General features: G+C 67.6%; 213 protein-coding genes and 1 tRNA gene (2 of these 214 cut by a window edge). 117 read left to right on the top strand and 97 right to left on the bottom strand.

Annotated features, from left to right (window positions below; translation table 11 throughout):
- Positions 1-197, top strand: the final stretch of a protein-coding gene (locus ACZ5TV_RS12230; protein ID WP_379782085.1) for a DUF5799 family protein. The gene continues 271 nt to the left of window position 1, outside the view; only the last 197 of its 468 coding nucleotides appear in the window; the start codon falls outside the window, past its left edge; the stop codon is at positions 195-197.
- A 43-nt stretch (positions 198-240) separates the two neighbouring features.
- On the opposite strand, the gene ACZ5TV_RS12225 is transcribed toward ACZ5TV_RS12230, so the two are convergent.
- Both ACZ5TV_RS12225 and ACZ5TV_RS12220 read right to left on the bottom strand, forming a co-directional pair.
- A complete protein-coding gene (locus ACZ5TV_RS12225) occupies positions 241-390 on the bottom strand; it encodes a DUF7557 family protein (protein ID WP_379782087.1) in 150 nt (49 codons plus the stop codon).
- Between the two features lie 80 nt (positions 391-470).
- A complete protein-coding gene (locus ACZ5TV_RS12220; protein ID WP_464383887.1) occupies positions 471-2,609 on the bottom strand; it encodes a hypothetical protein in 2,139 nt (712 codons plus the stop codon).
- Between the two features lie 106 nt (positions 2,610-2,715).
- Between ACZ5TV_RS12220 and ACZ5TV_RS12215 the strand changes: the two genes are divergently transcribed.
- The gene (locus tag ACZ5TV_RS12215; RefSeq protein ID WP_379778696.1) at positions 2,716-3,711 is read left to right on the top strand and encodes a phosphotransferase family protein; all 996 of its coding nucleotides are present in this window, start codon (positions 2,716-2,718) and stop codon (positions 3,709-3,711) included.
- Positions 3,712-3,813: 102 nt separating this feature from the next.
- Here ACZ5TV_RS12215 and ACZ5TV_RS12210 read toward each other — a convergent pair whose 3' ends face one another.
- Positions 3,814-4,608 (bottom strand): aldo/keto reductase, encoded by a 795-nt coding sequence (locus ACZ5TV_RS12210; protein WP_379778698.1) that lies wholly within the window; start codon positions 4,606-4,608, stop codon positions 3,814-3,816.
- 136 nt (positions 4,609-4,744) lie between these two features.
- Here ACZ5TV_RS12210 and ACZ5TV_RS12205 point away from each other — a divergent pair, with 136 nt between their 5' ends.
- From ACZ5TV_RS12205 to ACZ5TV_RS12190, 4 genes are all read left to right on the top strand, one after another.
- Positions 4,745-6,253: an MATE family efflux transporter gene (locus ACZ5TV_RS12205; protein WP_379778700.1), complete on the top strand. Its 1,509-nt coding sequence runs from the start codon at positions 4,745-4,747 to the stop codon at positions 6,251-6,253.
- 248 nt (positions 6,254-6,501) lie between these two features.
- Entirely contained in the window at positions 6,502-9,672 is a 3,171-nt protein-coding gene (locus ACZ5TV_RS12200) for a tubulin-like doman-containing protein (protein ID WP_379778702.1), read from the top strand.
- Positions 9,673-9,679: 7 nt separating this feature from the next.
- Positions 9,680-11,122 carry a hypothetical protein gene (locus tag ACZ5TV_RS12195; protein WP_379778704.1) on the top strand — a complete coding sequence of 481 codons (1,443 nt, stop codon included), beginning with the start codon at positions 9,680-9,682 and terminating at the stop codon, positions 11,120-11,122.
- A 6-nt stretch (positions 11,123-11,128) separates the two neighbouring features.
- Positions 11,129-13,111 carry an MSCRAMM family protein gene (locus tag ACZ5TV_RS12190; RefSeq protein ID WP_379778706.1) on the top strand — a complete coding sequence of 661 codons (1,983 nt, stop codon included), beginning with the start codon at positions 11,129-11,131 and terminating at the stop codon, positions 13,109-13,111.
- A 98-nt stretch (positions 13,112-13,209) separates the two neighbouring features.
- On the opposite strand, the gene ACZ5TV_RS12185 is transcribed toward ACZ5TV_RS12190, so the two are convergent.
- From ACZ5TV_RS12185 to ACZ5TV_RS12175, 3 genes are all read right to left on the bottom strand, one after another.
- Entirely contained in the window at positions 13,210-13,884 is a 675-nt protein-coding gene (locus tag ACZ5TV_RS12185; protein ID WP_379778708.1) for a DUF6517 family protein, read from the bottom strand.
- A 123-nt stretch (positions 13,885-14,007) separates the two neighbouring features.
- Positions 14,008-16,710, bottom strand: a complete 2,703-nt coding sequence (locus ACZ5TV_RS12180; RefSeq protein WP_379778710.1) for an outer membrane protein assembly factor BamB family protein — start codon at positions 16,708-16,710, stop codon at positions 14,008-14,010.
- 69 nt (positions 16,711-16,779) lie between these two features.
- On the bottom strand, positions 16,780-17,295 hold the full coding sequence (locus ACZ5TV_RS12175; protein WP_379778712.1) for a TIGR04206 family protein: 516 nt from the start codon (positions 17,293-17,295) through the stop codon (positions 16,780-16,782).
- A gap of 82 nt (positions 17,296-17,377) precedes the next feature.
- Here ACZ5TV_RS12175 and aglM point away from each other — a divergent pair, with 82 nt between their 5' ends.
- From aglM to ACZ5TV_RS12160, 3 genes are all read left to right on the top strand, one after another.
- Positions 17,378-18,691 carry a UDP-glucose 6-dehydrogenase AglM gene (gene aglM / locus ACZ5TV_RS12170; RefSeq protein WP_379778714.1) on the top strand — a complete coding sequence of 438 codons (1,314 nt, stop codon included), beginning with the start codon at positions 17,378-17,380 and terminating at the stop codon, positions 18,689-18,691.
- A gap of 48 nt (positions 18,692-18,739) precedes the next feature.
- Positions 18,740-19,690 carry a DUF7847 domain-containing protein gene (locus tag ACZ5TV_RS12165; protein WP_379778716.1) on the top strand — a complete coding sequence of 317 codons (951 nt, stop codon included), beginning with the start codon at positions 18,740-18,742 and terminating at the stop codon, positions 19,688-19,690.
- A 73-nt stretch (positions 19,691-19,763) separates the two neighbouring features.
- Positions 19,764-20,531 carry a hypothetical protein gene (locus tag ACZ5TV_RS12160; protein ID WP_379778718.1) on the top strand — a complete coding sequence of 256 codons (768 nt, stop codon included), beginning with the start codon at positions 19,764-19,766 and terminating at the stop codon, positions 20,529-20,531.
- Here ACZ5TV_RS12160 and ACZ5TV_RS12155 read toward each other — a convergent pair whose 3' ends face one another.
- Both ACZ5TV_RS12155 and aglG read right to left on the bottom strand, forming a co-directional pair.
- Positions 20,532-21,563, bottom strand: coding sequence for a glycosyltransferase (locus ACZ5TV_RS12155; RefSeq protein WP_379778720.1), 1,032 nt, complete (start codon positions 21,561-21,563; stop codon positions 20,532-20,534).
- The gene (gene aglG, locus ACZ5TV_RS12150; protein WP_379778722.1) at positions 21,560-22,507 is read right to left on the bottom strand and encodes a glucosyl-dolichyl phosphate glucuronosyltransferase; all 948 of its coding nucleotides are present in this window, start codon (positions 22,505-22,507) and stop codon (positions 21,560-21,562) included. Before aglG ends, ACZ5TV_RS12155 begins: the two co-directional genes overlap by 4 nt.
- Before the next feature lie 123 nt (positions 22,508-22,630).
- On the opposite strand from aglG, the gene ACZ5TV_RS12145 reads away from it, so the two are divergent.
- Together ACZ5TV_RS12145 and ACZ5TV_RS12140 are read left to right on the top strand one after the other, a co-directional pair.
- Entirely contained in the window at positions 22,631-25,786 is a 3,156-nt protein-coding gene (locus ACZ5TV_RS12145) for an oligosaccharyl transferase, archaeosortase A system-associated (RefSeq protein ID WP_379778725.1), read from the top strand.
- A 9-nt stretch (positions 25,787-25,795) separates the two neighbouring features.
- Complete coding sequence (locus tag ACZ5TV_RS12140; protein WP_464383886.1) at positions 25,796-26,740, top strand: DUF368 domain-containing protein; 945 nt, start codon at positions 25,796-25,798, stop codon at positions 26,738-26,740.
- Positions 26,741-26,744: 4 nt separating this feature from the next.
- Here the strand turns inward: ACZ5TV_RS12140 and ACZ5TV_RS12135 are convergent, their stop codons facing one another.
- Positions 26,745-27,410 carry an O-methyltransferase gene (locus ACZ5TV_RS12135; RefSeq protein WP_379779330.1) on the bottom strand — a complete coding sequence of 222 codons (666 nt, stop codon included), beginning with the start codon at positions 27,408-27,410 and terminating at the stop codon, positions 26,745-26,747.
- Positions 27,411-27,485: 75 nt separating this feature from the next.
- Here ACZ5TV_RS12135 and ACZ5TV_RS12130 point away from each other — a divergent pair, with 75 nt between their 5' ends.
- Positions 27,486-29,162 (top strand): acyl-CoA mutase large subunit family protein, encoded by a 1,677-nt coding sequence (locus ACZ5TV_RS12130; protein WP_379779328.1) that lies wholly within the window; start codon positions 27,486-27,488, stop codon positions 29,160-29,162.
- 295 nt (positions 29,163-29,457) lie between these two features.
- Here ACZ5TV_RS12130 and ACZ5TV_RS12125 read toward each other — a convergent pair whose 3' ends face one another.
- The 5 genes from ACZ5TV_RS12125 to ACZ5TV_RS12105 form a co-directional block, all read right to left on the bottom strand.
- On the bottom strand, positions 29,458-30,153 hold the full coding sequence (locus tag ACZ5TV_RS12125; protein WP_379779326.1) for a TOBE domain-containing protein: 696 nt from the start codon (positions 30,151-30,153) through the stop codon (positions 29,458-29,460).
- Between the two features lie 54 nt (positions 30,154-30,207).
- Positions 30,208-31,017 (bottom strand): amino acid ABC transporter ATP-binding protein, encoded by an 810-nt coding sequence (locus tag ACZ5TV_RS12120; protein ID WP_379779324.1) that lies wholly within the window; start codon positions 31,015-31,017, stop codon positions 30,208-30,210.
- Entirely contained in the window at positions 31,017-31,745 is a 729-nt protein-coding gene (locus tag ACZ5TV_RS12115; protein WP_379779322.1) for an ABC transporter permease, read from the bottom strand. Before ACZ5TV_RS12115 ends, ACZ5TV_RS12120 begins: the two co-directional genes overlap by 1 nt.
- A 9-nt stretch (positions 31,746-31,754) precedes the next feature.
- Entirely contained in the window at positions 31,755-32,666 is a 912-nt protein-coding gene (locus ACZ5TV_RS12110; protein WP_379779320.1) for an ABC transporter substrate-binding protein, read from the bottom strand.
- A gap of 68 nt (positions 32,667-32,734) precedes the next feature.
- Positions 32,735-33,049, bottom strand: coding sequence for a YbjQ family protein (locus ACZ5TV_RS12105; RefSeq protein WP_379779318.1), 315 nt, complete (start codon positions 33,047-33,049; stop codon positions 32,735-32,737).
- Between the two features lie 114 nt (positions 33,050-33,163).
- Here ACZ5TV_RS12105 and ACZ5TV_RS12100 point away from each other — a divergent pair, with 114 nt between their 5' ends.
- Positions 33,164-35,326, top strand: coding sequence for a glycoside hydrolase family 32 protein (locus ACZ5TV_RS12100; protein WP_379779316.1), 2,163 nt, complete (start codon positions 33,164-33,166; stop codon positions 35,324-35,326).
- A gap of 104 nt (positions 35,327-35,430) precedes the next feature.
- Here ACZ5TV_RS12100 and ACZ5TV_RS12095 read toward each other — a convergent pair whose 3' ends face one another.
- Positions 35,431-36,786: a glycoside hydrolase family 68 protein gene (locus ACZ5TV_RS12095; RefSeq protein WP_379779314.1), complete on the bottom strand. Its 1,356-nt coding sequence runs from the start codon at positions 36,784-36,786 to the stop codon at positions 35,431-35,433.
- Positions 36,787-37,086: 300 nt separating this feature from the next.
- Here ACZ5TV_RS12095 and ACZ5TV_RS12090 point away from each other — a divergent pair, with 300 nt between their 5' ends.
- Together ACZ5TV_RS12090 and ACZ5TV_RS12085 are read left to right on the top strand one after the other, a co-directional pair.
- Positions 37,087-38,157, top strand: coding sequence for a TrmB family transcriptional regulator (locus ACZ5TV_RS12090; RefSeq protein WP_379779312.1), 1,071 nt, complete (start codon positions 37,087-37,089; stop codon positions 38,155-38,157).
- A 95-nt stretch (positions 38,158-38,252) separates the two neighbouring features.
- Entirely contained in the window at positions 38,253-40,037 is a 1,785-nt protein-coding gene (locus tag ACZ5TV_RS12085) for an alpha-glucosidase (RefSeq protein ID WP_379779310.1), read from the top strand.
- A gap of 71 nt (positions 40,038-40,108) precedes the next feature.
- Here the strand turns inward: ACZ5TV_RS12085 and ACZ5TV_RS12080 are convergent, their stop codons facing one another.
- The 4 genes from ACZ5TV_RS12080 to ACZ5TV_RS12065 are packed head-to-tail and all read right to left on the bottom strand — an operon-like array spanning position 40,109 to position 44,758.
- On the bottom strand, positions 40,109-41,236 hold the full coding sequence (locus ACZ5TV_RS12080) for an ABC transporter ATP-binding protein (RefSeq protein ID WP_379779308.1): 1,128 nt from the start codon (positions 41,234-41,236) through the stop codon (positions 40,109-40,111).
- 4 nt (positions 41,237-41,240) lie between these two features.
- Positions 41,241-42,278: a carbohydrate ABC transporter permease gene (locus tag ACZ5TV_RS12075; protein WP_379779306.1), complete on the bottom strand. Its 1,038-nt coding sequence runs from the start codon at positions 42,276-42,278 to the stop codon at positions 41,241-41,243.
- A complete protein-coding gene (locus tag ACZ5TV_RS12070) occupies positions 42,278-43,300 on the bottom strand; it encodes a carbohydrate ABC transporter permease (RefSeq protein ID WP_379779304.1) in 1,023 nt (340 codons plus the stop codon). Before ACZ5TV_RS12070 ends, ACZ5TV_RS12075 begins: the two co-directional genes overlap by 1 nt.
- A gap of 15 nt (positions 43,301-43,315) precedes the next feature.
- Positions 43,316-44,758 (bottom strand): substrate-binding domain-containing protein, encoded by a 1,443-nt coding sequence (locus ACZ5TV_RS12065; protein WP_379779302.1) that lies wholly within the window; start codon positions 44,756-44,758, stop codon positions 43,316-43,318.
- Positions 44,759-45,032: 274 nt separating this feature from the next.
- Here ACZ5TV_RS12065 and ACZ5TV_RS12060 point away from each other — a divergent pair, with 274 nt between their 5' ends.
- Together ACZ5TV_RS12060 and ACZ5TV_RS12055 are read left to right on the top strand one after the other, a co-directional pair.
- Complete coding sequence (locus ACZ5TV_RS12060; RefSeq protein WP_379779300.1) at positions 45,033-45,470, top strand: hypothetical protein; 438 nt, start codon at positions 45,033-45,035, stop codon at positions 45,468-45,470.
- A gap of 70 nt (positions 45,471-45,540) precedes the next feature.
- The gene (locus ACZ5TV_RS12055) at positions 45,541-46,416 is read left to right on the top strand and encodes a DUF8054 domain-containing protein (protein WP_464383885.1); all 876 of its coding nucleotides are present in this window, start codon (positions 45,541-45,543) and stop codon (positions 46,414-46,416) included.
- Between the two features lie 20 nt (positions 46,417-46,436).
- Here ACZ5TV_RS12055 and ACZ5TV_RS12050 read toward each other — a convergent pair whose 3' ends face one another.
- The gene (locus ACZ5TV_RS12050) at positions 46,437-46,826 is read right to left on the bottom strand and encodes a DUF4870 domain-containing protein (protein ID WP_379781639.1); all 390 of its coding nucleotides are present in this window, start codon (positions 46,824-46,826) and stop codon (positions 46,437-46,439) included.
- A gap of 103 nt (positions 46,827-46,929) precedes the next feature.
- The gene (locus ACZ5TV_RS12045; RefSeq protein ID WP_379781637.1) at positions 46,930-47,385 is read right to left on the bottom strand and encodes a universal stress protein; all 456 of its coding nucleotides are present in this window, start codon (positions 47,383-47,385) and stop codon (positions 46,930-46,932) included.
- Positions 47,386-47,664: 279 nt separating this feature from the next.
- On the opposite strand from ACZ5TV_RS12045, the gene ACZ5TV_RS12040 reads away from it, so the two are divergent.
- From ACZ5TV_RS12040 to mce, 5 genes are all read left to right on the top strand, one after another.
- Entirely contained in the window at positions 47,665-48,465 is an 801-nt protein-coding gene (locus tag ACZ5TV_RS12040) for a glycoside hydrolase family 16 protein (protein ID WP_379781635.1), read from the top strand.
- Between the two features lie 155 nt (positions 48,466-48,620).
- Positions 48,621-48,836, top strand: a complete 216-nt coding sequence (locus ACZ5TV_RS12035) for a hypothetical protein (protein WP_379781633.1) — start codon at positions 48,621-48,623, stop codon at positions 48,834-48,836.
- 105 nt (positions 48,837-48,941) lie between these two features.
- A complete protein-coding gene (locus ACZ5TV_RS12030; RefSeq protein WP_379781631.1) occupies positions 48,942-49,628 on the top strand; it encodes a hypothetical protein in 687 nt (228 codons plus the stop codon).
- A 184-nt stretch (positions 49,629-49,812) separates the two neighbouring features.
- Positions 49,813-50,970: a glycosyltransferase family 2 protein gene (locus ACZ5TV_RS12025; protein ID WP_379781640.1), complete on the top strand. Its 1,158-nt coding sequence runs from the start codon at positions 49,813-49,815 to the stop codon at positions 50,968-50,970.
- An 87-nt stretch (positions 50,971-51,057) separates the two neighbouring features.
- Positions 51,058-51,444: a methylmalonyl-CoA epimerase gene (gene mce, locus ACZ5TV_RS12020; protein ID WP_379781629.1), complete on the top strand. Its 387-nt coding sequence runs from the start codon at positions 51,058-51,060 to the stop codon at positions 51,442-51,444.
- Between the two features lie 36 nt (positions 51,445-51,480).
- On the opposite strand, the gene ACZ5TV_RS12015 is transcribed toward mce, so the two are convergent.
- Together ACZ5TV_RS12015 and purB are read right to left on the bottom strand one after the other, a co-directional pair.
- Positions 51,481-53,946 carry an alpha/beta hydrolase family protein gene (locus ACZ5TV_RS12015; protein WP_464383884.1) on the bottom strand — a complete coding sequence of 822 codons (2,466 nt, stop codon included), beginning with the start codon at positions 53,944-53,946 and terminating at the stop codon, positions 51,481-51,483.
- 100 nt (positions 53,947-54,046) lie between these two features.
- A complete protein-coding gene (purB, locus tag ACZ5TV_RS12010) occupies positions 54,047-55,666 on the bottom strand; it encodes an adenylosuccinate lyase (RefSeq protein WP_464383883.1) in 1,620 nt (539 codons plus the stop codon).
- Positions 55,667-55,834: 168 nt separating this feature from the next.
- Here purB and purN point away from each other — a divergent pair, with 168 nt between their 5' ends.
- Positions 55,835-57,439 (top strand): phosphoribosylglycinamide formyltransferase, encoded by a 1,605-nt coding sequence (gene purN, locus ACZ5TV_RS12005; RefSeq protein ID WP_464383882.1) that lies wholly within the window; start codon positions 55,835-55,837, stop codon positions 57,437-57,439.
- A 528-nt stretch (positions 57,440-57,967) separates the two neighbouring features.
- Here the strand turns inward: purN and ACZ5TV_RS12000 are convergent.
- Both ACZ5TV_RS12000 and msrA read right to left on the bottom strand, forming a co-directional pair.
- Positions 57,968-58,141: a hypothetical protein gene (locus tag ACZ5TV_RS12000; protein WP_379783795.1), complete on the bottom strand. Its 174-nt coding sequence runs from the start codon at positions 58,139-58,141 to the stop codon at positions 57,968-57,970.
- A 19-nt stretch (positions 58,142-58,160) separates the two neighbouring features.
- The gene (msrA, locus tag ACZ5TV_RS11995; protein WP_379783797.1) at positions 58,161-58,697 is read right to left on the bottom strand and encodes a peptide-methionine (S)-S-oxide reductase MsrA; all 537 of its coding nucleotides are present in this window, start codon (positions 58,695-58,697) and stop codon (positions 58,161-58,163) included.
- Between the two features lie 236 nt (positions 58,698-58,933).
- On the opposite strand from msrA, the gene ribH reads away from it, so the two are divergent.
- From ribH to ACZ5TV_RS11925, 14 genes are all read left to right on the top strand, one after another.
- Positions 58,934-59,347, top strand: a complete 414-nt coding sequence (gene ribH, locus ACZ5TV_RS11990; RefSeq protein WP_464383881.1) for a 6,7-dimethyl-8-ribityllumazine synthase — start codon at positions 58,934-58,936, stop codon at positions 59,345-59,347.
- 67 nt (positions 59,348-59,414) lie between these two features.
- Positions 59,415-60,569, top strand: coding sequence for a pyridoxal phosphate-dependent aminotransferase (locus ACZ5TV_RS11985; protein WP_379783168.1), 1,155 nt, complete (start codon positions 59,415-59,417; stop codon positions 60,567-60,569).
- A gap of 102 nt (positions 60,570-60,671) precedes the next feature.
- The gene (locus tag ACZ5TV_RS11980; protein WP_379783166.1) at positions 60,672-61,187 is read left to right on the top strand and encodes a universal stress protein; all 516 of its coding nucleotides are present in this window, start codon (positions 60,672-60,674) and stop codon (positions 61,185-61,187) included.
- Positions 61,188-61,394: 207 nt separating this feature from the next.
- Positions 61,395-61,625, top strand: a complete 231-nt coding sequence (gene gatC, locus ACZ5TV_RS11975; RefSeq protein WP_464384345.1) for an Asp-tRNA(Asn)/Glu-tRNA(Gln) amidotransferase subunit GatC — start codon at positions 61,395-61,397, stop codon at positions 61,623-61,625.
- Positions 61,625-62,929 carry an Asp-tRNA(Asn)/Glu-tRNA(Gln) amidotransferase subunit GatA gene (gatA, locus tag ACZ5TV_RS11970; protein WP_464383880.1) on the top strand — a complete coding sequence of 435 codons (1,305 nt, stop codon included), beginning with the start codon at positions 61,625-61,627 and terminating at the stop codon, positions 62,927-62,929. Before gatC ends, gatA begins: the two co-directional genes overlap by 1 nt.
- Positions 62,930-62,995: 66 nt before the next feature.
- Positions 62,996-63,616, top strand: a complete 621-nt coding sequence (locus ACZ5TV_RS11965; RefSeq protein ID WP_379780350.1) for a hypothetical protein — start codon at positions 62,996-62,998, stop codon at positions 63,614-63,616.
- Positions 63,617-63,702: 86 nt separating this feature from the next.
- Complete coding sequence (locus ACZ5TV_RS11960) at positions 63,703-64,209, top strand: DUF5797 family protein (protein ID WP_379780352.1); 507 nt, start codon at positions 63,703-63,705, stop codon at positions 64,207-64,209.
- A gap of 108 nt (positions 64,210-64,317) precedes the next feature.
- The gene (locus tag ACZ5TV_RS11955) at positions 64,318-64,563 is read left to right on the top strand and encodes a YhbY family RNA-binding protein (protein ID WP_379780354.1); all 246 of its coding nucleotides are present in this window, start codon (positions 64,318-64,320) and stop codon (positions 64,561-64,563) included.
- Entirely contained in the window at positions 64,563-65,510 is a 948-nt protein-coding gene (locus ACZ5TV_RS11950; RefSeq protein WP_379780356.1) for a mechanosensitive ion channel family protein, read from the top strand. The genes ACZ5TV_RS11955 and ACZ5TV_RS11950 overlap by 1 nt, the downstream gene beginning before the upstream one ends.
- A gap of 140 nt (positions 65,511-65,650) precedes the next feature.
- Positions 65,651-66,988, top strand: a complete 1,338-nt coding sequence (gene trkA / locus ACZ5TV_RS11945) for a Trk system potassium transporter TrkA (protein WP_379780358.1) — start codon at positions 65,651-65,653, stop codon at positions 66,986-66,988.
- A gap of 1 nt (position 66,989) precedes the next feature.
- Positions 66,990-68,495, top strand: a complete 1,506-nt coding sequence (locus ACZ5TV_RS11940) for a TrkH family potassium uptake protein (protein WP_379780360.1) — start codon at positions 66,990-66,992, stop codon at positions 68,493-68,495.
- Positions 68,496-68,660: 165 nt separating this feature from the next.
- A complete protein-coding gene (locus tag ACZ5TV_RS11935; RefSeq protein ID WP_379780362.1) occupies positions 68,661-69,098 on the top strand; it encodes a universal stress protein in 438 nt (145 codons plus the stop codon).
- Positions 69,095-71,455, top strand: coding sequence for an amino acid permease (locus ACZ5TV_RS11930; protein ID WP_379780364.1), 2,361 nt, complete (start codon positions 69,095-69,097; stop codon positions 71,453-71,455). Before ACZ5TV_RS11935 ends, ACZ5TV_RS11930 begins: the two co-directional genes overlap by 4 nt.
- Positions 71,456-71,547: 92 nt before the next feature.
- On the top strand, positions 71,548-73,248 hold the full coding sequence (locus tag ACZ5TV_RS11925) for an acyl-CoA mutase large subunit family protein (protein ID WP_379780366.1): 1,701 nt from the start codon (positions 71,548-71,550) through the stop codon (positions 73,246-73,248).
- 27 nt (positions 73,249-73,275) lie between these two features.
- Here the strand turns inward: ACZ5TV_RS11925 and ACZ5TV_RS11920 are convergent, their stop codons facing one another.
- Positions 73,276-73,512, bottom strand: a complete 237-nt coding sequence (locus ACZ5TV_RS11920; RefSeq protein ID WP_379780368.1) for a hypothetical protein — start codon at positions 73,510-73,512, stop codon at positions 73,276-73,278.
- Positions 73,513-73,629: 117 nt separating this feature from the next.
- On the opposite strand from ACZ5TV_RS11920, the gene ACZ5TV_RS11915 reads away from it, so the two are divergent.
- A complete protein-coding gene (locus ACZ5TV_RS11915; RefSeq protein ID WP_464383879.1) occupies positions 73,630-74,427 on the top strand; it encodes a phosphopantothenate/pantothenate synthetase in 798 nt (265 codons plus the stop codon).
- A 35-nt stretch (positions 74,428-74,462) separates the two neighbouring features.
- On the opposite strand, the gene ACZ5TV_RS11910 is transcribed toward ACZ5TV_RS11915, so the two are convergent.
- From ACZ5TV_RS11910 to ACZ5TV_RS11895, 4 genes are all read right to left on the bottom strand, one after another.
- Positions 74,463-75,803: an MFS transporter gene (locus tag ACZ5TV_RS11910; RefSeq protein ID WP_379782765.1), complete on the bottom strand. Its 1,341-nt coding sequence runs from the start codon at positions 75,801-75,803 to the stop codon at positions 74,463-74,465.
- Between the two features lie 296 nt (positions 75,804-76,099).
- Entirely contained in the window at positions 76,100-77,269 is a 1,170-nt protein-coding gene (locus ACZ5TV_RS11905; RefSeq protein ID WP_379782767.1) for a hypothetical protein, read from the bottom strand.
- Positions 77,266-78,225 (bottom strand): S49 family peptidase, encoded by a 960-nt coding sequence (locus ACZ5TV_RS11900; protein WP_464383878.1) that lies wholly within the window; start codon positions 78,223-78,225, stop codon positions 77,266-77,268. Before ACZ5TV_RS11900 ends, ACZ5TV_RS11905 begins: the two co-directional genes overlap by 4 nt.
- A 157-nt stretch (positions 78,226-78,382) precedes the next feature.
- Positions 78,383-79,489, bottom strand: a complete 1,107-nt coding sequence (locus ACZ5TV_RS11895) for a hypothetical protein (protein ID WP_464383877.1) — start codon at positions 79,487-79,489, stop codon at positions 78,383-78,385.
- 188 nt (positions 79,490-79,677) lie between these two features.
- Between ACZ5TV_RS11895 and ACZ5TV_RS11890 the strand changes: the two genes are divergently transcribed.
- The 13 genes from ACZ5TV_RS11890 (at position 79,678) to ACZ5TV_RS11830 (ending at position 92,566) form a co-directional block, all read left to right on the top strand.
- Positions 79,678-80,127 (top strand): Lrp/AsnC family transcriptional regulator, encoded by a 450-nt coding sequence (locus ACZ5TV_RS11890; protein WP_379783134.1) that lies wholly within the window; start codon positions 79,678-79,680, stop codon positions 80,125-80,127.
- A 98-nt stretch (positions 80,128-80,225) separates the two neighbouring features.
- The gene (locus ACZ5TV_RS11885) at positions 80,226-81,383 is read left to right on the top strand and encodes a DUF63 family protein (protein ID WP_379783132.1); all 1,158 of its coding nucleotides are present in this window, start codon (positions 80,226-80,228) and stop codon (positions 81,381-81,383) included.
- Positions 81,384-81,458: 75 nt separating this feature from the next.
- Positions 81,459-81,866: a hypothetical protein gene (locus ACZ5TV_RS11880; RefSeq protein ID WP_379783130.1), complete on the top strand. Its 408-nt coding sequence runs from the start codon at positions 81,459-81,461 to the stop codon at positions 81,864-81,866.
- 139 nt (positions 81,867-82,005) lie between these two features.
- Positions 82,006-83,175, top strand: coding sequence for a bifunctional phosphopantothenoylcysteine decarboxylase/phosphopantothenate--cysteine ligase CoaBC (gene coaBC, locus ACZ5TV_RS11875; protein WP_464383876.1), 1,170 nt, complete (start codon positions 82,006-82,008; stop codon positions 83,173-83,175).
- A gap of 139 nt (positions 83,176-83,314) precedes the next feature.
- A complete protein-coding gene (locus ACZ5TV_RS11870; protein ID WP_379782256.1) occupies positions 83,315-84,502 on the top strand; it encodes a monovalent cation/H+ antiporter subunit E in 1,188 nt (395 codons plus the stop codon).
- Positions 84,499-84,804 carry a cation:proton antiporter gene (locus ACZ5TV_RS11865; RefSeq protein ID WP_379782247.1) on the top strand — a complete coding sequence of 102 codons (306 nt, stop codon included), beginning with the start codon at positions 84,499-84,501 and terminating at the stop codon, positions 84,802-84,804. Before ACZ5TV_RS11870 ends, ACZ5TV_RS11865 begins: the two co-directional genes overlap by 4 nt.
- Complete coding sequence (gene mnhG, locus ACZ5TV_RS11860) at positions 84,804-85,130, top strand: monovalent cation/H(+) antiporter subunit G (RefSeq protein WP_379782258.1); 327 nt, start codon at positions 84,804-84,806, stop codon at positions 85,128-85,130. The genes ACZ5TV_RS11865 and mnhG overlap by 1 nt, the downstream gene beginning before the upstream one ends.
- On the top strand, positions 85,127-85,723 hold the full coding sequence (locus tag ACZ5TV_RS11855) for a DUF4040 domain-containing protein (RefSeq protein ID WP_379782250.1): 597 nt from the start codon (positions 85,127-85,129) through the stop codon (positions 85,721-85,723). The genes mnhG and ACZ5TV_RS11855 overlap by 4 nt, the downstream gene beginning before the upstream one ends.
- Entirely contained in the window at positions 85,720-86,349 is a 630-nt protein-coding gene (locus ACZ5TV_RS11850) for an MnhB domain-containing protein (protein WP_379782252.1), read from the top strand. Before ACZ5TV_RS11855 ends, ACZ5TV_RS11850 begins: the two co-directional genes overlap by 4 nt.
- Positions 86,346-86,918 carry a cation:proton antiporter subunit C gene (locus ACZ5TV_RS11845; RefSeq protein WP_379782254.1) on the top strand — a complete coding sequence of 191 codons (573 nt, stop codon included), beginning with the start codon at positions 86,346-86,348 and terminating at the stop codon, positions 86,916-86,918. Before ACZ5TV_RS11850 ends, ACZ5TV_RS11845 begins: the two co-directional genes overlap by 4 nt.
- 10 nt (positions 86,919-86,928) lie before the next feature.
- Positions 86,929-88,578 (top strand): proton-conducting transporter transmembrane domain-containing protein, encoded by a 1,650-nt coding sequence (locus ACZ5TV_RS11840; protein ID WP_464384344.1) that lies wholly within the window; start codon positions 86,929-86,931, stop codon positions 88,576-88,578.
- A complete protein-coding gene (locus ACZ5TV_RS11835) occupies positions 88,575-90,776 on the top strand; it encodes a proton-conducting transporter transmembrane domain-containing protein (protein ID WP_379783312.1) in 2,202 nt (733 codons plus the stop codon). Before ACZ5TV_RS11840 ends, ACZ5TV_RS11835 begins: the two co-directional genes overlap by 4 nt.
- Complete coding sequence (locus tag ACZ5TV_RS11830; RefSeq protein WP_464383875.1) at positions 90,773-92,566, top strand: Na(+)/H(+) antiporter subunit D; 1,794 nt, start codon at positions 90,773-90,775, stop codon at positions 92,564-92,566. The genes ACZ5TV_RS11835 and ACZ5TV_RS11830 overlap by 4 nt, the downstream gene beginning before the upstream one ends.
- Positions 92,567-92,895: 329 nt before the next feature.
- On the opposite strand, the gene ACZ5TV_RS11825 is transcribed toward ACZ5TV_RS11830, so the two are convergent.
- Positions 92,896-93,249 carry a helix-turn-helix transcriptional regulator gene (locus ACZ5TV_RS11825; protein WP_379783186.1) on the bottom strand — a complete coding sequence of 118 codons (354 nt, stop codon included), beginning with the start codon at positions 93,247-93,249 and terminating at the stop codon, positions 92,896-92,898.
- A gap of 90 nt (positions 93,250-93,339) precedes the next feature.
- A complete protein-coding gene (locus ACZ5TV_RS11820; RefSeq protein WP_464383874.1) occupies positions 93,340-94,110 on the bottom strand; it encodes an NRDE family protein in 771 nt (256 codons plus the stop codon).
- Between the two features lie 104 nt (positions 94,111-94,214).
- Here ACZ5TV_RS11820 and ACZ5TV_RS11815 point away from each other — a divergent pair, with 104 nt between their 5' ends.
- The 4 genes from ACZ5TV_RS11815 to ACZ5TV_RS11800 all read left to right on the top strand — a co-directional run bounded on the left by ACZ5TV_RS11815 (position 94,215) and on the right by ACZ5TV_RS11800 (position 97,079).
- Entirely contained in the window at positions 94,215-95,285 is a 1,071-nt protein-coding gene (locus ACZ5TV_RS11815) for a glucose 1-dehydrogenase (RefSeq protein ID WP_379781157.1), read from the top strand.
- On the top strand, positions 95,272-95,904 hold the full coding sequence (gene gfcR / locus ACZ5TV_RS11810; protein ID WP_379781159.1) for a transcriptional regulator GfcR: 633 nt from the start codon (positions 95,272-95,274) through the stop codon (positions 95,902-95,904). The genes ACZ5TV_RS11815 and gfcR overlap by 14 nt, the downstream gene beginning before the upstream one ends.
- A 78-nt stretch (positions 95,905-95,982) precedes the next feature.
- On the top strand, positions 95,983-96,327 hold the full coding sequence (locus tag ACZ5TV_RS11805) for a glutaredoxin family protein (RefSeq protein WP_379781161.1): 345 nt from the start codon (positions 95,983-95,985) through the stop codon (positions 96,325-96,327).
- Between the two features lie 182 nt (positions 96,328-96,509).
- The gene (locus ACZ5TV_RS11800; protein WP_379781163.1) at positions 96,510-97,079 is read left to right on the top strand and encodes a DUF7110 family protein; all 570 of its coding nucleotides are present in this window, start codon (positions 96,510-96,512) and stop codon (positions 97,077-97,079) included.
- Between the two features lie 186 nt (positions 97,080-97,265).
- Here ACZ5TV_RS11800 and ACZ5TV_RS11795 read toward each other — a convergent pair whose 3' ends face one another.
- Positions 97,266-98,501: a trans-sulfuration enzyme family protein gene (locus ACZ5TV_RS11795; protein WP_379781166.1), complete on the bottom strand. Its 1,236-nt coding sequence runs from the start codon at positions 98,499-98,501 to the stop codon at positions 97,266-97,268.
- Positions 98,502-98,651: 150 nt separating this feature from the next.
- On the opposite strand from ACZ5TV_RS11795, the gene ACZ5TV_RS11790 reads away from it, so the two are divergent.
- A complete protein-coding gene (locus ACZ5TV_RS11790; protein WP_379781168.1) occupies positions 98,652-99,368 on the top strand; it encodes a diphthine--ammonia ligase in 717 nt (238 codons plus the stop codon).
- A 111-nt stretch (positions 99,369-99,479) separates the two neighbouring features.
- The gene (locus tag ACZ5TV_RS11785) at positions 99,480-99,950 is read left to right on the top strand and encodes a hypothetical protein (protein ID WP_379781171.1); all 471 of its coding nucleotides are present in this window, start codon (positions 99,480-99,482) and stop codon (positions 99,948-99,950) included.
- 37 nt (positions 99,951-99,987) lie between these two features.
- Here ACZ5TV_RS11785 and ACZ5TV_RS11780 read toward each other — a convergent pair whose 3' ends face one another.
- Both ACZ5TV_RS11780 and ACZ5TV_RS11775 read right to left on the bottom strand, forming a co-directional pair.
- The gene (locus tag ACZ5TV_RS11780; protein ID WP_379781173.1) at positions 99,988-101,241 is read right to left on the bottom strand and encodes a Glu/Leu/Phe/Val family dehydrogenase; all 1,254 of its coding nucleotides are present in this window, start codon (positions 101,239-101,241) and stop codon (positions 99,988-99,990) included.
- Positions 101,242-101,281: 40 nt separating this feature from the next.
- On the bottom strand, positions 101,282-102,250 hold the full coding sequence (locus tag ACZ5TV_RS11775; RefSeq protein WP_464383873.1) for an HpcH/HpaI aldolase/citrate lyase family protein: 969 nt from the start codon (positions 102,248-102,250) through the stop codon (positions 101,282-101,284).
- A gap of 147 nt (positions 102,251-102,397) precedes the next feature.
- Here ACZ5TV_RS11775 and ACZ5TV_RS11770 point away from each other — a divergent pair, with 147 nt between their 5' ends.
- Positions 102,398-102,868 carry a MaoC family dehydratase gene (locus tag ACZ5TV_RS11770; RefSeq protein ID WP_379782570.1) on the top strand — a complete coding sequence of 157 codons (471 nt, stop codon included), beginning with the start codon at positions 102,398-102,400 and terminating at the stop codon, positions 102,866-102,868.
- Positions 102,869-102,889: 21 nt separating this feature from the next.
- On the opposite strand, the gene cyaB is transcribed toward ACZ5TV_RS11770, so the two are convergent.
- A complete protein-coding gene (gene cyaB / locus ACZ5TV_RS11765; RefSeq protein ID WP_379782572.1) occupies positions 102,890-103,447 on the bottom strand; it encodes a class IV adenylate cyclase in 558 nt (185 codons plus the stop codon).
- A 138-nt stretch (positions 103,448-103,585) separates the two neighbouring features.
- Between cyaB and ACZ5TV_RS11760 the strand changes: the two genes are divergently transcribed.
- Both ACZ5TV_RS11760 and ACZ5TV_RS11755 read left to right on the top strand, forming a co-directional pair.
- Complete coding sequence (locus tag ACZ5TV_RS11760; RefSeq protein ID WP_379782575.1) at positions 103,586-104,527, top strand: FKBP-type peptidyl-prolyl cis-trans isomerase; 942 nt, start codon at positions 103,586-103,588, stop codon at positions 104,525-104,527.
- Between the two features lie 81 nt (positions 104,528-104,608).
- Entirely contained in the window at positions 104,609-104,875 is a 267-nt protein-coding gene (locus ACZ5TV_RS11755; protein WP_379782577.1) for a hypothetical protein, read from the top strand.
- A gap of 93 nt (positions 104,876-104,968) precedes the next feature.
- Here the strand turns inward: ACZ5TV_RS11755 and ACZ5TV_RS11750 are convergent, their stop codons facing one another.
- From ACZ5TV_RS11750 to ACZ5TV_RS11740, 3 genes are all read right to left on the bottom strand, one after another.
- On the bottom strand, positions 104,969-105,592 hold the full coding sequence (locus ACZ5TV_RS11750) for an RAD55 family ATPase (protein ID WP_379782579.1): 624 nt from the start codon (positions 105,590-105,592) through the stop codon (positions 104,969-104,971).
- 107 nt (positions 105,593-105,699) lie between these two features.
- Positions 105,700-106,404, bottom strand: a complete 705-nt coding sequence (locus tag ACZ5TV_RS11745) for a nucleotide-binding protein (protein WP_464383872.1) — start codon at positions 106,402-106,404, stop codon at positions 105,700-105,702.
- Between the two features lie 157 nt (positions 106,405-106,561).
- Positions 106,562-106,936 (bottom strand): YlbF/YmcA family competence regulator, encoded by a 375-nt coding sequence (locus ACZ5TV_RS11740; RefSeq protein WP_379782901.1) that lies wholly within the window; start codon positions 106,934-106,936, stop codon positions 106,562-106,564.
- 163 nt (positions 106,937-107,099) lie between these two features.
- Here ACZ5TV_RS11740 and ACZ5TV_RS11735 point away from each other — a divergent pair, with 163 nt between their 5' ends.
- Both ACZ5TV_RS11735 and ACZ5TV_RS11730 read left to right on the top strand, forming a co-directional pair.
- Positions 107,100-107,912: an endonuclease III domain-containing protein gene (locus ACZ5TV_RS11735; RefSeq protein WP_464383871.1), complete on the top strand. Its 813-nt coding sequence runs from the start codon at positions 107,100-107,102 to the stop codon at positions 107,910-107,912.
- 69 nt (positions 107,913-107,981) lie between these two features.
- Positions 107,982-108,563: a DUF7978 family protein gene (locus ACZ5TV_RS11730; RefSeq protein ID WP_379782905.1), complete on the top strand. Its 582-nt coding sequence runs from the start codon at positions 107,982-107,984 to the stop codon at positions 108,561-108,563.
- Between the two features lie 4 nt (positions 108,564-108,567).
- On the opposite strand, the gene ACZ5TV_RS11725 is transcribed toward ACZ5TV_RS11730, so the two are convergent.
- The 4 genes from ACZ5TV_RS11725 to ACZ5TV_RS11710 all read right to left on the bottom strand — a co-directional run bounded on the left by ACZ5TV_RS11725 (position 108,568) and on the right by ACZ5TV_RS11710 (position 115,895).
- Positions 108,568-109,020, bottom strand: coding sequence for an RNA-binding domain-containing protein (locus ACZ5TV_RS11725; RefSeq protein ID WP_379782907.1), 453 nt, complete (start codon positions 109,018-109,020; stop codon positions 108,568-108,570).
- Entirely contained in the window at positions 109,017-109,655 is a 639-nt protein-coding gene (locus tag ACZ5TV_RS11720; protein ID WP_464383870.1) for an AAA family ATPase, read from the bottom strand. Before ACZ5TV_RS11720 ends, ACZ5TV_RS11725 begins: the two co-directional genes overlap by 4 nt.
- Before the next feature lie 76 nt (positions 109,656-109,731).
- Entirely contained in the window at positions 109,732-112,014 is a 2,283-nt protein-coding gene (locus ACZ5TV_RS11715) for a carboxypeptidase regulatory-like domain-containing protein (RefSeq protein ID WP_464383869.1), read from the bottom strand.
- Complete coding sequence (locus tag ACZ5TV_RS11710) at positions 112,011-115,895, bottom strand: nuclease (protein WP_379779585.1); 3,885 nt, start codon at positions 115,893-115,895, stop codon at positions 112,011-112,013. Before ACZ5TV_RS11710 ends, ACZ5TV_RS11715 begins: the two co-directional genes overlap by 4 nt.
- Before the next feature lie 142 nt (positions 115,896-116,037).
- On the opposite strand from ACZ5TV_RS11710, the gene ACZ5TV_RS11705 reads away from it, so the two are divergent.
- The 3 genes from ACZ5TV_RS11705 to ACZ5TV_RS11695 all read left to right on the top strand — a co-directional run bounded on the left by ACZ5TV_RS11705 (position 116,038) and on the right by ACZ5TV_RS11695 (position 117,841).
- A tRNA-Arg gene (locus ACZ5TV_RS11705) sits at positions 116,038-116,112 on the top strand.
- Between the two features lie 224 nt (positions 116,113-116,336).
- Entirely contained in the window at positions 116,337-116,768 is a 432-nt protein-coding gene (locus ACZ5TV_RS11700) for a lasso peptide biosynthesis B2 protein (protein ID WP_379779583.1), read from the top strand.
- 62 nt (positions 116,769-116,830) lie between these two features.
- Positions 116,831-117,841 (top strand): methyltransferase domain-containing protein, encoded by a 1,011-nt coding sequence (locus ACZ5TV_RS11695; RefSeq protein WP_379779581.1) that lies wholly within the window; start codon positions 116,831-116,833, stop codon positions 117,839-117,841.
- 45 nt (positions 117,842-117,886) lie between these two features.
- Here ACZ5TV_RS11695 and ACZ5TV_RS11690 read toward each other — a convergent pair whose 3' ends face one another.
- Positions 117,887-119,698 carry an ABC transporter ATP-binding protein gene (locus ACZ5TV_RS11690; protein WP_379779579.1) on the bottom strand — a complete coding sequence of 604 codons (1,812 nt, stop codon included), beginning with the start codon at positions 119,696-119,698 and terminating at the stop codon, positions 117,887-117,889.
- Positions 119,699-119,838: 140 nt separating this feature from the next.
- On the opposite strand from ACZ5TV_RS11690, the gene ACZ5TV_RS11685 reads away from it, so the two are divergent.
- The 4 genes from ACZ5TV_RS11685 (at position 119,839) to ACZ5TV_RS11670 (ending at position 122,786) form a co-directional block, all read left to right on the top strand.
- Positions 119,839-120,120 (top strand): PqqD family peptide modification chaperone, encoded by a 282-nt coding sequence (locus ACZ5TV_RS11685; RefSeq protein WP_379779577.1) that lies wholly within the window; start codon positions 119,839-119,841, stop codon positions 120,118-120,120.
- A 160-nt stretch (positions 120,121-120,280) separates the two neighbouring features.
- Positions 120,281-120,412 (top strand): hypothetical protein, encoded by a 132-nt coding sequence (locus ACZ5TV_RS11680; RefSeq protein ID WP_379779575.1) that lies wholly within the window; start codon positions 120,281-120,283, stop codon positions 120,410-120,412.
- 242 nt (positions 120,413-120,654) lie between these two features.
- Positions 120,655-121,569, top strand: coding sequence for a hypothetical protein (locus ACZ5TV_RS11675; protein ID WP_379779573.1), 915 nt, complete (start codon positions 120,655-120,657; stop codon positions 121,567-121,569).
- Complete coding sequence (locus tag ACZ5TV_RS11670) at positions 121,563-122,786, top strand: nucleotidyltransferase domain-containing protein (RefSeq protein WP_379779571.1); 1,224 nt, start codon at positions 121,563-121,565, stop codon at positions 122,784-122,786. The genes ACZ5TV_RS11675 and ACZ5TV_RS11670 overlap by 7 nt, the downstream gene beginning before the upstream one ends.
- Positions 122,787-122,792: 6 nt before the next feature.
- On the opposite strand, the gene moaA is transcribed toward ACZ5TV_RS11670, so the two are convergent.
- Positions 122,793-123,809 (bottom strand): GTP 3',8-cyclase MoaA, encoded by a 1,017-nt coding sequence (moaA, locus tag ACZ5TV_RS11665; protein WP_379779569.1) that lies wholly within the window; start codon positions 123,807-123,809, stop codon positions 122,793-122,795.
- A gap of 114 nt (positions 123,810-123,923) precedes the next feature.
- Positions 123,924-124,691 (bottom strand): MBL fold metallo-hydrolase, encoded by a 768-nt coding sequence (locus ACZ5TV_RS11660; protein WP_379779567.1) that lies wholly within the window; start codon positions 124,689-124,691, stop codon positions 123,924-123,926.
- Positions 124,692-124,867: 176 nt separating this feature from the next.
- Here ACZ5TV_RS11660 and ACZ5TV_RS11655 point away from each other — a divergent pair, with 176 nt between their 5' ends.
- The gene (locus ACZ5TV_RS11655) at positions 124,868-126,433 is read left to right on the top strand and encodes a methyl-accepting chemotaxis protein (protein ID WP_379779565.1); all 1,566 of its coding nucleotides are present in this window, start codon (positions 124,868-124,870) and stop codon (positions 126,431-126,433) included.
- A 35-nt stretch (positions 126,434-126,468) separates the two neighbouring features.
- Here the strand turns inward: ACZ5TV_RS11655 and ACZ5TV_RS11650 are convergent, their stop codons facing one another.
- The 5 genes from ACZ5TV_RS11650 to ACZ5TV_RS11630 form a co-directional block, all read right to left on the bottom strand.
- On the bottom strand, positions 126,469-126,894 hold the full coding sequence (locus ACZ5TV_RS11650) for a universal stress protein (protein WP_379779563.1): 426 nt from the start codon (positions 126,892-126,894) through the stop codon (positions 126,469-126,471).
- 48 nt (positions 126,895-126,942) lie between these two features.
- Positions 126,943-127,500 (bottom strand): hypothetical protein, encoded by a 558-nt coding sequence (locus ACZ5TV_RS11645; RefSeq protein WP_379779561.1) that lies wholly within the window; start codon positions 127,498-127,500, stop codon positions 126,943-126,945.
- 298 nt (positions 127,501-127,798) lie between these two features.
- Entirely contained in the window at positions 127,799-128,737 is a 939-nt protein-coding gene (cruF, locus tag ACZ5TV_RS11640; protein WP_464383868.1) for a bisanhydrobacterioruberin hydratase, read from the bottom strand.
- Positions 128,734-129,627, bottom strand: coding sequence for a prenyltransferase (locus ACZ5TV_RS11635; protein WP_464383867.1), 894 nt, complete (start codon positions 129,625-129,627; stop codon positions 128,734-128,736). Before ACZ5TV_RS11635 ends, cruF begins: the two co-directional genes overlap by 4 nt.
- 4 nt (positions 129,628-129,631) lie before the next feature.
- Positions 129,632-131,206, bottom strand: a complete 1,575-nt coding sequence (locus ACZ5TV_RS11630) for a phytoene desaturase family protein (protein WP_379783140.1) — start codon at positions 131,204-131,206, stop codon at positions 129,632-129,634.
- Between the two features lie 90 nt (positions 131,207-131,296).
- Here ACZ5TV_RS11630 and ACZ5TV_RS11625 point away from each other — a divergent pair, with 90 nt between their 5' ends.
- A complete protein-coding gene (locus ACZ5TV_RS11625; RefSeq protein WP_464383866.1) occupies positions 131,297-132,004 on the top strand; it encodes an SDR family oxidoreductase in 708 nt (235 codons plus the stop codon).
- Between the two features lie 60 nt (positions 132,005-132,064).
- Here ACZ5TV_RS11625 and thiM read toward each other — a convergent pair whose 3' ends face one another.
- Positions 132,065-132,955, bottom strand: coding sequence for a hydroxyethylthiazole kinase (thiM, locus tag ACZ5TV_RS11620; protein ID WP_464383865.1), 891 nt, complete (start codon positions 132,953-132,955; stop codon positions 132,065-132,067).
- A complete protein-coding gene (gene thiE, locus ACZ5TV_RS11615; RefSeq protein WP_464383864.1) occupies positions 132,948-133,598 on the bottom strand; it encodes a thiamine phosphate synthase in 651 nt (216 codons plus the stop codon). Before thiE ends, thiM begins: the two co-directional genes overlap by 8 nt.
- A gap of 149 nt (positions 133,599-133,747) precedes the next feature.
- Here thiE and ACZ5TV_RS11610 point away from each other — a divergent pair, with 149 nt between their 5' ends.
- Entirely contained in the window at positions 133,748-135,223 is a 1,476-nt protein-coding gene (locus ACZ5TV_RS11610; protein ID WP_464383863.1) for an MATE family efflux transporter, read from the top strand.
- A gap of 14 nt (positions 135,224-135,237) precedes the next feature.
- On the opposite strand, the gene ACZ5TV_RS11605 is transcribed toward ACZ5TV_RS11610, so the two are convergent.
- The 6 genes from ACZ5TV_RS11605 to fen form a co-directional block, all read right to left on the bottom strand.
- Positions 135,238-136,104: a mechanosensitive ion channel family protein gene (locus ACZ5TV_RS11605; protein WP_379783114.1), complete on the bottom strand. Its 867-nt coding sequence runs from the start codon at positions 136,102-136,104 to the stop codon at positions 135,238-135,240.
- A gap of 60 nt (positions 136,105-136,164) precedes the next feature.
- Entirely contained in the window at positions 136,165-137,355 is a 1,191-nt protein-coding gene (gene cofG, locus ACZ5TV_RS11600) for a 7,8-didemethyl-8-hydroxy-5-deazariboflavin synthase subunit CofG (protein WP_379783112.1), read from the bottom strand.
- 186 nt (positions 137,356-137,541) lie between these two features.
- The gene (gene cofC, locus ACZ5TV_RS11595; protein WP_464383862.1) at positions 137,542-138,246 is read right to left on the bottom strand and encodes a 2-phospho-L-lactate guanylyltransferase; all 705 of its coding nucleotides are present in this window, start codon (positions 138,244-138,246) and stop codon (positions 137,542-137,544) included.
- A gap of 8 nt (positions 138,247-138,254) precedes the next feature.
- Complete coding sequence (locus ACZ5TV_RS11590; protein ID WP_379779026.1) at positions 138,255-139,433, bottom strand: tubulin/FtsZ family protein; 1,179 nt, start codon at positions 139,431-139,433, stop codon at positions 138,255-138,257.
- Positions 139,434-139,713: 280 nt separating this feature from the next.
- Positions 139,714-140,610, bottom strand: a complete 897-nt coding sequence (locus ACZ5TV_RS11585; RefSeq protein ID WP_379779024.1) for a complex I NDUFA9 subunit family protein — start codon at positions 140,608-140,610, stop codon at positions 139,714-139,716.
- An 84-nt stretch (positions 140,611-140,694) separates the two neighbouring features.
- The gene (fen, locus tag ACZ5TV_RS11580; RefSeq protein ID WP_379779022.1) at positions 140,695-141,672 is read right to left on the bottom strand and encodes a flap endonuclease-1; all 978 of its coding nucleotides are present in this window, start codon (positions 141,670-141,672) and stop codon (positions 140,695-140,697) included.
- Positions 141,673-141,852: 180 nt separating this feature from the next.
- On the opposite strand from fen, the gene fer reads away from it, so the two are divergent.
- From fer to ACZ5TV_RS11555, 5 genes are all read left to right on the top strand, one after another.
- Positions 141,853-142,515, top strand: a complete 663-nt coding sequence (fer, locus tag ACZ5TV_RS11575; RefSeq protein WP_379779020.1) for a ferredoxin Fer — start codon at positions 141,853-141,855, stop codon at positions 142,513-142,515.
- Positions 142,516-142,579: 64 nt separating this feature from the next.
- On the top strand, positions 142,580-144,103 hold the full coding sequence (locus ACZ5TV_RS11570; RefSeq protein ID WP_379779018.1) for an outer membrane protein assembly factor BamB family protein: 1,524 nt from the start codon (positions 142,580-142,582) through the stop codon (positions 144,101-144,103).
- 118 nt (positions 144,104-144,221) lie between these two features.
- Positions 144,222-144,959: a DNA methyltransferase gene (locus ACZ5TV_RS11565; protein WP_379779016.1), complete on the top strand. Its 738-nt coding sequence runs from the start codon at positions 144,222-144,224 to the stop codon at positions 144,957-144,959.
- Between the two features lie 96 nt (positions 144,960-145,055).
- Positions 145,056-146,762, top strand: coding sequence for an aldehyde ferredoxin oxidoreductase family protein (locus ACZ5TV_RS11560; RefSeq protein WP_464383861.1), 1,707 nt, complete (start codon positions 145,056-145,058; stop codon positions 146,760-146,762).
- A 99-nt stretch (positions 146,763-146,861) separates the two neighbouring features.
- Positions 146,862-147,674: a hypothetical protein gene (locus ACZ5TV_RS11555; RefSeq protein ID WP_379779012.1), complete on the top strand. Its 813-nt coding sequence runs from the start codon at positions 146,862-146,864 to the stop codon at positions 147,672-147,674.
- Here the strand turns inward: ACZ5TV_RS11555 and ACZ5TV_RS11550 are convergent.
- Positions 147,671-149,257 carry a PAS domain-containing sensor histidine kinase gene (locus ACZ5TV_RS11550; protein WP_379779010.1) on the bottom strand — a complete coding sequence of 529 codons (1,587 nt, stop codon included), beginning with the start codon at positions 149,255-149,257 and terminating at the stop codon, positions 147,671-147,673. The two genes, ACZ5TV_RS11555 and ACZ5TV_RS11550, sit on opposite strands and share 4 nt — an antisense overlap.
- Positions 149,258-149,259: 2 nt before the next feature.
- Positions 149,260-149,955, bottom strand: a complete 696-nt coding sequence (locus tag ACZ5TV_RS11545; protein WP_379779008.1) for a DUF5806 family protein — start codon at positions 149,953-149,955, stop codon at positions 149,260-149,262.
- An 84-nt stretch (positions 149,956-150,039) separates the two neighbouring features.
- On the opposite strand from ACZ5TV_RS11545, the gene ACZ5TV_RS11540 reads away from it, so the two are divergent.
- The 4 genes from ACZ5TV_RS11540 to ACZ5TV_RS11525 all read left to right on the top strand — a co-directional run bounded on the left by ACZ5TV_RS11540 (position 150,040) and on the right by ACZ5TV_RS11525 (position 152,743).
- On the top strand, positions 150,040-150,408 hold the full coding sequence (locus ACZ5TV_RS11540) for a universal stress protein (RefSeq protein WP_379779006.1): 369 nt from the start codon (positions 150,040-150,042) through the stop codon (positions 150,406-150,408).
- Complete coding sequence (locus ACZ5TV_RS11535) at positions 150,405-150,944, top strand: GNAT family N-acetyltransferase (protein WP_379779004.1); 540 nt, start codon at positions 150,405-150,407, stop codon at positions 150,942-150,944. Before ACZ5TV_RS11540 ends, ACZ5TV_RS11535 begins: the two co-directional genes overlap by 4 nt.
- 185 nt (positions 150,945-151,129) lie before the next feature.
- Positions 151,130-151,741, top strand: a complete 612-nt coding sequence (locus tag ACZ5TV_RS11530) for an adenylate kinase (protein ID WP_379779002.1) — start codon at positions 151,130-151,132, stop codon at positions 151,739-151,741.
- Positions 151,742-151,831: 90 nt separating this feature from the next.
- On the top strand, positions 151,832-152,743 hold the full coding sequence (locus ACZ5TV_RS11525) for a DUF106 domain-containing protein (RefSeq protein ID WP_379779000.1): 912 nt from the start codon (positions 151,832-151,834) through the stop codon (positions 152,741-152,743).
- Between the two features lie 263 nt (positions 152,744-153,006).
- On the opposite strand, the gene ACZ5TV_RS11520 is transcribed toward ACZ5TV_RS11525, so the two are convergent.
- From ACZ5TV_RS11520 to ACZ5TV_RS11505, 4 genes are all read right to left on the bottom strand, one after another.
- A complete protein-coding gene (locus ACZ5TV_RS11520; protein ID WP_464383860.1) occupies positions 153,007-154,269 on the bottom strand; it encodes a DHH family phosphoesterase in 1,263 nt (420 codons plus the stop codon).
- 113 nt (positions 154,270-154,382) lie between these two features.
- Positions 154,383-155,237, bottom strand: a complete 855-nt coding sequence (locus ACZ5TV_RS11515; protein WP_464384343.1) for an HpcH/HpaI aldolase/citrate lyase family protein — start codon at positions 155,235-155,237, stop codon at positions 154,383-154,385.
- Between the two features lie 137 nt (positions 155,238-155,374).
- A complete protein-coding gene (locus tag ACZ5TV_RS11510) occupies positions 155,375-156,424 on the bottom strand; it encodes an isocitrate lyase/PEP mutase family protein (RefSeq protein WP_379778994.1) in 1,050 nt (349 codons plus the stop codon).
- 106 nt (positions 156,425-156,530) lie between these two features.
- Complete coding sequence (locus ACZ5TV_RS11505; RefSeq protein WP_379778991.1) at positions 156,531-156,971, bottom strand: hypothetical protein; 441 nt, start codon at positions 156,969-156,971, stop codon at positions 156,531-156,533.
- A 166-nt stretch (positions 156,972-157,137) separates the two neighbouring features.
- Between ACZ5TV_RS11505 and thiL the strand changes: the two genes are divergently transcribed.
- Positions 157,138-158,079 carry a thiamine-phosphate kinase gene (gene thiL, locus ACZ5TV_RS11500; RefSeq protein ID WP_464383859.1) on the top strand — a complete coding sequence of 314 codons (942 nt, stop codon included), beginning with the start codon at positions 157,138-157,140 and terminating at the stop codon, positions 158,077-158,079.
- 75 nt (positions 158,080-158,154) lie between these two features.
- Here thiL and ACZ5TV_RS11495 read toward each other — a convergent pair whose 3' ends face one another.
- Both ACZ5TV_RS11495 and ACZ5TV_RS11490 read right to left on the bottom strand, forming a co-directional pair.
- On the bottom strand, positions 158,155-159,051 hold the full coding sequence (locus ACZ5TV_RS11495; RefSeq protein ID WP_379778985.1) for a PspA/IM30 family protein: 897 nt from the start codon (positions 159,049-159,051) through the stop codon (positions 158,155-158,157).
- 122 nt (positions 159,052-159,173) lie between these two features.
- Entirely contained in the window at positions 159,174-159,914 is a 741-nt protein-coding gene (locus ACZ5TV_RS11490) for a hypothetical protein (RefSeq protein WP_379778983.1), read from the bottom strand.
- A gap of 147 nt (positions 159,915-160,061) precedes the next feature.
- Here ACZ5TV_RS11490 and ACZ5TV_RS11485 point away from each other — a divergent pair, with 147 nt between their 5' ends.
- Together ACZ5TV_RS11485 and ACZ5TV_RS11480 are read left to right on the top strand one after the other, a co-directional pair.
- Positions 160,062-161,033 (top strand): sugar phosphate isomerase/epimerase family protein, encoded by a 972-nt coding sequence (locus ACZ5TV_RS11485; protein ID WP_379778980.1) that lies wholly within the window; start codon positions 160,062-160,064, stop codon positions 161,031-161,033.
- A gap of 5 nt (positions 161,034-161,038) precedes the next feature.
- Positions 161,039-162,172: a Gfo/Idh/MocA family protein gene (locus tag ACZ5TV_RS11480; protein ID WP_464383858.1), complete on the top strand. Its 1,134-nt coding sequence runs from the start codon at positions 161,039-161,041 to the stop codon at positions 162,170-162,172.
- A 35-nt stretch (positions 162,173-162,207) separates the two neighbouring features.
- Here the strand turns inward: ACZ5TV_RS11480 and ACZ5TV_RS11475 are convergent, their stop codons facing one another.
- Entirely contained in the window at positions 162,208-162,666 is a 459-nt protein-coding gene (locus ACZ5TV_RS11475; protein ID WP_379783493.1) for a type IV pilin domain-containing protein, read from the bottom strand.
- A gap of 206 nt (positions 162,667-162,872) precedes the next feature.
- Between ACZ5TV_RS11475 and ACZ5TV_RS11470 the strand changes: the two genes are divergently transcribed.
- Positions 162,873-163,520 (top strand): YIP1 family protein, encoded by a 648-nt coding sequence (locus tag ACZ5TV_RS11470; RefSeq protein WP_464383857.1) that lies wholly within the window; start codon positions 162,873-162,875, stop codon positions 163,518-163,520.
- A gap of 96 nt (positions 163,521-163,616) precedes the next feature.
- Positions 163,617-165,794: a DHH family phosphoesterase gene (locus ACZ5TV_RS11465; protein WP_464383856.1), complete on the top strand. Its 2,178-nt coding sequence runs from the start codon at positions 163,617-163,619 to the stop codon at positions 165,792-165,794.
- A 94-nt stretch (positions 165,795-165,888) separates the two neighbouring features.
- Here ACZ5TV_RS11465 and ACZ5TV_RS11460 read toward each other — a convergent pair whose 3' ends face one another.
- From ACZ5TV_RS11460 to glpA, 8 genes are all read right to left on the bottom strand, one after another.
- Entirely contained in the window at positions 165,889-166,419 is a 531-nt protein-coding gene (locus ACZ5TV_RS11460; RefSeq protein ID WP_379783053.1) for a YfcE family phosphodiesterase, read from the bottom strand.
- Positions 166,420-166,421: 2 nt separating this feature from the next.
- The gene (locus tag ACZ5TV_RS11455) at positions 166,422-167,147 is read right to left on the bottom strand and encodes a ribosome assembly factor SBDS (RefSeq protein ID WP_379783047.1); all 726 of its coding nucleotides are present in this window, start codon (positions 167,145-167,147) and stop codon (positions 166,422-166,424) included.
- Positions 167,148-167,272: 125 nt separating this feature from the next.
- Entirely contained in the window at positions 167,273-167,467 is a 195-nt protein-coding gene (locus ACZ5TV_RS11450) for a DUF7576 family protein (protein ID WP_379783049.1), read from the bottom strand.
- A 95-nt stretch (positions 167,468-167,562) separates the two neighbouring features.
- Positions 167,563-169,017 carry a CRTAC1 family protein gene (locus ACZ5TV_RS11445; protein ID WP_464383855.1) on the bottom strand — a complete coding sequence of 485 codons (1,455 nt, stop codon included), beginning with the start codon at positions 169,015-169,017 and terminating at the stop codon, positions 167,563-167,565.
- Between the two features lie 101 nt (positions 169,018-169,118).
- Positions 169,119-170,084: a hypothetical protein gene (locus ACZ5TV_RS11440; RefSeq protein ID WP_379782464.1), complete on the bottom strand. Its 966-nt coding sequence runs from the start codon at positions 170,082-170,084 to the stop codon at positions 169,119-169,121.
- 132 nt (positions 170,085-170,216) lie between these two features.
- Positions 170,217-171,797 (bottom strand): anaerobic glycerol-3-phosphate dehydrogenase subunit C, encoded by a 1,581-nt coding sequence (locus ACZ5TV_RS11435; RefSeq protein ID WP_379782461.1) that lies wholly within the window; start codon positions 171,795-171,797, stop codon positions 170,217-170,219.
- Complete coding sequence (glpB, locus tag ACZ5TV_RS11430; protein ID WP_464383854.1) at positions 171,794-173,173, bottom strand: glycerol-3-phosphate dehydrogenase subunit GlpB; 1,380 nt, start codon at positions 173,171-173,173, stop codon at positions 171,794-171,796. The genes ACZ5TV_RS11435 and glpB overlap by 4 nt, the downstream gene beginning before the upstream one ends.
- Positions 173,160-174,914 (bottom strand): anaerobic glycerol-3-phosphate dehydrogenase subunit GlpA, encoded by a 1,755-nt coding sequence (glpA, locus tag ACZ5TV_RS11425; protein WP_464383853.1) that lies wholly within the window; start codon positions 174,912-174,914, stop codon positions 173,160-173,162. Before glpA ends, glpB begins: the two co-directional genes overlap by 14 nt.
- A gap of 262 nt (positions 174,915-175,176) precedes the next feature.
- Here glpA and glpK point away from each other — a divergent pair, with 262 nt between their 5' ends.
- Together glpK and ACZ5TV_RS11415 are read left to right on the top strand one after the other, a co-directional pair.
- On the top strand, positions 175,177-176,715 hold the full coding sequence (glpK, locus tag ACZ5TV_RS11420) for a glycerol kinase GlpK (protein ID WP_379780445.1): 1,539 nt from the start codon (positions 175,177-175,179) through the stop codon (positions 176,713-176,715).
- The gene (locus tag ACZ5TV_RS11415; RefSeq protein WP_379780443.1) at positions 176,716-177,882 is read left to right on the top strand and encodes a DUF7973 family transport facilitator; all 1,167 of its coding nucleotides are present in this window, start codon (positions 176,716-176,718) and stop codon (positions 177,880-177,882) included.
- A 114-nt stretch (positions 177,883-177,996) separates the two neighbouring features.
- Here the strand turns inward: ACZ5TV_RS11415 and ACZ5TV_RS11410 are convergent, their stop codons facing one another.
- Positions 177,997-178,395 carry a hypothetical protein gene (locus tag ACZ5TV_RS11410; protein ID WP_379780441.1) on the bottom strand — a complete coding sequence of 133 codons (399 nt, stop codon included), beginning with the start codon at positions 178,393-178,395 and terminating at the stop codon, positions 177,997-177,999.
- Between the two features lie 121 nt (positions 178,396-178,516).
- Between ACZ5TV_RS11410 and ACZ5TV_RS11405 the strand changes: the two genes are divergently transcribed.
- The 3 genes from ACZ5TV_RS11405 (at position 178,517) to ACZ5TV_RS11395 (ending at position 180,736) form a co-directional block, all read left to right on the top strand.
- Entirely contained in the window at positions 178,517-178,720 is a 204-nt protein-coding gene (locus tag ACZ5TV_RS11405; protein WP_379780439.1) for a hypothetical protein, read from the top strand.
- A gap of 79 nt (positions 178,721-178,799) precedes the next feature.
- Entirely contained in the window at positions 178,800-179,972 is a 1,173-nt protein-coding gene (locus ACZ5TV_RS11400; protein ID WP_379780436.1) for a Cdc6/Cdc18 family protein, read from the top strand.
- Positions 179,973-180,046: 74 nt separating this feature from the next.
- Positions 180,047-180,736: an HAD-IIB family hydrolase gene (locus tag ACZ5TV_RS11395; RefSeq protein WP_464383852.1), complete on the top strand. Its 690-nt coding sequence runs from the start codon at positions 180,047-180,049 to the stop codon at positions 180,734-180,736.
- A 78-nt stretch (positions 180,737-180,814) separates the two neighbouring features.
- On the opposite strand, the gene ACZ5TV_RS11390 is transcribed toward ACZ5TV_RS11395, so the two are convergent.
- The gene (locus tag ACZ5TV_RS11390; RefSeq protein WP_379780432.1) at positions 180,815-181,093 is read right to left on the bottom strand and encodes a ribonuclease P protein component 4; all 279 of its coding nucleotides are present in this window, start codon (positions 181,091-181,093) and stop codon (positions 180,815-180,817) included.
- Between the two features lie 107 nt (positions 181,094-181,200).
- On the opposite strand from ACZ5TV_RS11390, the gene ACZ5TV_RS11385 reads away from it, so the two are divergent.
- The 4 genes from ACZ5TV_RS11385 (at position 181,201) to ACZ5TV_RS11370 (ending at position 182,808) form a co-directional block, all read left to right on the top strand.
- On the top strand, positions 181,201-181,401 hold the full coding sequence (locus ACZ5TV_RS11385; RefSeq protein WP_379780430.1) for a methytransferase partner Trm112: 201 nt from the start codon (positions 181,201-181,203) through the stop codon (positions 181,399-181,401).
- Between the two features lie 102 nt (positions 181,402-181,503).
- Positions 181,504-182,085, top strand: a complete 582-nt coding sequence (locus ACZ5TV_RS11380) for a DUF7524 family protein (protein WP_379780428.1) — start codon at positions 181,504-181,506, stop codon at positions 182,083-182,085.
- A 78-nt stretch (positions 182,086-182,163) separates the two neighbouring features.
- Positions 182,164-182,352, top strand: coding sequence for a DUF1918 domain-containing protein (locus tag ACZ5TV_RS11375; RefSeq protein ID WP_379780426.1), 189 nt, complete (start codon positions 182,164-182,166; stop codon positions 182,350-182,352).
- Positions 182,353-182,370: 18 nt separating this feature from the next.
- The gene (locus tag ACZ5TV_RS11370; protein ID WP_379780424.1) at positions 182,371-182,808 is read left to right on the top strand and encodes an RNA-binding protein; all 438 of its coding nucleotides are present in this window, start codon (positions 182,371-182,373) and stop codon (positions 182,806-182,808) included.
- A 16-nt stretch (positions 182,809-182,824) separates the two neighbouring features.
- On the opposite strand, the gene ACZ5TV_RS11365 is transcribed toward ACZ5TV_RS11370, so the two are convergent.
- Positions 182,825-183,124, bottom strand: coding sequence for a DUF5779 family protein (locus ACZ5TV_RS11365; RefSeq protein ID WP_379780422.1), 300 nt, complete (start codon positions 183,122-183,124; stop codon positions 182,825-182,827).
- Positions 183,125-183,239: 115 nt separating this feature from the next.
- On the opposite strand from ACZ5TV_RS11365, the gene ACZ5TV_RS11360 reads away from it, so the two are divergent.
- The 5 genes from ACZ5TV_RS11360 (at position 183,240) to ACZ5TV_RS11340 (ending at position 188,758) form a co-directional block, all read left to right on the top strand.
- Positions 183,240-183,896: a DsbA family protein gene (locus ACZ5TV_RS11360; RefSeq protein WP_379780420.1), complete on the top strand. Its 657-nt coding sequence runs from the start codon at positions 183,240-183,242 to the stop codon at positions 183,894-183,896.
- Positions 183,897-184,103: 207 nt separating this feature from the next.
- Positions 184,104-185,369, top strand: a complete 1,266-nt coding sequence (locus tag ACZ5TV_RS11355) for an MFS transporter (protein WP_464383851.1) — start codon at positions 184,104-184,106, stop codon at positions 185,367-185,369.
- 117 nt (positions 185,370-185,486) lie between these two features.
- Positions 185,487-186,260, top strand: a complete 774-nt coding sequence (locus ACZ5TV_RS11350; RefSeq protein ID WP_464383850.1) for a prephenate dehydrogenase — start codon at positions 185,487-185,489, stop codon at positions 186,258-186,260.
- A gap of 86 nt (positions 186,261-186,346) precedes the next feature.
- Positions 186,347-187,846 carry a small ribosomal subunit Rsm22 family protein gene (locus ACZ5TV_RS11345; RefSeq protein ID WP_464383849.1) on the top strand — a complete coding sequence of 500 codons (1,500 nt, stop codon included), beginning with the start codon at positions 186,347-186,349 and terminating at the stop codon, positions 187,844-187,846.
- A 195-nt stretch (positions 187,847-188,041) separates the two neighbouring features.
- Positions 188,042-188,758, top strand: a complete 717-nt coding sequence (locus tag ACZ5TV_RS11340; RefSeq protein ID WP_379783067.1) for an SDR family NAD(P)-dependent oxidoreductase — start codon at positions 188,042-188,044, stop codon at positions 188,756-188,758.
- 28 nt (positions 188,759-188,786) lie between these two features.
- On the opposite strand, the gene dph2 is transcribed toward ACZ5TV_RS11340, so the two are convergent.
- Positions 188,787-189,830, bottom strand: coding sequence for a diphthamide biosynthesis enzyme Dph2 (gene dph2, locus ACZ5TV_RS11335; RefSeq protein WP_379783065.1), 1,044 nt, complete (start codon positions 189,828-189,830; stop codon positions 188,787-188,789).
- Positions 189,831-189,976: 146 nt separating this feature from the next.
- Here dph2 and ACZ5TV_RS11330 point away from each other — a divergent pair, with 146 nt between their 5' ends.
- Positions 189,977-191,029: a transcriptional regulator TbsP domain-containing protein gene (locus ACZ5TV_RS11330; RefSeq protein ID WP_464383848.1), complete on the top strand. Its 1,053-nt coding sequence runs from the start codon at positions 189,977-189,979 to the stop codon at positions 191,027-191,029.
- Between the two features lie 32 nt (positions 191,030-191,061).
- Here the strand turns inward: ACZ5TV_RS11330 and ACZ5TV_RS11325 are convergent, their stop codons facing one another.
- Positions 191,062-192,582, bottom strand: a complete 1,521-nt coding sequence (locus ACZ5TV_RS11325) for an aldehyde dehydrogenase family protein (protein WP_379779702.1) — start codon at positions 192,580-192,582, stop codon at positions 191,062-191,064.
- Positions 192,583-192,670: 88 nt separating this feature from the next.
- Here ACZ5TV_RS11325 and ACZ5TV_RS11320 point away from each other — a divergent pair, with 88 nt between their 5' ends.
- Positions 192,671-193,408 (top strand): helix-turn-helix domain-containing protein, encoded by a 738-nt coding sequence (locus ACZ5TV_RS11320; protein ID WP_379779700.1) that lies wholly within the window; start codon positions 192,671-192,673, stop codon positions 193,406-193,408.
- A 42-nt stretch (positions 193,409-193,450) separates the two neighbouring features.
- Here the strand turns inward: ACZ5TV_RS11320 and ACZ5TV_RS11315 are convergent, their stop codons facing one another.
- On the bottom strand, positions 193,451-194,404 hold the full coding sequence (locus ACZ5TV_RS11315) for a proline dehydrogenase family protein (protein ID WP_379779698.1): 954 nt from the start codon (positions 194,402-194,404) through the stop codon (positions 193,451-193,453).
- Between the two features lie 181 nt (positions 194,405-194,585).
- Here ACZ5TV_RS11315 and ACZ5TV_RS11310 point away from each other — a divergent pair, with 181 nt between their 5' ends.
- From ACZ5TV_RS11310 to ACZ5TV_RS11285, 6 genes are read left to right on the top strand one after another with little or no spacing between them, the layout of a single operon-like run.
- Entirely contained in the window at positions 194,586-195,902 is a 1,317-nt protein-coding gene (locus ACZ5TV_RS11310) for an ABC transporter substrate-binding protein (RefSeq protein WP_379779696.1), read from the top strand.
- Between the two features lie 30 nt (positions 195,903-195,932).
- Positions 195,933-196,859 (top strand): branched-chain amino acid ABC transporter permease, encoded by a 927-nt coding sequence (locus ACZ5TV_RS11305; protein WP_379779694.1) that lies wholly within the window; start codon positions 195,933-195,935, stop codon positions 196,857-196,859.
- Between the two features lie 37 nt (positions 196,860-196,896).
- Positions 196,897-198,186: a branched-chain amino acid ABC transporter permease gene (locus ACZ5TV_RS11300; RefSeq protein WP_379779706.1), complete on the top strand. Its 1,290-nt coding sequence runs from the start codon at positions 196,897-196,899 to the stop codon at positions 198,184-198,186.
- Complete coding sequence (locus tag ACZ5TV_RS11295) at positions 198,179-199,117, top strand: ABC transporter ATP-binding protein (protein WP_379779692.1); 939 nt, start codon at positions 198,179-198,181, stop codon at positions 199,115-199,117. The genes ACZ5TV_RS11300 and ACZ5TV_RS11295 overlap by 8 nt, the downstream gene beginning before the upstream one ends.
- Positions 199,114-199,947 (top strand): ABC transporter ATP-binding protein, encoded by an 834-nt coding sequence (locus ACZ5TV_RS11290; RefSeq protein ID WP_379779690.1) that lies wholly within the window; start codon positions 199,114-199,116, stop codon positions 199,945-199,947. Before ACZ5TV_RS11295 ends, ACZ5TV_RS11290 begins: the two co-directional genes overlap by 4 nt.
- Entirely contained in the window at positions 199,944-200,879 is a 936-nt protein-coding gene (locus ACZ5TV_RS11285) for a DMT family transporter (protein WP_379779688.1), read from the top strand. Before ACZ5TV_RS11290 ends, ACZ5TV_RS11285 begins: the two co-directional genes overlap by 4 nt.
- A 76-nt stretch (positions 200,880-200,955) precedes the next feature.
- Here ACZ5TV_RS11285 and ACZ5TV_RS11280 read toward each other — a convergent pair whose 3' ends face one another.
- Complete coding sequence (locus ACZ5TV_RS11280; RefSeq protein WP_379779686.1) at positions 200,956-201,753, bottom strand: RIO1 family regulatory kinase/ATPase domain-containing protein; 798 nt, start codon at positions 201,751-201,753, stop codon at positions 200,956-200,958.
- Between the two features lie 159 nt (positions 201,754-201,912).
- On the opposite strand from ACZ5TV_RS11280, the gene ACZ5TV_RS11275 reads away from it, so the two are divergent.
- On the top strand, positions 201,913-203,061 hold the full coding sequence (locus ACZ5TV_RS11275; RefSeq protein WP_379779684.1) for an acyl-CoA dehydrogenase family protein: 1,149 nt from the start codon (positions 201,913-201,915) through the stop codon (positions 203,059-203,061).
- A gap of 69 nt (positions 203,062-203,130) precedes the next feature.
- On the opposite strand, the gene ACZ5TV_RS11270 is transcribed toward ACZ5TV_RS11275, so the two are convergent.
- The gene (locus ACZ5TV_RS11270; protein WP_379779682.1) at positions 203,131-203,367 is read right to left on the bottom strand and encodes a hypothetical protein; all 237 of its coding nucleotides are present in this window, start codon (positions 203,365-203,367) and stop codon (positions 203,131-203,133) included.
- A gap of 246 nt (positions 203,368-203,613) precedes the next feature.
- Here ACZ5TV_RS11270 and ACZ5TV_RS11265 point away from each other — a divergent pair, with 246 nt between their 5' ends.
- Entirely contained in the window at positions 203,614-205,965 is a 2,352-nt protein-coding gene (locus ACZ5TV_RS11265) for a 5'-nucleotidase C-terminal domain-containing protein (protein WP_379779680.1), read from the top strand.
- Positions 205,966-206,010: 45 nt separating this feature from the next.
- Here the strand turns inward: ACZ5TV_RS11265 and ACZ5TV_RS11260 are convergent, their stop codons facing one another.
- Complete coding sequence (locus ACZ5TV_RS11260; RefSeq protein ID WP_379779678.1) at positions 206,011-206,604, bottom strand: hypothetical protein; 594 nt, start codon at positions 206,602-206,604, stop codon at positions 206,011-206,013.
- Positions 206,605-206,702: 98 nt separating this feature from the next.
- Positions 206,703-210,758, bottom strand: coding sequence for a glucodextranase DOMON-like domain-containing protein (locus tag ACZ5TV_RS11255; protein ID WP_464383847.1), 4,056 nt, complete (start codon positions 210,756-210,758; stop codon positions 206,703-206,705).
- A 176-nt stretch (positions 210,759-210,934) separates the two neighbouring features.
- On the opposite strand from ACZ5TV_RS11255, the gene ACZ5TV_RS11250 reads away from it, so the two are divergent.
- Both ACZ5TV_RS11250 and ACZ5TV_RS11245 read left to right on the top strand, forming a co-directional pair.
- Positions 210,935-211,456 (top strand): halocyanin domain-containing protein, encoded by a 522-nt coding sequence (locus ACZ5TV_RS11250; protein WP_464383846.1) that lies wholly within the window; start codon positions 210,935-210,937, stop codon positions 211,454-211,456.
- Positions 211,457-211,585: 129 nt separating this feature from the next.
- Positions 211,586-212,539: a ring-cleaving dioxygenase gene (locus ACZ5TV_RS11245; protein WP_379781785.1), complete on the top strand. Its 954-nt coding sequence runs from the start codon at positions 211,586-211,588 to the stop codon at positions 212,537-212,539.
- Between the two features lie 58 nt (positions 212,540-212,597).
- Here ACZ5TV_RS11245 and ACZ5TV_RS11240 read toward each other — a convergent pair whose 3' ends face one another.
- Positions 212,598-213,116 carry a hypothetical protein gene (locus ACZ5TV_RS11240; RefSeq protein WP_379781783.1) on the bottom strand — a complete coding sequence of 173 codons (519 nt, stop codon included), beginning with the start codon at positions 213,114-213,116 and terminating at the stop codon, positions 212,598-212,600.
- Positions 213,117-213,334: 218 nt separating this feature from the next.
- On the opposite strand from ACZ5TV_RS11240, the gene ACZ5TV_RS11235 reads away from it, so the two are divergent.
- The 3 genes from ACZ5TV_RS11235 (at position 213,335) to ACZ5TV_RS11225 (ending at position 215,719) form a co-directional block, all read left to right on the top strand.
- Positions 213,335-213,607: a cytochrome C oxidase subunit IV family protein gene (locus ACZ5TV_RS11235; protein WP_379781781.1), complete on the top strand. Its 273-nt coding sequence runs from the start codon at positions 213,335-213,337 to the stop codon at positions 213,605-213,607.
- Positions 213,608-213,686: 79 nt separating this feature from the next.
- Entirely contained in the window at positions 213,687-214,436 is a 750-nt protein-coding gene (locus ACZ5TV_RS11230; protein ID WP_379781779.1) for a GNAT family N-acetyltransferase, read from the top strand.
- A gap of 188 nt (positions 214,437-214,624) precedes the next feature.
- A complete protein-coding gene (locus ACZ5TV_RS11225) occupies positions 214,625-215,719 on the top strand; it encodes a putative sulfate/molybdate transporter (protein WP_379781789.1) in 1,095 nt (364 codons plus the stop codon).
- A gap of 510 nt (positions 215,720-216,229) precedes the next feature.
- On the opposite strand, the gene ACZ5TV_RS11220 is transcribed toward ACZ5TV_RS11225, so the two are convergent.
- On the bottom strand, positions 216,230-217,222 hold the full coding sequence (locus tag ACZ5TV_RS11220) for an NAD-dependent epimerase/dehydratase family protein (protein ID WP_464383845.1): 993 nt from the start codon (positions 217,220-217,222) through the stop codon (positions 216,230-216,232).
- Positions 217,223-217,343: 121 nt separating this feature from the next.
- Entirely contained in the window at positions 217,344-217,493 is a 150-nt protein-coding gene (locus tag ACZ5TV_RS11215; RefSeq protein WP_379782193.1) for a hypothetical protein, read from the bottom strand.
- Positions 217,494-217,571: 78 nt separating this feature from the next.
- Between ACZ5TV_RS11215 and ACZ5TV_RS11210 the strand changes: the two genes are divergently transcribed.
- Positions 217,572-218,174 carry a DUF7575 domain-containing protein gene (locus ACZ5TV_RS11210; protein WP_379782195.1) on the top strand — a complete coding sequence of 201 codons (603 nt, stop codon included), beginning with the start codon at positions 217,572-217,574 and terminating at the stop codon, positions 218,172-218,174.
- Between the two features lie 80 nt (positions 218,175-218,254).
- Here ACZ5TV_RS11210 and ACZ5TV_RS11205 read toward each other — a convergent pair whose 3' ends face one another.
- The 4 genes from ACZ5TV_RS11205 to ACZ5TV_RS11190 all read right to left on the bottom strand — a co-directional run bounded on the left by ACZ5TV_RS11205 (position 218,255) and on the right by ACZ5TV_RS11190 (position 222,453).
- Positions 218,255-218,902, bottom strand: coding sequence for an alpha/beta hydrolase (locus tag ACZ5TV_RS11205; protein WP_379782197.1), 648 nt, complete (start codon positions 218,900-218,902; stop codon positions 218,255-218,257).
- Positions 218,903-218,961: 59 nt separating this feature from the next.
- The gene (locus tag ACZ5TV_RS11200) at positions 218,962-219,393 is read right to left on the bottom strand and encodes an EamA family transporter (RefSeq protein ID WP_379782199.1); all 432 of its coding nucleotides are present in this window, start codon (positions 219,391-219,393) and stop codon (positions 218,962-218,964) included.
- Positions 219,394-219,423: 30 nt separating this feature from the next.
- Positions 219,424-221,196, bottom strand: coding sequence for a histidine kinase N-terminal 7TM domain-containing protein (locus tag ACZ5TV_RS11195; protein WP_379782201.1), 1,773 nt, complete (start codon positions 221,194-221,196; stop codon positions 219,424-219,426).
- Positions 221,197-221,358: 162 nt separating this feature from the next.
- Entirely contained in the window at positions 221,359-222,453 is a 1,095-nt protein-coding gene (locus tag ACZ5TV_RS11190; RefSeq protein ID WP_464383844.1) for a UbiA prenyltransferase family protein, read from the bottom strand.
- 214 nt (positions 222,454-222,667) lie between these two features.
- Between ACZ5TV_RS11190 and ACZ5TV_RS11185 the strand changes: the two genes are divergently transcribed.
- Entirely contained in the window at positions 222,668-223,432 is a 765-nt protein-coding gene (locus ACZ5TV_RS11185) for a VOC family protein (protein ID WP_379782995.1), read from the top strand.
- Positions 223,433-223,549: 117 nt separating this feature from the next.
- Here the strand turns inward: ACZ5TV_RS11185 and psmA are convergent, their stop codons facing one another.
- The 4 genes in view from psmA to ACZ5TV_RS11165 are tightly spaced (at most 43 nt apart) and all read right to left on the bottom strand, a layout consistent with a single transcriptional unit that may run on beyond the window.
- Positions 223,550-224,314, bottom strand: coding sequence for an archaeal proteasome endopeptidase complex subunit alpha (psmA, locus tag ACZ5TV_RS11180; RefSeq protein WP_379782997.1), 765 nt, complete (start codon positions 224,312-224,314; stop codon positions 223,550-223,552).
- A 4-nt stretch (positions 224,315-224,318) separates the two neighbouring features.
- Positions 224,319-224,798: an Rpp14/Pop5 family protein gene (locus tag ACZ5TV_RS11175; protein ID WP_464383843.1), complete on the bottom strand. Its 480-nt coding sequence runs from the start codon at positions 224,796-224,798 to the stop codon at positions 224,319-224,321.
- A gap of 43 nt (positions 224,799-224,841) precedes the next feature.
- Positions 224,842-225,477: a class I SAM-dependent methyltransferase gene (locus ACZ5TV_RS11170; protein WP_379783721.1), complete on the bottom strand. Its 636-nt coding sequence runs from the start codon at positions 225,475-225,477 to the stop codon at positions 224,842-224,844.
- On the bottom strand, positions 225,461-226,171 hold the 3' portion of the coding sequence (locus ACZ5TV_RS11165) for an RNase P subunit p30 family protein (protein ID WP_464383842.1). It continues 129 nt past the right edge of the window; only the last 711 of its 840 coding nucleotides appear in the window; its start codon lies beyond the right edge, outside the window — the gene reads right to left on this strand; the stop codon is at positions 225,461-225,463. Before ACZ5TV_RS11165 ends, ACZ5TV_RS11170 begins: the two co-directional genes overlap by 17 nt.

The following is a 226,171-nucleotide window of genomic DNA, read 5'->3' as shown; positions in this document are numbered from 1 at the left end:
GGAGCGGCGGATCCGGCGGGGTGCTCGACTCGATCAAGGGGGCGCTCGGTTTCGGCGGCGGGGGTGGAGGCGGCGGCCCGAGCGACGAGGAGATCGAAGCGGCCGAGCAGCTGGTTCAGGAGTACGCCGACGAGCTACAGGCGCATCTGGAGGACGTCGGCAAGTGGGAGCAGGTACGGATCGCGTATCAGGAGTGAGCAGGGTCGCTGGCGAGGGGTGAAGAGAGGAGTATCGTCCCGCTCACTCCATGTCGCTGCCGCGGAACAGCGCTAGCTCGCCCGCCTCGTAGATGTTGATCAGCTCGTTCACGAGCTCGTCGTACTCCTCGTCGTCGACCCGAAGCGCGTCGAGCCGCTCGATCGTCTCCTCGTCGAGGTGGATCTGGGGCATACGTGGACAGTCGGTCACCAGCGTTGAAAAACAGGGGGATCGACCCGAGATCACGGGAAACGGCCGACGGAAATCCGTAGTCACTCCTCGCTGACGATCGGGAAGCCGGCCGGGTCGGCTATCTCCGACGCTTCGGATCGAGCCTCGATCGCCCGTCTCGCCCGTCGTTCGATGTCTGCCTCGGTGAGCTGGTCGTTCTGAAAGAGGATCTCGCCGTTGAAATCAATGATCGAATCCGGTTCACTGATCGATTTGAGTATCTCGTTCGTCGAAATATCGACGACATCGTGGCGTGAGGTTCCGATTAATTCTCTCTTGAGGCACTCCCACATCATAGAGCTGTGCTCAGCACCGATCGCTATGGCAGCCGTAGATACTGTATGTAGAGAAACGATACCCTCGGATTCACTCGTCGAGCGGATCTGCACGACCCGTTTCGCTTGTGTGTTCGTAGTACGGACAACTTCACGACCCGGTTTCCCCGCCATCCGAACGTCCGCGACCGACGGGAGTCGGGCGAGCGCGACGCTCGCCGCGAGCGGAGCCCCACTTGCGAGGAGGCCGGTGAGGGTACGGATCCGGTCGGGATCAAGCGTGCCGTCGACGGCGAGCGCGCCGACCGCACCGCTCTCGACCGCGCTCGCTGCGGGCGTGACGGTCATCGAGCCCTCACAGACCGCTGCAATCGGTCCCCACTCGGCGTCGCCGAAGTCGACGACGCCGCCCGGGCAGGCGACCCGATCCTCGTCGGTCGGCAGGGCGCAGTACAGCAGGTCCACGTCGGGATCGGCGACAATCGCGGCGAGGTCCTCGGCGGTCGGCCGATGGTGTATCTCCACCGACCCTACCCCGTCAGGCAGCGCCGGGCCCGACATGGCTCGACGTATCGCCGCCGCCCGCTCGGCGGCGTCGACGACGAACGCCACGTGAACCTCTCCCTCGGCCGGACGCGGCCGCGACAGGTAGTTCTCGTAGCTGGCACGGCTCAGCACCGCGGTGCCGGCCGGGAGGGGTTCCGCGTCCGGGCTCGGGACCTCGTCGACGTGGAGGTACGGCGACGTCGCGAGCGCAAGCGGCCGGAACCGGCTCTGTCCGGCCGGTGAAGACTCGCTCCCTTGTGTTTCATCGAACGCCGATCCGCGGACCCGGATCGGCGCGAGGACGTGTGCGAGGTGGCCCAGCAGCTCCATACCGGCGGGGCCGGGACGAAGGACCGCTTCCGTGGGCCACGCCGGGAGGTACGGCTTGATCGTCGATACGTCCACTTCGAGGTACTCCATCAGGCGCTCGCTCATCGAGTACTCCGCGAGCGTCGGCGGGTAGAAGGGGAGCTCCGGCCCCACCGCCTCGTACTCGTATCGATCGGACGGGACGTACCCTTCCGTGCGGGCGAGCGAGTCGAGGAACAGCGTGACACGGAGCAGCTCCGAGACGCGGTCCTCGAGCGCCGGCCCGTCCGCGGGAAGTCGCTCGACGTACCCCGTATCGAGCCGTATCTCCGGGCCCCCCGGGACGACGTCTGCCCCGAGGTAGTACGCGAGCGGCGCGACGCGATACACGTCGGCGAACGTGGCCGGAACCGCGATCTCGATCCCCGTGTCGGGAGTCGGGAGCCGAGATGGTACGTCGAGCGTCTCGCCCCGTTCGATCCGAGGGGGATACCCCCGGAGCGTTGGCCAGGACCGCTCGGGCGACCACTCGGCTATCGACGACCCCAGCATCGAGACGGCAGTCATCAGCGCCTCGGGGTCGTCAGGGACGGTGATCGTCGCCTCGGGGCGGGTGTGCAGCGACCGCCCGCCGACCGTCACCGTGGTCGGTTCGTCGAACCGGAGTTCGACCGGGCCGTCGCCGACCATCCCGGTCACGTCGACGGCGACGTCCTCGACGCGCACGAGCGCCTTCGTCACGCCAGTGACGTCGAAACAGTACGAGCCGCGTTGGAGAGTGCAGTCTTCGACGAGGGAGCTGACGAACTCCCCGGCTGCGTCCCGGGCTGAGACGGACGAGTACATCGGGATCGACACAGATTCGGCCTCGAAACTGACGGCCCGATCGACGGGGAGCGGGAACAGATCGATGAGCGCCGGCTGGGGGTCGGGCTCGGAGTCTAAATCGAGAACGAGCTGCTCGTTCTCGAGGGCGTCGTGGACGAGAAGCGTCTCCCCGTCGACCGTGAAGCGCACTCGCTCGTCCGCGTCGCCGTCCTGTACGGTCATCACACACGAGACTGCCGCGAGAGTGATGAGGCTGTCGGTCGTTTCTCAACCATGAGAACACCCTCCTCGCCGGAACGGTTTTGCCCGTCCATCCGCCACCGCCGGTATGGACGACCCCGTGGCGGCCGCCCTTCCGGACGCGTTCCCCGATCGAACCGTCGACGAACTCGTCGGTGTCGGTCCGTCTTGGAACGGCAGCAACGAAACCGTCGGCGTCGACTTCGCCGACGGGGGACGGGCGTACCTCAAAGTGGCTATCGAAGGCGACGGCGGTCGGATCGCCAGAGAACGCGCCGTGCTGGAACACGTCTCGTCGAGGGGAACGGTTCCGGTTCCCCCCGTGCTCGCGGCCGACCAGAACGCGTCCGTCCCGTACCTCGCGACCGCTCCCGCGCCGGGAACGGGACTGCTCGACGCGTATGAAACGGCCGACACGGACCGGGTGCGGGAGTCGTTACTCCGCGGCGTCGGCCGAGCGCTCGCGGCGCTTCACGAGGAACGATTCGGCGAGCACGGGGAGGTCATCGGTGGCGGGACGGGAGCCGGGCTCGACCTCGATCCCGACAGCTGGACCGACGTGTTGCTCGCGACGATCGAACGGACTCGCGAGATCGGCACGACCGACCGGCTCGCGACCCATTTCGATGCCGTGATCGACTGTGTCGAGTCGAACCGGGAACGCCTCGACGACGCGCCCCCGGCACTGCTCCACGGGGATGTCGCGAAACCGAACGCGTTCGTCGTCGACGAGGGGAGGAAAGCGGGGCCGGAACGGGATCTCCCTCGGATCGGGCTGCTCGACTGGGAGCTCGCACACGTCGGCGACCCCGCCCGCGACCTGGTTCGGGCGCGTGATCAGCTGTGTAACGACTTCGACAGCGAGGGCCCTCCGCGGTTCGGCGAGGCGGTGTACGACGGGTACCGGGAGCGAAGCGGAGGACTCCCCGACGGGTTCACCGAGCGCGAGCCCGTGTACCGCGTGGTCCGCGTACTCGGACGATCTGGATTTCTGGACCAGTGGGCGACGTACCTCGACACGCCGATAGGCGAGTTGGAAGAGCGGATCGACGCGGAGCTGGAAGAGCGGATCGCGGCGGTGTAGGTGGGCCAGACCGGATCGAGCTGCGGGCGGGTAGGTCGTCTCGGCGGCGGTGGTAGCGGGGGAGCGACTGCCTTGTACCCGCGTCGATTCCCGATGGGACCGTCAGTTCCAGGCGGCGTCGTCCGGGTCGATCAGGCGGTCGCCGGCCGCGAGTTCGTCGATCGCCTCGAGGTCGGCCGGCGGGAGATCGATGTCGAGCGCCGCCAGGTTCTCCGTTACGTGGTCCCTGGTCGATTTCGGGATCGGAACGACGCCGCGTTCGAGCGCCCAAGCGAGCGCGACGACCGCCGGCGAGCTCCCGTTGCGTTCGGCGACGTCAGCGAGGACCTCGTCGTCGAGTAGCTCCCCCCGTCCGAGGGGGGAGTAGCCGACGAGGTGGTGGTCGAACTCCTCGGCCAGCGCCCGGAGCTCTGGCTGTTGGAACCGTGGATGACACTCTACCTGATGGGCCGCGATCGGGGCGTCGAGGATCTCGTCCGCTTCTCGTACCAGCTCGGGCGTGAAGTTCGATATCCCGATGTGGTCGGTCACGCCGGCGTCGCGAAGCGCGTCGAAGGCCGATAGGGTCGATTCGGCGTCGTACGTCCGGATCGGCCAGTGAACGTACAAGAGGTCGACCCGGTCGAGTCCGAGCCGATCGAGGCTCTCGGTGGCCGTCTCGTGTACGTCGTCGGGCGCGAGATTCTCAGGATGGACCTTCGTGGCGACGACCACGTCTTCGCGGTCGATATCGGCCGCGGCGATCCCCCTCCCGACGGCGGCTTCGTTGTCGTACATCTGTGCGGTGTCGACGTGACGATACCCCGCCTCGAGGGCGGTGGTGACCGTCCGAGCACACTCATCCGGATCGTCGAGTCCGGAGGTGCCGAGTCCGAGCCCGATCTCTAGGGGTGGCATGTGAACGCGTTCCGTCCGTGGCCTCAAAAGGGCACGCGAGCCGGAAAACGCGGTGGGACGTCGAGACTTCGATCCGGAAACGCCCGCCGCGTGACGAAACGCCTTTATCAAGCGGCGGAAAGGGTCCGTACTTCCAGTGGTCTCCGTTCCGAACCCGTTCCGGATCGTCATCCTCTATATCGGCTTCGCCCTCGCACGGCTCGGGCTGATCGACCGCCACCGCGTGGTCCGGACGACGGACCTGGCGTGGCCGCGGATAGTCACCGGGATCGCTCGGATGTCGAAAAGCGCCGTCGACGTGGCGATGGTCGGGGTCGCCGTCGGCACCAGCGCGGTCGCGGGTGTCGGGTTCGCCGGGCCCTTCTGGGGGCTCGCGTTCGCCATCGGCGGCGGCGTCGCTGGCGGGACAATCGCGCTCGTCTCACAGCGATACGGCGCGGAGGCGTTCGCCGAGCTCGGCGACGCGGTACGAGCCAGCACGCTACTCGTCATCGTCATCTCGTTGCCGGTGAGCGCGGTGTTCTGGACGTACCCGCACGAGCTCATCTCGCTCATCAGTAGCAACGAACGGGCCATCGATCTCGGGGCGGACTACCTTCGGATCGTCGGGCTCGGCGTTCCCTTCGCCGGGCTCAACCTCGTCGGCAGCCGGGTGCTCGTCGGCTGTGACGACGCCTACACCGCGATGCAGGTACGGGCGGGCGGGGCGGTAGCCAACATCTTCCTGAGTGCCGCGTTCATCTTCGGGATGGACATGGGCGTCGAGGGGGCCGCGTGGGGGACGGTCCTCGCAAACGTCGGCGTCACCGCCGGGTTCGCGGTCGGCCTCGCCCGTGGGAGCCTGTTCGGGTTGGGCGCGTTCCCGGTCGCGATCGACCCGTTCGGCTCGTACCTCAACCCCGGAATGCTCCGAGACCTCGTGAAGATCGGCCTCCCGGTCGGCGCGCGCAACCTCGTGTGGACCGTCGCGGAGTTTCCCATGCTCTCCATCCTCGACATCTTCGGGGAGAACACGGTGGCGGCGTTCGTCATCGCGCGCCGGATCTGGGGGATCATGAACACGCCCGGGTGGGGGTTCGGGCTCGCGTCGTCGAGCCTGGTCGGCCAGGAGCTCGGCGTCAACGACCCCGACGAAGCGGAGGCGTACGCGCGTGACATCATCCGGTTCTCGGTCGGGACGTATCTCGTGAGCGCGGCCCTCATCGCCGTGTTCGCGAGCGACATCGTCGTGCTGTTCGCTGACAGTCCCGATAGTCCCGAAGTTCCGATCGCCGTGAACCTGGTGTACGCCGCCTGCGCTGCGGTCGTCTTCCAGGGGATATCGGGTGGGGCGGCCGGGCCACTCGACGCGGCCGGCGACACGAAAGTGCCGTTCGCGAGCCAGTTCGTCGGCATGTTCCTCGTGTCGATCCCGCTCGCGTACGTCGGCGCGGCCGACGCGACGCCGGCGATAGCGGTTCCGTTCGTCGACCTCACGATCCCGGAGGTCGCACTCCCGGCGATCGGGCTGTGGGGATTGTACCTCGCGTTCGTCGCCGAGACGACGATCCCGGCGACGATCAACTACCTCCGGTTCCGGTCGGGGAAGTGGAAGGCGATCAGCGAGGCGTACCGTCCCGACGCTGCGACCGCGGACGACGATTGAGTTCGGCTTCGGAACCCAGGACGGGCGCGACCGAACCGCGGCTCCGGCAGGTCCGGGAGGCCCGATCGATCCGATCCCGTCCCGATCCCTCGTGGTACGTGATCAGACGTTCTCGTGGATCCTCGGGGTACCGGATCCGTATTCTCCGGAGACCCTACGTATCAGACCAGTCAAACAATCGTCCTGTCAACTACTTTGTCCTTCATCGAATACTTTATGAATAGTTGTAAGGATCACTAGTTGTCCGCATGAATCTCCCAAGCAGGATATTTGCAGTAGGGGGTGCTGGGAAGGCTATTACATACGAGTTGCTGAAAGCCGATTGGGTCCAGGAGGCCGTCCTGCGCCCGCGCCCGAACCCCGAGTCGTTGACAGTTACCGTTATCGACACCGCAGAGGAGGAGGAGAACCGTGACCTCGAACGGATCCAGGAGATCGAACGCCAGATCCAAGAGACGAAAGACCGGCTGCGTGACCAACACACCGGCCGGCCCGGCGAGATAACCATCGAATACCTCCCGCTTACGCGAAACATCCAGCTGCACGACCAGAACGACCTCATCGGTCAGGCGGCGGTGCCGCGGATCGCGGCCGGTGTCGGGATGGACGAGGAGAACTGGTGGCTCCAACCGGAGTTCATCAACGAGAACCTCGATTTCGCGACCGGCGTCGTCCGGAAGCGCGGCCTCGGGAAGGGACTCTACTACAAGGCGTACGCCGAGGACGACGACGTCCGAACGGCGATCGACCTCCCCGGCCGCGGAAAGGTCGCCGTCATCGCTGGGCTCGGTGGCGGCTCCGGGTCGGGCATCTTTATCGACCTCGTCCGACACCTGAAACGCACCCAGCGGACGGCGGAGATCACGCTGTTCGGCGTCCTCCCGAACGACGACGAGGGGGAGGCCGAAACCGCGAACGCACACGCCGCGCTCTCGGAGCTCGAACACCTCAGCCTGCAGGGCGAGGACCTGTTCAAAGACCGGATCCTGATCCCGATCGACCCCACCGGGTTCGGCGGGAAGAAGGCGAACATCCTACAGAGCTCCGACGCCCTGATCGAGTTCGACCGGGCGGCGATCTACCTGATCGCCACGTACTACAACATGATGGACATGGAGGACCCGTTCGCGGACACGCCGTCCTACGCCCCGTTCATCATCGGTATTCCACAGGTGCTCCGATATAACGTCGACGCGATCCAGGATGCCAAGTCGGTCACGAAGGACATCCTCAACGCGAAACAGGACGCGCTCGAAGCGGAGGCCGACATCTACGCCGGCGTGGACCGGTTCCTCTCCCGGGAATGGAGCCCCGATGGAATGAACGGCGAGCTCCACGACTCCGACCGGACCGACCTCGAAACCCGGCTCAACAACGTCAAATCGCTCCTCGATCTCGACCTGTTCACGGAGCTGGACTACGAGTCCGTCTCCATCTACCGAGAGATCGTCTCGGAGGCCGAAGCCGAGGCCGACGACATCGTCGAACGGATCGAGGTGATCGGTGGGTCGATCCGAGCGGGAACCGCCGAGGTGAGCACGGACGGCGAGCAGTTCGTCGACAGCATCGACAAACAGCTCGGCGACGTCATCCGCGACGAGCTGAGCCGACTCGCCCACCGGAAGGACCTCCTCGTCCGGCTCCGCGCCGTCGACGACAATCGAGTGGAGAGCACCATCAGCTACCTCCTCGCGCTGGAGGACGAGGCGATAAACGCCGGGGTCCGACTCAACCAGTTGGAGGCGAAGCTCGACGAGGCGACCGACCGTCGTGACCGGCTCCAGTCCGATCTCGAGGACGCCGAGGCGGAGCTCGAAGAGCAGCGTCGCGCACAGCAGGACGAGGTCGACCGACGGGTCGACGACTGGGAGCGGGCCGTCAGAACGCTGTACGACGAGTACGACGACTGTCGCTCCATCGATGTCGACAACATGGTCGACAGCCTGGAGATGGCCCTCGAAACGTTCGCCAGAGAAGTCGAGAACGCCGAGACGGAAGACCAGCTCGAAGCGATCGACGACAGCGGCGTTCGCGGCGCGCTCTCCACGCTCTCAGAGGAGTTCGATCGGGTCGGGATCAACATCAACGACGTGGAGCGCCGGATCAACGCGTCGCTGGCCGATCTGACCGACGCGAAGAAGTCCTTCCTCCGGATGAACGAGGAGGAGGGAACGCTCGAGTCCATCCTCCCGTGGGACACCTCCGACGAGGAGGAGCGCAAGCAGGCGCAGAAGAACTACCGGATGAAGCGGAACCAACTCGACGACAACGAGGTGTTCGCCATCTCCCGTGCGGGGAGCTCGCTGTCGGTCGAACCGGAGTTCTCCGCTGCAAACCTCGCCCGCACGATCGAGGACGAAGCGGAGGACCGTCGCCGCGATATCCTCGCGGAAACCCGTGCGGAGCTCGACGAGGAGCATTCCCGCGATATCGACGAGCTCGGACGGGAGCTCGAGTCCGGGGCGAGCTTCACCGACCTCGCACGGGCGTTCGAGGAGATGGTGAAAGACGAGGCAGTCGAGACCGATGACATCGAGCGTCGTCGCGACGACCTGGAGGCGGATTTAGAAGAGGCGGAACACAAAGCCGAGCTGTACTCGGGGACGGTCGACCTCTTCGAGGAGCTCAACGGTCCGCGGGACATGTTCATCAGCTCGCAGGACACGTACCGGGACCTGCGGGAGAACTACAACGAGAGCCGCGAGACTACCGTGTCGACCGAGAGCGAGGACTACCACTACGTCAAGACGGTCAAGCCACACGACATCCTCCAGCTCCGTGACGACGCGGACATCGCGGGGAGCAAGCTGTTCGACGACGAGACCGAGCGGCAGCGGCTTCGCGGCTCCTTAGAAGAGCTCGCGAAGAACGCGCACAATCCCAAGTACACCGGCATCCGGAAGCGTCGTATCAGCGGCGACCGCGCCCGGTACAACGATATGAACATCGTCGTCGGCGTGATGAGCCGTGCGATCAACCAGATCGGCGACGTCGCCGACCTCAAACCCGTCTTCCAAGGGGCGTACAATCTCGGGGCGGGCAGCGAGAACTACGCGTCGTTCCCGGTCGAAGCCGGCGGCAGCTGGGATATCGGCCTCGGGATCTTCATCGACGGGATCTTCCTGGACAACCTCCGCGCCGAGGTGGAGGCCGACGGCTACCACACCGGGTATCAGGCACGGGAGGCGGCGGACGACACGGATATCCTCGTTCACCACACCTACGGCCTCGACGAGGGGCACTACGTCCGACGGAACGAGATCCTGAATCTCGAGAACCCGCGAGACATCGAGTTCTTCCTCCGGGACGAAGGTGAGATCCGCGAGGACTTGCTCGAGGAGTACAGCGAAGTGGTCCACTTCACCGACGACTCAACGGACGCTGAGGCGGCCGAGAGCGTCCCCGACGAGGAGGAGTGATCGAGGAATGACGGCAATCGGAGAATTCCTCGAAGAAAACGGCGAGAAAGTGTTTCTCGTCGTCTACTTCGCAGTGATGGTCGCTGTCGCGGGGCCCCTGTTCCTCGCGCTCGGCGAGGCGTGGCAGCAGTCGGATATCTTCGCGCCGCTGATACGCTCGCTCGATCCGCTGTTGTCGGTGGATCTCGAGCAGTTCTCCTCGTTGATGTTCGGGATCTATCTCGGGCTGCTCGCGCTCGTGGCGATCGACCCGAAAAAGCGTGTGCAGGGGCTGCTGCTCACGTTCGGTACGGCTTCCGCGCTCATCGGGTTGCTCTCTATCGGCCTGTTTATTCCGAATATCGACTTCGCAGATAACGTCGTCTGGCTGCTCGGCGGGTTCGTCTTCGGCGGGATCGTCGGCGGCGGGTCCCAGCTGTTGGAGACGCGAACGGCGACGGCGCTGGAGTTCCGTCGCTCCGCGACGCTGTTGTTCTACCTCATCAGCGCGATCGTCGTCGTCGGACTGGTCGAGTACCACGTCAACTTCCCGCAGTTCATCGAGGTGGCCGGCGATGAGGTACAGCTCCTCGTTCCGAACCCCGAGGTGAGCGTCGAATGGGACGGGATCGGCATGAACCTCCTCATGGCCGGCGTGTTCGTCGTGACGCTACGCCGGTTCGTGACGTACGACTCCTCCGAGAGTTTCTTCATACTGGGACCGCAGGGGTCCGGGAAGTCGCTGTTCCTCGTCGGCAAGTACCTCGCGGCGCTCGACGATGCGGTCGGCCGCGAGTCGGACACGCCGTTGAACCCGAGCAGCGACCTGATGGAGCTCGTCGGGGCGCTAGATGCGGCCTCGAAGGACACCGGTTGGAAACTGGACGCGACGGGGCAGACCGACGTGGAAGACCTCCGGTTCCAGTTTATCGACGGCCGGGTGTTCCCGAAGAACATCGAGCTGTCGAGTCTCGACTACGCGGGCGAGTACCTCGAACGGCTACCGAGCGCCTTGATGAGCCCGGACGCGGAAGTCGACAACTCGACACTGAGGCTACTCTCACAGCGGGTCCAAGCGGCGAACACGCTCGTGTTGATCATCGACGTCGAGCGATACCACAACAACGAACCGCTGGAGATCGAGCCGTACTTCGACATCCTCGACGTCGCCTCGAACAAGGACGTACTGTTGGTCGCGACGAAGTGTGATATCCTCGCCGAGGAGTTCCGAGAGCAGCAGGCCCTCGAAGCCCACCAGTACTTCGACGAGTTCCAGGAGTACGTCAACGAGACGCTCGTCGAGAACAACCAGACCGTCCGGACGCTCGTACAGGACACGTCCGGGTCGAAGATCTATCCGGTGTACTACCAGACGACGACCGATGAGAACGGTGAACGCGTCCCGATGCGCGATCGCAACGGGAACGTGATGACCGTTGGATTCGACCAGCTGCTCGACAAAATGGGGTGATCAGGGATGCCATCACTACGCGTATACGACACGAAAGGGAACGAACACTCGCCGAACGGCGGTGGCGGGCGAACGAACGACACGGTGAAGGACCTCTTTTACGACGGGGTCCGCCTCGCGATCGAGACGGGTCGCGAGCGCAAGTTCACGACGTTCTTCCGGGCCCGTGAGACCCGGAACGCGCGGACCGAACAGTTCTACGCCGTGTACACTGCTCGGGACGCAACGATCCGGGAGTTCATGGACGCGCTTCGCGACCGGATCGAGTCGGAGTGGGGGTACACGATAGACGACTCCGCCGACGACATGAGCGTGTTCCGCGCGCTCGACGCCGGGCGGACATCGGTGCCGGGCGACGAACGCGACCGCTCGATCGTGGAGGAGCTGATCGGGTCCCGACAGACGGCGACGGTCGGCGTCCGTGACGCGGAACACGCGCTCGGACTCGTCTCGGAGTTCATGGGCAAGTACGACCGAGCGGCGATCGCCGACTCGCCGGAGTCGAGCGCACTCTCCGGGTTCGACCTCGTTATCGCCCCCGACGGCACGCGGGGGATCGCTCCGATCGGCGACACCGAGAGCCGGTGGGAGTCGACGAAGCAGTCGCTGCGGAGCCAACACATCGATCAGGAGATCGCGTCCATAAACGACTCCGTCCAGACGCTCTCACGCGAGTACAACCTCTCCAGCTCCGAGATCCGGAGTCGGGTGTACCAGCGCGTGCCGGCGTTGAAATCACCGAACACGGGCGGGTCGAAGGCGGATGCTCTCGCGGGTTCTAGCGGTGACGACGGCTTGCTCTCGCCCGCGGTTGGGAAGATGCTGTTCGTCGGCGCGGTCGCGTTGATCGTGTTGGTCGCGGGTGCGTGGGGGGCGGCGTCGCTCGGCCTGATCGGCGGGGACGAGCCGGAAGCCGATCTGACGACCGTCAACGGGACGGTGTACGCGGATGCAGCCGGAGAAGTGCCCGCGGAGGAAATGAGCGTGACGCTCGACCCGCTCGATGACCCGCCTGAAGGCGAAGACGCGGAAGCGCCGGGGAGACAGGAAGCGATGACCGGCGCGGACGGGACGTTCACCGTCGAGAACGTCTCGGCCGGGAACTACTCCGTGTGGGTCGACGATGCGAACGGCCTCGAGTACGACGACGAAGATATCGAAGTCACGGAGAACGAGACCGAGATCGAAGTCACTCCGGACCGCGCGCTTATCAGCGGCGAGGTCGTCGACGCGGAGTCGGGTGAGCCGATCACGACCGACGGCGATGGCGAAGTGAACGCAACCATCGAGCTCGTCGACACGAGCGACGAGAGCGTCGACGCGGCCGAGGGCGGCTCGTACGAGTTCGCGCTCGAAGGCGACGCGATCGACGGCGAGTACGAGATCCGGGCTGACGCCGAGGGGTACGAGCCGGCGAATCTAACCGTCGATCGGTTCGGCGAGCAGGACGCGATCGAACTCGATCCCGTGACGATGTCGCTGTCCGGACAGGTGACGAACAGCTCGGACGGGGAGCCGATCGAGAACGCGAACGTCACCCTCAGCACCGATGCCGGACAGGAGTTCAACGCAACGACCGATGCTGATGGGAACTACGAAACCGAGGCGGAGATCCCGATCGGCGAACACGACGTCGAAGTCGAAGCCGACGGCTACGTTACCGTGACCGAAACGGTCGAGTTCGAGACCGACGACGTGACGCAGGACTTCGAACTCGTTGCGGAGGCGTCAGTTCAAGGGACACTCCGGGAAGAAGGCGACGAGGAAATAACGATAAACGACGCGAGAGTGACAACCAGTCAACAAGACGAAGAAGTCGACCAGATACGGTCGGATGGCGACGGGCAGTATGCGTTTGACTCGCTTCCGCCGGGGGAGTACACGATCCTCGTCGACGATCGGAACGGGTACGCTGACAAGGATGTCACAATAGTGCTGGAAGCAGGTGAGACATTGAGTCGCGATATCGAACTAGAATTCATCGGTTAGACTAGTTGAAATAATAGATATTTACCGATCTGGTTTTCACCGCAGATTATAATTACTACCCCGAATCAGAGGTTATCCGAAACGTCTCACTGAGTGGCCTACTCCACCGACTCGAACATCCGCTCGATCCGTTCGCGCTCGCCGTCGACGCCGGCGGGATACGCGCCGGCCAAGAGGATCACGTCGTCGCCGCGTTCGACGATCGAGAGGTGGAGATACCCCTCCTCCTCGGTGCCGTCATCCAGAACGACGGTGACTCGGTAGACGCTCACCGCCGTCTCCTCGCCGAACACGTCCTGTTCGATCTCCTCGTCGAGAACGGGGTCCTCGACGGTTCCGCTGAACTCCGCGCTGATCTCGCTTCGGGCCTCGTCTATCAGCTCGTCCTCGTCCATGTTGGCGAGGGGACTGAGCTGCTGGCCGGCCGCGGTGACACCCGGTGTGCTCACTACGGCGAACACCGACTCTTCCTGGCCGGTCAGTTCGGAACGGACCTCCCGGAGGTACGCACGGACCTCCGTCTCCGCGGTGAACTCCCGGCGCTGCCCGAACTCCTCGAACTCCTCCTCGATGACGACGGTCTCGTTTCTGACCTCTTCGAACCCCTCCTCCTCGGCGGTCCGTCGGTCCGGTTCCACCGGTTCGGCGGAGCGTTCGATCTCCTCCTCGGTCGCGATCTCTATCGCGTCCGCACAACCGCTGATGGCGACCGTCGCCGCTGCGGCTCCCGCAGCGAGGAACCGACGACGTGTGTTCGTCCTGTCCGTGTCCATACGAGATCGATACCGGTCATATGATATATCAGTTTTCCATTGATTCGTGTCCGCTGTCGGTGTAACGGTGCCGGCTCGATCGACAGAGGCCTGCCGACCGGTTTCTCGACCGTCCACCGCGGCTCAGTCGAAGACTGCCAGCCGGAGCGCCCGAGCGAATCCGCCGACTGAGCCGTGTCGCTCGTCCGGATCCGGATCCAGCGCCCGGAGGATCGGACGGTCGATCGCGGCGGGAACGTCGGCGACGTCACTCGGTTCCGGCGGGCGGTCGTCCGTCGGTGGCTCGCCGGTCGCCGCGTGGTACGCGATCGCCCCAAGCGCGTACGTGTCGGGTTTTCCCCGCCAAAGGGGGTCGTTCGAGCCGGGAAGCTGCTCGGGGGCGGTGTACGGCGACGGGTCGCGGGTCCCCCGGTCCGCGTATGCCGGGATAGCCGACAGGCCCCAGTCGTCGACGACCCCTGAGGGGTCGCTACCGGCGTTCAGCACTCGGACGTGCGACGGGGAGAGGTAGTAGTGCCGGACGGTGTAGCGGCTCGCCTGCGACAGTGCCTCCGCGGCGTCGACCACGGGAGCGAGACGGTCGACGATCGGATCCGGAGGATCCGCGAGGTGCTCCGCGAGCGTCGGAACGCGGTGTGCCGGATCCGTGAGAATCCACGGGACCGGGTCGCTCCCGGTATCGTATACGGTAACGGTCCCGTCGTAGTGGCTGACGCTTCCCCAATCGGTGGCGACCGTCCCGAACCGCTCCCCCGTCTCGTCGTCCCCGTCGGGCAACGCGATGATCCGCCCGTCGTCCCCGCCAGCACGTCCGCTCTCCTCCGCGATCAGGTCGTCCGTAACCGCGTAGACGGCGAGTGGACCGTCCGTCTCGACGGGATTCGCATCGGTCACCGACCCGATGGCCGATACGAACGCTGCGCCCGTGGGGTAGCTCTCGGTCGGGAGGTCGGAGGTGTCGACCGACGATACGGAGCCCGCAGAACCGTCCGATCCCTCCGTTTGGGGACTCTCGTCCGGAGCCGTCGGTGTCGCGGCCGACACCCCGTCTCCGCCTGTCTCCGGCGTTGCGTCCGGTTTCGACGCGGATCCGCGTTCAGGTACTGATCCAGGCTCGGACGCCGACCCACGATCGGACGTGCCTCCGTTCACACCACTCCCCGTCTCGGTTCGACCGGCGTCGTTCGTTCCGGACTCGTCGGTGTCATCGCTCCGGTCCGGCTCCGTCGGTTCTGCCGGCTCCGGCGACTGTGACGACTGCGGCGACTGTGACGGACTGTCACCCACCGTGGGGGTATCGACGTCGGGGCGTGAGGGAGTGGTTTCGACGCCGTCGGACCCCCCGAAGAAGCGGTACGCGGCGAGGGCGGCAACGCCGACCCCACCCGCCGCTCCTACGAGTTCGAGCGTTCCGATCCCTAAGCCGGCACCGGGTGCGGGTGCGGTAGTTCCGGTGACCGAACCGTCCTCGCCGTCGTCGTCCACGGTTCCCGTGTCGCCGCCCACGTCACTCGGATCGCTACCACCGTCATCGTCGTCGACGCGTTCCGTGTCGCCGTCTTCGCTTCCTGTATCGCCGGAGCCGCCGGTCGAACCGTTCGACCCACCTCCGAACGGCACGCCCGCCCAGACGTGGTGGTGGCCGAGCGTGCCGAGTTCGGCGCGTGAACCGACGCCGTGCCCGTCACCGGCGATATCGACGACCGTCGGCGACGAGAACACGTCGTCGTCCGGCTCGTCGAACCGCCAGCGGGGCTCGCCGGTCGTGATATCCACCGCGTGCACCGCTTGGTCGGTAGAGCCGACATAGAGCGTGTCGTCGAACACCGTCGGCGACGAGTTCACCTGATCGCCGAGCGGTGTCGGGTCCCCGACGGCGTCCCCGGTTTCCGAGTCGATCGCGTGCACCTGCCCGTCGACCGAACCGACGTAAACGGTACCGCCGACGACCGTCGGTGATGAAACGACGCCGGCGGGGCCGTCCGCCGTCCATCGCCGTTCACCGGTGTCGGCGTCGAGCGCGTGGAGTCCGGTCCCGAATCCGGCAGTTCCGACGTACACCGTTCCGCCGACCACCGCCGCGGACGAAAAGACGATGTCGCCGAGATCGGTGTCCCACGCCACCGACCCCGATTCGGTGTCGATCGCGTAGACCCGCTCGTCGAACGAGCCGACGTAGAGAGTGCCGTCGACGACGGTCGGCGATGCGATGACCGGGCCCTCGACGACCCGTTCCCAGCGGACCGTCCCATCGACCGGATCGAGCGCGAACACCTCCCCGGCCTCGGAGCCGACGTAAACGCCATCGGCGGTAACCGCCGGCGCGCTGTCGGTGGTCCCGGTGGCACCGTCGAACCGCCAGCGCCGGTCGCCGGTCGTCCGATCGATCGCGAGGAGGTCGCCGGAGCCACTACCGACGTAAAGCGTATCGTCGATCACCGTCGGAGAGGAGACGATCGGTCCCGCTTCCGGGTTGGCCGTCCACGTGATCGTCCCGTCAGCGGCATCGATCGCGTACAGTTGCCCGTCGGCCGATCCGACGTAGACGGTCCCGTCCACCGCAGTCGGGGACGAAGAGACGGCGTCGTCCGGCTCTGTGATCGTCCAGACGGCCTCGCCTCGCTCCGCGTCGATCCCGTAGATCGACCCGTCCTCCGCGCCGACACAGACGAGTCGGTTCCGATCGTGGTCGTCGTCGTGGTCCCCCTCGGCCGTCGCGACGCCGATCGCTCGCGGCCGACCGGCCGCCACCCCCACGGCCGAGAGGGCACCCGCCGTACCGTACAGGACAGAGCGCCGTGGCACGCGGGGGTCCTGATCCGACATGCCCGCCGATAGTCAGACGAAAGACATGAGTGTTTCTCAAGCGGTCGATCATGCGCGGCGGCGGGAGCGCTACGAGGGGTCACGAGGGAGCATACCCGCCAAGTCCCGGCGGTACGCGACGGCGACGAGAGCGACCGTCGCTATCGTCGCGAGCGGAACGACGAGCCGTGGCCCCTCGATCCCGCCGAACCGGCCCGCGACACCTGCCGCCACCCACGCCGTCGCGATCGCACTCAGAACGAGTGACCCGCCGGTCACGCGGCGGTCTTCGCGATCGAGGAGAGCCCCGGACACGGCGCTCGTCGCTGCGACGAGGTGGAACCCGGTCGCGAGCGGCCAGACCTGGATGGAGGCGGGGAGGCTCCCGAACGGTCGCGGCTGGTCGGCGAAATACGTCCAGAGCGGGTATAACCGGACGCCCGCGGGACCGAGCTCGGAGCCCGTGTTGACGAGTCCCCAGAGGCTCACAAACGTGATATCGCCGCTCCCGGATGGAAGAACCGTGATCGGGACCGCGAGCAGCGCCACGGCGGCGAGCAGCTCGCTGGGTGTGCTCGTTTCTTCCTCCGTGTCGTCACCGGACATATCACCGACTGTGTGCCGGGAGACCGTAATCCCACGGAAACGACGCGGAACGCTCTTGCGTCCGGAGCGTCCTCCCTGAGGTATGGATGTAACCGTCGTCGGGAGCGGGTACGTCGGGACGACGCTCGCGGCGTGTCTCGCGGACGTCGACCACGACGTGACTGCGATCGACATCGACCCGGAGGTAGTGGCGGCGTTGAACGAGGGGCGAGCGACGATCCACGAGCCGGGGTTGGACGACCTCCTGTCGCGACACGCCGGCGACCGCCTCCACGCGACGACGTCGTACGACCCGGTTCCGGAGTCCGATGTCACGTTCCTCGCGGTCGGCACGCCGTCGAACGACGACGGGAGTATCGACCTCGCCGGGCTCTCCGCGGCCGCGGAAACGACCGGCGAGGCGCTTGCTGGGCTGTCCGAGAACGACCGACACCTCGTCGTGATCAAGAGCACGATCACGCCGCCGGGCGTGGAGACGATCCGCGAGGCGGTCCGCCGCGGCGCGGGTCCGGCGGCCGACCGGATCGAGGTCGCGACGAACCCCGAGTTCCTTCGGGAGGGGTCGGCCGTGGATGACTTCAAGAACCCTGACAAGGTCGTCTTCGGAACGTCCTCGGAGTGGGCGGCCGAACGGCTGGAAACCCCGTACGAACCGTTACTCGCGGGTCTGGACGTCCCTATCGTCCGGACCGATCCCGAGACAGCGATGATGATCAAGTACGCGAACAACGCGACGCTCGCCGCGAAGATCTCGCTCGCGAACGACCTCGGAAACGTCTGTAAGCGGTTCGGGATCGACGCCTACGAGGTGATGGACGCGGTCGGGCTCGACGACCGGATCGGCGCGCGGTTCCTGCGTTCCGGTGTGGGGTACGGCGGGAGCTGTTTCCCGAAAGACGTCGACGCGCTCCGTGCTGCCGCCCGCGAAGCCGGTTACGAGCCGCCGTTGCTCGACGCCACGGTCGCGGTCAACGACGGGCAGCCGGACCGGATGCTCGACCTGCTCGACGACCACGTCGACGTCGCCGGCGAACGGGTGGCCGTGCTCGGACTCGCGTTCAAGCCCGGCACCGACGACATCCGGAACTCGCGAGCGATCCCCGTCATCGAAGGGTTACGGACACGCGGCGCGGACGTGGTCGCGTACGACCCCGTCGCGACCGCGAACACCCGCGAACGGCTCCCGGAGATCGAGTACGCGGACTCGGCCGCGGGGGCGCTGGATGGTGCGACCGCGGCGCTCGTGGTGACCGACTGGGACGAGTTCGCCGCTCTCGACCACGAGTTCGATGCGATGGAGGGCTCGGCGACGGGGCGCGGCGAGCCGGTCGTCGTCGACGGGCGGCGGATCGTCGAACGCCGCGAGGGGATCCGCTACGAGGGGCTCACGTGGTGATCGGTTCCGACGCTTGGGTTTATATATCGCGTTGACGATCCCACGGTCATGACGGCCCTCCAGTCCATCCGACCCGCAGCCAGCGGTATCGTCCGCAACCCGGTCCTCGTCGTGATCACGGCGCTGTTCGGGCTCTCCCAGCTGCCGAACCTGTTGGTTCAACCGACGCGTCCCGTGCTGGCGGCGGTCGTGTCGCTCGTGTCGACCGGCGTGTTGATCCTCGTCGTCCCGTTCTTCCAAGGCGGGCTCCTCGGGATGGCCAGCGAGGCGATCCGTGGGAAGACGAGCCTCTCGACGCTGATCGCCGAGGGGAAAGCGAACTACGTCCCGCTCCTACTCGCGTACTTCGTCCTGCTCGCGGTCAACGTCGTCTTCGCGTTCGTCGTGGTGTTCGCCGTCGTCATCGCCGTTATCGGGGTGTCCGTAGGTGGTGTCGGTGGAAGCGGTATCGCGGGTGGTGTCGACGTAGCAAGCGGCGTCGCGAGCGGCGGTGGCGTGACGCTGCTCGCCGTGATCGGCGTCGTTGCCGGCGGACTCGCGCTCGCGTACCTCCTCGTCACGTTCTTCGTCCAGTTCTACAGTCACGCGATCGTCCTTGACGATACGTCGCTCGTCGACGGGTTCCGTCGGAGCGTCGGCCTCGTCCGGTCGAACCTCCTCGGCGTGTTCGGGTACTCGCTCGTCCTGCTCGTCGGCGGCGTCGCGTTCGGGACGATCGGGGCGATCGGGGGGATAGTGAGCGCGGCTCGGGGGTCGGCGAGCCCGGAGCTCCCCGCGTCGCCGCTCGCGGACCTCGTCGCCGGCGTCGAGCCGACGCTCGGTATCCTGGTCGCGTTCGCGGCGGTGTACGTGCTCTCGACCGGGGTTTTCGGCGCGTTTTACGCCACGTACTCGGTGGCGTTCTACGAGTCGATACGGCCCGATTCGGTTCCCGAGGCGGCCGCGGAGGGGGCGGAGACGACCGCGGACACGACCGAGAGGACCGCGGATGCGAACTAAGAGGTAGAGCCCGTTCTTCCACGCCGCCCGCCGCCACCGCCACCCCTAATCCGCCAGCAGCCGTTCGATCGGTATGAACACGCAGGACGGCGGTCATTACGACGCGGCGGTGGACGCATTGGCGGCTCGCGAGTACGAGGCGGCCGGGAACCGATACACCCGCGGTGGGCGGCGCGTCCTCGCCGATCCGCGTCCGGAGATCGACCCGTTCGAACCCGACGAGAAGGGGTGGGTCGGACAGGGGCTCCAGCAGCTGCTCACGGCCGTGGTGGCGTATCGGGTGGCAGGGACGCCCCGCCGTGTCGCCCAGCGTGCCGTCGAAGGCATCGCGGCGAGTCGTGACCTCCAGAGCGTCCTCACCGCGCCGGGACAGGCCGCATGCCTGGCAGAGCTCGTCGCCGACTTCCGGGCCGCCGGGGGGCTCGATGGCGCAGCCGACGCGTACGACGACGCCGCGGAGCGATACCTCGCCGCCGGGGACGCGATCGAATCGCCGCAGGCGCTCGCGACGACGCCCCTGTTTGGCGCGGCAGCCGAGCCGATCAAACAGGTGGCTCGCGGGCAGGCGAACGGCGAGATCGCGATCAAGTGGGAAGACCTCCACGGGGCGGACCCCTCGCAGGCGGGCGAGTTCCTCGCACACCGTGCCCGGTACAAGAAGCAGCGGTTCGGCGGGCTCGTCGATGGGGCAGTCGCTGACGGCCACCTCGCGGCCCCGCGCGGAACGACGGAGTACGGCAACGAGACGCACCGCTGTCCGGCGTGTGGCTCGAACGACGTCAACTGGGCAGGCTCCGACGTGCTCTGTATGCGGTGTTCGACGCCGACCGAACGGGTGTGATCAGTCGTCGTCAGGCGGCGAGTCGCCGGCCCTCCCGTTCGAGCGAGAGGCCGTCACCGACCGATAGATGTCGAGGATCCGGTCCCCGATCCGGTCCCAGCTCACCTCCCTGACCGCCTCGCGACCGTTCGACCGCTCGCCGGCGTCGAGGACACGGGCGAGTCCCTCGACGAGCTCCGCCTCCGACTCGCCGACCGCCGAGGGGGCCACCCCCTCCAACCGCTCGCGGACGTCGCCGACGGCCGTCGAGACCACGGGGACGTTACACGCCATCGCCTCCTTGACCGTGTTCGGCGATCCCTCGTGGTCCGAGGTGAGGAGCACGGCGTCCGCGGCGTTCACGTAGTACGGGACCTCCTCGTGCGGGATATCGGAGATCGTGTGGAGGTCGACCGGCTCGCCGAGACGATCGGCGGCCGCCTCCACGACGCGCTCGGCGAGCGGGTAGTTCTTCCGTTCGTACGCCGGCGAGTACGGGAACAGCACCTGTTGTCGGTCGCGACCCCAGCCGACGCGCTCGCGCGCGTCCTCCCGGTCTATCGGGCGGAACCGATCGAGGTCGACGCCGCTCGGAAGGATATGGGCGTCCGGCCGTCCGAGCAGCTCGCGCATCTCCCGGCTCCGGACGGTCACGGCGTCACAGCGCCACGCACAGGCCTTCGTGACCGCGCCGTCGAAGCCGACGACGTCCGACCCCCACAGCGTCAACACCACCGGGAGCCGTCGCTGTGTCACCGCGAACGGGGCGGTCAGCCCGTAGTTCGCGTGGACGAGGTCGTACTCTCCCCGGCGGAGTTCGCGTCGGACCATCGGGAGGTACCGGAGGTACTCGCGGACTCCGCGCGTCTCGCCCATGTCCCCGTCTATCTGTTCCTGCCCGGGGACGACGAGGACGGTCGTCTCGACGCCTTTCCGTTCCAAGACGTCGATCTGCTGTCTGAAGAACACCTCCTCGGCGGTGACGAGGTGAAGGACGGAGAACATCGGGTCACTGCCGGCTCCGTCGCTCTCGCTGTCGGAGCCGTCGTTCATGTATCGGCCCCCGGATCCTCACGGAGCACGTCGCGGCGGACGAGTCCGTACAGATACCCGAACCCGACGGCGGCGGTGAACGCGAGTATCGCCACCGCCTCCTGTGCGGGCTCACTCGACCGTTCGGAGACCGTCCGTCGGGCGCGGTCCGGAAGCGCCCGGACGAACAGGTCCTTCAGGAAGGCGCTCTCGTTCCCCTGCGCGCCGGGGTACAGGAGGGCCATCACGCGCTTCGAGAACCCCTGCCAGAACGACCTGAAGAGGAGCCACCGAAATCGTCCCCGGTACTCGAACAGCGTGTGGTGGACGACGGCGTCCTCGACGTACACCACGCCCTGCCCGTACTCTTCTCGGATCCGGATCCCGACCGGTGCCTCGTGTGCCTGAACGTGCCTATCGCCCTTCCGGCCCGTGTTCACGTCGTACCCCCCCACGTCGAGGAACACGTCCCGGTCGTAGGAGACGTTGGACCCGTACCCGTTGCGGACGATCTCGCCGTCGGCCGCGAATCCGCGCTCCGTACAGCCGACGAGCCAGTAGAACTCTTCGGGAAAGAACGAGGGCTTTTCACCCACCCAGTCGGGGGCGACGTACCCCGCGACGGCGACCGCGTCGGTCCGTTCGTACGCGTCGACGTGCGTCTCGATCCAGTCGGGCTCCGCGACCCCGTCGTCGTCGATAAACGCGACGATATCGCCGGAGGCCAGCTCGGCACCTTTCGTGCGGCTGTAGGAGATCCCTCGGTTCTCCTCGTTGTCGTGGACGATCACGCCCTCCCGGCCGCCGAACTCCTCGACCGTTCGGTCGTACACCGCCGGGTTGCCGTCGATGACCAACACGACCTCTACGGGATCGTAGCGCTGTGCGAGCGCGCTTTCGACGGCCTCCGTGAAGACGTCGTATCGGTCCATCGTGTACGTACAGACGACGACGGAGACCTTCATTCGGGAACCGGTTTTTCACCCGGCCGAATAAGCGTTCTGACGAGTGGCCGCCTCCCGGTCGGGGCATCCGAATCCGGCGTGGTATAACAAGGCTTATGGAGGTTTTGGAAGTGTCATCGTGTAATGAGCCAGCGAACCGACGCCGACGCTGGAGACGGCGAGGACTCCCCCCTTGCCCTCCTCGAACGGTGGTATCACGTCCCGGCCCTCCTCGGGATACTGGTGGTCATGCTGTGGACCCGCGTCCAGTCGTACGGCAGTTTCATCGTCGACGGCGACGTGTACTTCCGCGGAAACGACCCATGGTATCACTACCGCGAGACGACGTATCTTCTGGAAAACTTCCCGAGCAGCATGGCGTTCGATCCGTGGACCGGGTTCCCCTTCGGCCGACACGTGGGGCAGTTCGGGACGCTCTGGGACTACATCACGGCCGTCTTCGTCTTCCTCGCGACGCCGATCACCGGCGGCGGCGAGGAGGGCGCGATGCGGGTGATGCTCCTCATGTCCGCGATCGTCGGGACCCTCGTCGCGATCCCGACGTACTTCATCGCGCGACGGTTCGTCGACCGGTTCGCCGCGGTCGCTGCGGTCGCCGTCCTCGCACTGCTCCCTGGGACGTTCTTCAGTTACACGCTCGTCGGGTTCAACGATCACCACGCGGGCGAGATGCTCTTCCAGACCGTCGCGGTCCTCGGGTTCCTCGTCGCGTTCGCGGTCGCGGAGCGGGAGAAACCCGTCTGGGAGCTCGTCGTCGACCGTGACTGGCCGGCGCTCAAACGACCGACCGCCTACGCGGCCGCCGCGGGCGTCGCGCTCGGGCTGTACATGTGGACGTGGCAGCCCGGCGTCCTCATGGTCGGCTTCACCGGCATCTTCCTCGCAGTGAAGATCACGAGCGACGTGTACCACGGCACGAGCCCGGATCCGATCGCCTTCGCGGGTGCGGTGTCGATGACCGTCGCCGGACTGATGCAGCTGGTCCCGCTCGACGAGTTCTCCTTCGGCGTCACCGATTACTCGCTCACGCAGGTCGTCCTTCCGCTCGGCGTCGCGCTCGGCGCGGTGTTCCTCGCGTGGCTCGCCCGGCAGTGGGAGGCGCGCGAGGAGCTCGAACTAGGGACGTATCCGCCCACGGTCGGCGGGCTGATCCTCGCGTCGGCGGCGATCGTCTGGCTCGCGATCCCCTCGCTGTGGTCGACGGTCACGAGCAACCTGTTGAACACGGTCGGGTTCAGCGCCCGCGACACCACGCGGACCATCGGCGAGGCCGCGCCGCCGCTGATGCGACAGGAGTTCGCGGACTTCGTCATCTCACAGTACGGCCTCGCCTTCCTCCTCGCGCTGGCCGCCGTCCTGTACGTCCTGCTCCGGCCGCTGATCCGGAGCGGCGAGGCGAACCACACGCTGTACGCGGTCGCCGCGTTCGCGGTCGTTGGCTCCATCTACGCGCTCCCCAGCCTCTACGACGCGATCGGCGGCCTCGTCGGCGTGAGCTGGCAGGTGGTCGGACTCGTGCTCGCCGCAGGGTTCCTCGTCGGCGCGACGTTCCTCGTCGAGTACGACACCGAGGAGCTGTACTTCGTCGTCTGGGCCGCGTTCATCGCGTCGATGGCGTTCACCCAGACCCGGTTCAATTACTACCTGGCGGTGATCGTCGCGATCGGCGCGGCGTACTTCCTCCAGCTGACGATCGACGCCCTCGACTTGGATCGCTCGCTCGACGAGCTCCGGGAGGTCGAGGGGTGGCAGGTGATGATCGCCGCCACGGTCGCGGTCGTGCTGATCGCTCCCCTCGTGTTCATGACCGGACCGGTGTGGGCCGTGGGGGCGGCGACGGGTCCGGGCGAGGTCGTCCAGTGGGACGAGAGCCTCCAGTGGATGAACGAGGAGACGCCCCACCCGGGCGAGCTCGAAGGTGCGGACGAACCGATGGAGCTGTACGGCACCTACGAGCGCCCCGCTGACGACGACTTCGACTATCCCGAGGGCGCGTACGGCGTCCAGTCGTGGTGGGACTACGGCCACTGGATCACCACCCGCGCGGAGCGGATACCGAACGCTAACCCGTTCCAACAGAACGCGGGCGAAGCCGCAAACTACCTGCTCGCGCCGGACGAGGAGCAGGCGGCGGAGGTGCTCGCTCGCCAGAGCGACGAGGGCGAGCGCACGCGGTACGTGATGGTCGACTGGGAGATGGTGACGCCGGGCGAGAAGTTCGGGGCCCCCGTCACGTTCTACGACGACGCCGCGCTCGAACAGGACGACGTCAACTGGCTGCTGTGGGAGCCCGTCGAGGGCGGCGCACAGCCGACGACCCAGATCAACACGCAGCGCTACTACGAGAGCCAGATGGTCCGGCTCTACGAGTACCACGGGAGCGCGGCAGACCCCGAACCCGTCGTCGTCAGCTGGGACGAACAGCAGTTCCAGGACGGTACGGGCGGTACCGTCGATCTCCGGACGTTCCCCGCGGACCCGGATCAGGAGCCGATCATGCAGTTCGATAGCCTCGAAGAGGCAGAGGCGTTCGCCGAGGACCAGGGCGAGACCGCCCAGCTCGGCGGCGTCGGCGCGAACCCGACCGAGCGCGTGGAGGCGCTCGAGAACTACCGGCTCGTCCACGCGACCGAGCCGACCGCCTTCCAGTCGCAGAGCTACCTCCAGCGGCTGATCCAGCAGCAGCAGGTCACCGGGCTGGGCGCGGACGAGCTGCGCCGGACCGAAGCCAACTGGGTCAAGACGTTCGAGCGCGTCCCCGGCGCGGCCGTCAACGGGTCCGGTGCCGAACCCGGCGAGGAGGTCGAAGCGACCGTCGAGATGTCGATGCCAGCGTCGAACGAGACGTTCGAGTACACGCAGTACGCGGAGGCGGACGCGAACGGCGAGTTCGAGCTCCACCTCCCCTACTCGACGACAGGGTACGAGGAGTTCGGCCCCGATGAGGGGTACACGAACACGAGCGTCCAAGCGACCGGGCCATACGAGCTGACGACCGAGCCCGTCACCGACGACGACCTCTACACGACCCAGCAAGTGGGCGAGCTCGACGTCACCGAGGGCCAAGTCGTCGGCGTCGACGACGAGACACTGACCGTCGAGCTCGACGAGGAGATCCTCGACTGTCCGGCGGGCGACCCCGAGTGCCCGATCGATGACGAGAACGGCGAAGAAGACGAGGCGGAAGGCACGAACGACGACGATAGCGCAACGATCGCGGGCCCGGACGTGTCCGCCGACGGCGACGTGCCCGCCGCCGCGAGCACGGTCGAGGCCTGAGCGATCGCGATGGCCGACGCCCGGGAGTGGCTGGCGCTGTACCTGAAGGGGCTGGCGATGGGGGCCGCCGACGCGGTTCCCGGCGTCTCGGGCGGCACGATCGCGCTCATCGTCGGGATCTACGAGCGGCTGATCACGGCGGTGACCGCGATCGATCCGGCGCGGATCCGCCGGATATGCTCCGGGGTCGTCCGGGGGAACCGACCCGACGCGCTCGCGGCGTTCCGGGAGGCCGACGGCGGGTTCCTCGTCGTGCTCCTCACGGGGATCCTCTCCGCGGTCGTCGCGGTGTTGCGTCTCGTTGAGGTCCTCCTCGTCTCGGTGCCCGTCGGGACCTACGGGTTCTTTTTCGGGCTCATCGGTGCCTCGGCGGTCGTCCTGTTCGGTGCGGTCGACGTGGGGACGCCGGGGCGGAAGGCGGCCGCGCTAACGGGGTTCCTCGTCGCCTTTCTCACCTCCGGCTACGCCGCGACCGCGCTCGGACACGCGCTCCCCGTGGTGTTCCTCTCGGGCGCGGTGGCGGTCAGCGCGATGGTGCTTCCGGGCGTGTCCGGCTCGCTGTTTCTGGTGATCCTCGGGCAGTACGAGTACATGACACGGTCACTGTCGGCGTTTCTCGACGGGGCCGCCGGCGTGCTGCTCGGAAACGGCGGCGACGAGCTCGTGACGGCGGCCCCGCCGGTCGTCACGTTCCTCGCCGGCGGCGTCGTGGGGGTGCTCACCGTCGCACACGCGGTCAGGTACGCGCTGAAACGGGCGCGGGCGGCGACGCTGGCGTTCCTCGTGAGCCTCGTCGTCGGCGCGCTCCGCGCGCCCGTCGTCGAAGTTTCCCTCCGGCTCGCCGAGTCGGGCGAGACGTGGGCGAGCGCCGCCCCCCGGTTCGCGGCCGCGGCGGTCGTCGGCGCGGCAGCCGTGCTCGTCGTCGACCGGTACGCCGGGGTCGTCGAGTACTGACCGGTCACTCGACGCGCGTCGACACCGCGATCCCCGACCCGACCGGGAGGATCGCCGTTTCGACCGCGTCGTTCGCACGGACTGCCTCGACGTACGTCCCGATCCCGTGTGTCTGCGCGTCCGCCTCGGTGGTCGGCAGCGGCCGCCCGTCCGCCGCGTGGTCGACCAGTCGCTCGAAGTCGATCGGTCCGCGAGCGATGTTGTCGGCGACGACGACGTCCCCGTGGCGGAGTTTCGGGAGGACCTCGCGGAACGCGTCGAGGTAGCGCGACTTCTGGTGGTCGATCAACACGACGTCGAAGGGACCGTCGTACCGGTCGATCGTTTCCATCGCGTCGCCGACCTCGAAAGTGACGGCGTCGTCGTAGCCGTACGACCGCGCGAGCTCGCGACCCCGTTCGGCCTCCTCGACATCGAACTCTGTACAGATCACCGCGTCGGCACCGCCCCGCAGGAACCACGTCGCCGAGTAGCCGAAGCCGGAGCCGAACTCGAACACCCGCTCCGCGTCGGTGAGCCTGGCGAGCAGTCGGAGGACCGCGCCCGCGTCCGGGCCGATGATCGGGAACTCCCACTCGTCGGCGAGCTCGGCCATCTCCGCTTGGACCGCAGTGTGTTCGGGTGCCGTCGCCGTCAGGAACCGTCGTCCACCCTCGGAGAGTACGTCCATGTCGTCGGGGTGACCGCCGTGACACTTGAACGTGACCGACAACGGTTAAGTCCCGGTCGGCCCATCGTGTTCGTAATGTTCGACCCCGAGGAACTGGCCGAGATCCGCGAGGCGAAGGCGTCCTGGGAGGAGGGGACGTACGGCGACACCGTCGAGCGATTCGGGGAGCGCGAGGCGGAGTTCACCACCGACACGGGCGGCCAGTCGGTCGACCCGCTGTACACCCCCGCGGATGTCGCGGACCACGACTACCGCGAGGACGCCGGGTTCCCCGGCGAGGAACCGTACACCCGCGGCGTCTACTCGACGATGCACCGCGGGCGGCTGTGGACGATGCGACAGTACGCCGGAATGGGAACTGCCGCCGAGACCAACAACCGGTTTCGCTACCTGATCGACGAGGGCTCTTCAGGGCTCTCGATGGCGTTCGACCTCCCGACGCAGATGGGGTACGACTCCGACGCCGCGATGGCCGAGGGCGAGGTCGGACGGTCCGGAGTCGCCATCGACACGTTGGATGACTTCGAGACGGTGTTCGAAGGGATCCCGCTCGACGAGGTGTCGACGTCGATGACGATCAACGCGCCGGCCAGCGTCCTGCTCGCGATGTACATCGCGATGGGCGACGAGCAGGGCGTCGACCGGACGGAGCTCCGCGGGACGATCCAAAACGACGTGATGAAGGAGTACATCGCGCGGAACCTCTACATCTACCCGCCGGAGCCGTCGATGCGGCTCATCACCGACATCTTCGAGTTCTGTGCGGCGGAGGTCCCCAACTTCAACACGATCTCCATCTCGGGGTACCACATCCGGGAAGCGGGATCGACAGCCGCCCAAGAGGTCGCGTTCACGCTCGGTAACGGGATCGAGTACGTGCAGGCGGCCGTCGACGCCGGGCTCGACGTGGACGAGTTCGCCCCGCAGCTCTCCTTTTTCTTCAACGCCCACAACAACGTCTTCGAGGAGGCCGCGAAGTTCCGGGCGGCTCGCCGGATGTGGGCCGAGATCATGGAGGAGCGGTTCGGCGCGGAGAACCCCAAATCCAAACAGCTGAAGTTCCACACCCAGACCGGCGGCTCCACATTGACGGCCCAGCAGATCGAGAACAACGTCGTCCGGGTGGCGTATCAGGCGCTCGCGGCGGTGCTCGGCGGGACCCAGAGCCTCCACACGAACGGGAAGGACGAGGCGCTCGCGCTACCCACCGAGAAGTCCGTCCGAACCGCGCTGCGGACACAGCAGATCCTCGCACACGAGTCGGGCGCGGCGGACACGATCGACCCGCTCGCCGGCAGCTACTACGTCGAGAGCCTCACCGACGGGGTCGAAGCGGACGCCTTCGAGATCCTGGAGGAGGTCGACGACCGCGGCGGGATGCTGGAAGCGGTCAAGAGCCAGTGGGTCCAACGGCAGATCCAAGACGTCGCCTTCGAGCGCCAGCAGGAGATCGAAGCGGGCGAGCGCGTGATCGTCGGCGTCAACGAGTTCCAAGTGGACGAGGAGCCGGAGATGGACTTAGAAGAGGTCGATCCCGAACAGGAGGCGGAACAGCGCGAGCGCTTACAGGAGATAAAAGCCGACCGCGACGGCGAGGCGGTCGACGCCGCGCTCGCGTCGCTCCGTGAGGCGGCCCGCGGCGACGAGAACGTCATGCCACACGTCGTCGACGCGGTGAAGGCGTACGCGACGGTTCAAGAGATAAGCGACGTGTTCCGCGACGAGTTCGGGGAGTACAAGCCGGGGCGGTAGCCGGTCACTCCTCCGAGCGGGTCGCTCACGGAGTGTCCCACGAAGATGGGGGCGGCTCCGACGACCTGTCGACGTGTGTGGTTATAAAGGCCCCGTGGCTCCGATGATGACCCATAGCCGGTCAGTGGCGACATATCAAGAGAGTATTATAATCGACCATCCGCGGTCGTGTCTGAGTGATGCCGTTACGGATCACAACAGGTGAGACGCTTCTCCCGATCGGTCAATACGCGGGATGTGCGTACCGCTTCTAGGGAGCAGCTGAACGGATCTCATTTATAAATAGACACCCGATTCAGATCTCGTGAGCGAGCCACGTGGCCGTTGCCTTCCAAGTTATCACGACGTCACGTCCCTCCACTAGGGCGAGTCGATCGGCACTGTCTTTCGTGACGAGTGCTCGAAAACCGGTCCCGTCGACATCGACACGGACGGTGAAAACCGTCTTTCCACGGTCGATCCCGTCGATCGTTCCGGAGAGGCGGTTCCTCGCACTCGTTGAATCGGGGTCGGGGTCCGCAGCCGGTTCGAGCACGGTGATCGAGTCCGCACCGATTCGGATCTGGACGTGATCACCAGGTTCGGCCCCGTCGTGAAGACCGCGGACTGTTCCGATCCCGGTCGTCACGTCCGCCAACTCGCCGGTAACAGTCTCGACCGTCCCCTCGAGAACGGTTTCGGGGACTCGTGCAGTCGCGGAGAGCACGACTTGGAGCCGCTCGTACTGGTTTACCAGCTGTATCGCGTTCTTCGTGAGTCGGCTCCCGCCGCCGTCACTCCCGCCGCGATACCGCTCGACGAGGTCGCCGAAGGCAGATTCGAGCGTTTCGATACGCGAGAGGTCCCGGGCACGCGAGCGGCCGAGGTTCGAGGAAGCCCTGGCGACCGATCCCGTCTCGCCGATCTCCCGGAGCAATACGACGTCACGCTCGGCGAACTCGACCCCGTTCCGAACCAGCGTCGCGCGTCCCTGCCCGCTCGTTTCGTCCATCGGTGAGGACTACTCGGGGAGGCGTTTAGGTTCTTGCCGTCGGATCGTCACGGCTCAATAGACGAGCTCTCCTTCGATGAACTTCCGGGCGCGGGGGTCCTCGGGCGTCGTGAACACCCGCTCGGCGGGGCCGACCTCGATGAGTCCCCCGTCGAGCATCACCGCCACTCGATCGGCGATACGCTCGGCCTGATTCATGTCGTGTGTGGCGACAGCGACGCCGAGCCCCCGCTTCCGGGCCGTCTCTATCGCCTCCTCGATGGCCGCCGTGTTTCGGGGATCGAGGTCCGACGTCGGTTCGTCCAACAGCAGGAAGTCGGGGTCGTAGGCGAGCGCGCGGGCGAACGCGACTCGCTGTGCCTCGCCGCCCGACAGTGAGGACGCCGACTGGGTCTCCGCGTCGGCGAGGCCGACGACCTTCAGGGCCTCCGTGATCTCGCGAGTCGTGTGCCCCCCGCGGAGCCGCGAGCACCACCGCAGGACCCGATCGCGCCAGTCGCGGCGGATATGCCGTCCGTACTCCACGTTCCGACGGACGGTCGCGTCGAAGAGGTTCGGCTCCTGAAACACCATCCCGATCCGGCGTCGGACAGCGAGGCGGTCACGCTCGGAGCGCGACCACACGTCGGTACCGTCCATCTCGACGGTCCCCGCGTCGGGCTGATAAAAGAGCGACAACAGTCGGAGGAGTGTGGTCTTTCCCGTCCCGGAGGGACCGATTATCGCCACGGTCTCTCCCGGATCGATCCCGAACGTCACACCGTCGAGAACGTCGGTGTCGGCGAAGCCGTGGCTGACGTTCCTGGCGGAGAGTCCCGCTTCGATTCGCTGTTCCGGCTCACGTTCCCGCTGGCGTTGCTGCATTAGAGACGACCCCCGCCGAGCCGTAGGACGATGGCGTTGATCGACAGGACGAGCACTACGAGGATCGCACCGAGGATCAGCGCCAACTCGAAGCGGCCCTGTCGAGCCTCGAGCTGGATCGCCGTCGTGAGCGTTCGGGTGATCGAGGTGCCGTCGGCACCGGCGATGTTCCCACCGACGATGAGCACCGATCCCACCTCGCTGATCGCGCGCCCGAGACCGGCGAGGACCCCGGTGACGATCCCGTAGCGGGCCTCCTTGATCGTCACGAGCGCGACGTCGACGCGAGTCCCACCCATCGCGTACGCGGCGTCACGGACCCCCTCCTCGACGCTGGTCACGGCGGCGAGGCTGACGCCCGTGATAACCGGCGTCGCGAGGACGAACTGTGACAATATCATCGCCTCCGTCGTGAACACGAGGTTCAGCGGCCCGAGCGGACCCTGATTCGAAACGGCGAAGAGGACGACTAAGCCGACGACGACGCTCGGGAACCCCATTCCCGTGTTGATGACGGCGACGAGGGATCCCCTCCCGGGGAACTCCGAGAAGCCGACGAGCATCGCGATCGGCAGACTCACCAACGTGCTGATCAGGACGGCCGTAAGGCTCACGTACAGCGAGACGGCGATGATGCTCTCGACGTAGTTCCGCTCGAAGGGGAACTCGACAAAGAGCGGAACGGAGGGGTCCACGAGTCCCGGGACGGACGAAACGAACTCGATCATGGCCGGATGTCACTCCTCGTCCGGTGACCAGTCCTCGGGCACGTACTGCCGGAAGTTCGGGTCTTCCGAGACCGCCTCGGGGAAGAACAGCTGCTCACCCTCAACGGTGTACTCTTCGATGATTTCCTGCCCTTCATGCGAGGTAAGGAACCCGATGTAGGCCATCGCGAGGTCGTAGTTGACGTTCTCGTGGACGCCGGGGTCCACCGCGACGATGCCGTACGGGTTAGCGAGGAGCTCCGGCCCGCCCTCGATCGGGCCCTCAACCCGGATCTCGATGTCGAGTTCGGATTGCTGAGAAATGAACGTGCCACGGTCCGAGAGGGTGTAGGCGGGCGTCTGGTCGGCCTGATTCAGCACCTCACCCATCCCGGACCCGGCTTCGCGGTACCACTCGCCGCCGGGATCGACATCCGACGCGTCCCAGATGGCCAGCTCCTTCGCGTGCGTGCCGGAGTTGTCGCCGCGTGAGACGAAGGTGGCCTCCGCATCGGCGATGGCCCGGAACGCCTCGGTCACCTCGTCCATGCCGTCGATCCCGGCGGGATCGTCGTCGGGCCCGACGACGACGAAGTCGTTGAACATCAGATCGCGGCGGTTGATGCCGTGTCCCTCCCTGAGGAACTCGTCTTCGAGCGAGCGGGCGTGGACCATGACGACGTCCGAGTCGCCGGCCCTTCCGGTCTCCAGTGCCGCTCCAGTTCCTCGCGCGATGGCCTGGACTTCGACCCCGTACCGGGCTTCGAACGCGGCGTTCACCTCGTCCAGCAGCCCCGTGTCGTAGGTGCTTGTCGTCGTCGTGAGCGTAAGCGTCTCGTCGAGGATCGCTGCTTCGTCTCCCCCGCCATCATCGGCACACCCGGCGAGAGCCGCAGCCGTCCCGCCGACGGTTGCGGCGAGGAACGCTCTGCGTTGAATCATTGATGATACAACGATCCCGGGCTACGCACTTATCCATTTCGACGTTTACGTAACCGGGTGCGGTTATACTATCGGAGCCGAACCGCGGTCCCGTACGCGAGTATCTCCGCGCCGCTGTCGGCGATCGATGACGTCGTAAAGCGCACGTTGACGACCGCGTCGGCGTTAAGCGCTTCCGCTTCCTCGACCATCCGCGCTTGAGCCTCGTCACGGGCGTCGGTCATCAGCTCCGTGTACCCTTTCAGTTCCCCACCCGCGAGGTTGCGGAGGCCCTGCGTGAAGTCCCGACCGACGTTCCGCGCGCGAACCGTGTTGCCGCGAACGACACCCAGCGTCTCGACGACCTCGCTGCCCGCGACACTGTCAGTGTTGGAGAGCTCCATATCCATACATTGGCGGTAGAGTACTTAACTAATGACGACGATAGACGAACGGGGTAAGTGCAGGGCGGACCACCAGTGCGACACGGTTTTTACTCGGTGATGAGTTCATCCGGTATGTCCGAGCCGTCGGTTCACGTCGGGGTCCTCCACGAAGGGGGGCGCTCACCGGAACAGGAGGCCGCGATCGAGTGGCTCCGCGACCACGGCGTCAGCCACGAGCTCCTCAACGCCGCCGAGACGGAGACCGTTCCGGAGGCGGTCGACGTCTGCTGGTGGCACCGCGTTGCCCCGTTGGAAGGGCCGTCGCCGCTCGAAACCGCCCGGCCCGCGATCGAGGCGTTCCTCGCCGACGGCGGCGGGCTGTTGTTGTCGCTTCGGGCGATGGCCGCGGTCGACGACCTGTCCGTCGAGAGCGTCCCGCCGGATACGGTGCTCGACGAGGCGGTCACCGAGTCCACTGGCCTCCTCTGGCGGTCGGTGTACGAGGACCACCCGAGTGTAACGGCCTTGGACGGGCTCCGCCACCCGCTCCGCGATCACGGGACGGCCCCGGCGGTGCAATACGAGGCCGTGCTCCCCGAGCGGGGCGAGGTGCTCGCCTCGACCGTCCATGGCGACGACGACGATCCCGGCCGGATGACGGTCGTCTCGTGGAGCGTCGAGGATCGCGGAGCCAACGAAGCCGGAAACGACGGCGGCGTCCTCGGTGTCGGTGCCCCGATCACGTTCGACGGAACACTCGCGCCCGACGAGGGACGCGCGGCGGCGCTCGCCGAGACCCGCGACGGGTTCCTCACTGGCTGTCTCCGTGGGCTGGCCGCCGGCGACGCTACCCCTCCCAGACCGACCACACCCGAGGCGCTCCGCGCGCTCCGCGAGCGCGTCCCCGACGAACGGGACCGACCGGCGTACCACCTCACGGCCCCGGCGAACTGGCTGAACGACCCGAACGGACTCACGACGTGGAACGGGCAATACCACGTCTTCTATCAGTACAACCCGGCCGGCCCGTTCCACAACACGATCCACTGGGGGCACGCGGTCAGCGACGACCTCGTGACGTGGACCGACGAACCGGTCGCGCTCGCGCCCTCTCCGGACGGTCCCGACCGCGACGGCTGCTGGTCCGGGTGTGCCGTCGACGACGACGGCGTCGCGACGATCGTGTACACCGGCGGCCGGGATCGCGACCAGCTCCCCTGCTTGGCCACGACGGACGATCCCGCCCTTAGGCGGTGGGACAAGGACCCATCGAACCCGGTGATCGAGTCGCCGCCGGACGACTTGGATCTCCTCGAGACGGAGCACTGGCGCGCGGAGTTCCGCGACCACTGTATCTGGCGCGACGACGGGACGTGGTACCAGCTCATCGGGACGGGGCTCGCGGACGGTCGCGGCGCGGTGCTTCTGTACACCGCTACCGACCTCCGAGAGTGGACGTACGAGGGGCCGGTGTTGACCGGGCCGCCCGCCTCGGGCACGGTGTGGGAGTGCCCGGAGCTGCTCGACCTCGGCGACGAGCAGCTGCTCCACGTCTCCGACTACGAGAACGTCGTCTACTTTCTGGGCCAGTTCGAGAACGGTACGTTCGAGCCCGAGCGGCAGGGACTACTCGACCACGGCGACTTCTACGCGCCCCAGTCGCTCCGCGACGGCGACCGAACGCTCACCTGGGGGTGGGTCCCGGAGGCTCGCGATCCGGACGCCCAGTGGGACGCCGGCTGGTCCGGCGCCCTCTCGCTCCCGCGGGAGATAACGACCGACGAAGCGGGGCGGCTGCGTCAACGCCCCGCGACCGAGCTCACGGAGCTCAGGGAGGACCGACTGGAAACCGCGGACGCGTTTGCCCTCGCGGACGGCGAACGACGGTCCCTCGACGCGGCGGGCGCGACGCTGGAGCTGTCGCTCGATATCGCGATCGACGACGCCGAAAGCGTCACGCTCTCGGTCCACGAGACGCCGGACCGGGCCGAACACACCCGGATCCGGTACACGCACGCCGGCGACCTGATCGTCGAGCGCGACGACGCGAGCGAGGACCACCGATCGACGGGGCACCCCCAAGAGATGCCGGTTCCGCCGTACGACGAGCCGCTGTCGCTGCGGGTGTTCGTCGATCGGTCGGTGATCGAGATCTATGCCAACGAGCGCCACTGTCTGACGACCAGGGTGTATCCCACCCGCGAAGACGCAGTCGGGGTCTCGATGAGTGCGGAAGGGGGCCGCGCGAGCGTCGGATCGCTCTCGGCGTGGAAGCTCGGCGGGATCATGCGTTGACATTAGCTCCTCGGTGACGGCGACTCCGTCTCCGGCGGTACCGGCCGTGGATCGGCCGAATCACCCTGTTCGACCGCGTAGTCTTCAGGTTCGGCCGGGTCGAGCTACTGATACCCGCCGTATCCCTCGCGTTCGCCCCAGCCACCTCGGTCGCGAGTGTCACCGAGGTCGGGGACGGCATTCCGCCGATTCGGAGGCGAGAGCTCCTCGTCGGCTCGAGGGATCCGCCAGTGGGCCAGCTCGCCCGTGATCCGCGTCCGGTTACCGTCGACAGCGAGCCGGAGTGTCGGTGCGAGCGTTCCCCCGAATCGGTCACGCTGTTCGGCCGCTGGCAACTCCGCGACCTCGTCGAGCGACTCGCCGGCGAAGTCGTGGTAGTTGAGGAAGCTCTGGACCAACACCTCCTCGGCGTGTGGGAACGCCATCCAGGAGTACGCCTGATACGGCGCGTCCGGTGGGTTCGTGACCACCAGCCCGGAGCCGTTTAGCGGCTGGTACTCCCCGCGGAGGGTGTCGGAGACGAACCCGTAGAGGGCGTCATACCCCGAGACGCCGGGCGCGAACGTGTGGAAATGGCTGGAGACGAACAGGTAGTACCGGTCGTCGTGAACGACGACGTGCGGCCGTTCGAGCTCCTGGTTGACGCCGATCGCGTCCAGTAACGGCGGCTGCAGCTCCCACGAGAGCGGGTCACCCGTTGCCGAGACGGCGACCCCGACGCAGCCGTTGAACTCCCGCGCGGCAGGATCTATCGAGGGTTCGTCCCCGATATCGGCGTCGGTGACGGGGGCGTTGGCCTCGAACAGGAGGTACGTCTCCCCGGTCGCGGGATCCTCGAAAAACCACGGGTCACGGAAGGTGTAGATCATCCCTTCCGACTGGTCGCTGGTCTCGTACCAGTCGCCGTCGGGCCGTAACAACACCTCGTGGGTCCACGGTCCGTCGACGTGTACCCCGTCCGCGTCCGCGACGACGGTTCCCCCGTGGGCGACGGCGATCCGCTGGGTGTACGTCATCTCGTCGGCGTCGTCGTCGCCGGCGGCGGTGTAGTACAGGTACACCGAGCCGTCGTCGTACAGCGCGGAGCCGGCCCACTGTCGTTGGCCGAGCGCGTCGCCGTCGAAAACCGGTCCGCCGTCGTGCCACGTCCGGCCGTCCGCCGAGTAGAAACACCGGATCTCCGCGACGTCGTGTCGCTCGCCAGGCAGGAGCTCCCGGGTCGCCGTGAGCGAGAACGCGACCTGCCAGCCGTCGATCGTCGCGATTTCCCCGTTCCGTCCCCGGAGAAGCCACGTGTCCCAGACGTACACGTCCGATGCGGGGTCGGCCGATGTGGAATCGTCGGCCGGTGGCGACGTCGGCGACGCGACGGTGTCAACCGTCCGTTCTATCCCCGCTACGTGTTCCCGGCGCCATCGAGAACGCTCGCCGTCCGGGTTCGCTCCGGGCGTATTCGTCATATGGACGTTACTCACACCCGAGAGTAAAAGCGTTCAGCTTCGCCCACGCTCGACGATCGGAACCCGTCTCGGTCGCTACACCGAAGCATGGAGATAGAGGGTTTCAGCCACTAACGAACCGTATCCGTGCCGATCCGCCATCGTTCGTCCCGCCGCGTCGTCCCCTGAATGATTATAAATACTTTTTATGTCCGGCACCCCCATGTTCGATAATGTCGAACAGCCACCAGACCCCGCCTGCTCGGTGTCCCGGCCGTACCGCTTGTGGTCGGGTACCCGTTCCCCTCCGGAGGTAACCGCGTGGACCGATCGGAGCTCATCGCGGTGCTCGAGGACGCGGGACTCTCGCCGTATCAGGCCGACGCGTACGTCGCGGTGTTGGAGCTCGGTTCCGCCCCCGCGACGACCATCGCCGACCGGAGCAGCGTCCCGGATCAACGCATCTACGACGTGTTGCGAGACCTCGAGGACGAGGGATACGTCGAGATATACGAACAGGAGTCGCTGTACGCCCGGGCGTTCAGCCTGGACGACGTGATCGGCGACCTCCAATCGCGGGCCGAACGGTTCACGACGGCGGCCTCGGAGATCGAGCGCCGCTGGACGGAACCCGAGCTCGAAGCCTCGGCGGTCAGCATCGTCAAGCAGTTCGAGACGGTGTTGAAGAACGCCCAAGAAGCGATCCGCGAGGCTGACTCCCAAGTCCAACTGTCGCTCGATCTCGACCACTACGACCGGTTCGCGCCGGACCTCGCGGCGGCGCTCGCCGACGGCGTCCAGGTCAACCTCTCCTTGCACACCGGCGACCCGAAGGATCTCCCCGACGCCGACGAGCTCGCGACCGTCTGTACGGAGGCCCGCTACCGTCGGCTTCCGTCGCCGTTCGTCGCGATCATCGACCGCACGAAGACGTGTTTCGCGCCCCATGCGGGGTCGACGAACGAGTACGGCGTGCTCGTCGACGACCGGACGCACACGTACGTCTTCCACTGGTTCTTCCTCACCACGCAGTGGGACGTCTGGGAACAAGTGTACGCCGACGTCGACGACACCCCGCCGATCGAGTACGCCGACATCCGCTACTGCGTGCAGGACGTCCTCCCGTTGCTCGAAGAGGGAGCCACGGTCACGGTGCGGATCGTCGGGGCGGACACCGATACAGGGGAGAAACGAGTCGTCGACGGGACCGTCCGTGACGTGCTCCTCACCGACACCGACTCCCCCCGTGACCTCGGGTCGATCGCGAGCTACGGCGGTCAGGTCGCCCTCATCGTCGACACCGAAGAGGGGCCGATCGAGGTTGGCGGCTGGGGGGCGATGATCGAGGAGATCGAAGCCCACCGTCTCACCGTCCTCTCGATCGACCAATAGCACGAGCCTCGGGGGGTATCGGTCGGTGTCGACGGAGCGAGCGGTTCCCGTCCTGAACCGTCTCTACTATATAACCTGACTCGGTACCACGACACATGAGCCGATCAGACACCACTAATGTGGTTAGCGATCCGGCGTGGTGGAAGGAGGCCGTGATCTACCAGATATATCCGCGCAGCTTCAACGACACCGACGGCGACGGGCTCGGCGACATTCCAGGGATCGTCGAGAAGGTCGAGTACCTCGACTACCTCGGCGTCGACTGCGTCTGGTTGAACCCGGTGTACGAGTCGCCCGACGTCGACAACGGGTACGACGTCGCCGATTACCGCGCCATCGACCCGGCGTACGGTTCGATGGATGACTGGGAGCGGCTGGTGTCGGAGCTCCACGACCGCGACATCCGGATCGTGATGGATCTCGTGTTGAACCACACGTCCGATCAACACGCCTGGTTCCAGCGCTCGCGAGCGGGAGAAGGGGAGTACGCCGACTATTACATCTGGCGTGACGGTCCGGAAGGCCCGAGCGCTGCGGCCGACGAGACGGAGCCGGACACCGCGAGCGACAGGGACGAGCCGAACACTTTGCGCGATGGGGACCAGTACCCGAACAACTGGGAGTCGTACTTCGAAGGGCCGGCGTGGAGCTACGACGAGGAGCGCGAATCGTACCACCTCCACCTCTTCGCGTCTGAACAGCCGGATCTCAACTGGGAGAACCCGACCGTCCGCGAGGAGTTGTACGATATCGTTCAGTGGTGGCTCGAACGCGACATCGACGGGTTCCGTCTCGACGTGATCAACCTGATCTCCAAAGTCGAGGGGTTACCGGACGGCGATCCCGAGAGCGACTTCCTCGTCGGGTCCGAACAGTTCGTCAACGGCCCCAGAATGCACGAGTTCTTCGACGAGCTGGCGGCAAAGGGGTTCGGCGATCGCCGGGAAGAGACTGTCTCGATCGGGGAGTGTTCCGAGATCGACCCCGAGACCGCGATCGACGTGACCGGTCGAGAGTCGAACGCCATCGACATGACGATCTTCTTCGAGCACATGAACCTCGATCGCCACGACCGGTGGGAGCCCCGCGAGTGGACGCTCCCGGAGCTCAAATCGGTAATGGCCGAGTGGCAGGCGGCGGTCGACCGCGGCGCGTGGGTCAGTCTCTACCACAGCAACCACGACCAGCCTCGCGGGCTCTCGCGGTTCGGCGACGAGCGGTTCCGCTACGAGTCGGCAACGATGCTCGCGACCTGTATCCACGGGCACCGGGGGACGCCGTTCGTCTATCAGGGCGAAGAGATCGGGATGAGCAACGTCAGCTTCGAGTCACCGACGGATCTCCGGGACGTCTGGGCACGCAACTACTGGGACCGTCGACGGGAAGCGGGCGAACCGTTCGACGCCGTTCGCCCCCGGCTCGAACGGTTCAGTCGGGACCACGCCCGAACGCCGATGCAGTGGAGCGACGACGAGCACGCCGGCTTCACCGAGGGGGAGCCGTGGATCCCCGTCGCCGATGACCACACGGAAGTGAACGTCGAGGCGCAGATCGGTGCCGACCGCTCGGTGCTGGAGTACTACCGGGAGCTGATCACGCTCCGCGACGTCGACGACGTGCTGGTGTACGGTGACTTCGAACTACTCGCACCCGAACACGAGACGGTGTACGCGATCCGCCGGACGCTGGACGGCGCGGACCACGAGCTGGTGGTCCTGTGTAACTTCTCGGCGTCGAGGACGGCGTTCGAGACGCCGGAGGCGGTTCCGACCGCCGACGCCACGGTCGCGCTCGCGAACCGGGCGGATCCGCCAATGCATCCTCGGCGTGTCGAGCTCGACCCGTACGAATCGGTTATCTATCGGGTTCCGACCTCGTAGCGACAGGTACGGGAGAAACAGGAATACAAGCAGAAACGGGAACGGGAAGCGGACGGAAACCGAGATCCGGGCTACGCCAGTTCGTGCCGGATCGCGTCGCCGCTCGCCGTATCGAAGAGGTGGACGTTCGTGCGGTCGAGCACGATCTCGACGTCGTCGCCCTCCTGGATCGTGGTGTCCGGCGGGAGGTTGATCAACAGCTGTCCCTCGCCACGGCCCTCGGCGCTGGCCTCGACGCTTTCGTCGGACAGCAGGTACGCGAACACCTTATCGCCCATCGGCTCGATGACGTCGACGATCGCCTCGAGCGGGCGCGTCGGCTCCTCCGCCTTGTCGCGTTCGGCGGCGAGATGGATGTTCTCCGGTCGGACACCGACGGTCACGTCCTGTCCCACGTCGACCCCCTGGATGTCGGGGTCGAACGAGAGGTCGGTGTAACGGGATTCGAACCCGTCCGTCGTCACCTGCCCCTCGATGAAGTTCATCGCTGGCGACCCGATGAAGCCGGCGACGAACAGGTTGTCCGGCTCGTTGTAACACTTCAGCGGCGGGTCGACCTGCTGGAGCTCGCCCGAGTCGATCACGGCGATCCGGTCGGACATCGTCATCGCTTGCGCCTGGTCGTGGGTGACGTAGATGATGGTGGTGTCGAGCTTACGGTGGAGCCGCTGGAGCTGCGTCCGCATGTGGACCTTCAGCTCGGCGTCGAGGTTCGCAAGCGGCTCGTCCATCAGGAACACCTCCGGCTCCCGGACGATCGCTCTGGCGATCGCGACGCGCTGGCGCTGGCCGCCGGACATCTCCTCGGGCATCCGGTCCATCATCCCCCCGAGCTGGACGACGTCGGCCGCCTCCTCGACCCGGCGGTCGACCTCCTCCTGGTCGTACTTCCGCAAGCGGAGCCCGAAGGAGATGTTGTCGTACACGTCCATGTGGGGGAACAGCGCGATGTTCTGGAACACCATCGATATCCCCCGGTCTTTCGGCGGGAGGTTCGTCACGTCCCGCCCGCCGATCTCGACCGATCCCTCAGTGGGGATCGTGAGCCCGGCGATCGTCTGCATGGTCGTCGACTTGCCGCACCCGGAGGGGCCGACGAAGGTAACGAACTCCCCGTCGTTGATCTCCAGGTTCATGTCGTCGACCGCGATCTCGTCCCCGTACCGTTTCGTGATGCCGTTTAGTGTGACTGATGCCATTGATTTACTCCTTGAGTGCGCCCGCGGTGAGTCCGCTCACGATCTTCTCCTGTGCCACGATCACCAGTATCGCGACGGGTAACACCGCGACGATACTGGCGGCCGCCATGAGGTTGAACAGCACTTCGAACTCCCCCTGGAACCGGAGGACGCCCTCCAGCATCGGTGCCCAGTTCTCCGGGCTGCCGTCCGTCATCAGCGAGGAGAAGAAGTACTCGTTGTACACCGAGATGAACGTCAACACGCCGGCGGTCGCGACGCCGGGTGCCGACAGCGGCACGATCACCCGGAACAGCGCGCCGAGCCGGGTCGTCCCCTCGACGCGTGCCGCGTCCTCCAACCCGTCGGGGATCTGTGCGTAGAACGTCATGAGGATGAAGATCGACAGCGGCAGGAAGATCGCCGACAGCGGGATGAAGATGGCGTGTGGCGTGTTGTACAGCGATCCGTCCTGCATCAGCGGTCGCAGGACGTCGATGTTCGTGTTGAACAGCCGGTTTAGCGGCACGAAGAAGGCCGCGGGCGGGAAGAAGGACGTAACGAGGACGCCCAACAGCAACACGTTCTTTCCGCGGAACCGGAGCCGGCCGAACACGTAGCCGGCGAGGCTCGCAACGAGCAACACCGCGACCGTCGCCACCGTCGCGATCAGGAAGCTGTTGAACACGTACCGGTGGAACGGGAGCCGCTGGAAGATCTCGACGAACGCGAGCACGTTGATATCCGCCGGCAGTCCGGTCGGATACCCGAGCGTCGCGTCGATCAGGGGTAGGTCGACCTCCCCTCGTGGCGTCCCGCCGGGAGTGAGCACGCCGGTGCTGCCGAGCTGTGCTCGGGGCGTGAGCGCCACCATGAACAGCCAGTAGAACGGGAACAGCGTGGTGACGAGGAAGAACACCGTCGCCGTGTAGAACGCTGCCTTGTACGCACGGTCCGGATTCGAGATCATCCGCGCGGCCCACGCCTCGACCACGCCGCGGTCGAGATCCGGCTCCTCGGCGCGCCCCATCTCGCCCAGCTCGACGTCGTCGCGTCCGCTCATCAGAGACCACCCTCCGTGTCACGGAGCCCGATCAAGTAGACGGCGACGAACACGCCGATCACGACCGCGGTGAGGAACGCGACCGCGGAGGCGGTCGCCCATCGTCGGGTCTGGTTGAGCGAGATGATCACGAGACAGGTCAACGACGGAACCGTCTGACAGCCAGCGGTCGCGTCGATGAGCCCGTAGATCCGCATCGCGTCCATCGTCCGGAACAGCATCGCGACGATGAGCGCCGGGGCGACAAGCGGCAGCGTGATGTACTTGAACCGCTGCCACGGCGACGCCCCCGACACCTTCGCGACGTCGTAGAGCCCGCGATCGATGCTCTGGAGTCCGGCGAGGATCAGCAGTGCCATGAACGCCGCCGTCTTCCAGATGTCGGCGACCAACACGATCAGGAACGAGTCGGAGCTGCTCGCCAGCGGGTTGTCGCCGAACACGCCGAGCCACTGCATGAAGTCGGCACCGAACCCGATGGTCGGGTTGAACAGCAGGAAGAAGATCATTCCCTGAATGACGATGGGGATGGCCCACGGGATGATGATCGCGACCCGGACCCACCGACGACCGTAGAACTCCTTGTCGATCACGAGCGCCTGCCCGAAGCCGATCAGGGTCTCGAAGAGGACGCTGATGATCGCGAACGCGAGCGTCACCAGCAGCGCCTGCCGGAAGAACGGAGTCCCGAGCTCGATGAACGGGAACCCGCTCGTGAACGCGACATCGACGAACTGTCGTGGGACGCGTGCCGACCCCGTCAGCAGGTCGACGTAGTTGTCCAACCCGACGAACGCGCCGAACGGGTCGGCCTGATCGACCTCGTCGCGGAGCAGCGAGAACCGGAACGTTTGTATCAGCGGATAGAACGCGATCGCCGCGAGCAGCAGGAACGCCGGAAGCAGCAGGACGTAGGCGTACACCTGTTCGGTCTGCGTCTCGAGCCAGTTGAGCGGCCGTGCGAGCAGACGCGTTCCGGTCTCACCACCCCCCGCCCCGCCAGATCCCGTGTCTGATGACATCCCCGTTCACCCGGGTTACTGCTGTTCCGCCTGTTCGAGCGCGCTCTCGAGGTCCGACATCGCTTCCTCGGGAGTCTTTTCACCCGTGTACGCGTCGTGGATCTCCGAGGAGATCAGCGGCGACTGCTCCGGCCACGCGGTCGTCACGGGCCGTGCGACCGTGTTCTCGCCCGCGACCGCGATCGTGTCGAGGAAGCGTCCGAGGTTGTCCAACGCGTCGGGGTCCGCACCCTGAGTCACCGACGGGTCCGGGGGGATGTACCCGCCCTCCTCGAAGTTCGTGAGCATCACGTTCTCGTTCGCGAACGCCTCGAGGACCTGAAGCGACTCGTCCAGCCGCGGCGTGTTCGGATTGACAGTGAGATGCCAGCCGCCGAGCGCGTGCTGAGTGCCGCCGGTGCCCGCGTGCGCACCCTCACCCTCCTCGACGCCGTACGGCATCGGCATGACCGCGTGGTCCTCGAAGTCGAAGGCGGCGTCGGTCGCATTGATCGGGATGACGTACGGCCAGTTGCGATGGAAGATCGCGTTACCGCCGGTGAACGGCTCGCGCGACGGCTCCTCGGTGAACTCGACGAGGTCCGAGGTCGTGATCTGCGGGAAGTCCGGATGCGCGTCCTCCGCGTCGGGGCCGTACATGAACGACCGCATCATCCGGAGCGTCTCGTGGACGGGTTCCTCGTCGACCGTGATGGGTCGGTCGCCGACCGGCCCGAAGAGGTTCTCATGGTCGCCGAAGTACGCACCTCCCATCGACGTCATGATCTCGTTGAACGCACAACAGGAGGTCCCCTCGTAGTTGTCACCCTGCGTCGTGAAACCGTACTCCATGTCGGGGTTCTGGTCCCAGACGTCGGCGACGACCTCGGCGAACTCCTGCCAAGACATCGGCTCCGTGGCCCAGTTCTCGCCGTCCGGGTCGTATCCCGCCTCCTCGACGAGGTCCTTGCGGTAGTGGATCATCGGGTAGTCCGGGAACAGGGGGAGCCCGTACAGGTCGCCGGTCTCCGGGTGGCTCGCGGTGTCAACGGCCGCCGAGAGGTAGCTGTCCTGGACGTAGTCGACGGTGTCCGAGGAGAGCTCCTCGCTGAGGTTGACGAGCTGCTCGCGGACGACGAACGGGATCGTCCAACCCGAGTCCATCATGAAGATGTCCGGCCGGGAACGCCCCGCGTCGAGCGCGGACGTGAAGTCCGCCTGCCGTGCACCCGTCTCGAAGTCGCCGGAGAGGATGTCGACCTCGATATCCTCGTCGAGGCCGGCGTCGTACAGCGCCTGGATGACATCGTCCTCGATGTCGGTCCATTCGCCGTCCATCGTGATCTGGACTGCCTCGTCGTCGTCACCAAGACAGCCAGCGACGCCGGCCGTCACGCCGGCGACACCGGTTGCTTGCATGAACCGTCTTCGCGAGACGCTCCGCGACCCCTCTGTGTGATCGTTTTCGGTATTACTCATCACGGGTGTTGTTACAGATTACCCCCACATATAATCATGGGATTAATTCAAACAGACGATCCCGACAAACAGCCTCAACGACGGATCGGGACGGCCGGAGTTGCTTGAGCGCCACAGGGAGTATGCTCGTTCGTTACGACTCCGTCGACGGGACACACCCGGGATCACCCGGGGACGTCGACCGCCCCTCGACTGCGGTTATCGCCCTTTCGGGGGTTTGAATAGCACCCATAGCCAGTACCCAATCGAACGAGCCTCATGGATCTCCGAAACGATGGGTAATCGCACGCGTCGGCTTCTCGGGTCGGTAGAGCAGGTGTTCTTCGGCGGGATGGAGCTCGCGGTGCTCTCTTCACCGGCGTTCGCGGCGTTGCTTGTGCTTCAGGAACGGTATCCGGACGCGATCCCGATCGCCGGACTCCTCGCGATCGCCACCGGGAGCGTCGCGATCGCCGCTCTCCGAACGAAGACGGTCGATACCGGCATGTGGCCACGTCGGTCGGAGCTGACGTCGATCCCCCTCCGCGTCGGCTACTTCAGCGTGCTGTTCCTCGCGGCGACCCTCGGCGTCGCCGCCGTCGCGATCGAGCTCGGCACGCTCTGGGTGGCGCTCGCTGGCGGGGTCGTCCAGCCGCTCGGTCTCGCGGCGTTCCCGCGCGTGTATCGTGCCGTCTACGGGGACCCGCTGCGGAAGCCCGCAGCGCGGATGTGACCGACCGGAACTCGATACCGAAGCCGCTGTCGCACACGTATTTATACGGTCCAGGTCGTCTATCTCATCCGTGTTCCGCTCCCTGATCGACCGCGACCGAGACGAAGGGCTCGACGACGCCATCGAGTCGCTTCGCGACCGCGTCGGGGTACTTGACGACGCCATCGAACCGCTTCGCCGATCGGCGTACACCGGCGAGAACCGATGTATCCCGTGTACGGCCCTCAACTCGGTTCTCGTCCTCGTCGCCGTTGCGGCCGCGTCGCGGCGTGACCGACGGCTCGGCGTCGTGATCGGCGCGATCGGCGCGCTCTCGATCTGGCTCCGCGGGTACGTCGTTCCCGGGACCCCCCGATTCGCTCCGCGACTCGCCGAGCCGCTGCCGGTCGAGTTCGGACACGGCCCGGCAGCAGGCGATTCGGACTCGATCGCGCTAACGCCGGACCGGGGCATCGACCCGGAGACAGTGTTCGAGACGCTCCTTGAGGCCGGCGTCGTCGTCGCAGACGGGGACAGGCTCGTCCTCGCGGACGGGTTCTACGACGCGTGGCTCGATCGGATGGCGGAGCTCCGGGCGCTCTCCGGTCCCGAGCTCGCCGCTCGGACGGCGGCAGCCTCGTTCTCGGACGTCGAGGGATCAGCTCACGGCGACCGTGTGCTTCTCGCCGGGGACAGCGACGCCTGGCTGGACCGCGCGGTCGCGATCGCCGAGGCCGCCGCCGTCGAGACGCTCCGGAACAACGGGGTGCCGGAAGCGGTCGCGCCGGCGGCCGCCCGCCCCCTCCGAGAGTTCCTCGACACGTGTCCGGCGTGTGGGGGGTCGGTCGTTGAGACGACGTTCCAGCGATGTTGTGGCGGGCCCGGCGCGCCCCGCCGGACGCCAGACCAACCGGTGCTCGCCTGTGCGGACTGCGACGCGGTGGTCCACTCGTACCCGCCGGAGTGACGGGCGACCCCGAACGAGGCTTATATGTATCCGTCGACGACGCGTCCGACGACCGGAACCGCGGTCCGTCTCCCCCGATACGCCGAGAACATCAACCCGATCCAGAGCCCGACGGCCACCACCGCGACCACGAACGCGATCACAGAGAGGACGGCGGCGACGGTCCCTGAAACTGCTGCGACGAAGGGCTCCAGAAGCGAGAACAGGAGGCTCACCGAGAACAGCCCGCCGAACGTGATCGTACTCTGTGCCGCGTGAAACCTGACGAACTCGTCCTCTTCGAGGAGGTAGAAGGCAAGTCCGGTCACGAACGTCAGCGAGTAGCTCATCGCGCCGGCGAGGTTGGCCGGCAACCCGAGCGTGGTCGTCGCCTCGTCGCCGGCGTCGACATCGGCGGCGGAACGGGACATACCCCCACTTGGCGAGCGCCGCTACTGAACGTTTGCGGTTGCGAAAGTCAGGTGAGAACGCGGTGATGGAAGCGCACCGCAGCGGGGAGACTGTCCGCGGGTCCTACCCGCGGACGAACGTCACCGGGCAAGGAGCGTTCAGCATCACTTCCTGTGCGGTCGAACCGAACACGGCCTTACCAGCCGGGGAGCGGTCCCGTCCGCCGACGACCACGAGGTCGGCGTCGAGCTCCGTCGCAAGGCTGACGATCCGCTCGCCTTTCGTCTCGCCGTTCTCGATACGGCCGTACCAGTCGAACGCCAGGCCGGCCTCGGCGATCGCGTCGCCCAGCTGCCGGACCGTGACGTGACGTTTCGCGACGACGTCTGGCGTCACCTCGCTGTCTGGGTCGAAGTCCAGGTCCGTCTTCGCGCGATCGTACTCCTCTTTCCCGAAGATGTGGCCGATCGCGACTGTCGCTCCTGTCCCTTCTGCCAGATCGATGACCGTCCGGGCCAACCCGTCGAGCCTGTCCTCGTCGTCCCCGCCGACGGCGACCAGTATCGTATCCATGCTCATGTCGCTTAATACGGCCCGTGGCCGGATAACTCTTTCGAGAAGTTTACTCAGTTCCGAATAATTATTCATGCATCGACCACTGTTCCGTATTTGATCGGGGTTTACAGGCCGAATACGGCGTCATCCAGCTCGCGAATGTCGGTTCGCCGTAGGGATTAATACGTGGAGCCGTGGTAGCGTCGAACGGTGCGCCCCACTCCCGTAGACCGCCGAGCCGTTCTCACCGCGTTGGGAACAGCTGCTTGTTCGGGCTGTCTCGGAGGCCATCGTGAGGGATCCATGAGCGAAGGTGAGACGACACGTGACGGGCCGGAGGGGGACTGGACGACCGTGCTACGAGAGGAGTGGGAGGAGTTCGATCCGCGGCGGTGGGGTGTCGGGTTTATCGACCGCGAGGAGTGGATCCCGGACGACGACGCGAGTGTGAGCGGTGAGCACGTATCAGTCGAGGACGGACAGTGTGTCCTGACTATCGAGTCACGAGGAACGGGGCCCGCGGGCTGTTATCAAGGCGTTATCAATTCGAGCGTGGGCGGAATGGAACACCACCCGTCGGTCGGTATTCCCATCGATCCGGTCCCGGGCCAGTACGTCGAGGCACGGATCCTGCTCCCCGGCCGGACAGGGGTGTTGCCCGCGTTCTGGATGCATCCGGCGAACACAAACTGGCCCCCGGAGATCAACATCGTGGAACTGTTTCACCGCGGAGTAGATCCCAGGGCCGAACGGCGGACCATGAACGTCGACGTCCACTGGAGCGAGTCCGGGCAGCCCGGCGATCAGGACACACACGAACACACCCCGTCGCCGATAGACGTCGGGGTCGACCTCACCGAGGGGTTCAACAGGTACGGGTGTGCGTGGTTCGAAGACCGGATCGAGTGGTACTTCAACGGCGATCACATGCTGACACGGTCGTCGCCGCCGGAGATGACGGCCACGCTGACCGCGCCCGCTGCCCGGCCATTCGGACTCGTGTTCTCGAACCACGTGAACCGGATCGGTCGTGCCGACCTCGAACGGGCGTGGACGGAACATCTCGTTATCGACTGGGTCGAGGTGTCGAGGTTCGTTCCGTGAGTTCGGCGCTCCCCTGAGCTCGCTCGGCGGACGGCCGGGATCGCTCACCCGTAGCGTTCGGGTCCACTTTTCACCGGCGGTGGTACTTTTACCCCCGAGCGCTCAGTGTTGATATGCGCGGAACGGCTATTCGAGCGGCCGGTGGTACCGTTCTCGTGGCCACGCTCGTGTTGATCGTCGTCGTGGTGTTCGACCTGGCCGCGTCCGCGCTCGCCGCGGATCCGCTCTCAATGGCGAGCGAAGGCGTGTCGCTCTCGGAGGTCGAGCTGGTCCTGTTGGTACTACTCCTCTTCGGCCTCGTACCGCTCACCGTGTTCTTCTGGTTACAGGGGCGGTCGGCGGAAGGGCCTCGGTACAACACGGAGGAGTAGTGGCCGGTTCCCGTCCGAGTGGAGGCACGGATCCTGCCCGAGCGAACTCCGGGGAGTCCGTGGGTCGTCACCTACATCTATCAGCCGTCGCATACGTTCCCTGTAATGGACTCCGGGATGACACGGCGGGAGCTGCTCTCCGGAGCGACGGCCGTCGGGGTCGCGGCCGGACTGTCGGGCTGTCTGGATCGGTCGGTCACTACCTCTCGCGGATCCCCTGATGACGGCTCACCGTCCACCATGAGAATGGATGGCCGCTATCCGCTCGTTTCCTCCGAGAACGTGGGCGGGCGCGCGGTTCCGACGATGCCGGTGAACGTTCGGATAGGTTTCGGTGAGACCGACGCCGATGTCGAGGCGGTGAGAGACGTGTTTCGGTACAACCCACGATGGTCTCCGATCGTTCGCTTGGTCGACCGCTACTGGCCGTTTCACGAATCGCCCACCCAGTTCGTCTGGGACGCCGACCTCGCCGGCTTCCGCCGGCCGCTCGCGAGCTATCGATACCCGTTTCTGCGCCGGAAGCCGGGTGGAGCGATCGGGTATCACGTCTACCTCTGGGACGTTCGTGACCGAGGGGAAGTGGTTGGCGTCGTCGGACAGGCACACAAGGACGTCGGGAGTCTCCGTACCCACGTGGGAACGGACTACCACGAGGCGACGGGGGCGGTCGCCACCGCGTTCCACCGCGCGGACTGGCACACGACGCCCGCGTCGTTCGATTACGGCGTTGACCCGTCACAGCGCCGCCGATGGGGACCGACCGGTGACCTCCTCGTCCGACCGGAGTGAATCTGCGACCCACTGAGGAGGTCCCGTTCCCCGAGGAGTGTTGCCGCTACGTGTTTTCATATAACAAATTTGGAATGTGTGTCTGTCCGGTAAGTATATCTTTCTCGGATATAGTGTGTTGGTATTGATCTCCGTCGTTTCGGTCCTCTCGGTTCTACTCACGCTCGTCGTCCTCGTTTATGGCATGTCCGCAGCCTTCTGGCTGTTCGAGACGTCGGTGCTTGCTCCTGGGAAGGAGAGCGACGAGTCTGCGTTCGAGTGGGGGCCCGGTGACGTGCAGGTGCGGATCTCGACGATCGCGGCGGCGGACATCGTTCAGACGACGGTCAATACGCTTCCCGAGGCGGTAACGGACGTACACGTTATCGCCGAAGCACCGATCGACGTCGAGGGGGCGACGGTCCACGTCGTGCCGGACGATTTCGAGTGTGCTGCCGGGCACAAGGGCCGAGCCCTCGAATGGGCCCGGCGTCACGTTCCGTGCCGCAAGGAGTACGTCCTCTTTCTCGACGAGGACACGCTCGTCACGGAGTTCGAGGGTCTCCCTGACGACGACGTCGTCCAGTTCACGGAACTGCCCCTGTATACTGGGTCACGGTGGGCGTATCTCTGTGAGGTGTTCCGGATCGGCTACCAGTGCGAACAGCGGGCGTTCGCTCGGTTCGCCTATCCACTGTACGTGTGGGGAGGCGGTATCGCGATCCGACGCTCGGTCGAAGAACAGGTCACGTGGGACCGGCGCACGATCACGGAAGACACGGCCTTCGTCTGGACGGCGGCCGCGGAACTCGGGATATCGATGTCGGTCGTCGACACGAGGTTCCGAAATCAGGCACCACCCTCGATTCGCGGCATGATACGGCAGCGACGACGGTGGATGTCCGGGACCCGCGAGGACGGCAACATGCTCCCGCCCACGTACCGGGCGCTGATCAGCGTCCGAGCGGTGGTGTGGGCGCTCTCCCCGCTTATCGTGATCTTGGGGGCGCTGACGACGCTCGTCCCCGGCGTGACGGTGCTGGCCGGAACGTACGTCGACTGGCTGGTGCTCGTGATGCTCGTGTTCCTCCACTTCGTCACCTGGGTCGGGGCGTCCGTGTACGGGTTCGGAGTCGGGACGACGACGCTCGCGGTGGTCCTCACGATCCCGATCGTGTTGTTGAACACGGTCGGCGCACTGTGGGGATTCCTCTCACCGACGCGAGCGTTTACCGTGACTCCGAAGGTCACGGCGGAGCGCATCGAGCGGTCCCACCCGACGTTCAGGGACTCGGACGGCGATCTCGAGGAAACCATCGACCAGGAATCGAACGACATGCCGTTGGATCCACGACGGCTCTGACGGCGTGCTCGTTTGCGGCGGCATGCGGGTATCGTCGTAGGGGATCTCGTCGCCTATTATAAACCGACGGGGGGTGATCCACACCGTATGCGCTTCGATCACGTCGGGATCGCCACGCGCGATGCCGCGACGCTCGCCGATCTGTTCGCCGACCTGCTCGACACGCCCGTCGCTCACGAGGAGACGTTCGACGGGATGCGTGTCGTCTTCCTCGAACTCGATGACGGTGGGTATTTCGAGCTGCTGGAACCCGAGTCGGACGGGACGATCGCCGACTACCTCGACCGCGAGGGACCGGGTATCCACCACGTCGCCCTCGCGACCGACGACCTCCCGGGAGCGCTAGACCGGGCCCGGGAGCTCGGTGTCGACCTCGTCGACGAGGAGCCACGCCCCGGCGCGTGGGGCCACGAGGTGGCGTTCCTCCACCCCCGATCGACCGCCGGCGTGCTCGTCGAGCTCGTCGAGCAGTAGCGACGGACGGTCGTCGGTACGTTCCGGCCCGTCAGGTCATGACTGGCCGTGACGGCGGTCGTCGTCGGCATCCGCGTCGTCGGCACCCGTGTCGTCGTCGGCATCCGCATCGCCGTCGGCAGTGGCCGCGTCGGCGGCGGCGTCACCGTCCGTGTCCCTGCCGTCGATCGCCGGATCGTGCGTCTCGTACCAATCGAGGATCGACTCCAGCCGGTGGATCGCGCGGTCGGGGTCCCCGATGTTGTGGTGTTCCTCCGGGTACACGACCAACTTCGCGTCGGTTCCGCCCTTCTTCGCGGCGACGTACAGCTGTTCGGACTGGGTGGGCGGACACCGCCAGTCGTTCCCGCCGGCCATCACGAGCAGCGGGGTCTCGATCGCCCCCGCGTCGAGGATCGCCGAGGAGGCGTCGAACGCCTCCGGCTCCTCCCACGGGAGCCCGTACTCGTTCTCGATCCAGACGTGGGTGTCGTCGGTGCCGAACGCCGACCGCAGGTCGTAGATGCCGTGTTCCGGCGCGGCCGCCGTGAACAGGTCGGGCTCCTGCGTGACGAGGAACCCCTGGGCGATCCCGCCGTACGAGAAGCCGTAGCCGAACACCCGGTCGGGGTCCGCGACGCCGCGGTCGACGAGCGACTCGACCCCGGCGGCGATGTCGGTGACCTCCGCGGTGCCCCACGCGCCGCGCAGCTCCTCGGAGAACGCCCGCCCCCGCGAGGAGCCGCCGCGGTAGTTCGGTCGGAAGACGACGTACCCCCGGCTCGTCAGGGCGGCGTGGGCGAACGAGAACACCGGCTCGTCGTAGGAGATCGGCCCCCCGTGGATCGCGACCACGAGCGGATGCGGGCCGTCCGTCGGGTCGACCTCGGGGTCGTGGTACACCACGCCGTCGAGCGCCCACCCCTCGGACTCCCAGGTAACTCGCTCGACCTCGGGCATGGGGTGCGACCCCACGAGCGCGTCGTTGGTCGCGGAGACGCGGACGAACGAGTCGGGTTCGTTCGGGAACGACGCCGTTTCCTCGCCCTCGGCGGCGGCGATCGGGTCGTACGGGTCCGGAGTCGGGGACTGTCGATCGCCCGTGGCCGGAGCCGTCGCCGGGTCGACGAGGTCGGCCGCGTCGAGCGCGAACACGTCCGTCCCCGCCGTCGGGTCCGAGAGGACGAGCGCCACCGTGCTCCCGTCGGCGGCGACGTCGACGCCCGCGACCGCCCGCTGGTCGCCCTGAGCGTCGAACAGGCGGGCGACCTCGCCGTCGGCCGTCGCGCGGACGAGACGGGTCCGCGAGTGGTCCGCGATCGTCGTGAGCACCGCGTCGCCGATCCAGTCGACGCCGCCGCCGCGGGCGACCGTCCGGTCGAGCTCCCCCGTGACCGACGCGAACGTCGCGTCCGGGTCGGGGTCGGAGCCGGCAGGGTCGTCGCCGCCGAACGCGTCGCCGACGAACAGCTCGTCGGGGCGTGACCAGTTCTCCGGGTGTCCGGCGACGAACCCGAGGGTTCCGTCCCCGCGCCAGGTCGGGTTCGAACAGCCGAGCTCGCCGTCGGTGAGCCGCACGGCCTCCGGGCCGTCCGCCTCGTCCGCCTCGGCCGCCGCGTCCGTCTCGTCCGCCTCGTCCGCCTCGACCGACGCGTCCGTCTCGTCCGGATCGATCGCGTACACGTCGCGAACGGTCGTGTCGTCGGGGTTCTCCAGCCGGCACGAGGTGAACGCGATGTACCCCTCCGCGCCCCAGTCGGGTTCCATCCCGGCGAGCCCCTGGAACGCACCCCCGCCGTAGGCGTCGTCGAGCCGCCGTTCCGCCCCCGTCTCGACGTCGACGACGAAGAGGTACGGGCGGACCTCGTCGGTCCAGCCGACGCCGTCCAGTTTGTGCTGGAGGCGCGTGGTCTCGATCGGTCCCCCCTCCTCCCGGGCGTCGCGGTACTCGCGTTGCGCGTCGGTCGGGTCGTCGGCCGCGACGACGATCCGATCGCCGTCTGGCGACCAGTCGAACTCGGAAACGCCGTGCTCGCGGTCGGTCAGCTGCCGGGCGTCGCCGCCGAGCGCGAGGTCGAACAGCCAGACCTGGGGCGTGGGGTCGTCGCCGTCGCCGGCCTCGTCGTCGCCGGCCCCGCCGTCGCTGTCCTCGTCGTCCGAACCACCGGCGTCCGCGCTCTCCGACTCGTCCGCCGCGTCGCCGTCCTCCTCGGCCGTCTCGTCGGCGTCGCCTTCGCCCCCGCCCCGCCCGACGCGGCGCTCCGCGTCCTCGTCGCGGGCGGCGATGAACGCGAGTCGGTCGCCGTCGGGACCCCACGCCGGGCTCCCCGCGCCGTCGACGCGGGTCAGCCGGTGTGGGTCCCGCGAGCCGTCCGTCGGGGCGACGAACAGCGACCCGACCGACTCGTCGGCGCGTTCGTCGTACTCGGTGGTGGTGAACGCGACGCGGTCGCCGTCCGGCGAGACCGCGAGCTCGCCGACCTGCGTGAGATCGTAGTACGCCTCCAAGGGAAGTTCCGACATGTCCCCACCCAGCGGGGGCCGGCGCAAATACGTTCGGGAGCCGGAACCGTCGAGACGGCCGCCCTCGAGTACCACGCTTCGCGGTCCGATTCGCCTACGCCTACTCGCCGTCGCCGGAGCGGTCGCCGAGCCCCGATCCGTCGTCGACGGACGGCCGGTCCGCGAGGTCGGCCGCGATCCCGACGTAGCCGGCGGGGGTCAACGCTCGGAGCTCCTCGCGCACCGCGGGGTCGACGTCGAGCTCGTCGAACAGCGCCCGGAAGTCTTCCAGCGTCACCCGAGAGCCGCGCGAGAGCGTCTTGACGCGCTCGTACGCCTCTGTGTCGCCCTCGCGACGGAGGATCGTCTGGACCGCCTCGCCGATCACTTCGGGCGTGTCGTCCAGCTCCTCGCGCATGACCACTTCGTTCGGGACCACCTTCGAGAGCCCGTCCGCGGTCTTCGAGTAGCCGATCAAACAGTGGCCGAACGCCGCACCGATGTTCCGTTTCACCGTCGAGTCGGAGAGGTCGCGCTGGAGCCGCGAGGTGGTGACGTACTCCCCGAGGAAACCGAGGTCCGAGTTCGCCTTCGAGAGGTTCCCCTCGCTGTTCTCGAAGTCGATCGGGTTCACCTTGTGTGGCATCGTCGATGACCCCGTCTCGCCCTCGACGGCGCGCTGGCCCAGATAGCGGTCGGAGACGTACAGCCACGCGTCGACGTCCAGGTCGAGGAGCACGCTGTTGACGCCCCGGAGCGCGTCGAACAGCGCGGCGAGGTCGTCACACGGGTTCACCTGCGTCGCCAGCGGCTGGTGATCGAGGTCCAGCCCCCAGACGACGGACCGGGAGACGCCCTGCCAGTCCACCTCGGGGTAGGCCGCGACGTGTGCGGCGTAGGTCCCCGACGCGCCGGCGAGCTTGCCCGACAGGTCGTCCGTCGCGCGCTGGACTCGGCCGAGGGCCCGCCCGAGGCGGGCGGCGTACACCGCCATCTCCTTGCCGAACGTCGTCGGTGTCGCCGGCTGGCCGTGCGTCCGCGCGAGCATCGGCGTCTCGCGATGCTCGTGTGCCAGCTCGACCAGCGCATCGCGAACCTCCCGGATCGCCGGCACGAGCACCTCAGTCACCGCCGGCTTGACGAGCAGCCGTTGTGCGAGGTTGTTGACGTCCTCGCTCGTGAGCCCGAAGTGGATCCACGGGAACAGCGCCTCGGCGTCGTCGACGGGGGACGACCCGCTCGCCGAGTCCGCGAGCGTCGTCAGCCGGACGCGAAGGAAGTACTCGATCGCCTTCACGTCGTGGTTGGTCGCGGCGTACCCCGCCGCCCCCTCCGTCTCCAGCCGCTTGATCAGCCGCGCGTCCGCCGCCGAAAACGACTCGTATAGGTCACGAAGGGCGTCGACAGCGGCGTCTTCGAGGTCGAATGGGGTCGCGTCCAGCGCGCCGAGCTCGATCAGGTACTCCACCTCGACACGGACCCGGGCCCGCATCAACGCCGCCTCGCTCGCGTACGGCGACAGCGGCGCGGTCCGACCGGCGTACCGGCCGTCGAGCGGCGACACCGCGGCGAGCGGGTCGTCCCGGGACAGCTCCCGGATCCACCCGTCAGCCGGCGTCTCGGCGTCGGTCCCCCCGTAGGTTTCGGTCCCACCGCCGGCGTTGCTCGGGTCCTCCCCGTCGCTCGGGTCCTCCCCGTCGCTCGGGTCGTCACGTTTCGTCGGGTCGCCTCCCTCTGTCATGTCCGCGACTGTCCCCGGAACCCGCAAAAGCGTATCGATGGGTCGCCCCACGGAAGTGTATATTCGAACCCCGTTATTCGGGATCCGCCGCCGAATGTATCCGTGGAAGTGTATACTCACCCACCGTGGACCGTAATCGATATAGGCGGTCGCTCGGTCGGATCGACCATGAAGATCGCCGGACTCGCCAGCAACCGCGGACGGAACCTCCGACACATCGACGACGTCGCGCCGGGCGGCGCGGAGGTGTCCGTCGTCCTGACGAACCGCGAGGGCGCGCCGGTCCTCGAGGCCGCCGCGGAGCGCCGGATCCCGACCGAGGTCGTCGTCCGCGAGGAGGGCGAGTCGCGCGAGGAGCACGAAGAACGGATCCTCGAGCGGCTGGCCGCCTACGACTTCGATCTGGTCTGTCTCGACGGCTACATGCGCGTGCTCACGGACACGTTCCTCGACGCCGCGCCGACGACCGTGAACGTCCACCCGTCGTTGCTGCCGGCGTTCCCGGGCGCCAACGCGCACGAGCAGGTGTTGGACGCCGGCGTACGGACGACCGGCTGCACCGTCCACGTCGTTACCGAGGCGGTCGACGACGGGCCGATCGTGACCCAAGAGCCCGTACCCGTGTACGCGGACGACGACGAGGGGTCGCTCAAGCGCCGCGTGTTACAGGAGGCGGAGTTCACCGCGTACCCGCGGGCGGTCCGCTGGTTCGCGGCGGGGGCCGTCGACGTCGAGACGGCCGATGACGGCACGCCCGTCTCGGTGACGGTCGACGGCGACACCGACGGGTCGTTCCCCGCGCGCCGGCTCGTCTCCGAGGACCGCGCCGACACGCTGCGGTACGGCGAGAACCCCCACCAGGACGCCGCGCTGTACGCCGACCCCGCCTGCGAGGAGGCGACGGTCGTCGGCGCGACCGAGCACAACCCCGGCTCGAAGGCGATGGGGTACAACAACTACAACGACGCGGACGCCGCCCTCGGGCTGGTGAAGGAGTTCGACGAGCCAGCCGCCGCCGTGATCAAACACACGAACCCCGCTGGCTGTGCGACCGCCGACTCCCTCGCGGACGCGTACGACCGGGCCCTCCGGACGGACGCGAAGTCGGCGTTCGGCGGGATCGTCGCCGTGAACCGGCCCTGTGACGCCGACACCGCCGAGGCGATCGCGGAATCGTTCAAGGAGGTCGTCGTCGCGCCCGGCTACACCGACAGCGCGCTCGACGTGCTCACGGAGAAAGGGAACCTCCGCGTGCTCGACGTGGGGCCGCTCGGCGAGGGCGAGGGGCGGTTCTCCGAGCGGTTCACCGAGAAGCCGATCGTCGGCGGCCGGCTGGTACAGGAGCGGGACCGCCAGTCGCCGGCGGCGGCCGACCTCGAGGTCGTCACCGAGCGCGAACCGACCGACGAGCAGGTCGAGACGATGCTGTTCGCCTGGAAGACGCTCAAACACGTCAAATCGAACGGGATCTTGTTCGCGACCGGGACCGAGACGGTCGGCGTCGGGATGGGACAGGTGTCGCGCGTCGACGCCGTGACGCTCGCGGCGATGAAAGCCGAGAAGGACGCCGACGGAAAATCGGCCGAGGGGGCCGTGATGGCCTCGGACGCCTTCTTCCCGTTCCCGGACGCGATCGAGGAGGCCGCGGAGGCGGGGATCGAGGCCGTGATTCAGCCCGGCGGCTCCGTCAACGACGAGGACGTCATCGAGGCCGCCGACGCCCACGACATGGCGATGGCGTTCACCGGCACCCGGTGTTTCCGCCACGACTGAGGCCCGACGACGAGACCGGTCGGACGCGCGTCGGTCCCTTATAAATGAGTGAGCGAGCGACCGCTCCGTCGATATATAACCGATCGGTCGATGACCTCGTCGCCTGCGAGCGCGATCCCGCTACCCCGTGCAGCAGCCGCAGTGGGGGCGGTGACGTCGAGGGCGACCCCGGCGCGCCCGCTCGCGCCCTTATAAGGGCGCGAGCGGCCCGCGAGGGACGCAGCGGTCGGTTATAACCGACCGCTGCGAGGCTGGGGAGGCGTGAGGTGCGGGGCTGTGCGGTGGGACGGGTCGTGGGATCGGATTGGGGCCTGCGATCGGATGGGCCCGTGCGAACGGACGAGGCTCCGAGGGCGATCGTGACCACGGCCGTTATAAATTGACCAGTCCCTGCGACGTGTCCGCCAGGCTCGATCACTTATAAGTGATGGCTGGGCGAAACAGACCGCGTCGATGACGATACCGCTGCGTCCGCACTTATATATCACTTGACCGGAGGGACGGCCCGACTCGCGTTCGGGTACCGACTCACTCGCCTCGGGTTCGGTTCGTGTAGACGAGATACGCCAGCGGGAGCAGTAACACGTACACGACCGCGGTCACGGCCAAGAACAGCTCGTCGGAACCGACCCAGAGGCTGTAGAACAGCCCCACTCCGACGAGGACGTACGCGGCGGCAAGCGCCCAGACCGGCCGGCTCACGGGGCCCCTCGTAGCGAGGTCACTCCGCGACCTTCGCCTCGAACTTCTCACGCACTTTTTCGACTTTCGGCTGGGCGTGGAACGTGCAGTAGGCGTCGTCGGGGTTCTTCGCGAAGTAGTCCTGGTGTTTCTCCTCCGCGCGGTAGAAGGTCTCCAGCGGTTCGAGCTCGGTCACCACGTCGTCGTCGTACTCCTCGTCGAGCGCCTCGATGTAGGCGGCCGCCTGCTCGCGCTGTGCGTCGTCGTGATACAGAACGATCGAGCGGTACTGGCTCCCCACGTCCGGCCCCTGCCGATCGAGCTGGGTCGGGTCGTGGATCGTGAAGAACGCCTCCAGAAGGTCGTCGTAGGCGACGACCGCGGGGTCGTACTCGACCTGAACGACCTCGGCATGGCCGGTGTTCCCGGAGCAGACCTGGCGATACGTCGGGTCCTCGGCGTGACCGCCGGCGTAACCGGAGGTGACGGACGCGACGCCCGACAGCTCCTCGAGGGCGGCCTCGATACACCAGAAGCAGCCGCCGCCGAACGTCGCCGTCTCGTAGTCATTGGACATACCCGTTCATACGGGACGGAGACGTATTAATCCGCTTCTCGCCCCCCGGAGGCGTTTCCCATCATTCCCAGCGACAACCCCGCACCGCGTCCGGCAACACGTCGGTCTCGCGTCCGGCAACACGTCGGTCTCGCGTCCGGCGACGGTCCCGCTCGCGTCCGGCGACGGCCCCGCTCGCGTCCGGCGACATCGACGCCGAACGGTAGACCTTTGCCGCCGCCGGTTCCAGCATTCGTATGGTTTCGCTGGGACTGGTGGTGGCGCGGTTCAACGACTCCGTCACCGATGCGATGGCGGAGGCCGCCCGCGAGGCGGCCGCCGAGCGCGACGCGATGGTCGTCGACGAGCTGTCGGTGCCGGGCGCGTACGACAGCCCGCTGGCCGCCGACCGACTGGCGCGCCGCGAAGCGGTCGACGCGGTCGCCGTCATCGGCGCGATCGTCACCGGCGACACCGACCACGACCGCGTCATCGCGAACGCGACCGCGGAGAAGCTCACACAGGTGAGCCTCGACCGCGACACTCCGGTCACCTTCGGCGTGAGCGGCCCGGGGATGTCGGGCGCGGAAGCGCGCGAACGGATCGACAAGGGCGCGGAGGCGGCCCGCGCCGCGATCGACCTCGCCGAGGAGCTCGGGGAACCGACGTAAGCGGTCGGCCAGGTTCCACCACGAGGACACCCGGACCACGACGACCACGAGGACACCCAACACGACAATGACCGACGCATACGACTACTCGGACCGGATCGGACGTGTAGAGCCCAGCGCGACGCTGGCGATATCGAACCTCGCAGCGGAGAAGGAAGCGGAGGGAGCGGACATCGTCGACCTCTCCGTCGGCGAACCCGACTTCGACACCCCGGCGAACGTCGTCGAGGCCGGCAAGGACGCGCTCGACGCGGGCCACACCGGCTACACCTCCTCGAACGGGATCCCCCCGCTGAAGGAGGCGATCGCCGCCAAGCTCCGCGGAACCGGGATCGACGCGAGCGCCGACGAGGTGATCGTCACCCCCGGCGGCAAGCAGGCCCTGTACGAGACGTTCCAGACCCTGATCGATGACGGGGACGAGGTCGTCCTCCTCGACCCGGCGTGGGTCTCCTACGAGGCGATGGCGAAGCTCGCAGGCGGGAGCCTCTCGCGCGTCGATCTGGCCCCGCACGGGTTCCAACTGGAGCCCGCGCTCGACGACCTCGCGGAGACCGTCTCCGACGACACCGAGCTGCTGGTCGTTAACTCGCCGTCGAACCCGACCGGCGCGGTGTTCTCCGAGGCCGCCCTCGAGGGCGTCCGCGACCTCGCGGTCGAGCACGACATCGCCGTGATCTCCGACGAGATCTACGAGCGGATCGTGTACGACGCCGAGCACGTCTCGCTCGCGAGCCTCGACGGGATGGCAGACCGCACGGTCACGATCAACGGGTTCTCGAAGGCGTACTCGATGACCGGCTGGCGGCTCGGCTACCTCCACGCGACCGAGGAGTTCGTCGGGCAGGCCGGGAAACTCCACTCACACTCAGTCTCGTGCGCGACCAACTTCGTCCAGCACGCGGGCGTCGAAGCGCTGGAGAACACCGACGAGTCCGTCGAGGAGATGCGGCGGGCGTTCGCGGAGCGCCGCGACCTCCTCGTCGAGCTGTTCGACGAACACGACGTCGACGTCGACGTCGGCGACGGCGCTTTTTATATGATGATCCCCGTTGATTCCGACGATCAGGCGTGGTGTGAGGCCGCGATCGAGGAGGCATCCGTCGCGTGTGTCCCCGGAAGCGCGTTCAACGCGCCCGGGTTCGCTCGGATCTCCTACGCCGCCAGCGAGGAGCGGCTGCGCGAGGCGGTCGACCGGCTGGTCTCGAACGACCTCCTGTAATCGCCGGCGACCGGTCGGACGGCTGTTTTCGGAGTGCCGATCGCGTCGATCGCGTGTTAGGGATTTATCCCAGCAGGCCGTTATAGTTAGTTAGGTGATGTTATGTACGACAACGTGCTGTATCCGACGGACGGGAGCGAGGGATCGGACGCCGCAGTCGAACACGTCCGTGCGCTCGCATCGTCGTTCGATGCGACCGTTCACGTCCTCTCCGTGATCGACACGCGGGATGCGGAGTTCGGGCTCAGTGGGGCGTTCTTCGAGGGCGAACCGGGCATGAGCGGCGAGACGAGAGGCAAGGGGTCGGGGATGGTCGGTGGGCGTGACGACCCGGAAGAGACGCGATCGGCACGCCTCGAGCGTCGTGAGGCGCTCGTCGCCAACGTCGCCGACCACCTCGACGACGTGGAGACGATCACTGCGGTCAAGGCTGGGACCCCTCACGAGACCATCCTGGAGTACGTCGACGCCAACGATATCGACCTCGTGGTGATGGGGACGCACGGCCGGACAGGGGTCGAACGCTACCTCCTCGGGAGCGTCACGGAGAAGGTCGTCAGACTGTCGGACGTGCCCGTGGTGACGGTCCGTGCCGGGGACGACACGGGCCCCGAGTGAGGTGACGCGGACCCCGAGCGGGACGACTCGGGCGACCATCCGTTCCGAAACCCTTACTCCCGATCCGTGGCAGGGAGACGTATGAGCGATACGTCCGAGCCGGACGACGGGCCGAGCGACGGGGCCGCGGAAGCCGGCGACGGTGATACACCGGGTGACGGCGACGTACCCGTCGTCGACACCGCGGAGGTCGAACACGTCGCGGAGCTGGCCCGGGTCCGTCTCGACGACGACGAAGTCGAGGCGTTCGCCGACCAGTTCGCGGAGATCCTCGAGTACTTCGCGGCGCTCGACGAGGTCCCCGAGACCGAGCGCGAGGAGGCGCTCGTCAACGTGATGCGCGCCGACGAGGTCGAAGAAGGTCTCACGCAGGAGGAGGCGCTCGCGAACGCCACGGAGACGGAAGACGGCTTCTTCACGGGGCCGAAGGTGTCGTGATGGCGGCCGACTACAACGCGTTCGTCACCAGAGAGCGGATCGAGGGCGACGAGGACGCCGAGGGGCCACTCGCGGACGCGACCGTCGCGGTCAAAGACAACATCTCGACGGCGGGGATCCGGACGACCTGTGGGTCGGAAATGCTCGCGGAGTACGTCCCGCCGTACTCCGCGACCGTCGTCGACCGCCTCCTAGACGCGGGCGCGACGGTCGTCGGCAAGACGAACATGGACGAGTTCGGGATGGGAACGACGACCGAGACGTCCGCGTTCGGCCCCACGCGGAACCCCGCGGACCCGGAGCGGGTTCCCGGCGGCTCCTCCGGCGGGTCGGCGGCGGCGGTCGCGGCGGGCGAGGCCGACGTCGCGCTCGGCTCGGACACCGGCGGCTCCGTTCGGTGTCCCGCCGCGTTCTGCGGCGTCGTCGGGATCAAGCCGACGTACGGGCTCGTCTCGCGCTACGGACTGATCGCGTACGCGAACTCTCTCGAACAGATCGGACCGATCGCGGGGACCGTCGAGGAAGCGGCCGCGGCACTGGAGGTCATCGCCGGCCCGGACCCCAACGACGGCACCACGCGTGATCCCGCCGCAGTCGACGGAGTCGACGCCGGCACCGACTACGTCGCGGCCGCCGACGGCGACGTCGACGGACTGACCGTCGGCGTCCCCACGGAGCTGTTCGACGGCGCGGACGAGCGCGTGGTTGAGACGGTCGAGGCCGCGATCGCGGATCTGGAGGCACAGGGCGCGGAGACGACGGAGATATCGTTGCCGTCGGTCGAACACGCGGTCCAAGCGTACTACGTGATCGCGATGGCCGAGGCGTCCTCGAACCTCGCGCGGTTCGACGGCGTCCGGTACGGCCATCGCGCAGAGTCGGACGGGAACTGGAACGAGGCGTTCGCGGATACCCGGGAGGCGTTCGGCTCGGAGGTGAAACGGCGGATCCTGCTGGGAACGTACGCGCTCTCGGCGGGGTACCACGACGAGTACTACGCCAAGGCGCAGGACGCTCGCGCGTGGGTCCGGGAGGACTTCGAGGACGCCTTCGCCGACGTCGACGTGATCGCCTCACCGACGATGCCGGTGCTCCCCTTCGAGCTCGGCGAGAGCCTCGACGACCCGCTCCGGATGTACCTCGCGGACGCGAACACGACGCCGGTCAACCTCGCGAACCTCCCGGCGATATCCGTGCCAGCGGGCGAGGCCGACGGCCTCCCGGTCGGGCTCCAGCTGGTCGGGCCGAAGTTCGACGAGGAGACCGTGATCCGCGCCGCGAGTGCGGTCGAAAACCCGCGTTAACTCGGTCGAAAACGGGGCAACGGTCTCGGTCGTTTATTTCGTTTCTCTCCGTTCGACCGGACGCCCATGAGCCGAAACGGATCCACCGCATCGACGCGATTCGATCGCAACACGGTTCGCTCCGTGAGTCGGGTCGCCATCGCGGCGCTCGCACTCGTCGGGGTGTTGTCCCTGTTCACGATGCTCCCGGGGATGGACCGGCTGGTACCGCTCACCCCGGTGACGTTCGCCGCGGTCGTGACGGCGACCTTCACGCTCGCCGTCGTGGTGCTTCTCGCCTATGCCGCACCGCGACTCGCGGCCCTGACACGCGTGAGCATCCACCGCCCGGACGGGGCCGAAGAGGTGAGCCGGGTCGCCGAGGGCGTCGGCAGCGTCGTCCACTGGCTCGTGATCCTCGTCGCGGTGTTGGTCGCACACGCCGGGCTCGCCGGCGTGGTTACCCCCCTCCTCGACGAAGTCGTGTGGGCGTACGACGCCGCGTTCCTCGTCGTCTCGCTCGTCCCGCTCGTGTTCCTCGTCGTCCGCCTGGCCGTCACCATCGACCCCATGTCCGAGCTCATTGCCGACCGCGTTGCCGGCGCGGAGTCGGCAGACGACGCCGACCCGGCACAGGCGACCGACGACGCCGACTCCAAGCGGGGGACTGACGAGGCCTACCCCGACCAGGCGACCGGTGCGGAGTAACGCGACGAACGCCGGCGTCGGCGCGGGCCGTCACGACCGCCGGTCCGATCCGGAACGTCAATACCTCGGGGGGAAAACCCACGTGTATGTCGTTGACCGACGAGGAGCTGGATCGGCTCGCCGACGTGGTACGTCTCCAGCCGACGAAGAACTCCGAGCTGGAGGAGGCGTGGGGCGTCGACGGCGGTAGCGCGGTCCACCGATACCTGGAGGACCACCTGAAGGAGTACTACTACCGCGACGACGACAGCCTGATCCGGGCGACCGCGGAGGCGAACGACCTCGTCGACGTCGAGCCAGGGATCGAGGCCGACGCGGTCGCGAAGGGTGGCGCGCCCGACACGATCCGCGTCCCGCAGCTCGAAGCCCGCGTGTTCGAGGTGGTCGCCGGCCCCGACGAGCGCTCCCAGTCGGTCGTCAGCGTCCTGAACGATCTCCGGGAGACGTTCGATATCGACCCGGACGTCGGCGAGGTCCGCCGCGCACTGCGGAGCCTCGAACGCAAGAACGTGGTCGAGGTGGAGTACCGGACCGTGCCGACGTTCCGGCTGGCGGTCGAGCGGGACGCGGTTACCGTCGAAGTGAGCGACTAGCACGGGCGACGGGAGTCGGACACGCGCCACGCGTGGCTCCGACGAAACGCGCCACGCGCCGCTCCGACGAACCTCAAGGTTCAACACGGACGAGCGACTCGACAGGGTATGAGCGACCAGCAGCTCCGCAAGGAGGCACACGACCTAGACGTGACCGTCTGGGTCGGCAAAAGCGGTATCGAAGCGGTCGTCGACGAGCTGGCCGACCAGCTCGACGACCGGAAACTGGTGAAAGCGAAGTTCCTTCGCGCGGCCCGGGGCGGGAGCTCCACGGACGAGCTCGCCGATGAGCTGGCGGAGGCGGTGGGTGCCGACCTCGTCGAGACGCGCGGCAACACGGCAGTCTTCCACTGATGCCCGGGGCGGACACGGTCGCGGTCGTCGGGGACGGCGTGGTGGGTGACGGGCTGTTCGACTCCGCCGGTGTGGTCGGCGTCACGCCGGTCGTGAACCTCCTCGAATCGTTTCTCGGCCCGCTAACCGGGCTCGTGATCTCCGCGGCGATCTTCCTCGTCGTCATGGTCGCGGCGTACGTGCTCAACAAGTCAGTGTTCAACCCGCTGGTCGAGCGGCTGCTCGACAAGCAGGGGCTCGACGAGCACGCGCGGCGGCCCCTGAACAAGATCGCGACGTTCCTCGTGTTGTTCGTCGGGCTGACGATCGCCTTCGGCGCGGCCGGCTACGAGGACTTCCTGCGGTCGCTGGCGACGATCGCCGCGGCGGCGACGCTCGCGGTCGGGTTCGCGTTACAAGACGTGATCCGGAACTTCGTTGCGGGCGTGTTCATCTACACGGACAAGCCGTTCCGCATCGGCGACTGGATCGAGTGGGACGACAACTCGGGGATCGTCGAGGACATCTCCTTCCGGGTGACCCGGGTTCGGACGTTCGACAACGAACTGCTCACCGTGCCGAACCACGCGCTCACGAGCGGCGTGGTGAAGAACCCGGTCGCGAAGAAGACGCTCCGGCTGAAGTTCGTCTTCGGCATCGACTACGAGGACGACATCGACCGGGCGACGGAGATCATCGTCGAAGAAGCCGAACAGAGCGATGCGATCCTCGACGACCCCGCACCGTCGGTGCGGCTGACGGAGCTCGCGGACTCACACGTCGGGCTGCAGTCGCGGATCTGGATCGACCAGCCGTCGCGGTCGGACTTCGTGAAGGCGCGCGCCGACTACGTCAAAGCCGTCAAGGAGCGGTTCGATGAGGAGGACATCACGATCCCGTTCCCGCAGCGGACGGTCTCGGGGCGGAACGCGTGGGAAGAGCCGGCGGCGTTCGGCGGCGAGCCGTAGTCGGCGTTCGACGGCGAGTCACACGCAGACGGTAGCATTCCGTCCGACGGCGACGCGCCCCTGCACTCCCCATCCGTGAGGTTCGATCGGAAACGGACCGGATAGTAACCCACTAGTGGATCCGGCGAGTCGGTGCGGCCATGCACGTGGTCGTCGTCGGCGCCGGTGAGGTCGGCACGAGCATCGCTGCGAGCCTCGCGCCCGACCACGAAGTCGTCATCATCGACGTCGACCCCGATCGTGCCGAGCAGCTCAAATACGAGATCGACGTGCTCACCGTCTCCGGCGACGGCACGACGGCGAGCATTCAGGCGGCCGCGAACGTGGGCGAGGCCGACATGGTGATCGCCTGTACCGACGACGACCGAACGAACCTCGTCGTCTGTGGGACCGCGAAGACGCTCGGCGACCCGTTCACCATCGCGCGGGTGAAACGCACGGAGTACCTCCGCACGTGGGAGGGAAGCAAGGGAGCGTTCGGCGTCGACTTCATGGTGTGTACGGACCTGTTGACCGCGGAGAACATCGTCCGCGTCATCGGGCTGCCGGCAGCGGTCGACGTCGACCCGTTCGCCAGCGGGCTCGTCCAGATGGCGGAGTTCGAGATCGCATCCGAGAGCCCGGTCGCCGGACAGACCGTCCGCGAGGCTGACCGGTTCGAATCCCTCACCTTCGTCGGGGTGTTCCGCGACGGCGAGATGATAATTCCCCATGGGGACACCGGTATCGAGGCCGGCGACCGCGCCGTCGTGATCGGGAGTCCGGAGAGCGTTCAGGCGTTCGCGACCGACGTCGCACCCGACACGACGCCGGGTCGTGCCGACGAGATCGTGATCGTCGGCGGAAGCGAGATCGGCTATCAGACCGCCCGACTGCTGGAGGAACGCGACTTCGAACCCCGCCTGATAGAACAGGACGGGGAGCGCGCCCGGTGGCTCGCGGAGAACCTTCCGGAAACGATGGTGATGGAACACGACGCGACGGACACGGAGTTCCTCGCGCGCGAGCACGTCGACGAGGCCGATATCGTCGTGAGCACCCTCGCGTCCGACGAGGGGAACCTACTGGTTTCGGTGCTCGCGAAGCGGCTCGGCGTCGATCGCGTCATCGCCGTCGTCGACAGCGCGGACTACGTGACGGTGTTCGAGGAGATCGGTATCGACATCGCGATCAACCCACGGACCGTCACTGCCGAGGAGATCACTCGATTCACGTTCGACAGCGTCGCGGAGAACATCGCCGTACTGGAGAACGACCGGGCCGAGGTCCTCGAACTCCAACTCACGGAGGGATGTAAGCTCGTCGGCCGCCCGATCTCAGAGCTGGTCGAAGAGATCGACGCGACGTTCGTCATCGGCGCGATCACGAGGAACCACTCGCTCGTCACCCCGCGAGGGGACACCGTGCTCCAGCCGGGAGACCACGTGATCCTCCTCGTGGACTCCGAGTTCGCGAGCGATATCGCGGCGCTCGCCTGAGATGTTCGACACGAGGATCCGCGTCGGTTGGCGGGCGAGCGTCGGGCTCACGAGCGACGTGCTCGTGTATCTGACCGTTCCGCTCGCGTTTCCGCTCGTGCTCGCCGTGTACTACGGCGAGGCGGTCCTCCCGTTCCTCGCCGCGATTGCCGTCTCGCTCGCGCTCGGCGGCGGGTTCCGGTACCTCAAGGACCCCGACGAGGAGCTCGGTCCTCGAGAGGCGTTCCTCGCGGTCGCGTTGATATGGCTGTTGGTCGCCGCCGTCGGCGCGGTTCCGTTCGTCGTCGCGGGCGTCGGGACGATCGCACACCCGGTGAACGCGCTGTTCGAATCGATGAGCGGGCTGACGACGACCGGGGCGACCGTGTTAACGGATTTCTCGATCCACTCGCAGTCGATACTGATGTGGCGGCAGCTGATCCAGTGGCTCGGCGGGCTCGGGATCCTCATCCTGGCGACCGCCGTTCTCTCCGAGCTCGGCGTCGGTGGGGCCCAACTGATGGAGTCGGAATCACAGAGCCGCGACGTCAACAAGCTCACCTCGCGGATCTCCGAAACCGCCCGACTCATCTGGGGGTTGTACGTGGGCATAACCGCGCTCGCCGTCGTGGTGTTCCTCCTGTTGGGTTTCGCCGTCGACCCGCGAATGGACCTGTACAACGCGGTCGCACACGCGTTTACCTCCGTCGCGACCGCGGGTTTCTCGCCGGAGCCGCTGAGCGCCGGGGCGTTCCACCCCGTGATCCAGTGGGCGATCGTCCCGTTCATGATCGCTGGGTCGACGAGCTTCGTGCTGTTGTACTTCTTCATCAACGGCGAGCCGGGACGGCTGCTCCGGAACGAGGAGTTCCACTTCTATCTGGGTGGAATAACGGTGTTTGCGGCCCTCGTCGCGCTCGTGTTGTGGCTCTCGGGGGCGGTGGAAAGCGGGGGGGAAGCGGTGATCCGTCACGCCGTGTTCAACGTGACCTCGATCGTTACGACGACGGGGTACGCCAGCACCGACTTCGACGCGTGGGCGCCCGCCGCGAAGTACCTCCTCTTCGTCGCGATGTTCATGGGCGGGATGGTCGGATCGACAACCTGTTCGGTGAAGTCGCTGCGGTGGCTCGTGCTGTTGAAGTCGTTCCGCCGGGACCTGTTCACGAGCGTCCATCCGGACGCCGTCCGTCCCGTCCGCGTCTCCGGCGAACCGGTCGACGAGGAAACCATCCGCGATATCTACGTGTTCGTCCTGTTGAGCATCGCGCTGTTCGTCGTACTCGCGACGGTCATCGCGGCCGACGCCGCCCGCGCCGGGGTGGCCGTCTCCGAGTTCGAGGCGATGGGCGCGGCCGCGTCGACGTTCCTCAACATCGGCCCGGCGTTCGGTGACGCGGGGCCGTACGGGACGTACGCCTCCTTCCCGATGAGCACCCGCGGCGTGATGATCGTTCTGATGTGGATCGGCCGGATCGAGATCATCCCCGTGCTCGTGCTGTTCACCAAGGCGTTCTGGACCTCGTGAGTCGTGCCGATGGTCGATAACGGGAGCGGGCGAGTCGATGTGGCCGGGCGGTGCCCTTTTTGGACGCCCCAGTCGTTTTATAATACGGATAGCCGCTATGAGCGCCTCTACACCGCCTAACCGACACCAGTCAGGTTCTTAACCCGCGAATATAGATCATCGCGCATGACACGTACCGACGACGACCGACTGGACCTCCTCAGTCACGTGCTTCTTCCAGTTGCCAACGAGGAAGACGCCGCGGCGACGGCGGGGGTGCTCGAACCGTACGACCCCGAACGGGTGACCGCACTACACGTCGTCGAGAAGGGCGGTGGCGTCCCCGACAAGACGCCGGTTGAACAGTCCGAAGAGCTGGCGGCGGAGTCGTACGCCGCCGTCCGGGCGGTGTTCCCGGACGCCCGCGAGCACACGGCGTACGGACGAGACGTCGCCGCGACGATCGCCGACGCGGTCGACGAGGTCGGCGCGAGCGCGGTCGTCTACCGCTCGCGGGGCGGGAATCGACTCATGCAGTTCCTCTCCGGTGACGTCTCCGTGAAGCTCGCGACGAACGCGACGGTTCCGGTCATCGCGCTCCCGCGCGAGGGATCGGCCGAATGAGCGACGAGGAACTCGCGAAGGACCTCGGTCCGCTCGCGGCGCTCACGATCGGAATCGGGACGATGATCGGTGCCGGGATCTTCGTGCTGCCCGGCACCGCGGTCGCTCGCGCCGGTCCCCTCGCGGCGGCGACGTTCGTTCTCGGCGGAATCATCGCGCTGTTCACGGCGCTGTCGGCCTCCGAACTCGGCACCGCGATGCCCAAGTCCGGCGGCGCGTACTTCTACGTCAACCGGGCGCTCGGGCCCATGTTCGGCTCAATTGCAGGCTGGGCGAACTGGCTCGGGCTCGCGTTCGCCTCCGCCTTTTACATGTACGGCTTCGGCGAGTACGTCAACGCGCTCCTCGGGCTCGGCCCCATCGGACTCGGACCGGTGACGCTGGAAGCCGCGCAGGTGATCGGCCTCGCGGGCGCGCTCCTCTTTATCGCGGTCAACTACTTCGGCGCGAAAGAGACCGGCGGCCTCCAGATCGTCATCGTCGTGTCGCTCATGGGTATCCTCGCCGTGTTCACCGTCGTCGGACTGTTGAACGCGGAGATGCAGTCGCTGCGACCGTTCGCGCCGCCGGGAACTATGAGTCAAGTGCTCCCGGTGACGGGGATCATCTTCGTCTCGTATCTCGGGTTCGTCCAGATCACCTCGGTCGCCGAGGAGATCAAGAACCCCGGACGGAACCTCCCGCTCGCGGTGCTCGGATCGGTCGTCATCGTCACCGCGGTGTACGCGCTCTTCCTCGTCGTTCTGCTCGCGGCGGTGCCGAACGAACTCGTCGCGAACAACGACACCGCGGTCGTCGACGCCGCCAGACTCCTGTTCGGCAACTACTCCGTGTTCGGCTACTCGCTCGGCGCGGTCGGCGCCGCGATGCTGCTCATCGGAGGACTGCTCGCGACCGCCTCGTCGGCGAACGCCTCGATCCTCTCGTCGTCCCGGATCAACTTCGCGATGGGCCGCGAGAAGATCGTCACCCCGTCGCTCAACGAGATCCACGACCGCTTCGGGACTCCCTATAAGTCGATCGCGCTCACCGGCGCGCTCATCCTCGTGTTCCTCGTTATCGGCGGCGTCGAGCCCCTCGCGACGATGGGGTCGGTGCTCCACCTCGTGGTGTACGGGCTGCTCAACATCGCGCTCATCGTGATGCGCGAGTCGGGCGTCGAGGGGTACGACCCCGACTTCGAAGTCCCCTTTTACCCGTTCGTTCCGATTATCGGTGCGATCTCCTCGTTCGCGTTGATCGTGTACATCGACCCGACGATCATCCTGATCTCGCTCGGTCTCGTCGTCTTCGCGGTGCTCTGGTACCTCGTGTACGCTCGCGATAAGGTGGAGTCGCGCGGCGTGTTGGGGTCGTGGGTGCTCGACCGCTCCGACGAGCTGCCCAAGGCCGCCGTCTCGGCGGTGACGTCGGTCCAGCCGAGCGGCGACGACTACCGCGTGATGGTACCGCTCGCGAACCCGGCGACCGAGGAGCACCTGATCACCCTCGCGTCGGCGATCGCCAAACAGCGCGACGGCACCGTCGTCGCCGTCAACATCGCGAACGTGCCGGACCAGACCTCGCTCGAAGCTGCTCGCGATCGCGGCGCGCACGAGGCGGCACACGACCTCCTCGACAAGGGCCGCGACGACGCCGAGACGTTCGGCGTCGACGTGGAGACCCACGTCGTCCTCTCACACCGCGTGTTCGAGGAGGTGTTCGACGCGGCGCGGACGTACGGCGCAGACCTCACCGTGATGGGTTGGGGCGAGAACTCGCACGGCGCGCCGGGGCGCGCGGAGACGGCGGTCGACGAGCTCGCACACTCGTTACCCTCGGACTTTCTCGTGTTCCGCGACCGCGGATTCGACCCCTCGCGGATCCTCGTGCCTACCGCCGGCGGTCCTTCCTCCGATCTGTCCGCCGCGGTCGCTCGAATGCTCCAGGTCGAGTTCGACGGCGAGGTCACCCTCCTACACGTCGCAGACGACGAAGTGGCAGGCAAGGCGTTCCTCACGGAGTGGGCCGCCGAACACGGCCTCGCGGACGCGACGCTGCGGATCGAGAGCGGAGACGTCGAGGCCTCGATCGACCGGGCCGCGCGGGACGCGACGATGCTCATCATCGGTGCCACCGAGAAGGGACTGCTCTCGCGACTGGTCCGCGGATCGCTCGTGTTGCAGGTGCTCGATGACGTCGAGTGCTCCGTGCTGCTCGCGGAGAAGCGCTCCGAGCGCGGGCTCTTCGAGCGGCTATTCGGCGGTGATGGCCGAGCGAACGCACGGGCGGAGGAGACCGGCGCCCCGGAGGCAGAGACCGGCGTGACACGGGAGCCGACGACGCCACCGGTCACGGACGGGACGAACGACGAGTGATCGTCGGGGGCATCGCTCGCGTGGCGCAATCCTCACGCCGAACGAAACGTTCATAAACAATCTTTATTGATCCGGGGCGGATACCGAGACGTATGTACGACGACGAGGAGCTCTCCGAGATACGCAACGCGCACGCCGAGTGGGAGGCGGAGACGCTCGACCCCGTCCTCGACCGATTCGGTGAGCGCAGCGAGCGGTTCGCCACCGTCTCGAACCGCGAGGTCGACCGGCTGTACACGCCCGCGGACATCGCCGACCTCGACTACGAGGACGACCTCGGCTTCCCGGGCGAGGAGCCGTACACCCGCGGCGTCTATCCGACGATGTACCGCGGTCGGACGTGGACGATGCGGCAGTTCGCCGGGTTCGGCACCGCCGAGGAGACCAACGAACGCTTCCACTACCTGATCGACGAGGGCCAAACCGGGCTCTCGACCGCCTTCGACATGCCGTCGCTGATGGGGCTCGACTCCGACGATCCGATGTCGATCGGCGAGGTCGGCAAGGAGGGGGTCGCCGTCGACACGCTTCGGGACATGGAGGTGCTGTTCGACGGTATCGACGTCGGCGAGGTGTCGACATCCTTCACTATCAACCCGAGCGCGCCGGTGATCTACGCGATGTATATCGCCCTCGCCGACCAGCAGGGCGTCCCTCGCGAGGAGGTGAGAGGGACCCTCCAGAACGACATGCTCAAGGAGTTCATCGCCCAGAAGGAGTGGGTCGTCCCCCCGGAGCCCTCCCTCGATCTGGTGACCGATACGATCGAGTTCGCGGTCGAGGAGACGCCGAAGTTCAACCCGATCTCGATCTCGGGGTACCACATCCGGGAGGCCGGGTCGACGGCGACTCAGGAGCTCGCCTTCACGCTCGCGGACGGGTTCGCGTACGTCGAGGCGTGTCTGGACCGCGGGCTCGCGGTCGACGAGTTCGCGCCACAGCTCTCGTTTTTCTTCAACTCGCACAACTCGATCCTCGAGGAGGTCGCGAAATTCCGCGCCGCTCGCCGGATCTACGCGACGGTGATGGACGAGTGGTACGGCGCGGAGGCGGACGCCTCCAAACGGCTGAAGTTCCACACCCAGACCGCGGGCCAGTCGCTGACCGCCCAGCAACCCTTGAACAACGTCGTCCGGGTCACGATACAGGCGCTCGCCGGGGTGTTCGGCGGGACCCAGAGCCTCCACACCAACTCCTTCGACGAGGCGTTGGCGCTCCCCTCCGAGCAGGCCGTACGCGTCGCGCTCCGAACCCAGCAGATCATCGCTGAGGAGTCCGGCGCGGCCGACATCGCCGACCCGCTCGGCGGCTCGTTCGCCGTCGAGGCGCTCACCGACGAGATCGAGGCGGACGCGATGGCGTACATCGAGGAGATCCGGGAGATGGGCGACGGCTCGGTCCGTGACGGCGTCCTCCACGGGATCGAGCAAGGGTACTTCCACCGGGAGATACAGGAGTCGGCCTACGAGTATCAGGAGCGGGTCGACGCCGGCGAGGAGACGGTCGTCGGCGTCAACGCCTACGAGGTCGCGGAGGACACCGAACCCGACCTCCTCCACATCGACGAGACGACCCGCGACCGCCAGCTCGAACGGCTCGACGCCGTGAAAACCGACCGGGACGACGAGGCGGTCGCGGCCGCGTTGGACGGGATCCGCGAGGCGGTCGCGGCCGACGAGAACGTGATGCCCGCCATCGTCGACGCGGTGAAGGCGTACGCCACGATGGGCGAGATCATGGAGGTGTTCGAGACGGAGTACGGGACGTATCGCGAGCGGATCGGCGTCGCGTAAAAGGGGGTTCCCGGACCACACCGACCGTTACAGGCTTTCGATCGATTCCGCGGCGGCCGCACGCCACGCGTTGCCGCGGCGACCGGTGCGTTCGAGCTCGAGCCGGACGACCGAACCCGTCTCCGCCTCGGCCAAGGCTTCCTCGGCGTCGGTGTCGCCGTACTCGACGACGTGGAACGTCCCGTTTCGCGGGTGGTCCCGCAGAGTGACCGCCCCGTGGTCGTTACACGGCTTCACGACGGTGTACTTGCCAGTCCGATTCATCACGGCCCGAACTACGGGCTCCCGTGACTTAGTTATTGGTCGCTTATCACTCTCCCCCGCCCCTACTCGGCCGCCGAACAACGCGGCACTTTACTCGCCGCGTTTCGTGTTTCGAGTATGACGGAGACGGAAACGGACCTCGAACCGGACCCGGGGACGGAGATCCCGGAGGACCACCCGCGGTACGCCTCGCTCGTCACGCGACACCGGATCGAGGCGGGCGTCGACGCGGGGATCACCTCCCGCCAAGGACTGATCGCACAGGGCCGCGGCGAGGCGTTCGACTACCTCCTCGGCGAGCGGACGCTGCCGAGCGCGGACGCCGCCGAACGAGCTGCGGCAGCCCAGCTCCTGCTCGCCGACCACGCCGTGATCTCCGTGAACGGGAACGTCGCGGCGCTCGTCCCCGAGGAGACCGTCGCGCTGGCCGACGCGGTCGACGCCGACCTCGAGGTGAACCTGTTCAACCGGACCGCAGAGCGGATGGTCGCGATCGCTGACCACCTCCGCGAGCACGGTGCGACGGAGGTGAAGGGGTTGGCCGGCGACGGCGAGATCCCCGGATTGGAGCACGCCCGCGGCACCGTCGACGCCGACGGGATCGGCGCGGCCGACACCGTCGTGGTGCCGCTGGAGGACGGCGACCGCGCGGAAGCGCTCGCGGCCGCCGGGAAGACGGAGATCGTGATCGACCTCAACCCGGGGAGTCGGTCGCCGCGAACCGCGGCGATCCCGATCATCGACAACGTGATCCGTGCGGTGCCGAACGTGACGGCACACGCCCGCGATCTCGCTGGGGCGTCGTCGTCGGAGCTACGGCGGGTCGTCGACGAGTTCGACGCAGACGAGGCGTTGACGGCCGCCGAGGCCGCGATCCGCGAGGGCTCGTTCGACGGCGATGGGGACGTGGCGTAACTGGGAGGCGGAGGGAAGGACTGACGGCGACGCGGTCAGGTCACGTAGCCGACGAACGGGATCGCTCGCCGCGGGGCGTTCACCTCGTTCACCTGCGTGGCGACAGTGATCGCACCGATCGCGGCGAGCGCCGCGGCAAACGCGAAGGGAACGACGAACCCCCAGGCGACGAGGAAGCCCGACAACAGCGGGCCGGCGGCGACGCCGAAGCCGAACGCCATCGTGAGCACGGACAGCGTTGACCCGGACGCTCCTTCCCGAGCGATGTCGCCGGCGAGCGCTAGCGCGGGTGCGAACACCATCGCCCCGGCGACACCCTGGAGGAACCGGGCGAGGAACATCACCCACGGGTCCCCGATCAGGCCGAACCCGAGCGCGTACGCCGGCACGAGCCCTTGAACGAGCGTCGTCGGAACGAGCAGAACCGTGCCGACGAGGATGAACGCCTTCCGCCCGTAGTAGTCGGTCGCGCGCCCGATCGGTGCCTGGAGGAAGATCTGTGCGAGGACGAACGCCGCGAACTGGAGGCCGAACATATCGGGCCCCTGATCGAGCTCGGTGTTGACGATGTCGCCGAGCGTGGCGAACACCGCGATGCCGACCGCCATGAAAAACGAGACGACCCCGAGCGCGAACACGGGGTCGAGCAGCTGCCCGCCGTCCCGGTCGCGGATCGCGAGCGCCGCTAAGAACGACTCGTCGCCCCCGTCGTCGGGGTCGATATCGGGGTCCCGGATGAGCGTCAACACGAGCAGGAACGCGAGCACGGCGGTGCTCGCGGCGAAGTAGAACGCCGCGTCGAATCCGGTGAGCGCGACGGTCGTCGCCCCGAGCGGGACGGTGAAGGGACCGGCGGCGACGACGCCCCCGGCGGCGATCGGGCCGACCCCGAAGCCGACGAGTCGGAACGTGTTGTACGTCCCCATGTTGCCGCCACGGTTCTCGTCGGTGGCGAGGTCGTTGACCAGCGCCACCGTCGTCGGGATGATGAACGCGCCCGCGATCCCCTGGAGGACGCGCAAGCCGATCAGGTGCCAGTAGGTGGCGGCGAAGGCGTAGCCGACGCCGGCGACCGCGATGAGCGCCAGCCCGAAGAGCACGAACACCTTTCGACGGCCTGTTCGGTCGGAGAGCCGACCGGTGAACGGCTGGAGCGGGCTGTTGACGAAGCCGAAGATGGAGAGGACGAGGCCGGTGATGAACACCTCCGTGAGCCCGAACGTCCCGCCGGTGACGAAGTCGGAGGCGATGAACAGCGGGAGGACCACGATCAGGAACGAGTTGCCGACGGATTCGGACATTCGGGCGAGCGCCAACGCCAGCACTTGTGGGTTGACTCCCAGCGCGTTCTGGACGGCGGTGACCGGATTCCTCATCGGCGAGCGTAGCCTCCGGGAGGGGTCGAGGGGATCTCCATTGGGTGACTCTCGATACGTGTCCGGTCTTTCGACGGTGTTCGGGAATACGCTTGTGCTATCGGCCACCCGCGTGCGGTTTCCCCCGAGTGATGCTGTGTGGCACGGAGACACGGCTGGCGGCGTCTATGGGCTCAGGTCGCGAACGTGGTTCACGAATCACGGTTCACGAACACCGAGCCGGGTTCGCGACCCGGCGAACGGAACGCGCCTCGGTCGAGGGGACGAGCGACCGGCTGTCGGTCGTCGATGGCGTGTTACGCGTTCGTATTGTCGCCGTCGTTATCGCCGTTACCGTCGTCGTCGCCATCCTCATCGTCATCCCCCTCATCGCCATCCCCCTCATCGTCACCGTCCTCGGGTGGAGCCGGCTCCTCACCCGGCGGGGTCGGCTCCTCACCCGGTGGTAACGGTTCCCCACCCGGTGGTAACGGTTCTCCACCCGGCGGCAGCGGTTGCCCGCCCGGCGGAAGCGGGTCGATGTCGGGGTTCTCGCCGGTCACGAGGAAGTCCGCGACGTTCCCGATCAGCACGTCGTTGTCCGCGCGGTAGGCGTTCTCCGGGGCGAGGAACGCCGAGTCGCCGACCAGTGCGAGCTCGCCGACGGTCACCGCGGCGGCGTAAGCGTCGTCTGCCCGCGTGGTCGACAGCTGCGCGTCGTCGCCCGTTTCGAGGGCGACCTCGCCCTGTCCGGCGGCGACGCCGACCGGAGCGATCCCGCGGAACACCGCGCGGTCGACACCGTCGGTCAGCGGGGTTTCGCCCGCAGGCGTCACGAACGGGCTGAGGTAGTTGGCGTCGTTATCGGTCATATCGTACACGTATCCCGGGGAAACGTACCCTCCAAGCGACCCGACGAGCTCGGTGGCCGGACCGGCGCTTCCGGGGTCGGCCGCGATCACGGTGCGACCGTCGGCCTCGGCGAACTCCGCGACCGCGTCGGCCTCGGCGGGTCCGAGCGCGGCCGGGTTCGTCGTCAGGAACGCGTCGGCGTCCGCGAGCAGCTCGAACAGGGGACCGTCCGCGAACTCGTCCTGATAGAACACCACGTCGTGGCCGTTCGCGACGAGCGTCGCCGCCAGCGGGCCGACGTCGCGTTCGGGGCCACCGATAGTGCCGACCGAGGCGTCGACGGGTTCGCTTTCCTCGCCTATCGGGAGCGGGAGCGGTTCACCGCCGCCACCGGCCGCCGCCCCCGCGCCGACGTGGAGGACGACTGTGTTCGTCGGCTCGGCGCTGTCCATCGTAATCTCCCCGTCAGACTCGGCGGCGTCCGCCGTCACGGCGTCGAGCTCCCAGTGGTCGCTCTCGACGTCCGCGTTCGCGGGGGTTCCGTCGTCGAGGACCGCGCCGCCGACCGCGACGAGGCCGAGCGTGACCGCGAACACGAGTACGAACGTCCCCGCGACGCGCGTCAGCGTGCTCATGCTGCCTCACCTCCGTTCGTCACGGCAGCGGGGTCGGTTCCGGTGTATCCCCACATCTCGACATCCTCGCCGACCGTCTCCGCCCAGACCTGCGGTGCCACGGCCAAGATCAGCGCGTCGTTGAGCGTCTCGTCGCCGATTCCCGCCTCCTCGGCGATGACGACGTCGCCGTCGGTGGTCTCGACGAGTGGGATCCCGAGGCCGCCGGTCGCGGACTCGCTTCGGTGTGTCTCGACCTCGTAGGTGTCGAGGCCGGCCTCGCGGGCGGCGTCGTCGATCGCGTCGTCGACGAAGCCGAACTCGTCGGCGAACCCGTTGTCGACCGCTTCGGTGCCGAGATAGGCGTCGGCGTGGGCGATCCCCTCGCGGTCGAGCTCGATCTCGTCGCCGCGCTGTTCGAGCACGTTCTCGATGAACAGGTTCGCGAGCACCTGTTGACGCTCGCGCTGTTCGGCGGGGTCGGCCGCGTTCTTGTCCGGCCCGGTAGCGCCCTCGTCGGGGCCAGTGGGCGTCGGCGGCGTACCGGCGACGCCGACGCTACCGACCGCCTGCGCGGACGGGGCGACGTAGATCTCGTCGGCCGGGGCGATCGCCAGATACGCGCCCGACGCTCCGAGCGTGTCGACCGCGGCGATCACCGGCATCTCCGCAGCCGTGCGGTCGACCGCCGCGTACATCCGTTCGCTCTGTGCGGGAAGTCCACCGCCGCTCTCGACTTCGAGGACGACCGCGTCGATGCTGTCGTTGGTGCGAGCGTCGCGGAGCTGTTCCTCGACGTCCTGGGCCATCGGCGTCGTAATCGTTCCGTCGATCTCGACGACGGCGACGCTTCCGTCCGCGTCGGTTACCGTGCTGTACACCTGCGGTGCGAGGAGGGCACCGGCGGCGACGGCGAGGATCGCGACCACCGCGATCACCTGCCGTTCGCTCACGTTCGATAAGGGACCGATTGGCATGCGGACATTAGTTCCTGTTTGAAATATATAAAACACACTATTTTATATACGTAATTAATTACCGGATGCGCGGCTCTTCGCCGGATCGAGCTCCCGTTCCGTAGGGTGATCCGGGTCGAGTGGAACCCGCGTCGAACGCGATCCGGATCGACCGAGGTCAGCCGACGTGGATGTCGTGTGTGTCCCCGACGGCAGCCCCGACCAAGTCCGCGTGAGCGGCGAACAGGGCGTCGTCGTCAGCCGCCGCGTCGACGACGAGGGTGCGTCCTCGTCTCCGCACCGTGGCGTCCGCGAGCGACGGCTCACCGTTCGTCGCCTCGGCCGCGAGCCGCTCGACCCGCTGGCGGGTGAGTCGTCGCGGATCGGCGACCGCGCCGTATCGCAGATCGAACGTCGCGTCGTCCGTCTCGGCCGATCCGGCCGAACTACCCGACTTGCCCGCGGTCGAGACGCGCCGGCCGTCCCCGACGCGTATCGCCGCGCCGACCGCGCTGGCGGTCTCGACCGCGGTTCGAACCGTGTCCGGCACCCGCGGAGCGTCCGCGAGCCGCGAGCGGGTCCGCGCTCTGCCGGCGGGCCCGAGGTCGGCGTAGACGACCGCGTCGCCGGCGAGCAGCGACGGGAGCGGGCCGTAGTCCGCTTCCAGTCCCTCTCCGGGGCCACCCCGGTCGAGGGCCGCGTCCACGTGTTCGACCGCGCGGTCCACGGTCGGGCCGTAGCCGACGATCACCGTCACGTCGCTCACGGCGGCCGCGAACGGTTCGTCTGCGCCGCGGAGTCGACGGGTTCCGTCCGCGGGACGGGTGGTGACCGCTCCGGCCCGTGACTCGATGGCCGACACGACCGCGTCCGCGTTGAACGCGCCGCGAGCCACGACGGCTCCTTCGAGGGCGTCGTCGTCGAACGCGACGCTTCCGGTGAGCGCGGTCGCGTCCCCGATCGAGACGCCGTGGGCGTCCCGCTGTGCCGCGAGGAGCCGCTCAGCCCACGGTGCCGGGAGCCCGGTCGAGGAGACGACTGACGGGTCGGCGACCGCGGTGACGACGGTGTCGGCGTCGGCGACGGTGCTCGCGTCGTACGGGACGATCGGTCCGCCACGGCGACCCGCGGATCGGCGGCCCGGGCCGGACGAAGCGGCCGTCGTGGCGTCGAATACGTCGCCGGTCGGCCGGGATCCCGACACAGGGCCGGCTATCGACCCGAGCGCGGTGCCGGCAGTTACGAGCGCGATCGCACGTCTCAGCAGGGGGCGTCTGGAGGGCATCTCCTCGTCCTCTGTTCGGGCGATACTTAATTCATATAGTTGTCAGCACGTGGCCCGCTGTGGTCGCTTTCTGACACCTCGTCCGTGCCGCACCGTCGACCCCGCAGCCTCGACCCTGTCCCGTCCGTGCCGATTCCGCGATCTGCCCCGGTCGCAAGCTCAAAGGCCTCAGCCGGCCACCCCCCGGTATGGAACTCGACGACACGGATCGGGAGATCCTCCGGCTGCTGCAGGCGGACGCGCGGACCCCGTTCTCGGAGATCGCCCGGCAGATCGATATGTCGAGCGCGACGGTCCACGACCGCGTCGGCCGCATGGAGGAGGCGGGCGTGATCGAGGGGTATCACGCCGCTGTCGACCCGAAGGCGGTGGGGTACGGGGTCAGTGCCCTCGTCGGGCTCCGCGTCGAGCAGGGTCGCGAGGAGGACGCGCTCGACCGCCTCCGCGAGATCGAGGGCGTCAGAGCGATCCACCTGACCACCGGTGAGTGGGACGTCATCCTGCGGGTGGTCGCCGAGGACACCGACAGCCTCCGCGAACTCATGTTCGAGCGGATCGCGAACATGGATGGGTTTTCGCGATCACAGACGATGATCGTTCTCGGCACCGACTACGAGGCGGAGGGGCCGCCGATCTGAGCGGCGGGTCGCCACAGCGTGATGCCGTCTCTTGACGCCGCAGTGCGCCGCCGTCCGGGACCGGAACGCTCAACTCGCGAAGCCACTGAAACCCTTCCATGAGTTCATGGGTGGAGGACCGGGTCGGCCGCTCGCCGGAGCGCGCATGGGCCGCCGCGGTCTCGCTCGTTACCGGCCTCCTCGTCGTCGGCTCGCTCGTCTCCCCGCGGACCGTCTACGACGGGTTCCTCTGGCGGTACTTCTGGGGGCCCGTCGCGGCCGACGGCCAGGGCGCACAGTGTGCGGTCCGTCCCGAGAGCGGCGGGACGGAGCTGTTGACGAGTAACGCCGCCTGCGCGGACGCGATCGCCGCCGGCGAGATCGTCGCTGAACCGGGGTACACGACCGTCTCGACGGTGAGCTACGTGTTCGTCCTGCTGGCGATGCTGATCGGCGTCGTCTTCCTGCTCCGGCGGCTGGAGATCGGCGACGAGTTCCGGTTCTTCTACGCGCTGTTCCCGTTCATGCTGTTCGGCGGAACCCTCCGGACGGTCGAGGACGCCGGGATCGCCGCGGTCCGGGCCGGTGCCGAACCGCTGATCGCGTTCCCGTGGAGCGCGCTGATCATCAGCCCGTTCATCTACTTCGTCGTGTTCGCGGTGACGCTCGGGTGCGTGCTCGCCGCGTACGCGCTCGCCGAGCGCGGGCACGCAAAGGACTACGCCCGCCCGCTGTTCGGGATGGGGACGGTCGCGCTCGCGGCCTCGTTCGGCTACCTCGTGTACCTCGCCGTCACGGCCGACTACGTTACCATCTACCCACAGGTGCTCGTGTTGACGCTCGTGCTCGCGACGGCGTCGACCGCCGGGACGTGGAAGCTGATCGAGGGGTGGAAGCCGTCGATCAACCAGGGGACCGGCTTTGCCGGCTTCGTGATCATCTGGGGTCACGCCGTCGACGGCGTCGCGAACGTGATCGGGCTCAACTGGATGCCGGAGCTCACGGGCACCGCCAACCTCGTCCCGAAACACGTCATCAACGCGCTGATCGTCGACTGGACCGCCGTCCTGCTCCCGGAGGCGGTGCTCGCGGTCACGAAGGACGCGTGGCCGTTCCTGTTCGTAAAACTCGCCGCCGCGACGGGCGTCGTGTACGTGTTCAACGGCGAGCTGTTCGAGGAGTCGCCGCGGTACACCCTGCTGCTGCTCATCACCGTGCTCGCCGTCGGGCTCGGTCCCGGGACGCGCGACATGCTGCGGGCGACGTTCGGGATCTGACCGGCGATTGGGTGTGAGACACCGAGTATCCGGACTCGGCGAACGTTTATATCGTTTGATTCGAAACGAACGAATATGCGAAAGACGGCTATCAATGCAGCGGTAGCGCTCGTTGCGTCCGTAGCGATGCTGTTCGTTCCGGTGGGTGCGGTCGTTGCCCCGGTCGTCGGTGGAGTCGTCTTCGGAACACTTCAGTCGAAAGACGGGATTCGGGTGGATTACGTGCGGAGTACAGCGATCGGTGCGCTCTTCGGTGTGACCGTGCTGCTGTTCGCGGTCGGATTATTCATCGCGACACCGGTCCTGAGCCACGCGGCGACCACTGTTCAGTCGGTTGCGTTCGGCTTCTTGGCCGAACTCCACCCGCTCGCGTACGCGCTCGTTGCCGGCACGGTCGCGACGGGGGCGTTCGTTGGCAGTAGTTTGCTGGTCGCAGAACTCGAGCTCGGACGGCGGGGGCCGCCGTCACCGACCAGCTCATAACGGGAAGCTTCGACGGGTGTCGGCTCCCGTGGCTGGCTCCACGGGCTCCACCTAGCCGTAGCCGGATCTCCGCGTCTCCGCCGCGGCGTCGGCGCACACCGCCACCTTATAAATCCTCGCGGGGGTAACCGTCGCGGTAATGTTGGAGGGCGTCAACGTCGCGCTCGGCGTGTCGGGCAGCATCGCGGCGGTGAAGGTCGTCGAGCTCGCCCACGAGCTCCGCCGGCACGGCGCGAGCGTGCGTGCGGTGATGACGCCGGCCGCGACGGACATCGTTCACCCGTGGGCGGTCGACTTCGCGACCGACGAGCCCGTCGTCACGGAGATCACCGGGGACGTGGAACACGTCGAGCTCTGCGGCCGCGAGGGGTGGGCCGACGTGCTGCTGCTCGCGCCCGCGACCGCGAACACGGCCGGGAAGGTCGCCGCCGCCGTCGACGACACGCCCGTCACCACCTGCGCGACGACCGCGCTCGGCGCAGGCGTCCCGGTGGTGATGGCCCCGGCGATGCACGAGCCGATGTACGACCATCCCGGTGTGCTCGCCGCGCTCGACACGCTGGAGGCGTGGGGAGTGACGTTCGCGGACCCCCGGATCGAGGAGGGGAAAGCGAAGATCGCGGCGGAGGCGGAGATCGTCACGGAGGTCGCCCGGGCGACGACCCCGGACACGCTTTCGGGACGGCACGTCGTCGTCACCGCGGGCGCGACGAAAGAGCGGATCGACCCGATCCGGATCCTCACGAACCGGGCGTCGGGCAAGACCGGACGGGCGGTCGCCCGCGCCTGCTACGTCCGCGGGGCGAGCGTGACGCTCGTGCACGACGGCGACGAGGTGCCGTACGCCGACGTGGTTCGGGTCGAGACCGCCGACGAGATGATCGACGCCTGTCGGGCGGCGGCGGTGACCGCGGACGCCCTGGTGTCGGCCGCGGCCATCTCGGATTTCACGGCGGACGCCGTAGAAGAGAAGATCCGGTCCGGATCTCCCCTCTCGGTCGACCTCCGGCCAACGCCCAAGCTGTTGGATTCGGTCCGCGCGGAGCACCCCGACCTCCCGCTCGTCGGGTTCAAAGCCGAGACCGACGGCGACGACGCGGCGATGGTCGCGGAAGCGGAGCGGATCCGCGACCGCGTCGACTTGGCGTTCGTCGTCGCCAACGACGCGAGCGTGATGGGCGAGGACCGCACGCGCGTCCTGCTCGTCGGCGGACCCGACTCGACTCCGGAGGAAGCGACGGGCACGAAAGACGCCGTCGCCGGACGGATCGCCGACCGGTTGGGCGAGGCACTCGGCGTGATCGAATGATCAGCACGAACCACGTCCGGACACGGGTTTCAGGGACATGGAAGCCGACAGCGCCGGGACGGATACAAACTGTTTTGAGTCGGTAGAATCACCCGTCGGGTAGACATCACTATGTGTAGACAGCGACCCATCACCGACGCTGCCGGAGGTGACGGGGGTGGCTGACGACGACGCCGAACCCCCGGGCCGCTCGATCGTCGTTCCCGTAGAACCTACCTCCACGCTTCGATCGACGGTCGCATACGTCGCGGAGACGGCGAAGAACGACGGGTTCGACACGGTCCACTTCGTCGTGCTCGCCTCGTGGCGGCGCGACGACCCCGAAACCGCCGCGCGGGAGGCGGACGCCGAACGCGTCCTGGAGAAGGCGTCTGCGTGGGCGACTGCCGACCTCGCGGAGGCGGACGCGGCGGACATCGGCGTCGTCACGGCCATCGTCGGCGACGAGGAGTACCTGTTCGGCCCCGGCGACTACGCCCGCGAGCTCGTCGCCTACGCCGACGAGCACAGGGGCGAAGCCGTGATCCTCGATCCGGAGTACACCCCCGTCGGCAACACCACGCTGCTCCAGCCGCTGGAGTTCGAGCTCTCACATACGTCGCTCGCTGTGCGGAAGGCTCCCGTGGCCCGCCCCACCCGCCGGGAGCGGCTGCGCCGGGAGGCGACCGGCCGCCGGTTCGCGGCGCTGTTCTCGACCTCATTGGTCTTTTATTTCGTCCTCGGCGACCCGCTGTACTGGTTCGACTGGCTGACCGGCGTCGCGAGCGCGACGATCGTCGCCATCACCCTCTCGCGGGTCAGTATCGATACCGAGCCGTCGATCCCACGAACGCCGCTACGGATGCTCCGCGGACTCGTGTACGTCCCCGTCCTGCTGGTCGAGATCATCCGGTCGAACCTCATCGTCGCTCGCGTCATCCTCGATCCGCGGCTGCCGATCGACCCGACGCTGAACCGCGTGCGGGTGCTCGTCGGCAGCGGACTCCCGTTGATGACGCTCGCGAACTCGATCACGCTGACGCCGGGAACGCTCACCGTTCGGGCCCGTGACGGCGATCTCTACGTCCACTCGCTCATCCCGTGGGCCCGCGACGGCCTGTTCGACGGCTCCCTGGAGCGGTGGACCCGGTTCATCTACTACGGCCGGGAGGCCGCGCGGCTCCCCACGCCCCGCGAGCGTGACGACGTGGCGATATTCCAAGGCCCGGACGCGACCGAACCGCTCCCGATCGCCCGCGCTGACGGCGGAGCAGTCAGCGACGTCGACGATAGCGAGACGGACGCTGGAGACGACGAAGCGGCCGGGGACGAGGTGACCGACGAATGAGCCTCGTCGACGCGACGCTCGTCGCCGGCTACACCGTGAGCGACTTCCTGCTCGCGGCCGCCGCCGGATTCGTCGTCCTCGCGATCGGGATGCTCTACCGCGCGGTGAAGGGGCCGACGATGCAGGACCGTGTGCTCGCGGTCAACGTGCTCGGCACCAACACGGTCGTCATCCTCGCGATGCTCGGAGCTGCGCTTTCGGAGCCGACGTTCCTCGACATCGCGCTGATCTACGCGCTCCTCAACTTCCTGATGGCGGTCGCCATCTCGAAGTTCACCGTCGAACGGGGTGGTGTGCTGTGATCGAGACGCTCGAACCGGCGCGGATCGGGCTCGTCGTCCTGTTCGTGGTCGTCGGGCTCTTCTTCACGTTCGTCTCGATGACGGGCGTGATCCGCCTACCGGACGTGTACTCGCGGGCACACACCGCCTCACAGGCCGACACGCTGGGTGCGGGATTCGCGCTCGCCGCCGTCGCGCTCGTGATCGGCTGGGAGGGTGCGGGGTTCAAATCCGTCATCCTGCTGTTTTTCATCTTCGTAACGAACCCGACGGCGGCTCACGCGATCGCCCGGGCCGCCTTCGAGGAGGGGATCGTGCCGTGGACGGAGGGTGACGAGCGCCGATGAGCGGTTCCGTTCCCCTCGTCGCCGCCGGCTCCGCTCCACAGCCCGTTATCGCGCAGATCACGGCGATCGAGGCGAGCCTGTTCGTCTTCGTGGTCGTCACGGCGATCGTTACGGCGCTCGCGCGGGACGTGCTCGCGGCCGTGATCGTGTTCGGGGCGTACAGCCTCGGGATGGCGGCGCTGTACACGTTCTACCGCGCGCCCGACGTGGCGATGACGGAGGCCGCGATCTCCGCCGGCGTCACGACCGTCCTCCTGTTAGTGACGCTCGCGAAGACGACACGGATCGACCACGAGGTCGCCTTCGAGTCGGTGAACCTCCCCGCGGCCGGCGCGGCCGGCCTGCTGTTCGTCGGAATGGTGCTGACGATGGCGGAGATCCCCGCCGTCGGCGACCCCGACGCGCCCGCGTGGAGCAACGTCGACGTCACGCAGTGGTACATCGCCGAGACGTACGCGGAGACCGGCGTCGAGAACGCCGTGATGGCCGTACTGGCCGCGTTCCGTGGGTTCGACACGTTCGGCGAGGCGGTCGTCGTGTTCGCCGCCGGGATCGCCGTCCTCGTCGTCCTGCGGCGGGAGGTGTTCGCATGAGCGACCGGGCGGACGACATCGACAGCGACGTCGCCGATGTCGGCGACGACGCGCCGACTCGCACCGATCGGCTCGACTCGACGACACGACAGGGTTCCCCGTACACGGAGAGCCAGGTGATCATGCCGACGGTGAAGATCGTCGCCCCGTTCGCGTTCACCTACGGGCTGTTCGTCACCTTCCACGGCGGCGGCTCGCCCGGCGGCGGGTTCCAGGGCGGCGCGATCATGGCGGCGGTCGTGTTCATGATCGCGTTCGCGTTCGGCATCGAGGCGACCCGCGAGTGGCTCGCGAACACGGTGGTCGTCGGCCTCGCGGTCGGCGGGACGCTCGTGTTCGCCGGGATCGGGCTCCTCACGATGACGCAGGGCGGCGCGTTCCTCCAGTACGAGCTGCTCCCGGTGCCGCTGTCGCGGATCGACCGCGTGACCTACGGTATGGAGGCCGTGGAGATCCTCGGCATCGCGTCCATCGTCAGCGGCGTGCTGATGGGGCTGTTCTTCCTGCTCGCGCGGGGGTTCGCCGGCAGCGGCGACGGCGACTCCGATGCCGACGCCGCCGCTGCCGACGGCGAGAGGCATCTCGACGACCGGACGGCCCGGACCGACGGGGGTGACGACCGATGACGCTCGTCTCCATCGTCGAAGCGGCCGTGGGGTCGACCGTCGTGGGGTCGACCGTCGTGGAATCGACCGTCGTGGGAACGGCGAGCGTCCTCGACGTGCTCGCGACGCGTCACGCGTACGTCGTGTTCGCGCTGCTGTTGTGTATCGGGCTGTACATGATGATCGCCAACGAGAACCTGATCAAGAAGATAATCGGACTCAACCTGTTCCAGACGGCGATCTTCCTGTTGTTCGTCGTCTCGGCATACGTCGAGGGGGGCGCGATCCCGATCATCCCCGCGGGGACAGCGCAGGGCGCGGCGTACGTCAGCCCGCTCCCACACGTGATCGTGCTCACGGCCATCGTCGTCGGGGTGAGCCTCACCGCCGTCGGGCTCGCTCTGTGTATCCGGATCTACGACGAGTACGGCACGCTTCGCGTCGACACCCTCCGGAGTCTGATGCGGGATGAGGGGTCGCTGCCGCGTCGTCCCGGGACCGCCGTGACGGCCGAAGATGTCGCTCGCGCCGACGGAAGCGGTCCCGTGGACGAGGAGGCCGCCGCCGACCGGGGTGATACCGATGAGTGAGCTGGTCCCGATGGCCGAGCTGCTCCTGCCGCTCGCGGTCGTCGTTCCCATCGTGGCGGCGACGCTCCCGCTGGCGCTCGGTCTCCGATACGACGACGTCGGGTGGCCCGTCGCCGCCGTCACGAGCCTCGTGCTCGTCGGTATCGCCGGCGCGGTGGCAGTCGCGACGTACACGGGCGGCCGGTTCACGCACGCGCTCGGCGGCTACCAGCCGCCGGTCGGCATCGAGCTCGTCGCCGACGAGCTCTCCGCCGCGGTGCTCGTCCTGATCGCGCTCGTCGCCGCCGCGACGCTCGCGTTCTCGCGGGTCGCCGGGCCGCGCGGGAACGCCTTTTACAGCGGCTACCTCCTGTTGACGGGCGGGCTCTCCGGCGTCGTCCTCACGGGCGACCTGTTCAACCTGTTCGTCTTCCTGGAGATCGTCGGGCTGACGACGTACGCGCTCATCGCCTCGGACCGGTCCGGTGCCAGCGCGTACGCCTCCCTGAAGTACCTCGTGTTGGGGACCGTCGGGGCCTCGCTGTACCTCGTCGGCGTCGGCTACGTGTATCTCGCGACGGGGTCGCTGAACATGCTCGATCTCCAGACGCGGATCCTCGAGGAGGCGTCCTACACCGATCCGCTGATACAGGCCGGCTTCGCCTTCATCGTCGCCGGGTTCGCGTTGAAGATCGCGCTGTTCCCCGTCCACACTTGGCAGCCGGACGCCTACCAGCGCGCGCCGGATTCGGTGACGACGTTCGTCGCCGCCCTAGTGTCGACGGCCGGCGCGTACGCGCTGATCCGAGTGACGTACACCGTGTTCACGGTCGAGTTCCTCGCCGCCAACGAGGCTATCACCACCGTGTTGCTCGTCGTGTCCGGCGTCTCGATCCTCGCGGGCTCCGTGCTCGCGGCGATGCAGTCGGACCTCAAGCGGATGTTCGCGTACTCCTCGGTGGCACAGTTCGGGATGATCGCCGCCGCGGTCGGCCTCGCCAACGAATGGGCGCTGCTCGGCGGGATCGTTCACCTGCTCGGTCACGGGCTGTTGAAGTTCGGACTGTTCCTCGCCGCGGGGCTGCTCGCGCTCGGGTACGGTGCCCGCCGCGTCGAGGACCTGGCGAGCCTCGCTCGACGCGCGCCGTACACCGCGGGGTCGCTCGCGGTGCTCGGGCTCGCGTTGGTCGGGATCCCGCCGTCGATCGGCTTCCTCGGCAAATGGTACATCGCCTTCGGGGCCGTTCAAGAGAGCGGTCTCGGCGGCGGTGCGGTCGGGATCGGGATCGCAGCCGTGATCTTCGTCAGTACGCTGTTCACGCTCGCGTACGTCGCCCGCCTGATAGAGCAGCTGTACTTCGCCGGCGTCGGTCTCGACGACGGCCACGGTCACGACGAGGGAGCCGTCGACGGGACGCACGGCGACGCACACGACCGCGACGTCGTCGCCGACGGCGGACAGGACGCCGGTGGCGACCTCGACGCTGGCGACGACCACGTCGCGGACGAACCGATCCCGCCGGAGCCGGGCGCACCGACGACGCTCGGCGTGCGGGACCGCGTGCCGACCGGGGCGTTCCTCGTCCTGATCGGCACCACCGTCGTCGCCGTCGCGCTCGGGTTCGCGGGGGCGACGTTCGCGACGCTTCTCGACCCGTTCCTCAGTGAGGTGTTCGCATGACTGACGTTCCACTATCCGACCTCCGACCGTTGCTCGCAGTTCTCGTCTCGTTCGTCGCGACGGCGTTCATCGTCGCGTCGTACCGCTCCCCGAACGTTCGTGAGGGGTGGACCCTGCTCGCAGCGGTCGTGAAGTTCGGGATCGTCGCCTCGATGCTACCCGGCGTCCTGGACGGCACCGTCTACGAGACGTCGATCGCGACGTTCCTCCCCGGGATCGAGTTCGCGCTGCGGGCCGACGCGCTCGGGATGCTGTTCGCGTTCCTCGCGAGCGGGCTGTGGATCGTCACCTCGTTCTACAGCATCGGCTACATGCGCGGCAACGACGAGATCAACCAGACGCGGTACTTCGCCGCGTTCGCCGTGTCGCTGTCGGCGACCATGGGGATCGCCTTCGCGGGCAACCTCGTGACGATCTTCGTCTTCTACGAGCTGTTGTCGATCGCGACGTACCCGCTCGTCGCCCACGACGAGACGGACGAAGCACGGTCTGCGGGTCGGAAGTATCTCGCGTACACGATGTTCGGCGGTGGCGTGCTCGTGCTCGCCGGCACCGTATTGGTGTACTGGCTCGCCGGCTCCGTCGCGTTCACCGCGGGCGGGATCGAAGCGCTCGCGAACGCCGACCCCGGCCTCGCGATGGTCGCCTTCTTCCTCCTCGCGATCGGGTTCGGGGTGAAAGCGGGTATCATGCCGCTCCACCAGTGGCTTCCCGAGGCGATGGTTGCGCCGACGCCCGTCTCCGGACTGCTCCACGCGGTCGCGGTCGTCAAGTCCGGTGCGTTCGGCGTCTCCCGGGTGATCCTCGACGTGTTCGGGCCGGAGCTCGTGTTCTCGCTGTCGCTGCCGTTCGGGTTCACGGCCGGGCTCGTCATGTCGACGATCGGCGCGATCACGCTGACGGCGGCCTCCCTGATCGCCTTACGGAAGGATCATCTCAAACAGCGACTCGCGTACTCGACGGTGAGCCAACTGAGCTACATCGTGCTCGGGCTCGGGCTGTTCGGCTGGTACGGGCTCGTCGGGGCGCTGCTACACATCCCGGCGCACGCCTTCATGAAACTCACCCTGTTCTTCTGTGCGGGGTGTATCCACGTCGAGACCCACACCGACTACATCTCCGAGATGGCCGGGATCGGCAAGCGGATGCCGGTGGTGATGGGCGCGTTCACGGTCGCGGCGCTCGGGATGGCCGGCATCCCGCTGCTCGCCGGTTTCGTGAGCAAGTACTACATGCTGATCGGCGGGATCCAGATGGGGGCAGAGTTGACGCCGGTCGCGTACTATCTCGTCGGCGCGCTCCTGCTGTCGGGCGTGCTCAACGTGGCGTACTTCTGGCCCGTGATCTACACCGCCTTCTTCGAGTCCGAAGACGAGCACGACGCGAAACCCCTCGTGGACTTCCGGATGGGCGGGGAGAAGCGGTCGACGCTTCCGGTGACGGACGGGGGTCGCGCAGCTGACGACGCGGCCACCGATGGGGGTCGCGCAGCTGACGACGCGGCCACCGATGGGGGTCACCCCAAGGACGATCGCGACGCTGGCGGGGACACCGATCCGGAGGACGCCGACCCGGACGAGCTCGTCACGGACGCGGAGCCGAACGATGATGGGGCCGACACGACCGACCCGAACCCCACCAACACCGATAGCTCGGACGCCACCGACGACACCGCCATCCCCGACGCGGACGACGACCTCCCGACCGACGACGAGGGCGTCGTCCGACCGGACTTCGACACGAGCGACCGCGACTTCTCCGAACCGGCCGAGCGGGTCGATACGGGCGATTACGCGGTCGACCAGAAGCCGTCCGACGTCGACGTGCCGTTCGGTGTCGGTCAGGAGGGAGACGAGCCCGACGGGACCGACGGAACCGACACGCGCGCTGACATCGACGACGGCACCGGGTACGGCCACGACGACCCGGACGACGAGGGCGACGATCACGGTCACGGCGAGTCCGACCACGACGACGCTCACGGCCATCACGGTGGCCCGCCTGCCGGCGGCTGGAAGCACGTGAACGGGCTCGACGCCTTACGTGGCCGCGAGTCGACTTGGTTCATGCTCGGGCCGATCCTCACGGCGATGACGCTGGCGCTCATGCTCGGCGTGATCCCCTACGAGATGGGCTTTCTGGAGCTGATCGAGCTGATAGTCGATACGCGGCTCCCCGAGGGGGTGGCCCGGCCATGAACGGGCTGGTGACCGCGGTGCCGCCGTTCCTCGTCCTCGCGGTCGCGGCGGCGCTCGTACTCGCGCTCCCGCGTGCGGTCGGCCACGCGCTCGCCGCGAGCGCGACCGCGTTCGTGTTCGCACAGGCGTGGCTCGCGCCCGACGGGACCCACCTCACGACGGAGTTCCTCGGCTTCTCGGTCGTCTTCTTGAACGTCGACCAGTTCTCCGCGATGATGGGGCTCGTTATCGGGTTCCTCGCGACCGCGGCGGTGATCTACGCGTACTCGAGCGACGCGCCGCGCTGGCTCACGTCGTTCGCGCTGTTGTACGTCGCCTCCACGGTCGGAACCGTCTACGCCGGCGACTGGCTCTCCGTGATCTTCTTCTGGGAGCTGATGGCCGTCACCAGCACCCTCCTCGTCTGGCAGTACGGCGGCGAGGCCGTCCGGGCGGGCTACCGTTACGCCATCGTTCACGGGATCGGCGGCACGATCCTGCTCGGTGCGGTCGTCGTCCACTTCGCGGCGGTGGAGAGCTTCCTCTTCACCGCGGAGACGGGGATCCATGCGACCGCGGCCGTGCTCGCGGCGATCGGCATCGGGATCAACTGCGGGTTCATCTTCCTCCACACGTGGATCCCGGACACCTATCCGCGCCCGCACATCGCGGCGTCGGTGTTCCTCTCGGTGTTCACCACCAAGACCGCGGTGTACGTGATGTACCGTGCGTTCCCCGAGGGCGGCTGGTGGCTGGCGTACCTCGGCGGGTTCATGGCGGTGTACGGCGTGTTCTTCGCGCTGCTTCAGTACGACCCGCGCCGGCTGTTGTCGTATCACATCCAAGCGCAGGTCGGCTACATGCTCGCGGGTATCGGGCTCGCGACGCTCGGCGGCGAGTGGGGCCAGTTCGCCGTCGCCGGGGGGTTCGCACACCTGTTCAACAACGTGCTGTACAAGAGCCTGCTGTTCATGGTGTGTGGCGTCGTTATCTACCGCACCGGCTCGAACTACATCAAGGAGATGGGCGGGCTCTGGAAGGTGATGCCCGTCGCGTTCCTGGTCTACCTCGTCGGCGCGGCCTCCATTACCGCGGTGCCCGGCTTCAACGGGTACGTCTCGAAGGGGCTCGTCCTCGACGCGACCGAGCAGATCTCCGGTAACTACCCGCTCCTGTTCGGCTACGACCTGCTGTGGTGGCTGTTGATGATCGGCGCGGTCGGGACGTTCATGTCGTTCATCAAGCTCGGCTACTACATCTTCTTCCACGGCGAGGCGTCGCCCGAACACCGCCGACTCGACGACGCGAAGCCGCTGCAGACGGTCGGGATGGGGCTCGCGGGGGTCGCGTGTGTCGCGCTCGGCGTCGTCTACACCGCCCAGCTCGACCTGCTCCCGTTCGCGGAGACGGCACACGACCTCTCGAACCCGTACAGCTACTACCTCGACCCGCTTCAGTTCGGACACATCGAGAAGGCGGCGGTCCTGATGACCGCTGGGTTCGTCGGGTTCTTCGGTCTAAAGCGGCCCCTCGGGTGGCTCGCACACCACATGCGTGACGTGGACGCCGTGTTGCATCCGGCGGCGTTCTACGCCGGGCGCGGTGCGGTGTGGGGCGTCACGGAGCTGTGGGCCGCCGTCGACCGCGTGACCATGCGGACTGCGAGCGTGATCATGACGACGGCGATGCATCCGCGGGAAACGCTCGCGGACGCCGGGATCGACGCCGAGATCCGGTCCGGGATCGGGCGCAGCGTGTTGATCCTGACGCTCGCGGCGGCCGTGGCGCTGTTCGCGCTGCTGCTCGGGTGAGCGGTCGTCCCGGCCGCGGTCTGTTTATATACTCTCTTCCGACGCTCGGTGGAGCTCGTCGGGTCGTCGCCGGGCGCGGCGCACCGTATAGAAGCGAACGCTTCGGCCGGATCCTGTGTGGCCATTATAAGGGTTCGAGCTGCCGTATCCACCGATCCCGTAGCGATCTGCTTGGACCGTCAATACGCAGAATCACCGTCACGGATGAAACGACGGTCGCTCAACGATCCGATCTACTTACGCACCCGGTCGCGACTTCTTTAAATACTCAGTCGCGACTTATTTAAATACACAGTCGTGGCCCGTTTACATACCCTCTCGCGACCCGCTCAGTACTCCTCGTACGCGAGGTTCATCAGCCACTGTGAGAAGGCGTCGGACTGGGCGTCGATCTCCTCCTCGCCGATAAACGGGGACAACATGTCGCCGGCCATCAACAGGCTGAAATCCAGGTCCCGCGGGGCCGGCTCCAGATAGTACGTGTTGTGCCCGTCGTAGACGGCGTCCTCGCGCTGGATGAGTCCGGACTCCTCTAACGCCTCCGCGATACGGCTCCCCTTCCGCGAGGAGACATCGAGCTCCTTCCAGAAGTCGCTCTGGTGGATCCCGCCGGTCTCGCGGATGAGTTCGAGGCCGGCGCGCTGGTCCGCCGACAGCTCGGACTCGAGTTCGGACACGCTCATGGAACTACAACCGCCCGCGAATCGCTTAAAACTGGCTTTCCGTCCGGGCGGCGGCGACCGACGCCACGCGGCCGGCGTCGCCGTCGTCGGTCACGACGACCCGCCGAACCCGTCTGGAAGGGACACTGACTCGGATGGCGTCTCGCAGGGTGGACCGTCGGCGAACGCGACCGCCGGCTCCGTCCCCGTCCGGATCCGCGTGAACGACCGCGTGCCGAACCCCTCGCCGTGGAGACACGCCCCGTACTCGTGATCGGCGAGCACTCGGCTCGAACGATCGAGCCACCCGCTCGCGTCCTCCCCGGGCTCGGGAACGAGCGCGCCCGCGACCCGCCGCGCGCTGGCCGCCCGATCCGTGCCGGCCTCCTTACGTCGGTCCGGGACCGCGAACCGCGCCGTGCCGTTCACCACGCCGCCGACGTTCCCGACGACGTGGACGCCCGGGTCGAGCCGCGTGACCGAGAGCTGGCCGTCGTACGAGAGTAGGAACGCCGCGACGTCGTCGGCGAGCGCGAGGAAGAACCCGTCGTAGGCGCGGTCGTCGAGCTCGCGTTCCACCGCTCGGACGGCGGACTCGGCCGTGGGCTCGCGGAGACAGTCGGCGACGAGGAGCCCCCGCGAGCGGTCGCCCTCGCGGTCCGCGTCGAGCCAGCGGTTCGTCACGGCGGCGACGAGTCCGGACTCCCCGAGGCCGATCCACGTTCCACCGGCCACCCGGTCGCGGGGCGCGACGTACGTCGACCCGTCTGCCGTCCGCAGGGAGGGGCCCTCGGACTCGCGGTCGAGCGATTCGTCACGGTTGGCCGCGAGCGCGACCGGCGTCCCCTCGAAGACCCGCCACGCGAGCGTGAGTGTACACACGTCTCGGGATCCGTTCGTCGCGATAAAAACCCGTCGCGGGTTTCTCTCCATTCTTTACTCGAAACAAAAGAAATCTTTTGTCGTCTCGCCCCATCGATACGTGTATGAAGGCGATCGCTGTGTACGACGACGGAGAGGAGCCGGTCGTTATCGACAAACCACGACCGGAGCCAGGAGCGGGCGAGGCGCTGGTCCGGACGCTCCGCGTCGGCGTCGACGGCACCGATCACGAAGTGATCGCCGGCGGTCACGGTGGAACGCCCACGGGCGAGGACCACATCGTCCTCGGCCACGAAGCGGTCGGCGTGGTCGAAGACCCGAACGACACGCCGTTCGACCGCGGCGACGTCGTCGTGCCGACGGTCCGTCGCCCGCCCAACGGGGCGAACGAGTACTTCGCGCGAGGCGAGCCCGACATGGCTCCCGACGGCCAGTACCACGAACGCGGGATCGTCGGCGCGCACGGATTCATGGCCGAGTACTTCACGAGCCCGGCCGAGTTCCTCGTCGAGGTCCCGCCGTCGATCGCGGAGTGGGGGTTCCTCGTCGAGCCCGCCTCGATCACGGAGAAAGCGCTCGAACACGCCGCGGCGAGCCGCTCGGCGTTCCACTGGGACCCCGAGAGCGCGCTCGTCTTGGGTAACGGTTCGCTCGGGCTGCTCACCGTCGCGATGCTCGATCCCGACTTCGACCGCGTCTACTGTCTCGGCCGGCGGGAGCGCCCCGACCCGACGATCGACGTGATCGAGTCACTGGGGGCGACGTACGTCAACTCGAACGACACGTCCGTGTCGGCGGTCCCCGACGCACACGAGCCGATGGATCTGGTGTTCGAGGCCACGGGGTACGCGCCCCACGCGTTCGAGACCATCGAGGCGCTCGCGCCGAACGGGGTTGGCGCGCTCCTCGGGGTCCCGGCCGACTGGGAGTTCGAGGTCGCCGGCGGCCGACTCCACCGCGAGCTCGTCCTCCACAACAAGGCGTTGGTCGGGAGCGTCAACTCCGGATACGAACACTTCGAGGCGGCGGTCGAGTCGTTGGCGGCGCTCCCGGAGTCGTTCCTGACCGATCTGGTCACCGGGATTCACCCCCTCGACGAGTTCGAGGCGGCGTTCGTGGATGACGACACGACTATTAAAACGGCGGTCGAATTCACCGCATATGAAGAACGTTGACGACCTGATAGACAGCGCTGCCGAGCTCGCCGAGCACGGTCTCTCGAAAGGTGAGATCGCGGACGAGCTGAACGTCTCGCGGGAGACGGCGAGCTGGCTCGTCGAGCGAGGCGGAGGGAATGACGCGGACCCGGCTTCGGCGGACACGGAGTCGACCGCGGACATCCACGTCGACTGGTCGGCGATCGGCCGCGACTCGACCCGGCTCTCGTACGCCGCGGCCGCGATGGCCGACCTGCTCGCGAAGGAGGGCGAGGCGGTCGACCTCACGGTCGGTATCGAGAAGGCCGGCGCGCCGCTCGCGACCGCGGTCGCACACGAGCTCGACACGGACCTCGGGACGTACGCGCCCGCGAAACACCAGTGGGACGAGGGCGACATCGCCGACCACGGCGGAGGGTTCTCGCGGAACTTCGCCGCGATCCGCGACCGCGACTGCTACGTCGTCGACGACATCATCACCTCCGGGACGACGATGCGCGAGTCGATCGACGCGATCCGCGAACACGGCGGCGAGCCCGTCGCGTGCGTCGTCCTCGTCGACAAGGTCGGCTACGAGGATATCGACGGCGTCCCCGTGTACTCGCTCGTCGACGTCGTCAGCGTCGACCGGGAGTGACGCGGGATCGCCGGGAGAGTCCCCGGAAGCGCCGGTCCGGACGGAACCCCTTTGAATCGTCGTCGCGTATCCGGTGGTATGACGTTCCAACCCGACAGCGACATGGACCCGGACGCGGTCGCCGAGCGCGTGGACGAAGCGATCGCCGACAACGATGTGGTGCTGTTCATGAAAGGGAATCGGCTGATGCCGCAGTGCGGCTACTCCCAGCGGGCGATCGAGCTGATCAGCGCGCACGTCGAGGAGTTCGAGACCATCGACGTGTTGCCGGCGCTGCCCGCCTATCGCGAGGCACTCGCCGAGCACAGCGGCTGGGAAACGATCCCGCAGACGTACGTCGACGGCGAGTTCGTGGGGGGCAGCGACGTGCTAGCGGAGCTCGAGGAGCGCGACGAGCTCGCCGCCGAGCTCGGCGCCGCGTAGCCGACATCGGGTCCCAACGCCATCCGACTGGCGTCATCCGTCGGCACCACACGGTCAGTGTCACGGCCGGTGTCGTTCGAAGAGTAGACCATATAAACCCAGGTCCCGTACATGGGGTAGGTGCAGTCGGTCTCACCCGTGTCGCGACGACCGGTCCGATCCATCACCCACCCTACTAAACAATGACAGGCCGCGTGTTCCGACTCCATTCGACGCTCGAACTGCCACTCGAAGACGTAGAGACGTACTTCGACGAAGACCCCGATCTCCCACCCGAGATCGACGATATCGACATCACGCGTCGAAACAACACCCTGATAATCAAGGCCCTGTCCGACGACGAGAGCATCAGCAAGTACACGCCGACCGCCCAGCTGAAGGCGTCGGTCTCCGAGACGCGGGTGTACGAGGAGGAACCGCCGCGAGCCGGCGGCCCGCAGTGGATGGACGACGAGGAAGAAGAGATCCCCTCGGAACTCGTCGAGTTCGCCTGCTTCAAGGGCGACCGTGAGACCGTCCTCCAGAACACCGCGTTACAGTACCCGATGTTCCTCGTGCTCCGCGAGCTGGCGACGCGCGCGGAGAAAGGGACGCTGACCGCGATCACGGAGGACGACGGCGAGCTCGAAGCGACCCGGATCGTCGAAGGCGAGTCCCGCCCGGCGAGCATCGAGGTCGTCGAAAGCCCCCAAGGGGCCGGCGACGGTGACGGCGGCGTGAACTGGCGCGACAACGACTTCATTTCGGACTGATCCTCCCCACGGTTCGCCGCTCGCTGCCTGCCGCTCGTTTCTCACCGCTCGCTGTCTCCCGCTCGCCGCCTGCCGCTCGTTTCTCACCGCTCGCCGCCTGCCGCTTGCTGTCTCCCGCTCGCCGCCCGCCAACGGTCTCTGTGCGGGTCGCGGCTCTGTCGACGTCGCCGACTTCAGCGGCTGCTGTCAGTCCGAGGTCGCCGGCGAGCGCCTCGCCATCGCGTCGAACCCGCGTTCCAGGTCCGCAAGCAGGTCCGCCGTCCCCTCGATCCCCACGGAGGCGCGTATGAGAGTATCGGAGATCCCGAGCGCTTCCCGTTCCGCCGGCGACAGCGGTTCGTGTGTCATCCCCGCCGGCAGCTCGATGAGGCTCTCGACGCCACCGACCGACACCGCGAGGGTGAACTCCGAGAGTGCCTCCAGAAACCGTTTCGCGTCGTCGATGTCGCCGTCGAGCTCGAAGGAGAGTATCCCGCCGAAGCCGGACATCTGTTCGCGGGCGAGCGCGTGGTCCGGGTGGCTCTCCAGTCCCGGGTAGTACACCGCGGTGACCTCCGGACGCGACTCCAGAAACTCGGCGACCGCGAGCGCGTTCGTCTCGTGACGCTCCATGCGGGCGGCCAGAGTCTTGATCCCGCGGGTAACGAGATAGCTGTCGAACGGCGAGCTCACTCCGCCGACACCGACCTGCTGAAGGAACCGGAGCTCCTCCGCGAGCGTGTCGTCGTCGGTCACGACCGCGCCGGCGACCGCGTCGGAGTGACCATTGAGGTACTTCGTCGTGCTGTGAACGACGACATCGGCACCCAGATCGAGCGGTCGCTGGAAGTACGGGCTCGCGAACGTGTTGTCGACGCCGAAGACGGCGTCGCGGTCGGCGACGAGCTCGGCGATCCCCGCGATGTCACACAACGCCAGCTTCGGGTTCGTCGGTGATTCCATCCACACCATCGTCGTCTCGGGCCGGAGCGCCGCGGCAACGTTTCGGGTGTCGGTCGCGTCCACGTAGGTAACGTCGACGTCGAGCCGAGAGACGAAGACGTCGTCGAGCATCCGCCGAGTGCCCGCATAGAGGTCCTCGAAGGCGACGAGGTGATCGCCGGGCTCGACGACCGAGAGCAGTGTCGTGAATATCGCGGCAGTTCCGGAGGCGAAGGCGGCCCCGTGTTCTCCCCCCTCAAGCGCCGCGAGCCGCGTTTCGAGGGTGTGACGGGTCGGGTTCGAGAGTCGACCGTACACGAACTCCCCGGCGTCAGGGTCCACGTCCTCCAGTCGCATCTCGGTATCGAGTCCCGGAAGCGCGAACGTCGAGGAGAGGTGGATCGGTGAGACGACATCGCCCGCCTCGCTCCCGGTCTCGAACGGTTCTTCGCCCTCCGTCACCGCGATCGTGTCGATCGATCGTGTTGTTTTGTCGTCCATACCGGAGTCTCCGCGACCGCCGGTGTAATATATTGTCATTTTTCAGTAATAATCGGTGTTGCGGATATAACCCGCGAGGATTCCCGTCGCGTCGGTCGCTGTCCGTCGCCGGACCGCCGACGCTTTAGGGGGTCCCGACCTCCTCTCAGTATGACCGGGGACTGGGTAAGCCTCTTTTCGGGTGGGAAGGACTCCTCGTGGGCGCTGTACCGTGCGCTCGCCGACGGGCTGAACGTTTCACGGCTCCTCACGGTGCATCCCAGCGGGGACTCGTACATGTACCACACGCCGGCGACACGGCTCGCGTCACTCGCCGCCGAGAGCGTCGGGATCGAACTGATAGAGATCGAACCGGAGGACTTCGGCGCGGACGAGGTCGACGATTCGGGGGCACAGGGCGACGACGAGCTGGAGCCGATGGAGGCCGCGCTCGCCGAACTGGCCGACGACGACGCGATCGATCTCGAAGGAGTCACTGCTGGTGCCGTCGAGAGTGCGTTCCAGACGGACCGGATCCGCGGCATGTGCGACCGGCTGGGGATCGACCTGTACGCCCCGCTGTGGCAGGAGGATCCCATCGAGCTCGCGGAGGCGATGTTCGACGCGGGCTTCGAGATCCGGATCGTCGGCGTGGCCGCCCACGGGATCGACGACTCGTGGCTCGGTCGTCAGTACGACGCGGACGCCTTGGCGGAGCTCGTCGAGCTCAGGGACGCGTACGGCGTTCACCCGCTGGGGGAGGGCGGCGAGTTCGAGACGTACGTCGTCGATGGGCCACATATGGACCGACGTATCGATCTGACCTACGAGACGGTGTGGGACGGGACCCGTGGGCACATCGAGGTCACGGACGCGACGCTTCGGTGATCGAGGCGCTCGCGGCGTCGTGCTCGGACCCATCAGTGGACGGCTAACCGTCGAAGTCAGTACTGCCGCCATGTGTGTCACTTTTTATCACGTGACTCCTCGGTCCACGACATGGAGTTCGATCGGTACCGTGATGCGGTGGCGGCGAACCGACGTGAGCACGGCTTCGACGCCGTCGACGGGGGAGGGTCCGGGTTCGACCTGCTGTGGCGGACCCGCGATCATGATCCATCGGTCGGCGATGTCTCGGTGTTCGCGACGGTAGTAAACGGCTCTGGATACGACGCTGACGACCTCGTCGACACCGCCGACCGTTTCAGAGCGGTGGTCGCGCGGCGAACGGACGACCACGCGGACTCGGTGACCCGGATCGGGTACGTCGTCGTCGCGGTCCCGGATCCCGACCCCGACCTACTGTCGACGGCGACCTCCTACGTCGTTGCCGACCGCCGAAGCAACGTGTTCCCGATCATGTACGACCTCGAGGAGGAGGCCGTCCACACTCACGCCGTCCCCCGACTGAAAGGCCGAGGTATCTACCGCCGTCAGGCTACCGACGCAGAACAGCTGTTCGAGGCCTGAGCCGTCCGATAGTTCGATTTCTCCACCTGACCGCCGATCACGGCCAGTTACCGCCCTGTTCGTAGGCGTTCACGACCCGCTGGAGGGCGACGACGTACGCGGCGGTCCGGAGGTTGGGGAGATCGCGTGTCTCATACGCTTCGATCAGCCCGTCGAACGCGTCGGTAATGACGCGTTCGAGCTCCTCGTTGACACGGGCTTCGGTCCAGTGGAAGCGCTGTCGGTTCTGGACCCATTCGAAGTACGACACCGTCACGCCGCCGGCGTTCGCGAACACGTCGGGAACGACCCAAACGCCGCGCTCGGTGAGGACGTCGTCGGCACCGGGAGTGAGCGGTCCGTTTGCGGCTTCGACGACGACATCGGCAGAGACGTCTCCGGCGAGGTCGGCGTCGATCGCGTTCTCTAACGCCGCGGGCACCAGCAGGTCGACATCCATCGTCAACAGCTCGTCGTTCGTTATGGCCTCGGTCCCCTCGTACCCAGCGACGGCACCCGTCTCGGCTTTGTGGCTCTTGACCGCACGGGGATCGAACCCCTCGGGGTCGTAGATCCCGCCGCCCGAGTCCGAGACCGCGACGACTGTCGCGCCGAGGTCGTGGAGTAACGCCGCCGCGACGGACCCGGCGTTCCCGTATCCCTGAACGGCGACGGTCGCGTCCGCGAGGGTACGGCCCAGCCAGTCGAACGTCTCGCGTGCGGCCAGCGCCGTCGATCGACCGGTCGCCTCCACACGACCCGCACTCCCGCCGGAGTCGATCGCCTTCCCAGTGATCACGCCGGGGGCGGTGGTGTTCTCCAGCGTCTCGTAGGTGTCCTTGATCCAGTTCATCTCCCGCTGGCCCGTGTTCACGTCGGGCGCGGGAATGTCGCGGTCCTCCCCGATCATCGGCCGGAGCTCCGTCGCGAACGACCGGGTGAGTCGTTCCAGCTCGGCCGTCGAGTACTCCGCCGGCTCGACCTCGATCCCGCCTTTTCCGCCGCCATACGGGATATCGACGACAGCACATTTGTACACCATCCAGCCGGAGAGGGCCTTGACCTCGTCGCGAGTGACACCCGGATGATAGCGGATGCCGCCCTTGTACGGCCCCCGGTCACCGTTGAACTGCGACCGATACGCCCGGACGGTTTCGAGAGACCCGTCGTCACGCTCGAACGTCAGGTTCGTCTCCAACACCCGTTCGGGCACCTTCAGCCGCTCGAGGACGCCGTCGTCGACGTCGAGATACGCCGCGGCGTCGTCGACCTGCTCCTGGAGGCTTTCGAACGGGTTCGTGTCGTCGCTCATGGTCGGACATCCCACCCCCGCGGGTTAATCTTGGCGAATGTCATGGTTCCTCCCGGTCCGGGCCGCTCCCGTCATCGGAGCCACCCCTCGACTCAGTAGCGCGATTCCACACCCCAGCAGCGGCGGCCCGATCGGCGATCCGCTCCGCCTGCGCAAGTAGCGGGGCATCGATCATCTCCCCGTCGACTTGGAACACGCCACGGCCCTCGCGGTCGGCCCTCTCCCGGGCTGCCAACACCGACCGGGCCCACTCGATCCGCTTGGGGTCCGGCGTGAACGCCTCGTTGATCGGGTCCACCTGTGCCGGGTGGATCGCGAGCTTGCCGTCGTATCCGAGTGTCGCCGCGAACCGCGTCTCCTCCCTGAGCCCGTCTTCGTCGGAGAAGTCGGTGTACACCGTGTCTATCGCGTCGACATCGGCGGCGCTGGCGGCGAGGACGACGTGCTCGCGGGCGTGGAGCACTTCCGTCCCGTCCGCGGTCCGGGTCGCGCCGATGTCGGCGGCGAGGTCCTCCGCGCCGAACACCAGGGCGCTCGTCGCCGACGCCCCGGCGATCGACCGCGCGGACAAGACGCCCTCGGCGGTCTCGACGAGCGCGAACACCACCGGCTCGATCCCGCGGTCCCCACACAACGCCGCGACCCGGTCGACCTGCCTCGCGGACTCGACCTTCGGGAGCATCACCGCGTCGAGGCGGAGCGAACCGGCGTCGCCGCGGGGGCCGGAGTCGGGGGCGGAGTCGAGGCTCGTGTCGCGGGGAGCGCCCGAGACGAGCGCGTCGAGGTCGGCGGCGGGCTCCGTCGCCGTCAGCCGGACACACACCTCCGCGTCGGGGTCGAACGCTGGGTCGGCGAGCACCTCCCGAACCGCCGCACGGGCCGTGTCTTTCTGGTCCGAGACGACCGCGTCCTCGAGGTCGAAACAGCACACGTCCGCGGCGGTGCCGGCCGCCTTCCGCAGCAGTTCGGGTCGGTCGCCTGGCGAAAACAGGAGGCTCCGTCGGGGCATGGTCGTGGCTGTCGTGGCCGAGGGATAAATGACACGCGACCGGGCGGTGGCCCGAGTCGGTCCGCCACGGCCCGCCCCGCGCGTCCGCGGGTCATCTCCACGTGGCGGAGCGTCACGCATATGTGACCGCCCGCAAACGGCACTCCCATGCCCGGACGCTACTACGGGGAGTTCGAGGTCGGCGAGACGATCGAACACGCCCGTCGCCGCACGGTGAGCGAGTCGGACAACCAGCGCTTCTGTGATATGACGATGAACCAGCAGCCGCTCCACCTCGACTCCGAGTTCGCCGGCGACACCGAGTTCGGCGAACGACTCGTCAACGGCCTGTATACGATGTCGCTGGCGGTCGGCATCTCCATCCCCGAGACGACCGACGGCACCATCGTCGCCAACCTCGCGTACGACGACGTCGAACACCCGAACCCCGTGTTCCACGGCGACACGATCCGCGCCCGGTCGACGGTCGTCGACAAACGCGAGACGAGCGACGGGGAGCGCGGCGTCGTCACGATGCGCGTCGAGGCGTTCAAGATCGTTCCGGACGGCGACGACGTCCTCGTCTGTTCCTTCGAGCGGACGGTGCTCTCGGAGAGACGGCCCGACGCGACCGAGTGATATCGCTCGCGCCGTGAACGCTCACTCCCCGTCGAGGAGCAGTTCGAGATATGACGTTCTGACCTGATCGGCCGCGTCCAGGCCGAGTCGATCGAGGAGGTCGGCCGCCGCGTCGCGGGTCGCGTCGATGGCCGACTCGTCCTCGACCTCGCGTTCGACTTCGACGTACTCGCCCACGCCGTCGACCGCGTCGAGGGTGACGGTGAACCCGTCGAGCGACCAGTACACCCGCCGCTTCTCGACGGTCGCCGCCGGATCGAAGCCGAGCCCGTCGAGGACTCCGGCGAGCGCCTCGGCGTCGTCGACGGCCGTCTCGTGTTCCGAACGCGTTTTCGACGCCGAGTCGAGCAGCGGTCCCTTGTACGTGAGCCGGGTCGTCTCCGGCGAGTCTGTCGCCGGATCCGCGTCCGTCTCGTGTCGGATCCGCAACGCCTCGTCCGTCTCGGCGAACTCGCGGTGTGGGGCGTCGTAGTAGACGTCCCGCTGTCCGCGCCGACCCGCGCGCTCGGCACCGAGCTCCCGCAATCGGGATTCGACCGCCGCGTGGTCGGCGGGCACCTTGATCTCGACCTCGTACATGGGGGTGCGTCGCCGGCGTGGGACAAAAGCTCGGCGGGAAGCGTTCGTGCGGCTCCACCGATGGCCTTGACACAGCGGACGCGCGAGCGCTTCGAGCGGAACCGTGCGCCTTAAGAGTGTAACGAGTGATGTTCCGCTATGAGCGATCAGGAGCAGGCGGAGGCGGCCGAGAGCGCCGAGGAGACGGACGCCGACGCCGAGTCGGACGCCGAGTCGAACGGTCTGGCCGACGGCGACTTCGTCCGTCTGGCGTACACGATCCGAACCGCCGACGACGGCGAAGTCATCGATACGACCGACGAAGAGACCGCCGAGGAGGCCGAAATCGACACCGACGAGTACGATTTCGAGCCGCGCATCATCGCGCTCGGCGCGAATCACGTGTTCCCGACCGTCGAGGAGGCGCTTATCGGATCCGAAGTCGGCGATGAGGGAACCGTCGACGTTCCGGCGACGGACGCGTTCGGCGAGTACGACCCGGACGAGGTCGAGACGGTCAAGGCCGACAAGATCCCCGAGGACAGCCGCTACCCCGGCGCTCAGGTCCAGATCGACAACCAGCAGGGCCACCTCGAGACGATCATCGGCGGTCGCGCGCGCGTCGACTTCAACCACCCGCTGGCCGGCGAGGACCTCGAGTACGAGTACGAGGTGCTCGAAGCGATCGAGGACCGCGAGGAGAAGGCCGCCGGTATGCTCGGGATGTACCTCCAGGAGGCTCCCGAAGTCCGTATCGAGACCGTCGTCGAGGAGGAAGAAACGGTCACCGAGGACGAGGACGGCGAGGAGACGGTCGAGACGGAGGAGGTCGAAAAGGACGTTCTCTACGTGACGGCTACGCAGGCGATGCAGATGAACCAGCAGTGGATGTTCCAGAAACAGCAGATCGCACAGGACCTCATGAGTCGGCTCGACCTCGACCGCGTCGTCGTCGAGGAGGTCATCGAGGGCGGCGGCATGGGCGGCCTCGGCGGGATGATGGGCGGCATGGGCGGTGCCGGTGCCGGCGACATCGAGGAGGCGCTCGAGGACGTCGACGTCGACGCCGACGAGATCGTCGACGAGATCGACGACGAGTAACGCCGTCACAGACGCGTTTCAGTCACGACCACCGACGAACGGATCGACATCTTTTGTGTACCCGCGTCACCACGTTCACGTATGGAGATAGCACGCGCCCGTGAGGACCTTCTCGTCGCCGCGAGCGCGGGTGTCACGACGGTCGTCCTCGCGGTCGCGTCGAGCGTCGTCGCGACGGTGACCGTCGGCACGATCCCCGCGCTCGCACCGATCGCTGTGTATCTCGCGTACCTCTTCTCGCGGAAGGGCGGACCGTACGGTGCGTGGGACGTCCCGCGGAACTGGGCACTCGCCGCGGTCGGGGTGGGCGGGATCGTGCTCGTGCTCGGCGCGGTCGGCGTGGCGTGATCCCTGACGGGCGGACACCGATTTGGACCCCACACAGGCAGACGAAGACCGGTCCGATCCGGTCCAGCCTCTGATCAGCGGCCTTGTCCCTGATCAGGCGATGTCGCGGCTCGTGTCAACCGAGACCGTGTCGGTCAGTTTGAGTTTGACCGGTTCCTCCAACGCCGCCCCGCCACGGAACTTCGGGACGGCGAGTCGGTTCGCGATCTCCGTCCCGGTTACGGTGGTTCTGAGGTCGAAGACGACGTCGGCGATCTGTTCGGTGGCGACCCGGTTCGCGGAGGCAGTACCGCGTTTGAGCGCGTGTATCACGCCGATCGCGTTCGCTTCGTCGACACGCGACCGGAGGTCGTCGAGAAACGAACGATACCGCACCGGGTCGGAAGCCTCGAGCGGTTCGACCGAGTCGACGATCAACGTCCCGTCGCGCGGGACGGACGCGGCTCGGTCCAGCGTCTGCTTAAGCGGTGCGTCGCCGTCGACCCCCTCGATCGTCGGGTCGCCCGTACGAACGGCGGATCGCTCGAGGGCGTCGTCGACGGCGTCGGGCGATCTGACCGTCGTGAGGTACAGTGTCTCCCGAACGTGTGTGAACGTGTTCAAGAACAACTCGGACTGGCTCGCCGGCTCGGCTTTCAACACGACGACGCTACCGGCCGGGAGACCGCCGTCGAGCTCCCTATCGAGGACCGAGATCCCGGTCGGCAACCGCTCCATGCGACCCACTGGCTCCCGTGGACGTTTGGCTCTGTCGATGGCGGCGGATCGCCCGTGTCCACGTCCCCGCTATCGGTCCCGCGACCGTCGATCCCGTGACCGTCGGCTCACGCGACCCGCCAGCGTCCGTGACCGTGCTCCTCGACGAGCCGATCGACGACGGCGTCGTACGCCGACGCGACGTCCGGGTCCGAGAGCGGGTCGGGTGGTGCAGGCGGAATACGGCCGAGTACCGGACACCCAAGGAGCTCGACGATCGCGTCGGGGACCGACTGTGCTCGCGTGACGACGACGCCTATCGGCCGGCAGTCGAGCCGCCGCGCAACGGCCGCCGTCTTTGCGGCGTCGCGGAGCGCCGGTTTACGAAGCGGGGTCACCAGCACGGACCGGTCGGCCGCACGGAGCGGTGCCGCAGCGTCGGGCGCAGCCCCGGCCGGACAGTCGACGAGGAGCGGGCGCTCCGCCGGAGTCGCGCGCTTGAGCGCGTCGAACGTCCGTCTCGCGTCGACCGTTCGGGGGTGTTCGGGTGCCGCGAGGACAGTCGGCTCGGAGCGGTCGGCCGGGAGCGGGACCCCGTCGCTGGCGACCCCGTCGACACGGGCTGCGACCCCGGGCAACGCGACGTGTCCTCCGGGATTCTGTGGGGTGGACGATCGCCCGACCTGTCCGGTCGCCATCGCTGCGAGGTTCGGAAGGTCCCAGTCGGCGTCGGCGGCGACGACAGGGGCACCACGTCGAGCAAGCGCACGCGCGACCCCGACGGTCGTGGTCGTTTTCCCGGATCCACCCTTTCCACCGGCAACGGCTATCACGGAGCGAGGTGTGTCGGTATCCAATATAAACGTCCGGGCGACGGGGGCGGGAGCAGTCGCGTACTGCGGTCACGGTTCAAGCGGGTCCGAGCGGTTCGTGACCGGGCGGCGGCTCGGAGAACGGCCGCCAGGAGGACAGCAGCCCAAATCCAGACACTCAGTCCTGACAACAGCCGCCGGCTTCGCCGCCGAAGTCGACGGCAAGCGGTTCGGAAATGGCCTCGTTGACCGATTCGAGAGTGTCGGAGAGCTCGTCCTGTGCGTCGAGGAACTCCCGCATCACCGGCATCGAGTGAAGCTCCGACTGGGCCTGTTGAACACGTTTGAGGTCCGACTGGCTCGCGTCCCCGGTCCGTCTCGCCTGCATGAACTCCTCACGGATTCGTTCGAACTCGTCGATGCGCTCTTGGACGTCCTCGTCGCGTTGGACGGCCTCGCGTGCGTCCTCGAAGCGCTCGTACTCCGGCGTCCGCGCGATCTGCTCGCCGAGTTCCCGGCCGAGCTCCTCGATAGAGGCGTGTTCGACGCTCATAGATCCGATTACGGGCCGATCCGTTTCAACCTGCCGGAGGGGACGGAACGCGTGTGAGTTCACGCGGTTCTGTTCGAGGACCGTGACCCTGTGATTGTTCCGGGACCGTGACTCCGTGATCGTTCCGCGCGGAGTTTTTCACCGTTCGGGACCGATCGGACGTATGCGCGACGAACCAGCGGAAAACATCAGCGGCGGCCCGGACGGCGGCGGCGCGTACGACGAGTTCGACCCCGGCGACGGCGACTCGCGCGCGGAAGCGGTCGTTGACGAGCTCGGGGACCTGTACTGGCAGAAGGCGTACGGCGGCCGTGACGGGTTCGAGTGCCTCGTCAGGACGATCCTCTCACAGAACACCTCCGACAAGGCGAGCCAGCCGGCACACGAGTCGCTGATGGACCGCTACGGGCCGGCCGATCGGCTGGCGGAGACTCTCGCCGACGCCGCCGAGGACGAGCTCGCCGAGACGATCGCGTCGGCCGGCCTCTACAACCAGAAGTCGACGGTGATACGACGGGCGGCCGAGTGGGCGATCGAGGAGTACGGATCGACCGCGGCGTTCGACCGCTTCGTCACCGAGGGCGAACCGAGCGAGGTCCGCGACACGCTGTTGTCGGTCAAGGGCGTGGGCCCGAAGACGGCCGACTGCGTCCTCCTGTTCGCGGGCGGGCGCGGCGGCGTCTTCCCCGTCGACACCCACGTGCATCGGATCGCGCGACGGATGGGGCTCGCTCCGGCCGGCGCCGACCACGAGGGCGTTCGCGAGGCGATCGAGGCGGCGGTCCCGCCGGAGAAGTGCGGGTTCGGCCACACGGCGATGATCCAGTTCGGCCGGGAGTACTGTTCCGCTCGGAAACCCGCGTGTCTGGACGGTCCGGAAGCGTGCCCGCTCTACGGCCTGTGTGATCGGGTGGGTATCGACGAGATCGACGGAGCGGTCGTCGATCCCGCGGACGCGGTCCCCGGAGACGACTGAGGCGACGTGGGGAACGTCGGAACGGTTCGAGCCATCACCTTCTTGTATCTTCTGACAGACCTGTGTTTCATGTCCCTCGCCGACCGCTCGGACACGACGAGTCGTCTCGCCGCCGGGGCCGCCGGCGGGATCGCGGCGTACGTCCTCGGTTACCTCCTCGTGTACGTTACACAGCGTGGCGGCATAGAGGAACAGCTGGAGGCGTTCAACTTCATCGCCGACCTGTTCGGGAGTGACCCGATCCCGTCCTGGCAGGCGGTCGGCTGGGTGTTCTACAACGCCCACTTCGTCGTCACGGAGGTCCCGGTCCCGTTCGGCGGCGTCCGTTCGGAGAACTTCATCGCGGGTTCGGACGAGGGAACGCTCACGGCGCTGTACGTCGTTCCGCCGCTGTTGCTCCTGCTCGCCGGGCTGGCCGCCGGTCGGATCGCGAACGCCGATGACCCGGCAGTCGGCGCGCAGGCTGGCGCGCTCCTCGTCATCGGGTACCTCCCGCTTGCGGTCATCGGCGCGCTCCTCTTCGGCTACTCCATCGGGGACGGGACGATCGCACCGGACCTCATTACCGCCGTCCTTCTCGCCGGAGTCGTCTACCCGGTCGCGTTCGGCGCGATCGGCGGGGCGGCATCCACGCTGCTGGGCGGAGAGTAGGGCGTCAGTACGGCTCCTCGCTCGGATCGTATCGGTCGCCGTACTCCCGGATCGGGTCGACCGGCGTCCCGTCGTCGGTCTCCGGGGCGACGTAGTCGATGAACGACTCGACGTCGGGCTCGCGAACTCGAACCTCGACATCGATCTCGCCGAGCTCGTCCGGCTCCCCGACGGCGAAGTTGACGACGCCCTCGAACGCCGCCTGCTTTTTGAGCGCGAACGTGAACCCCTCCTCGGTGGCGTTCGAGCGGAACACCCGCCGGGCGGTGTCGAGGATCTCCTGTTCGTGGAGGACGTCCGAGAACGCGTCGAGCGTGTGCGCCTCCGCGACCAGCCGTCCCTCCTCGTGGACGGGCTCGGCGTCGGGGAACACGTTCGTGACCGCGTCGGTGACGCGGTCGGTCACCTCGGTGTCGTTCACCGGCGCGACGATACGGACGTCGACGCTGTAGATCACGGGCGACCACCGCCGTCGGTGGTGTCAACGGGGTCGGCGGCGTCGTCACTGACCGCGTCGCCGCCCTCACGGCCGGCGACCGCCTCCTCTGTCACCCCGAGCAGCTCGCGGATCCGGTCGTGAAACGCCGCGAGCGACCCGGTGTTGTCGATCTCGACGTCCGCCCGCTCCAGGGTGTCATCGAGTCCGAGCGCGATCTCCCGGGCGTCCCGCTCCCGCAGCGCCTCCTGGTCGGCGTCGGAGTCGTCCCGACCGCGCTCGCCGAGACGGTCGGCTCGCGTCTCGAAGGGGGCGTGTACGGCGACGAGCGTGAACTCCTCGCCGAACGCCTCGCGGAACCGCTCCAGCTCGACGGTCGAACGGAGCCCGTCGACGAGCACCGTCTCCGCGTCGTGTTCCGCCGCCGCCTCGCGGATCCGCGGGATCGACCGCTCGGCGATCGCGGCGTCGCCCTCCTCCTCGCGAAGGCGGCCCGCCATCCGCCCGTGGTGTTCGGCCGGGTCCAAGCCGCGCTCGCGGCACTCCTCGCGGATCACGTCGCCCATCACGACGACCGGGACGCCGGCCGCTTCGGCGACGGTCGCCGCCTCGCCCTTGCCGCTGCCCGGCAGGCCGACGGTACCGATAACGTTCATTACTGACGGCTACTGCCGTGGAAGACTTAGGTCTGCTGTTGGCCGGCGCGAAGAAAAACGTGTGGCTGAACGCCGGTTACAGGACCGGAGCGAGCGCTGGCGGTCCGTTGCCGTTTCCGGGCGGTCCGTTACCGGGTGAGTCGCTAGGCGGTCCGTTACCGGGTGAGTCGCCAGGCGGTCCGTTACCGTTTCCGGGCGGTCCCTCCCCGGGAGTGCCGGACGGAGGTCCGTTGCCGGGCGAGTCGTCCTCGGCGTAGGATATCTCGACGCCGTCGGTCGATCCGCCGGCGGCGACGTTCACCTTGTGCTCGTCGGTCTCGCCCCGGTCCAGCGTCTCGGCGACGATATCGTAGCTCCCGGGAGCGACCTCGCCGAACTCGAAGCCGCCGTTGGCGTCGAGCTGAACGGTTTTATCCGGGCCGAATCCGTCCGCCTCCGCCGAGAACGTCACCCACGTCCCCTCTGCGAGGGGATCACCGTCGGCATCGGTGACGACACCGGAAACGGTTCCCGGTTCGGGGGTCGGCTCGAACAGCGACAGCGCGGCCGACTCGCCGGCGCTGATGTCGACGGTGACGGGATCGCTCGGTGGCGTCCCCGCCGCCGTCGCGGTCACCTCGTAGGTTCCGGCTGCGATCCGGGATACGGTGAATCCGCCGTCTGCGTCCGTTTCGACGACTGCCGCGCCGTCGTCCCCCTCATCTCCGACCGCGTCGTACGCGATCACGACCGTCTCGGTCGCCAGCGGTTCCCCGTCAGGATCGGTCACGGTTCCGACAAGATCCGCCGTCGTCGGCGCGTCGGCGTAGGTGAACTCGGCCGTCGTGGTCTCGCCAGGATCGACCTGTACGGAGACCAGATCGGTGGTTCCGGCGGCGGTCGTCTCGGCGGACAGGTCGTACTCACCCGGTTCGATGCCCTCGATCAGGACGGTGCCGTCGGCGTCGACCTGTCCGGTACGGGGCGCGTCTAACTCCTCGCTGTCGAGCTGGACCCAGCTCCCTTCCGGGAGTGCCTCACCGTCGGCGTCGGTGACGAGCGCGTCGATCGATCCCGTCTCCGCCGCCGTGAGCGCGAGCGACACTGTCGTTTCCCCATCGATATCGACGGGTTCGGTTGCCTCGCCGACCCCTTGTGCGGTCGCGGTCAGTTCGTACGCGCCCGGTTGGGGGACGTCGACCACGACCCCGCCGTCAGCGTCGGTCGTCGCGACCGTCACGACCTCCTCGTCGGCGGTCGCGTCCTCCACACCGTCGAGCGTCAGGAGGACGTCCGTCTCGGCGATCGGCTCGCCATCGCCGTCCGTGAACGTCGTGGCAAGCGTGTCCACGTCGTCTCCCTCGACGACCATCGTCGCCGGAGCCGTGACGGCGTCGTCCTCGCCGACAAACGTCAGCGTCGGTTCGTACTCGCCGGCCTCGGGGTTGAGCAGGCCGTCGATCGTGACGGACGTCGCGCCGTCGATGTCGGTGTTGAAGACGCCGCTCAGGTCGAACGTCGCCTCGGTGCCGTCGTACTCGTCGGCGTTGACGCTGATCTCGGTTGGTTCGCTCTCGCCCGAGCGCGTCAGCGCCACGGTCACGTCGTCGTTCGTGAGCCCGTCGAAGCTGGCTCCGTCGGGGTACGTCGCGACGACCTCGTCGACCTCGCCGTCGAAGTCGATGTCGTCGAACGACCACGTGTGCGTCGAGGTGACATCCGCCGTCGCGGGATCGAGCGTCAGCGACGTCCCCTCCGCGGGATCGTCGGTGTCGCCGTCGCCATCGTTTTCGTCGTCGTCTTCGTTTCCGTCGTCGCCTTCGTTCTCGTCCCCGTCGCCGGCGACGACGAGGTCGGCCGTGACGGAGAGCTCGTCGTCGTCACCACTGAGGGTGATCGTCGGAGCGTACTCGCCGGAGCCGGGATTCTCGACCCCGTCAACGACGACCGATCCCGCCCCGACGAGATCGGTGTTGAAGCTTCCGCTCAGGTCGAACGTCGCCTCTGTCCCGTCATACGAGCCGCTGTTAACGCTGATCTCGCTCTCGTCCGGTCCCCCGGTGAGCTGTCGGACGAGCGTGACAGTCACGTCGTCGTTCGTGAGCCCGTCGAGGCTCGTCCCATCGGGGTACTCGACGGTTATCTCGTCGACCTCGCCGTCGAACTCCGCGTCGTCGAACGACCACGTGTGCGTGGACGCCGCGTTCGCGTCGGCGGGGTCGGCGTCGAGCGTGAGGTTCTCGAGCGCTGCGTCGTCGAGACCGTCCGCGCTGTCGGCGGCACCGAGCCCCGCGACACCCATCGAGACCGCGGCGACGAGCATCACGGCCGCCAGCGCGACCGCCCGGAGGCGGTCGCCGCCCTGGTCAGCGGCGCTCACGGGGCCACCACCACGGTGCCGTTGGTGTACGCTTCAACGACGACATCGAGGGTCTCTCGGTCGATCCGCCCCGCAGCCCAGTCGGCGGTCGCCCCGTCGAGCGCGTCACGGTCGATCTTCCCCTCGTCGTTCGCGATGAGTTCGAGATACGCCTGCGTCTCGGGGTCGACCCCCGCGAGCGGCCCCTCGCCGACCGGGTCGAACAGCGGGAACGCTTCGTCGAATCGGTCGGTGACCGTGATCGCCGGGTCGTCATCGAGGTTGTCGGCGTCGTCGACGACCCGATCGCCGTTGATCCGGAGGTCGGAGCCCAGTCCGGCGGCGACGTCATCGAGCTTCGACCGGTTCTCCCCGGACGCCGCGGTCGATCCGAGGAGAACGACTGCGCCACCCTCGTCGCGGTACTCGGCGAGCGCGTCGAGCTCCGCGTCGGTGTACGCGCGTCCCGGGGAGGTGAGCAACACCGCGGTCGGCTCGTCCGCCGCGGGGAGCGTGTTCACCACGTCGTTGAACTGCCGGAGCCGCGACCCCACACCCTCGACGAACCGGAGGAAGAACTGGACGCGCTCCAGGGAGAGCGACCCCTCCACGTCGAACTGGGCATGGCCGCCTTCGAGGAGGAGGTCGCCGTCGTTGTTCGAGAGGTAGCTCGCCAAGTTGTACAGGAACGGGAAGTTACCGAACCCGCTCGTGTCGACGAATCCCTCGCTCTCCTCGTACGTCTCGTTGAACAGCAATCCGCCGACCATCGCGACGCGATTGTCCTCGTCGACGCCGACGAGCGGCGGGTCCTCGTACCCGTCGAACCCGCCGGTACCGTTCTCACCGTCCTCGAAGGCTTCCTGTTGGGCGTTCTCCCCGGCGTACACCGGGACCCTATCGGCCGTCAGCGGGCCGTCCGTGGTCGTGATCGAGGAGGTCCGGGGGACGAACAGCTCCTCGTACGGCTCGTTCCGGATCGGATCGAGCGCGTCGAAGTCCGCGGCGCTCCAGACGCCGCGCCCATCCGCGAGCGCCGCCTCTTCGACGGCGGCGAACTCGTCGTGCCGCGAGAAGCCGGACGAGTACACGCGCGAGTACCCCTCCTCGACCGTTTCGAGGTTGTAGTCGGCGTCGTACTCACCCGTGTACGCGTCGTCGGGCGCATCGGCGTTGTCGGCGTCGGCGTCGAAGTCGTCCGGGTCGTAGTACATGTAACTGAGCAGGCGACCGAAGTTGCCGCGCAGGGGTTCGACCTCGTCGAACTCCATCTTGACCCGTCGTCCCTCGACGTCCGTCTCGCCGGCCTCCGCGTCCGGTGCCATCAGATCGAGCGCGAACTCCGTCGCGTTCTCGCCCCACGTGTCGAGGTGGTCCAAGTCTTCGATGCCGAACCACTCCTCCGTCTCGTTCGTCGCCGGTGGCGTCTCCGCGGTGTCGAACCCGAGATGCCGGATCACGTCGCGATAGTCGTACTCCGAGTCGAACTCCACCTCGAAGGTGTCGCCGTCGAACACCCGGACGACGCGCCCGTAGTACGCCTCGTCGCGCTGGAAGTCGATCCCGATCGAGTCCTCGCGCGCGCCGAAGTAGTCGAACGACGTGTTGAAGTTCGACGTGGCGACATCGAAGTCGCCATCGGCGGTGTTCACTTGATCGGAGTTGAACCGAAACGCCAGGTCGACCGACTCGGCGATGGCGTTCAGGTTCTCCGTTTCGTCGAAGCCGAACGCGGTGTTCCCCTGCCCGCCGAAGTCCGACTCGTCGAAGAGGAACAGCGCGCCGCCGTCCGCGAGGAACTCGTCGAGTGCATCGAGTTCGGCCCCGGAGAACGCCTCCGTGGGCGACGGAACCACGAGCCCGTCGGCCTCGTCGAGTCCCGGCGCGTCCAGCCCCGCGAACACGTCGAATCCCTCGTTGAAGTTCGTCGTCGTCGGGAGGTACGGATCGCCGGCGTTGTTCTCGAAGTCCTCGACTTGATCCGCGTTGAACCGGAAGGGGAGGTCAAGCGTGTCGGCGATGGCGTTGAGATTCGCCGTCTCCTCGTTGGCGAACTCCGACTCGTCGAGCAGGAAGAGGCTCCCGCCATCAGCGACGAAGTCGACGAGCGCGTCGAGTTCCGCGTCCGTGTACGCGTCCGCAGGTGAGGGGACGAACAGCGCGTCGCCGGGGATCTCGCCGTCGCCCTCCTCGCCGCCGTCGGCAGTGAAGAAGCCGAAATCGTCGTTGACGTTGCTCGTCCGAGGCACGAACGACGCGAAGCCGCTGTTCTCCTCGTCGACGACTTGGTCCGTGTTGAACCGGAACGCCGCGTCGACGGCCTCGGCGATCCCGTTGAGCGTGTCCGTGGAGTCTCCGCCGAAGTCGGCAGTGTCGTGGAGGAACAGGACGCCGCCGTCGTCGACGAAATCGGCGAGCGCGTCGAGGTCGTCCTCGGGGAAGCCGCCGGCGATGTCGTCGTCCTCGCTCGCCACCATCAGCAGGTCGACGTCGTCGAGGGCGGCCTCGAAGGCGATGGGGTCGGCGACGGACTCGACGTCGAACCCGCGGCTCTCGGCCACGGCCTCGAGCTCGGAGAAGTCGTCGAGCGACAGCGACTGGCCGTGGCTCTCGTCGAACAGCACCGTACCGGTTCCATCGAGGCGGTCTTCCCAGGCGTTGACGAGGAACTCGCGGTTGTCGTCCTCGCCGCTCGCGTCCGGCGCGAGCTCGGTTCCGAGTCCGACCACGCCGTCGTCGACCGCGACGAGCGGGATGTCGGCGTCGACGTCCGCGTAGTCGACGAAGCCGGTTCCCAACTCGTCGACGTTCTCCGCGGTCGGCTCCGCCCACACGGCGATCAGGCTCTCGTCGGTGAGCGGGTCGCCGTTCTCGTCCAGCAGGCTCGCCGTCGAGAAGAACTCCAGCTCGTCGACGCCGCCGACACTGTCGCCCAGGAGGTCGTCCGTCGCCTCGAACGCGTACCCTTCGCTCTCGACGGCGTCCGCGAACGCGTCGAATTTCGAGGAGTCGTAGAACGTGTCGTGTGCGTCGTCCCACACCAGCGTGCCGCTCGACCCGACGGTGTCAGCGATCAGGTTGAGCGCGAACGCCTCGTTGGCGGCCGTGAGATCGCCGTCCTCGATGATCTCCGGCGTGCCGAGGCCGACCACGTCGCCGTCGCGGGAGACGAGCGGGATCTCCTCGTCGTCGGCGTAGATGTACGCACCGTCTTCTTCGTTATCGACGTTCTCCGCCGTGTCCTCCGCCCACACCACGACGTGTTCGGAGTTCGTCAGCGGGCCGCCGCTCGGGTTGACCTGACTCGCGGTCGAGGGGAACCGCAGCGACGTGGTCCCGAGCACGTCCGTCGTCGCCGTCAGGTCGTAGCCCGCGTTCGCCGCGTACTGGTCGAAGGAGTTGTAGTTCGAGAGCGCGAGGCCGCCGAACTGGTCGTGTCCCTCGTCCCAGAGCACGGTGCCGCTCCCGCCCATCTTCTCGTCGAAGACGTTGAGGAGGAACTCCTCGTTGTCGAGGTCGAACCCGCCCTGGTCGTCGCTGACGAGGTCGACCGACCCGAACCCGACAACGGGCCCGTCCTCGGAGACGAGGGGGATCGGGTTCTCCTCGTACACGACCGTCGTCGGGCCGTCGTCCGTCGTCTCGAAGTTCACCGAGTCCGGTGGTGCCCACACTACCACCTGCTCCGGGTCCGCGAGCTCGCTCTCGCCGTCGGCCGCGATCTGGCTCGCCGGGGAATAAAACGAGACCGCGTCGAGGTCGACGTCCGTGTTCGTCAGTGCCGATACCGGTGAGAACGACGAGCCGGACGCGACCGCCGCCGTACCGAGTGCGGCACCGGTCAGCCCCAAGAACCCGCGTCTCCCGATTCCGCCGCCGTCATCTGATGGGTGATAACCCATGACATTAGCTCCGGCGATTAGTTTAAAAACTTGCTATGTTCGGTTCGTAGAAATATGTACTTACGGTTCGGTACCGGTGACGGGGTCCCGACCGGCTCGAACCACGACCGTTTTTATTCGCCGCTGCCGACGGATGATCCGAGGGCACGTAGCTCAGCCTGGATAGAGCGTCGGACTTCTAATCCGATGGTCGTGGGTTCGAATCCCATCGTGCTCGTCGTCTCCGAGCAAAGCGAGGAGTGACGACACGGCGATTCGAACGTCGTGAGACGAGTAGAACGAGCCGCCTATCGAGTTCGAATCCCACGTGCCCGTGCCGAAACCGGCGGGTAAATCCGGAAATAACTATCGGTGAACGGGCGTCGATCTCACGTATGGTTGGAGATGAAGCGGTGGTTATCGTGTCGGGAGCCACCGGGTACGAAGCGACCGCGGGGAGCAATGCTATCCGCGCTACGTAAGATCGCCTCCCTGTCCCGAGAAGAGCGCCAGCTACTCGCCACGACGACGGTCTCGCTGGTCGCGAGCCGATCGCTTTTGACGATCGTCGGCTTGGACCCCACTCACCGAGCGCTCGACCTGCTCGTCCGAGCGCTTCCGCCTTACCGGAGGGTTCGGGACCCGAGACGAGTTCCGTGGGCGGTAAACACCGTCGACACCGCCCTCCCGATATACTTCTCCTGTCTGATGCGAGCGGTCGTCGGTGAGCGGCTGTTCGACGCGAACGGCTATCGAACCGAGATCCGTCTCGGCGTCGCGAAAGACGAGGCGTTCGAAGCCCATGCGTGGGTAATACACGAGGGCGAAGTCGTGATCGGTGAGGTCGACGATCACGCTCGGTTTCGGCTGCTGGACAGCTACTGCCCGAAGTGAGTGCTCGTTGAAGACCAATAAGAAGTCCATACTGAAACGTCCGTCCGCGCTACACCGACTCAATGGTCACATCAATGAAAGGGACGGTCCGCCGATCGGTTCGGTCGACGCTCCGTCGGTTGCGGTCGAACGAGACCGTCTCGAACGCTCTGTACGATCTCACGAACGAGGACCAGTTCAGCACTCTCTGTGCACACGAGCGCATGCTTGCGGACCCGGTTCGCGTCGATACCTACGCCGCGGGCATCGAGCGACACGTGGAGGCGGGCGACGTGGTCGTCGACTTAGGAACGGGCACCGGCATTCTGGCCTTCCTCGCCGCTCAGCAGGGAGCAACAGTCCACGCGATCGATCACGCGGAGATCATCGAGATCGCGAAGATCGCGGCCGAATACAACGGGATCGAACACGTCGAATTCCATCAAACGAACAGTCGAGAGTTCACCTGTTCGGAGGCGGTCGACGTGATCCTTCACGAACAGATGGGGGCTGCGCTCTTCGACGAGAACATGCTCGAAAACGTCCTCGATCTGAAGCGGCGCGTGCTCGCGGACGACGGGCGGGTCCTACCGGCGCGGTTCGAGCTCTTCGCGGAACCGGTCCGTGTGAACGACGACTCTCGGGTGCCGTATCTCTGGGAGGAACCGGTACACGACGTCAGCTTCGAGTTCCTCGACCTGCTCGGTGAGACGAACGAGTACCGCCAACCGAGTCACTCCTGGCGCTTCGTCGGACACGAGAAGTTCGAATCGTTCCTGTCGGAACCGGAGCCGGTGCTGTCCGTCGATCTCGACGATATGTCCGACGGCTCCTCCGTGCCGACGGAGTTCGAGGTCGCTCGGACGGTAACCGAGCCGGGCGAGATCGACGGGATCTGTCTGTTCTTTCGGACGGTGTTCGACGACGAGACGCAGTTCGATACGAGCCCCGACGAGGCGGGACCGACGAGTTGGGGTAACCCGCTCTTTCGGACGCCGATACGGACGTACGCGAACGGGGAGCGCATCTCGTACCGCGTCTCCATCGGCGACCTCAGCGACGTGGACACGTGGTCCGTATCACTCGCCGACTGAGTGCGAAGTGGCGTCGAAGCGGACGGGGGCTAACCCGCGCGGACCTCACGCGTGCTCGCCGCTGTCGTGCTGTATCGAGTGGAGGTACGCGTATTTCCCGTCGTTACGCAGTAGCTCGTGGTGGCTTCCGGACTCGGTGATCCGGCCTTTTTCGACCGTGTATATCCGATCTGCGGTGCGAACCGTCGAGAGACGGTGGGCGATGGCGATCACCGTTCGGTCGTCTCCGAGGCGCTCTATCGTCTCATGGATGCGTCGTTCGAGATCCGAATCGAGGTCGCTGGTCGCCTCGTCGAGGATCAACAGCTCGGCGTCGCTCAGCAGCGCTCGCGCGAGGGCGACTCGCTGTCGTTGGCCGCCGGAGAGCTTCACGCCGTCGTCGCCGAGGGGGGTATCGTACCCCGCCGCCAGTTCGTCGAGGAAGTGGGAGATCTGTGCGACCTCCGAGACGCGCCGGAGCTCACCCTTCGAGACATCTCGGCCAGTCGTGAGGTTGTACCGGAGCGTGTCGTTGAAGATGTGGGGGTTTTGACGTACCATCGCGACGTTCGAACGCCACTCGCGAAGATCGAACTCCTCTATCGACGTGCCGTTGGCTCGGATCTCCCCGCTGGTCGGGTCGTAGATACGGGCTAGAAGCGAGACGACCGTCGACTTTCCTGTGCCGGACTGGCCGACGATCCCGACGAACTCCCCGCGATCGATTCGGAGGGTGATATCGGAGAGCACCGGACCGTCTTCACCGTCGTAGGTGAACGACACGTCGTCGAACTCGACCTCGTCGATGGGATTCGGAACCGACCTCGTTCCGCCGTCCGGCTCCTGGCGTTCTTCCAATCGACCGATGAATCGGTGAGTCCGAACGAGGTGCGGCAGGTTTCCCTCGATGGCGTACACCATCGAGTTCAGCCCGCTGATCCGCGGGCCGAGACGGAACATGGCGAACAAAAAAACGCCGAGCGCCGAGATAGACAGCGCGAGGCGCGAGATCGCGACGTATATCAACCCGAAGAGAACGATCGCGACGCCGAGCTCGTAGATGCTCCGTATCGCGATCTGGTTTCGGTACAACGCAATACTGGAGTTCGTGTACCGATCGATGGTGGTCCGGAACTCCGAGAGCAGGTGATCGGTCATGCCGAACAGCTTGATGTCGCGGATCCCCTGTGTGCCGGCCTGAACGTTCTCCTGAACCCGCTCGTTCGCGGTCGCGACTCGGTCCCCGACGGTGTATCCCGGTTCGAGAACGTGTCGAATCAGGTAGGTCAAGCCGCCGAAAACCACGGTTGCCACGACGGTGAGAACGGGGGCGATAACGAGCGCGATCGACGCGTACATCAGACACAGCAACGTCTGGCGGACGAGCGAGAGGATCTGCTGGATGGCTCCACTGGCGTACTGGGTCTGTGTGATGATCGCGTTCAGAATGTCGTCTGACCCCTCGTCGTCGTAGTACGAGACCGTCGCACCCAGTGCGAGTTCGTAGGCGTGCGTTCGGAGATATCGTTCGTACTCGACGGTGAGAACCGACGACAGCCACTTCGCGAGAAACGACACGGAGTATCGGACGACCATGACTGACGCGAGCCCGACGATGAGGAACTCGAGCGTGAACGGCAGTCCGAGCGTTAAGTACGCCTGAAAGAACAGCTCCGTGACTCCATCAGCGTTCTGTACCGCGTCCCCCTCGGCCTGTGCGGCCGTGATGATCGGGTACAGGAACGTGAGTCCGATCCCTTCCAAGAGCGTCGAAACGAGGCTCAACACGAGGACCGATGCCATGAACAGCGGACGGTGCCGAGCGACCTGCTTGAGGGACTCCAGCTTTTCACCCGTCGAGATATCCGGCTCCGCCATACGGTACGACCCTCACGCATAGGTAGGTTAGTTATACGGAGGGTACGACCGCACGAATCGATCGAAGCGCTGGCGGTGACCGAGGTCGGCCGCGTCTCAGTCGGTAACTAACTATTTCCCGACCGGACCGTCGGAGACGTATGTCCGTCGATACGACGACGACCGTCGCTGCGAGCGACCATCCGACCACGACCACCGTCGACGGGGAGCTGGTGCTTCTCAACACCGAAACCGGCACCTATCAAGGGCTCACCGGCGTCGGCCCTCGCGTATGGGAACTACTGCAAGAGCCCACGACGGTTCAGTACCTCGCGGACACGATCGCGGAGGAGTACGACGTGGCGGACGCGTCCTGTGAGGAGGATATACTCGAATTCGTGCGAACGATGGTCGACGAGAAGCTCGTCGAGGTCGACCCGTGAGCTGGAGCGGACGATGAGCGACGACGGCGTATCGTTCCCCTAACGAGCGTAGCGCGCAGCCGAAATCCCCGATAAGCGACGGTGTACGTTGTAACACCGTTCAGAAACCGTGGTATAACAATAAGCGTTCTCTCGGAAGTGTCGGTCGGGTATTATACCCATGAAGGACTACGCGAAACCGACCGTCGAAACGTACGGGAGCGTCGAGAAGCTCTCCGAATCGGGGCACGATGGCGGCTACGGCGGCCGCGGCGGGCGCGGCGGTGATGGCCGCGGTCGCGGCGCAAACTAGCGCAACTGTCCCCGAGGAGGCTGCTGCGACGGGATCCCGAACCGCGTTCGGGACCCGTTCTGCACATCGCCAGTTACGGGTCCGGCGAGCAGTGTCGCTCTCCCTCCGAGAACACGGGTTAGCGAGTGCATAGATATACTCGATCGGCCGATAGGCTAGGACATGTGGGCCGCTGCCAGCGGATGCGGACGGACAACGCTCGTGAAATTGAACGGTCAGTGTGCGCTCCGCGGGTGGTCCGCGTGAAGGCTGATTCCGGACGGTCGTACTCCGCGTTCGGGTTGACGGTACGATCGGGTCTCGATCTCCCGGAGCTTCCGCGGTGGGAGGGATCGGTGGGTACGGAGGCGGACGTAACGATCGCTGTCGGAGCGGTCGACTGCCCCGAGCTCGCGACAGCCGACGACGGGATGGTCGAGCGCGCAGGGCGGGCCGAGTACTACCTGCGCTACGGGCTCGTCGACGTGGCGATTCGGGAGGGGAACGAGATAGTCATCGATCCAGCGGGGGACGTACCGCACGAGATTCTCAGACACGTCGTCCTCGGGCCGGCGTTCAACCACCTGCTTCACCAGCGCGGCCATTTCGTCCTGCACGCGAGCGTCGTCGAGATCGATGGCGTCGCCGTCGCCTTTCTGGGCGATTCCGGACAGGGGAAAACGACGACCGCGACGGCGTTCCTGTTGGAGGGCTATCGCGTCCTGAGCGACGACGCGGCGACGGTCGTGTCGGGTGAAACCGGCCCTGCGGTCCGCGCCGGATATCCCGCCATCAAGCTCGGTCCGGAGGTCGTCGATCGCTTCGACGTTCCGGTCGGGGAGCCGCAGCGTATCGGCGACGCGCGGGAGCGCCACTTCTACCCGCTCCCGCACGGACAGCCGTCCGCGCCAGTGCCGCTCGATCGGGTGTACGTTCTCGAGGACGCCGACCGCCTAGAAATCACGAGAACGAACCCCAACAGGGAGATCATGAACCTGATCGAGAACACCTACACGGCAGGACTGCTCCGGGACGATGCGACTGCGATTTCGAACTTCGACCGGTGTTCGGACCTCGCGTCGGCGGTGGCCGTCAAGCGCCTCCGCCGGCCGCGCGACCTCGACGAGTTACCGCGGCTCGTCGGTCGGGTGGTAGACGATCTCGCCGCACCATGCTGACCGGCGCGTCCACGGAGTTCGAACTCCTCGTCCGGTGCGTTCGCCCCGAGGAAGTGGAGGCGGACGATCGGTGCGAGACGCTGCTGGCTCGCGACCCCGACTGGGAACGCGTTCTCGAGTTAAGCCGCCGACACGGCGTTACGCCGCTTTTGAACCGCGGAGTTCGGGAACTCGAACGAGCCGACACCGTGGTCGACGTACCGGACCGCATTCGGGCGATGCTGACCGAGCGAACGAGGTCGACCGCGATGCGCGACGTGCGACTCGCGACGGAGCTTCACGAGCTCCTCGGTGCGCTCGAAGAAGGCGGCGTTCGTGCACTTCCGTTCAAGGGCCCGGTGCTCGAGGCGTTCGCCTACGGCGAGGTCGGCATGCGAGCGTACCGTGATCTCGACGTGCTCGTCCCCCGCGAGGACCTGACGGACGCCGTCGACGTGCTGGAAGCCCGTGGATACGAGTGGACGGACGCGCCGAGGCTCGACGATTCGCCGGTCCTCGGTGGGCCGCTCACGATACCGCTGGTGCCCGAATACGAGCTCCGACGCGACCGGACACACGTCGAAGTTCGCTGTGGGGTAGGAGACGCCGCACAGCCGTTCGATCCGGACGTGAAGACGCTCTGGGACCGACGGGAGGCTGTCACCGTCGCCGGCTCCGACGTACCCGCGCTCGCACCCGTGGACCGGCTTCGTATGCTCGCGTTTCACGGGACCAAACACAAGTGGCACCTGCTGAAGTGGACGTGCGACTTCGCTGCCGCCCTAGCGGCGACCGACCCGGACTGGCAGCGGGTCATCGAAGAGGCACGCCGACGCGACAGCGATCGGCGGCTTCTCATCGCTGTCGCGCTGGTCGACCGGCTCTTTGGGACGATCAGTCCGGAACCCCTCCGCGAGCGAGTCGCGAGCGATCCACGCGCCGACCGCCTCGCCGCGGCAGCCGTCGAGGAGCTGTGTTCAGAGACGGCCGGGCGTCCCGAGCGGAGCGATCTGCTCGCCTACACGACGCGTGCGACCGACTCGCTCGGGGACGCCGTCCGGACAGTTCTGTTTCACTCCCGACTACATCCGGGACTCACGGAGTACCGGGCGCTACCGCTCCCCGGACGGCTTCATCCGATGTACTATCTCCTCCTCCCGCTTCGTCACCTCGTCGAGCGGCACGGCGTCGGCACAGCGAGCTCGGACGTGAGCGCTCGTTTCCGGGACCGCTTGTGACGCGTGTCAGTCCGCCGCGCTCGGCGTCCCGAGGTACTTCTCGTTCAGCTCGTACTCGCCGTCGTCGTTCTCGATCAGATACTCGCCGTAGTACGGGACTCGGTTGGCGACGACCGTCTCGAACGCCTCGGCGATCTCCTCGCGACTCATCTCGCCCATCGAACGGAGATCGTCGTTGCGGTTGAGACACCCCTTCAGATACCCCTCGTGGGTGACGCGGACGCGCCCGCAGTTGGCACAGAACTCCTCGTTTTCGACGGGGTCGACGATCTCGACCATGCCACCGCCGTCGCCGGTGCTGTCCCCATCGCCGTCGCCGCCCACGAAGTACCGCTTGCGGTCGTGCATCTCGCGGTGTTCGACGCGATGGGCGATATCGGCGAGCCAGTCGTGGACGCGTCCGATGTCGACGTTCCACTCCGGCTTACCGGTGAGCTCCGGCATGTACTGGATGAGCTGGAGCTGGAGCCCCTCGTTGTCAGCGACGTGTTCGACCATCTCCTCGACGTACCCCGCGGTGTGAGTGAACACGACCATGTTGAGTTTCACGGGGTCGAGCCCGGCGTCGACCGCGGCCTTCACGCCCTCCAACACCTGGTCGTACGCACCGGATTTCGTGACCGCCGCGAAGTCGTCGGGGTCGAGCGCGTCCTGTGAGACGTTGACCCGGTCGAGCCCGGCGGCTTTCAGGTCCTCGGCACGACCGGGGAGGAACGTGCCGTTCGTCGTCATCGACACCTCCATCGACTCCGGGGTTCGCTCGATGATCTCCTCGAGGTCCTGTCTGAGCATCGGCTCCCCGCCGGTGAACTTCACCTTCTCGACGCCGTACCCCTCGACGACCTCCAAGAAGCGGACGACGTCGTCGGCGCTCATCTCGTCCTCGCTCGGCTCCATCGGGCCGCGCGTGTCCCCGAGCCCCTCGTTGTGACAGTAGACGCAGTCGAAATTACACCGGTCCGTGAGCGAGACCCGTACCCCTGTCACCTCCCGTCCGAAATCGTCCGCGAGCGGCTCGGTCATATCGAACGGAAGCGACTACGAACGCTTAAGCGCCCGGGTAAGGGACGGTTTCGTGTAACCAGTATCAATTACTCCTCGGCGACACACCGGGCGCGTCGTCGAGGCCGATCTCGATCAGATATCGACGCGGAGCCCGTCCTCCGCGACCCGTACCTCACCGTCGAACCCGGCCGTTCGGACGCTCTCTTCCATCTCGCGTTCGCGGCCACCGGTATGCGGATAGAGGTGTGAGAGGAGTAGCGTCTCGACGTCGACGCCCGCCAGTACCTCGCCGAGCGCGGTCGGCGTCGGGTGGTTCGAGACGTCGGTCCCGTCGGGGAACGCGCAGTCGTGGACGAGCACGTCGCTGCCGTCCGCGAACGCCGCGAGCCCGGCGAACGCCTCGGAGTCGCCGGAGAGCGTCAGCGGCCCGTCGGTGGGGTCGCGATCGCTTCCCGGGGGAGAGAACCGGTAGGCGTGACACGGCATCGAGTGACGGGTTTCGCGGGCCGCGACCTCGAACCCGCCGGCGGAGAAGGACCGCGCCGGCGACACCTCACGAACCGCGAGGTCGACGCGGCCGTCGAGATACTCGTAGACGTCGAGCAGCCCGTCGACCAGCGACTTCGTGCCGCTCGGGCCGATCACTTCGAGGTGTTCCTCGCCGGCGAGCCACCGCGCTTTCAACAGCGGCATGAGGTCCGCGACGTGGTCGAGGTGGTGATGCGTCAGGAGAACGGTCGAGACGCCCTCGTAGCCGGTCCCTGTCCCCGAGAGTCGTCCGAGGACGCCGCTGCCGCAGTCGACGAGCAGCGACCGATCGCCGTCATCGAGGAGATACCCCGCCTGGACGCGCTCGGGAACCGGCATCGCGCTCCCAGTGCCAAGAACCGTGAGTTCCATACGAACAGCTCCGTTCCCAGTGACAAGTAAACGCTGGACTGGGTCCGGCGTATCCGTATCCACATCACGGGACAGAGACCCGCTGGGTCGATGGCCGAACGCGGGGTAGCACGGCGAAAACCGATCTGATAATCGGGGACGAACGCTCATATATCGATCCCGGAGTTCGTGTTCCCATGAGCAAGTCTGTCGCGATCGACGACGAAACGCGGGCGACCGTCGACGGCGAGACGCTGTTGGCCGACATCGGGATCGACGAGGTGGAGATGGAGCGTCGCAAGCAGTACACACGGTTCACCGGGGCGGACGAGGAGCGGCTCGCGGCGATCGCTCCCGATCTCGAACCTGCGGCGGAGGGTATCGTCGAAGCGTTCTACGAACACATCCACACGGACGAGGAAGTGCGTGCGACCCTCGATCGGTCGTCGATGCCGATGGAAGGGCTGAAACAGGGTCAGCGTCGGTATCTCCAACGGCTTGTCGAGGGTGAGTACGGTCGCGACTACTTCGCGGATCGGGCGCGGGTTGGCCGGCTCCATGACCTCCTCGATCTCGAACCGGACGCGTACCTGGGCCAGTACGCGGTGTACTACGAGGGGGTGTTCGACGTGCTCGCCGACCGCGCAGTGGACACGACCGAGCCCCCGGATGAGGAGTCGGCCGGGAGCGTGGAGGAAGCGACGACCGGAGTCACGTCGGGCGACGCTAAGGCGGCGGGGACGTCTGAGGCGGCGGAGACGTCGGAGGCTGCTCGGGCGGTCGAGCAGTTCAAAACGGAGGCGCTGTCGGTACTTAAGGCGTTCCTCCTCGATCAGCAGCTCGCTATCGACACCTACGTTCACTCGTACGCGGAGGACGCGAGACGCGAGGCGGCGCGACAGCGACGGCTCTCGCGTGAGGTCGCTGAACGCGTCGGCGACCCCATCGACGACCTGCAAGAATCGACCGCGAACGTCGCGAGCGAGGCGGATCGGATCGACGAGCTCGCGGGAGAACAGTCCGAGCGGATGACGCAGGTCGCCCGCGAGGCGAACGAGATGACGGCGACGGTCGAGGAGGTGGCGGCGACCGCCGAGGAGGTCGCGACGACGAGCGACACCGCCGCCGCGCTCGCCGAACAGGGAGTCGACGCCGCGGACGACGCCGCCGATGCGATGGTATCGATCGACGAGGCTACGATGGCCGTCAGAGAGGAGATGGACCGACTACAGGAGCGTGTCGAGGAGATCCGCGGCGTCACTGATGTCATCTCCGGTGTCGCCGACCAGACGAACCTACTCGCGTTGAATGCGTCCATCGAGGCGGCACGTGCGGGTGAAGCCGGGGCCGGGTTCGCAGTCGTTGCCGACGAGGTGAAGACGCTCGCGGCGGACGCGAGCGAGCACGCCGCGGAGATCGAGTCGACGGTCGACCGGATGGCCGAACGCGGCGAGTCGACGCTTGCGGAGCTGGAGCGCACGACGGAGCGCGTCGGCGAGGGGACCGCGCAGGTGGACGACGCGCTCGACCGGCTGGAGGCGATCGAGGACGCGGTGACGGAAGCGTCAGAAGGGGTCACGGAGGTATCGAACGCGATGGACTCGCAGGCGGCGTCGGTCGAAGAAGTCGCGGCCATGGTCGACGAATCCGCGGAGTCGTCGGACGCGGTCGCCGATCGCGCTAGCGGGATCGCGGACGCGACCGACGCACAGCGGAAGCGGGTTGGGGAGATCGGCGACTCGGTCGACGATCTCGTGGAGTAGTCCGCCGGGGCGGCGGGCCGGGAGTCGAGCCGTCGCTACTTGATCAGGAACACCGGGACGGTGGCGTCGTCGGTGACGCGGTCGGAGACGCTGCCGAGCGCTTGGATCCGCTCGCGGGGGGATTTCCCCTCCGGACTCATCACGATCACGTCGATGTCGGCCCCCTCCGCGTAGGCGACGATCTCGGTGTCTGGAGTCCCCGTTCGGACGACCGTCTCGACGTCGAGGCCGGCTTCGCGGGCGCGCTCGGCGACCGCCGCGACCGCGTCTTCGCCCTCGCTCTCCAGATCCGCGATGACCTCGTCGTGGAGCTCGCTCGACCCCGCGGTCGCTACACGGCGGTCGACGACGTACAGCGCGTGAATCGTCGCGTCGTGGTCCGCCGCGAGGGGGATCGCGTGATCGAGCGCTCGCTCGACCGCCTCGCTACCGTCCGTCGGCACCAGAACGTGGTCGTACATACCCGACGATTCACGGGCCGGAACCATAACGGTGGGCGGTCCGGCGCGCTACTCTCCGCGCCAGGGGCCGCCGATCGCGTCACGGGCCATCGACTCGGCCTCCCCGTCGCGAAAGAGGCTGACTCGACCGGTTTCCTCGCTGAGCGTGACGGTCGCGACGACCTCCGGCCGGACCGACGTCTCGATCGCGCTCATGTGACGCGACCCCATCCACGGCTCGTACGCCACGTCGTCGACGAGGTCGGTCTCCTCACGCCGCGTCCCCAGGTCCCGGAATCGGACCATCTGCCCCTCGATCTCGCCGTCGACCGCGACGACGATCCCGCCGTCGGCCTGGAGGCTCACCCGCTCCGCGGCCTCGACGAACTCGTCCTCGTTGAAGACGGTGTGACAGCGACCCCGGGGCCACCGGTTGTCGCCCATCGGGTCCGCGTACGACCCGTACTCTCGGTCGGCGATGACCGCGAAGTACAGCCCTGGACCCTTCACGTGTGGCTCTCCCCACCCGTCGAAATCGACGCTGACGTGTTCGGCACAGAACAACAGTCGGTCGACGATCTCCGCGACCCGTTCGTGGTCGCCGTACTGGATCGCGAGACTACTCATTGCCCCCGCACCGCCGACCGCCACCCGTCGATATCCGTTTCATACCGTATCGACGGGCGGCGGGTATATAAGGGATGTCGGGTTCCCGCCGTCGCCTGGACCGGCCACTCGACTCGGCCGCTCGCCTCCGTTGTCCCGTTCCTACCGAACACCGATCCGCCGATGAACACGGATCCCGGACTATATATGTGGTCGTGGAGCGCGACGCGGACAGTATATAAGTGGTCGTGGAGCGCGACGCGGACAGTATATAAGTAAGCGAGGGGCGATCCGGGTCCGTACGGACGCCGACGAACGCCTACCGCCGCGGGTCCAACAGTCCGGAGTCGAACCGGTCAGTCCTCACCAGCCCGACACCGAACGCGAGCGCGAGCGCGGCGGGGACGTAGTTGCCGTAGAACACGTTGATCCCGCCCCAGAGGATCACGAAGCTCACCATGTCGTCGAGCATGAACTCGCAGTTCGCCAGCCGGTCACGGATCGAAGCCATCTCGAACGCGCGGTCGAGACAGATCACCGCTACCGTCGCCGACAACACCCACCCGGCGTAGTTCGAGAGCGGCACGCCGTAGAACGCCCCGCCACCGAAGTCCCAGAACCCCACGGCGACCGCGCCGGGGTCGAGGACGAGGTCCATGGCGACCACGGTCGGGACCACGGCGAGCAGCCGGACCCAGCCGTTCGACGCCCGCCCGCCCAACAGCAACAGGCACAACAGGTAGGCGTTCACGACGAGCGGGATGAAGAATACCGGGAGCGCGAGCGGCACGCCGCCGAGCATCGGGCCGAGGCTGATCGTGTACTCGAACGTCCCGTACGGCCACCCGGTCCGAACGCCGAGATGCTCGATCGCGTACGTGTACGCGACCAACACACCGATCCAGCCCACGGCCTTCCGGTCGAGCGTCGGGAGCACGCCGACGACGAGCGGCGACCGCATCACCAGCACGCCGAACAACACGAACCAGGGGTTAAACGCGAGCGGGTCCGGCACCCACCCTTCCGCGCTGCCGACGAGCGTGATCGCCCCGATAGCGGGGAACAACACCGCGATCGTGAACCGGTTCTCCCGGACGAGGCGGTCCAGAACCGCTTCGGCTTCCCCACGCGTCCCCGGGAGCCGGGAGCGGAGACCACCGGCGTCGTCGCCGGCCGTTCGCCGTGCCGTCGACTGCTCCTCGGTCGGGCGCTCGCCGGCCGAGCCCCGGGCCGTCGCCGACGACTCGTCGCCGCTCATGCGAGCACCTCCCAGAGCGGGTAGACGCGCCAGAGCCCCCCCATCGCGAGGAGGGTGCCGACGACGGTGTTGACCGCCGGGAACCACCAGTACGCCCGGGCGACGTCGACATCGCTGGCCGCGACCCACGCCACGAAGACGGGATAGACGCCGAGCAGCGCGCCGAGTCGGATGTCGACCGCCGCGAACGAGAGCGCGGCCGCGGCCCACGCGGCGACACAGTAGGCGTACGTCCGCCGCTCGCCGAGCACCGTCGCGGTCGTCCGGATCCCCGCCTCGCGGTCGGGCTGGATGTCGGGGATCGCGGAAAACGTGTGCATCCCCATCGTCCAGAGCCACGCGCCGACGAGGGCGGCCAGCGGGGGGTGTGTGCCCGCGACCGTCGCGTACGCGGCCGCGCCCGGAAGGACGTACAGCCCGTTCGACAGCGAGTCGAGGAACGGCGTCGTCTTGAACCGGACCGGCGGGACGCTGTATCCGGTCGCAAGCAACAGGAACCCGGCGAGATACGGCCACGCGACCGGCGGCGTGATGAGGAACGTCCCGAGCCCCGCCAGCGCCGAGAGGACCACCGCGGTGATCACGAACCGATCCCCTTGCCAGCGCGCCTCCCGCTCCGCTTTTTTCGGGTTCAACTCGTCGATGTCCGCGTCGAACACGTCGTTCACGCCGTAGAGGTACACGTTCGCAGGGACGAGGAAGTACGCGGCGAGCGCGACCGTCACTGGCGTGAACAGCTCGCTCACGTCTCCGATCCCGTACGTGACGCCCACGGCGACCGGCCCGGCGAGGTACAGCCAGAACCGCGGCCGCGAGAGGACCAGTAGGTATCGGAGGTGTCCCACGAGCCCGTCCCCGACTCCCCCGGGGTTCGGATCGGTTACGTTCACGCGTTCAGATCGTGTCGGCGATCCGTTCGGCCGTGATACCGCCGCTTATCAGACACATCGGGACACCGATCCCCGGCGTCGTCGTCGAGCCGGTGAAGTAGAGCCCGTCGACCGTCTCCGACCGATGCGGCGGCCGGAACAGCGACGTCTGCCGGAGGGTGTGTGCTAACCCGAGTGCCGAGCCCTGATAGCTGTTGTAGCGGTCGGCGAAGTCCTCGACACAGAACGTCTCCTCGAAGACGATCCGGTCGTGGAGCTCCTCGCCGGTGTTCGCGGCGATGTCGTCCAAGACGAGTTCGCGGTACTCCTCGCGTCTCTCCGGCGTGTCCTCCAAGCCGGGCGCGATCGGAACCAGCGCGAACAGGTTGCTGTGTCCCTCGGGGGCGACCGTGTCGTCGGTTTTCGAGGGGACACAGAGGTAGTACGCGGGGTCGTCGGGCCACGCCGGCTCCTCGAAGATAGTCTCGAAGTGCTCGTTCCACTGGGTCGGCAACACCAGCGTGTGGTGTTCGAGGTTCGGGACGTCGCCCTCGACGCCCAGATACAACAGGAACGCCGAGGGGGCGAACGTCCGCGACTCCCAGTACTCCTCGGTGTACTGGCGCTTCTTCGGGGGTAACAGCTCCTGTTCGGTGTGGGCGTAGTCGGCGTTCGAGACGACGATATCCGCGAGATAGCGCTCGCCGTCGCCGCCGTCGGCGCTCGTCCCGGCAGCCTCGCCGTTCTCGACCGTCTTGCCGCTCTCGCCGCTCCGGCCCGTCGGGGCCGTATCGACGGCGAACGCGCCGTATCGCCCCTCGATACCCGTCACCTCGGCGTCGGTGACGTACTCCACGCCGAGCTCCTCGCCGAGCTCGACGATCCCGTCGACGACCGCGCCGATCCCGCCGTCCGGGTAGTAGACGCCCATGTTGAAATCGACGTGGCTCATCAGGTTGTACAGCGCGGGGGTGTTCGTCGGCGAACCGCCCAAGAAGACGAGGGTGTACTGCATCAGCTGCTGGAGCTTCGGGTGATCGAAGTACCCCTCGACGTGGCCCTGCATCTTCCCGAGAAGCGAGAGCCCCCACGAGTATCGGAGGACGTCTTTGTCGACGTAATCCCGCAGGTTCGGGCGGTCCTCGTAGACGAAGTGTTCCATCCCGATCTCGTAGGTCCGTTTCGACTCCGCCAGGTACTCGTCGAGCGCGTCGCCGGCACCCGGCTCGTACGACTCGAACAGCGCACGGTTGTGCTCCATATCGGGGAGCACGTCGACCCGGTCGCCGTCCTTCCAGAACACGCGATAGTGTGGGTCGAGGTGCGAGAGCGTGTAATACTCCTCGGGCGACCGGCCGAAGTGACCGAAGAACCGCTCGAACACGTCGGGCATGAGGTACCACGATGGCCCCATGTCGAACCGGAACCCGTCGGTTTCGAGGCGGCTCGCGCGTCCGCCCAGCTGTTCGTTCTTCTCGAGGAGGGTGACCTCCGCGCCGGCGTCGGCGAGGTAACAGGCCGTCGAGAGGCCGCCGAATCCGCCGCCGATCACGACGACGGATTCGCCAGCCACAGCGTCGATGTCCGGGGCCGCGTCCATGTTCGATTATAGGGGCGGCGGCGGTATAAATACCACCCAGACGCCCCGAGTGGGTACCACTAAGTCCTCGACGCGCCTACCGACACGTACATGGATCCGACGGTCGCGATCACCGGAGCAACGAGCGGGATCGGGCGGGCGGTCGCCGAGTCGTTCGTCGAGGCGGGCGCGTTCGTCGCGGTCAGCGGCCGCGACGGCGACGCCGTCGACCGCACGGTCGAGGAATTGAACGGAGTCGACGGCGACACGGACGTCGGACGGGCGTGGGGCACCCGCGTCGATGTCCGCGACGAGTTCGACCTCGAACGGTTCTTCGAACGCGTCGCCCGCGAGGCCGGCCCGATCGACGTCGTGCTCGCAAACGCCGCCGTCTTCCACGGCGGCCCCGGCGAGTCGCCGACCGACGAGGTCGCCTACAGCGAGTTCGACGACACGATGCGGACGAACGCGCGCGGCGTCTTCGCGACGATCGCCGAGGCGCTCCCTCACCTCGCCGACGACGCCCGGGTGATCGTCCCGTCCGGTTCCGTCGCCCACGAGTCGAAGCAGGGAATGGGCGCGTACGCCGTCTCGAAGGCGGCCGCGGAGGCCGTCGCGCGCGGCTTCGCGGCCGACGTCGACGCGACGGTCGGCGTCGTCGACCCCGGGCTCGTCGCGACCGACCTCACCGGGATGGAGCGCGCCCGCGACCCAGAGAGCGTCGCGCCGCTCTTCGTCTGGGCGGCGACCGAGGCACCCGCCGCCGACCTCGACGCCGGTCGCCTCGGTCTCCGCGAGTGGAAGAGCGCGACTAGATAACGACCCGTCGACGGCGTCCCGGGGTGTTTGGACGCGTTACTGGCGCGCGTTGCTGACGCGTTACTGGCGAGTCACTCGTGACTCGACATCCACCTCCGGCGAGTCCTCGGCGACCGCCGCGACAGCGTCCATGAACGCCGTTCGGTAGCTCGCCGGGCCCGCCGGATCGGTCGCCGCCGCCCGCTCGCCGGCGACCCCGTACGCGACACAGCCGACGAGCGCCGCGCCGGCCGTCGACTGCGGGCCGCCGGACGTCCCGTCCACGACGCCGGCCATCGTACCGAGCGTGCTAGCGAGCATACAGCCGGACCCGACGAACGTTCCCAGCCGCTCGTGTCCGCCGGACACCTCGTACACCGCCGACCCGTCGGAGATGACATCGGTCGGGCCGGATACGACGACCACGGCACCCGTCTCGGCGGCGAGCGCCCGCGCCGCGTCGCCGACGCCGTCGCTATCGCCTACCGACTCGACCCCCTTGACCGCGGCCGTCTCGCCCGCGAGCCCGCGTATCTCGCCGGCGTTCCCCTTGATCACGTCGAACGCGACCGCGTCCAGCAGTCGCCCGACGGACTCGACGCGGTGGGGTGTCGCGCCGTACCCCACCGGATCGAGGACGACCGGGACGCCCGCCTCGTTGGCCCGCTCGCCGGCGTCGATCATCGCGTCGATATCGGTGGTCGACGCCGTCCCCGTGTTGATCACGACCGCGTCCGCGCCGGCGGCCATGTCGCCTGCCTCGGCCGGCGCGTCCGCCATCACCGGGAGCCCGCCCCAGTGTAGCGTGACGTTCGCCGTTTCGCTCGTCGTCACGTCGTTCGTCAGGTGGTGGACGAGCGGGGCGGCCTCGCTGACCGCCCTGAGGGTCTCCCGAAGCGTGTCGGCGTCGACCGGAGCGGGAGGGTTGTCGGCGGTGTCCGCGTCGCCGGCGGTCGTCGTGTCCTCAGACATCGGCAACCGCCTCCTTCTCGACCGCCTCGGCGAGCGCCGCGGTCGCCGCCTCCGGGTCGTCAGCGGCCGTGATCGCCGAGATGACCGCCACGCCCGTCGCGCCCGCCGCGGCGACCGCGCCCGCGTTGGTGGCGTCGATGCCCCCGATCCCGATCACCGGGATAGCTACCGCGTCGGCGATCGCCGCGACACGCTCGGTGCCGATACCGTTCTCCTCGTCCGGGACGTCCTTCGAGCCGGTGGCGTACACCGCACCGACGCCGAGGTAGTCCGCGCCGGCCGCTTCGGCGGCACGCGCTTCCGAGACCGTCGACGTCGAGACGCCGATCACCGCGTCCGGGCCGAGCTGCTCGCGCGCGACGGCCGCCGGGAGGTCCGACTGGCCGAGATGGACGCCGTCGGCGTCTATCGCGGCCGCGAGGTCGATCCGGTCGTTGACGACGAGCGGAACGCCGGCCTCGGCGGTCAGTTCGCGGAGCCGCTTCCCGAGGCGATACCGCTCGATCGCGTCGGTCCCCTTCTCGCGGAGCTGGACGGCGTCGACCCCGCCTGCCAGCGCGTCCGCGACGATCCGTTCGGTGTCCCGACCGGCGGAATCTGCGGCGCTCGTTACGAGATACGTCCGCCACGCGGGCTGATTCATGTATGGTACCATTCGGAGGTCAGACAAACGTGTTGCGCTTTCCGACCTCTCGTGCGGCCACTCGTCGGATCGGAAGGGCGCGGGTCGCCACGACCCCTTAGGGTGCCGCGACGGACAGACACAAGCCGGCGACACCCGTACCGAACGTAATGCGTTCGCGTCCCCGGCGCTGGGCCGCTCGACTCCACGTCGCTCTCGTCGCCCTCGGAGCTGCTGTCGCCGAGGTCCTCGACCGTGCCGGCGTCATCGACCGGGAACGGCTCGACGAGACGCTCGAGTTGGCGTGGCCGCGGATCGTCACCGGCTTCGCGATCATGTCGAAGAACACGGTGGACCTCGCGATCATCGGGATCGCGCTCGGCGCGAACGCGGTCGCCGGGCTCGCGTTCGCGTTCGCGTACTGGCAGCTCGCGAAGTTCCTCTCGATCGGCCTCGCCGGCGGCACGGTTTCGCTGGTCTCGCAGAACTACGGCGGCGACCGACCCGACCGGGCGGCACGCGTCGTCAAGCAGTCCCTCCTCGTGTCGGTACTGCTCGTGATACCGATCGTCGTCGGGTTCGTTTGGTTCGCGGAACCGCTCATCGCGCTGGTCGGCGGTGAGGGCGACGCCCTGCGGTTCGGCGTGGTCTACCTCGTCGTCACCGCGCCCGCACTCGCCTTCGAGTTCTTCAACATGATCGCGAGCCGCACGTACGCGGGCGTCGGGGACACGTTCACCCCGATGGTCGTTCGCGCCGGGGGTGCGCTGTTGAACGTCGTGTTGACCGCCGTGTTCGTCCTCGGTGCCGGGCTGGGCGTGTTGGGGGCCGGTATCGGCACTGCGGTGTCGATCGCCGCGGTCGCCGTCGTCCTCGCGTGGGGAATGACCGGTCGGTCGTACTTCGGACGCGGGGCGTCACCGGTCCCCGTCGGACGCGATGGGCCATGGTTCGACGCCGACCTCGCTCGGGACCTCCTTCGCGTCTCCACGCCGCTCATGGCCCGGCGAGTCGCCGAGGGCGTCGTCGTGTTCCCGTTGTTGTGGGTCGCCGCGTCCTTCGGCTCCGTCACAGTCGCGGCGCTCGAAGTCGGCCGACGGGTCAGAGCCCTACTCGGCAGCTTCAGCTGGGGGTTCTCGATCGCGGCCAGTACGCTCGTCGGGAAGCGGCTCGGTGCCGGCGAGGAGTCGCTGGCGACGGCGTACGGCCGCGACGTGATCCGGCTCTCGGCAGTCGTGTACGTCCTCGCGTCCGTCGCGGTGGTTATCGCCGCGGAGCCGATCGCCCGCGTGTTCGTCGACGACCCGACGGCCGTGGCCGCGACGACGGCGTTCGTCGTCGTCGCGGCCCTCTCGGCGGTCCCCCTCGGTATCGACGGCTCCGTAACCGGCTCCTTGCGCGGCGCAGGTGACACGCGGTGGCCGTTCGTCGCCTCAGTCGTCGGGCTCTACGTGTTCGCGCTCCCCGCCGCGCTGTTCGGTCTCGTCTCGCCGCTCGGGGTTGGCGGGCTGTACGCGGCGCTGCTGTTGGAAAAGGCCGTACCCGCCGTGTTGAACGGCGTTCGGTTCCGGTCGAACCGTTGGCAGGAAGTGAGCAGACAGTACCGCCCGTCCGACGACGACGGCGAGGCGGCCGCCGGTCGGTAGTCTTCCTCGATCCGCTACTCGTCGGCGGCGACGGACTCGATGACCTCGACGCTCCCGGTGAGCTGGCGGTGGACGTACGGGATGTCGATCCCGGCCTCGTCGAAGGCTTCCTTCACGTCCGTGACGTACTCCGATCGGACCTTGACGAAGTCGCCGCGGTCGGGGTCCGCTATCCACCAGCGGGCCTGGAGCCCGACGTCGGAGTCGCCGAGCTCGACGAGCCGGACCGACGGGGCGGGGTCCTCGAGGATGTCCGGATGGGCTTCCGCCTGTTCGACGATGATGTCCGTGGCCGCCGCGATGTCGTCGTCGTAGCCGATCCCGAAGACGAACTTCTGGCGGAGCGTCTCGTAGGCGACCGGGTTGGTGACGGCGTTGTTCGCGAGGTCGCCGTTCGGAACAGTGATACGCTCGTTATCGAAGGTTCGTACCCGTGAGACGCGCAGATCGATGTCCTCGACGCGACCGGCGTTCCCGTCCCACTCGATCCAGTCACCGACCTCGAACGGCTTGTCCTTCAGGATGAAGATCCCGGCGACAAAGTTGCCGAGGAGGTCCTGTGCGGCGAAGCCGATCGCGAGCGCGATCGCGCCGCCGAAGACGGCAAACGCCGAGAGGAACGCGCCGTATCCCGCGATCGTGAACCCGATCGCGATCGCCGCCACCCAGATCACGGCGTTCGCGACGCTGGTCCCCAGGCTCTGTACCGCGTCGTCGAACTCCTTCGATCCGAGCGCGCGTTCGACCGACGGAAGCAACAGCAGCTTCCCGATCAACAACACGCCCACGAGCCCGATAGTGAACAAGAACAGGGTAAACAGGATCCCGACGAGCGTTCCGAGCCACGCGTCGACGCCGAACTGGAGTGGTACTGGTACCATTGCCGACGTGTTCCGGTCGGTATTTAAAATACTTACCGCCGGCGTCGATTTCGGGGCGGATCACCCCCCTTTTTGAGCACGATCGACCTGCAACGGTCCAGAGCCCCGCGCGACTGCCCGTAATCGGCGACCGTGAACGTCGTCCTCGTGGATCCGGTTCAAGACGGCAGGCGGGAGCCACGCGTCGCGACCCGTCGGCGGCGACGCTGGCCAGCCCGGGAACCGGTCCTCGCTGGACGGCCGGATCCCGCCCGGGAGGTACCGACCGTGGGTCGCCAGCCGCTCGACGAGCGGGACGCCCCCGGCGTCGGCGACTGCCAGCAGCTCGTCGTGTTCGGGCCAGGCGTACTCGGGGTTGATGTAGTCGTCCGTCACCGGCGAGACCCCGCCGAGGTCGTCGATCCCGCAGTCGACGAGCTCGGCGGCCGGCGAGAGGTTCGGCGGGACCTGTACCGACACTGCCGCCGGCAACGCGGCCCGGGCCATCGCGACGACGCGTCGCATCGTATCGAGATCCGGCTTCGGGAAGTCCGAACGCTCGTTCGGGACGACGTTCTGGACGATCACCTCCTGAACGTGCCCGTGCCGTTCGTGGAGCTCGCGGATCGCGAGCAGGCTCTCGGCGCGGTCGCGCCACCCCTCGCCGATCCCGACGAGGATCCCGGTCGTGAACGGGACGCCCTGCCGCCCCGCCGCCCGGATCGTGTTGAGTCGCTGGCCGGGCGTCTTCCGCCGTCCCCCGGCGTGTGCGTCGACGTCGGCGGTCGTCTCCAGCATGACGCCCATCGAGGCGTTCACCTCGCGGAGCGTCGCGAACTCCGCTTCCGTGAGGTCGCCGGGGTTCGAGTGCGGGAGGAGTCCCTCCTCCAAGGCGATCTCACAGGCTCGGTAGAGGTACGCGTGGATCGAGTCGAACCCCCACTCGTCGAGCTGGTCGTGGATCGCGGTGTACCGGTCGTCCGGCTCGTCGCCGAAGGTGAATAGCGCCTCCGTACACCCCGCGTCGGCACCGACGCGACACCGCTCGCGGACCTCCTCGGGCGACAGCAACGACGCCTCGCCCGGCACGTCGTAGTACGTGCAGTACGTACAGGTGTACCGGCACGCGGTCGTCAGCGGGACGAACACGTTCCGGGAGAACGACAGCCGGTCGGCGCGGGCGACGTCGTCCGGCGTGACGGCGAGTAGCCGCTCCACCTCCCGGTCGTCGACGTCGATCCGGATCCCGTACTCGTCTGCCGCCGTGAACACGCCGGGTTCTCGGGGGGCGGGTCTCAAAAACGTCGTGGTCCCGGCGGGAACGGACGCCGATTCCAACGGGCGGACGCCGAGCCGATCCCAACGGGCGGACGCCGAGCCGATCCCAGCGGGCGGACGCTGATGTCGACCGAACCGGACGAGGATATCACTGACGCCGACGGGACCGGCGCACCGGCCTCACTCCTCGCGGTCGACACCGACGCGGCCGTTCGTGGCGTCGAGGCCGACCCCGGCGTCACGGAGCCACGCCGTCGCGTTCCCGTCGCCGTGGATCAGGAGTTCGGCCAGGTCCGACCGCTCGTCGATGTCAGTCGCCAGCCGATGGGAGTCGACCACGGCGACGCTCGCGCCGACTTCCTCGGCGATGTGCCGATGGTCGAGGTACGAGGCACCGTGGTAGTCGACCCGGAAGGCGGGGTCACGGACGACCAGGGCGTTGGTGCCGCCGCCCCGACCGGGCGCGATCGCCACGTCGCCGCCGGCCCGGAAGAGGCGGTCGAGCGCCTCCGGGGTCGCGAGCGCGAGGTCCGCCATCACCACCGCGACCGGCTCCGATCCGGTCGGTTCGTGCCGGTCGAGCGCGTCGTTCACTGCCGTGGTCAGCGGCCGGGCGTCGACGGTGACGGGAACGTCGGCGGGGAGGGGACCGTTGGCGGGCGCGTCGGCCTCGACGTGTCTGTCGGCCTCGACGTATGTATCGACTTCGATGGGGGGGTCGATGTCGGCGGTCGCTAGAAGGCGTGGGTGGCCACCGGCGTCGATCACCGCACGGAGGACGTCCGCGAGCATCGAGCGCGCGAACGACTCGCGTTCTCCCGGGGAGAACACGTCGGAAAGGCGGGTTTTCGGGCGGTCGGTGGAGAACGGGACCAAGACCTCCATCCGGCCGATCAGAAGAGGGACTCGAGCTCGTCGCCGTCGTCGCTGACGAGGTCGTCGAGGTTGTCCTCGCTCTCCTCGCGGATCTCGTCGAGGTTGTCCTGTGCCTCGATGGCGACCTGCTGGAGCTCCTTGATCCGGGGGACGTTGGTGACCCCCGCGAGCAGGATCACGGTCGCGACGAACCCGGCACCGCGGTACGGGTAGTCGCCGCCCCGGACTTCCATCGAACCGGTCTGCTCTTCGAGCCACTTGCGGCCGCGCTCGATACCCTTCCGGTTGAGGTACTCCGGCGGGCCGGCGAGCACGAGCAGCGCCCGCTCCGCGCCCTCGATCTCACACGGGAGCGTGAGCCGACCGAGCGCCGCCTTGCGGACGAGGCTGGTGATCCGGTTGGTCGTGTGTGCGCTGTCGAGCTCGTCGCCGCCGTCGTCGTTTCGGAGCCGCGAGAGCAGGCCGCCGGACGTTCGCTCCTCGACTTCCTCCTCCGCGTAACCGACCGTGGAGACGCCGCCGCCGGAGAGGGTGTTGATGATCTCCGAGGAGTCGACGACGCTCTCCGCGACCTCCTGGCCCTGTTGGATCTCGCCGGCACCGAAGAGGATGCCGAACCGGCGGACGATCTCCTCGTTGATCTCCTCGTAGCCGCCCTGGACGGACTCGCCCGTCTTCCGCCAGGCGTCGTTGTCGAACACCATCAGGTTGTCTACCTCCCGGACGAACGTCTGGAACGAGCGGGCGGCGTTCAGCGTGTAAATACCCCCCTCGTCGCTTCCGGGGAGCACACCCAAGCCGTAGACGGGCTCGGTGTAGATCCGCTTGAGGTGTTTCGCCAACACCGGCGCGCCGCCGGAGCCGGTCCCGCCGCCGAGTCCGGCGACGACGAGGAACGCGTCGACCTCGTGAACTGGGATCGAGTCGATCGCTCCCTGCACTTCGTCGATGTCTTCCTCCGCGATCTCCGCGCCGAGCTCGTTGTCGGCACCGACCCCGTGTCCCTTGACACGAGACTGTCCGATGAGCACCCGCTGGTTCTCCGGAATGTGTTCGAGCCCCATTAGGTCCGCCTTCGCCGTGTTCACGGCCGCGGCCGCACGGACGATCTCCGAGCCCGTCCGTTTGTCGTACTCCAGGAACTTGTCGACGACTTTCCCACCCGCCTGTCCGAATCCGATCATTGCCAGTTTCATCGTGAAATCCCTTGGTCTCTGAAATGAGGAGAGTGCAATCTCGAATAAAAGGCTTCTGGTGACGTTACCAGACCTGAGATCCACACGATCCCTGTTTTGTGGGTTCCCCCCGCCTCTTCCTGCGGTTTTCGTTTCTGCCGGCCGCCGAAAGCCGGACTGATACTCCTGTTGACACGTTCGGGATCGGCCGGTCCGATCTGCCCCGTCGTATTCGTCCGGTCACCGGTCGATGTCGTCGCAGCTGTGTCACCGGTCCGTGCGGTCGCCAACCGTGTCGTGATCATTCGAGACCCAGGTACCCCGCGAGCGTGGTCATCTCCGACGGTTCGACCCCGAACGTGGAGGCGTCGTTGTCGGCGGTCGTGTTGTCGAATTTCAGCGATCGGTACTGGTCGGAGCCCATCGGGAACCCGGGGACGGCCCCCAGCACGCCCAGCCCCAGCCTCGCCAGCGGCATCGGCAACGGGACGATCGTCACGCCCTTCCGCTCGGCCTCGTAGACGAGCGTCGTCACCTCTCGGAGCGTCAGGGTGTCGGGGCCGCCGACTTCGTACGTCTCACTCACGTGGTCGTCCGATTCCACGGCGGCAACGAGCATCGGGACGAGGTCCCCCACGTGGATCGGCTGGAAGCGGGTCTTCCCGCCGCCGGGAAGCGGATACAGCGGAACGAGCGGGGCGAACAGCTTCTTCAGTCGTTTCGTGAACGAGACGAACTCGCCACCCTCGCCGAAGACGACGGACGGGCGGAATATCGTCCAGTCGAGGTCGCTCCCCGTCACCAGCTCTTCGGCTTGCCCTTTCGCACGGATGTACGCCGTGTCGCCGTCCGGGTCGGCCCCGAGCGCGCTCATCTGGATGAACCGGTCCGCGCCGGCGTCCTCGGCGGCGCGGACGAGGTTCTCCGTCCCGCCCCGATGGATCCGGTCGTGCATGACGTTGCCGCCGTCGGGCTCGAACAGCGGCGAGAGCGCGACGAGGTTCACCACGGCGTCGTGGCCGTCGACGGCCGGTGCGATCGAGTCGTACGCGGTGACGTCGCCAACGGCCGAGTCGACCCCCTCCGGTGTCTCCGACGGCGACCGGGACAACGCGGTTACCTCGTGTCCCCCGTCGGCAAGCGCCCGACAGAGGTGCGACCCGATAAATCCGGTTCCCCCGGCTACCAACACTTTCATGCCCACGGATTTACGCGGAATCACCGTAAACCTACCGTGGCGTCAGACGAGCCGATGACAACTGCTCGTTTTCTCCGGGGCGCGTCACGTCCAGCGGTCGAGCCCCGTCTGCACCTGTGATTCCCGGATGCGTTCGAAGCCGCGATCGACCTCTCCGGGGTCGACACCCCACTCGTCGACCACGTAACGCCGGGCCGCGTCCACGTCCGGGTCGATCGACGCGTCGAAGGCGGCGTCCGTCGCCGGTGGGTCGACGAAGAGCTCGCGAACCGCCGCGGCGTTCGGGATGGTGGCGTCGCGTGCCTCGAGCACGCCCCACAGGTCGCCGTGCTCCTTGATCGCCGTCACGGCGGTTTTCGGGCCGATCCCGTGGATCCCCTCGTTGAAGTCGGTGCCACAGAGCATGGCGACGTCGATCAGCCCCTGACGGTCGAGCTCGAGCGCCGCGAGCGTCGCCGACAGATCCATCAGCTCCGGGTTCCCCTTGCTGGTCAGCTGTCTGAGCGTCGTCGGCGCGCCGAACAGCAGCGTGTCGTAATCCTCGCTGCCGGCGTGGTCGACGCTCCCGGTCGCCGCCATGTGTGCACACTGCGCTTCTCCCTCCGCGGGCGCCTCGATCACCGGCACGTCGAGCAGGTCGAACAGCTCGCGGGTCGTCTCCTGTATCGTGTCGGTGAGTCGTTGGGTCCGTGCGGCGAGTCGGGCGGCCTCCACGGCGTCGCCGCGCTCCTCGGCGGCCGCCTGCCGCGTTTCGGCCCGCTCGCGCTTCTCGCGTCGCTCGGCGACCTCGTCGGCTTTGAGCTCGGTCAGCTCCCCGTCGAACACCATCACCGGGATCAGGTCGTGTTCGAAGAACTTCGGTACCCCCTGGACGACCCCGATCAGGTTCGCCACTTCCGTCCCGTCCGCGGTCGTGTACGCCTCGTCGCTCGTCCACTTCACCGTCGTCGTCAGGTACCGATACAACCAGTTGTGTGCGTCGACGGCGACGACGCTCCCCTCCAGTTCGTCGAAGGCGACCTCCCGGATCGAGGCGAGGTCACGGAGATCCGCGTTTCCCATTACTCGTCCGATCGGGGCCGCGGGTATTAAACGGTCGAGACCCGCGCGCCCGGGCCCGTCCGCATGGCTCCCCGTCCACCCTGCGAGCTCGAACACCGGTACTGGCATCGGGGCGGACACCGGCGGTATCGACGCCTTGTCGACGGTTTATGTGTCCGCCACGGCTAGGGGCGAACGGACATGGTGTCGCCGTTCGACGTGTTGGGGATCGACGACGACGCCGACGAGGACGCGGTCAGGCGGGCGTACCGTGACCGGGTGAAGGAAGCGCACCCCGACCGCGGCGGCAGCGTGGAGGAGTTCCAGCTCGTCAGGCGCGCGTATCGGGCGCTCACGGAGGAGGGAGCCGACATCGGGAAAGACGGCGACGGGAGCGACCTGTCGGACGTGGACTTGACGGCCGACGAGACCGCGGGTGCCGGGCCGACGCGCGTGGAGTATCTGGATTACGAGGTCATCGTCGACCGCGGATGGTCGATCGACGACGAGGACCTGTTCGGGAAGGCGGCGGACGCGGACCTCCCAGACGTCGACTACGGTCGGCTCCTCGTCGAACCCGACGAGAGCCTGCTCGAAGCCGCCGAGAACCGCGGGTTCGCGTGGCCGTTCTCGTGTCGTGGGGGCGCGTGTGCGAACTGCGCCGTCTACCTCGTCGAGGGTGAGCTCTCCCAGCCGGCCAACATCATCCTCTCCGAGGCGCAGTCCGACCGCGGCTTCCGGCTCTCGTGTAACGGCTACCCCCTCTCCGACGAGCTGCGGGTCGTGTTCAACGTCAAACATCTCCCCGAGCTCGACGAGCTCCGACTCCCGCCGGGGCCGTTTCGGCGGGCGCACTCGGACTGAGGTGGACAACGTTTTCCGTCACCGAGGCGTTTAATCGTCACGCATACAACGTATCGTCTAACTAATGAATTCGGGATCCGTGTCGCGACGGGACTTGCTCCGGCTCACAGCAGGGGTCGGTGCGAGCAGTGTGGCGTTGTCGGCGGGCGGGACACTGACCGCGACGGCAGGATCGACGGGCGTCGACGAGTTCTCGTGGCCGACCCTACTCGGCGGGGAGCAGCGCACGGGGACGGCGACGCTCGACCCGATCACGTCGGTCGCGGAAACCGCCTACTCGCTCGGCGGAACCGACCGGATTAGCGCGCCGGTCGTCGACGACGGCACGGTGTACGCCGGCAGCGACGACGCGCTCGTCGCCACCGATCTCGTCTCCGGGACGGGCGTGTGGTCCTACCGGGCGGACGACGCGTTCATCGCGTCGCCGGCGGTCGGTCCCGACTCGGTCGTCGGCGTGACGACGGACGGGGCCGTCGTTTCGGTGGATCGAGACGACGGCGAGGAACGGTGGTCGCTCGGCGTGAGCGGTCAGCCGGGGGCTCCGATCGTCGACGACGGCACGGTGTACGTCGCCGACTCGGAGGGAACGGTGTACGCGTTCGAGGCGTCGACCGGCGAGTTGACGTGGTCGGCGTCCTTGGAGGCCCGGTTCAGTACGAACGGGAGCAACGCACCGGGCCTCATGCTTCCGACCGTCGCCGTCGGCGACGACGCCCTCTACGTCAACGTGCCCAACAGACAGGTTCCCCCCTCACGGCTCGTTGCACTCTCGTTCGACGGGGAAGTCGAGTGGGAGTACGCGATCGACGCCGGCGTGTTGTCCCCGCCTGCGGTGACCGATCAAGGGATCGTCGTGAAGGCCGACCGCCACCTGCGACTGGTCTCCGCGACGGGCGGGGTCGAGCGGTGGGCCACCGAGTTGCGAGTGGATGCGAATCACCCGTTGGCCGTCGGAAACGGGCGTATCGCGCTTCTCGACGACGGGCTCGACGACCCCGTGCGGTGTGCCGTGTACGACCTCGACTCCGGGGAGCTCGCGTGGGAGTACACGATCGAGGGAGGGCGACGAACTGGCGGCGCGACCATCGTCGACGACGTCGTGTACGTCGTCGCGAGCACCGGGTCCAGAACCGGTCGGTTCGTCGCGCTCGGGCTCAACGACGGGCTCGAACGGTTCTCGCTCGACATCGATGCGCCGGATATCGCGTACGGCCCGGTTCCGGTCCCGAACGGGCTGTTCGTCCCCGACGGGACCGCCTCTCGGCTGGTCGTGTCCGAGGCGTTTGAGGACGAGTCAGGTTCGGCCGACGCGGACGGGGGGTCGGATTCCACCAGCAGTGACGACGACGGCGGAACGGGGGGCGACGACGACGGTACTGCCGGCGATACGGACGGAACCGACGGGACCGAAGACGGCGGGACCGGAGACGACGGGACCGGAGACGACGGGACTACCGGCGACGACGAGAGCGGCTGGGGGCTCCCCTCGTTGTCGGTCGTCGAGAGCATCGTCGTGATCGTCACGACGCTCGCGAGCGCGGCGTACGGCGCGATCCGCGTCGCGGCCCGATCGGCGACGGACGACTGAGAGAAGCCGGGGTGCGGTCGACGGCGGACGACCAAGTGGAATGGGAAGCCGATCGATCACGGGCGTGTTCGACGACGGACCGTGAGAGTGTTCCGTGTCGGGGTCGTTCGGCGAGTCGATGACTGACGACGGTTCCCCGACCGGGATGTCCTACTCGTTGTGCGATATGACGGAGTGGGAGGGCGTCGAGGCTGACCTCGCGATCACCGACCCGCCGTTCGGGCTGGAGTTCGACGGGAAGGCGAGCAACTACAACCGCGACGAGTCGCGCGTCGTCGATGGCTACGTCGAGTGGGACGCCGAGGAGTACGCCGCGAAGATCGACACCTTGCTCGACGTGCTCGCGCGGAACACGGCCGACGACGGGCAGGCGATCGTGTTCTCCGGTCGGGACAACAGCCATCAGGTGCACCGGACGGTCCTCGATCACGACGACTGGCGGCTGGAGGGGAAGCTCTACTGGGCGTACAACTTCGCGCCGTACTGTAAGAAACGCCCCGCACACAACGTGTACGAGCTGTTCTGGATGGTGAAGGGTGACGAGTGGTACTACACCAACGAGTGCGAGTACGACCACTGTCAGGAGGGGGAAGCCAACCTCTCTACGCTCGATATCAAACGCAACTACCTGACCGAGATGCCGAAGTACCCGACCCGGCTGCCGCCGAAGGTGGTGAAGGTGTTGCTCGACCACTTCTCCGAGCCGGGGGATACGGTGTTCGACCCGCTCGCCGGCGCGGGCGTCGTCGGGATCGCGGCCGCCCAGCGCGACCGGACGGCCGTGATGGGGGACCTGAACGCCAACGCCCGCGAGGTGTTCGAGGAGACGGTCGAGGCGCTCGGCGCTGTCGAGTAGGCGAGACCGACGCGGTTCGCCCCGCTCCGCGCTGTCGGGACCGCAAGGGACGCGGGCACCCGGAGGTTTATCGCCGTTCCGGTAAAGGGTAGTCCCATGCGACACGCACAGGGGCCGCTTCTCACGATCGACCTGACGGATCGGACGGTGTCGACCGAGCCGGTCGACGACCGACTCGCCGAGTACATCGGCGGTCGGGGACTCAACACCCGCCTCGCGTACGACCGGATCCCGTTCGATGTCGACCCCCTCGGGCCGGAGAACCGGCTGTTCCTCTCGACGGGACCGATGCAGTACTCGCGGACTTCTTACACCGGCCGAATGGCGGCGACGACGGTTTCCCCGCTCACGAACGGGCTCCTGTCGTCGAACGCGGGCGGGTTCCTCTCGCGGAACTTCACCGGCGCGGGCTACGGGGCCGTCGAGCTCGTCGGCGAGAGCGACGAGCTCCTCGCGGTCCACGTCCGCGAGGCGGACGGCGACGGCGACCCGGTCGTCGAGTTCGAGGCGGTCCCGGACCTGGAGGAGGCCGAGGTCCCCGCCGTCTCCGACCGGTTCGCCGAGAGCCACGGGCTGGAGGCGGAACACGTCGCGTGTATCGGTCCCGCCGGCGAGAACGGGGTCCGGTTCGCGTCCGTGATGGTCTCCGACAGCCGGGCGTTCGGCCGCGGCGGGTTGGGGGCCGTCTTCGGCGCGAAAAACCTCAAGGCGATCACCTTCGACGGCGACGCCGCGAGCGATGTCGACATCGAGTGGCCGGACGACGCCGGTGACGTCCACCGCGAGGCCGCCACCTCCGATTCGATCATGAAACGGCAGGGGACTTCGAGCGTCACGGAGCTCGCCAACGAAGTCGACGCGCTCCCGTCCTACTACTTCTCCGAGACTTCCTTCGAGGGAGCGTCGGGTATCTCCGGCGATCGCGTCGAGGAGAAGAAGTACCGCAAGGGGACGTGCTCGCAGTGTGCGTTCGCCTGTAAGCTCCCGACCCGGGACGAGGACCGCGGGATCGAGACGGAGGGGCCGGAGTTCGAGACCGTGATGGCGTTCGGGAGCAACGCCGGCGTCGACGACATCGTCGACGTGATGCAGGCCAACGAGCTGTGTGACACCCTCGGGATGGACACGATCTCCTGTGGCGACGTCGTCTCGATGTTCTTGGAGTCCGAAGACGAGTTCGGCAACGCCGAGCTGGTCCACTCGCTCGTCGAGCAGATCGCCTACCGGGAGGGTGTCGGAGACAAGCTCGCCGAGGGTGTTCACCGCGCACACGAGGAGTTCGGCGCGGCGGACTGGACGGTAAAGGGAATGCCGTTCTCCGGTCACGACGGCCGCACGCTCAACGGACAGGGGCTCGGCTTCGCGACCGCGAACCGCGGCGCGGACCACATGTACGGCGAGTTCTACCCGTACGAGTACCCGCTCGTCGGGAAGGACGAAGCGCTCGATCCGAGCGGGCTGGAGGGGAAACCGCCGAAGCTCGTCGCGAAGGAGAACCGGAACGCCGTGCTCGACTCGGCGGTGGTGTGTAAGTTCTCGCGGGGCACGGTCACCGACGGTCGGCTCGCCGCGCTGCTCGACGCCGACTACGAGGACCTGCTCGCGCTCGGCGGGCGGATCGTCGAGCTGGAGCGCGCGTTCAACAACGCTCGCGGGTTCGACCGGACCGACGACACGCTCCCCTACGATATCGAGGGATTCGAGGAGGCGTTATCGGCGTACTACGAGATCCGTGGCTGGAACGACGACGGCACCGTCCCCGGCTACGACGAGGGGCGGGTCGCCGGGGTCGCCGACGACTGATCCGCTCGTCGCTCGCGTCCGGACCGAGCGGGACGGGTAACGAAAACGGCTCTTTGTGTCTTCCCCGTTCTTATGCTCGCCTCGCGCAAGCGTCCACGCATGGACAGACGCGGGTTCCTCGCGAGGTCGGTCAGGGCTGCCGTCGGGGTCGGCAGCGTCGCCGGCGTCGTCGCCGGGAGCGGTTGCGTCGAGCGGATCGGTGCCGGGAGCCCGTCCCTTGCGGAACGCGACCCGCCGGATCGCCCGGCGTCGCTCACGGAGTCGTCGGTCGTGGAGTACGTGGCGGCCGTCGAGGAGGTCCGAACGCACAACGAACACGTTCGGAAGGGTGCCACGGAGCTGGACCTGACGACGACTGCGACGTTCGACTACGAGGCCGGCGACGGCTACCACGTTACGGCACAGCACGCCGGGACGGTCTCTCACGAACGGAACGGCGAGCGGTCGGTCGGCGAGCTGTACTCGCGACCCGTCCCGTACCGCGTAACTCCCGAGGAGACGATCCGGTTGTCGGTGGAACGCGATCGAATCGAGGGGGATGGCCCCGACGACGGAAGCGTCGACGCCCCGCTCGGTGTCCGCCTCTGTAACGCCCTCGACCGCCCCCGCGAGGTGACACTGGAGGTCGTCCGACACGAGACGGCCGACGGCGAGACGGCGGCGCTGCTCGACGGAGTATCGGTGATCGATCGCGAACGGACGGTCGGGGCCCGTGAGGCGATCGAGCTGCGCGGGATCGCGGCGACGCCCGGAACGTATCGTGTCATCGCCCACGTCTCGGAGAACGGGGTGACCGGACAGGGCCGGATCGATATCGAACTCCCGGGCGTCGACCGCGGGTCGAACGTCGACGTCCTCTCCACGCCGGACGGGCTATCGACGCGCGCGCTTCCGCCGTTCGACCCGATCTAGTCGCTGTCGTCGCCGTCATCACCGTCGTCGTCGCCGTCATCGCTACCAGTGTCGCCGTCGACGCGGATCCCGCCCACGTCGTGGAAACGGAAGCGCGCACCCCCGTCCTCGCCGTCGGTTACATCGACGCGCCAGCCGTGGGCATCGGCGATCTCGGCGACGATCTTCAGTCCGAAGCCAGTGCCGTCGTCGTCGGTCGTTACGCCCGCCTCGAACACTTCCTCGCGACGATCCGGATCGATCCCCTCCCCGTCGTCCTCGACGTAGAACCCGTCACCGTCCGGAAGCGTGCCAACGGTGACGACGACGTCGTCGCCGACGTGTCTGAGCGCGTTCGCCAGCAGGTTCTCGAACAGCTGGGCGAGCCGGCTACGGTCCGCCGGGACGATCACGTCGTCGGCGACCCGAAGCCGGTCATCGGCCATCCCAACGGTCGTCGCGACCTCCGCGACGAGCGTCGCTATGCAGACCGGCTCGACGTCGTCGACGACGTTACCCTGTCGCGCCAGCGTTAGCAGGTCGGCGATGATCGCCTCCATCCGGTCGAGCGCCGTCGCCACCGTCTCCAGCGTCTCGTCGTCCGCGGCGGTTTCGCGGGCGATGTCGAGGTGTCCGGCCGCGACGTTGAGCGGTGTGCGCAGGTCGTGTGAGACGAGGCTCGCGAACTCCTCGAGCCGGTCGCGCTCACGGGAGACATCGGCCTCGCGTGCGCGAAGCTGCCGCTCGCGCTCGATCCGTACGAACACCATGGTGACGCTGGCTGCCCACAAGCGCGCGACCGTCCGATCGGACGGGTCGAGCGCGTCCCGCGCCGTCGCGCCGATATTCAGGACGCCGTACCGCCCCAGCGGGAGGATCAACTCGCTCCGGATCGGCGTGTCGGGGTTGTGGCGGTCCGAGTCCTCGTGGGTGTCCGGCACGTACCGTGGCTCGCCGGTCTCGAACGCCTCCCACGAGAGGCTGTCCGCCGATGCGGCGTACGTCGGGTGGTCCCCGATCAGCTCGTCGGAGGCGTCGGTCCACGCGACCGGTTCGAGGGCGTCCCGGTCTTCGTCGTAGAGCCAGATCGCGGCGATAGCGAGGCCGAGCACGTCGTCAATGTACTCGATGGCCGCCTCCGCAGCGGCCTCGCGATCCGTCGTCTTCAACAGCTCCTGTGTCGCGCCATGGAGCGCCGCGAGCGTCTCGGTCCGGCGGTGAAGCTCCGCGGTCCGTGCCCGCTCGCGGCTGAAATCGACCGCCGTCGCGACCACCGCGACGTCGTCGTCGCGGTCGACCGGCGTGAGTCCGACCCGGACTGGGACCCCCGTTCCTTCCGTCCCGCGGCGACGGGCGTGGAGGTCCGGGCCGTCGGTGATCGACACCGCGGTCGGGTTGGCGAGGTACGCCTCCCAGCGGAATCCCGTCGACGCGTCCGGTTCGACGAGCAACTCGTCGACCGATCGTCCCACGACCGCCTCGCTCGGTTCGCCGAACACGGACTCGACGTGACCGTTGCCGGCGCGCACCGTGCCGGACGAGTCGATGACGAGCGCCGCGTCGGAGATAGCATCGAGGAGGCCGTCCCCATCGTTTGAGGCCACGGTCACTCCTCCGTCGGCTCATGGACGTGTCCACACTCCGGGCAGCGCACTTCCTCGCCGCGGAGGTCGGCCGACGACTCACGTACCTCCCGCATCACCGCCGAGATCCGGTCTTCCGCCTCCAGCTCGTCGGCGACAGCGAGGTCGACGCCCTCGACTTCGAGGAGGAACTTCGCGATCTCCGTCACCTCGTACATCATCTCGTCTAAGTCCTCCGCGGTGAAGAAGCCGGACATCGCACCGTAGAGGAACGTCGCCCCCGACTTGGTCACCTTCTCCTCGAAAGAGTACCGGGCCTGGTTGACCGCCTGTGGCGTGTACGTGTCGGTCATAAAGGGGACGAGCTCGGGGAGGTTCTCGCCGATCTTCGTCATCTCGACGCCCGTTTCCGTGCGGAAGTCGGCACACAAGCGCGCGATCGCCCACTCTCGGGCCGTGATGTAAGTGCGGTCGCGCAGGAACTCGTTGACGCGCTCGTATCGCGCCCCGTCCATCTTCTTGAACCGTTCGTACTTCCGGACGTCTGGCGGGAGCTCCTCGGTTTCTGACGGTCCGTCGGCGGTGTCGTTGACCTCGTCGCTCCCGGCGGTGCTCCCGCCCGTTCCATGCGGGGCGTCCTCGGCCTCCTCGGTGTCATCCGGTCCAGTCGGATCGTCGCTGCCCGGGACGTCCGTGGGAGGACCGGAGGAGTCGTTCATGTTCAGCCCCATTCGTCGTGTGAATAAAAGGGTTGTCCGTGCGGTCGCCGAACGCTTTTCTCCCCGGGCCGTGAGGGGCGCTATATGAAGGTGCTCTGTGGGATCGGCGGCAGCGACGACTCGTTTCGCGCGCTCGACCGAACGGTCGAGCGCGCGGCGGTCGCGGACGACGACCTCACCATCGCAGTCGTCGAGAATCCGGACTCGTCGACGGACCCGGCGGATGTGATCGACCGGGCCGAGGAGGCGGTCGCCGACGCCGGGATCGAGGCGGAGGTTCGGCACGTCGACGGGGATCCCGGCAGTCGGCTGGTCGAGATCGCCGAGCGCGAGGCGTTCGACGAGATCGTACTCGGTGGCGGCCACACCAGTCCGATGGGGAAGATCACGATCGGGCCGATCGCGGAGTTCGTCCTGCTGAACGCCAAGACGTCGGTCACGCTGGTCAGATGAGCGATCGACGGTATCCGGAAGCGGTCACCGAGGGGTTCCCGACGCCGCCGGTCACCTTCGCCGACCGGGAGGAGCGGGAGATCGAGGTGCGCGCGTACGACGGGTCCGTGGACGCCTACGAGGCGCTCGTTTCGATGTACGACTCCTTCGATCCAGCCGACCGCGCGCAGGGGATCCCGCCCGGCGGCGAGTCGCGGATCCGCGAGTGGCTCGACGCGATCCTCGACGACGATTGTCTCAACGTGATCGCCTGGTGTGGTGAGGACGCCGCCGGCCACGCGACGCTCGTCCCCGACGACGACGCCTACGAGCTCGCGATCTTCGTCCATCAGACGTACCAGCGCGCCGGAATCGGCACCCACCTCATTCGAGTGTTGCTCGGACACGGACAGGCGGCGGGCATCGAGAAGGTGTGGCTCACTGTGGAGCGGTGGAACCGCGCGGCCGTCGGCTTGTACGAGAAGATCGGCTTCGAGACCTCCAACGCCGAGAGCTTCGAGCTGGAGATGGCGCTCCGGTTGAACGACGGGGAGTGAAAGCCGATCGCCCCGAGTTGGCTTCCCCGCTTCGATCGCCCCGAGTTGGCTGCCTCGCTCCGATCGACCCGACTCGGCAGCTCCGTTTCGTCTCCTCTCTCCGTCCGGTTCCGTCCGTTCGGATCCCCCGGCAGTCCGCGGCGCGTATCTTCAAGGCTTTACGTGCGGCGGGCGAGCGCTCGAATATGAGTCACCGTATCCTTCTGTTGGGTGCACCCGGCGCGGGCAAAGGAACACAGAGCAAGAAGCTGGCCGAGGAGTACGAGGTCGACCACGTCACGACCGGCGACGCGCTTCGCGCGAACAAGGACATGGAGACCGAGTTCGGGACCCCTCGATCGTTCATGGAGGCGGGCGAGCTCGTCCCCGACCCGGTCGTCAACGAGATCGTCGAGGCCGCACTGTCGGACGCGGACGGCTTCGTGCTCGACGGGTATCCCCGGAACCTCGAACAGGCTGAGTTCCTCTCGGATATCACCGACCTCGACGCCGTCGTCTTCCTCGACGTCGACGAGGAGGAGCTGGTGAGCCGGCTCACCGGCCGGCGGATGGACCCCGAGACCGGCGACATCTACCACGTCGAGTACGACTGGCCCGACGACGAGACGATCCAGGAGCGGCTGGTCCAACGCGAGGACGACGAAGAGGAGACCGTCCGCGAGCGGCTCCGGGTGTATCGCGAGAACACGGAGCCCGTCATCGAGCACTTCCGCGAGCGGGGCGACCTCGTCGAGGTCGACGGCGAGGCGTCCCCCGAGGACGTGTTCGACCGGATAACCGACGTTGTCGAGACGTAATCGGTCGCTTCGCCGTGTTCAGGACCGACTCGACAGGTCCGAGCGGCGATCCTACAAGGTTCTTAACCGTCCGAGTCCAAACGGGTCGTAATGAGCAAGGTCGAACGGCGGGTCCGTGCGCTCGTCCGCGAGGACGGCGAGATGCGGGACGCCCTCGAAGTCGTCCTCGATCGTGCCGAGGACGACGAGGTGAAGTGGGTCGACGTCCGCGACGAGATAACGAGCGGCCAGTGGGGCCGACTCATCGAGAAGGAGGTCCTCGTCGACGGCGAGACCGGGTTCGCGATCGCGGACCGTGACGGGATCGAGGAGGGGCTCGAGGAGGACGACGACCTCACGAGCGGCGGCGACTTCGAGACGCCGGAGACCACCTCGTGGACGAAGTGGGACAAGCTGGCGCTGGTCGCGACGCTCGGCGCGTTCGTCGGGTACGCGGTCGCCCCGGTTCGCGACGTGATCGCCGGCGCGATCGACCTCGTGTTCGGGCCGCTGATGGGGATCGTCCCGTTTTACGTCGTTATCATGGTCCTCGCGCTCGCGACCGGCCTGTACTCGACGCTGCTGCGGGCCGGCCTGATGGACATGGAGAAGATGAGCGTGTATCAGGACCGGATGAAGGACATCCAAGAGCGACGAAAGGAGGCGAAAGAGCGTGACGACGACGAGGCGCTCGACGCGATCCAAGAGGAGCAGATGGAGGCGATGGGCGACCAGCTCGGGATGTTCAAAGAGCAGTTCCGCCCGATGGTGTGGATCATGTTCCTCACCATCCCCGCGTTCCTCTGGATGTTCTGGGTGGTCGGATACCGCGGCGCAGAGGCTGCATACCCGGCGATCGCGGCACAGGAACTCGTCGTTCCGTTCGCCGGGACGGTCACCTGGGACACGGGGATCATCGGGCCGATCCAGATGTGGATCGTCTGGTACTTCTTCTGCTCGATGGCGTTCACGCAGCTGGTCCAGAAGAGCCTGAACATCAGCATGTCACCGACGTCGTCGTAAGGTCCCGGTTCTCTCGCAGCGGTTTCTATTTATAAGGACACATGCTTGGATCGGGTACCCGCAGCGCCCCCCGTCATCCGTGCGACGCGTAGCGATCCACGCCGTCCGTTCCGACCGTGGAACCGCGGCCACTCTACCGACCTTGGAGAATTGATTGATACGCAATCCACAGCGCCGCGATGGCGGTTTATAAAACGTCCGCGACGAACGCGACGACGGCTTATAAGGAGTTGCCGATTACTCGACGACGTGTCAGCAACCGCTCACTGATCGTCGTCGGCGACCGCGTCCCCGTCGTCCGCGACGTCGGCGGCGACCGCCTCGAATGCCGCCAGTATCACGCGCTTACAGGCCTGTCCCTCGGTCGTCCAGTGTTGGGCGTAATCCAGCATGTCGTCGTAGATGTCCGGCTTACAGCCGGCCGCCTGCGGGTGACCGCCGCCGTTCACCATGCCGGCGACCTCGTGTGCGTGCTGGAACCCGTCCGATCCGCGGATCGAGGCGGAGCCGGCGGGCTTGACGATCACGGCGGCGTCGGCACCCTCCTCGCGGAGTCGCTCTGCCACCTCGTTCTGTGAGCATCGCCCGTACGTGACGGCGACGGTCCACTCACCGACCTCGTGGGTCACGGCATGCTCGACCGCTAGGTCGATCCGCGCCCGTTTCTCCTCCCGGCGGGAGGCGACGTACTCGAGGACGGTGTCGGGGAGGTCGGCCCCGTACGCGCCGATCACGGCCGCGTACTCCTCGCTGGCGGCCCAGTAGGAGTAATCGGCGAGGTCGTCGGACCGCGGGTCCTCCTTGATCCAGAGGTCGTGGTCGCGGGTGACCGTCGCCAGCTCGGACCACCGATCGTCGAAGTCGTACGGGAGCGAGCGGAGCGCCACGTCGGCGGTACACTCCTCGTCGGACTCGCCGACCGTGAGGTCGACGCCGGCCTCGCGCACGGCCGCAGCCACCGACTCGTCCCACTGATGGTGGTCGAACCAGCGGATCGACGCGGTCGACGCCGCGAGCGACTCGAGCTGATCGGCGATCGGCTCGAACTCGTCCGGACAGAGGTCACAGACGTACAGGTCGATCCCGTCGTCGGCGTACGCGACGACCCGTTCGAGCGCGGTGTCGAGCGAGTACGGTCCCGCCGACACCAGCCCGACCGGTGACTGCGTGTGTGCGTCCGCCGTCGGGTCGTCCCCGCTCGGGTCCTCCTCGTCGCCGGACGCTCCGTCATCGGTCGTGCCGTCGTCCGTCACGTCGTCGTCCGCTTCCAGCCGATCCGCGATCGCGGCCTCGAACGGCTCGACGTCGAGCGCGGCGTCTCGGGTCTCGCGGATCATTGCGGCGCAGGCGAGCCCGTCGGCGTCGCCGTCGGCGACCACGACCGCCTCGCTGCCCTCGATCGCCTCGCGTGCGCGCCGCTCGGCCCGCTCGTCGTCCAGCGAGTCCGGATAAAAGAAGCCCGTGCCGGGGAGTCGGGTGTACCGTGACCGCGGCCGCCCGGTCTCATCGATGAGGTCGTCGTCCATACCGGGGACGCGGGCGGGAGCGGGAAAACTCCGCCGCTCTCGGGCGGCGGTCTCCCGCCGGATGCTCCCCGACTTGCAGAGTGACCCCGAGCCCGTGAGGGGTCTTCGACGACCTACAGTATCCCGGCGCGCTCCGCGCGGGCGACGATGCCGCGCGCCATCTTGTCGGTCGCTTCGTCGACCATCTCGCCGTCGACGCTCACGGCCCCGCGGCCCTCGGCTTTCGCCTCCGCGTAGGCGTCGACGATCCGTCGGGCTTTCTCGGCCTCCTCACGCGAGGGAGCGAACGTCTCGTTGGCGGGGCCGATCTGGCTCGGATGGATCGCCCACTTACCGTCACAGCCGAGCTGGCTCGCCCACCGACAGGAGTCGCGGAACCCCTCGGTGTCCTCGATCTCGGCGTACGGACCGTCGATCACCTGCAGCCCCTGTGCCTTCGCGGCGTGGGCGATGCGGGCCAGCTGGTAGTGCCAGTAGTGGCCGGGGTACCCGCCTCCGGAACCGATCGTGAGCCCGGCCGCACCGACGTTCGCGGTGTAATCGCCGGGACCGAACACGAGCGATTCGAGCCGGTCCGACGCGCGGGCGATGTCGGCGACTTTCGTCATGGCTTCCGGCGATTCGATCTGTGCCTGAAGGCCGATGTCGCCGATCGGGAGGCCGGAGTTCCGTTCCACCTGCGTCAGCAGGTTGTCGACGGTGGCGACCGTCTCGGGGTTGTTCGCCATCGGCACCATGATCGTATCGAGGTACTCGCCGGCCTGGCCGACGACCTCGATCACGTCGTCGTAGAACCACCGGGTATCGACGCCGTTCATCCGGTAGCACGGGCGGGTGTCGGACCAGTCGTACTCGATCAATCCCTCGATCACGTTCTCGCGTGCGTCGATCTTCTCCGAGGGGGCGACGGAGTCCTCCAGATCGAGGAAGGCCTCGTCGGCCCCGGAGTCCGGCGCACGCGCGATCATCTCCGGGTCGGACCCCGGCGTCGCGAGCTGGCTCCGACGGAGCGTCACCGCTGTCGGGTCGGATTCGGGAGACTCGTTCGTCGTCTCGGTGTCCGCCTCCTCGCTCGTTGGCTCGGTCTCGGCGGATCCGCCGGACATCAGTCGTCCCCCCCGGCGGAGCCGTCCGCGGTGATCGGGTCGCTCTCGTCCTCGGTGAAGCCTGCCGACTCCTCCTGGCGCTTCTTGGCCTCGGGATCGAACTCGGCTTCGGTCTCCTGGTACCGCGGGACGAAGGAGAGCTCGTGGTGGCTCTCTGTCTCGTGGCCGATGTAGCGCTCTTCGAGGTCGAACTGCGCTTGCTCGTCGTTCTCGGCGATGGCGGCGAAGTCCTCGTACGCCGCGTGCGCCCCGGAGTGGAGCCCGTACAGCGTGATGAAGATGTACTGGTAGCCCAGGTCGCCGAGCTCCTCGAACGTCAGCGGGTCGTCCTGTGCGCCCCACTCGAACGAGGAGGAGTAGTTGAACGCCAGATCCAGGTCCGGGTGCGTCTCGTGGATCGTCTCCGCGTATTCGATCGCGTCCTCGCGGGACGGGTCGGGCATCTCGGGCCAGACGAGGTCGACGCCGGCGTCGGCGTAGATCCGCCCGCGTTCGAGGTGTTCCTCCCAGTCGCCGTTGGCCGACCCGTAGGCGTCGGTTCGCGCGATGATCACCGTGTCCTCGCTCTGTTTGGCGTCGACCGCGGCCTCGAACCGGGATCGGGCCTGCTCGCGGGAAACGATCTGTTTGCCGGCGATGTGGCCACAGCGTTTCGGCGAGGTCTGGTCCTCGATGTGGACGGCGGCCACGCCGGCCTTCTCGTACTCGCGGACCGCACGGCGGACGTTGTGGACGCCGCCGTAGCCGGTGTCGCAGTCGGCGATGATCGGCAGGTTCGTCGCCTCGACCATGCGTTTGGCGTTCTCGACCATCTCGGTCATCGTGACCATCTCTAGGTCGGGGAAGCCGAACTGGCCGAGCACCGTCGAGTAGCCGCTCATGTACGCGGCGTCCAGCCCGGCCATCTCCGCAAGGCGGGCGTCGAGCGCGTGGTAGATCCCGGGTGCGAACGTGTACTCCTGCTCGTCGAAGCGCTCGCGGAGCTGCCTGCCTGCCGGGTTGTCGATATCTCTGGTATACACGTCGTCGTCGAGTTCGTTGGGATACATCGAAGTCACTCCGTCTTCGTATCGTCGCGGCGGTCGCTCGCGCTGGGCGTGAACGTCGTCGGGTCGGGTCGCGGCCCGTCACCGGTTCCCGCCATCGGAACGGCCGTCATCGGGCCCCCCCGTCGGTTGCCGCACGACGGGTCGGGCGAAGGTCGGGAACCAGCGGCGCGTCCTGCTCCTCCGTCGTCGGCGGGCGCGTCGGACGCTGCGCTTTTTCGAAGGTGGTCGCTAGAGGGTCGTTCGTGGCGTCCGTGGCCGCCGGGAACATCGGGACGATGGGCGCACCGGCTTCCTCGGTGATCGGCGTGCGGCCGGGGATCGGTCGTGGAGAACTGTCGGTCGATGGTCGATCCGTTTCGGATCGGCCGGTCCCGTCGGGCGTCGTACCCTCAGGCGTCGTGTCGTCAGTTTGCTGTCGGTTCGTCGTGTCCGCGTTCGTGGTGTCTTCAGGTGTCATCCGGTGTGGGTGGTTGTGGCGGTCGTCTGGTGATCGAACGATCCGTGGGTCGTGTTGCTGCGTGTCCGCGTACGGGTACTGACATTGCACTCGGTGCGTCGGGAACACCGGTAATAAACATAATGATTGATAATGATAATATTAGTTAATGTCTTAAGCGTCTTTATATGGTCTACGTCAACGAGACACACGGACTGCCACGCGACGACCGATCGGACCTACCCATATAAATCGGTCCGCATCCGTACGACCACGTGTGAACGAGCGCGACGCCCTCCGACGGCTCGCGGCGGACTTGCCACACGCGGGCGACGACGCGGCCGTCGTCGGCGACACCGTCATCACGACGGACATGCTCCACGAGCGGACCGACTTTCCACCGGGAACGGCACGGTACACCGCAGGATGGCGGTCGGTCGGCGCGTCGCTCTCCGACGTGGCGGCGATGGGTGCCGAGGCGACCGCGGCGGTCGCCGTCTACGCCGACGACGCGTTCGACCCGACCGAGCTCGACGAGTTCGTCGCCGGCGCGGTCGACGTCTGTGAGTCGGTCGACGCCGAGTACGTTGGCGGCGATCTCGACACCCACACGGAGTTCACCACGGCGACGACCGCGATCGGGTCCGTCACGGACGCGGGTCCGGTGTTCCGCTCCGGCGCGGAGCCCGGGGATGCCCTCTGTGTCACCGGCCGGCTAGGCCGGTCGGCAGCGGCCCTCCGGCTGTTCGACCGCGAAACCGACGCGGCCGTCGAACGCGCGAACGAGCTGTTCCGGTTCACGCCGCGGGTCGCGGACGGCCGAGCGCTCGCCGCTGACGCGACGGCAATGATGGACTCCTCCGACGGACTCGCACGGTCACTTCACCAGCTCGCGGAAGCAAGCGATGTCGGCTTCAGCGTCGACCGCGACGCCCTCCCGGTCCATCCGGCGGTCGCCGAGACGAGCGGGGAGACGACCGACGCGAGTGGTGAGAGCCCAGTCGGCGGATCGGGCGACGAGGCGACCGATCGGTTCGAGATGGCCGTCCACTTCGGCGAGGACTTCGAGCTCGTGTGTACGGTCCCGCCGGCGGCAGTCGACCGGCTGCGGGACGCCTGCCCGGCGGGACTCACGCGGGTGGGAACCGTTACGGAACCGGAAGCCGGCGTCACCGCCGACGGCGACCCGCTCCCCGACCGGGGATACACTCACGGCTAACCGGATCGGTGCGTCGTCGCGGCGACGGGCGGCGGAAAACCGGTCGGTTCGTCGGCCCGGAGGGAGGTATCCGGGTCAGTTCCGCGGTTCGTCGGCGTCCACTTCCGACTCTTCCAGCTCCACGTCCGCCTCGACGCCCGTTTCGACGTCGATCTCCTCGTCGAGGTCGGCTTCGAGATCGGACTCGTCGAGGTCGGCCTGGAGGTCGTCGAGCTCCGCGTCGATCTCCTCGTCGGTCGCGGACTCCCCGTTCGCGTCCTCGGCGGGGGCCTCGGCCTTCCCGAGCTCGCCTTTCAGCGTCTCCAGCTCCGCGTCGACCTCGCTGTTGGTGGTGAGCCCGTCGAGCTCGCGGTCGATGTCGTCTTTGTCCGAGAGCGCGTCCTCGAACGCGCCGCTGTCCTGAAGCTCGTCCATCGCCTCGGCCCGTGCCTCCATCTCCTCGGTGCGTTCTTCGGCCCGTTCGATGGAGCGGCTCACGTCCTCCATCTCGTCGCCGACGCCCGTCATCGCCTCGCTGACGCGCGAAGAGGCTTCGGCGGCCTCGTAGCGGGCCTTCATCGTCTCCTTCTTCGTTCGGAACTCCTCGATCCGGTTCTGCAGCTCGTTCTTCTTGTCGACGAGCTGCTCTTGAGTGTTGTTGAGCTCCGCTATCTGGCCTTCCAGCTCCTCGATCTGGCTCATCTTCGATTTCTTCTTTTCGAGAGCCTTGCGTGCAAGGTCGTCACGGTCCTGCTGGACGGCCTCGCGGGCCTGCCGGTTGTGCTTCTCGACGTTCTCCTCGAGCTTGCGTTTTTGGATCTCCAGACGCTTCTTCTGGGTCGTGAGGTCCGCGATCCCCTGTTTGACGTCTTGGAGCTCGTCACGCATCTGTTCGTACGAGTAATCGAGCGTCTCCGTGGGGTCCTCCGCCCGATTGAGGAGGGCGTTCACCTTCGAGCGGATGACGTAGGAGGCGCGCGAGAGGATTCCCATACGTGTCATACACGCTCCACCCGTTAAAACCTCATGTGGTTCGGTTGCCGGAATCGGCCGGACCGCCGGTCCGATCCGACCGTGATCGGTCGTCGGACGATCGACACCCGGAGCGTCTCCGACTACCGGTCGTCCCGTTCGGGGCGTCCGGCGTCGTCTCCTCTCGGCTCGTCGACGTCATCGCCTCTCGGCTCGTCGGCGTCGTCCATCGCGTTGTCTGGCCCCTCCGTCATATTGTCTGGGCCCTCCGTCATACTGTCGGCGTCGTCACCGACCCGCTCGTCCGCGTCGTCACCGTCCGCTCCCGACACCACACCGTCGTCGTCGTGGGCGCCGTCTTCGCGGATGCGGTCATCGCCGTCGTCGTCGGTCTCCGCGTCGTCCCCACCGATCGGCTCGTTGGTTCCGGTGCGGTCGTCGATCACGCCGGAGCCACGGTCGTCGTCCGTCGCCGAACCGTCGGCGTCGGCCGCGGACGCGTACGGGTCCGAGGCGTCCGCTCCGGTACCGACACCGCCGGCCGAGCCTGGAGCATTGACGAGCGCTTCCGGGATCACCTCCCGATCGACCTCCTCGACGACCGCGTTCCCGTGCGTTCGAAAGAGGAGTGTCGTCCTGCCCACACGGCGCACGGCGATCCCGATAATCACGCCGACGCCGGCAACGACGAAGTTGTACTCGGCTCCGAGCGCGCGCTCCAACGCGAGCTCCGGCTGGGCCGTCACCCCGGCGACCGCGTCAAGGAGCGGCGTCAACACCCCGACCCACAGCGCGGCGAACGCGATGACGAACCCGATAAGGGTCGGAACGACGGCTACCGCGTGGTACTTCAGCGCCTCCGTGAGTGCCTCCCCGAATCGCATGGCCGAATCGTTCCGCGTAGTTACATAAAAATCCCGGTACGTGTTCATGTTGCAGGTGGTCCACAAGAGGATCCGGGGGCCCAACACGCTGGCAAGACCCCCGCCGTATCCTGAACACTTATTCGGGGGCTGTGAGGATACGTCGATATGGACATCGGCGTACTCACCGTCCCGCTGGGGGACCAGTCGATCGAGGAGGCGTTCGCGTACCTCTCGGGTCTCGGCGTCGACGCCGTCGAGCTCGGTGTCGGCGGCTGGCCCGGACAGGGCCATCTCGACCGTGGCGACTACCTCGACGACGAGCGGGCCCAGGCGGAACTCGACGAACTGCTAGCGGAGCACGACCTCCGTATCTCCGCGCTAGCGACACACAACAACCCGCTCCACCCGGACGAGGAGCGGGCCGACAAGGCCGACCGCGAGCTCCGGGAGGCCGTCGAACTGGCCGACCAGCTCGGCGTCGACACGGTCACCTGTTTCTCCGGGTTGCCGGCGGGCGCGCCGGGCGACACGACGCCGAACTGGGTCACCGCGCCGTGGCCGACCGAGCACGCGGACGCGCTCGACTACCAGTGGGACGAGGTCGCGATCCCGTACTGGCGCGAGCTCGCCGCCCACGCCGACGACCACGGCGTCGATCTCGCGATCGAGATGCACCCGAACATGCTCGTGTACGAGCCGACCGGACTGCTCGCCCTGCGCGAGGCCACGAACGAGCGCGTCGGCACGAACTTCGACCCGTCACACCTCTACTGGCAGGGGATCGACGTCACCGAGGCGATCCGCTTCCTGGGCGAGCACGACGCGATCCACCACGTCCACGCGAAGGACACGAAGGTGTACGAGTCGAACGCGCGGGTCAAGGGCGTACTCGACACGACAGGGTACACCGAGGAGGCCGACCGCTCGTGGCTGTTCCGTTCGATCGGCTACGGCCACGGCGAGGGACACTGGAAGGACGTCGTCTCCACCCTCCGGATGGTCGGGTACGAGGGGGCGCTCTCGATCGAACACGAGGACTCGCTCACCTCCTCGCGCGAGGGGTTGGAGAAGGCGGTCGACCTGCTCTCCCGGGCCGTCTTCGAGACCGAACCGGGCGACGCCTACTGGGCGGAGTGATCCCGATGACTGACACACCACTGCGGGTCGGCGTGCTGGGGTACCGGTTCATGGGCAAGGCCCACTCGAACGCGCTGGCACGGCTCCCGATGTTCTTCCCGGACGCGCCCGACGTCGAGCGGCACACGCTCGTCGGCCGCGACGAGGCGGCCCTCGCGGACGCCGCGGACCGGTTCGGCTTCACCCACACGGCGACCGACTGGGCCGACGCGATCGACGAGGTCGACGTCTTCTACAACCTCGGGCCGAACCACGTCCACGCCGAACCGTCCATCGCGGCTCTGGAAGCGGGCGTCCCCGTCCTCTGTGAGAAGCCGCTCGCGCCGACGCTGGAGACGGCGGCGACGATGCGGGACGCGGCGGCCGCTGCCGAGGTGCCCGCGGGCTGCGCGTTCAACTACCGGTTCGTTCCCGCGATCCGGTACGCCAAGTCGCTGATCGCCGACGGCGAGCTGGGCGAGATCCGACAGGTCCGCGGGCGGTACCTCCAGGACTGGCTCGTCGACCCCGACGCCCCCTGGGCGTGGCGGATGGATGCCGACCTCGCCGGGTCGGGCGCGCTGGGCGACCTCGGCGCGCACACGGTCGACCTCCTGAACTTCCTCGTCGGTGACCGAGTCGGCGGCGTCGAGACGGTGTCCGGCCACCTGAAGACGTTCGTCGACGAGCGGCCGGTCCTCGACGACGAGGGGACGGTGTCGGAGTACCGCGACGTCACGGTCGACGACGCCTACACGGCACAGATCGAGTACGAGTCCGGCGCGACGGGGAGTCTGGAGGCCTCACGGGTCGCGACCGGACACAAGAACGACCACACGGTCGAGATCCACGGGACTGCGGGAAGCCTCCGGTTCTCGCTTGAACGTCTCAATGAGCTGGAGCTGCTCCGCACGGGGAATCGCGGCTACGAGACCGTGCTCGTCACCGACGAGTCGGACCCGTACGTCGACCACTGGTGGCCGCCCGGCCACGTGCTCGGCTGGGAGCACACGTTCGTCCACGAGAACTACGAGTTCCTCTCGGCGGTCGAGTCGGGCGAACCGTTCTCGCCCTCGTTCACCGAGGCGTACGAGGTCCAGCGCGTCCTCGACGCGGTGGAACGGTCGGACGAACGCGGCGAGCGAGTCTCGCTCGACTGAGGGATCACCTTCCGGATCGGAGGGGCGGAGGCCGGTCACCCGAACGGGTCGGAGTCGAGCGGGTCGGCCTCGTCCCACCCGCTCGTGTCGATGTCGTCCTCGCCGTAGCTCGCGAGCGTCTCGCTTCTCGCGAACGCCACGGGCTCCCAGACGATCTCGATCTCCTCGTTCCCGGTCGCTTCCGGGACCGTTATCCGGTCGCCCGGATGGACGACGCCGTCCGCCGGCCACCCGCCGAAAACCACCTCGTCGTTCGGGTCCTCGCCGCGGACGTACAGCTCCTCGGCCGGGATCGGATCGGGACCGAGCGCGACGATCACGAGTTCGCCGTCCTCGTGGTCGACATCGAACTCGGCGTCCGGCGGTGCAACCCCATCAATGAGCCCGAACACGGCGGCACCGACGACGGCGAGCAACAACACGACGACGCCGACGAGGACGCCGGTCCCCGCGGCCGGCGTGAACGCTCGATCGTCGGTTCGGAACGGCTGCATTCGTGGTTGTGTCCGGGTGGCTGGATATAAGGGTTTACCCGCCGGGTATCAGTCTAGATAACGGCGGGTAGCAGGCCGTACGGTGAGCGTCGGCTGGTAGGACGAGTGCGGCGGGGCCGACCGGGCGCTGGACTGAACGCTGCGCGGTCGACGTCGCCATCGATAGAAACCGGAACCCCGTTATTCAGGCGACACCAAGAACGGCTGTGACGCATTGGACCACCGACCCGGAGGGCGGGCGTGCCCGGGGCCCGCGCGGGTTGGTTCGCGCGTGGGTCGAGGTGCTGATCCGGCCGCGGCGGTTCTTCGCGAACGGGACCTCGCCCGGCGACCAAGCGCCCGCGCTAACGTTCGCCGCCGTCGTGGCCGCGGCATACGCGATCGGGTGGATCGTCGCTGACCCAGGCGTCGTTCCCCCGATCGCGGAGTCGGTCGTTCTCTCGGCCGTCGTGGTCGTGCTGGTCGTGGCGGCGCTCGCCGCGCCGGTCGGCCTCCACCTGACCGCGGCGGTCGCGACGGTTTCGATGATCGTCGCGAGTGTCGAGCGCGACGGCGACGGCGACGGCGACGGGGGCAGGGGCTGGGGGCTCACCACGCGGGATCGGGCCGGTGTGAGCGAGACGGTCCAGGTGGTCGCGTACGCGAGCGCCCCGATGGCGCTTGCCGGGCCGCCGATCCCCGAGCTTCGACTCGTCTGTGGCGCGTACGCGACCGTTCTGCTGTGCCTCGGCGTGTGGACCGTCCACGGAACGACACCGATTCGAACCCTCGTCGGTGGGCTCCCGCCGGCGCTTTTCGGCTACGGCGTCGGGTACCGCGTCGTCGCCGCTGCGCGGACGCTGTTCGGCGGGTGAACCGCCCGGGCCGCCGCCGGGATCCGGCGGACGTTCGAACGTGGTCCGGCCGGGTTTCGACAACCGTTTTAGGCGTGAGCCACTCGGTATACTCAAATGGGATCCTGTATCATCTGTGGTACCGACGTCGACGGTGGCGGTCGGATCTGCCGACCCCATCAGGAGGACGTCGTGTTCGACTTCCGCGGCGACTCACCGGACCAACTCGTCGCGAATCGCTTCTATCGAGGCGTTGTCGACGGATACGCCGAGTTCGGAGTGTTCATCGATCTCGCGCCGGGCATCACCGGTCTGCTCCACCGATCCGAGCTCGACCGTCGCCTCGACAGCCTCGACTGGGAGCCCGGTGACGACGTGTTCGTCCAAGTCAAAGGCGTCCGCGACAACGGCAACATCGACCTCGCGTGGTCCATTCGGCAGGCCGACCGGGAGTTCCGCGGTGCTCTCGTTCAGGAGGCCGAAACCGAACACCTCCCCGAGTCGGAAGCGGACGACGACACCGACGAGGAGGACGCGTCGGCGGAAAGCGCCGGGGCCGACGACGACGCGGACGGAACCGACGCGGACGGCGCGGACGGAACCGGCGCGGACGACACTGAGTCACCGGAACGCGAATCGACAGCGGATCCGTCCCATCGCGGTAAATCAGCCGAAGAGACAGCTGATCCCGCCGACCACGGGGACGCCGACACGACGGAGCCCGCGACGGACGATGCGTCCGTGGACGGCGCGGCCGAAGCCGACAGTGTAGACACCGATTCCGCGGACGACGAACCGCCGGAGCGCGTCCCGATCGAGACGCTGGAGGCCGCCGTCGGCAACGCGGTTCGGCTGGAGGGTGAGGTCGTGAGCGTCCGCCAGACCGGCGGACCGACCGTCTTCGAACTGCGTGACGAGACGGGCGTCGTCGACGCCGCCGCCTTCGTCGAGCCCGGCGTCCGGGCGTACCCCGACGTGGAGGTCGGCGACACGATCCGGCTCGACGGCGAGGTCGAACGTCGCCGCGGCGACATTCAGGTGGAGACGGAAGCGCTCGTGATATTGGAGGGCGACGAGGCCGAGGGCGTCCGCCGCCGGCTGGCGGAGGCACTCACCGCCGAGGCGCGTCCGGAAGGCCTGCAGCCGCTCGCCGGCGACGAGGCGGTCGCCGAGCTCGGCGAGGGACTGTTGGACGCCGCCGAGGCGATCCGGCGCGCCGTACTCGAGTCGCGGCCGGTCGTCGTCCGCCATCCCGCCACCGCCGACGGCTACGTCGCGGGCGCGGCTATCGAGCGGGCGACGCTCCCACTGATCCGCGAGGAGCACGCCAAGAGCGACGCCGAGTACCACTACTTCACCCGTCGGCCGCTTGAGGACCCCGTTTACGGGATGAACGATGCGACGAACGACGCCACCCGGATGCTTCAGGACCGGGACCGACACGACGAGAAACTCCCGCTTTTCGTCCTCGTCGGCACCGGGTCGACGGTCGAGTCGGCGGATGGCCTCGAACTGCTCTCCGTGTACGGCGTCGACGCCGTCGTGATCGACGCCGCGGTCGCGGACCCCGAGACCCGCGAGACGGTCGACACGCTCGTGTCGCCGGAGCTCGCCGCGGTCGACGCGGACCTCTCGACAGGGGCGCTCGCCGCGTCGCTGGCGTCCGCCGTCAACGACGAGGTTCGCGCGGACCTCGTCCACCTACCGGCGGTGAGCTACTGGAGCGACACCCCCGAGCGATACGCCGAGCTCGCACACAACGCCGGTTACGACCTCGAACGCGTCGCGGAGCTCCGCGAAGCGATCGCCCTGGAGGCGTACTATCAGTCCTACCAAGACAAACGCGAGCTGATCACGGACCTGCTGTTCGAGGACGGCGGCGACCTCGCCGCGCACGTCTCAGAGCAGTTCCGCGAGAAGCTGGAAACGGAGATCGAGACCGCGAGTGCGAACGTCGTCACGGAGGCCGTCGACGGCGTCGAGTTCGCGCTGCTCGACACCGACGGCTACACCCACCGGTTCGACTTCCCGCCGACGCCGCTCCTCCTCGACGACCTCCACCGCCGGCACGCGAACGGCGACCCGTTCGCGACGGTCGGTATCGGGACCGACGAGCTGTACGTCCGCGCGACGACCGATCTCTCCGTCCGCGACGTGGCCGACCGGGCGGCCGAAATAGCGCCCGCAGCCGACATCTCGACGGCCGGGCTCCGCGAGGGGAAGATCGAGTTCCTCTCGGGCGAGCGCGACGCCGTCGAGGACGCGGTCGTCGCCGCGGTCGCCGAGCAGTTCTAGATCGCGACGCGACTGGGCCGCTCCGTTTCTCTTCCGTTCAGTACGTGTCGTTCGCTTCAGTTCGGTCCGCCCGTCCCACCCGGCCCCGCCGGTCTCACACGTCCAGTCTGTGGTGTGTCACCGCGTCGACGCCGCTGTCGGCTGTGTCGAGCGTCGCCACGTGGAAGGCGTCGTCCGCCCCGTCGACCGGGATCGGGAGCCCGCCCGGATTCACCCGAACGGTGCCGTCACGCGCCTCCACGCCGTGTGCGTGAGTGTGGCCGTGGAACACGTAGTCGTACTCCGCACAGCCGACGAGCGCGTCGACGACGATTCCGCTCGTCCCGTGGACGACCGCGACCTCGACCGGTTCGCGGTTAGGGTGATCGGGATCGAGGGTGAGCGTCCCGGCCTCGCCGTGGTAGCGCCCGAACGAGTCCACGGTCGACTCGACCGCCCACTCGCCGTCGTTGTTGCCGCGGACGGCGTGGAAGGCGAAGTCGGCGTCGAACGGGGTCACGGAGAACGGGGCGACGAAGTCGCCACAGTGGACGACGGTGTCGACGTCGCGGGACTCGAACAGGTCGACCGTGGCCTCGACCGCGGCGAGGTCGTCGTGGGTGTCCGAGACGATGCCGAGACGCATTGTCACCGGGTGCGGAGCTCGTCTTTGTCCTTGATGACGCGGACATCACCCTCGCCGGAGGTGACCTCGTTGACGAGGTCGTAGAGGTCGTTCTGAAGCCCGGCCGGGAACGTCAACACGCCGACCCACGAACCGTCGTTTTGCCACTCCTCGCGTTCGAGATCGCCGAATTCCCGAACTTGCGCCTGGCCGGAGCCCGCGTAGTCGGCGGGGAGCTGGACCGCCATCGTCACCTCCTCGAACCGGATCGGGATGACCGGCCGGAGCGCTTCGAGCGCGTCATCGACCTGGTTCTCCACCGGCTCCATGGGGTCGATCTGGAACCCCGCCTCCTCCAACGCGCGCTCGATGCGCTCGGGCGGGTGCGGCGAGTCGTCCATCTGTGGGTTCACGGCGTTGCGGGTGATCGTCGTGACGAGCTCGCGGTGTTTCCGCTCCTGCATCTCCTCGCGCTGCTCGGCGGTGATCTGGATCTCACCCCGTTCGACGACCTCGGGGATGATCGCGAGCGGATCCGTGGTGCCGAACACCGTCTCTAGGTCCTCCTCGGCAGGTCGGTCCCCCCGCGAGGCGTTCTCGAAGACGTCCTCGGCGGCGATCACGTCCTCTAGCTCCCCCTCGAACTCCCCGCGTTTCATCGCGAGCGCGGCGTCCGGATCGATGAGTACCTCGAAGCGCTCGCCGTGGGACTCCAAGCGGGCCGTCACGGCCTCGTCGAGTGATATCATGGATGAACGTTTCTCCCCCGCAGTAAAAAAGCCTCCCGCGCCGAGTGTGTCGAGTCTCCAGAGTGTGTCGAGTCTCCAGAGCATATCGGAACGACGTTCGGTCCGACGGCTCCGGTCGAGGCGGATCAGGTTGTCGGCCGTTCGTCGGCCCAGTCGTCGCGGCACGCCTGGCTACAGAACTGTCGTCGTTCCAGCTCGCCGTCGTCGACCCACGTGAGGGTTCGCCGACCGACGCCGAGCGCCGGTCCGCCACAGACGACACACCGGGGCGCGGACTCCTCGTCGACGTCCGCCTCGAGGTCGGAGGTCGGATCTACCATACCCGTCCGAGGACCTCCGCACACTTGAACCCGCGAAGGGCGGCAGTTCTGGCCGGGCGCGGGCTCCCGACCAGTCGGGAAACGGTGTGCCGGGCTCACCGGCCGCGAGCCGCCGGGTGTGCCACGTCGTGGGTCGTGTCCGCGGCGGGCTCGCGTAGGGTCCGATCACGGCCGTCCGGCCACCGCACGATGACCTCTCGTGGGTCGGCCCCGCCGAGCCCGAAGTGTGCAACGGGCTCCGTCTGACACAGATAGCCGCCGCCGGCGTCGATCACGCGGCGCTGTGTCCCTGCGCTCGTCTCCAGTGTAACCGTCGCCCCGCGTGCCGGCGCGCCCTGCGCGGTGGTCGGCCGGACCCGGAGCCACCCGTTCGCTGCCGCACCGGGGACCGCGTAGACGCGGACCGGCTGGGCGGCCACTTCACCGTGGATCACGACCAGTTCGAGTACGCCGTCACCATCGATGTCGGCGGCGACTGCGCCCGTCCCGAACCCCTCCGAGTCGGTCGCCGCTCCCGGGTCGCGGGGGACCCATTGGTGTTCGGGGTCCGGGCCGGCACCGCCGCCGATCCGCATCCCCCGACTCGCGTCCGCGTTTCGGTCCGAACCGTCGTTTCGCCCTGGATCGACCCGCTCGAACAGCCGGTTCGACACGCCGAGCGCGTTACAGAACAGCTCCTCTCGCCCGTCGTTGTCGAAATCGCCGGCGACTACGGCGCGGACGCTTCGTGCGCTCGCGAGCGCCGGCGGTGCCGCGTCGCGGAACCGTCCGTCCTCGTCCCGCCTGAGCAGGCGGCTCCGGCCCTCCCAGTTGCCGAGCGCGAGCGCGAAGCGTCCGCCCTCGTCGACCAGCGCGACGCCGCGCGTGTCGCCGTCGGGGTCGGCGAGGTCGCGCCCGCCGTCGACGGGTCGATAATGTCCGCCGTCGTTGCGGAACAGGCGGTTCGGCCCGCCCTCGACGCCGACGAACAGGTCGGTCCCCTCACCGCACAGCGGGCCCGGGAGCAGCGAGCGACAGCCGGCCTCGACGGCGAGCCCCACCGCGTCGGCCATGTCGGACGCCTCGCCGTCGTCGCCGAGCTCGTAAAACGCCAGCGGCGCGCCGTAGCTCGCCACCGCGACACCGTATCGTCCGGTGCCGTGACGGTCGAGCGCGGCAACCGACCGGCCCGCCCGGAAGTTGAGCCGGTCGGCGTTCACCGGCAGCGCGAACGTGTCCGTCCAGCGGTACCGCTCCGCCTCCAAGCGGTCCAGAAGGAGGTCGGAGTCGCCGCCGATCCCGACGCCGTTGGCGCAGTTGTGAACGTACACCTCCTCACAGCCGTCGCCGTCGAGGTCGGCCGCACACACCCCCATCGCGTGGCGTTCCCGATCGGCGACGATCCCGCAGGCGGTGTCGACGAAGCGGTCGCCGTCCCGCGTGTAGAGTCGGTTCGCCTCCCCGTACCCGGCGACGAACAGGATCGGACCGTCCCGACCGGGCGTCACCGCTGCGCCGTACCCTCGCATCGGGTCGGCATCGGCGAGGAGGTCGGAACGATCCGCGAACATGGCCGCCCGTCACCGCCCAGGGGATATGAACGCACGGGTTGGCACCCCCGCCGAGCGCCTTATATACCTCACACGCGACCAGCGCGAGCGAGGCGGACGGATCAGAGGTTCCGCCGAACGTACTCGGTCAGCCGTCGGAGGCGTTCGGGGTCGAACGTCCATACCCCCTGCCAGAGGCGCGGTTCCGTCTCGACGGCGAGCAGCCCGACGCCGCCATCGACGCCGCGCCGGAGGTCGTTGACGGGCGTCCCACCGTCGCCCCGCGCGGGACACTCGGCCGCGGTGTCGGTCACGGCCGGTCTACCGAACCCGTCCGGTGGCTCGAACACGACGAACCAGCTGTCGGTGAAGTCGACGCTCCGGCCCCCGTGGATCGTCGCGTCCAACCCGATCGGCGGGTCGTCGGGGACGCCGTAGAGGTGCGCGTCCACATCGGTGTCCCCGATCCGCTCGTACACGCGGCGCGTCCCCAGCTCGTCGTCGATCCGCGAGAGTCGCTGGAACGACGAGCGGATCGTACCGTCCCCAGCCGTCCACGCGGCCCGTTCGATGAACCGCGAGATCGTGATCAACAACAGCTTCTGTCGGTTCGACTCCGGGTATCCGCGCAGCGAGAATACCGTGTCTTCGAGCCCCGTTATCACTCGGGGCAGTTCGAGCTCGTCGAGCGAGCGCGTCCCAGTGATGTACAGGTCAGAGTTCACGAACAACACCGCCTCGCCGAGCTCCTCGAGGGTAGACTCCGCGACTACCCGTCCGTCCTCGACCAACAACACGAGGTTTTCGACATCGACGGGTACCTCGACGTCGACGGGGATCTCGACGTCGACGGACCCGTCACCGGTGAGCGGGACGCCGTCGACGTCGTGGCGTGCCGCGAAGTCGTCGTCGCGAGTCGTTCCCTCCGGGGATCCCTCCCGCCGAAGATCCCGTTCGACCACCCGAACCGCGTCGTCGCCGAACGTATCCACAAGCATGTCGTGAACCGGGTCGGGATCGGTACGGTTGACGACGACGATCGATCGCTCCGTCGTCTCGAAACGGTCCACGAGCTGCGCGAGCGTCACGTCCCTGCCTCGGGATCCGTCGAAGATAAGCGTTCGTCTCCCGTTATCGGCGGTGAAAACGGAACGGTCCGTCGGAGTCGGTCGGGAACCGACAGCACCGACGCCGTCTCGATCCGGTAGCGTGACGACCCGTCAGGCGACGAGCGTGTCCTCCAACAGCTGGAGGGGGTGTTCGATCTCGTACCCCGTGCCGTGTTCCATCTGCATCGCGCAGGTGGGGCACTCCGTCATCCCCACCTCGCCCTCGGCGTCCTCCATGTGGTGGAACATCTCCTCGCCGATCTCCATCGACTTCTCGTACTTCTCGCTCTTCCAGCCGTACGTTCCTGAAATGCCTGAACAGGAGTCGCCGACGTCCTCCATGGTGACGCCGTCGACATCGCGGAACGTCTCGACGGCCTGCCGGGAGAGCCCCTGGTTGCGGGCGTGACAGGGCGCGTGGTACGCGTACGAGCGTTCGTCGTCGGGGCTGGCTTCCTCGAGCGCGCCGGTCAGGTCCTCGTGGATCCGGAGGTACTCCAGCGCCTCGAACGTGTGATCGGAGACGTCCTCGATCCCGTGGATGTCGAACAGCTCGGGGTACTCCTGGCGAAGCGACATCGAACACGACGTACACGAGGCGATCACGTCCGCGCCGTCGCCGATAGCCTCGACGAGGTTCTCGACGTTCGTCACGGCGTGCCGGCGAGCGTCCTTCAACATCCCGTTGGCGAACATCGGGGTGCCGGAGCATTTCTGCGGCGGCACCATCACCTCGTACCCGAACTGTTCGTACACGCGGACCATGGCCTTGCCGACCTCCGGCGTGTTGTAGTTCGAGTAGCAGCCGTGGAAGTACGCCACCCGCTTGTCCGGGTTCGACACCTGCGCGCCGCCGCGGTCGCGCCACCACTCGCGGAACGTCGTCGTCGCGAACTCGGGGAACTCCCGCTCTTTGGGGATCCCGAGCGTCTTATCCATCACCCACCGCGCCGGCCCGAAGTTCATCGCGAACGACGAGAGCCGCGGGACCATGCTCGCCAGCCGCGCGGAGGTGCGGTAGTTCGCTAAGATCCGGTTGCGGACGTACTCCACGGAGAGCTTCTCCATCTGCTCTTCGACGAACTGCCCGCGCGCCTCGTTGTGCATCTGCGAGAGCGGCACCCCGGACGGACAGGCGTCGTCACAGCGCATACAGTTCGAACAGGAGGAGATCGACTCGTCGATGTCGGCGTCGTCCTTCCGCTTGAGCCGCCACTGCTCCGGCCCCTGGAACTTCGGCCCGGGGAACTCGTCGTCGACCTCCGCCACCGGACACGACGTGTCACAAGAAGTGCATTTGTAACAGGAGTCCGCGCCGTCACGGAGGTCGAGCTCCCCCTCAGGGAACACGTCGATCGGGTCGTACGTCTGCGGGTCGAGCTCGCGCGAGTCGCTCCCGCCGGTCGCGCTCTCGACGCCGCCATCGGTGGCCGCGTCGTCAGCTGCGCGTCCCCCGTTAGTGGCCGCGTCGTCAGCTGCGCGGCCCCCGTCGGTGGCGGTCCGGGTCTCAGTTCGAGCGTCAGCTTCGGCGTCGGTCCCCTCGCCATCGTCCGGTACGAAGATCGACGGCTGCTCGTCGCGCCCGATCTCCGGGACGTTCGGTTGGGCCCGCCGCTCCGCCGCCTCGCTCTCGGTCGATTCGTCGATGTCGCTTCCCCCGTCCGTGTCGTCGGTTCCTGTCTCTCGTGTCATTGTCGAACCTCCCGTGCCGCCTCCTGTCCGGCCACCAAGCCGGTCGCGAGCGAGACGCCGCTCGCCGATTTCTCCCGTGCGACGTCCGCCCCGCCGACGACCGCGCCGGCGACACGCACGTTCCCGTGTGCCACAGCCCCCGACTCGTCCAGCGGCCGCAACCGATCGTCGGGCCGTACCCCGAACCTAGCGTACGGCTGCTCGCCGAACGCGTCGTCAACGAACCACTCGTAGCGGTCCGAGGGCTGCGGCACGTATAAGTCGAGCACCGGCTCGCGGACCCCGTCACGGTCCGAATCGAGCCCCTTCCCAACCAGCCCGCCGGTCGCGAGCACGACCGTGTCCGCGCCGTACGGGACCTTGCTCCCCTTCCGGTTCATGATCAGGTGCTCGATATCACCGTTCGCGTCCGTCTCGTAGTCGACGACCGGCGTCCCGGTCTCGAACCGAACACCCTCCGCGTCGAGCGCGTCGTAGAGCCGGTCCTCCAGCCGGAGCCCGGGGAGGCTCGGCGGCCCCATCGGGATCTCGAAGACGTCCGCACCGAGTCGGTCGGCGAGATCCGCGCGCACGTCCGCACCCTCGTCGTCGCCGAGGAACGCCGGGAAGCCGACGCGTTCGACGCGGTCGACGCCCCCCTCATCGTCGACGACGTCGTGCAGGTGTGGGGCGACCGCCTTCGCCAACGCCTCCCGAGCGGGCGTCCCGTCGATCGCCTCATCGCGGTCGAGCGCCTTCGCGAGTCGCGTTATCTTCGCGTCGGCACGGAACGCCTCCGCGAACTCGACTTCGACACCCGCGACGTCGAACGGAACGCCCGACGCCGCCAGCCGGTCCGCGAACGATCGCGCGTCGTACTCCGTGAGCGACCGGAACCCGACGATCAGCGTCGGGCGGTCGTCGCTCGCGACCCCCGCCGCCGCAGACTTCGGGTAGCGTGCCGTGGGTTTCACCGCCCCGCCGAACGTCGGAACCAGCGCGTTGCGGTCGGTGTGGCCCCCGAGGTACGCGTCGCCGACGAGGTCGTCGAACAGCGCGAGCCCGTCGCGGAGCGCGTCGCCCCCGACCAGCCGGTACGGGTGCGTCTCGGGGAGGTCACCGATCGCCTCGTACGGGTCGGCGAGCGGTCCGTCCGGGTCGGGCCACTCGTCCGGGTCGACCCCGCGGCCGGCGGTCGGCGGCCCCTCGCGTAAGGGTTTCGCCGGCTCCGTGGGGGGAACGTAGCCGAGCGCGTCGATCAGTCCCGAAGCCTGTCGAAGCGTGCTCGCCTTGTGCGAGACGAGTCGGACGTCGACGCCCTCGCGGGCCGCCGATATCGCGGCCGTGATCCCGGCGAGCCCGCCGCCGACGACGAGGACGTCGCTATCGATCGCCATCGTTGCCCCCGTCGGTCGCGGTGACCCCGGACGCGGCGTCGTCGCCGGAGCCGACCCCGTCGCTCGGCGCACTCGGCCCGGCGTCGAACGCGCCGAAATCGACCTCCGCGTCCGTCGTCGCGAGGTCGCCGTCGCGGTTCATCGTGGTCGCGTGGAGCATGTGGTTCAGCATCGCCTGGGAGAGCTGGCGTCCCCACAGCGCGTGCCGCTGGCCCTTCCAGCGCTCCTGGTACAGCTCGTCCTCCGCGTCGCGGACGACCGGACCGGGGTACTCCTGGGTGAGCTCTGCCGCGATCCGGTGGGTACAGAACCCGCCCTGGCAGTTCCCCATCGACGCGCGCGTGCGAAGGCGGACGGCGTTCAGGTCCGAACCCGCCCCCTCGATCGCGTCTTGGACCTCCGCGCGGGTAACGCCCTCACACTCGCAGACGACGGGGTTCGGGTCGCTGCCCTTCAGTACGTCGTCGGCCCGAGAGCCGAGTCGCTGGACCGACCGCCGGCCGACCGGCGACCGAAGCCCGAACTCGTCCATGTACTCGCGGAGGACGCTGAAGTCCTCCGAGCCGGGTAACGGCGCGTCTGCGGTGTCGCACTCGGCGTCGTGGTCGAGCTTCTCACAGACGTGGTCGGTGATCGACTCGGCCATCATCCGGTAGGTCGTGAGCTTCCCGCCGACGATGCTCGTCATCCCGGGCAGGTCGTCGCGCACGTCGTGATCGAGCAGGAAGTAGTCGCGCGTGATGTCGGTCGGGTCGTCGGTGCCGGTCCCCGGCGGCTCGTACAGCGGTCGGACGCCCCAGAACGAACGCAGGGTGCGAGCGTCCTTCAGCGCCGGGACGAGCTCCGAGAGCGTCTCGATCATCAGGTCGACCTCCCACTCCTCTTCCGGGTAGTCCTCGGGATCGTCTACCTCCTCGTCGGTCGTTCCGAGGATACAGGCGGTCTCGTGCGGGACGACGATATCGGCGTCCCCCTTCGGCCGACAGCGGTTGATAACGGTGTCGACCTGCCGGGTGTTCATGACGGTCATCACGCCCTTCGAGGGGCGGACCTCCACGTCGACGCCCGCCATCTCGCCGATCTGGCCCGCCCACGCGCCGGTCGCGTTGACGACGTAGCGGGCGCGGATCTCCTCGGTCGTCCCCGGTTCGCGGTGGACCCGCTTGCCCGGGCCGGAGTCGTGTTCGATCTCGACGCCGACGACCTCCCCGTCCTCGATCAGCACGTCGGTAACCGCCGCGTGGGTCTCCACGCGTGCGCCGTGTTCGCGGGCGTCGGCGGCGTTCGCCACACAGAGCCGGAACGGGTCGACCGCACCGTCGGGAACGACGATCGCCTTCTCCACGTCGCGAGCGAGGTACGGCTCCCGTCGTCTGGCCTCCTCGCCGTCGATCACCTCCGCGGGGATGTCACACGCGCGACACCCCTCCAACTTCTCCTGGAAGTACTCCTCGGAGTCCTCCGGACGCTTCACGAACATACCGCCGGTCTCCTCGACGCAGTGGCCGGCGATGTCCCGGAGGACCATGTTCTCCTCGATACACTCGCGCGCGCTTTTCTGGTCCGAGACGGCGTACCGACCGCCGCTGTGGAGCAGCCCGTGCATCCGCCCGGTCGTCCCGTGCGTGAGGTTCCCCTTCTCGACGAGGACGGCATCGAGCCCTCGTCGCGCGAGGTCCCGTATCACGCCGCAGCCGGTCGATCCCCCCCCGACCACGACGACGTCCACTTGATCGTCCATGTCATACCGCTTGGACCGGGAGCACTTTACTTTACCTCCTCCCCGGAACCGTTCGTAACTATCAGGAACGATTATTCGCCCGGGAAGGCCTCGCAGTCATGCGATTTTCTGCCGAAATACTTTTTGAGCATTGTTCGGATCCGGATTTTAATAGGAAGATTATTATGGTAGTACGTTATGTTCACGAACGGCGCGGTGGCTTCCGTAAAGATATGTCGCGGCATCGTCGCGGCCGGACGGCACCGCAGGAGGGATCCAACACATGACACAGTATGTCGGTGCGATAGACCAGGGGACGACAGGTACACGATTCATGGTGTTCGACCACAGCGGGCAGGTGGTCGCGAACGCCTACGAGAAACACGAACAGATCTATCCGGAGCCCGGATGGGTCGAACACGACGCGATGGAGATCTGGGAGAACACGAAGGACGTGATCCAGCAGGCACTCTCCCGTGCGGACATCGGACCCGACCAGCTCGACGCGCTCGGCGTCACCAATCAGCGCGAGACGACGGTGCTCTGGGACGCGGAGACCGGGCGGCCGGTACACAACGCCATCGTCTGGCAGGACCGTCGGACGACGGACCGCGTCGAGGAGCTCAAGGAGGACGGCTGGGAGGAGCCGATCCGCGATAAGACCGGACTCGAGGTCGACGCGTACTTCTCGGCGACGAAAGCCGAGTGGCTGCTCGCGAACTCCGACCCGATCAAGCTCCAGCGCTCGCGGCCCGAGGACATCGAGGACCGCGCCGCGGACGGCGAGATCCTCTTCGGCACGATCGACACGTGGCTCATCTGGAAGCTCACGGGTAACCACATCACGGACGTGACGAACGCGTCGCGGACGATGCTGTACAACATCCGCGACGCCGAGTGGGACGACGAGCTCATGGACGAGTTCGGGATCCCGGAGGCGATGCTGCCGGAGGTCAGACCGTCCTCCGACGAGGACACGTACGGCGCGACCGACGCGGACGGCTTCCTCGGCGCGTCCGTACCCGTTGCCGGTGCGCTGGGTGACCAGCAGGCCGCGCTGTTCGGTCAGACGTGCTTCGACGCGGGCGACGCGAAGAACACCTACGGAACGGGGAGTTTCTTCCTGATGAACACCGGCGAGGAGGCCGTCAAGTCCGACCACGGCCTGCTCACGACTATCGGCTTCCAGCGCTCGGGCGAACCCATCCAGTACGCGCTGGAGGGGGCGATCTTCGCGACCGGCGCGGCGATCGAGTGGCTCGAGGAGGTCGACCTCATCGACGACGCGGCCGAGACCGAGGAGCTCGCCCGCTCCGTCGACTCGACGGACGGCGTGTACTTCGTCCCGGCGTTCACCGGGCTCGGCGCGCCACACTGGGACCAGCGCGCACGCGCGACCATCGTCGGGATGACCCGTGGGACGGAGAAGTCCCACCTCGTCCGGGCGACGCTCGAATCCATCGCGTTCCAGACGCGTGACGTCACGGAGGCGATGGTGCAGGACGCGGACATCGACCTCACCAGCCTCCGCGTCGACGGTGGCGCGGTGAAGAACAACTTCCTCTGTCAGCTCCAGGCGAACATCATGGACACGGAGATCGTCCGCCCGGTCGTCGACGAGACGACCGCGCTCGGCTCCGCGTACGCCGCCGGCCTCGCCGTCGGCTACTGGGAGACGGTCGACGAGCTCCGCGACAACTGGCAGATCGACCGCCAGTTCGCCCCCGACGACGACCGCAGCGACGTCGACCGCCGGTACGGTCGCTGGAGCGAGGCGGTCGAGCGCTCGAAGGACTGGGCTCGCGACGAGGAGGACGAATAGATGAGCCTCGAGCTGCTCTCGGAGCTGGCGCTCGTTACGGATTCGCTCCTCCAAGTCGGATACCAGCCCGGCGATCCCGGGGACGTGATCGACGCCCTGACCAATCCGGGTGTCGTCCTCGGTGCCCTCGCCGGCGGTGCGTTCGGCGCCGCACTCGGTGCACTACCGGCCTTCGTCTTCACTGGCTTCCTCGTGACTGCCGGGTCACTCGGTGGTGGCGGCTTCGGCGTCGACGTCGGGTTCGGGACCGTCTTCGGACCGCACGTCTCCTTCGCCGGCGGTGTCGCAGCGGCCGGTTACGCGGCGAACAAGGGCTATATGGAGTCCGGATTCGACTTCCATAACGCGAAGGACATCACCGTCGCTTTGGGGAGTAAACCGGACATTCTTGCTGTCGGTGCCGTGTTCGGCGTCTTCGGCGTCGTGCTTGAGCAGCTGTCCCGTCAGCTCGCCCTACCCGTCGATCCGATCCCGGTGAGCATCGTGATCAGCGCGATCGTCGTCCGGGTCGTCTTCGGGTACAGCATCATCGGGAAAGTCAGCGACAAGGCGAACGGTTACTTCGATATGGGACCGTTCGAGCGCGAGGAGATGCGTGAGCCGGGCGAAGTGAAGGGCGATGGCGAGAAAGACAGTGAGGACCGCCTCGCCGTCGAGCCGTGGCTCCCGAACATGTACAAGTGGTCTCACGTCGCGGCGATCGGCTTCTTCGCCGGGCTCGCGTCGGCGGCCATCACGTACAACATGATCGGTGGCGGGCACGGTCTCATCGCCGTGTTCGCTGGCTTCGGCATCAGTGCCGCGTCGCTGCTGTTCTTGAATCTCGGTATCGGCAAGATCCCGGTCACACACCACATGACGCTCGCGGGGTCGACCGCCTTCCTCGCCGTGTGGGAGCCGGGAATCACGCAGATCACTGGCCTCGAGTCCGCGGACCTGACCGCTCCACTCCTGTTCGGTGACGGCCTGGCACTGCTGTTCGGCGCGGTGTTCGGCGTCTTTGCCGCGCTCGTCGGCGAGGCGTCACAGCGCGTGTTCTACGCCCACTCCGACACGCACTTCGACCCGCCGGCCGCCGCGATCGTCGTCTGGACGCTCGTGCTCGGACTACTGGTCGTCGCAGGACTGCTCAACTGGGGCGTCTGGATCCCCGGTACGGGGCTCTAACCCGGCCAGCAACGGGAACGGCCTTTTTTATTTATGACTCCGAAGACGGGGCGACTCATCGAGTCGGTGCTCACGGGTCGGATACTGGTGGATAGTTCCCGTCCACGCCGATGCTTACTCGGGAAGCAGTCTCGACAGCAGGAGGAATCCGCCGACTGCAACGATGGTAGCCACCACGGCTACGAGAGTCACGTCTCCGCCCACGAACCGACCCACCAGCGCGACGACGCCGCCGACGGCGAGGGCGATCCCCGCGGCACCGTGGTGATACGGTCCAGCAGTCGCTTCCTCGCTGATATCCGAGGAAGCGACGTCGGCGACAACGCGCGTTCCTACCCAGATAGATCCGAATCGGACTCCGATTCCGACGGCGATGGCAGCGACAGAGACGAACTGGATTTCGCCGATCGCCAGGAATCCGACACCGAACGCAGCGAGCGTCCCAAGGACCGCCGCAGCCTTACTTCGGTTGTTTATACGCCGGAGACCGGTGTCGGCGGGCTCGGTCGACATGGCCGTGGAAGGAGTTTCGATACGGGAATAGGTTTCTATCGGATCCCGATCCCCTTCCGTCAGCGGACGGGAGCGCTCGTCGACGGGACGTTTTTAATCCCCATGCGCGTGACTCAGGTGTATGTCCGGTCCACTCGGGTTCGAACGGAGCGACGGGAGGAACCTTCTGATCGTGGCGTCCGTCATAACCGTCGTCGTGACCGCGGTGACGGCAGGTCCGATCGCGTTCAGACTCAGTGTCGGCGTCGGCGCTGCAGTCATCAGCTCGATAGCGTTCCTCGTCTCGACGCTTCTCATCAACCGATACAAGCCGGACCACTGGTAACGCCGACCGACGGCGACTCCGGTGCCCGTTCCGTCGGCGATTCGTGTCGGTTTTGCATCAGCGACACGGAGGGACGACCGTGAACATCGACGACCGGATCGAGCGGCGTCTCGGCTATGACGCGTCCGGCGGCGTCCTCGTCGACGTCGACGCGGTCTCGCCCGTCTCCCACGTCGACTCGCCGATCGGTCGCGGGCCGGCGCTCGAACGGCTGCTCGACGCGCTCCACCCGGCGTTCTCGGGGTCGCTCCCGCCGCCGGTGTACGTCCACGGGCCGAAAGGAAGCGGGAAGTCGGCGGTCGTTTCCGCGCTGTTCGACCGGTTCGCGGCCCACAGCGGTCCACGGCGCGCCATCCAGACGTCGACGCGCGCGCCAGAAACCGGTCTGCCGGAGTTCGTGTACGTCGATCCCCGAGCCGCCCCGACGCGGTTCGGCGTCTACCACGACACGCTCGCGGCGGTGACCGACGAGGACGTCCCCGACCACGGCGTCGGCACCGACGACCTCGCCGAGTCGCTACGGGACACGGTTCGCACCGGAACGGACGTCGTAGTCGCCATCGATCACACGAACGAGCCGGACACGCCCGACGCGACCACCGTCGTCGAATGGCTGGCCGACGTGAGCGGTCACATCGTCCCGGTGTGTCTCGGGCGCGACCCACCCGACGCCATCGCGTGGGAACCGGACGTCGCCGTCCCGTTCGATCCGTACCGCCGACACGTGCTTGTCGAGCTGTTGACGAGCCGGTGTTCGACCGGCCTCGGCCGGAACGCGCTCACCCACGACCAGATCCGCGAGGTGGCCGAGTGGGCCAGCGGCGACGCCCACGACGCGCTGGCGGCGATCACGGGGGCGGCGATCAACGCGGAGCGTGCGGGCGTCTCGACGGTTCGACCGCGTGACCTCGACGCGGGGATCGACGGCGTCCCGAAACCGTGCGCCGCGTTGGGCCGCGTCCTCGCGCTCTCCGCCAGCCGGAAACGGCTGCTGTACGAGCTCGTGAGCCTCCCCGAGCGGGATCGCTCGTCGGTGAACGCCGCGACGGAGACGATCGCCTCCCGAGAGCCCGTCGAGCTGTCGGCGTCGACGGTCCGACGCGTGCTCTACGAGCTCGCGGACGCGGGGCTGCTCGACCGCGTGACGGCTGAGCGAAGCGCCGGGAAGGGGCGACCGCCGAGTCGGCTCGTCCCGCGGTTCCCGACGCTCGTGTTTCGGGAGCTGTTCGACCGCGCGGCGCGGTCGGGGTAAAGGCGCGGCCGGGGTAAGGGCGCGGTCGGTAAACAGCGGAAGACAGTTGCGTCCCCCGCCCCCGAGTGTCCGGTATGGTTCCACCCCTCGCGTTGGACATCGACGGGACGTTGACGACGCCGACCGGCCGGATCGACGGCCGGGTCTTCGAGCTCCTCCCCGACTGGGACGCCCCGGTCGTGATCGCGACCGGCAAGGCGTTCCCGTATCCCGTCGCGCTCGCGACGTTTCTCGGGCTTCCGCCGCAGGTGATCGCGGAGAACGGCGGAGTCGTCCACGTCGCTGACGAGACGACGTTCCTCGCCGACCCCGACCGACCCCGCGCCGTCGTCGAGGCGTTCGAGGAGCGGGGCGGCGAGATCGGGTGGGGCGACGACACCACGGTGAACCGGTGGCGCGAGACGGAGGTGGCGCTCTCGACCGACGCCGACGAGGCGCTCCTTCGGGAGGTCGCGGCCGACGTCCCCGACGTCGAAGTCGTCGACACCGGCTACGCGTTCCACGTCAAATCGACGTCGGTGAACAAGGGCGACGGGCTCGTTCGGGCGGCCGAGGCGCTCGAGCTCGATCCGGAGTCGTTCGTCGCGGTCGGCGACAGCGAGAACGACGTGTCGACGTTCGGGGTCGCCGGCGACGCCTACGCCGTCGCCAACGCGGACGCGGCGGCCCGGGACGCCGCGGACGTCGTGCTCGACGAGGGGTTCATGGACGGTACGGCCAGCGTGTTGGAGGCGCTGTCCGCGGGTCGGACGCCCGGAGAGTGAACCGGGTCGGATCGCCTTCGAGGCGGTGAGGCGGACTGGGCCGCACACCGCCTCGTCAGTCGTACGGATATCGACTCGTCAGTCGTACGGGTACCGGCCGGTCTCGCCGCACTCGCGACACCGAACGACGACGCGGCCGGGTCCGAGCCTGACGCGGCTGGTCTTCCCCGGCCGGAGGTACACGTCACAGCCGTCACAGGTCTTCCGTTCGAACTCGCGGGGGACGCCACAGCGGTTCCGCTCGGCGATCCGTCTGGCGAGGCGGACGTACGTCCGGGCACGGTCGTACTCGTCGTCGACGACCGCCTCCCGGGCGAGCCCGAACAGCCGGTCGATCCGTTCCGACGGGATCCCCATACCGAGTCGGCCGTGACCGCCGGGCAAAGGCGTTGCCATCGACGGTCGGCTCCAGGGTTCGACCCGCAACCCGCAGGCTTTTGAGCGGTCCGCGCGAACCCGAGGCCATGAAGGAGTCCCTGATGGACGTGATCTGCTGTCCGCTCGACAAGGGAGAGCTGGAGCTCGACATCGACGAGCGCGACGACGAGGAGATCCTGGAGGGAACGCTTACGTGTACCGAGTGCGGCGAGACGTACCCGATCGAGGACGGGATCCCGAACCTCCTCCCGCCGGACATGCGCGAGGACGAGGAAGCGGCGGCCTAACCAACGCGAGGCGGTGGCCTGACCGACGCGAGCGGAGCAGACTGCCGGAAAACCCCTCGGATGGAATAAATCTTTTTTAAACCAGGGTGTGAGGGTCCACACGTGCCGACTCTCGAAGTCGAACTGAACGGGAACGGGGTGCACCATATCGACGCTCCCGACCGGTTCACGACGACGAAACCGTTCTCGATCGCGTTGGCGAACCGCGGTCGCTCGACCCATGTCCATCTCCGGTTCGACGACACCCTGGATCGCGTCGTCACCATCGACGAGGTGAACCACTTCGTCGAGGACGAGGGAGTCAAGCGGATCCACGTCTCGAAGCGGGACGTCGACGAGCCGATCCGAGGGAAGCTCCAGGTCGTCACGGGCTACGGGTCGAACTCGGTGTACGTCGACGTGATGATCGAGCTGCCGGCCGAGGAGGCCCCGGACGAGGTCCTCGTCGACGAGCGGCTCTCGAAACCACCGGAGCGGTCACCCGCGCAACCCCCGTCACAACAGGCGGGGGCGGCGCTCGACCGGCTCATCGAACGCGGGGGGATCGCCGCACTCCTGTTGGGGTTCCTCGCGGTCGGGCTCGGGATCGCCCTCGCGTTCGCGGTCGACAGCGCGCTCGTGTTCCTCGTCGTCGGCGCGGTGTTGACGGTGACGCTCGCCGTCGCGCTGCTGCTCGTCTGGTGATCCGGCGGTCGGTTCCGTGCCGGCCGCTCCCGGCGAGCGATCCGCGCGCTTTTAAGCGTCCCGGCGGAACGAACGACCATGAGCTTCGAGAAGGAAGACGAGGTCGTTCTCCACGACAAACACAGCGAGTACGACGGCGAGTCGGGCACGATCACGCAGGTCATGGAGACGATGTTCGGCGACGCGACCTACACGGTCAGCTTCGAGGACGGACAGGAGACCGGCGTTCCGGAGGACTCGCTCGAAGCGGTCGAGGACGAGGAGTAACACGCTTTTCACCCCGCGATGCCCGAAGTCCCGTTCCACTACGTCGACCTCCGGACGTTCTCGTACGCCACCGAGGACGAGAAACGCGTCGAGGACGCCCTCCGGTCGCTGCTCCCCGAAGACGCGGAGATCGACCGGATCGAGAACGTCGGCCACCACGGGGACCGGATCGTCGTGTTGTCCGCGCGGATCGAGGTCGCCGACGGGATGCGTCACGTGCTCGACCGGCTCGCGACGCTCGAGGACCTCGACCGCGTGCTCGCGGAGCTCGACCAGCGTGTCGACGACAACTGTGCGCTGTTCTTGCGGCTCGACAAACAGGCCGCGTTCCGGGGCGACGTGGAGCTCGGTCCCGGAATAACCGTTCGCGCGAAAGTCGAGGCGTACCCCGCAAAGAAGGCGACCGCCGTCGAGAACGCCCGGGAGACGCTGGAGCGGCTCGCGGACGACGAGTGAGTCGCCGCCGGGGAAGTCACTCCCCGGCGAGCCGGTCCGTGTCGATGCTCGTTCCCGGCGGCGTGACGACGAGGAACCCGCGGAAATGCATCAGCTCCCCGCCCATGTCCTTCACCTCGCGGGCGAACCCGGCGGCGAGCTCGTTGAGGTCGCCGTCGATCGACAACACCAGCGTGTTGCCGTAGTCGACGCTTCGCACCCACTCTTCGTCGTCGGTCGTCCCGTCCAGGACGCCGAGGACGACGTCCCCACCCGCGGCGAACGCCTCGTCCATCTGCTCTTCGGCGTCCCGCAGGTCGAGGTCCCAGTCGCTCATACGCGAGGGTCGCCGGGAGCCGGCAAAAGCGTTCGGGGCTCGCGATCAGGGTGTGTTCGGTGACACGCGCTACCGGCCTCGCTGTGATTAAATGGCTCGCCGCCTAACCGGGCGTATGGAGCACACGCGACGAACCCTGCTCGCCGGGATCGCAGCCGGCGGCGTCGTCGGCGCGGCCGGCTGTCTCGGCGACGAGGGGCCGGACTCGTCCGACACCGGTCCGTACGACTGCGAGCTGGAGGAGCCGATGACCCCGGACGCCGAGTTCCGCGCCGTCATCGGCGACCCCGACGCGGACGTCGTCGTCCGGGCGTTCGAGGACTTCACCTGTGGACACTGTGCGACGTACAAACTGGATCACTTCCCGACGATCCGCGAGGAGTACGTCGACCCCGGAACCGTCCGATACGAGCACTGGGACTTCCCGATCCCGGTCGACGACGACTGGGCACACGCCGTCGCGAGCGCGGCCCGCGGCGTCGGCGTTCGCGAGGGCGACGAGGCGTTCTTCGCGTTCGCCTCGACGATCTACGAGTCACACGGGAGCTACGACCTGGAGTCGATCGGTGCCGCCGCGGAGGCCGCGGGCGACGACCCGTGTGCCGCGATGGCGGACGCGTACCACGAGAGCGCACACGGCGCGCTCGAAGCCGACCGAGAGGAGGGTGTCGCCCGCGGCGTCGGGGAGACTCCGACCGTGTTCGTCGACGGGACGCAGACCGAGAACTACGAGGCCGAAACGGTCGCCGCCGCGATCGACGACGCGCTGTAACCGGCCGGATCGACGCGGACCGCGGAACGACCAGTTATATATCCTGTCGCGGTCGGTCCTCGCCGCTTATATATCGCGCCGTGACCGTTCTCGTCACTTATATACTGACAGGCGATGGAAGGCGGAATCGTCCGGTTCCCGACGCCCCGAGCCTCGTGTTTCGATCGAGCGTCGGCCTTTTGAGGCCGCGAGCCCATTTATAAGCACATGACGACGCAGGACCGCGAGGACCGACGGCGTCTGGGTGCCGTCGTCCTCGCGGTGTTGATCTCACAGGTGCTGTTGTACCCCGGCGTTCCCGCCCTGGTCGTCGAGCTCGGCGCGCCAGCGGGGATCGACGCCGGTACCGCGTTCGTCGTCGCGGAGTTCGCCGCGTTCGTCGCGTTCGCCGTCGTCTGGGGCGTTGCGAGCGACGCGCTCGGGCGACGGATCCCGCTCGTGGTGGCGGGAGCGTTCGGCGGCGCACTCTCGTACGTCGCACTCGTGGCGGTCCCGTGGTTCGGACTGGGGTTCGAGGCCGCGCTCGCGGTCCGCGTCGTCGGCGGCGCACTGACGATCGGCGCGTTCTCGCTCGCGATCACGACGCTGATGGACCTCGGCGGCGGCAACGGCCGGAACATGGGAACGGCCGGCCTCGCGATCGGTCTCGGCGCGGCCGTCGGATCGGTCGTCGGGGGCGTCCTCGCCGACGTCGGCGCGTTCTATCCCGTCTACGCCGGCGCGGCGGTGCTCGGGGTCGCGGGGCTGCTCGCCGCGACCGTCGACGACCGGGTGGCTGACCGTCGACCGGCTGCCGCTCGGGCGGCGAGCGACACGGCGCTGGATCGCGCGCCCGACGTGGGGTTCCGTGACGTGCTCGCTCGCGCACGCGAGACGCCCGCGCTGTTCGTCCCCTTCGCGTTCGGCTTCGTCGACCGGCTCACGGCCGGCTTCTTCGCGCTTGTCGGCGTTTACTACTTCCAGGATCCGGAGACGTTCGGGCTCTCGGCGACGGGCGCGGGTGCGACGCTCGCGCTGTTCTTCGTTCCGTTCGCGCTCCTTCAAGCGCCGTTAGGCACGCTCTCCGACCGTATCGGTCGGTTCCGTCCGATCGTGCTCGGCTCGCTGGCGTACGGGGTCGTGACGATCGGGGTCGGCGTCGCGCCGATCTACCCGGTCGCGGCGGGGTTGATGGTCCTCGTCGGCGTCTGTGGGGCGCTCATGGCGCCGGCGACGATGGCGCTCGTCACGGACCTCGTCGAGCCCGAGGCGCGCGGCGCGGCGATGGGGCTGTTCAACGTGTTCGGCTCGCTGGGGTTCCTGACCGGCTTCCTCGTCGGCGGCGGCGCGACCGAGGCGTTCGGCTACACGACCGCGTTCCTCGCGGTCGGCGGCCTTGAGATCGCCATCGCGATCGCGCTGCTTCCGGCGGTCCGTGCCGTCGCCCCGCGGCTCCAGGAGGGGACCGGCCGGGTCAGCCCGGACCCGCCCTGAGTCGACCGGTTCGCGCCGCGCGGGCCGTCCAGCGTCGTGCGAGTCGGCCGACGCAGGAGACCGAGCCGAACGAGTCGAGCCTTTTTACCCCTCCCGTCACCTCGGATCGCACGACGAATGGATCTCTTGGTTGTCGGCGCGGGCGAGATCGGCCGCTGGGTGGCGGACACCCTCACGGCCGCGGCCTCGCCGATCGGGCCGTCGGTGTCGTTCGCCGACCACGACTCGGCCGTCGCGGAGGACGCCGCGGCCTCGCGTGACGCCGCGACCGTCCCGACCGACGGCGACACGACCCACGACGCGGTGTGTCTCGCCGTGCCGATGTCGGCCGTGCCCGCGGCCGTCGAGGCGTACGCGCCGCGGGCCGAGCGGGCGATCTTCGACGTCTCCGGCGAGATGACGGACGCGGTGGCGGCGATGCGCGAGCACGCACCCGACATCGAACGCGCGAGCTATCATCCCCTCTTCGCCCCGCCGCGGGTTCCGGGCAACGTCGCCGTCGCGGCCGACGAGTCCGGCCCGACGATCGACTCCGTCTCCGCGGCGATCGAGGCCGGCGGCAACGACGTGTTCGAGACGACGCCGGCCGAGCACGACCGCGCGATGGAGACGGTACAGGCCGGCGCACACGCCGCCGTCCTCGCGTGGCGGCTCGCCGGCGAGGAGGTCCGCGAGGAGTTCCACACCCCCGTTTCGGGCGCACTCGCGGAGGTCGCGGACACCGTCACCGAGGGGTCGCCCGCGGTGTACGCCGAGATCCAGCGCGCCTTCGACGGCGCCGACGACGTCGCCGACGCGGCCCGGGCGATCGCCGACGCCGACGCGGAGGCGTTCGCCGACCTCTACGAGCGGGCGCGCGGCGACCGCGCGCCCCGGGATCGACACGACTGACGCCGCCTGCGAGGACCCCACGCGCATCCGACACTACGCACATCCGGCACTACACGCATCCGACCATACGAATCCGACACGACACCATGATCGACAGAGCGGCGGTCCGTGACACCGCCAACTACCTGCGACACGTTCGCCCGATCGACCCCGACGAGATAACCGACTACATCGAGGGGACCCCCCATCCCGCGGTCGTCCGCGAGGCGCTCCGCGAGGAGGCGTTCGACCTCCGGCTTCGCGAGCGCGAGGACGGGACGTTCGTCCCCGTCGACGACGCCCCCGTCTCCCCGCCCGGTTGGAGTCCGACGGCGCTCCCGGAGGCGTACGCGTTCGCCGTCGAGGACCTCCTCGTCGAGGCGTTCGGTGCGAACTGGCACACGGGAGAGTCCGGCGAGCGGCTTCGAGAGACGCTCCGCAACCTGAAAACGGACTACCTCTACGGCAACGACGTGGAGTACGACCGGGTCGCCGCGTTGGCGTACGCGATCTATCACCTCCCGGACTACTACGCGACGGTCGGCTACGTCCTCGACGACCTCGCGGAGAACGGGCTCCTCGACCGGACGTTGCGCGTCCTCGACGTCGGCGCGGGCGTCGGCGGCCCCGCGTTGGGGCTCCACGACTACCTCCCGGACGACGCCGTCGTCGAGTACCACGCGGTCGAGCCGAGCCCGGCCGCGGACGTCCTCGACCGACTGCTCGACGAGACCGGTCGGAACTTCCGGACGACGGTGCATCGGACGACCGCGGAGTCGCTGTTCAGGCTCGACGAGGATGGAGACCCCGATGACGAGACGGGTGCGAGCGAGAGCGCGGATGTAGGGGTAGGTACGGGTCCGACCCCGATCCTCGACGAGCCGTTCGACCTCGTGGTGTTCGGGAACGTGTTGTCCGAGCTCGCGGACCCGGCAGCGGTCGTCGACGCCGCAGTCGACGCGCTGGCCGACGACGGGAGCGTCGTCGCGTTCGCGCCCGCGGACCGCGAGACCGCGATCGGCCTCCGAACGGTCGAGCGGACGGTCGCGACGCCCGGGAGCGAGGTCGACGTGTACTCGCCGACCCTGCGGCTGTGGCCCGATGCCGCCCCGACCGACCGCGGGTGGTCGTTCGACGTCCGCGACGACCTCGACGTCCCGCCGTTCCAGCGACGGCTCGACGAGGCGGCCGACAGGGGGCCGACCGACGAGCCGGGCGAGTTCCACAACGTCGACGTCCAGTTCGCCTACTCGATCCTCCGGACCGACGGAGCCCGTCGGGTCGACATCACCGCGAGCGCAGAGCGCTGCGCGCGGATGGCCGACTCGGAGGCGCACGTCACGGACCGGGTGAACCTGCTCGCGGTGAAGCTCAGCCACGACCTGAGCGAGGGGGACAACGCGGTGTATCGGGTCGGCGACGGCTCGCAATCGATCGACCACTATCTCGTGAACACCCGCGAGACGGAGCTCAACCGCGATCTCAGGGAGTCGGAATACGGCGCGGTGCTGTTCGTCGAGAACGGGCTGGTGCTCTGGAACGAGGACGAGGGGGCGTACAACGTCGTCGTCGACGCCGAAACGGTCGTCGACCTCGTCGCGCCCTGATCGCGCCGGTCTCGTACCCTGATCGCGTCGACCCTCTCGTACCCTGATCGCGTCGACCCTCTCGTACCCTGATCGCGTCGGCCCTCTCGTACCCTGATCGCGTTGACTCCCTCGCACCCCCGTCCCCGCGACGGAGCGTGTTCGAACGACGAGGCTCCCCGCGGGTTCTATTGTGAACGCGCCCCACGTGGTTGCATGGCGAACACACCCGACGGGATCAGTCTCAAGCCGGATCTGACGGACGACGTCGCCGTCGTCACGGGAGCGACCCGGGGGATCGGTGCCGAGATCGCCGCGAAGCTCGGTGATCTGGGAGCGACGGTGTACGCCGGTGCGCGCGATCCGGACGACGTCACTGCGCCGGACCAGCACGCGGTCCGACTGGACGTGACCGACGACGACGAGGTTCGAGCGGCGATCGATCGGATCGAGCGCGAGCAAGGGTCGCTCGATATCCTCGTGAACAACGCGGGGGTGTTCCCCCGTTCCGGACCGCTCCACGAGATGGACCTCGCGGCGTTCGACCGGACGATGGCCGTGAACCTCCGCGGACCGGTTCTCGTGACGAAACACGCGCTCCCGCTGCTGACAGCACGGTCCGGGGGGCGTGTCGTGACCCTCTCGTCGGGGCTCGGGCAGTTCACCGGCGGTCAAATGGAAGGGGGGTACCCGGCGTACCGTGTCTCGAAGGTGGGCGTCGGCGGGCTGACGGCGTACCTCGACGCCGAGTACGGCGACCAAGGCCTCCTCGCGAACGCCGTCTCCCCCGGCTGGGTGCGCACGGAGATGGGCGGCGACGACGCCCCCCGGTCGCCGTCGAAAGGGGCCGAGACGCCCGTCTGGCTCGCCCGGTTCACGCCCGGTAATCCGACTGGGCGGCTTTGGAAGGATAGAGCGCGGATCCCGTGGTAGCGGCGTCGAAGGCGGCCGCGGCGACGGCCTACCAGGTGTCGTGGAACGTGTCGAACTCGATCGAATCGAGCGGCTTCTCGCCGATCGCGGCCTCGTACTCGCCCGGCGTCAGCATTGGCTTGTGGAATCGCGGGCCGTCGTCGGTCGTGATTCGAGGACAGCCGGTGTTGACGAACGCGTCCATATCGAAGTTGCGGAGGCGGTCCGGCGTCACCTCGTCCATCGTGATCAGATAGGCATCCTCGTTGTTCTCGACGATCTCCTGGGCCTGCTCCCAGCGACCCTGGCCGATCTTCGTACAGAAGATGACGCCCCACTTCTCCGCGCCCATCGCCTTGTGGACCGAGGCGTACCGCTGTTTGAGGAACTGGTCGTGTTCCGCGATCGACACCGCGTTGTTGACGGGGTCGGCGATGACGACCGTCTTCTCCGGGTGCTCCATCGCCAGCCCCACCGGGTGGAACTTCCCGCCACCGACGTACAGCACCTGATCGGCGGGGATATCAGCCGACGCGTAGTTACAGCCGAGCACCTGCCCCTCCTTCGTGAGCCGATCGTCACCGCGACGGGTGTGGACCTCGTAGCCGCGCTCCTCGAGCCAGTCGGTCATCTCCTCGAAGCGGTTCATGTGCTGTGCAGTGGTGACGAGACCGACATCGGGGTCCTCGTCCGGCTCCGGCAGCTCGTCCAAGGCGTCCGCCATGATCGGGAACGGGTCGACGTTCGAGAACAGCGGAACGTAGATGATGCTGTCGGACTCCTTCATCGGTGTGTGGCCGAAGTGGACGAACACGTCGGTCCGGCGCATCAGGTACGTGTCGAGGTCGCACGCGCCGTAACACGGCTGGCCCGACAGCATGAACGTCACGTCGTCCGGGGCGGCCTCCCGGAGGTCGTCGGCGACGTTCGGCCCGCGTCGCTTGAGCCCCTCCGGGAACTGGAGCCCGACCTTCGTCGCGTCCCGCTCCTCGATCGCCTCGACGATCCGGTCGAGCTCGTAGTCCCACTCTCGGTCGTGTTTCAGGGCCATCCCCGTCTTGGTGAGGTCGCCCTCGGTCGAACCGCGGCTCATATGAGACGGACTTGCGCCCCTGGACGGTTAAACGGCGCGTTCGGCGGACGAACCCCGTCTCGTTCCTTCCGTTCCGTCCGGCCCGCGCCACGTCACTCCCTGTAATGGCCCGTCACGCTTAATTCGAGGCGGCCGAACTCCGATCCATGACGCCCGACCCGGCGGTCCCGCTCGCTGACGGGTCGCTGTCGCTCGGTCCGCTCGTCGACCCGGTACTGGTCGATCCGGAGCCGGCCCTCCTCGCCGCGGTCGTCGAGGCGTACCGGGAGTCGTATCCCGACCTCGTCGACCCGGACCTCGACGCGCTCCGAGCAGCGGCCGACGGCGAGGCGAACGACGCGACCCGTTTCGGCGGGGCGATCGGGCCGACTCCGCCGACGCTTACCGTCCTTGCAGCCGAGTCGGTCGTCGACGCGGTCACGGACGGGTTCCACGCGGCGAGCCGGTTCGCCGCGCTGACGGAGTCCGGCGCGGTCGAGCTCCTGACGCTGTCCACTCCCCAGCCGAACGCCGTCCTCGCCGCCGAGAACGCGGGGTGTGTGCTCGTGGAAGGGGTGGACGGGCCGACAGCGGAGGACGCGTCGGCGGGGGATGAGCCGACGGAGGACGAGTCGACGGCAACGGACGCGCCGGCGACGGGCGACGCGTCGACCGGCGACGAGCCCGCGAGTGGTGAGGGGTCGAAACCGGGCGACGGGACCGAGCGAGGCGGAACGGGACGGTTCCGGCACCGCGTCGGCGACGACCCGACGCTACGCGAACTGTACGCCGAACCGATCGCGACCGCCTCGACCCGTCGCCTCCGGACGCCGAGCCGCCACCGGGTGTACCGCGCGTTCGACGACCGGTGTGGCGGGGGGTTCGCCGACGACGTGGTCCGGGTCTTAGACGTCGACCCGTCGCTTTCGAGCGAGGACCTCGTCGACGCCCGGATCCGCGTGTACGCGGTAGGGGCGCGCCACGAACTCCTCGATCACGACCTCCGTCGGGCGTGTGAGGACGCCGGGATCGGCAGCTCATCGACGTTCACACGGGTGAAACGTCGGCTGATAGACGCGGGACTCGTCGGGACGGAACGGGTCCCCCAGCCCGTCGGGCGGCCGCGGGAGCGGGTCGTGGCCGAGCCCGACCTGGCGGACCCGCCGCTCTCTGCAGTCGGCGAGACGATCCGTGTCGCGCTCGAAAACGGGACCCAGTAGGTCGGGGCGCACGAGGGCCGGAAGCCGGTGTCTCAGTCTTCGCGCGTCTTGATGTCCGCGGAGAGTCCCTGTGCCATCTCGATATCCTTCGAGTTGTTCAGGGTCCACGCGGTCCGGTCGGTGACGGCTTCGATCGCTTCCCGGGCGGAGGGGTAGCCGTTCCCCGACTTCTTCACGCCGCCGAAGGGCAGCTGGACCTCCGCGCCGATACACGGCAGGTTCCCGTACGCCAAGCCGAGCTCGGCGCGGTCGCGGTAGTAGTTGATCTGCCGGTAGTCCTCGGAGATGACCGCACCCGCCAACCCGTAGTCGGTGTCGTTCTGGATCTCGACGGCGCGTTCGATGTCGCCGTCGTATTCGAGGAGCGCGACGTGCGGACCGAACACCTCTTCGTGGGTACACCGGAGGTCGGCGTCGGGGTCGGCCTCGTAGACGAACGGGCCGATCCAGTGGCCGTCCTCGTGGCCGTCCGGGATCTCGTCGTCATCGAGCTCCGTCCGGTCGACGAGCACGTTCACGTCCTCCTCGCGTGCCAGCTCGTTGTACTTCGCGACCTTCTCGTAGTGGTCGGCCTCGATGAGCGGTCCCATGAACGTGTCCTCCTGTAGTGGGTCGCCGACTGCGACGTCCTCGGCGACCTCGACGAACCGCGACTTGAACTCGTCGTACACGTCGGTGTGGACGATCAGGCGCTCGGAGGAGACACAGCGTTGGCCGGTGGTCTTGAACGAGGACATCACCGCGGAGTGGACGGCGACGTCCAAGTCCGCGTTCTCGGTCACGACGATCGCGTTTTTGCCGCCCATCTCGCAGGCGACCCGTTTGCCGGGGACGCCGCCGAGCTTGTCCTGGATGTGATGGCCGACCTCCGCGGAGCCGGTGAAGACGACCGTCTCGACGTCGTCGTTCTCGACGATCGCGTTGCCGGCGTCGCCGAACCCCTGAACCATGTTGAACACGCCGTCCGGGATCCCCGCATCGTCGAACATCTCGGCGACGATCTGGGCACACCACGGCGTCTGCTCGGCCGGCTTGAACACGACGGTGTTCCCCTCGACCAGCGCGATAGCCATGTGCCAGTACGGGATCGCGACCGGGAAGTTCCACGGCGTGATACAGCCGGTGACACCGCGGGGTTTCCGGCGCATGTAGGCGTCCTTCGACGGGATCTCGGAAGGGACGATATCGCCTTTCGGATGGCGGGCGTCGCCGGCGGCCCACTCGACCATGTGGGCGGCCTCGACCACGTCGGCTTTCCCCTCGCTTATCTCCTTGCCGCACTCTTTCGTTACCACGCGCCCGAGTTCGTCGGTTCGCTCGCGCAGCTCGTGATACACGTCCCAGAGGTACTCCGCGCGCTGGATACGGGAGAGCTCGCGCCATTCCTCGAACGCCTCGTCGGCGGCCGCGACCGCGCGGTCGACGTCGTTCGGGGTGCCGCGGTGGAACTCGCCGAGCGTCTCCCCGGTCGCGGGGTTCTCGCTTTCGAAGGTGTCGGTACCCTCTCCGGATACCCACTCGCCGTCGATGTAGTGGTCGTAGGCGTCTGCCATACGTTCCCGTTTTCGGCCCGTTGCCAAATAACCCACCCGACCATGGTCGGCAGAGTCTTTGTCACCGGGTACCAGAGAAAGAGCTGTAATGGCAACGTCCGACGCGAGAGGGGGCAGCGACTGGTCCGGCACTCGACTGACACTGGATCTCTGGCATCCGAACTGTTGGGCGATCGAAGCGACGAGAGAGACTGGCGGTGGCGTGCTCGCACACGCGATATACAACTCGCCGAAGACGGGTGGCGACGCCCCGAACTCGGTGAACGGCCTCTTTACCGCCTTCGCCGACACGAACGAGGAGGTCGAGGCGCTGCTGGACGCGATCCGGTCGTCCGACCGGGCGGGTGACCTGCTTGAGCTCCAAGAGCGGTTCGGCCGCGCCCGCGACGCACCCGGTAACGTCGTCCGCGAGTTCTTCTTGGAGTACGACCCCGCGGACATGATGTGTCCGACGCTGTTGGAACACGGGTTCGTCCACAGTGCTCCGGTCCGGATCGAGAACGGTCGCGAGGAGTGGCAGGTGTGTTTCGCCGGGGAGCGAACGGAGATCCGCGAGGCGCTGGACGCGGTCCAGGCCGACGCCGACGCTGATGTGAGCGTCGAATCGATGTCGTCGACGGGGTACGCCGGTCAGAGCGCCCGCGACCAACGTCTCGACACCCTCACGTCCACCCAGCGGAACGTGTACGAGCACGCCCGGCAGGTGGGGTACTACGAGTGGCCGCGAGGGGTGTCAACTCGAGAGCTCGCGGACGACCTCGAGGTCTCGAAGACGACCCTGCTCGAACACCTCCGGAAGGCGGAGTCGAAGCTGCTCGACCCGTAGCGGATCGAGTGGCGGGGTCCGATCTCCGCTCTCGTCACCGACTCACCGTCCGACGATCGCCCGCAGCGCGAACAGCGCGTTCGATTTCCGCTCGCGGATCCGTCGGTAGAAGTAGGAGAACCACTTCGAGCCGTACGGGATGTACTGGTACACAGCGGCGTCGACGTCCGGGTCGCCGGCGAGCGCGTACTGCTCGGACTCCCGAACGCCCATCAGCATCTGGACCTCGTACGGCGTTCCATGGTCGGCGTACAGCTCGGCCGCGTACTCGATCATCGCCGGGTCGTGGCTTCCGACGGCGATCCCGTCGTCGAACGCCTCGAACATGAACGCGAGGTCGTCGCGGTACGCTTCGTCGACGCGCGCCTTCTCCGTGTACGCGACCGCCGCCGGCTCGTCGTAGGCCCCCTTGACGAGGCGGACCTTCCCCGGAAGCGCGGCGAGCCGCTCCAAGTCGTCACGCGTGCGCCGGAGGTTCGCTTGGACGCAGACGCCAACGTTCCCGTCGGTCGCGACGGCGTGGCGCTCGAACGCGTCAAGGGTGACGTCCGTCGTCTCGTGGTCCTCCATGTCGATCCAAACGAAGGTCCCACCGCCCGTCGACGCCGCGAGTGCAGCATCGACCCCGGAGGACCCGGTATCGCTCCCGGGCGATGTGCCGTCGCTTCCGGGCGATGTGGCGTCGCTCCCGACCGCTTCCCCGTTCGCCGCTTCGACGATCCGCGCGAGGTTCGCCGCGAAGACGTCCTCGCCGACGTCGAGCCCGATCTGGCTCGGTTTTACGGAGACACACGCGTCCAGCCCCCGGTCGGCGATCGCCGCAACGAGGTCCACGTAGGCGTCCGCGTCCGCATCGGCGGGTGCGCGTTCCGTGTAATGTTCGCCGAGAAGGTTCAGTATCCCCGCCACGCCGCGCTCGTTGAGCCCGGCGACGTGCTCGAGTGCGGCCTCCGGGGTCTCCCCGGCGACGAAGTCCCTCGCGATGGGCGGTATCATGTACGGCAGTGGGGGCCTCGCCCGTATATACACTCACCCGACCAATTATTCCGTGATATAGTATTGATGGATAATCTGTATTGGCAATTATTGCGCGAAATACCCCGATAGAAGCCCTAAACCGACCATGGACGGGGTGGGTTTCAGATACACGTATACCCACGGGCGTTACAGGTAACGCATGCCACGAGATACCATGGACACGACGGATCAGGAACGCATCGGATCGCTGACCGACCGCCGGACGCTGTTGAAAACGGCGGGCGGCGTCGGGATCGTCGGCCTCGCGGGCTGCGTGAGCACGACGGACGACGATGACGACGACGGATCGGGCGCGGACGACGGGAGCGACGACGGAGGGTCGGGCGGCGACGACGACCAGGACGTCTACGAGATCGGGATGGTCGACTCGCTTACCGGATCGCTCGCCGACTTCGGCGAGCGGAACCAGCGCGCGTTAGAGCTGGCGCTCGCCGACATCAACGAAGTGGGTGTCAGGGGTGGCGAGCTCGACGTGATAGTCGAGGACTCCGAAAGCGAGAGTCAGGGCGGCGTCGCGGCGGCACAGAAGCTCGTCAACCAGGACAACGTCCCCTTCCTCATCGGCGCGGTCGGCTCCGGCGTCTCGCTGTCGATCTACGAGAGCGTGATCCAGGGGACCGATGTCGTCCAGCTGAGCCAGAACTCGACGGGCCTCGGGCTGACGGAGTTCCCCGGCCTGTTGCGGATGTCGCCGAGCGGGCGCACCCAGTCGGTCGCGCTGGCGGACATCATCGCGGAAGACGGGTACGACGAGGTCGCGGTCACCTACATCAACGACGAGTTCGGTGAAAGCCTCTTCGACGCCTTCGCCGAGGCGTACGACGGCGAGATCGTCTACGAGAGCTCGCACGACGGCGAACAGGCCTCCTACGGGAGCCTCGTCTCGGAGATGAACGGCTCCGGCACGGACGCGTGGCTCTGTATCACCTACCAGCAGGAGTTCGCGACGATGGTGACGAACATGTTCGAGAGCGGCTACGAGCCGCAGCTGTACGGCGCGGACTCGAACCGCGGCGACACCGTGCTCGCGAACACCCCACAGGGGAGCATGGATGGTATGAAGCTCGTGGAGCCAGCCGCGCCGGAGGGCCAGGAGAACTACCAGGCGTTCGCGGCCGACTTCGAGGCGGAGTTCGGCGAATCGCCGACCGCGTGGTCCGCGTTCTCGTACGACTGTGCCGTGACCGCCGCGCTGTCGATCCAGGCGGCCGACGAGTTCACTGGCCGCGCCCTCGGGGAGGTCGTCCGTGACGTCACGCGCCCCGAAGGCGAGGAGGTGTTCACCTACGAGGAGGCGCACGCGATCCTCGACGATGGCGGGACCGCCGACGACATCGATTACCAGGGGGTCAGCGGCCCGATCGACTTCGACGAAAACGGAGACCCACGCGGGAGCCTCGTGGTCTTCGAGGTCAGGGATCACGACTACGAAGCGATCGAGTTCCGGGAGTCGTAACCACCCGACCATGTCGGTTATCGCCTGACCATGTCGGTACTCGAGTTCGCCGCCAACGGCGTCGTATACAGCAGCATCATCGTCCTCGCGAGCATCGGTCTCTCGCTGATCTACAGCATCGCGGGGTTCGCGAACTTCGCGCACGGCGACACGATGACCGTCGGCGCGTACGCGACCCTCGTCGCGTTCGGCCTCATCGGCGGCGTCGGGTTCACGGTGCTCGGGCTTCCCCTGGGCTTTTTCGCCGCGGTCGGGGTCGGGATCGTCGCGGCCGCGGCCGTCGCCGTCGTGACACAGCGGCTCGTGTACGACCCGCTCGACGTGGGATCGATCGGGCTGTTGATCACGTCGATCGGCGTCGCGTTCGTCTACCGAGCGCTGATCCAGATGGGGTTCGGCGCGGACGCGATCCGGTACGATATCGCGTCGTTGCGGCCGATCGAGGGGCTGCTCCCGTACGGGATCCGGATCACGTACCACGACCTGGCGACGGTCGTCTCGGCGGCCGTGCTCGTCGTCGGCTTACACGTCCTCCTCCAGCACACTGACCTCGGCCGGAAGATGCGAGCGATGGCCGATAACCCGGATCTGGCGCGTGTGAGCGGGATCCGGACGTACCGCGTGAAGCTGTGGTCGTGGATCATCGGTGCCGGGCTGGCCGGTGCGGGTGGCGCGTTCCTCGGGCTGTTCAACCAGCTGCTCCCGCGGATGGGGTTCAACCTCCTGTTGGTGGTGTTCGCCGCGGTGATCCTCGGCGGCATCGGCTCCGTCTACGGCGCGGTGCTCGGCGGCTTCCTCATCGGCATGGTCGTCGAGATGACGCCGCTGCTCTCGCGGGCCGGGATCCCGATCGGTATCGAGTACGCCGAGGCCGTCGCGTTCCTGATCATGGTCGTTATCCTGCTCGTGCGGCCGAACGGGATCGCCGGAGACAACGCCGACGGAGGGGGTGTCTGACGTGTCCCGACTCGACTTCCGGGCGTACGCGGACGAGATGACGGTTACCGAGACCGTCGTGACGGCGGTCGTCGGTTTCGTGGTGCTGTTGCTGTTCCTCGCGCTCGTGACGGCCCGGCTCGGTCCGTCGTACTTCCTGTTCCTGTTCGGGCTCGCGGGGATGTACGCGCTGTTGTCGCTCGGGCTGAACGCACAGTGGGGGTTCGGCGGGCTGATCAACTTCAGCGTCGCCGCGTTCTTCGGGATCGGTGCGTACGGCGCGGCGCTGATGACGGCGAGTAACTCCCCGATCGCGGGCGGGTTCAATCCGATCTTCGGGCTCGTCGTCGGGCTCGTCGTCGCCGCGGTCGTCGCGGTCGCGATCGGGATCCCGACGCTCCGTCTTCGGGCGGACTACCTCGCGATCGCGACGCTCGGACTGGCCGAGGTGATCCGGCTGTTCCTCCGGAACGAGCGGCAGTGGACCAACGGGAGCGCCGGGATCCGGGGAATTCCGAGCTTCTTCGAGGGATGGCCCGTACTCGGGACGTTCCCCGAGACGATGCCGGGCCTCGAGATCGTGATCGTCCCCGGGTCGCCGATCACGCTCGGAACGGGGTTCTGGCGGCAGCTGCTGAACGTGTCGCTGCTGCTCGCGTTCCTCGCGGTCGCGTTCTTCGTGCTCCGGCGCGCACAGCGCTCGCCGTGGGGGCGGGTGTTGCGAACGATACGGTCCGACGAGGACCTCGCGAAGGCGCTCGGGAAGAACACCTTCTCGTACAAGATGCAGACGTTCGTCCTCGGCAGCGTCGTCATGGCGCTGGCGGGGGTGTTCTACGCGCATCTCAACCTGTTCGTCAACCCCGGCGACCTCGACCCGATCACGACGTTCTACGTGTGGGTCGCCGTGATCCTCGGCGGGAGCGGGTCGAACCGCGGCGCGCTGCTCGGCGGGTTCGTCGTCGTCACCATCCGAGAGGGGTCCCGGTTCATCAACGACGTGGCCTGGGTACCGATCGACGGGGCACCCCTGCGGCTGCTGTTGATCGGCCTACTGATCGTTCTCGTGATGCGCTTCCGGCCACAGGGCGTCCTGCCGCCACAGCGCGAGCTGATCTGGCCCAGCGCGGTCGACGGGGCGGGCACGCCGAACCGACCGACGAGCGGCGTCCGCGAACGGAAGACCGACGCCGACCTCGGCGATGTCGACGATCTCGACGAGAACGGAACGGCCGAGGACGGAACAGTTGGCGATGGACCTGGCAACGACGGAACAACCGACGACATGGACGGAGCAGCCGACGACACCGATGGGGTCGGATCGAACGGAGGCGATAGGAATGAGTGACTCATCGAACGAACCGACGACGGAGCACGCGAGGGACGGACCGGACGCGACGAACACGGCGGGAGCGCGAGGCGCGGGCTCGTTGACGACGAGCGCTGCGGCCGGGTCGACAACACGGGAACCGGTCCCGGACGGCGGCCCGCAAGTCGGGGCCGTCGAGGGGAAACCCGACACGGTGCTCCGCGTCGACGACCTTCAGAAGTCGTTCGGGGGACTCACCGCGACGGACCACGCGACGTTCGAGGTCAAGCGCGGCACGATCACCGGGCTGATCGGGCCGAACGGCGCGGGGAAGTCGACGCTGTTCAACCTGATCTCCGGGTTCTACGAGCCCGACGGGGGAAGCGTCACCGTCAACGGGACCGACGTGACCGGGTTGGAGCCGTATCAGGTCGCCGACCACGGGCTGATCCGGACGTTCCAGACCCCGCGCAAGCTCGAGGGAATGACGGTCCGGGAGGCGATGCTGGTCGGCCCCCGGAACCAGCCGGGCGAGTCGTTCATCACGCTGTTCACGTCGCCGTCGACGGTCGCGGAGAGCGAGGCGGCGAACCTCGCCGAGGCCGAACGCATCCTCGAGGAGTTCGAGATCGACCATCTCGCGACCCAGCCCGCGACCGACATCTCCGGCGGACAGATGAAGCTCGTCGAGCTGGCCCGCGCGATGCTGGCCGACCCGGAGGTGCTGCTCTTGGACGAGCCGGTGGCGGGCGTGAACCCGACGCTCGCGAAGAAGCTGAAGACGCAGATCAGGCGGCTCCATCGGGAGGGGACGACGTTCGTGCTGATCGAACACGACATGGAGTTCGTGATGGACCTCGCCGACCCGATCATCGTGCTGGATCAGGGGAGCGTCCTGACGGAGGGGACCCCTGAAGGGGTTCGGAACGACGAGCGCGTCATCTCCGCGTATCTCGGAGGTGGGGTATGAGCGCGACGGACCCGTCTGCGTCCGACGAGGGCTCGACCACAGCGGACGATGCTCCGACCGCATCCGGCGGCGAGCCGGCCGTCGCGCGCGACGACACCACTCCCACGGACGCGAGCGACGCCGCGGACGCCGTGCTCGCCTTGTCCGGCGTCGACAGCGGCTACGGCGAGGTACAGGTGCTCGACGACCTCACGCTTCACCTCGACCCCGGCGAGATCGTCTGTCTCGTCGGGCCGAACGGCGCGGGGAAGTCGACGGTCCTCAAGACGGCGTTCGGGATGTTGACGCCGTGGGAGGGGACGGTCGAGTACCACGGCCGCGAGATCGGCGGAATGGCTCCCGAAGACATCGTCCGCGAGGGGATCGGCTACGTCCCGCAGACCGAGAACGTGTTCGGGTCGCTGACGATAGAGGAGAACCTCCGGATGGGCGGTGTCGCCCGTACCGGCGGGCTCGACGACGTGATCGACCGGCTGTACGACCGGTTCCCGATCATCGACGAGAAGCGCGACGCGAAGGCGCGGACCCTCTCGGGCGGGCAGCGTCAGGTGTTGGCGTTCGCCAGAGCGCTGGTGATGGAGCCGGACGTGCTCCTCATCGACGAGCCGTCCGCGGGGCTCGCACCCAACACCGCCGACGACGTGTTCGCAGATGTCCAAGCAGTCAACGAGATGGACACGGCGATCCTGATGGTCGAACAAAACGTCACGAAGGGACTGGGTATCTCGGACCGCGGCTACGTGCTCGACCAGGGAACCGTCCGGTTCGAGGGCACGCCGGAGGCGCTGTTGGACGACGACGAGGTCTCACAGCTATACCTCGGGGGATGACCGGCGGCCTCGGCCGATACGCGTTCGCGCTCGCCCCCCTCGTCGCTGCCGGGCTGTGGGGCGGGATGTACGTCGTCAGCAAGTGGGGGTTCACGCTGATCCCGCCGGTGACGCTGGGGTTCCTCCGTGTCGCGCTCGGCGCTACCGTCCTCTGGGCGGTCGTCGCCGGTCGCGGCGGGCAGCTCCCTCCTCGCGCGGACTGGCCCGGGTTCGTCGTTCTCGGCGGCTGGGTAACCCTGACGATCGTCACGCAGTTCGTCGGCACCGAGCTGACGAACGCGAGCCAGGGGTCGCTGTTGACCGTGTTGACTCCCGTCTTCACCGTCCTGTTGGGTGCCGCGGTGCTCGGCGAACGTGTCACCGCGACGAAAGCGGGCGGGATGGCCCTCGCGGCGGTCGGAACCGTCGTCGTCCTCGCCGGGCAGTACGACCCGAGCGGACTCGCCGCCGGCAACCTCGCCGGGGTAGCGTTGCTGCTCGTCGCCAGCGTCGCGTGGGCGGGATACACCGTCTGGGGAGTACCCGTCGTGGGACGCTACGGCGCGCTCGACGCGGCGACGTACTCCTCGCTGGCGAGCGTGCCGATGCTCGGCGTTCTCGCGGTCGCGGAGCTGTGGATACTCGACGTTTCGCCGACCGAGATCCCGATAACCGTCGGATCCGTCGGGACGGTCCTGTATCTGGGGGTGGCGGCGACGGCCGCCGCCTGGTATCTCTGGTACAAGGGGTTGGAGTACGTTCCGGCCGGAACCGTCGCCGTCTTCTTCTTCGCCCAGCCGGCGATCGGAGCGGCGCTCGGCGCGGCGCTGCTCGGCGAGCGGCTCGGGGCGGGGTTCCTGCTCGGCGGGACGCTCATGGCCGTCGGCATCTGGGCGGTGAGTCGAGAACGGGCGTCCTCCTCGGGCAGTTCCGTCGAGGCGAGCCCTGAGTGAGGGGCAACCGGCCCGGCCGACCGTGACCCGGCCGACCGATCAAACCCGGAGTGACGCGGGCGGTCGTCACGCTCCGTCACGCCACCCGCTTCTCGAGTTCCCCTTTCAGCCCGGCGGCGTCGAACTCGTGGTCGGGTCGGATCGCGACGAAATCGAGGAACCGGCGGGCTGCAAGCAACTCATCGGGCGAGTAGCTCGTCAACGCGGCGTCGACGACGGCGCTCGCGCCGATGAGCGGCTCCAGCGACGCTAAGGCGCTCGCGAGGTCGTACGACCGGGCGTCGGCTCGACCCGCCTCGCTCACGTTGGTCGCGTCGATCACGTACAGCTCGTCGTCGAGGACCAACACGTTCTCGGCGCGGAGGTCGCCGTGTGCGAGGCCGGCGTCGTGGATCCGGCGGAGGGTGGAGAACAGCTCGGGGGCGAGCTCGTGCTCCCGTTCGTGGTCGATCTCGTCGAGCGTCCGGAACTCCGGGAGGTACTCCAGCACGACGACGCCCAGGTCGCCGATCTCCAGCGCCTCGATCGGCTCCGGCGCGTTGACGCCGATCTCCCGGACCCGCTCGGTCGCCTCGAGCTCGTGGCGCGCCATCTCGTACGGGGTTCGGTAGCGCTCGAAGAACCCCTCCGTCCCGGCCGAGAACGCGCCGAGGTTCCGACCGGTCGTGAACAACGCGTGGACGAGCGTGTTCTGTCGCGTGATCACCTTCACGAACAGGTCGTCGTCGATCACCATCGGCGTCGACAGCCAGTTGTCGGCGTCGAGGAACTCGACGCGCACCGTCTCACGATCGTATCGCTCCGCCAGCTCCTGGACGACCCGTTCCAGCTCGGGCCACTCGACAGTGCCACGGACGAGTCGGCGGAGCTCCATACGACGGATCGACGCGGCGACGGCTGATAAAGGATCGCGACGCTCCCGCATTGCGGGACGGTAGACCGCTTGGCATTCTCGGCGGCCCGCCGTCCTCTGTGGCCCCGGTCCCTCACGGTCGTTCGCATCGTTTATACTCGGCCGCCGCAAGTCTTGCCTATGGACTTCGAGCTGCCCGCGGAACACCGCATGATCCGGGACACCGTCCGGGAGTTCTGCGAGGAGGAGATACGGCCGATCGCCCAGGAGATCGAGGACGAACACCGCTTCCCCGCGGAGGTGTTCGAGGCGCTCGCCGAGCTCGACATGATGGGGATCCCGGTGAGCGAGGCGTACGGCGGGCTCGGCGGCGACCAGCTCATGTACGCGCTGGTCACCGAGGAGATAGGGCGCGTCTCCGGCGGGATCGGGCTGTCGTACGCCGCCCACACCTCCCTCGGCGCGAAGCCGATCGAGGCGTTCGGCACGGACGCCCAGAAGGAGGAGTGGCTCCGCCCGCTCGCGACGGGCGAAGGGATCGGCGCGTGGGCGCTCACGGAGCCCGGCAGCGGTTCCGACGCCTCCGATATGGACACGATCGCCGAGTACGACGCCGACGCCGACGAGTACGTGTTGAACGGCACCAAGCAGTTCATCACCAACGCGAACGTGGCGAACTCGGTGCTGGTGAAGGCGGTCACCGACCCCGACGCAGGGTACGACGGGATCTCGACGTTCATCGTCGACCCGGAGCACGACGACGGGTTCGAGGTGACGACCGTCTGGGACAAGATGGGGCTCAACTGCTCGCCGACCTGTGAGATCGCCCTCGACGACGTGCGCCTCCCGGCCGACCGCCTGCTCGGAGAGGAGGGCGAAGGGTGGACACAGACGATGAAGACGCTCGACGGCGGCCGGATCTCCATCGCCGCACTGTCGACGGGGCTCGCACAGGGGGCGTACGAGGCCGCCAAGGAGTACGCCGGCGAGCGCGAGCAGTTCGGCAAGCCGATCGCGAAGTTCGACGCGATCCGCGACAAGGTCGTCCACATGCACCGGCAGACGGAGCGCGCCCGACTACTCACGCACAAGGCGGCGACGAAATACGACGCCGGCGAGGACGTCACTCGCGCGTCGTCGCTCGCGAAGCTCGACGCCAGCGAGGCCGCCCGCGAAGTGGCTGAGGAAGCCGTCCAGACGCTCGGCGGCTACGGCTACACTACCGACTTCGCGCCACAGCGCTTCTACCGGGACGCGAAGCTGATGGAGATCGGTGAAGGGACGAGCGAGATCCAACACGTCGTGCTCGGCCGCGAGCTCGGTTTATAAGGGTCCGCGTCGTCGGCCCGCATCGCCGCCGCGTGTGGTCGACCCGTGGCGGCTGAACCTCTCCGGTCGTCAGGCGTCCTCCTCGCCCAGTCCGGCCATCGGGGAGGCTCCGGCGACGATCACGCCGGCAGCGAGTATCGCCGCCGCGAGCGCGACGAAATCCGCGCTGGGCGAGTGTCCGGCGAGCCCGGCACCCACGTCGACGATGAACACGGTGATGAAGAAGCTGAGTATCCCGAACACCAGCATGAGAACGCTGGCGATGATACTACTGACGAGTCCGCCGAAGGAGTTGAGTACGCTCATTCAGTGATCGCTCCACCGACGTGTTCCCTCGGGGTCGTACTTATACCCCCGTCACGTCTTTCAGGTCGCCCCGAACGCGACGCTGACGGCCGAGAACGCGTGGGTGCCTCCGTACGGCATCCGATCTTGACATCCTCCCCGCGCTGAAGCGCGAGACTTTCTCCTCGATTCTCGCTAAATACCACCGTATACCCCACTATCCCGCCCGTACACCAGTATTTATATTAGATCGCTCTCGGTGAATACATGTCGTACATGTCCAACGAGCGACGGGACCGACAGTACTTGACTGGCGACGACAGACGACCAGCCAGATTCGACCGAACTGAATCGACGACGGACGGCGACTCAACGGACGACGACCCGACGAGCGGCCGGGCGTCCGGAACGGAGCGTTCCTCGACGAGGGTCGATACTCCCGAGACGACGGGAGTGACGCCGGCCTGTGGCTGCGGCCGCGATCACCGCACCGTAACGCGACGGACGGTGCTCGGCACCGCGGCGGCGGCCGTCACTGCGAGCGCGTTCAGCCTCCCGGCAGCGGCCGAGGAGGAGGACACGGTCACTATCGTTCACGATCTCCACTCGCACAGCGACATCGGCGAACCCGGCGAGCCGAACATCGCCCGTTACCAGACGGTGCTCCAAGAACAGCTCGGCGACCGTGACGACGTGCTGTTCATGGGGAGTGGCGACGAGCTCGGCTCCTCGCTCGTCTCGTTTTTCACCGAGGGCGAGCACAAAGTCGAGTTCATGAACGACATGAACATCGCCGTCGCCGGCGTCGGCAACCACGACTTCGACTACGGGATCGAGAGCGCACTCGACAAGTTCGAACAGAGCGAGTTCCCGTGGGTCACGTCGAACTTGAAGACGCCCGACGGCGAGCAGCTCCCGAACACCGAGGAGTACGTCGTCCGCGACATCGACGGGCTCCGGCTCGGCGTGTTCAACGTCGTCTTGGACGGGTTCCACAGCATCACGGACTATCCGGACGACTACATCCAGGAGGACCCCGTCGAGAAGGCCGAGGAGATGACGGCCCTGCTCCGCGAGGAGGAGGGATGTGATGTCGTCGTGCTCGCTTCCCACGTCCCACACGAGCGTCACTTCGAGATCGCCGAGACGGTCGACGGGCTCGACGCCATCTTCGGCTCGCACTCGCACGTCACGTTCGACGACGCGGAGATCCACGAGGACACGGTCATCAGCGAAATCGGGTACGCCTACTTCCACGTTGGGGTCATGACGCTCGACGCCTCGGGAGAGCTCGTCGACTGGCAGCGGATCGACCTCGTCGACGACGAGGGGGAACCGATGGATATCGACCCCGATCCGGAGTTCCTCGACCGGTTGGAAGCCCAGCTGGCGGAGATCGACGAGGAGGTTTCAGAGACCATCGGCGAGACGACGCTCGAGCTGAACGCTTCCGGTGCGGTCAACTACGGCCGCGAGAGCACGATGGGGAACCTCATCACGAACGCGATGCTCGACTTCTACGGCGACGCCGACGCCTCGTTCCAGAACTCCGGTGGGATCCGTACCAACGACACCTACGGGCCCGGCGAGCTCACGCTACAGGACATCCTGGAGATCAACCCGTTCGACAACGAGGTGATCCTCGCTGAAGTCTCAGGTGCACAGATCCGTCAGGTCCTCGAAGACCGGATCGACTACCTCGCTGGGGATGCCCCGTTCGGCGCACAGCAGGCGCAGCAGGTGGCGGGGATCCAGTACGAGTGGCGCGGCCACGAGGACGCCGAGGTGCTCAGCGTGTTCGTCGGCGGCGAGCCGCTTGATCCGGACGAGACGTACAGGATATCGACGACCGACTACTACGCTGGCGCGTTCGACCTCGAACGGGACGACTTCATCGCCGAGTCCGGGACACAGTACGGACCGGCGGTCGCCGAGTACATCAGTGCTCACGGGGAGGTGACGCCCGCGGTGGAGAACCGCATCCTCCGCGTCGACGAGCCGGTCGGTGAAGCCCACGAGGTCGACATCGACGGCGACACCGCCACGGTGCGGATCCCCCATCCGGGCGACGCGGCGGAGGCGATCACGGACGAGGAGCCGTACCGGGCCGTCACCCGGACCGGTGCGGAGGCGACCGCGACGGCCGTCGAGGCGACTGGCGACGCGATAGAAGTCCGGTTCGAGGCCAACGACCTCCGCGAGCTCGCCGCGATCGACGACCCGCACCTCCGGGTGTTCGGTGGGTTCGTCCCCGACGAAGACTACTACGGCTACGAGGGCGAAGACGGCGAGCAGCGGGCGCTTCCCGCCGCGGCGGCATACGACGCGTTCAAACTCCGGTCGGCGGTTCCGGCCGGGGCCCTCGACGCCCTCGACGTGGACGACGAGGACGAAACGAGTGACGACGAAGACGAAACGGCCGACGACGAGGACGAAACGACCGACGACGAGGACGAAACGACCGACGACGAGGACGAAACGGATCCGGATGATGAAGACGACCCGGACGTCGGGGACGACATCCCTGGATTCGGCCCGCTCGCAGCGCTGAGCGGTGTCGGCGGCGCAGCGTACATGTTGTCGAAGCGTGCCGGCGACGACGCGGACGACGAGGAGTAGCTGCCCGCGTCACCCCCGGGCGACCCGCTTTTCGCGGCGAACGATCTACGACGGCGGATCGATCACGTCGTCGTCGACCCGACGGAGGCTCTCGGCGAGCCGTGACCCTTCAGGGACCGCGTCGTGGAAGGCCGCGGAACCGAACGGAGCGTCGCCGTTGACGGAGAGGTACCCGAGCGTTTCTGGGTCGCCATCGAGGCCGGTGAGGAACGCGACGGTACGCTCGGTCGGCACCTCGCCCGCGGCCCCGGCGACGTCGACCGATCCGTAGAGGGTCCGGTTGGTCGCGACGTGGTACACGCAGGTCGGCGTCGGCGCGAACAACAGGAGGTACCGCGCGCCCGGTCCCGAACGACCCAGCTTCGGCTCAAGTCGGTGTGTCGAATCGGCGTGAAAGTACCGTTCCATCCGGCGGAACTGGCGGAGTACCTCGTTCGCGCCGGTCGCGCGCCGCACCGCGGAATCCGATTTGAGCTCGACGACGTGGTCGACGGGTTGGGGGGTCCGAAGCCGCACGTACACGTCGACGACTCCCTGCCGTCCCTCGGCGTCGTACGGCTCTTCCAGCCGAACGTCCGAGCGCTCGTGGGCGGTCTCGTAGTGGGCGAAGACCCGCGTCGCCAGCTCGTCCTCCCGCATGCCTCGGTGGAAGCGGCCGGCCCGGTTAAGTCCCGCCCACACAGACGGGTGCCGGCGTCACCGGGACGAGCCCCGACCCCACGGGACCGCGCGACCGGTTACTCCTCTTCCGTCCCGTTCGTGCGCTCGGCGAGCCGTTTCGCGGCGAGTGCGGCCCCCCCGACGCCGGCTGCACCGGCCGCGATCCCCATGCCGGGGATCCCGTCGTCCGCGTCGGGCCCTCCGTCGTCGTCGGGCGCGTCGGCGTCGGCGTCCTCGACGAGCTCGACGCCGTCGAGGTCCTCGCGGGCGAGGTCGCCGACCGTAACGTACGGGAGCACCGGCGGCCGGTCCGCGTCGTAGTCGGCGAGCAGCGCCGCGCGGTCGAGCCCCGCCGGCGTGATCGCGTCCATCACCTTCGGGTCGGGATCGGTGTCACTGCCGCCGCCGATCACGTGGTCGTCCGGCTCGGCCGCGACGGCGCGGAGCCCGCCCTCTCCGAAGCCGTCGAACGGGCAGACGACGGCGGCGAACGCGACCCCGCTGTCGCGGTCCCAGCCGATCGCCTCGCGCGGGACGTCGACGGCGATCGTGTCCCCGTCGCTCGACACGTCGACGTCGCGGGTGACCGCGTCGCCCGCGGCGTCCTCGACCCCCGCGCCGGTCTCCGGGTTGACGTTCACCCGGTAGTTGTACGGGGCCTCGAACGCGACGTTCGTTCCCGTGCGGCCCTCGGTCGTCGCCGGGTCGTCGGTGTCCGGGTCGACGACGTAGACCTGCGGGAGCTGGTGGCTGAACCCGGGGTCGAAATCCCACGGGTTCTCCAGAGGCTCCGCGAACGCGTACTCGAAGCGCACCCGGTCGCGGGACTCGTGGACCGTCAGCCCCGAGACGTCCCACGCGTCCTCGTAGTAGTCGTCCGCGAGCGGGGTCTCGTACGTCCCCGGACCGGGCGGGGCCCCGGTCGGCGCGTCGAACGCGGCGACCTCCTCGTACGGCGTAACGAGCGGGACGTACCCGATCTCCGCCGGCGTCCCGGCGTCGTACGCGAGCGCGTCCGCCCGGTCCTCGCCCGCGTCGACGACGAGGTCGACCACGTTCGGGTTCGCGTCGTCGTCGCGGCCGCCGCCGAACGCGTGGGAGTCGGCGTCGGCGTTCACGGGCGTGACGTTGCCCGGCCGGTCGGGGACCGACTCGACGCCGTCGGGCGCGTAGCCGAGCAGGAGCGGCGCGACGGCAGTCGCCTCGAGGTCGACGGGGAACTCTCCTTTCGGGACCGACGCGACCAGCTCGCCGGTTACCTCGTTGACCCGGACCGTCCCCTCGCTCACGACGGTCCCGGTCGCGTCCTCGACGCGGGCCCCGTGCTCCCCGTCGACGACGACACGGTGCGAGTGGGGTTCGGCGAGCCGCGCGTTGACGCCCGTCCGCGTTTCGGTCGTCGCCTCGGCCGGGTCGGTTCCGTCCTCGCGGAGGTACACCTGGAGGTTCTGGACGGAGAACCCGCCGTCGAGTCCCCATGGGTTCTCCATCGGGCCGTCGACGTCGGCACGGAACTGGATCGTGTCTGGCGTCTCGTGGATCGCGAACTCGGCGAGGTCGAACGCCCCATCGGCGTACGCGTCGTCGGTGGGGTAGGTGTACCCGCCCGACCCGTAGTCGGTGCCACTCTCGACGTCGAGATCCGCGACAGTCGACCCGACCTCCAGGAGGTCCGGGGTCTCCAGTATCGCCACCGTGTCGACAGCGACGGTTTGGGCGTCGGAGGGTGAGTCGAACGTCACGTCCTCGCCGGTGACGAGGTCGGTCCCGCCGACGCCCGGACGGAGGTACACGTCCGTCGCGCTCGACTCGAAGTTGATCGCGACGACGACGCGCTCGGGACCGTTCACGTCCTCCAGATCGCTCGCGTCGCGACCGAAGACGAGCACGTCGCCGCTGGGTGCGACGTGCCACGCACCAGAGAGGTCGGCGCGGGGTTTCAGCGCGTCCAGCTCGTGGTACGCGTCGATCAGCTCGCGGTAGAACGCGAGGTGGTCGGCGTCGTAGTCGGTCCAGTTCATGAACGCGCGCTGTTTCCCGTCCGGGTTGACATCGCCGTCGTCGCGGTGGTCGCCGGCCCCGCGATGGCGGTTCTCACCGAACTCGGAGATCGCGCGCTCCTGTCCGTAGTAGACGTGCGGGACGCCGGGGAGCGTCACCCCCGCGGCCCACGTCGCCCGCTGCGCCTTCCGCGGGTCCGCGCGGGTGCCGTCGAGCGCCTGATTCAGGGTTCGCTCCTCGTCGTGGTTCTCGATCGCGTTGAGGATCACGGAGTAGTCCGGGAACCCCTGTTCGGCGCGGGCCCGGACGGAGTCGAACAACACCTCGGGCTCCGTGTCGCCGCTGGCGACCCCGTGGGCCGGCACGGTGAACCCCTCCGTGTCGAAATGCATGTCGAACTCGTTCTCGGAGAAGGCGGGGTCGTTGGGGATCGCCTCGTCGAGCAGGAGGAACTCGCTGTCGTTCGCCCGACACACCTCCCGGACGTCCTTCCAGAAGCTGTGCGGGACCCCCCACGCGATGTCACACCGGAAGCCGTCGACGCCGATCTCGCCGGACCAGAAGTCGGCAACGGCGAGCATGTACTCGCGGAGCGCGACGTTGTCGAAGTTGAAGTTCGGGTGGAGTTGGAGGTTCCAGAAGCCGGTGACGAACGGCGCGGGCTCCAGCTGCTCGCCGTCGTGAACGCGGGGTGCGTCGATCCGGTCGAACCAGTCGAAGTACTGCGAGTGGCGGTCCCACGCCTCGACGATCGGCCAGAACTCCGGCTCGTCGGACTGCTCGGCGATCGTGTCCTGAAACTCCGACATCGTCCGCCCGCCGTGGTTGATCACGAGGTCGAGACACACCCGGATGTCGCGCTCGTGGCAGGCGTCGACGAACGTCTCGTACGCCGCAAGCGGGTCCGTCCCGTCCGGCGTCAGGTCGTCGGCGACGCCGAAGAAGTCGGTGATGTCGTAGCCGTGTGGACCGCCGCCGGGGAGCTCCCGTTCGGGGCTGACGGCGGGGTGGATCGGCGTGAGCCACACCACGTCGACGCCGAGCTCGTCGAGGTAGTCGACGCCGCGGGCGGCCCGGGCGTTCGCCGTGAGCGTGTCGTCCGCACCGTCGATGGCCGCGTCCCGGCTCTCGGTCACGGTCCCGTCGATCAGCGTGTCGAACGTCGTCTTCCCCCGCTGTCCCGCCCACGACCGAGTGAAGATCTGATACATCACGCCGTCGAGCAGCCACTCCGGCGGTCGGTTCGGGAACCGAACCTCGCCGTCCGGATGGAGCTCGATGACGTCCGCGACGCTGCGCCGATTCCCGTCGTGGACGGCGGCGTGTATCCGGGCCGACTCTCCCCCGAGATCCGCGAGGTCGACGGTCGCGGTCGTCCCGTCCACGTCGACGTCGGCGGTCGCGAGCGCGTCGCGGTCGTCGACGAGGACGCGCGCTTCGAGGTCGGCGGTCGAGGCCGGGGCATCGGGTGCGACCGCCGCGTTCGTCTCGATCGTGGCCGTCCCGTCCGCGACAGTCGCGTCGAGCGCTAACCGTGGCGGGCCGCCCGGGGCCGAATCGTCGTCCGGCAGCGCCTCGATCGGGAGCCGGTGGGTCCCGTCGGGCGCGTCGAGCTCGAGGACGTACCGACCGGGAACGTCGGCCTCGAACTCCGCGACGTTCTCGCGCCCCTCGTCGTAGCGGGGGCGGTCCTCGAACAGCGAGGTGGCGTAGGTGAGGTCGGCGTCGCTGTCCGCGGGGCGCTCGACGACCGACCAGTCGAACGCGTCGGCGTCGTAGTTCTCGGGGTCGTGGCCTGGCTCCGGGATCCCGGGCGCGAGGTTGTCGCGGTCGCCGATGAACTCGGGGCCGACCCACACGGTGTTCCAGAGGCGTTCGCCGACGGAGACGAACAGTGGCTGGCCCGGATGGTACGAGCCGGTCCCGGTCGGGGTCCGTTCCGCGAGGCGGTCCGCCGCGCTCCCGACCGGCCTCCCATCGCCCGCACCCCCTCCAGCCGCGCCCGCTCCCCTTCCCGGACCGAGCGCCGCGCCGAGGAGCCCCATCCCGGCGATCCCGCCCAACACGGACCGTCGGCGGAGGTCGTACCCGCTCCCGTTCGGATCGTGACCGCTGTCGTGTCTGTCAGGCATGTGTGTGATGGACTCGCGTCCCGTATTTCACGGTCGAACGGGATCGTTTTAACTCTTTATGAGATACTACAACACGTATTTTACTTCGCTTCGGTAGTGTGTTCTTCACGGATTTTTGCGATGGTTCCGTTCCGGAATCACGGGGTTTGTATGTCTTCGAACCGTACGGTAGTGTGATGTCACAAAGACTCTCCAGACGGCGGTACGTCGCCGGCACCGGCGCGGCACTGACTCTCGGCGCGCTCGCGGGGTGTGCCGACGAAGAGGAGCCGGAGGACCCGGACGACGGGGACGACGGCGCGGCCGACGACAACGGAGACGACGGCGCGGCGGACGTGCCGGACGCCATCGACGAGTACCTCGCCGACGCGCAGCTGTACGACGGTACCATCGAGGACCACACCGGTGAGGACGAGGTCGTCGTCGCGGTCGGCGGCGGCGACATCGGGTTCGCGTTCGACCCGCCGGCGATCCGTATCGACTCGGGGACGACCGTCCGCTGGGAGTGGACCGGCGAGGGCGGCGCGCACAACGTCCGGTCAGTCGAGGAGTCCAGCTCCGACTTCGACAGCGGCGACGAGGTCGACGACGCCGACGAGGTGTTCGAGCAATCCTTCGACGACGACGGGATCCAGCTGTACGAGTGTACGCCCCACGTCGCCAACGGGATGCTCGGCGCGATCGAGGTCGTCGACTGAGGAACACCGGCCGCTCGACCCGGCAGTCGTTCCTCGGACACGAAGCGGCCTCGACCCGGTAACACCGGCGTCAGCCGGTTCGGTTCCTGTTCGTGCGTGTACAAGTACCCGCGGCGCGTAGTCGGTGGTATGACCGACTCACTCGAAACGCCCGGGCTCCACCACGTGACCGCCATTGCGAGCGACCCGACCGCGAACCACGCGTTCTACACAGAAACGCTCGGGCTTCGACTCGTCAAACGGAGCGTGAACCAGGACGACGTCGGCGTGTATCACCTGTTTTACGCCGACGATGCCGGCAGCCCCGGCACCAGCATGACCTTCTTCCCCTACGTCGGTGCCCGATCCGGCCGCGTCGGCGCGGGACAGGCCTCGGCGGTTTCGTTCACGATCCCAGAGGATTCGGTCGATTACTGGACTGATCGCCTCGGCGAACAGGGACTCGATGTCGAGACGATCGACCGCTTCGGCGACACCGTCGTCGCGTTCGAGGACCCTGACGGCCTCCCGCTCGAGCTCGTGGCCCGGGCGGACGCTCCAGCTGGCGATCCTCCGGCCGGCCCCGTCCCCGAAACCCACGCGATCCGCGGGTTCTTCGCGATCGAGCTCTCGCTGTCGGACGCCGACGCGACCGTGGAGCTGCTGGAAGCGATGGGGTACACGGAGACCGAGCGGGACGAGGCCAGCCATCGACGGCGTTTCGAGACCCACGGCGATATCGGGTTCGTCGTCGACGTGGTGACCGATCCGGCGACGCCAGCTGGCAGCCCCGGCGCGGGCACCGTCCATCACGTCGCCTACCGCGTGACCGACGAGGAGCAAGACGCGTGGCGCGAGCTGGTACAGGAGCACGGGCTCCGGCCGAGCCAGGTCATCGACCGCAAGTGGTTCCGCTCCGTGTACGCCCGGACCCGCGGCGGCGTCCTCTTCGAGTTCGCCACGGCGGAGCCCGGCTACGACGTCGACGAACCCCGCGCCACCCTGGGCGAGTCGCTCGTGTTGCCCGAGTGGCTGGAGGGCCGACGCGAGGAGATCGAGGCGGGTCTACCGGACCTCTACTCGGCCACGCCCGCGGCGGAGTGAGGGAATCGACGGAACCGGAGGGACCGCTGCGAGTCGCTACCCCTCATCGATCCCCGGATCACCGGAGACAGGACCAGCGCACGTCGACGAGCTGGTCGCGCTCGCCGCTTATCGTCGGCCGTGCCAGGTGGTCGTTAGCGTCGACGCCCCGGTCCGCGAGGCCGACGAGGGCAGTCTCCAACGACCGGCCCGACCGCTCAACAGCGGACTCCCGGACGTAGGGAACGTCTAGCGGCTCGTCGGGATCGTTGACCAGTTCGATCCGGTCCGTCAGCTCGCTCCCGAACGCGTACGGGGGCTGGTGGAACGCCCAGCCGTTCACCCTGAGCAGCAGCCAGACGTCCCCGTTGATCGCGTGGTACTCGCCCTCAACGAGGGAGGGATCGTGAGCGACGATCCGGTTGAGGACGGTCGTTTTCGTCCGATACAGCGCGTCCTTCCGAGCCGAACTGACGTTGCTCCGCGTGACGTCTCCGCGGTCGTACGCGTCGCTCGCCTCGTCGGCGAGTCGTTTGGCGACCTTGTTGATGACGTACAGCGACTCGAGCAGGTCGTCGTCGGGTTCGAGCGGATCCACGGTGTATTCCCCGGTCGCGGACGCAGCCGTGACCGGTCGCCGGTCGGCGGGCCGCGCGGATAGGCGTTTCGTCCGGGCACCACGGCGACGCTGGCGGCGCGCGCTGTGCTGCTCTCCACCCTCGTTCGTCGCGTCCGATACGCCGCTCGTCCGGGTAGATACGTCTCCTCATCCGGATGGATACTTCTATAAGTGCCCGAACCAACTCCCACTCAACGATGGCGTCCGACCACCTCAAACTGTACACGGCGATCTACGTCGCCCTGTTGGTGCTGGCGGCCTCGAAGTTCATCTTCTTCGAGTTCGACCAGTTCTTCACCTACGGGCAAGCGTTCGCCGGGACGATGGTCGCCGCAGCGATCAAGTCCGTCCTCATCGTCGCGTACTTCCAGCACCTCCGGTGGGAGAACCGCTCGCTCACTTACCTGATGAGCCTCGCACTTGCGCTGGCCCTCTTGTTGATGGCTGCCGCGGCGTACTCCATCTCCTAACGCCTCCGGCAGTCCGCGTCCCGGTCCCGGCCTCGACCCCGGCGCGGAACTTTTTGTACTCGGGCGGGAACGTCGATACATGGACTTGCGAGCCGCGACCGCTGACGACGTCGAATCGATCCGCGATGTAGCACTGGCGTCGCTGACCGCCTCATACGGCCACGCCGTCGACGAGGGCGTGTTGGCGGGGGCCGTCGAGAACTGGTACGGCGCGGCCGATGTCGGCGACGACATCGCCGATCCGGACACCGTCTGTCCGGTGGCGGTCGTCGACGGCGGGGTCGTCGCGTTCGCGGAGAGCTACGTGGTGGACCGCCGCGAGCGGGTCGGCGAGATCGACTGGCTCCACGTCCATCCCGACCACCGCGACTCGGGGATCGGCTCCGCCCTGCTCGAACGCGTCGAGGCCGAGCTCCGCGAGCGCGACGTCGACAGCATCGAGGGGAAAGTGCTCGTCGACAACGAGGCCGGAACCGCCTTCTACGAGCGCGAGGGGTACGACCGCTCCGGCGAGCGCGTCGTCGACATCGGCGAGGAGTCCTTCGAGGAGCGGCTCTACCGCAAGCGGATCGGGCAGACCGGGAGCGTCCGCGAGGCGATCTACGAGACGGGCGACGGCGACACCGTCTACGTCGCCTACGACGAGAGCGAGCGCGGGTCTGACGCCCCGTTCTACGCCGCATACGCCGACGAGAGCCACGAAGACCGGTACGGCTACTTCTGTGGCAACTGCGAGAGCGCCGATGTCGCGATCGACACGATGGACGCCGTCGAGTGTCTGAGCTGCGAGAACCGCCGGAAACCGTCGCGGTGGGACGCGGCGTACTGAGCGTGAGCGCGGGGGCCAGGTCCCGAGGCCGGCATCCAGCGGATCGGTTCTAAGCGCGTACCGCCGCCGAGATCGGCGAGACTATCACTGATGGTGTAACCGATAGTAGTCTCGCATCGCACGTATTCAAAGTGAATCTAGGCACTCATACGACTTTTCAATCTTGGGTATAAACGAGTACTGTGGGGATCTCAGTCGAATCCCGAAGCGGAACGGTCCTCACCATTGGCTGGAACGAGGTGACCGGCGCGATAGGGGATTCAGTTACGGTTCTTCCACTCATCGTGGCGATAGCAGCGTTGACCGAACTCTCGCTAGCTGTGATGCTCATTTGGTTCGGAATCTGTCAGATCATCTGGGGACTCTACTACGGTGTGCCGATCTCGGTCGAGCCAATGAAGGCGTTGGCGGCACTCATTATCGCTGGAGCGATTTCCACCGGGGAACTACTCGTCGCTGGCCTTCTGCTTGGACTGATACTGCTCGTCGCTGGCTATACTGGAGCTCTCGAGCGTCTGGGTGACGCGATCGGTTCGCCAGTTGTTCGCGGGGTCCAACTCGGTGTCGCGTTGGTGTTACTGGAAACAGGGGTTCAGCTCGGGTTCGCCGACCCCCGGCTGGCGGTACTCGCCGCGCTGATCGCACTCGGGGTGATTGGACTCGGCTATTGGAATCTGAGCCCGGTGGTGGTCCTCTTGATCGGGGGCGGGATCGCGACGTTCCGGACCGGCCTCCCATCACCGAGACTTCCGACGACCGACGGCATGTTACTCTTTGGCTGGACGGACCTGACGTTCGCCACGGCGGAGGCCGCCGTTGCGCAACTGGCAATGACGCTGGGAAACGCGGCGCTAGCAACGTCGGTGTTGCTCTCGGATTACTTCAAGCGCGACATCTCCGCTGACGAACTCTCGACGAGTATGGGTGTGATGAATCTGTCAGCGATTCCGTTCGGCGCGTTCCCGATGTGTCATGGAAGCGGCGGGGTCGCTGGAAAGTATGCCTTCGGTGCTCGGACGGCCGGGGCAAACGTCATTCTCGGGGTGGGCTACGTGACTGCGGCGGTGCTCGGTGTCGGCCTCGTCGCTGCCTATCCGCTCGCCATGCTGGGGGTGATCCTCGTCGTAATCGCGGTTCAGCTGGGCCGAACGAGTCTCGATCAGACTGATGAGTACGTCTTCGTGATCACTGTCGGGGTAGTTGGCCTGCTGTTCGATCTGGGTGTCGCGTTCGTGGCTGGGCTGATCGGGTATCACGTTTTACAGCGGCGAAAACACACTTGACCGGCGCTCATTGGCAGGATCTCCCGCCCAGTTACTGGAGCGGATCAGTGACTCACGGGCACTGATCGGAATCCACTGCTCACCACGTGTCGTACTCGTCTCCCTACACAACACGACGTGTGAACCCGCCCTCCGTTTCGGCGTCTCAACAGCGCCGGCCACTTATATACGATCGAGCGGGTTCGCTGTCAGCTGGAACCTGCCGCTGTGGAACGGGTCGCGTCCGACGCGTCGTTCCGGTCGCTCGGGGACCGTCCCGCAACCGAACCTCATGCCTCCCCAGCCTCGCAGCGGTCGCTTATAAGCGACCGCTGCATCCCTCGCGCGTGCGACTCGCGCCCTATCAGGGCGCTCGTAGGCACGCGCCGACCGCACCGAGCACGCATATATGTATATGAATATACTATATAAACCTGAGACCGGGATCCGCAGGACCCGAACCCGGATCCACGGCCTCGAATTCGGTCGAGGGAATTAAAATCGATCGGAGGGTTACATTCGATCGGGGATTTATAAGGTGTCCTTCACGCCGAGCACGCGCTCCTCGGCGTCGCGTCCGGGGTCCCACTCGCTCCCGTCGCGGTCGGACTCCCTGTGTTCGGCGACGGTTCGCGCCATCGCCTCGTCGACGGGGGTCGACTCCCAGCCGAGGTCGGCGAGCGCACAGGTGTCGAGCAGGTGCGGGTACTCGCGGTACAACACGAAGTCGTCGGGCGCGAGGTCCCCGGCGGCGAGCGCGTCCTCGCTGGCGGGGACGGCCGTCACCTCGGTGCCGGCGGCGTCGGCGATCGTTTCGAGCGTCTCTTCCAAGGTGAGCGCCCGCCGATCGCCGACGTTGTAGGCGGCCCCCGGCTCGCCGCGCTCGGCGACGATCCGGAGGGCGCTCGCCACGTCCTCGACGTACGCCCGGTGCCAGAGGTTCTGCCCGTCGCCGGGGACCACGACCCGGTCGTGGGTGAGCACGCGGTCGATCCAGTAGTCGAGCCGCTCCGTGTAGTCGTACGGGCCGTAGACGATACACGGGCGGACGGCAGCCGCGTTCACGCCGGCCTCCGCGGCGGCGAACACTTCCCGATCCCCCTCGGCCTTCCGGTTCCCGTAGGTGGCGTGGTCGTCGTCGACCGCCTGCTCCGGCGTACACGGCTCCAGCGGGGTGACGCCCTCGCGTTTGGGGACGTGTTCGGCCGCGTACGACGACCCAGACGAGATGTACACGTAGCCATCGACGTCCGCGAACACGTCGGTCGCGGTCGCGACGTCCGCCGGCTGGTAGGCCACGCAGTCGATCACGATGTCCGGCTCCGCGGCGAGCCGGGCGGTTTCGAGGTCCCGCTCGTTCTTCCGGTCGCCCTCGACGTGGGTCACGCGGTCGTCGTCCGCGAACGGGTCCTCGTGGTTCCCGCGGTTCAGCATCGTCACCTCGTAGCCGTTCGCCAGCAGGTCGGCGACGGTGTGTCGTCCGATGAATCGCGTTCCGCCGATAACGAGCGCCGTGTCTGTCATATCAGATGTCCGGGGAGCAGGGAGGAAAACGTGATCGAACCGGAACCGAGCTCCGCGATCGGGACCCGCGACCGACGCTCGCAGGGAGCGAGTCCACCCGGGTGCGATCGCGACGGCGGCGTTACTCCGCCTCCCGTCGCGACTCGGGGCCCTCCCCGCGCCACCGCCGGTAGAGGAGGTAAGCGATCGCGAACGGGAGGGTCCAGACGGCGACGCCGATGAACCCGTACCAGAGCCCCGTGGCGAGGTCGCCGGCCGCGATACCGAGCATAGTCTCACGGTCGGCGTTTCGGGGACATAAACGCTCCGAGGGACAACTACTCAGTCCCGGGGTTCGTACCCACCGGGCATGAGCGATCTCACCCGACGGCGACCCTGGCTCGCCGTCCTGTTGGCGGTCCTCGTCTCCGGGCTCGGCCACGCCTACTTACGCCGGTGGGGGCGGGCGTTCGGCTGGTACGTGGCGATCACGGCGACGCTCGTCCTCCTCGTCCCGGACGCCGCGATGGAGCAGCTGTTCGCGCGGGAGATCCCCCCGATAGCCGACGTCGCACCCGCGCTCGTGGTCGTCGTCGCCAGCATCCTCGACGCCTACCTCGTCGCGGTCCGCAACAACCGCGAGTACGAGCGACAGCGACGTACGGGGGTGACCGCGGAGGCGAACCGCGAGTCCGACCGACCCGAAGCCGGCGGAACCGGCCGGGCCGGACGCGGTTCGTCGTCCCGTGACGGCTCGACCGGAATCTCGTCGGCTACGGACCCACCAGCAACGGGCCCGCACGTGACGGAGTCTACCCCAGCGGATGCCACCGCGGCGGGTCCGGCCACGGAAGCCGACGACGCACCCCCGACGATCGACTGTCCGCACTGCGGGCGGGAGACGGACGCGGAGATCGACTTCTGTCACTGGTGTACGGAGCCGCTCTCGGCCGACGGCGACGCGGCGGAGTAGCACGGCTCCCGTCGCCGGGCCGTGTCGCGGGGGGAATGGGACTCCGCCGCCGGCATCGTCGATCGCTCCGGTTCCCCGACTCAGTAGTGCTCCTCGACGAACGCGACCACGTCGGCCAGCTCCGCGTCGCCGATGCCGTGGCCGACCGGGTACGTCTCGTAGGTGACCGCCGCACCCACCTCGCGGAGGCGGTCAGCCGCGGACGACGCGCGCGACTCGGGGATCACGCGGTCCCCGGTGCCCGCGCCGATGAACACCGGCTCCTCCGCGATCCCCTCGGGATCGTGATCGGCGTGCGTGTCGGCGAGGTAGCCGTGTAACGCCACCACCCACGCGTAGCGGTCGGGCGCGTCCAGCAACAGCGAGAGGCTCGTGATCGCGCCCTGGCTGAACCCGAGCAACCCGATCCGGCCGGGGTCGATCCCGTAGGCGTCGACCGCGGCGTCGACGCTCTCCGCCACCAGGTCGAGCGCCCGCGTGAAGTCGGCCGTGTGGGGTTGGCTCTGATGGAGTCCGCCGCCGGAGAGGTCGAGCTCGTACCAGGTGTAGCCGCCCTGAAGCGGGTCCGGTGCGCGGAGGCTGACGACGTGGAGGTCGTCGGGGAGCGCCTCGGCGACCGGTAACAGGTCACGCTCGTCCGCCCCACGGCCGTGTAACACGAAGACGGCGGGGGCGTTCTCGGGGTCGTCGGGCGCGACGTGGACGTGTTCGAGAGGGAGCTCGCTCATACCCGTCCGTTCGACGGCTCCCGAGTTGTATCCGTCGGCCGCGGCAGCGACCCGCTCGGTCAGGCCCCCGAAACGAGGTACACCGCTAGCGCGGCGAAGACGATCCCCAGCGCCTTCCGGGCCGTGAACGACTCGCCCAACACGAGGAATCCGATCACCGAGGAGAACACGAGGAACATCGCGAAGATGGGCGTGACCACGCTCACCGGCCCGAGTGCCAGCGATCGGTACAGCGCGAGGATCCCGATCCCGAGGAAGACGCCCGCCGCGAGCACGTGGAGCAGCTTCGGCGACGAGAGATGTGTCGTGAACCCCTGATCCGTGTACCACAGCACGCCGAGCGCCATTCCAACGAGCAGCGTGTTGGAGACGACGACCGCGACGTCGCTCGGGACCGCGTTCGGGCCGGTCGTCGCGACGCGCATCAGAGGGGAGACGAGCGCGTACGCCCCCATCGCGAGGAGGGCGTACGGGAGATAGGTGGCGTCCATGTCCCCGAGTCGGGCGGACCGAACAAGTGCCTACCGAACGCCGACGGGGCTATCGTCCCCGTTCGGGCCGTCGCGGGGATAGTCGTCGCCGGGATTGCCGTTGTCGGGATAGTCCGTCGTCTCCGCACCGCCCCCGACCGTCGGTAACGAGACGGTCACTGTCGTGCCGCACGGTTCCCGTCGCTCAAAGGAGAGGTTACCGCCGACGTGGTCGGTCGCCCACTTCACGATCCACAGTCCGATCCCGCTTCCGTGATCGAGCGGGGTCTCGGTGCCGCGCGCCAACACCTCGTACTCCGCCTCGTCGATGCCGGGCCCGTCGTCGGCGATGACGAGGTCCGCCCAGCCGTCTGCGACGCTCGCGTCGAGCCACACGGACGGCGACTCGGCGTCGTTGTGCCGGATCGCGTTCGAACAGAGGTTCTCGGCGATGACGGTGACGACCGCCGGAACACGAACGTCCGGGAGGTCATCCGCGACCGAAACCCGCGCGTGTGGGTGTTCGTCCGCGAGCTCCGCGGCAACTGACCTGACGGCCTCGTCGAGGGCGATCGGGGACGGCGGGTCCGCCGTCGGACCGAACAGCTCGCTCGCGGTACGTGTCCGCTCGCTGAGCTCGAGAATGCGGGTCGCACTCTCCGTGATGACGCCGAGTGCCCGCTCGTCGGTCGGGTCGCCCGCGAGCACCTCCGCGTAGCCGCAGATGAGGTTGGTCTCGGTTCGCACGTCGTGGCGGAACACCCTGTTGAGGACGTCCAATCGTTGCTGTTGGCCGAGGTAGTCGCCGACGTCGTGGAAGACGACCACCCGGCCTATCGACCGACTGTGGGTGTCAGTCACGTTTCGGACCGTCACCTCGTACGGCCGGCGACCGTCGGCCCCGACGATGACGAGCGGTGAGGGGTCGACTTCGGCGTCCGCCAGCGCGTCGTATCGCGGCACCACTGCGGACGCCGATTCGCCGACCGCCGTTCGGCGCTCGATCTCGAAGACGTCGACGGCACTCTGGTTCAGGTCGACGACGTACCCCTCGGTTCCGACGACGAACGCGGGGTCGTGGAGGTGTTCGAACACGAGCTGCCGGGCACGACGGCGTGGGGCCGGCGCGAGCGCGAGCAGGCGGAACCGGGAGAGCGCGAGGAGGTACGCAACCCCCGAGACGGCGAACGCGAGCGGGGTCGGGTCGAGTCCAGCCACTGGGATCGCGCCGGAGAGGTAGAGGATGCTGCTGGCCCACGGGGCCGCGGTGCCGACGAGGAGCGCGGCGCTCTGCCCGCGGAACGGCCGCGCATCGTCCCTGACGAGCTGGACGATCGGGACGGAGCCGAACAGTCCGAGGAGGTACGTGTAGCCCGCGATCACGTAGTACCACGGACCGGGCTCGACGCGGAGAAACGAACCGACCGGCGACTCCGCGACCGTCGCATCCGCTCGGATCAACCCTCCGGGGTCCCCGGCCGCGACGACGACGAGCGTAGCGAGCGGGACGGCCGCCAGTCCGAGTATCGTCCGCGGCGTCACGTACCGGTCCCGGCCGGTGTACTCCAGCGCGAACAGCAGCCACGCGATCGGGATCGTCACGACCCCGATCCACTGGATATCGTACCAGAGCGCTTTCGCCGCCAGCGTCGGCGTCTCGAGCTCGAACACGAGGAACGTCGTCCACCACACCTGCCCGACGAGCAGCACGGACAGCCACGTCGCGCCCGCCTCGGGCCGCTCGCGCCACGCGAGGATCGCCGCGGCCGTGCCGGTGACGACCGCGGCGAGCAACGCGATGGAAAGCGGGCTCAACGGGATCACTATTTATTCCATACCATATGTACATAAATGAGTTTCTCAAGCCGATCCGACAGCATCGTTCGACTGTGCGAAAAACGTGGATCTGACGACCGTACTGCTGGCACCCGCCGTCGGCCGGCGGGACGCGGTCCCGGGCGGATCGGCCAACCGTCCGTATCCGGATCAGCCGGCCATCCGCACCCCCACGAGGAGCGCGCCCACGAGGAAGTAGCTGCAGTCGGGGGCCACGCCGAGCACGGCGGGGTCGTCGATCCGTCCCGCGAGCGCCGTCACACCGATCGAGACGCCGACGCCGACGAGCAGTGCTCCGGCGACCGGAACCGCGACGAGTCCGGTCACCGCCGCGGCAGTCACGAGCGCCGCGGTGGCGACGTCGACGGCGTAGAGCGCACGGCGGGTCGACACGACGCCGTACACGACCGGGAGGGTGGCGACACCGACCGTGGCGTCGGCTTCCACGTCCCGGACGTTAGGGAGCTCGGTGTCGACGAACGATCGCAACAGGAAGTACCCGAACACGACGGCGACGAGCGGGGCACCACCGGCGACCGCGCCGCTCGCGACCCCGGCAGTGCCGCCCGTCCCGACCGTGGCGATCGACCCGCCGTTCCCACTCGCGAACGCAACGGGAATTACGGTGACCGCGACCGCCCATCCGAACGCGACGAGAAGCGAGTTGAGCACCAACACGTCCTTTACGCGCGGCAACCGGTACCGGAACCCGTCTTCCCGGCCGCCGAGGGGCGGCTCCCCAGCGGCCTCCGCGGTGACCCCGCCGAGGGTGGGGAGCCAGTCGGACGCGTACAGCACCCAGAACACGCCCGGCAACAGCGTGATGACGAGCGCGAACGGCCCGCCGAGCACCGATAACGCGACTGCGATCCCGTACGCCAGGGCGGCGGCGACCATCAGCTGGTCCCCGTAGCGATACGCGAGGATGGCGCGTGTCGGCGTGGACCGAGTGTCCGCGTCAGCGTCGGCGACGTGATCGATAGTGTACACCGCGAACGCGACGAGCGCGACCACGACAGGCGCGGGCGACAACGGCACCCCGAGCAGCACGATGGCGATGAGCGTCTCGACCGCCGCAACCGCCGCGACGAACGGCGCACCCGACGCGTACGCCGCGAGCGACCGGCCGATCCGCCCGGCTCGGGTGCCCGGACCGATCCGCTCTTCAGACGCCGAGCGGGTCGAACGATACAACGATTCGGTGCCGTCGGACGACGCCGACGACGATTCTGAGGTGTCTTCCATGGGTTGGCGGTCGACACCGGGCGCGACGCCGACCGCCTCCGATCGGGAAGAACGGGATATTTATCCGTTCGTCGGGAACTAAATGAAATCTGGGTTAGGTTTGTGTATACCCGGTCGGAACGCTGTCGAAAGCGGGACGTTCCCCCTGTCAGTGGGCGAGGGACACCGTTCGCCCTTCAGTACGCTTTTGAGGTGAGCGACCGACGCGTCGTGTATGGAATCCGCATTCGATCACGTGATGATCCGCGTCGAGGACTTAGCGGAGAGCCTCGACTGGTACGAGACGCACCTGAACTACGAGGAGAAAGGACGCTGGGAGGCGGACACGTTCACGAACGTGTTCCTCGGCCCCGAAGACGTCCACGAGGCGGGCGCGCTCCTCGAGCTCACCTACAACCACGACGGGCGCGCCTACGAGCTGGGAGACGCGTGGGGCCACATCGCGGTCCGCGTCCCCGAGGACGCGCTCCAGGAGTCGTACGACGAGCTGATGGAGGGGGGCGTCGACGACTACCGCGACCCCGAGTCCTGTGGCAACCGCTACGCGTTCGTGAAGGACCCGGACGGCCACGAGATCGAGATCGTCAAACGTGACTACGGCGCGAAGTGGAGCATCGATCACACGATGGTCCGCGTCGAGGACGCCGATGAAGCGCTCGGCTACTGGACCCGCAAGTTCGAGTTCGACGAGACGGGCCGCTGGGAGGCCGACACGTTCGCGAACTACTTCGTCGAGCCCGAGGACGCGCCCCGGGAGGCGATGTCGCTCGAGCTCACCTACAACTACGACGGCCGGACGTACACGATGGGCGACGCGTGGGGCCACCTCGCGCTCGAAGTGGACGACCTCGACGACGCCTGGGAGTGCCTCATGGCGCGTGAGGCCCCCGACTACCGCGATCCGGAGTCGTGCGGGAACCGCTACGCGTTCACGAAGGACCAGGACGGCCACGAGGTCGAACTGGTCACGAGCGACTAGCGGCGTCGCGCGGTCCGCGTTACCCCTCTGATAAAACGAGTGTCGGTGTCTGGTCCCTCCGAAGCACCCCGGCGGCTCCGAAACGCTCTTGTCCGGCTCCGGCGCGTCGTTTGACGGCTACTCCTCGCTGTCGGCGTCGTCGTCTTCCTCCTCAGGGAGGAGATCCCGCTCCGCGAGGATCGTCTCGAGCGCCTCGTCCGAGTGCTCGGCGTAGCGCTCGTCGTCGACCGTGATGGTGGCGACACCGACGCCCTCGGGCGTCAGTTCGCCGTCGTTCGACTGTGCGAGGGTGTCGAGCGCGAGCCCGACCGCCTCGTCCGTGGAGATCCCCTCCTCGTATTCGGCTTCGAGGTAGTCGCGGAGGTCGCTCCGGTCGGAGCCGATCGAGAGCGCCTGCCACTCGTACGGCGTCCCCGAAGGGTCCGTCTCGAACAGGTGCGGCTCACCGTTCTCGATCCCGCCGACGATGAGCGCGACGCCGAACGGGCGCGCGCCGCCGATCTGCGTGTACTGCTGGATGTGGTCCGTGATCGTTTTCGTCAGCGTCTCGATCCCGATCGCCTCGCCGTAGCGCAGGTGGTTCACCTGTGCTTGCTGGCGCGCGAAGTCGATGAGCTGGCGAGCATCGGCGACGTGGCCCGCGCTGGCGACGCCGACGTGGTCGTCGGCCTTGTGGAGCTTCTCGATGCTCGCCGGCTCCATCAGCGGGGAGCGGGCGCGTTTGTCGGCGGCGAGGACGACGCCGTCCTCCGCACGGATCCCGACGCTCGCCGTCCCTCGTTTCACTGCCTCCCGGGCGTACTCGACCTGATAGAGCCTGCCGTCGGGAGAGAAGATGGTGATGCCTCGGTCGTACGCCTGTTGTTGGGATTGGCCCTGCATGATATCACTCGATGTCGGACGCCGTCGCGCCGACGTACCCCGACTCGGTCCGCACGTCGTACGCGTTCTCACGCACGACGGCGGTCCGTTCGGCGTCCCCGAACGCGACGTCTCGCTGTGTCGAACTGCCGGTCGCGCGACCCATATATCTTTCCTCACAGGCACGCACCGTCCCCGAAATCCCCCGAACGCGGATCCCGACCGGGTCACCGTCGACCCCGCTCACGCAAGCGATCGCTGCCCGCGCTTCGTCGACGTGGCCGTGTCGCACGCGGACGACCGCCTCCCCCTCGCCGGCCGAAAACGCAAACGAGAGCAGCTTCAGGCCCGCGTCCGCGCTTCCGGGGTCGCCGAGGAGGTTGCCGGCGGCGTACCACAGCGCCCGCTGGAACGCGCGTCGGTCCACGTCGGCGTCGGGCCACGCCTCGATCCCGAGCGCGAGGTAGCGCCACCGCGGCCGGAGGTGTTTCGGGAGGTGTTTCACGGCTCGACCACCGGTTCGTCGTCGGACGGCACGCGCACCGCCATCACTCCGCCCCCGGTACCTCCTCGCCGGAGCCGATCCGCTCGGCGACGAGGACGCCGACCTGATCGTGGACGCGCTCGGCGACGGTCACCGCGAAGCCGACGTCGGTGAACGCCTCGACGAGGGTGCCGACCGTGGCCGGGTCGTCGACCTCGGGGCTGTAGAACGGCTCCTCGGGGTCCGGCTCGCCGAAGAACATCACGTCGCCGAGGACGATCCGGCGGGCCCCGGCGGCGGCCATCACTCGGATCGCCTCGCGCTTCTCGTCGTCCGAGAGGTGATGGAGCGCGAAGTTCGAGGTGACGATGTCGACGGCGACGCCGCCGAGGTTCGGCTCCCGGAACTCGCCGTACGCGAACTCGACGTTCGTGATCCGCGCCTCGGAGGCCTTGCGCCGCCCCTCCTCCATCATTCCCTCACTGATATCCCGGGCGAGCACTCGGCTCGCGTCGGGCGCGATCGCGAGGGCGATCGCGCCGGTTCCGGCCCCGAGGTCGGCGACTACGTCGTCCGAGCCGGGATCGGCGTAGGAGACGACGAGGTCCGCACAGGCACGGTACTCGTCGCTCTTCGAGTCGTCGTACTCGGTCGCCTTCTCGGAGAACCGCTCGGCGTGCTCCTCAACGCTCCGTTTCATACCGTCCACGTCGGACCCCGGGCGCTATGAAACCCTCGGAGCGTCGCTCGCGGTTCCGCTCGGCGATCCGGCTCCACGAGCGGAGTCCCTCGCGGATCCACTCGGCGTCGAACCCGACGCGCTCGCCGACGGCCACGAGTTCGCGGGGGGCCCGCAGTTCGAGGTGTGACCCAGCGTTCGCGCTGACGACGTAGGGGGTCCCGTAGTAGCACACGATCTCGCGGAGCTTCCGGAGGTCGGCGAGCGCCTGCACCCGCGCGCCGCCGGTCGAGCGGAGGACCGGCCCGAGGTCGAACTCCACGTGGACGTCGTTGTCGCGGGCGGCCTTCGCGAGCACGTGGTTGAACCCGCCGGACGCCGCGTTCGGCCGAGCGAGGACATCGACCCGGGGCTCCTCGACCGCGTATCGGTTCAGCCCGTCGTCGCCGCCGGCGACACAGACGACCGTGTGGTCCGGACGGTAGTTCCCGATCGCGCCGGACGCCCGACCGGGGTCGGTGGCGTCGATCTCGACCGCGTCGACGATGTCGATCCCGTACTCGGCCGCGACGGCGGCGGCCGAACCGCGTTCTTCGTCTGCATCGGTCGCCGGTGCGTCGGCAGTCGCCTCGTCACCGGTCGCCGGTGCGTCGCCGGTCGCCTCGTCGCCGGTCGAGCCATCGCCAGCCAAATCGTCGCCAATCGAGCCGTCGCC

The organism is Halorubrum tibetense (assembly GCF_055396225.1).
The sequence above is the reverse complement of the archived record's forward strand: the minus strand, read 5'-3'. Positions and strand labels throughout refer to the sequence as shown.

Bases quoted from the DNA above. Each gene is read 5' to 3' on its own strand.
- ACZ5TV_RS12225 (WP_379782087.1), bottom strand. From the start codon at position 390: ATGCCCCAGATCCACCTCGACGAGGAGACGATCGAGCGGCTCGACGCG.
- ACZ5TV_RS12220 (WP_464383887.1), bottom strand. From the start codon at position 2,609: ATGACCGTACAGGACGGCGACGCGGACGAGCGAGTGCGCTTCACGGTC.
- ACZ5TV_RS12215 (WP_379778696.1), top strand. From the start codon at position 2,716: ATGGACGACCCCGTGGCGGCCGCCCTTCCGGACGCGTTCCCCGATCGA.
- ACZ5TV_RS12210 (WP_379778698.1), bottom strand. From the start codon at position 4,608: ATGCCACCCCTAGAGATCGGGCTCGGACTCGGCACCTCCGGACTCGAC.
- ACZ5TV_RS12200 (WP_379778702.1), top strand. From the start codon at position 6,502: ATGAATCTCCCAAGCAGGATATTTGCAGTAGGGGGTGCTGGGAAGGCT.
- ACZ5TV_RS12195 (WP_379778704.1), top strand. From the start codon at position 9,680: ATGACGGCAATCGGAGAATTCCTCGAAGAAAACGGCGAGAAAGTGTTT.
- ACZ5TV_RS12190 (WP_379778706.1), top strand. From the start codon at position 11,129: ATGCCATCACTACGCGTATACGACACGAAAGGGAACGAACACTCGCCG.
- ACZ5TV_RS12185 (WP_379778708.1), bottom strand. From the start codon at position 13,884: ATGGACACGGACAGGACGAACACACGTCGTCGGTTCCTCGCTGCGGGA.
- ACZ5TV_RS12180 (WP_379778710.1), bottom strand. From the start codon at position 16,710: ATGTCGGATCAGGACCCCCGCGTGCCACGGCGCTCTGTCCTGTACGGT.
- ACZ5TV_RS12175 (WP_379778712.1), bottom strand. From the start codon at position 17,295: ATGTCCGGTGACGACACGGAGGAAGAAACGAGCACACCCAGCGAGCTG.
- aglM (WP_379778714.1), top strand. From the start codon at position 17,378: ATGGATGTAACCGTCGTCGGGAGCGGGTACGTCGGGACGACGCTCGCG.
- ACZ5TV_RS12165 (WP_379778716.1), top strand. From the start codon at position 18,740: ATGACGGCCCTCCAGTCCATCCGACCCGCAGCCAGCGGTATCGTCCGC.
- ACZ5TV_RS12160 (WP_379778718.1), top strand. From the start codon at position 19,764: ATGAACACGCAGGACGGCGGTCATTACGACGCGGCGGTGGACGCATTG.
- ACZ5TV_RS12155 (WP_379778720.1), bottom strand. From the start codon at position 21,563: ATGAACGACGGCTCCGACAGCGAGAGCGACGGAGCCGGCAGTGACCCG.
- aglG (WP_379778722.1), bottom strand. From the start codon at position 22,507: ATGAAGGTCTCCGTCGTCGTCTGTACGTACACGATGGACCGATACGAC.
- ACZ5TV_RS12145 (WP_379778725.1), top strand. From the start codon at position 22,631: ATGAGCCAGCGAACCGACGCCGACGCTGGAGACGGCGAGGACTCCCCC.
- ACZ5TV_RS12140 (WP_464383886.1), top strand. From the start codon at position 25,796: ATGGCCGACGCCCGGGAGTGGCTGGCGCTGTACCTGAAGGGGCTGGCG.
- ACZ5TV_RS12135 (WP_379779330.1), bottom strand. From the start codon at position 27,410: ATGGACGTACTCTCCGAGGGTGGACGACGGTTCCTGACGGCGACGGCA.
- ACZ5TV_RS12130 (WP_379779328.1), top strand. From the start codon at position 27,486: ATGTTCGACCCCGAGGAACTGGCCGAGATCCGCGAGGCGAAGGCGTCC.
- ACZ5TV_RS12125 (WP_379779326.1), bottom strand. From the start codon at position 30,153: ATGGACGAAACGAGCGGGCAGGGACGCGCGACGCTGGTTCGGAACGGG.
- ACZ5TV_RS12120 (WP_379779324.1), bottom strand. From the start codon at position 31,017: ATGCAGCAACGCCAGCGGGAACGTGAGCCGGAACAGCGAATCGAAGCG.
- ACZ5TV_RS12115 (WP_379779322.1), bottom strand. From the start codon at position 31,745: ATGATCGAGTTCGTTTCGTCCGTCCCGGGACTCGTGGACCCCTCCGTT.
- ACZ5TV_RS12110 (WP_379779320.1), bottom strand. From the start codon at position 32,666: ATGATTCAACGCAGAGCGTTCCTCGCCGCAACCGTCGGCGGGACGGCT.
- ACZ5TV_RS12105 (WP_379779318.1), bottom strand. From the start codon at position 33,049: ATGGAGCTCTCCAACACTGACAGTGTCGCGGGCAGCGAGGTCGTCGAG.
- ACZ5TV_RS12100 (WP_379779316.1), top strand. From the start codon at position 33,164: ATGTCCGAGCCGTCGGTTCACGTCGGGGTCCTCCACGAAGGGGGGCGC.
- ACZ5TV_RS12095 (WP_379779314.1), bottom strand. From the start codon at position 36,786: ATGACGAATACGCCCGGAGCGAACCCGGACGGCGAGCGTTCTCGATGG.
- ACZ5TV_RS12085 (WP_379779310.1), top strand. From the start codon at position 38,253: ATGAGCCGATCAGACACCACTAATGTGGTTAGCGATCCGGCGTGGTGG.
- ACZ5TV_RS12080 (WP_379779308.1), bottom strand. From the start codon at position 41,236: ATGGCATCAGTCACACTAAACGGCATCACGAAACGGTACGGGGACGAG.
- ACZ5TV_RS12075 (WP_379779306.1), bottom strand. From the start codon at position 42,278: ATGAGCGGACGCGACGACGTCGAGCTGGGCGAGATGGGGCGCGCCGAG.
- ACZ5TV_RS12070 (WP_379779304.1), bottom strand. From the start codon at position 43,300: ATGTCATCAGACACGGGATCTGGCGGGGCGGGGGGTGGTGAGACCGGA.
- ACZ5TV_RS12065 (WP_379779302.1), bottom strand. From the start codon at position 44,758: ATGAGTAATACCGAAAACGATCACACAGAGGGGTCGCGGAGCGTCTCG.
- ACZ5TV_RS12060 (WP_379779300.1), top strand. From the start codon at position 45,033: ATGGGTAATCGCACGCGTCGGCTTCTCGGGTCGGTAGAGCAGGTGTTC.
- ACZ5TV_RS12050 (WP_379781639.1), bottom strand. From the start codon at position 46,826: ATGTCCCGTTCCGCCGCCGATGTCGACGCCGGCGACGAGGCGACGACC.
- ACZ5TV_RS12045 (WP_379781637.1), bottom strand. From the start codon at position 47,385: ATGAGCATGGATACGATACTGGTCGCCGTCGGCGGGGACGACGAGGAC.
- ACZ5TV_RS12040 (WP_379781635.1), top strand. From the start codon at position 47,665: ATGAGCGAAGGTGAGACGACACGTGACGGGCCGGAGGGGGACTGGACG.
- ACZ5TV_RS12030 (WP_379781631.1), top strand. From the start codon at position 48,942: ATGGACTCCGGGATGACACGGCGGGAGCTGCTCTCCGGAGCGACGGCC.
- ACZ5TV_RS12025 (WP_379781640.1), top strand. From the start codon at position 49,813: ATGTCCGCAGCCTTCTGGCTGTTCGAGACGTCGGTGCTTGCTCCTGGG.
- mce (WP_379781629.1), top strand. From the start codon at position 51,058: ATGCGCTTCGATCACGTCGGGATCGCCACGCGCGATGCCGCGACGCTC.
- ACZ5TV_RS12015 (WP_464383884.1), bottom strand. From the start codon at position 53,946: ATGTCGGAACTTCCCTTGGAGGCGTACTACGATCTCACGCAGGTCGGC.
- purB (WP_464383883.1), bottom strand. From the start codon at position 55,666: ATGACAGAGGGAGGCGACCCGACGAAACGTGACGACCCGAGCGACGGG.
- purN (WP_464383882.1), top strand. From the start codon at position 55,835: ATGAAGATCGCCGGACTCGCCAGCAACCGCGGACGGAACCTCCGACAC.
- msrA (WP_379783797.1), bottom strand. From the start codon at position 58,697: ATGTCCAATGACTACGAGACGGCGACGTTCGGCGGCGGCTGCTTCTGG.
- ribH (WP_464383881.1), top strand. From the start codon at position 58,934: ATGGTTTCGCTGGGACTGGTGGTGGCGCGGTTCAACGACTCCGTCACC.
- ACZ5TV_RS11985 (WP_379783168.1), top strand. From the start codon at position 59,415: ATGACCGACGCATACGACTACTCGGACCGGATCGGACGTGTAGAGCCC.
- ACZ5TV_RS11980 (WP_379783166.1), top strand. From the start codon at position 60,672: ATGTACGACAACGTGCTGTATCCGACGGACGGGAGCGAGGGATCGGAC.
- gatA (WP_464383880.1), top strand. From the start codon at position 61,625: ATGGCGGCCGACTACAACGCGTTCGTCACCAGAGAGCGGATCGAGGGC.
- ACZ5TV_RS11965 (WP_379780350.1), top strand. From the start codon at position 62,996: ATGAGCCGAAACGGATCCACCGCATCGACGCGATTCGATCGCAACACG.
- ACZ5TV_RS11960 (WP_379780352.1), top strand. From the start codon at position 63,703: ATGTCGTTGACCGACGAGGAGCTGGATCGGCTCGCCGACGTGGTACGT.
- ACZ5TV_RS11955 (WP_379780354.1), top strand. From the start codon at position 64,318: ATGAGCGACCAGCAGCTCCGCAAGGAGGCACACGACCTAGACGTGACC.
- ACZ5TV_RS11950 (WP_379780356.1), top strand. From the start codon at position 64,563: ATGCCCGGGGCGGACACGGTCGCGGTCGTCGGGGACGGCGTGGTGGGT.
- trkA (WP_379780358.1), top strand. From the start codon at position 65,651: ATGCACGTGGTCGTCGTCGGCGCCGGTGAGGTCGGCACGAGCATCGCT.
- ACZ5TV_RS11940 (WP_379780360.1), top strand. From the start codon at position 66,990: ATGTTCGACACGAGGATCCGCGTCGGTTGGCGGGCGAGCGTCGGGCTC.
- ACZ5TV_RS11935 (WP_379780362.1), top strand. From the start codon at position 68,661: ATGACACGTACCGACGACGACCGACTGGACCTCCTCAGTCACGTGCTT.
- ACZ5TV_RS11930 (WP_379780364.1), top strand. From the start codon at position 69,095: ATGAGCGACGAGGAACTCGCGAAGGACCTCGGTCCGCTCGCGGCGCTC.
- ACZ5TV_RS11925 (WP_379780366.1), top strand. From the start codon at position 71,548: ATGTACGACGACGAGGAGCTCTCCGAGATACGCAACGCGCACGCCGAG.
- ACZ5TV_RS11920 (WP_379780368.1), bottom strand. From the start codon at position 73,512: ATGAATCGGACTGGCAAGTACACCGTCGTGAAGCCGTGTAACGACCAC.
- ACZ5TV_RS11915 (WP_464383879.1), top strand. From the start codon at position 73,630: ATGACGGAGACGGAAACGGACCTCGAACCGGACCCGGGGACGGAGATC.
- ACZ5TV_RS11910 (WP_379782765.1), bottom strand. From the start codon at position 75,803: ATGAGGAATCCGGTCACCGCCGTCCAGAACGCGCTGGGAGTCAACCCA.
- ACZ5TV_RS11905 (WP_379782767.1), bottom strand. From the start codon at position 77,269: ATGAGCACGCTGACGCGCGTCGCGGGGACGTTCGTACTCGTGTTCGCG.
- ACZ5TV_RS11900 (WP_464383878.1), bottom strand. From the start codon at position 78,225: ATGCCAATCGGTCCCTTATCGAACGTGAGCGAACGGCAGGTGATCGCG.
- ACZ5TV_RS11895 (WP_464383877.1), bottom strand. From the start codon at position 79,489: ATGCCCTCCAGACGCCCCCTGCTGAGACGTGCGATCGCGCTCGTAACT.
- ACZ5TV_RS11890 (WP_379783134.1), top strand. From the start codon at position 79,678: ATGGAACTCGACGACACGGATCGGGAGATCCTCCGGCTGCTGCAGGCG.
- ACZ5TV_RS11885 (WP_379783132.1), top strand. From the start codon at position 80,226: ATGAGTTCATGGGTGGAGGACCGGGTCGGCCGCTCGCCGGAGCGCGCA.
- ACZ5TV_RS11880 (WP_379783130.1), top strand. From the start codon at position 81,459: ATGCGAAAGACGGCTATCAATGCAGCGGTAGCGCTCGTTGCGTCCGTA.
- coaBC (WP_464383876.1), top strand. From the start codon at position 82,006: ATGTTGGAGGGCGTCAACGTCGCGCTCGGCGTGTCGGGCAGCATCGCG.
- ACZ5TV_RS11865 (WP_379782247.1), top strand. From the start codon at position 84,499: ATGAGCCTCGTCGACGCGACGCTCGTCGCCGGCTACACCGTGAGCGAC.
- ACZ5TV_RS11855 (WP_379782250.1), top strand. From the start codon at position 85,127: ATGAGCGGTTCCGTTCCCCTCGTCGCCGCCGGCTCCGCTCCACAGCCC.
- ACZ5TV_RS11850 (WP_379782252.1), top strand. From the start codon at position 85,720: ATGAGCGACCGGGCGGACGACATCGACAGCGACGTCGCCGATGTCGGC.
- ACZ5TV_RS11845 (WP_379782254.1), top strand. From the start codon at position 86,346: ATGACGCTCGTCTCCATCGTCGAAGCGGCCGTGGGGTCGACCGTCGTG.
- ACZ5TV_RS11840 (WP_464384344.1), top strand. From the start codon at position 86,929: ATGGCCGAGCTGCTCCTGCCGCTCGCGGTCGTCGTTCCCATCGTGGCG.
- ACZ5TV_RS11835 (WP_379783312.1), top strand. From the start codon at position 88,575: ATGACTGACGTTCCACTATCCGACCTCCGACCGTTGCTCGCAGTTCTC.
- ACZ5TV_RS11830 (WP_464383875.1), top strand. From the start codon at position 90,773: ATGAACGGGCTGGTGACCGCGGTGCCGCCGTTCCTCGTCCTCGCGGTC.
- ACZ5TV_RS11825 (WP_379783186.1), bottom strand. From the start codon at position 93,249: ATGAGCGTGTCCGAACTCGAGTCCGAGCTGTCGGCGGACCAGCGCGCC.
- ACZ5TV_RS11815 (WP_379781157.1), top strand. From the start codon at position 94,215: ATGAAGGCGATCGCTGTGTACGACGACGGAGAGGAGCCGGTCGTTATC.
- gfcR (WP_379781159.1), top strand. From the start codon at position 95,272: ATGAAGAACGTTGACGACCTGATAGACAGCGCTGCCGAGCTCGCCGAG.
- ACZ5TV_RS11805 (WP_379781161.1), top strand. From the start codon at position 95,983: ATGACGTTCCAACCCGACAGCGACATGGACCCGGACGCGGTCGCCGAG.
- ACZ5TV_RS11800 (WP_379781163.1), top strand. From the start codon at position 96,510: ATGACAGGCCGCGTGTTCCGACTCCATTCGACGCTCGAACTGCCACTC.
- ACZ5TV_RS11795 (WP_379781166.1), bottom strand. From the start codon at position 98,501: ATGGACGACAAAACAACACGATCGATCGACACGATCGCGGTGACGGAG.
- ACZ5TV_RS11790 (WP_379781168.1), top strand. From the start codon at position 98,652: ATGACCGGGGACTGGGTAAGCCTCTTTTCGGGTGGGAAGGACTCCTCG.
- ACZ5TV_RS11785 (WP_379781171.1), top strand. From the start codon at position 99,480: ATGGAGTTCGATCGGTACCGTGATGCGGTGGCGGCGAACCGACGTGAG.
- ACZ5TV_RS11780 (WP_379781173.1), bottom strand. From the start codon at position 101,241: ATGAGCGACGACACGAACCCGTTCGAAAGCCTCCAGGAGCAGGTCGAC.
- ACZ5TV_RS11775 (WP_464383873.1), bottom strand. From the start codon at position 102,250: ATGCCCCGACGGAGCCTCCTGTTTTCGCCAGGCGACCGACCCGAACTG.
- ACZ5TV_RS11770 (WP_379782570.1), top strand. From the start codon at position 102,398: ATGCCCGGACGCTACTACGGGGAGTTCGAGGTCGGCGAGACGATCGAA.
- cyaB (WP_379782572.1), bottom strand. From the start codon at position 103,447: ATGTACGAGGTCGAGATCAAGGTGCCCGCCGACCACGCGGCGGTCGAA.
- ACZ5TV_RS11760 (WP_379782575.1), top strand. From the start codon at position 103,586: ATGAGCGATCAGGAGCAGGCGGAGGCGGCCGAGAGCGCCGAGGAGACG.
- ACZ5TV_RS11755 (WP_379782577.1), top strand. From the start codon at position 104,609: ATGGAGATAGCACGCGCCCGTGAGGACCTTCTCGTCGCCGCGAGCGCG.
- ACZ5TV_RS11750 (WP_379782579.1), bottom strand. From the start codon at position 105,592: ATGGAGCGGTTGCCGACCGGGATCTCGGTCCTCGATAGGGAGCTCGAC.
- ACZ5TV_RS11740 (WP_379782901.1), bottom strand. From the start codon at position 106,936: ATGAGCGTCGAACACGCCTCTATCGAGGAGCTCGGCCGGGAACTCGGC.
- ACZ5TV_RS11735 (WP_464383871.1), top strand. From the start codon at position 107,100: ATGCGCGACGAACCAGCGGAAAACATCAGCGGCGGCCCGGACGGCGGC.
- ACZ5TV_RS11730 (WP_379782905.1), top strand. From the start codon at position 107,982: ATGTCCCTCGCCGACCGCTCGGACACGACGAGTCGTCTCGCCGCCGGG.
- ACZ5TV_RS11720 (WP_464383870.1), bottom strand. From the start codon at position 109,655: ATGAACGTTATCGGTACCGTCGGCCTGCCGGGCAGCGGCAAGGGCGAG.
- ACZ5TV_RS11710 (WP_379779585.1), bottom strand. From the start codon at position 115,895: ATGGGTTATCACCCATCAGATGACGGCGGCGGAATCGGGAGACGCGGG.
- ACZ5TV_RS11700 (WP_379779583.1), top strand. From the start codon at position 116,337: ATGCTATCCGCGCTACGTAAGATCGCCTCCCTGTCCCGAGAAGAGCGC.
- ACZ5TV_RS11695 (WP_379779581.1), top strand. From the start codon at position 116,831: ATGGTCACATCAATGAAAGGGACGGTCCGCCGATCGGTTCGGTCGACG.
- ACZ5TV_RS11690 (WP_379779579.1), bottom strand. From the start codon at position 119,698: ATGGCGGAGCCGGATATCTCGACGGGTGAAAAGCTGGAGTCCCTCAAG.
- ACZ5TV_RS11685 (WP_379779577.1), top strand. From the start codon at position 119,839: ATGTCCGTCGATACGACGACGACCGTCGCTGCGAGCGACCATCCGACC.
- ACZ5TV_RS11680 (WP_379779575.1), top strand. From the start codon at position 120,281: ATGAAGGACTACGCGAAACCGACCGTCGAAACGTACGGGAGCGTCGAG.
- ACZ5TV_RS11670 (WP_379779571.1), top strand. From the start codon at position 121,563: ATGCTGACCGGCGCGTCCACGGAGTTCGAACTCCTCGTCCGGTGCGTT.
- moaA (WP_379779569.1), bottom strand. From the start codon at position 123,809: ATGACCGAGCCGCTCGCGGACGATTTCGGACGGGAGGTGACAGGGGTA.
- ACZ5TV_RS11660 (WP_379779567.1), bottom strand. From the start codon at position 124,691: ATGGAACTCACGGTTCTTGGCACTGGGAGCGCGATGCCGGTTCCCGAG.
- ACZ5TV_RS11655 (WP_379779565.1), top strand. From the start codon at position 124,868: ATGAGCAAGTCTGTCGCGATCGACGACGAAACGCGGGCGACCGTCGAC.
- ACZ5TV_RS11650 (WP_379779563.1), bottom strand. From the start codon at position 126,894: ATGTACGACCACGTTCTGGTGCCGACGGACGGTAGCGAGGCGGTCGAG.
- ACZ5TV_RS11645 (WP_379779561.1), bottom strand. From the start codon at position 127,500: ATGAGTAGTCTCGCGATCCAGTACGGCGACCACGAACGGGTCGCGGAG.
- cruF (WP_464383868.1), bottom strand. From the start codon at position 128,737: ATGAGCGGCGACGAGTCGTCGGCGACGGCCCGGGGCTCGGCCGGCGAG.
- ACZ5TV_RS11630 (WP_379783140.1), bottom strand. From the start codon at position 131,206: ATGGACGCGGCCCCGGACATCGACGCTGTGGCTGGCGAATCCGTCGTC.
- ACZ5TV_RS11625 (WP_464383866.1), top strand. From the start codon at position 131,297: ATGGATCCGACGGTCGCGATCACCGGAGCAACGAGCGGGATCGGGCGG.
- thiM (WP_464383865.1), bottom strand. From the start codon at position 132,955: ATGTCTGAGGACACGACGACCGCCGGCGACGCGGACACCGCCGACAAC.
- thiE (WP_464383864.1), bottom strand. From the start codon at position 133,598: ATGAATCAGCCCGCGTGGCGGACGTATCTCGTAACGAGCGCCGCAGAT.
- ACZ5TV_RS11610 (WP_464383863.1), top strand. From the start codon at position 133,748: ATGCGTTCGCGTCCCCGGCGCTGGGCCGCTCGACTCCACGTCGCTCTC.
- ACZ5TV_RS11605 (WP_379783114.1), bottom strand. From the start codon at position 136,104: ATGGTACCAGTACCACTCCAGTTCGGCGTCGACGCGTGGCTCGGAACG.
- cofC (WP_464383862.1), bottom strand. From the start codon at position 138,246: ATGGAGGTCTTGGTCCCGTTCTCCACCGACCGCCCGAAAACCCGCCTT.
- ACZ5TV_RS11590 (WP_379779026.1), bottom strand. From the start codon at position 139,433: ATGAAACTGGCAATGATCGGATTCGGACAGGCGGGTGGGAAAGTCGTC.
- ACZ5TV_RS11585 (WP_379779024.1), bottom strand. From the start codon at position 140,610: ATGAAAGTGTTGGTAGCCGGGGGAACCGGATTTATCGGGTCGCACCTC.
- fen (WP_379779022.1), bottom strand. From the start codon at position 141,672: ATGGGAAACGCGGATCTCCGTGACCTCGCCTCGATCCGGGAGGTCGCC.
- fer (WP_379779020.1), top strand. From the start codon at position 141,853: ATGGTGTCGCCGTTCGACGTGTTGGGGATCGACGACGACGCCGACGAG.
- ACZ5TV_RS11570 (WP_379779018.1), top strand. From the start codon at position 142,580: ATGAATTCGGGATCCGTGTCGCGACGGGACTTGCTCCGGCTCACAGCA.
- ACZ5TV_RS11565 (WP_379779016.1), top strand. From the start codon at position 144,222: ATGACTGACGACGGTTCCCCGACCGGGATGTCCTACTCGTTGTGCGAT.
- ACZ5TV_RS11560 (WP_464383861.1), top strand. From the start codon at position 145,056: ATGCGACACGCACAGGGGCCGCTTCTCACGATCGACCTGACGGATCGG.
- ACZ5TV_RS11555 (WP_379779012.1), top strand. From the start codon at position 146,862: ATGGACAGACGCGGGTTCCTCGCGAGGTCGGTCAGGGCTGCCGTCGGG.
- ACZ5TV_RS11545 (WP_379779008.1), bottom strand. From the start codon at position 149,955: ATGAACGACTCCTCCGGTCCTCCCACGGACGTCCCGGGCAGCGACGAT.
- ACZ5TV_RS11540 (WP_379779006.1), top strand. From the start codon at position 150,040: ATGAAGGTGCTCTGTGGGATCGGCGGCAGCGACGACTCGTTTCGCGCG.
- ACZ5TV_RS11535 (WP_379779004.1), top strand. From the start codon at position 150,405: ATGAGCGATCGACGGTATCCGGAAGCGGTCACCGAGGGGTTCCCGACG.
- ACZ5TV_RS11530 (WP_379779002.1), top strand. From the start codon at position 151,130: ATGAGTCACCGTATCCTTCTGTTGGGTGCACCCGGCGCGGGCAAAGGA.
- ACZ5TV_RS11525 (WP_379779000.1), top strand. From the start codon at position 151,832: ATGAGCAAGGTCGAACGGCGGGTCCGTGCGCTCGTCCGCGAGGACGGC.
- ACZ5TV_RS11520 (WP_464383860.1), bottom strand. From the start codon at position 154,269: ATGGACGACGACCTCATCGATGAGACCGGGCGGCCGCGGTCACGGTAC.
- ACZ5TV_RS11515 (WP_464384343.1), bottom strand. From the start codon at position 155,237: ATGATCGCGCGTGCGCCGGACTCCGGGGCCGACGAGGCCTTCCTCGAT.
- ACZ5TV_RS11510 (WP_379778994.1), bottom strand. From the start codon at position 156,424: ATGTATCCCAACGAACTCGACGACGACGTGTATACCAGAGATATCGAC.
- ACZ5TV_RS11495 (WP_379778985.1), bottom strand. From the start codon at position 159,051: ATGGGAATCCTCTCGCGCGCCTCCTACGTCATCCGCTCGAAGGTGAAC.
- ACZ5TV_RS11490 (WP_379778983.1), bottom strand. From the start codon at position 159,914: ATGCGATTCGGGGAGGCACTCACGGAGGCGCTGAAGTACCACGCGGTA.
- ACZ5TV_RS11485 (WP_379778980.1), top strand. From the start codon at position 160,062: ATGGACATCGGCGTACTCACCGTCCCGCTGGGGGACCAGTCGATCGAG.
- ACZ5TV_RS11480 (WP_464383858.1), top strand. From the start codon at position 161,039: ATGACTGACACACCACTGCGGGTCGGCGTGCTGGGGTACCGGTTCATG.
- ACZ5TV_RS11475 (WP_379783493.1), bottom strand. From the start codon at position 162,666: ATGCAGCCGTTCCGAACCGACGATCGAGCGTTCACGCCGGCCGCGGGG.
- ACZ5TV_RS11465 (WP_464383856.1), top strand. From the start codon at position 163,617: ATGGGATCCTGTATCATCTGTGGTACCGACGTCGACGGTGGCGGTCGG.
- ACZ5TV_RS11460 (WP_379783053.1), bottom strand. From the start codon at position 166,419: ATGCGTCTCGGCATCGTCTCGGACACCCACGACGACCTCGCCGCGGTC.
- ACZ5TV_RS11455 (WP_379783047.1), bottom strand. From the start codon at position 167,147: ATGATATCACTCGACGAGGCCGTGACGGCCCGCTTGGAGTCCCACGGC.
- ACZ5TV_RS11450 (WP_379783049.1), bottom strand. From the start codon at position 167,467: ATGGTAGATCCGACCTCCGACCTCGAGGCGGACGTCGACGAGGAGTCC.
- ACZ5TV_RS11445 (WP_464383855.1), bottom strand. From the start codon at position 169,017: ATGTTCGCGGATCGTTCCGACCTCCTCGCCGATGCCGACCCGATGCGA.
- ACZ5TV_RS11435 (WP_379782461.1), bottom strand. From the start codon at position 171,797: ATGACACGAGAGACAGGAACCGACGACACGGACGGGGGAAGCGACATC.
- glpB (WP_464383854.1), bottom strand. From the start codon at position 173,173: ATGGCGATCGATAGCGACGTCCTCGTCGTCGGCGGCGGGCTCGCCGGG.
- glpA (WP_464383853.1), bottom strand. From the start codon at position 174,914: ATGGACGATCAAGTGGACGTCGTCGTGGTCGGGGGGGGATCGACCGGC.
- glpK (WP_379780445.1), top strand. From the start codon at position 175,177: ATGACACAGTATGTCGGTGCGATAGACCAGGGGACGACAGGTACACGA.
- ACZ5TV_RS11415 (WP_379780443.1), top strand. From the start codon at position 176,716: ATGAGCCTCGAGCTGCTCTCGGAGCTGGCGCTCGTTACGGATTCGCTC.
- ACZ5TV_RS11410 (WP_379780441.1), bottom strand. From the start codon at position 178,395: ATGTCGACCGAGCCCGCCGACACCGGTCTCCGGCGTATAAACAACCGA.
- ACZ5TV_RS11405 (WP_379780439.1), top strand. From the start codon at position 178,517: ATGTCCGGTCCACTCGGGTTCGAACGGAGCGACGGGAGGAACCTTCTG.
- ACZ5TV_RS11395 (WP_464383852.1), top strand. From the start codon at position 180,047: ATGGTTCCACCCCTCGCGTTGGACATCGACGGGACGTTGACGACGCCG.
- ACZ5TV_RS11390 (WP_379780432.1), bottom strand. From the start codon at position 181,093: ATGGGGATCCCGTCGGAACGGATCGACCGGCTGTTCGGGCTCGCCCGG.
- ACZ5TV_RS11385 (WP_379780430.1), top strand. From the start codon at position 181,201: ATGAAGGAGTCCCTGATGGACGTGATCTGCTGTCCGCTCGACAAGGGA.
- ACZ5TV_RS11375 (WP_379780426.1), top strand. From the start codon at position 182,164: ATGAGCTTCGAGAAGGAAGACGAGGTCGTTCTCCACGACAAACACAGC.
- ACZ5TV_RS11370 (WP_379780424.1), top strand. From the start codon at position 182,371: ATGCCCGAAGTCCCGTTCCACTACGTCGACCTCCGGACGTTCTCGTAC.
- ACZ5TV_RS11365 (WP_379780422.1), bottom strand. From the start codon at position 183,124: ATGAGCGACTGGGACCTCGACCTGCGGGACGCCGAAGAGCAGATGGAC.
- ACZ5TV_RS11360 (WP_379780420.1), top strand. From the start codon at position 183,240: ATGGAGCACACGCGACGAACCCTGCTCGCCGGGATCGCAGCCGGCGGC.
- ACZ5TV_RS11355 (WP_464383851.1), top strand. From the start codon at position 184,104: ATGACGACGCAGGACCGCGAGGACCGACGGCGTCTGGGTGCCGTCGTC.
- ACZ5TV_RS11350 (WP_464383850.1), top strand. From the start codon at position 185,487: ATGGATCTCTTGGTTGTCGGCGCGGGCGAGATCGGCCGCTGGGTGGCG.
- ACZ5TV_RS11345 (WP_464383849.1), top strand. From the start codon at position 186,347: ATGATCGACAGAGCGGCGGTCCGTGACACCGCCAACTACCTGCGACAC.
- ACZ5TV_RS11340 (WP_379783067.1), top strand. From the start codon at position 188,042: ATGGCGAACACACCCGACGGGATCAGTCTCAAGCCGGATCTGACGGAC.
- dph2 (WP_379783065.1), bottom strand. From the start codon at position 189,830: ATGAGCCGCGGTTCGACCGAGGGCGACCTCACCAAGACGGGGATGGCC.
- ACZ5TV_RS11330 (WP_464383848.1), top strand. From the start codon at position 189,977: ATGACGCCCGACCCGGCGGTCCCGCTCGCTGACGGGTCGCTGTCGCTC.
- ACZ5TV_RS11325 (WP_379779702.1), bottom strand. From the start codon at position 192,582: ATGGCAGACGCCTACGACCACTACATCGACGGCGAGTGGGTATCCGGA.
- ACZ5TV_RS11320 (WP_379779700.1), top strand. From the start codon at position 192,671: ATGGCAACGTCCGACGCGAGAGGGGGCAGCGACTGGTCCGGCACTCGA.
- ACZ5TV_RS11315 (WP_379779698.1), bottom strand. From the start codon at position 194,404: ATGATACCGCCCATCGCGAGGGACTTCGTCGCCGGGGAGACCCCGGAG.
- ACZ5TV_RS11310 (WP_379779696.1), top strand. From the start codon at position 194,586: ATGCCACGAGATACCATGGACACGACGGATCAGGAACGCATCGGATCG.
- ACZ5TV_RS11305 (WP_379779694.1), top strand. From the start codon at position 195,933: ATGTCGGTACTCGAGTTCGCCGCCAACGGCGTCGTATACAGCAGCATC.
- ACZ5TV_RS11300 (WP_379779706.1), top strand. From the start codon at position 196,897: ATGACGGTTACCGAGACCGTCGTGACGGCGGTCGTCGGTTTCGTGGTG.
- ACZ5TV_RS11295 (WP_379779692.1), top strand. From the start codon at position 198,179: ATGAGTGACTCATCGAACGAACCGACGACGGAGCACGCGAGGGACGGA.
- ACZ5TV_RS11290 (WP_379779690.1), top strand. From the start codon at position 199,114: ATGAGCGCGACGGACCCGTCTGCGTCCGACGAGGGCTCGACCACAGCG.
- ACZ5TV_RS11285 (WP_379779688.1), top strand. From the start codon at position 199,944: ATGACCGGCGGCCTCGGCCGATACGCGTTCGCGCTCGCCCCCCTCGTC.
- ACZ5TV_RS11280 (WP_379779686.1), bottom strand. From the start codon at position 201,753: ATGGAGCTCCGCCGACTCGTCCGTGGCACTGTCGAGTGGCCCGAGCTG.
- ACZ5TV_RS11275 (WP_379779684.1), top strand. From the start codon at position 201,913: ATGGACTTCGAGCTGCCCGCGGAACACCGCATGATCCGGGACACCGTC.
- ACZ5TV_RS11270 (WP_379779682.1), bottom strand. From the start codon at position 203,367: ATGAGCGTACTCAACTCCTTCGGCGGACTCGTCAGTAGTATCATCGCC.
- ACZ5TV_RS11265 (WP_379779680.1), top strand. From the start codon at position 203,614: ATGTCGTACATGTCCAACGAGCGACGGGACCGACAGTACTTGACTGGC.
- ACZ5TV_RS11260 (WP_379779678.1), bottom strand. From the start codon at position 206,604: ATGCGGGAGGACGAGCTGGCGACGCGGGTCTTCGCCCACTACGAGACC.
- ACZ5TV_RS11255 (WP_464383847.1), bottom strand. From the start codon at position 210,758: ATGCCTGACAGACACGACAGCGGTCACGATCCGAACGGGAGCGGGTAC.
- ACZ5TV_RS11250 (WP_464383846.1), top strand. From the start codon at position 210,935: ATGTCACAAAGACTCTCCAGACGGCGGTACGTCGCCGGCACCGGCGCG.
- ACZ5TV_RS11245 (WP_379781785.1), top strand. From the start codon at position 211,586: ATGACCGACTCACTCGAAACGCCCGGGCTCCACCACGTGACCGCCATT.
- ACZ5TV_RS11235 (WP_379781781.1), top strand. From the start codon at position 213,335: ATGGCGTCCGACCACCTCAAACTGTACACGGCGATCTACGTCGCCCTG.
- ACZ5TV_RS11230 (WP_379781779.1), top strand. From the start codon at position 213,687: ATGGACTTGCGAGCCGCGACCGCTGACGACGTCGAATCGATCCGCGAT.
- ACZ5TV_RS11220 (WP_464383845.1), bottom strand. From the start codon at position 217,222: ATGACAGACACGGCGCTCGTTATCGGCGGAACGCGATTCATCGGACGA.
- ACZ5TV_RS11215 (WP_379782193.1), bottom strand. From the start codon at position 217,493: ATGCTCGGTATCGCGGCCGGCGACCTCGCCACGGGGCTCTGGTACGGG.
- ACZ5TV_RS11210 (WP_379782195.1), top strand. From the start codon at position 217,572: ATGAGCGATCTCACCCGACGGCGACCCTGGCTCGCCGTCCTGTTGGCG.
- ACZ5TV_RS11205 (WP_379782197.1), bottom strand. From the start codon at position 218,902: ATGAGCGAGCTCCCTCTCGAACACGTCCACGTCGCGCCCGACGACCCC.
- ACZ5TV_RS11200 (WP_379782199.1), bottom strand. From the start codon at position 219,393: ATGGACGCCACCTATCTCCCGTACGCCCTCCTCGCGATGGGGGCGTAC.
- ACZ5TV_RS11190 (WP_464383844.1), bottom strand. From the start codon at position 222,453: ATGGAAGACACCTCAGAATCGTCGTCGGCGTCGTCCGACGGCACCGAA.
- ACZ5TV_RS11185 (WP_379782995.1), top strand. From the start codon at position 222,668: ATGGAATCCGCATTCGATCACGTGATGATCCGCGTCGAGGACTTAGCG.
- psmA (WP_379782997.1), bottom strand. From the start codon at position 224,314: ATGCAGGGCCAATCCCAACAACAGGCGTACGACCGAGGCATCACCATC.
- ACZ5TV_RS11170 (WP_379783721.1), bottom strand. From the start codon at position 225,477: ATGAAACGGAGCGTTGAGGAGCACGCCGAGCGGTTCTCCGAGAAGGCG.